General features: G+C 65.4%; 181 protein-coding genes and 1 pseudogene (2 of these 182 running past the window's edge). 87 read left to right on the top strand and 95 right to left on the bottom strand.

Translation table 11 applies throughout. The features are described 5' to 3' along the window. Positions 1-548 carry the end of a diaminopimelate decarboxylase gene (lysA, locus tag O6P39_RS12565; RefSeq protein ID WP_275611650.1) on the top strand. The gene continues 697 nt to the left of window position 1, outside the view, so the window shows 548 of its 1245 coding nt (coding positions 698-1245); its start codon lies off the left edge, out of view; the stop codon is at positions 546-548. A gap of 152 nt (positions 549-700) precedes the next feature. Here lysA and O6P39_RS12560 read toward each other — a convergent pair whose 3' ends face one another. After that, positions 701-1498 carry a helix-turn-helix transcriptional regulator gene (locus O6P39_RS12560; protein ID WP_275611649.1) on the bottom strand — a complete coding sequence of 266 codons (798 nt, stop codon included), beginning with the start codon at positions 1496-1498 and terminating at the stop codon, positions 701-703. A gap of 94 nt (positions 1499-1592) precedes the next feature. Here O6P39_RS12560 and O6P39_RS12555 point away from each other — a divergent pair, with 94 nt between their 5' ends. Further along, a complete protein-coding gene (locus tag O6P39_RS12555) occupies positions 1593-2486 on the top strand; it encodes a DMT family transporter (RefSeq protein ID WP_275611648.1) in 894 nt (297 codons plus the stop codon). Positions 2487-2585: 99 nt separating this feature from the next. Here O6P39_RS12555 and O6P39_RS12550 read toward each other — a convergent pair whose 3' ends face one another. Beyond that, entirely contained in the window at positions 2586-3656 is a 1071-nt protein-coding gene (locus O6P39_RS12550; protein WP_275611647.1) for a nitronate monooxygenase, read from the bottom strand. Between the two features lie 98 nt (positions 3657-3754). Between O6P39_RS12550 and O6P39_RS12545 the strand changes: the two genes are divergently transcribed. Together O6P39_RS12545 and O6P39_RS12540 are read left to right on the top strand one after the other, a co-directional pair. After that, positions 3755-4627: a LysR substrate-binding domain-containing protein gene (locus O6P39_RS12545; RefSeq protein ID WP_275611646.1), complete on the top strand. Its 873-nt coding sequence runs from the start codon at positions 3755-3757 to the stop codon at positions 4625-4627. Beyond that, positions 4624-5781: a YbfB/YjiJ family MFS transporter gene (locus O6P39_RS12540; RefSeq protein WP_275611645.1), complete on the top strand. Its 1158-nt coding sequence runs from the start codon at positions 4624-4626 to the stop codon at positions 5779-5781. The genes O6P39_RS12545 and O6P39_RS12540 overlap by 4 nt, the downstream gene beginning before the upstream one ends. A 201-nt stretch (positions 5782-5982) precedes the next feature. On the opposite strand, the gene O6P39_RS12535 is transcribed toward O6P39_RS12540, so the two are convergent. Next, complete coding sequence (locus tag O6P39_RS12535) at positions 5983-6423, bottom strand: carboxymuconolactone decarboxylase family protein (RefSeq protein ID WP_275611644.1); 441 nt, start codon at positions 6421-6423, stop codon at positions 5983-5985. A 150-nt stretch (positions 6424-6573) separates the two neighbouring features. Here O6P39_RS12535 and O6P39_RS12530 point away from each other — a divergent pair, with 150 nt between their 5' ends. Both O6P39_RS12530 and O6P39_RS12525 read left to right on the top strand, forming a co-directional pair. Continuing rightward, positions 6574-8007, top strand: coding sequence for a PLP-dependent aminotransferase family protein (locus O6P39_RS12530; protein ID WP_275611643.1), 1434 nt, complete (start codon positions 6574-6576; stop codon positions 8005-8007). Positions 8008-8249: 242 nt separating this feature from the next. Further along, positions 8250-8540 (top strand): antibiotic biosynthesis monooxygenase family protein, encoded by a 291-nt coding sequence (locus O6P39_RS12525; RefSeq protein ID WP_275611642.1) that lies wholly within the window; start codon positions 8250-8252, stop codon positions 8538-8540. 15 nt (positions 8541-8555) lie between these two features. Here the strand turns inward: O6P39_RS12525 and O6P39_RS12520 are convergent, their stop codons facing one another. After that, on the bottom strand, positions 8556-10187 hold the full coding sequence (locus tag O6P39_RS12520) for a mechanosensitive ion channel family protein (protein ID WP_275611641.1): 1632 nt from the start codon (positions 10185-10187) through the stop codon (positions 8556-8558). A gap of 291 nt (positions 10188-10478) precedes the next feature. Here O6P39_RS12520 and O6P39_RS12515 point away from each other — a divergent pair, with 291 nt between their 5' ends. Genes O6P39_RS12515 through O6P39_RS12495 form a run of 5 tightly spaced genes read left to right on the top strand, consistent with a single transcriptional unit; the run spans position 10479 to position 26933 of the window. After that, positions 10479-21149 carry a VCBS domain-containing protein gene (locus O6P39_RS12515; protein WP_275611941.1) on the top strand — a complete coding sequence of 3557 codons (10671 nt, stop codon included), beginning with the start codon at positions 10479-10481 and terminating at the stop codon, positions 21147-21149. A gap of 38 nt (positions 21150-21187) precedes the next feature. After that, positions 21188-22738 (top strand): TolC family protein, encoded by a 1551-nt coding sequence (locus tag O6P39_RS12510; RefSeq protein WP_275611640.1) that lies wholly within the window; start codon positions 21188-21190, stop codon positions 22736-22738. Further along, positions 22719-23501: an efflux RND transporter periplasmic adaptor subunit gene (locus O6P39_RS12505; RefSeq protein ID WP_275611639.1), complete on the top strand. Its 783-nt coding sequence runs from the start codon at positions 22719-22721 to the stop codon at positions 23499-23501. The genes O6P39_RS12510 and O6P39_RS12505 overlap by 20 nt, the downstream gene beginning before the upstream one ends. Further along, positions 23494-24834 carry an HlyD family efflux transporter periplasmic adaptor subunit gene (locus tag O6P39_RS12500; protein WP_275611638.1) on the top strand — a complete coding sequence of 447 codons (1341 nt, stop codon included), beginning with the start codon at positions 23494-23496 and terminating at the stop codon, positions 24832-24834. The genes O6P39_RS12505 and O6P39_RS12500 overlap by 8 nt, the downstream gene beginning before the upstream one ends. Next, positions 24834-26933 carry an HlyD family efflux transporter periplasmic adaptor subunit gene (locus O6P39_RS12495; RefSeq protein WP_275611637.1) on the top strand — a complete coding sequence of 700 codons (2100 nt, stop codon included), beginning with the start codon at positions 24834-24836 and terminating at the stop codon, positions 26931-26933. Before O6P39_RS12500 ends, O6P39_RS12495 begins: the two co-directional genes overlap by 1 nt. Before the next feature lie 1254 nt (positions 26934-28187). Here O6P39_RS12495 and O6P39_RS12490 read toward each other — a convergent pair. The 4 genes from O6P39_RS12490 to O6P39_RS12475 form a co-directional block, all read right to left on the bottom strand. Continuing rightward, positions 28188-29627 (bottom strand): TIGR00366 family protein, encoded by a 1440-nt coding sequence (locus O6P39_RS12490; RefSeq protein ID WP_275611636.1) that lies wholly within the window; start codon positions 29625-29627, stop codon positions 28188-28190. Between the two features lie 253 nt (positions 29628-29880). Then, positions 29881-31062 (bottom strand): acetyl-CoA C-acetyltransferase, encoded by a 1182-nt coding sequence (locus tag O6P39_RS12485; protein ID WP_275611635.1) that lies wholly within the window; start codon positions 31060-31062, stop codon positions 29881-29883. Between the two features lie 113 nt (positions 31063-31175). Then, positions 31176-31832 (bottom strand): CoA transferase subunit B, encoded by a 657-nt coding sequence (locus O6P39_RS12480; RefSeq protein ID WP_275611634.1) that lies wholly within the window; start codon positions 31830-31832, stop codon positions 31176-31178. Positions 31833-31858: 26 nt separating this feature from the next. Continuing rightward, a complete protein-coding gene (locus tag O6P39_RS12475) occupies positions 31859-32557 on the bottom strand; it encodes a CoA transferase subunit A (protein ID WP_275611633.1) in 699 nt (232 codons plus the stop codon). Between the two features lie 125 nt (positions 32558-32682). On the opposite strand from O6P39_RS12475, the gene O6P39_RS12470 reads away from it, so the two are divergent. Continuing rightward, a complete protein-coding gene (locus O6P39_RS12470; protein WP_275611632.1) occupies positions 32683-33582 on the top strand; it encodes a LysR family transcriptional regulator in 900 nt (299 codons plus the stop codon). A gap of 114 nt (positions 33583-33696) precedes the next feature. On the opposite strand, the gene O6P39_RS12465 is transcribed toward O6P39_RS12470, so the two are convergent. Then, positions 33697-34437: an IclR family transcriptional regulator gene (locus O6P39_RS12465; protein ID WP_275611631.1), complete on the bottom strand. Its 741-nt coding sequence runs from the start codon at positions 34435-34437 to the stop codon at positions 33697-33699. A gap of 90 nt (positions 34438-34527) precedes the next feature. Between O6P39_RS12465 and hmgA the strand changes: the two genes are divergently transcribed. Both hmgA and fahA read left to right on the top strand, forming a co-directional pair. Then, entirely contained in the window at positions 34528-35826 is a 1299-nt protein-coding gene (hmgA, locus tag O6P39_RS12460) for a homogentisate 1,2-dioxygenase (RefSeq protein WP_275611630.1), read from the top strand. 1 nt (position 35827) lies between these two features. Continuing rightward, entirely contained in the window at positions 35828-37132 is a 1305-nt protein-coding gene (fahA, locus tag O6P39_RS12455) for a fumarylacetoacetase (RefSeq protein ID WP_275611629.1), read from the top strand. 107 nt (positions 37133-37239) lie between these two features. Here fahA and O6P39_RS12450 read toward each other — a convergent pair whose 3' ends face one another. Together O6P39_RS12450 and O6P39_RS12445 are read right to left on the bottom strand one after the other, a co-directional pair. After that, positions 37240-37617, bottom strand: a complete 378-nt coding sequence (locus tag O6P39_RS12450; RefSeq protein ID WP_275611628.1) for a hypothetical protein — start codon at positions 37615-37617, stop codon at positions 37240-37242. A 72-nt stretch (positions 37618-37689) separates the two neighbouring features. Next, positions 37690-38733 carry a LacI family DNA-binding transcriptional regulator gene (locus O6P39_RS12445; protein WP_275611627.1) on the bottom strand — a complete coding sequence of 348 codons (1044 nt, stop codon included), beginning with the start codon at positions 38731-38733 and terminating at the stop codon, positions 37690-37692. Positions 38734-38961: 228 nt separating this feature from the next. On the opposite strand from O6P39_RS12445, the gene O6P39_RS12440 reads away from it, so the two are divergent. The 4 genes from O6P39_RS12440 (at position 38962) to O6P39_RS12425 (ending at position 43033) form a co-directional block, all read left to right on the top strand. Next, the gene (locus tag O6P39_RS12440) at positions 38962-39483 is read left to right on the top strand and encodes a gluconokinase (RefSeq protein ID WP_275611626.1); all 522 of its coding nucleotides are present in this window, start codon (positions 38962-38964) and stop codon (positions 39481-39483) included. 92 nt (positions 39484-39575) lie between these two features. Continuing rightward, positions 39576-40928 carry a GntP family permease gene (locus tag O6P39_RS12435; RefSeq protein ID WP_275611625.1) on the top strand — a complete coding sequence of 451 codons (1353 nt, stop codon included), beginning with the start codon at positions 39576-39578 and terminating at the stop codon, positions 40926-40928. 108 nt (positions 40929-41036) lie between these two features. Next, positions 41037-41177 (top strand): hypothetical protein, encoded by a 141-nt coding sequence (locus O6P39_RS12430; protein ID WP_275611624.1) that lies wholly within the window; start codon positions 41037-41039, stop codon positions 41175-41177. Positions 41178-41407: 230 nt separating this feature from the next. Next, on the top strand, positions 41408-43033 hold the full coding sequence (locus tag O6P39_RS12425; protein WP_275611623.1) for an NADP-dependent glyceraldehyde-3-phosphate dehydrogenase: 1626 nt from the start codon (positions 41408-41410) through the stop codon (positions 43031-43033). 169 nt (positions 43034-43202) lie between these two features. Here O6P39_RS12425 and O6P39_RS12420 read toward each other — a convergent pair whose 3' ends face one another. Next, entirely contained in the window at positions 43203-43676 is a 474-nt protein-coding gene (locus O6P39_RS12420; RefSeq protein ID WP_275611622.1) for a phage antirepressor, read from the bottom strand. Between the two features lie 432 nt (positions 43677-44108). Here O6P39_RS12420 and O6P39_RS12415 point away from each other — a divergent pair, with 432 nt between their 5' ends. The 4 genes from O6P39_RS12415 (at position 44109) to O6P39_RS12400 (ending at position 49137) form a co-directional block, all read left to right on the top strand. Then, positions 44109-46214 carry a GNAT family N-acetyltransferase gene (locus tag O6P39_RS12415; RefSeq protein ID WP_275611621.1) on the top strand — a complete coding sequence of 702 codons (2106 nt, stop codon included), beginning with the start codon at positions 44109-44111 and terminating at the stop codon, positions 46212-46214. Then, a complete protein-coding gene (locus O6P39_RS12410; protein WP_275611620.1) occupies positions 46207-46632 on the top strand; it encodes an ASCH domain-containing protein in 426 nt (141 codons plus the stop codon). Before O6P39_RS12415 ends, O6P39_RS12410 begins: the two co-directional genes overlap by 8 nt. A 28-nt stretch (positions 46633-46660) precedes the next feature. After that, complete coding sequence (locus O6P39_RS12405) at positions 46661-47446, top strand: HNH endonuclease (RefSeq protein WP_275611619.1); 786 nt, start codon at positions 46661-46663, stop codon at positions 47444-47446. Between the two features lie 650 nt (positions 47447-48096). After that, positions 48097-49137 carry a sterol desaturase family protein gene (locus O6P39_RS12400; RefSeq protein WP_275611618.1) on the top strand — a complete coding sequence of 347 codons (1041 nt, stop codon included), beginning with the start codon at positions 48097-48099 and terminating at the stop codon, positions 49135-49137. A gap of 13 nt (positions 49138-49150) precedes the next feature. On the opposite strand, the gene O6P39_RS12395 is transcribed toward O6P39_RS12400, so the two are convergent. After that, positions 49151-50740, bottom strand: a complete 1590-nt coding sequence (locus O6P39_RS12395; RefSeq protein ID WP_275611617.1) for a lytic transglycosylase F — start codon at positions 50738-50740, stop codon at positions 49151-49153. Between the two features lie 297 nt (positions 50741-51037). Here O6P39_RS12395 and O6P39_RS12390 point away from each other — a divergent pair, with 297 nt between their 5' ends. The 7 genes from O6P39_RS12390 to O6P39_RS12360 all read left to right on the top strand — a co-directional run bounded on the left by O6P39_RS12390 (position 51038) and on the right by O6P39_RS12360 (position 58424). After that, positions 51038-51736, top strand: a complete 699-nt coding sequence (locus O6P39_RS12390) for an AzlC family ABC transporter permease (protein ID WP_275611616.1) — start codon at positions 51038-51040, stop codon at positions 51734-51736. Continuing rightward, entirely contained in the window at positions 51733-52047 is a 315-nt protein-coding gene (locus O6P39_RS12385; RefSeq protein ID WP_275611615.1) for an AzlD domain-containing protein, read from the top strand. Before O6P39_RS12390 ends, O6P39_RS12385 begins: the two co-directional genes overlap by 4 nt. A 435-nt stretch (positions 52048-52482) precedes the next feature. Further along, entirely contained in the window at positions 52483-53166 is a 684-nt protein-coding gene (locus O6P39_RS12380; protein WP_275611614.1) for a hypothetical protein, read from the top strand. Between the two features lie 166 nt (positions 53167-53332). Then, positions 53333-54826, top strand: coding sequence for a PLP-dependent aminotransferase family protein (locus O6P39_RS12375; RefSeq protein WP_275611613.1), 1494 nt, complete (start codon positions 53333-53335; stop codon positions 54824-54826). A 123-nt stretch (positions 54827-54949) separates the two neighbouring features. Next, positions 54950-56017, top strand: a complete 1068-nt coding sequence (locus O6P39_RS12370; protein WP_275611940.1) for a TIM barrel protein — start codon at positions 54950-54952, stop codon at positions 56015-56017. A 54-nt stretch (positions 56018-56071) separates the two neighbouring features. After that, on the top strand, positions 56072-57340 hold the full coding sequence (locus O6P39_RS12365; RefSeq protein ID WP_275611612.1) for an MFS transporter: 1269 nt from the start codon (positions 56072-56074) through the stop codon (positions 57338-57340). 238 nt (positions 57341-57578) lie between these two features. After that, positions 57579-58424, top strand: coding sequence for a DMT family transporter (locus O6P39_RS12360; RefSeq protein WP_275611611.1), 846 nt, complete (start codon positions 57579-57581; stop codon positions 58422-58424). Positions 58425-58435: 11 nt separating this feature from the next. On the opposite strand, the gene O6P39_RS12355 is transcribed toward O6P39_RS12360, so the two are convergent. From O6P39_RS12355 to O6P39_RS12345, 3 genes are read right to left on the bottom strand one after another with little or no spacing between them, the layout of a single operon-like run. Continuing rightward, positions 58436-58678: a DUF2790 domain-containing protein gene (locus O6P39_RS12355; RefSeq protein ID WP_275611610.1), complete on the bottom strand. Its 243-nt coding sequence runs from the start codon at positions 58676-58678 to the stop codon at positions 58436-58438. Then, on the bottom strand, positions 58675-59235 hold the full coding sequence (locus O6P39_RS12350) for a cytochrome b/b6 domain-containing protein (RefSeq protein WP_275611609.1): 561 nt from the start codon (positions 59233-59235) through the stop codon (positions 58675-58677). The genes O6P39_RS12355 and O6P39_RS12350 overlap by 4 nt, the downstream gene beginning before the upstream one ends. Then, positions 59235-60272, bottom strand: coding sequence for a catalase family peroxidase (locus O6P39_RS12345; RefSeq protein ID WP_275611608.1), 1038 nt, complete (start codon positions 60270-60272; stop codon positions 59235-59237). Before O6P39_RS12345 ends, O6P39_RS12350 begins: the two co-directional genes overlap by 1 nt. 162 nt (positions 60273-60434) lie before the next feature. On the opposite strand from O6P39_RS12345, the gene O6P39_RS12340 reads away from it, so the two are divergent. Together O6P39_RS12340 and O6P39_RS12335 are read left to right on the top strand one after the other, a co-directional pair. Beyond that, positions 60435-60944, top strand: a complete 510-nt coding sequence (locus O6P39_RS12340) for a sigma-70 family RNA polymerase sigma factor (protein WP_275611607.1) — start codon at positions 60435-60437, stop codon at positions 60942-60944. Then, entirely contained in the window at positions 60941-61687 is a 747-nt protein-coding gene (locus O6P39_RS12335; RefSeq protein WP_275611606.1) for an anti-sigma factor, read from the top strand. The genes O6P39_RS12340 and O6P39_RS12335 overlap by 4 nt, the downstream gene beginning before the upstream one ends. Positions 61688-61986: 299 nt before the next feature. Here the strand turns inward: O6P39_RS12335 and O6P39_RS12330 are convergent, their stop codons facing one another. Together O6P39_RS12330 and O6P39_RS12325 are read right to left on the bottom strand one after the other, a co-directional pair. Then, on the bottom strand, positions 61987-62979 hold the full coding sequence (locus tag O6P39_RS12330; protein ID WP_275611605.1) for an asparaginase: 993 nt from the start codon (positions 62977-62979) through the stop codon (positions 61987-61989). A gap of 103 nt (positions 62980-63082) precedes the next feature. Beyond that, positions 63083-64525 carry an alanine/glycine:cation symporter family protein gene (locus O6P39_RS12325; protein ID WP_275611604.1) on the bottom strand — a complete coding sequence of 481 codons (1443 nt, stop codon included), beginning with the start codon at positions 64523-64525 and terminating at the stop codon, positions 63083-63085. Between the two features lie 168 nt (positions 64526-64693). On the opposite strand from O6P39_RS12325, the gene O6P39_RS12320 reads away from it, so the two are divergent. Then, on the top strand, positions 64694-65512 hold the full coding sequence (locus O6P39_RS12320) for a helix-turn-helix transcriptional regulator (protein WP_275611603.1): 819 nt from the start codon (positions 64694-64696) through the stop codon (positions 65510-65512). A gap of 120 nt (positions 65513-65632) precedes the next feature. Here the strand turns inward: O6P39_RS12320 and O6P39_RS12315 are convergent, their stop codons facing one another. After that, complete coding sequence (locus O6P39_RS12315; RefSeq protein WP_275611602.1) at positions 65633-66517, bottom strand: DMT family transporter; 885 nt, start codon at positions 66515-66517, stop codon at positions 65633-65635. Between the two features lie 482 nt (positions 66518-66999). Here O6P39_RS12315 and O6P39_RS12310 point away from each other — a divergent pair, with 482 nt between their 5' ends. Continuing rightward, positions 67000-68250, top strand: a complete 1251-nt coding sequence (locus tag O6P39_RS12310) for an OprD family porin (protein WP_275611601.1) — start codon at positions 67000-67002, stop codon at positions 68248-68250. 572 nt (positions 68251-68822) lie between these two features. On the opposite strand, the gene O6P39_RS12305 is transcribed toward O6P39_RS12310, so the two are convergent. Further along, positions 68823-70046: a PilT/PilU family type 4a pilus ATPase gene (locus O6P39_RS12305; protein WP_275611600.1), complete on the bottom strand. Its 1224-nt coding sequence runs from the start codon at positions 70044-70046 to the stop codon at positions 68823-68825. Between the two features lie 186 nt (positions 70047-70232). Here O6P39_RS12305 and O6P39_RS12300 point away from each other — a divergent pair, with 186 nt between their 5' ends. The 5 genes from O6P39_RS12300 to O6P39_RS12280 all read left to right on the top strand — a co-directional run bounded on the left by O6P39_RS12300 (position 70233) and on the right by O6P39_RS12280 (position 74516). Then, positions 70233-70511: a peptidylprolyl isomerase gene (locus O6P39_RS12300; RefSeq protein ID WP_152223913.1), complete on the top strand. Its 279-nt coding sequence runs from the start codon at positions 70233-70235 to the stop codon at positions 70509-70511. 7 nt (positions 70512-70518) lie between these two features. Then, complete coding sequence (locus O6P39_RS12295) at positions 70519-70884, top strand: MmcQ/YjbR family DNA-binding protein (RefSeq protein ID WP_275611599.1); 366 nt, start codon at positions 70519-70521, stop codon at positions 70882-70884. After that, positions 70881-71435 (top strand): putative glycolipid-binding domain-containing protein, encoded by a 555-nt coding sequence (locus tag O6P39_RS12290; protein WP_275611598.1) that lies wholly within the window; start codon positions 70881-70883, stop codon positions 71433-71435. Before O6P39_RS12295 ends, O6P39_RS12290 begins: the two co-directional genes overlap by 4 nt. 341 nt (positions 71436-71776) lie before the next feature. After that, positions 71777-72958: an MFS transporter gene (locus O6P39_RS12285; protein ID WP_275611597.1), complete on the top strand. Its 1182-nt coding sequence runs from the start codon at positions 71777-71779 to the stop codon at positions 72956-72958. Positions 72959-73223: 265 nt separating this feature from the next. Continuing rightward, the gene (locus O6P39_RS12280; protein ID WP_275611596.1) at positions 73224-74516 is read left to right on the top strand and encodes an OprD family porin; all 1293 of its coding nucleotides are present in this window, start codon (positions 73224-73226) and stop codon (positions 74514-74516) included. 58 nt (positions 74517-74574) lie between these two features. Here the strand turns inward: O6P39_RS12280 and O6P39_RS12275 are convergent, their stop codons facing one another. Both O6P39_RS12275 and O6P39_RS12270 read right to left on the bottom strand, forming a co-directional pair. Beyond that, on the bottom strand, positions 74575-74862 hold the full coding sequence (locus O6P39_RS12275; RefSeq protein WP_275611595.1) for a hypothetical protein: 288 nt from the start codon (positions 74860-74862) through the stop codon (positions 74575-74577). Positions 74863-75017: 155 nt separating this feature from the next. Continuing rightward, positions 75018-75968, bottom strand: a complete 951-nt coding sequence (locus O6P39_RS12270) for a phospholipase D family protein (RefSeq protein WP_275611594.1) — start codon at positions 75966-75968, stop codon at positions 75018-75020. 239 nt (positions 75969-76207) lie between these two features. On the opposite strand from O6P39_RS12270, the gene O6P39_RS12265 reads away from it, so the two are divergent. Next, the gene (locus O6P39_RS12265) at positions 76208-77797 is read left to right on the top strand and encodes an ABC-F family ATPase (RefSeq protein WP_275611593.1); all 1590 of its coding nucleotides are present in this window, start codon (positions 76208-76210) and stop codon (positions 77795-77797) included. Positions 77798-78024: 227 nt separating this feature from the next. On the opposite strand, the gene O6P39_RS12260 is transcribed toward O6P39_RS12265, so the two are convergent. Beyond that, positions 78025-79038, bottom strand: a complete 1014-nt coding sequence (locus O6P39_RS12260) for a dienelactone hydrolase family protein (protein ID WP_275611592.1) — start codon at positions 79036-79038, stop codon at positions 78025-78027. Between the two features lie 207 nt (positions 79039-79245). After that, positions 79246-79854: an FMN-dependent NADH-azoreductase gene (locus tag O6P39_RS12255; protein WP_275611591.1), complete on the bottom strand. Its 609-nt coding sequence runs from the start codon at positions 79852-79854 to the stop codon at positions 79246-79248. A 134-nt stretch (positions 79855-79988) separates the two neighbouring features. Here O6P39_RS12255 and O6P39_RS12250 point away from each other — a divergent pair, with 134 nt between their 5' ends. Continuing rightward, positions 79989-80894, top strand: coding sequence for a LysR substrate-binding domain-containing protein (locus tag O6P39_RS12250; RefSeq protein WP_275611590.1), 906 nt, complete (start codon positions 79989-79991; stop codon positions 80892-80894). Here O6P39_RS12250 and O6P39_RS12245 read toward each other — a convergent pair. Beyond that, positions 80889-81599: a DUF1294 domain-containing protein gene (locus O6P39_RS12245; protein WP_275611589.1), complete on the bottom strand. Its 711-nt coding sequence runs from the start codon at positions 81597-81599 to the stop codon at positions 80889-80891. The two genes, O6P39_RS12250 and O6P39_RS12245, sit on opposite strands and share 6 nt — an antisense overlap. An 11-nt stretch (positions 81600-81610) precedes the next feature. Next, positions 81611-82441: an undecaprenyl-diphosphate phosphatase gene (locus O6P39_RS12240; protein WP_275611588.1), complete on the bottom strand. Its 831-nt coding sequence runs from the start codon at positions 82439-82441 to the stop codon at positions 81611-81613. A gap of 605 nt (positions 82442-83046) precedes the next feature. Between O6P39_RS12240 and O6P39_RS12235 the strand changes: the two genes are divergently transcribed. Continuing rightward, positions 83047-83619, top strand: a complete 573-nt coding sequence (locus O6P39_RS12235; RefSeq protein ID WP_275611587.1) for a hypothetical protein — start codon at positions 83047-83049, stop codon at positions 83617-83619. Between the two features lie 341 nt (positions 83620-83960). Here the strand turns inward: O6P39_RS12235 and O6P39_RS12230 are convergent, their stop codons facing one another. Next, the gene (locus tag O6P39_RS12230) at positions 83961-85295 is read right to left on the bottom strand and encodes a sigma-54 dependent transcriptional regulator (protein WP_275611586.1); all 1335 of its coding nucleotides are present in this window, start codon (positions 85293-85295) and stop codon (positions 83961-83963) included. Positions 85296-85426: 131 nt separating this feature from the next. After that, entirely contained in the window at positions 85427-86917 is a 1491-nt protein-coding gene (locus O6P39_RS12225) for a RimK family protein (RefSeq protein WP_275611585.1), read from the bottom strand. A 152-nt stretch (positions 86918-87069) separates the two neighbouring features. Between O6P39_RS12225 and O6P39_RS12220 the strand changes: the two genes are divergently transcribed. Beyond that, complete coding sequence (locus tag O6P39_RS12220; protein WP_275611584.1) at positions 87070-88164, top strand: GNAT family N-acetyltransferase/peptidase C39 family protein; 1095 nt, start codon at positions 87070-87072, stop codon at positions 88162-88164. A gap of 107 nt (positions 88165-88271) precedes the next feature. Here O6P39_RS12220 and O6P39_RS12215 read toward each other — a convergent pair whose 3' ends face one another. After that, positions 88272-88706 carry a carboxymuconolactone decarboxylase family protein gene (locus tag O6P39_RS12215; protein WP_275611583.1) on the bottom strand — a complete coding sequence of 145 codons (435 nt, stop codon included), beginning with the start codon at positions 88704-88706 and terminating at the stop codon, positions 88272-88274. A 231-nt stretch (positions 88707-88937) separates the two neighbouring features. Further along, a complete protein-coding gene (locus O6P39_RS12210) occupies positions 88938-89375 on the bottom strand; it encodes an Lrp/AsnC family transcriptional regulator (protein WP_275611582.1) in 438 nt (145 codons plus the stop codon). A 215-nt stretch (positions 89376-89590) separates the two neighbouring features. On the opposite strand from O6P39_RS12210, the gene O6P39_RS12205 reads away from it, so the two are divergent. Then, a complete protein-coding gene (locus O6P39_RS12205; protein WP_275611581.1) occupies positions 89591-91273 on the top strand; it encodes an NAD(P)/FAD-dependent oxidoreductase in 1683 nt (560 codons plus the stop codon). A 92-nt stretch (positions 91274-91365) separates the two neighbouring features. Beyond that, positions 91366-92154: a carbon-nitrogen hydrolase family protein gene (locus tag O6P39_RS12200; protein ID WP_275611580.1), complete on the top strand. Its 789-nt coding sequence runs from the start codon at positions 91366-91368 to the stop codon at positions 92152-92154. A gap of 475 nt (positions 92155-92629) precedes the next feature. Here O6P39_RS12200 and fusA read toward each other — a convergent pair whose 3' ends face one another. Next, entirely contained in the window at positions 92630-94738 is a 2109-nt protein-coding gene (gene fusA, locus O6P39_RS12195; protein WP_275611579.1) for an elongation factor G, read from the bottom strand. 597 nt (positions 94739-95335) lie between these two features. Here fusA and O6P39_RS12190 point away from each other — a divergent pair. The 3 genes from O6P39_RS12190 (at position 95336) to O6P39_RS12180 (ending at position 97673) form a co-directional block, all read left to right on the top strand. Next, positions 95336-95995, top strand: a complete 660-nt coding sequence (locus O6P39_RS12190) for a DsbA family oxidoreductase (RefSeq protein ID WP_275611578.1) — start codon at positions 95336-95338, stop codon at positions 95993-95995. A gap of 239 nt (positions 95996-96234) precedes the next feature. Beyond that, on the top strand, positions 96235-96870 hold the full coding sequence (locus tag O6P39_RS12185) for a DUF1326 domain-containing protein (protein ID WP_275611577.1): 636 nt from the start codon (positions 96235-96237) through the stop codon (positions 96868-96870). Between the two features lie 74 nt (positions 96871-96944). Then, positions 96945-97673, top strand: coding sequence for a DUF2182 domain-containing protein (locus O6P39_RS12180; RefSeq protein ID WP_275611576.1), 729 nt, complete (start codon positions 96945-96947; stop codon positions 97671-97673). A gap of 123 nt (positions 97674-97796) precedes the next feature. On the opposite strand, the gene O6P39_RS12175 is transcribed toward O6P39_RS12180, so the two are convergent. After that, complete coding sequence (locus O6P39_RS12175) at positions 97797-98132, bottom strand: ribonuclease E inhibitor RraB (protein WP_152223940.1); 336 nt, start codon at positions 98130-98132, stop codon at positions 97797-97799. A gap of 205 nt (positions 98133-98337) precedes the next feature. Between O6P39_RS12175 and ptrC the strand changes: the two genes are divergently transcribed. Next, positions 98338-98529 (top strand): type III secretion system co-regulatory protein PtrC, encoded by a 192-nt coding sequence (ptrC, locus tag O6P39_RS12170; RefSeq protein ID WP_275611575.1) that lies wholly within the window; start codon positions 98338-98340, stop codon positions 98527-98529. Positions 98530-98911: 382 nt separating this feature from the next. Here the strand turns inward: ptrC and putA are convergent, their stop codons facing one another. The 9 genes from putA to O6P39_RS12125 all read right to left on the bottom strand — a co-directional run bounded on the left by putA (position 98912) and on the right by O6P39_RS12125 (position 111234). Continuing rightward, positions 98912-102850, bottom strand: a complete 3939-nt coding sequence (gene putA / locus O6P39_RS12165) for a trifunctional transcriptional regulator/proline dehydrogenase/L-glutamate gamma-semialdehyde dehydrogenase (RefSeq protein WP_275611574.1) — start codon at positions 102848-102850, stop codon at positions 98912-98914. Positions 102851-103230: 380 nt separating this feature from the next. Further along, positions 103231-103551, bottom strand: coding sequence for a DUF2025 family protein (locus O6P39_RS12160; protein WP_275611573.1), 321 nt, complete (start codon positions 103549-103551; stop codon positions 103231-103233). A 506-nt stretch (positions 103552-104057) separates the two neighbouring features. Beyond that, entirely contained in the window at positions 104058-105230 is a 1173-nt protein-coding gene (gene ubiM, locus O6P39_RS12155) for a 5-demethoxyubiquinol-8 5-hydroxylase UbiM (protein WP_275611572.1), read from the bottom strand. 137 nt (positions 105231-105367) lie between these two features. Then, on the bottom strand, positions 105368-106210 hold the full coding sequence (locus tag O6P39_RS12150; RefSeq protein ID WP_275611571.1) for an IclR family transcriptional regulator: 843 nt from the start codon (positions 106208-106210) through the stop codon (positions 105368-105370). A gap of 490 nt (positions 106211-106700) precedes the next feature. Then, positions 106701-107771: a cell division protein ZapE gene (gene zapE, locus O6P39_RS12145; RefSeq protein WP_275611570.1), complete on the bottom strand. Its 1071-nt coding sequence runs from the start codon at positions 107769-107771 to the stop codon at positions 106701-106703. Then, positions 107761-108366 carry a protocatechuate 3,4-dioxygenase subunit alpha gene (pcaG, locus tag O6P39_RS12140; RefSeq protein WP_275611569.1) on the bottom strand — a complete coding sequence of 202 codons (606 nt, stop codon included), beginning with the start codon at positions 108364-108366 and terminating at the stop codon, positions 107761-107763. The genes zapE and pcaG overlap by 11 nt, the downstream gene beginning before the upstream one ends. A 213-nt stretch (positions 108367-108579) precedes the next feature. After that, positions 108580-109299: a protocatechuate 3,4-dioxygenase subunit beta gene (gene pcaH / locus O6P39_RS12135; RefSeq protein ID WP_275611568.1), complete on the bottom strand. Its 720-nt coding sequence runs from the start codon at positions 109297-109299 to the stop codon at positions 108580-108582. A 117-nt stretch (positions 109300-109416) separates the two neighbouring features. Further along, the gene (gene pcaQ, locus O6P39_RS12130) at positions 109417-110346 is read right to left on the bottom strand and encodes a pca operon transcription factor PcaQ (protein WP_275611567.1); all 930 of its coding nucleotides are present in this window, start codon (positions 110344-110346) and stop codon (positions 109417-109419) included. Between the two features lie 6 nt (positions 110347-110352). Beyond that, entirely contained in the window at positions 110353-111234 is an 882-nt protein-coding gene (locus O6P39_RS12125; protein WP_275611566.1) for a helix-turn-helix domain-containing protein, read from the bottom strand. Between the two features lie 106 nt (positions 111235-111340). On the opposite strand from O6P39_RS12125, the gene pobA reads away from it, so the two are divergent. The 8 genes from pobA (at position 111341) to O6P39_RS12085 (ending at position 120216) form a co-directional block, all read left to right on the top strand. Continuing rightward, on the top strand, positions 111341-112525 hold the full coding sequence (gene pobA / locus O6P39_RS12120; protein ID WP_275611565.1) for a 4-hydroxybenzoate 3-monooxygenase: 1185 nt from the start codon (positions 111341-111343) through the stop codon (positions 112523-112525). Positions 112526-112888: 363 nt separating this feature from the next. Next, entirely contained in the window at positions 112889-113239 is a 351-nt protein-coding gene (locus O6P39_RS12115; protein ID WP_275611564.1) for a hypothetical protein, read from the top strand. Between the two features lie 138 nt (positions 113240-113377). Beyond that, positions 113378-115285: a cytochrome c gene (locus O6P39_RS12110; RefSeq protein ID WP_275611563.1), complete on the top strand. Its 1908-nt coding sequence runs from the start codon at positions 113378-113380 to the stop codon at positions 115283-115285. Positions 115286-115559: 274 nt separating this feature from the next. Next, positions 115560-116753: a catalase family protein gene (locus O6P39_RS12105; protein WP_275611562.1), complete on the top strand. Its 1194-nt coding sequence runs from the start codon at positions 115560-115562 to the stop codon at positions 116751-116753. Positions 116754-116792: 39 nt separating this feature from the next. After that, a complete protein-coding gene (locus tag O6P39_RS12100; protein ID WP_275611561.1) occupies positions 116793-118397 on the top strand; it encodes an AAA family ATPase in 1605 nt (534 codons plus the stop codon). Positions 118398-118399: 2 nt separating this feature from the next. Beyond that, on the top strand, positions 118400-119431 hold the full coding sequence (locus O6P39_RS12095) for a hypothetical protein (RefSeq protein ID WP_275611560.1): 1032 nt from the start codon (positions 118400-118402) through the stop codon (positions 119429-119431). A 279-nt stretch (positions 119432-119710) separates the two neighbouring features. Further along, the gene (locus tag O6P39_RS12090) at positions 119711-119896 is read left to right on the top strand and encodes a hypothetical protein (RefSeq protein WP_275611559.1); all 186 of its coding nucleotides are present in this window, start codon (positions 119711-119713) and stop codon (positions 119894-119896) included. Positions 119897-119922: 26 nt separating this feature from the next. Next, positions 119923-120216 carry a hypothetical protein gene (locus O6P39_RS12085; protein WP_275611558.1) on the top strand — a complete coding sequence of 98 codons (294 nt, stop codon included), beginning with the start codon at positions 119923-119925 and terminating at the stop codon, positions 120214-120216. A gap of 452 nt (positions 120217-120668) precedes the next feature. On the opposite strand, the gene ppk2 is transcribed toward O6P39_RS12085, so the two are convergent. The 7 genes from ppk2 to O6P39_RS12050 form a co-directional block, all read right to left on the bottom strand. Further along, positions 120669-121586, bottom strand: coding sequence for a polyphosphate kinase 2 (gene ppk2 / locus O6P39_RS12080; RefSeq protein WP_275611557.1), 918 nt, complete (start codon positions 121584-121586; stop codon positions 120669-120671). A gap of 333 nt (positions 121587-121919) precedes the next feature. Next, positions 121920-122372 (bottom strand): PaaI family thioesterase, encoded by a 453-nt coding sequence (locus O6P39_RS12075; protein WP_275611556.1) that lies wholly within the window; start codon positions 122370-122372, stop codon positions 121920-121922. 123 nt (positions 122373-122495) lie between these two features. After that, positions 122496-122885, bottom strand: a complete 390-nt coding sequence (locus tag O6P39_RS12070; RefSeq protein ID WP_275611555.1) for a hypothetical protein — start codon at positions 122883-122885, stop codon at positions 122496-122498. A gap of 306 nt (positions 122886-123191) precedes the next feature. Next, positions 123192-123797 (bottom strand): TetR family transcriptional regulator, encoded by a 606-nt coding sequence (locus tag O6P39_RS12065; RefSeq protein ID WP_275611554.1) that lies wholly within the window; start codon positions 123795-123797, stop codon positions 123192-123194. 3 nt (positions 123798-123800) lie between these two features. Further along, complete coding sequence (locus O6P39_RS12060; protein WP_275611553.1) at positions 123801-124223, bottom strand: nuclear transport factor 2 family protein; 423 nt, start codon at positions 124221-124223, stop codon at positions 123801-123803. A gap of 273 nt (positions 124224-124496) precedes the next feature. Continuing rightward, positions 124497-124655 carry a hypothetical protein gene (locus O6P39_RS12055; RefSeq protein WP_275611552.1) on the bottom strand — a complete coding sequence of 53 codons (159 nt, stop codon included), beginning with the start codon at positions 124653-124655 and terminating at the stop codon, positions 124497-124499. 257 nt (positions 124656-124912) lie between these two features. Further along, positions 124913-126034 (bottom strand): M14-type cytosolic carboxypeptidase, encoded by a 1122-nt coding sequence (locus O6P39_RS12050; protein ID WP_275611551.1) that lies wholly within the window; start codon positions 126032-126034, stop codon positions 124913-124915. Between the two features lie 210 nt (positions 126035-126244). Between O6P39_RS12050 and lpdA the strand changes: the two genes are divergently transcribed. Continuing rightward, entirely contained in the window at positions 126245-127645 is a 1401-nt protein-coding gene (gene lpdA, locus O6P39_RS12045) for a dihydrolipoyl dehydrogenase (protein WP_275611550.1), read from the top strand. A 245-nt stretch (positions 127646-127890) separates the two neighbouring features. Then, positions 127891-128160 (top strand): hypothetical protein, encoded by a 270-nt coding sequence (locus O6P39_RS12040; protein WP_275611549.1) that lies wholly within the window; start codon positions 127891-127893, stop codon positions 128158-128160. Between the two features lie 549 nt (positions 128161-128709). On the opposite strand, the gene O6P39_RS12035 is transcribed toward O6P39_RS12040, so the two are convergent. Both O6P39_RS12035 and O6P39_RS12030 read right to left on the bottom strand, forming a co-directional pair. Beyond that, on the bottom strand, positions 128710-129627 hold the full coding sequence (locus O6P39_RS12035; RefSeq protein ID WP_275611548.1) for a GTP-binding protein: 918 nt from the start codon (positions 129625-129627) through the stop codon (positions 128710-128712). Next, complete coding sequence (locus O6P39_RS12030) at positions 129624-131387, bottom strand: amidohydrolase (RefSeq protein WP_275611547.1); 1764 nt, start codon at positions 131385-131387, stop codon at positions 129624-129626. The genes O6P39_RS12035 and O6P39_RS12030 overlap by 4 nt, the downstream gene beginning before the upstream one ends. Positions 131388-131510: 123 nt before the next feature. On the opposite strand from O6P39_RS12030, the gene O6P39_RS12025 reads away from it, so the two are divergent. Next, entirely contained in the window at positions 131511-132557 is a 1047-nt protein-coding gene (locus O6P39_RS12025) for an AraC family transcriptional regulator (protein ID WP_275611546.1), read from the top strand. Between the two features lie 50 nt (positions 132558-132607). Here O6P39_RS12025 and O6P39_RS12020 read toward each other — a convergent pair whose 3' ends face one another. The 6 genes and pseudogenes from O6P39_RS12020 to O6P39_RS11995 form a co-directional block, all read right to left on the bottom strand. After that, a complete protein-coding gene (locus tag O6P39_RS12020) occupies positions 132608-134854 on the bottom strand; it encodes a xanthine dehydrogenase family protein molybdopterin-binding subunit (protein WP_275611545.1) in 2247 nt (748 codons plus the stop codon). Between the two features lie 11 nt (positions 134855-134865). Then, the gene (locus O6P39_RS12015) at positions 134866-135324 is read right to left on the bottom strand and encodes a (2Fe-2S)-binding protein (protein WP_275611544.1); all 459 of its coding nucleotides are present in this window, start codon (positions 135322-135324) and stop codon (positions 134866-134868) included. Between the two features lie 235 nt (positions 135325-135559). Further along, positions 135560-138271 (bottom strand): annotated as a pseudogene (gene mgtA, locus O6P39_RS12010) (magnesium-translocating P-type ATPase); the annotation flags it as partial. A gap of 113 nt (positions 138272-138384) precedes the next feature. Then, positions 138385-142050 (bottom strand): translocation/assembly module TamB domain-containing protein, encoded by a 3666-nt coding sequence (locus tag O6P39_RS12005; protein WP_275611543.1) that lies wholly within the window; start codon positions 142048-142050, stop codon positions 138385-138387. Between the two features lie 14 nt (positions 142051-142064). After that, positions 142065-143792 (bottom strand): autotransporter assembly complex family protein, encoded by a 1728-nt coding sequence (locus O6P39_RS12000; protein WP_275611542.1) that lies wholly within the window; start codon positions 143790-143792, stop codon positions 142065-142067. A 68-nt stretch (positions 143793-143860) separates the two neighbouring features. Then, entirely contained in the window at positions 143861-144511 is a 651-nt protein-coding gene (locus O6P39_RS11995; RefSeq protein WP_275611541.1) for a GNAT family N-acetyltransferase, read from the bottom strand. 129 nt (positions 144512-144640) lie between these two features. On the opposite strand from O6P39_RS11995, the gene xthA reads away from it, so the two are divergent. Beyond that, the gene (gene xthA, locus O6P39_RS11990; protein WP_275611540.1) at positions 144641-145453 is read left to right on the top strand and encodes an exodeoxyribonuclease III; all 813 of its coding nucleotides are present in this window, start codon (positions 144641-144643) and stop codon (positions 145451-145453) included. A gap of 133 nt (positions 145454-145586) precedes the next feature. Here the strand turns inward: xthA and O6P39_RS11985 are convergent, their stop codons facing one another. The 3 genes from O6P39_RS11985 to O6P39_RS11975 form a co-directional block, all read right to left on the bottom strand. Then, positions 145587-146210 carry a response regulator transcription factor gene (locus tag O6P39_RS11985; RefSeq protein WP_275611539.1) on the bottom strand — a complete coding sequence of 208 codons (624 nt, stop codon included), beginning with the start codon at positions 146208-146210 and terminating at the stop codon, positions 145587-145589. A gap of 198 nt (positions 146211-146408) precedes the next feature. After that, a complete protein-coding gene (locus O6P39_RS11980; RefSeq protein ID WP_275611538.1) occupies positions 146409-147686 on the bottom strand; it encodes a hypothetical protein in 1278 nt (425 codons plus the stop codon). Positions 147687-148162: 476 nt separating this feature from the next. After that, the gene (locus O6P39_RS11975; protein WP_275611537.1) at positions 148163-148396 is read right to left on the bottom strand and encodes a hypothetical protein; all 234 of its coding nucleotides are present in this window, start codon (positions 148394-148396) and stop codon (positions 148163-148165) included. A gap of 195 nt (positions 148397-148591) precedes the next feature. Here O6P39_RS11975 and O6P39_RS11970 point away from each other — a divergent pair, with 195 nt between their 5' ends. The 3 genes from O6P39_RS11970 to O6P39_RS11960 all read left to right on the top strand — a co-directional run bounded on the left by O6P39_RS11970 (position 148592) and on the right by O6P39_RS11960 (position 151381). Continuing rightward, positions 148592-149974 carry a phosphate ABC transporter substrate-binding/OmpA family protein gene (locus O6P39_RS11970; protein ID WP_275611536.1) on the top strand — a complete coding sequence of 461 codons (1383 nt, stop codon included), beginning with the start codon at positions 148592-148594 and terminating at the stop codon, positions 149972-149974. Between the two features lie 200 nt (positions 149975-150174). Continuing rightward, positions 150175-151218 carry a TerC family protein gene (locus O6P39_RS11965; protein ID WP_275611535.1) on the top strand — a complete coding sequence of 348 codons (1044 nt, stop codon included), beginning with the start codon at positions 150175-150177 and terminating at the stop codon, positions 151216-151218. Further along, entirely contained in the window at positions 151184-151381 is a 198-nt protein-coding gene (locus tag O6P39_RS11960) for a hypothetical protein (protein WP_275611534.1), read from the top strand. The genes O6P39_RS11965 and O6P39_RS11960 overlap by 35 nt, the downstream gene beginning before the upstream one ends. A 114-nt stretch (positions 151382-151495) precedes the next feature. On the opposite strand, the gene O6P39_RS11955 is transcribed toward O6P39_RS11960, so the two are convergent. Continuing rightward, positions 151496-152725, bottom strand: a complete 1230-nt coding sequence (locus O6P39_RS11955) for an acyl-CoA dehydrogenase (RefSeq protein WP_275611533.1) — start codon at positions 152723-152725, stop codon at positions 151496-151498. A 169-nt stretch (positions 152726-152894) separates the two neighbouring features. On the opposite strand from O6P39_RS11955, the gene O6P39_RS11950 reads away from it, so the two are divergent. Further along, entirely contained in the window at positions 152895-153827 is a 933-nt protein-coding gene (locus O6P39_RS11950) for a LysR family transcriptional regulator (protein ID WP_275611532.1), read from the top strand. A 262-nt stretch (positions 153828-154089) separates the two neighbouring features. On the opposite strand, the gene O6P39_RS11945 is transcribed toward O6P39_RS11950, so the two are convergent. The 7 genes from O6P39_RS11945 to O6P39_RS11915 all read right to left on the bottom strand — a co-directional run bounded on the left by O6P39_RS11945 (position 154090) and on the right by O6P39_RS11915 (position 164160). After that, a complete protein-coding gene (locus O6P39_RS11945; RefSeq protein WP_275611531.1) occupies positions 154090-155217 on the bottom strand; it encodes an acyl-CoA dehydrogenase family protein in 1128 nt (375 codons plus the stop codon). A gap of 21 nt (positions 155218-155238) precedes the next feature. Further along, on the bottom strand, positions 155239-156423 hold the full coding sequence (locus O6P39_RS11940) for an acetyl-CoA C-acyltransferase (RefSeq protein ID WP_275611530.1): 1185 nt from the start codon (positions 156421-156423) through the stop codon (positions 155239-155241). Between the two features lie 13 nt (positions 156424-156436). Continuing rightward, positions 156437-157207 (bottom strand): 3-hydroxyacyl-CoA dehydrogenase, encoded by a 771-nt coding sequence (locus O6P39_RS11935; protein ID WP_275611529.1) that lies wholly within the window; start codon positions 157205-157207, stop codon positions 156437-156439. 18 nt (positions 157208-157225) lie between these two features. Next, a complete protein-coding gene (locus tag O6P39_RS11930) occupies positions 157226-158890 on the bottom strand; it encodes an acyl-CoA synthetase (RefSeq protein ID WP_275611528.1) in 1665 nt (554 codons plus the stop codon). A gap of 305 nt (positions 158891-159195) precedes the next feature. Beyond that, entirely contained in the window at positions 159196-161343 is a 2148-nt protein-coding gene (locus tag O6P39_RS11925) for a methyl-accepting chemotaxis protein (protein WP_275611527.1), read from the bottom strand. 81 nt (positions 161344-161424) lie between these two features. Then, positions 161425-162441, bottom strand: coding sequence for an AraC family transcriptional regulator (locus O6P39_RS11920; RefSeq protein ID WP_275611526.1), 1017 nt, complete (start codon positions 162439-162441; stop codon positions 161425-161427). 39 nt (positions 162442-162480) lie between these two features. Continuing rightward, positions 162481-164160 (bottom strand): AMP-binding protein, encoded by a 1680-nt coding sequence (locus O6P39_RS11915; protein ID WP_275611525.1) that lies wholly within the window; start codon positions 164158-164160, stop codon positions 162481-162483. A gap of 512 nt (positions 164161-164672) precedes the next feature. Between O6P39_RS11915 and pbpG the strand changes: the two genes are divergently transcribed. The 4 genes from pbpG (at position 164673) to O6P39_RS11895 (ending at position 168277) form a co-directional block, all read left to right on the top strand. Continuing rightward, positions 164673-165605 (top strand): D-alanyl-D-alanine endopeptidase, encoded by a 933-nt coding sequence (gene pbpG / locus O6P39_RS11910; RefSeq protein WP_275611524.1) that lies wholly within the window; start codon positions 164673-164675, stop codon positions 165603-165605. A gap of 159 nt (positions 165606-165764) precedes the next feature. Further along, positions 165765-166298 (top strand): PaaI family thioesterase, encoded by a 534-nt coding sequence (locus tag O6P39_RS11905; protein WP_275611523.1) that lies wholly within the window; start codon positions 165765-165767, stop codon positions 166296-166298. Positions 166299-166325: 27 nt separating this feature from the next. Then, positions 166326-167459 carry a thiolase family protein gene (locus O6P39_RS11900; RefSeq protein WP_275611522.1) on the top strand — a complete coding sequence of 378 codons (1134 nt, stop codon included), beginning with the start codon at positions 166326-166328 and terminating at the stop codon, positions 167457-167459. Positions 167460-167710: 251 nt separating this feature from the next. Then, the gene (locus O6P39_RS11895; protein ID WP_275611521.1) at positions 167711-168277 is read left to right on the top strand and encodes a TetR/AcrR family transcriptional regulator; all 567 of its coding nucleotides are present in this window, start codon (positions 167711-167713) and stop codon (positions 168275-168277) included. Positions 168278-168443: 166 nt separating this feature from the next. On the opposite strand, the gene O6P39_RS11890 is transcribed toward O6P39_RS11895, so the two are convergent. The 5 genes from O6P39_RS11890 to O6P39_RS11870 all read right to left on the bottom strand — a co-directional run bounded on the left by O6P39_RS11890 (position 168444) and on the right by O6P39_RS11870 (position 175480). Continuing rightward, positions 168444-169250: an SDR family oxidoreductase gene (locus O6P39_RS11890; RefSeq protein ID WP_275611520.1), complete on the bottom strand. Its 807-nt coding sequence runs from the start codon at positions 169248-169250 to the stop codon at positions 168444-168446. Between the two features lie 357 nt (positions 169251-169607). Continuing rightward, on the bottom strand, positions 169608-170648 hold the full coding sequence (locus tag O6P39_RS11885) for an HlyD family efflux transporter periplasmic adaptor subunit (protein WP_275611519.1): 1041 nt from the start codon (positions 170646-170648) through the stop codon (positions 169608-169610). A 7-nt stretch (positions 170649-170655) separates the two neighbouring features. Further along, positions 170656-172749: a TolC family protein gene (locus tag O6P39_RS11880; protein ID WP_275611518.1), complete on the bottom strand. Its 2094-nt coding sequence runs from the start codon at positions 172747-172749 to the stop codon at positions 170656-170658. A 4-nt stretch (positions 172750-172753) separates the two neighbouring features. Then, positions 172754-174082, bottom strand: a complete 1329-nt coding sequence (locus O6P39_RS11875; protein ID WP_275611517.1) for a glycosyltransferase — start codon at positions 174080-174082, stop codon at positions 172754-172756. A 3-nt stretch (positions 174083-174085) separates the two neighbouring features. Next, complete coding sequence (locus O6P39_RS11870) at positions 174086-175480, bottom strand: diguanylate cyclase (protein ID WP_275611516.1); 1395 nt, start codon at positions 175478-175480, stop codon at positions 174086-174088. 368 nt (positions 175481-175848) lie between these two features. Here O6P39_RS11870 and O6P39_RS27355 point away from each other — a divergent pair, with 368 nt between their 5' ends. Beyond that, positions 175849-176016, top strand: coding sequence for a PSPA7_2676 family Cys-rich small protein (locus tag O6P39_RS27355; protein ID WP_331319751.1), 168 nt, complete (start codon positions 175849-175851; stop codon positions 176014-176016). A 75-nt stretch (positions 176017-176091) separates the two neighbouring features. On the opposite strand, the gene peaD is transcribed toward O6P39_RS27355, so the two are convergent. The 5 genes from peaD to ccsA all read right to left on the bottom strand — a co-directional run bounded on the left by peaD (position 176092) and on the right by ccsA (position 183030). Continuing rightward, on the bottom strand, positions 176092-177225 hold the full coding sequence (gene peaD / locus O6P39_RS11865; protein ID WP_275611515.1) for a quinohemoprotein amine dehydrogenase subunit beta: 1134 nt from the start codon (positions 177223-177225) through the stop codon (positions 176092-176094). Between the two features lie 29 nt (positions 177226-177254). Beyond that, complete coding sequence (gene qhpC / locus O6P39_RS11860; RefSeq protein WP_152223974.1) at positions 177255-177578, bottom strand: quinohemoprotein amine dehydrogenase subunit gamma; 324 nt, start codon at positions 177576-177578, stop codon at positions 177255-177257. A 1-nt stretch (position 177579) separates the two neighbouring features. Beyond that, positions 177580-179010, bottom strand: coding sequence for a quinohemoprotein amine dehydrogenase maturation protein (gene peaB / locus O6P39_RS11855; protein WP_275611514.1), 1431 nt, complete (start codon positions 179008-179010; stop codon positions 177580-177582). A gap of 76 nt (positions 179011-179086) precedes the next feature. Further along, entirely contained in the window at positions 179087-180655 is a 1569-nt protein-coding gene (gene peaA / locus O6P39_RS11850) for a quinohemoprotein amine dehydrogenase subunit alpha (RefSeq protein ID WP_275611513.1), read from the bottom strand. 206 nt (positions 180656-180861) lie between these two features. Beyond that, a complete protein-coding gene (gene ccsA / locus O6P39_RS11845) occupies positions 180862-183030 on the bottom strand; it encodes a cytochrome c biogenesis protein CcsA (RefSeq protein WP_275611939.1) in 2169 nt (722 codons plus the stop codon). A gap of 491 nt (positions 183031-183521) precedes the next feature. On the opposite strand from ccsA, the gene O6P39_RS11840 reads away from it, so the two are divergent. From O6P39_RS11840 to O6P39_RS11825, 4 genes are all read left to right on the top strand, one after another. After that, the gene (locus O6P39_RS11840; RefSeq protein ID WP_275611512.1) at positions 183522-185198 is read left to right on the top strand and encodes an MFS transporter; all 1677 of its coding nucleotides are present in this window, start codon (positions 183522-183524) and stop codon (positions 185196-185198) included. Positions 185199-185626: 428 nt separating this feature from the next. Further along, entirely contained in the window at positions 185627-187120 is a 1494-nt protein-coding gene (locus O6P39_RS11835) for an aldehyde dehydrogenase family protein (protein ID WP_275611511.1), read from the top strand. Between the two features lie 405 nt (positions 187121-187525). Next, positions 187526-188947 (top strand): GABA permease, encoded by a 1422-nt coding sequence (gabP, locus tag O6P39_RS11830; protein ID WP_275611510.1) that lies wholly within the window; start codon positions 187526-187528, stop codon positions 188945-188947. A 79-nt stretch (positions 188948-189026) separates the two neighbouring features. After that, entirely contained in the window at positions 189027-190025 is a 999-nt protein-coding gene (locus O6P39_RS11825; RefSeq protein ID WP_275611509.1) for a GlxA family transcriptional regulator, read from the top strand. Positions 190026-190466: 441 nt separating this feature from the next. On the opposite strand, the gene O6P39_RS11820 is transcribed toward O6P39_RS11825, so the two are convergent. The 3 genes from O6P39_RS11820 to O6P39_RS11810 form a co-directional block, all read right to left on the bottom strand. After that, a complete protein-coding gene (locus O6P39_RS11820; RefSeq protein WP_275611508.1) occupies positions 190467-192161 on the bottom strand; it encodes an amidase in 1695 nt (564 codons plus the stop codon). Positions 192162-192535: 374 nt separating this feature from the next. Next, positions 192536-193039, bottom strand: coding sequence for a porin family protein (locus O6P39_RS11815; protein WP_275611507.1), 504 nt, complete (start codon positions 193037-193039; stop codon positions 192536-192538). 550 nt (positions 193040-193589) lie between these two features. Further along, positions 193590-194282: a B3/4 domain-containing protein gene (locus O6P39_RS11810; protein ID WP_275611506.1), complete on the bottom strand. Its 693-nt coding sequence runs from the start codon at positions 194280-194282 to the stop codon at positions 193590-193592. 1099 nt (positions 194283-195381) lie between these two features. On the opposite strand from O6P39_RS11810, the gene O6P39_RS11805 reads away from it, so the two are divergent. Beyond that, the gene (locus O6P39_RS11805) at positions 195382-196923 is read left to right on the top strand and encodes a nucleobase:cation symporter-2 family protein (RefSeq protein WP_275611505.1); all 1542 of its coding nucleotides are present in this window, start codon (positions 195382-195384) and stop codon (positions 196921-196923) included. Between the two features lie 82 nt (positions 196924-197005). Here O6P39_RS11805 and O6P39_RS11800 read toward each other — a convergent pair whose 3' ends face one another. Next, positions 197006-197917, bottom strand: a complete 912-nt coding sequence (locus O6P39_RS11800; protein WP_275611504.1) for a hypothetical protein — start codon at positions 197915-197917, stop codon at positions 197006-197008. Positions 197918-198111: 194 nt separating this feature from the next. Further along, a complete protein-coding gene (locus tag O6P39_RS11795) occupies positions 198112-198990 on the bottom strand; it encodes a LysR family transcriptional regulator (protein ID WP_275611503.1) in 879 nt (292 codons plus the stop codon). 142 nt (positions 198991-199132) lie between these two features. On the opposite strand from O6P39_RS11795, the gene O6P39_RS11790 reads away from it, so the two are divergent. After that, positions 199133-200518 carry an NAD-dependent succinate-semialdehyde dehydrogenase gene (locus tag O6P39_RS11790; RefSeq protein WP_275611502.1) on the top strand — a complete coding sequence of 462 codons (1386 nt, stop codon included), beginning with the start codon at positions 199133-199135 and terminating at the stop codon, positions 200516-200518. A 180-nt stretch (positions 200519-200698) separates the two neighbouring features. Beyond that, positions 200699-201406, top strand: coding sequence for a glutathione binding-like protein (locus tag O6P39_RS11785; protein ID WP_275611501.1), 708 nt, complete (start codon positions 200699-200701; stop codon positions 201404-201406). A 156-nt stretch (positions 201407-201562) separates the two neighbouring features. On the opposite strand, the gene O6P39_RS11780 is transcribed toward O6P39_RS11785, so the two are convergent. Genes O6P39_RS11780 through O6P39_RS11765 form a run of 4 tightly spaced genes read right to left on the bottom strand, consistent with a single transcriptional unit; the run spans position 201563 to position 207194 of the window. Continuing rightward, positions 201563-202879 (bottom strand): lycopene cyclase family protein, encoded by a 1317-nt coding sequence (locus tag O6P39_RS11780; RefSeq protein ID WP_275611500.1) that lies wholly within the window; start codon positions 202877-202879, stop codon positions 201563-201565. 25 nt (positions 202880-202904) lie between these two features. After that, entirely contained in the window at positions 202905-203579 is a 675-nt protein-coding gene (locus O6P39_RS11775; RefSeq protein WP_275611499.1) for a S8 family serine peptidase, read from the bottom strand. After that, a complete protein-coding gene (locus O6P39_RS11770) occupies positions 203569-205296 on the bottom strand; it encodes an ABC transporter ATP-binding protein (RefSeq protein WP_275611498.1) in 1728 nt (575 codons plus the stop codon). Before O6P39_RS11770 ends, O6P39_RS11775 begins: the two co-directional genes overlap by 11 nt. Further along, positions 205296-207194 carry a sigma-54-dependent Fis family transcriptional regulator gene (locus O6P39_RS11765; protein ID WP_275611497.1) on the bottom strand — a complete coding sequence of 633 codons (1899 nt, stop codon included), beginning with the start codon at positions 207192-207194 and terminating at the stop codon, positions 205296-205298. Before O6P39_RS11765 ends, O6P39_RS11770 begins: the two co-directional genes overlap by 1 nt. A gap of 239 nt (positions 207195-207433) precedes the next feature. Between O6P39_RS11765 and O6P39_RS11760 the strand changes: the two genes are divergently transcribed. From O6P39_RS11760 to O6P39_RS11710, 11 genes are all read left to right on the top strand, one after another. After that, positions 207434-207832, top strand: a complete 399-nt coding sequence (locus tag O6P39_RS11760) for a MerR family DNA-binding transcriptional regulator (RefSeq protein ID WP_275611496.1) — start codon at positions 207434-207436, stop codon at positions 207830-207832. A gap of 41 nt (positions 207833-207873) precedes the next feature. Then, positions 207874-209037 (top strand): isovaleryl-CoA dehydrogenase, encoded by a 1164-nt coding sequence (locus O6P39_RS11755; RefSeq protein ID WP_275611495.1) that lies wholly within the window; start codon positions 207874-207876, stop codon positions 209035-209037. Positions 209038-209164: 127 nt separating this feature from the next. Beyond that, complete coding sequence (locus tag O6P39_RS11750; RefSeq protein ID WP_275611494.1) at positions 209165-210772, top strand: carboxyl transferase domain-containing protein; 1608 nt, start codon at positions 209165-209167, stop codon at positions 210770-210772. Positions 210773-210782: 10 nt separating this feature from the next. After that, positions 210783-211580 (top strand): gamma-carboxygeranoyl-CoA hydratase, encoded by a 798-nt coding sequence (locus O6P39_RS11745; RefSeq protein ID WP_275611493.1) that lies wholly within the window; start codon positions 210783-210785, stop codon positions 211578-211580. Then, on the top strand, positions 211580-213541 hold the full coding sequence (locus tag O6P39_RS11740) for an acetyl/propionyl/methylcrotonyl-CoA carboxylase subunit alpha (RefSeq protein ID WP_275611492.1): 1962 nt from the start codon (positions 211580-211582) through the stop codon (positions 213539-213541). Before O6P39_RS11745 ends, O6P39_RS11740 begins: the two co-directional genes overlap by 1 nt. A gap of 188 nt (positions 213542-213729) precedes the next feature. Next, positions 213730-214632, top strand: coding sequence for a hydroxymethylglutaryl-CoA lyase (locus O6P39_RS11735; protein WP_275611491.1), 903 nt, complete (start codon positions 213730-213732; stop codon positions 214630-214632). A 448-nt stretch (positions 214633-215080) separates the two neighbouring features. Next, entirely contained in the window at positions 215081-216505 is a 1425-nt protein-coding gene (locus O6P39_RS11730) for a sigma 54-interacting transcriptional regulator (protein WP_275611490.1), read from the top strand. Between the two features lie 309 nt (positions 216506-216814). Continuing rightward, positions 216815-218080 carry an OprD family porin gene (locus tag O6P39_RS11725; protein WP_275611489.1) on the top strand — a complete coding sequence of 422 codons (1266 nt, stop codon included), beginning with the start codon at positions 216815-216817 and terminating at the stop codon, positions 218078-218080. Positions 218081-218166: 86 nt separating this feature from the next. Continuing rightward, positions 218167-219558, top strand: coding sequence for a GntP family permease (locus O6P39_RS11720; protein WP_275611488.1), 1392 nt, complete (start codon positions 218167-218169; stop codon positions 219556-219558). A 58-nt stretch (positions 219559-219616) separates the two neighbouring features. Beyond that, the gene (locus O6P39_RS11715; RefSeq protein ID WP_275611487.1) at positions 219617-220387 is read left to right on the top strand and encodes a 3-hydroxybutyrate dehydrogenase; all 771 of its coding nucleotides are present in this window, start codon (positions 219617-219619) and stop codon (positions 220385-220387) included. 94 nt (positions 220388-220481) lie between these two features. Continuing rightward, a complete protein-coding gene (locus O6P39_RS11710; protein WP_275611486.1) occupies positions 220482-222437 on the top strand; it encodes an acetoacetate--CoA ligase in 1956 nt (651 codons plus the stop codon). Between the two features lie 186 nt (positions 222438-222623). Here O6P39_RS11710 and pcaC read toward each other — a convergent pair whose 3' ends face one another. From pcaC to O6P39_RS11665, 9 genes are all read right to left on the bottom strand, one after another. Further along, complete coding sequence (gene pcaC, locus O6P39_RS11705) at positions 222624-223019, bottom strand: 4-carboxymuconolactone decarboxylase (RefSeq protein WP_275611485.1); 396 nt, start codon at positions 223017-223019, stop codon at positions 222624-222626. A gap of 101 nt (positions 223020-223120) precedes the next feature. After that, a complete protein-coding gene (gene pcaD, locus O6P39_RS11700; RefSeq protein ID WP_275611484.1) occupies positions 223121-223909 on the bottom strand; it encodes a 3-oxoadipate enol-lactonase in 789 nt (262 codons plus the stop codon). Positions 223910-223919: 10 nt separating this feature from the next. After that, positions 223920-225230: a 3-carboxy-cis,cis-muconate cycloisomerase gene (locus tag O6P39_RS11695; RefSeq protein ID WP_275611938.1), complete on the bottom strand. Its 1311-nt coding sequence runs from the start codon at positions 225228-225230 to the stop codon at positions 223920-223922. 192 nt (positions 225231-225422) lie between these two features. Continuing rightward, positions 225423-226628, bottom strand: coding sequence for a 3-oxoadipyl-CoA thiolase (gene pcaF, locus O6P39_RS11690; RefSeq protein ID WP_275611483.1), 1206 nt, complete (start codon positions 226626-226628; stop codon positions 225423-225425). After that, positions 226625-227407 (bottom strand): CoA-transferase subunit beta, encoded by a 783-nt coding sequence (locus tag O6P39_RS11685; RefSeq protein ID WP_275611482.1) that lies wholly within the window; start codon positions 227405-227407, stop codon positions 226625-226627. The genes pcaF and O6P39_RS11685 overlap by 4 nt, the downstream gene beginning before the upstream one ends. Then, positions 227407-228255 (bottom strand): CoA transferase subunit A, encoded by an 849-nt coding sequence (locus O6P39_RS11680; RefSeq protein ID WP_275611481.1) that lies wholly within the window; start codon positions 228253-228255, stop codon positions 227407-227409. Before O6P39_RS11680 ends, O6P39_RS11685 begins: the two co-directional genes overlap by 1 nt. Positions 228256-228614: 359 nt before the next feature. Next, positions 228615-229547, bottom strand: coding sequence for a catechol 1,2-dioxygenase (gene catA / locus O6P39_RS11675; protein WP_275611480.1), 933 nt, complete (start codon positions 229545-229547; stop codon positions 228615-228617). Positions 229548-229594: 47 nt separating this feature from the next. Further along, positions 229595-229885: a muconolactone Delta-isomerase gene (gene catC, locus O6P39_RS11670; RefSeq protein ID WP_015477003.1), complete on the bottom strand. Its 291-nt coding sequence runs from the start codon at positions 229883-229885 to the stop codon at positions 229595-229597. Positions 229886-229900: 15 nt separating this feature from the next. Then, a protein-coding gene (locus tag O6P39_RS11665; protein WP_275611479.1) for a muconate cycloisomerase family protein crosses the window boundary here: on the bottom strand, positions 229901-230686 show its 3' portion. 336 nt of this gene lie beyond the right edge of the window; only the last 786 of its 1122 coding nucleotides appear in the window; its start codon lies beyond the right edge, outside the window — the gene reads right to left on this strand; the stop codon is at positions 229901-229903.

Raw genomic sequence — 230686 nt, 5'->3', positions numbered from 1 at the left:
AAGTGGACACCGCGCATTACTTCCAGCTCTGGGACAACGCCCGCAAGGCCGCAGAAGGCGTGGTCGGCCACAGGCTGCACCTGGAAATCGAGCCGGGCCGCTACCTGGTCGCCCAGGCCGGTTGCCTGCTCAGCGAAGTGCGTGCCACCAAGGACGCCGGCCGCAACCACTTCGTGCTGGTGGACGCCGGCTTCAACGAGCTGATGCGCCCGTCCATGTACGGCAGCTACCACGGCATCAGCGTGCTGGCCGGCGACGCCGCCAGCCGCGAGGTGATCGACACCGTAGTGGCCGGCCCGCTTTGCGAGTCCGGCGACGTGTTCACCCAGGGCGATGGCGGCGTGGTCATCCCCCGCGCGCTGCCGCGCGCCCAGGTTGGCGACCTGCTGCTGATCCACGACACCGGCGCGTACGGCGCCTCCATGTCGTCGAACTACAACAGTCGTCCGCTGATCGCCGAGGTGCTGCTGGAAGGTGCCGATGCCAGGCTGATCCGCCGTCGCCAGCGCGTGGAAGAACTGCTGGCCCTGGAAGAAAACCTGGGCTGATCCCGTAGGGCGTACAACCGTTCGCGGTTGTACGCCGGTACGCCTGCATTACAGGCGCCTTCGGGACCGGGGTCCGGAGCGCCCTGAAACCACGGTCAAACGGCGTATAACGTCGAACGTTATACGCCCTACGTGTAGGCGCGCTCAGCCCCTCACGCCTGCTCCAGCGCGCGGAAGGTCGCGCGGTATTGTTCCGGCGTGGTGCCGGAGAGCCGGCGGAACATCGCGATGAACGCCGACGGGCTGCTGTAGCCCAGGTTGAAGGCGATCTGCTGCACCCCTTCCCCCGATGCCAGTGCCTCGATCGCGGCGAGAAACCGCAGGCGCTGGCGCCACTCCCCGAAAGACATCCCCAGCTCCCGCTGGCAGGCCCGCGCCAGGGTCCGCTCGGTGCTGTGCACGTGTTCGGCCCACTGGGCCAGCGTGCGGTTGTCGCCGGGCTCGGCCTGCAGGGCGGCCAGCACCTCGCCCAGCGCACCGCCACTGGCGTAGGGCAAGTAGTCGTCGTGGGGCTGCGCCGCCTGCAACTGGTCAATCACCACTTCCGCCAGACGGCGGTCCGCGTCACTTTGCGGGATATTCACCTGGCGCGCGGCAAAGTCGGAAAGGATGGCCTTGAGGATGTCGCTGATCGCCAGGGTGCAGGGCGACGCCGGCAATTTGCGCGACAGCTCGGTGGACACGTAGAGCGAGCGGTAGACGATGGCCTGGCGGTTGTAGCAGCTGTGCTCCCGCCCCGGCGGCACCCATACGGCGTACTGCGGCGGCGAGAGGAAGCGCTGGCCGTCCACCTCCAGTTCCATCACGCCGTGGGAGGCGTAGTTGAGCTGGCCCCAGGCATGGCGATGGCTGGGCGAGTGGGTGCCGGCGTCGAACTCGTCGTAGCGGAAGTAGAGATCGGCGGGCAGCCGGTCGATGCCGGGAAGCGGGAGCAAGAGTGCGCGGGTCATGTCCGAATGCCGGGGTGGATTGTCCGAATTTCATTATACGTCTCGATTCGGACGGGCGGACAATACGCACCGTTATCCCCGGAAGCGTTCCACCATGAATTACCTGTTCCCCCTGCTGGCCGTGGTCATCTGGTCCGGCAATACCGTCGTCAACAAGCTCGCCGTGGGGCAGATCGCCCCAGCGGAGATTGGTTTCTTTCGCTGGTTGCTGGCCGGCCTGCTGCTGACGCCCTTCCTGCTGCGCGCCACCCTTGCACACTGGCCGACGATCCGCGCCAACCTCTGGAAGATCGTCACCCTCGGCCTGCTCGGCATGGCGGTCTACCAATGCCTGGCCTACTACGCCGCCGCACTGACCTCGGCGACCAACATGGGCATCATCCTGTCGCTGATGCCGTTGATGTCCCTGGCTCTCGCCGCCCTGCTGCTGGGCCACCGGATGAGTGTCGCGGCGCTGCTCGGCGCCCTGGTCTCGCTGGCCGGCGTGCTACTGGTGATCACCCAGGGCAACCCGCACCAGTTGCTCAGCCACGGTGTGAACCTGGGCGACGGCATGATGATCGTCGCCACCCTCGCCTACGGCGTTTATGGCGTGCTGCTGAAGAAGTGGGCCCTGCCGCTGCCACCGCTGGTGATGCTCTACCTGCAGGTACTGGTGGCGATCCTCGCGCTGCTGCCGCTCTACCTGGCTTCGCCGCACCAGGGGCTGAACGCCGCCAACCTGCCGCTGGTGCTCTATGCCGCCCTGTTCGCCTCGATCGTCGGCGCGCTGTCCTGGATGCAGGGCGTGGCGCGCATGGGGCCGAGCCGCATGTCGCTGTTCTTCAACCTGCTGCCGGTGCTGACCGCCGCCATCGCCGCCGTGGTACTGGGCGAGCGGCTGACCAGCTACCACCTGGTCGGCGGCGCCCTGACCCTGGCCGGGGTGCTGCTGGCCGAGCTCTGGCGGCCACGGGAGAAGCCCGCAGGCGCCGTCAGTGCCCGCTGATTCAGCCGCTCATAGCCAACGCTTTTGTAGGAGCGAGCTTGCTCGCGAACCGCTTGACGCTGGCGTGATCGGGAAATCCGTTCGCGAGCAAGCTCGCTCCTACAGGCCGGCACCAGTGCCAGGACCGACACGGAACTCGGCCATGAGAGTTCTCACCAGTTCCGCCGCCGGCATTTCCCGCGCCAGAGGCGCGCCCTGCCCGGCCCATTGCACGGCGAAGTCGGTGTTGCCCTTGGCGGTGGCCGCGGCCGTCAGCGCCTTGGCTGCATCGTAGGTGATCGGATAATCCGGCAGTGTCGGCGCATCCGCGCTACCGACGTCGGTGAACAGCCGGTTCACCATCCCGCGCGCCGCCCGACCGGAAATGGCTGCCGTCACCTCGGTACGCTCCGCCCGCTCACTGCGCAGCGCCGCGCGGTAGGCGGCATTGGCCGAGGACTCCGGCGCCAGGATGAAGGCGGTGCCCAGTTGCACCGCTTCGGCACCCAGTTCGAACACCGCGCGCATACCCTGCCCATCCATGATCCCGCCCGCTGCGATCACCGGCAGATCGACCTTCTCCGACAAGGTACGCACCAGTGCGAAGGTGCCAATGCGCGCGTCCCTCTCCGGCTCGAACACGCCGCGATGGCCGCCCGCTTCATAGCCCTGGGCGACGATGGCATCGAGGCCAGCCGCCGCGATGGCGCGGCCTTCCTCCAGGCAGGTGGCGCTGGCCAGCAGGCGGACGCCGGCGGCCTTCAGACGGTCGATCCAGCCCTGCGGCGGCAGACCGAAGTGGAAGCTGACCACAGCCGGGCGCGCGTCGATGAGGAACTCCAGCATTTCCGGGTCCTCCAGAAAGCTGCGGTAGATCTCGGTGATTCGCTGCGGCGGCTGCGCATCGAACTCGGCGAACAGCGGACGCAGGTGCTCCAGCCAGGCGGATTCCCGCGCCGGATCGGCCTGGGCCGGGCGGTGGCAGAACAGGTTGAGGTTCAGCGGCTTGTCGGTGAGCGCGCGGGTCTGCTCCAGCAATGCGCGGGCCTGGGTGGCGTTGCTCGCCCCCAGGCCGATGGAGCCCAGGCCGCCGGCATTGGACACCGCCGCCGCCAGTGCCGGCGTGGATACGCCGACCATGGGCGCCTGGATGATGGGGTGCTGGATGCCGAGCAGTTCGGTAATGCGCATGACGGGGTCCTCGTCGTCGATCCGGCAGTATCGCCGCTTGACTTACCATCTCACGGAGAGAATATTTGTCGCAACACATTCTCTACTAAAGATTGATCATGGATCTCTCCAGCCTGGAAATCTTCCGTTGCGTGGCCGAGGAACAGAGCGTCACCCGCGCCGCCGCCCGCCTGCAACGGGTGCAGTCGAACGTCACCACGCGTATCCGCCAGCTCGAGGACGACCTCGGCGCGGCGCTGTTCCTGCGCGACGGCAAGCGCATGACGCTGACCGACCAGGGCCGCGAGTTCCTGGTCTACGCCGAACAACTGCTGGCCCTGGCCGCCGAGGCGCGCCAGTCGCTGCACCCGGACAACGCCAGCGGCAGCCTGCGCCTGGGCAGCATGGAGGCCACTGCCGCCAGCCGCCTGCCCGAGCCCCTGGCGCGCTTCCATCGCGACTATCCCGAGGTGGAACTGCGGGTCGGCACCGGCCACAGCCAGAAGCTGCTGGACGAGGTACTGAACCGCCAGCTCGACTGCGCGCTGATCGCCCACCCCGACATCCTGCGCGCCGAACCCGGTTTCGAGGCGGCGCTGGAGCGAGGCCTGCGCGCCGCACCGGTATTCCGCGAGGAACTGCTGCTGGTGCTGCCCGGCAACCACCCGCCGGTAAGCAAGCCTGAAGATGTGCAAATCCGCACCCTCGCTGGCTTCACCCGAGGTTGCACCTATCGCCTGCTGGCCGAGCGCTGGTTGAAAGGCGCGCCGCTGGCGGTGCAGGAAGTAGGCTCCTATCACGGCATCCTCGCCTGCGTGAACGCCGGCTCCTGCATCGGCGTGCTGCCGCGCTCGGTACTGGAACTGCAACGGGAAACGCCGAACCTGCAGGTTGTGTCGATGTTGGAAGTGGACACCCTGCTGATCTGGCGCGACGGCTACGCCACCGGCGCCTTCCGGCGCTTGCGGGAAACCCTGGAGGCCCGTCCGTGAACGCCTCGCGCCGCCTGCCCGCCGCATTCTCGGCGGCGCTGATCCTCGCCGTAGGGATGGGCTTCGGCCGCTTCGCCTTCACCGGCCTTTATCCGCTGATGGTGCGCGACGGCCTGCTCAGTGTCACCGGCGGGTCGCTGGCCGCCTCGGCGAACTACGCCGGTTACCTGCTCGGCGCCCTGCTCCTGGCGCGCAGCCATGAGCGCCATGCCGCGCGCATCAGCGTACTGGCCCTGGCCGGTACATTGGTCGCCCTGGCCGCGATGGCCATTCCGGCGCCGACCGGGTTCGCCATTGGCGTACGCCTGCTGGCCGGCGTGCTCAGCGCCATGGCGCTGGTCGGCGCGGCGCAATGGCTGCTGCAATGCATGGGCGAAACCCACGGCGCGCCGATGATGTTTGCGGGCGTGGGTATCGGCATCCTCGTCTCGGCGGAGCTGATCGTCGCCGGCAACGCCTTCGGCCTGGGCAGCGCGGCGATCTGGTGCGTGCTGGCAGTGGCCGGACTGCTGCTGGCACTGCTGGCCGTGCCGGCGCTGCAGCACTCGGCCCCTACCACCGCGCGGCATGCCGCGTCCCCCGAAGGCCTGTCGCCGCAGATCGGCGCGCCGATCATCCTGCTGGTCTACGGGCTGGCGGGCTTCGGCTACATCATCACCGCCACCTACCTGCCGCTGCTGATGAAGAGCAGCCTCGGCGCCATCGACCCGCTGCAGGTCTGGGCAGCGTTCGGACTGGGTGCGGCGCCGTCGTGCTTCCTCTGGCACCGCTTGCACCTGAAGCTCGGCAGCCGCCGCGCGCTGGCGCTCAACCTGCTGGTGCAGGCGCTGGGCGTGATGCTGCCGGCGCTGGGTGAGTCGGCCGTTCTTTACCTGGGCAGCGCGGTGCTGGTGGGCGGCAGCTTCATGGGCACCGTGACCATCGCCATGCCGGCGGCCCGCGCGGCGGCCAGCCAGGTGCGCTTCAACATGCTGGCGGCGATGACCGCGTTGTATGGCGTCGGGCAGATCGTCGGGCCTCTCGTTGCCAGCGGCCTGCACGGCCTGACCGGCAGTTTCATCCCGGCCTTGGGCACCGCTGCCGGGGCCTTGCTGGTAGGTGCGCTGTGCTGCCTGCCGTTGCGGCGGGCGACGACCCTCTGCCGGACGGTGTAAGAGCAACGGTTTCCACGGGCAAGATCGTGCCTGCGTATCCCCCTCACCCCAGCCCTCTCCCTCAGGGAGAGGGAGCCGACCGTACCGGCTGACGCTGAAGTTTCATCCTCCACCGAACGGTCCCCTCTCTCGCTTGCGGGAGAGGGTTAGGGTGAGGGGCCCTTATGTGCTTTCGCGCCATGGCTGTCCCGCCTGATTGCTTCAGACTGGCGGCAGCTGGCGGAAGGACACCCCCAGCCGATTCCACACGTTGATCGCCCCGATCGCCACCGTGAGGTCCACCAACTCGCGTTCGCTGAACTGTTCCCGCGCGTGCTGGAACACCGCGTCCGGCACCTTCGATTCGGACAGCAGCGTCACCGCCTCGCACCAGTCCAGCGCCGCCCGTTCGCGCTCGGTGAAGAACGGCGATTCGCGCCAGACGCTGACGGCGAACAGCCGTCGCTCCGTCTCCCCGGCGCGCCGGGCTTCCATCGCGTGCATGTCGGCGCAGAAGGCACAGTTGTTCACCTGCGACACGCGCAGGCGCACCAGCTCCAGCAAGGGCCGCTCGACGGACAGCTCGAAGATCGCGGCCTCCAGGGCCAGTACCGCCTTCAGGGCCTCGGGCGATGCGGTGTAGTAATCCAGGCGCGGCTGCATGGCGCTTTCCTCGGGGATGGGACAGCCCCATTGTGCGCGGCAGCGGGCGCCCGGCCGGTGGCCAATTCGCGGAAAATTCCTCACGCAACTTCACCGGCCAATCCGCCCGGCGCTACTCTTCCTGCTCTGCCAAGCCTGCCGGAGCCCGCTTTGGAGCTTCATCTGATCATCCACGGCCAGAAAGACCTGGCCGGGCAACTCTATCGCCAACTGCGCGAGGCCATCGACTCCGGCCGCCTCGCCGCCGGCACCCGGCTGCCGCCCAGCCGCCTGCTGGCGGAGCAACTGGGCATCTCGCGCAAGACCATTTCCGACACCTACGCGCAGCTCACCTACGAGGGCCTGCTGGTGGGCAAGGTCGGCAGCGGCACCTTCGTCAACACACGGATACCCCGCAACGACCGGCGCCAGGAAAACTTCCGCTTCGCCAGCCAGGCCAACATCGACCACTGGGCCAACCTCGATACGCGCCTGAGCCACCCCGGCGCCGAGGGCACGGCGCGGGCCGACTTCATCGGCGGCGCAACTACCCAGCTGCAGTTTCCCCAGGAGGAATGGCGGCGCTGCGTGAACTACGCGATGCGCCAGATGAACACGCCGCGCGGCCACTACAGCCGCCCCGAGGGCATTGCTCCGCTGCGCGACGGCATCGCCCGGCACATCGCCTATGCGCGCGGGGTGAACTGCCAGCTCGACGACGTGATGGTCTGCAACGGCGCGCAGCAGGCGCTGGACCTGCTGGCGCGGGTGATGCTGCGTCCCGGCGACAAGGTCGCCATGGAAGACCCCGGCTACCCACCGGCGCGACTGCTGTTCCGCATGCTCGGCGCCGAGGTGGTGAGCGTGCCGGTGGACGCCGAGGGCCTGCGGGTGGAGCGGATTCCCGACGGCACGCGGATGATCTACACCACGCCCTCGCACCAGTTCCCACTGGGCATGCCGATGAGCCCGGCGCGCCGCGAGGCGCTGCTGGCGCGGGCCGTCGAGCTGGGCGCACTGGTGATCGAGGATGACTACGACAGCGAATTCCGCTACGAAGGGCGCCCCACCGATGCCCTGCAGAGCCTCGACCAGCACGGCGTGGTGGCCTATATCGGCACCTTCTCCAAGGTGCTGCTGCCGGAGCTGCGCCTGGGCTACCTGATCCTCCCGCCCACGCTGTTGCCGGCGGTGGTGCGCGCCCGGCAGATTTCCGACTGGCACAGCTCGACCCTGCCGCAATGGGCGCTGGCCAAGTTCATGGCCGAGGGCTACCTGCTCAAGCACATCCGCCGCTGCCACGGCATCTACGCCGGCCGCCGCGAGCGCATCCTGGCCCGGCTGGATGGTGACCTGTCGCCCTGGCTGGAAGCGGTGCCCACGGTGGCCGGCTTCCACCTCACCGCGCTGCTGCGCCAACCGACCAACGTGCCGCTGTTGATGGAGCTGGCGCGCAAGGTCGAGGTCGGCCTCTATGGCCTGGCGCCCTTCTACGACCAGGCGCCGATGCGCGACGGGCTGCTGCTGGGCTTCGGCGCCATCGACACCCTGGACATCGACCCGGCGCTGGACAAGGTGCGAGACCTGTTGCAGCAGTTGGGCTGACACGCGATCTACATCTGCTACGTAGGATGGCGTGGAGCGCAGCGATACCCATCCTATAAAGGCTCTCAGCGGACGAATCGACGTAACGGATTGGCCCGGCGGTTTTCCCCGGAATTGGCGGTTCAGCCGACGATGCAGGGCGCTTAACCTTTCAGCGTCGACTTTGAAAGCCGGTTCCGGCCTTTACCGCCGCCCGGCACCAGCGCCCAATGGCCGCCCACCCTGCAGAAAGGAGCCTCGCCATGTCCCCGTCCGCCATTGCCATCGTTCGTGTCCAGGCACTCCCCGGCCAGGCCTCTGCACTGGGCGCCTACCTGGGCGAGCTGCTGGATCAGGTTCGCCAGCAGCCCGGCTGCCAGTCCGGCGAACTGAAACCCCTGGGGAGCGACCGCTGGCAGGTGCAGACCCGCTGGGCCAGCCAGGCCGAGCTGGAGGCGCACTTGTCCGGTCCGAAAGCCCAGCAGTGGCTGGGCCGTCTGGGCTGTGGCGACCTGGCGCTGGGCCTGGCATTCGAGAGCCGCAGCGCCGATTGAGTCGCCTCCGCCGCACTATTCATTTCGCGACACGTCGTCGGCCGGCGGGCGTGCCGGCGCGCTGTACCACTGCTCCCTGGGCACCCACTTGGACTGCTGCGGATCGCCCAGATAGTGCGGCGACATGATCTGCACGCCGTATTCGTTGAACACGTCCTGGATGTTGGCGTGCAGCACGCTCAGCAGCTCCGCGCGGGGCCGTGGCTCGCTGGGGATGGCCTGGGCCACCAGGCGGTACTCGGGGTAGAAGTCCGACAGCGCGGTCTGGAAGACGTGGGGCGCCGGCTTTTCGAGGATACCCTCGGTACGCCGCGCCGCTTCGATCAGCATGGCCTCCACCTGGCGCCACGGCGTGTCGTAGCCGATGGTCACCACGGTATCCACCACATAGCCCTGGCCCTGGACGATGCGCGAGTAGTTCTTGGTCACGGAGCCGGTGATCATCGAGTTGGGCAGGGTCAGCACCTCGCCCAGGCCGGTGCGGATGGTGGTGTTGAACATGCCGACCTCGGTCACCGTGCCCTCATGTTCGCCGACGCGCACGAACTCCCCGGCGCGCAGGGTCCGCGAGTAGGTGAGGATCAACCCGGCGGCGGCCTGGCCGACCACGCTGGAGGCGCCAAGGGAGATCATCAGGCCGATCAGCACCGAGACGCCCTTGAAGGCTTCGGTGCCCGAGCCCGGCAGGTAGGGGTAGGCCATCACCAGGGCGAACAGCCAGATCGCCAGGGAGGTCAGCCGGGTGGTCGGCTGCAGCGTTTCCTCGGTCAGCCAGCCCAGGGTGCCGGGGCGCGCCAGGCGTTGCAGCAGGCGCCGGGCAAAGCTGCTGATGGCCCGCGCGATCAGCACGATGCACAGCGCCACCGCCAGCCCCGGCATGGCGTCGAGAATGCCGTTGAGCAGGTAGCGCGCCAGGTCGATCAAGTGCACGTTGAGGCTCTCGCCCCACGGCCGGGTGTAGGGAAATTGCGACAGCACGAAGCTCAGCCACTGGTAGCTGAGCAGGAACACCACCACCCAGTAGACCAGCCAGACCAGGCGGCCGAACAGGTAGTAGAGGTACTGCATGTCGAACAGCGGCGTATGTCCGAGCTTGAGCCACTGCTTGTGCCGGCTCATCAGGCCCGGCAGGCGGCCGAACAGCCAGCGCCGCCCGACGCTGACGCCGCGCAGCAGCAGGAGGTAGATCACCGTGGCCAGCGCCGAATAGCCCGCCGCCATGAGCAGGAAGCGCAGGTTGCGCGCCTGGCCGCTCTCGGTCACCACGCGGCGCAGGTTGTCCGCCGCCTGCTCCGCCGCGACGCGCACCGAGCCGCCCGGCGGATCGACATCCTGCGGCGTGACGATGAAGGCGCGGCTGTAACCCAGCAGCACGATGTAGCTGTTCTGGATCGGATCGATGTTGACCTTCAGCTCGCCGCCGCCCTGCAAGGCGTCCTCGATGGCCAACTTTGCCCGGCGCGCCCGTACCTCCGGGGTTTCGCCAAGCAAGGTGCCGCGAAAGGTCATGACCACGCGGTTCTCGATCTTCAGTTCGACCGGCGCCAGTTCACTGCTCGCACTTCCGGCATCGCCCACCGGTGCATCGGCCAATCCCGCCAGCGGCCAGATCACCAGTGCACACAACAGCAACATCGCGTAACGCATTCCCCGCTCTCCCCTTGCCCTGAATTCGGCCTGCCTCTTGTTCACTGGGACGTTGGCCGCTCCCTGAAGCGCAAGCGTAGCCATTCGGGAATTGGCTGGAAAGCGGGAACCCGGCGCAGCGCTTCATCCCATCCGTTTGTCTGATCAGTCAGAAACTGACTATCCGAATGTCGCGAAATGCACACGCATATTCCTATTCGCTATCGAGAATCTGTGGCTAAGCTTTCCGCTCGTATGTGCTTGAGATTGCGTTCCAAGCCGTGATCAATGACCGATCCGATGGGTACTGAAATGGATAATCAGGGCAAGGCGCGCGCCGCATTCCTTCTTCGCCCCCACACCCACGCTCTGGCACTGGAGCAGCGAATTCTCTTCGACGGCGCCGCCGCGGCGGCGGTCGACCAGCAGCACCACGACTCCCAGGCCACCGAAGCCAAAGACAGCACCCCGCCCGCCACCGCCGTGGAGGCTCGCGCCCAGGCCGCAGCGCCCGCGCCGGCCCCGCGCAACCTGGTGGTGATCGATGCCCGCCTGGAAAACCGCGATCAACTGGCGGCCAACCTACCGGTTGGCAGCACGGCGCTGGTGGTCGACGCCGGACAGGACGCCATCGCCGCCATCAGCAATGCCCTGGCGCAACTGGGCCAGGTGGACTCCATCCAGGTCTTCTCCCATGGCGCCACCGGCCAGTTCACCCTGGGCAACCAGACCTTCACCGCGCAGACCGTCGACCAGCTCGGCGAACGCCTGAGCGCCTGGCGCAGCGAACTCAGCCCCGGCGCGGACATCCAGCTCTACGGCTGCGACGTGGGCGCCGGCAGCGCCGGCCAGGCCCTGGTCAACGAGCTGGCCCGCTGGACCGGAGCCGACGTCGGCGCCTCCAGCAATGCCACCGGGGCCAGCAGCGCGGGGGGTGACTGGAACCTGGAAGTGCGCAACGGCGACCTGGACAAGGCCATCGCCCTGGGCGCGGACACCCTGACGGACTTCCAGGGCCTGCTGGCCAATGCCAGCCCCACTGTAGCCATGGGCAGCGGCGGCTCGACGGTGCGCCTGGGCGATACCTTCACCTTCGACGTGATCTTCAGCAACCCGTCCACCCAGGTCGGCTATGCCCCCTACATCGACCTGTTCATGCCGGCCACCGGCCGTGACGGCAATGATGGCGCCACCTTCGTTTCCGCCACCTACCTGGGCCAGGTGGTGAGGTTCACCCCTGTCATCTTCGACGCCAACGGCAATGCCACCCATCCATTCGCCAAGGACGCCAATGGCAATGCGCTGGTGATCAACGCCGCCAGCGTAGGCATGAAGCCCGGCGACCAGATGATCGTGCTGCAACTGCCCTATGGCAGCGTCACCAGTGGCCAGCCGGCCATCGACATCCAGGTCACCGCGCAACTGAGCAACCTGGCCGACACCATCTACTCCGACGGTGCGCCGAACCTCACCATCAACGCCCGCGGCGGTTTCGAGTACGGCAACGACTCGCTGAACAACCCCACGCAGGACCCGAGCCTGGTGGAAGCCGCACTGCACAGCTTCGTGGTCACCCCGACCCTGCTATCGGTCACCCAGACGGTGGACATGCCCGAGGGCGAGACCGTCACCGGTCCGAACTTCACGCGCACCGAGACGGTCACCGTGACCCCGGCGCCCGGCCAGACCCTGACCAACGTGACGGTCACCCAGACGGTGCCCGACCAGGTCCATGTCAGCTCCATCACGCCTGGAGCCGGCGGCACCCTGACCTCCATCACCCTGCACGACGGCACCGTGCTGACCAACCCGACGCTGATCGCCGCGGCACTGAACAACCCCAACGTCTTCGTCGCCAGCTACAGCATCCACTACGACACCCTGAGCGCAGCCAGCACCACCACGGTCGGTTTCTACGTGCCGGAGATCGACGCCGCCGGGCGACCGGTGCTCGACCCTGCCACGGGCAATCCACGCACCATCACCTTCGGTACCGCCACCGTGAGCGGCGACTGGAACCCGCTGGACGTGCGTGATCGCCCGAGCGACCCGGACGGCTACCCCTTCACCGTCACCGGCAACGGCGCGGGTGTCACCTTCGTCGCCAAATCCATCACCCTGCTCAAGACGGTGAACCTGCAGAACGACGTCGGCACCACCGGCATCACACCCGGCGACACCCTGCGCTACACCATGGACGTGGCCATCTCCGACTTCTACGCCTTCGGCAAGAACATCCTCGGCCAGGGCAGCTTCACCGTCACCGACCAGCTCAGCGACGGCCAGACCTTCTCCGCCACCAACCCGCCGAGCATCGTCATCCAGCAGCACGGCGCGTCGCAGGTCATCCCAGTGATCTACACCGCCACGGTGAACGCCGACGGCAGCACCACGCTGGTCTTCGACATCGCCCAGTCCATTGCCGCCGCCATCCAGGGGCCGGGGCTCTATGCGCTGTTCGGTGACCAGTGGGACGGCGACGCCCAGGAAGGCGCCACGCGGATGTCCATCATCTATGACGCGACCATCGACACCACCTACACCTCCGACCACCCGCCCCACGACCAGCTCAACGAAGGCGACAGCGTCAGCAACAATGCGCTGGTGGACGCCACCGTGCTGCGCGACTCGCTGAACATCGGCGGCGAGCAGACCGACGGCTCCAGCACCACCAGCACCATCAAGACGTCCAACATCGACATCCAGCTCACCCAGGTGAACGGCGGCGCCCCGCCGGGCAACGGCGAGCTGCGCCCCGGCGACGTGGTGACCTTCACGATCACCTATGACCTGCTGGTGGCCGACTACGAGAACTTCACCCTCACCGCCTACCTGCCCCTGCCGCTCCTCGCCTCGCAGGTCACCGACTGGACCCAGGGTACCGGCGTGGGCCAATGGACCTTCGGCGCCGGCAACAACATCGGCGATGTGCCCGACAGCGTACGCACCGGCCCGGGCAACTCGATCATTTTCAACTTCGGCAACTATGTTTCCGGCGGCCTGAACGGCGGCCGGGTGCAGGTGCAGTTCACCATGCGCGTAGGCGACCAGCCCTTCGCCGACCAGCGCGAGCTGGATGTGCTGGCACAGTCCAGCCAGACCACCACCATCGACAAGACAGTACTGATCTCATCGGACGTGGCGGTCATCGAGTCGGTCGCCGAACCAGTGCTGGATATCAAGCACGGTGTGGTCTCCAGCAGCAACGGAACCGTCACCGGAACCACTGGTAACTGGCTCCCGACCGACCAGACCGGCACCAGGCCGTTCAACGGCAGCATCACCGATCTCGCCGCGGTCGACGGCAACGTCAGCGGCATCGATGGCGGCGATACCCTGCGCCTGGCCACCGCGATCAAGAACACTGGCGGTGGCGGCGCCTACGATGTCACCACGAGCATTAACCTGCCCGCCGGCGTAACCTTCGTCGGCGGCAGCCTGAGCCTGGCCAACCTGCAGATCTACCGGGGCGACGGTACAAAGCTGACTGCCGGGGTGGATTACAGCGTCAGCGGCAACACCATCACCTTCCTCGATGCCAACGGCCAGGCGACCTTCCTCGCCGGCCGCGCCAACGCCGCCGACGGCAACGATGCTGCCGGCCGCAACCTGGTGGTGATCACCTACGATGCCACGGTAAACAACGCCATCCTCGCGTCGAGCAGCCTGCAGAGCAGCGCCGCACTGACCAACTATGCGAGCGTCAACGGCGGCCAGGACTTCACCCCCACCGACCTGGTCGACCTGGCCAACCAGCAGGTCGCCGCGCCGACCATCACCAAGGTCTACAAGGACGGCAGCCTGACCGCCGACGACTCCAGCGCCAGCCACACCACCGACAGTAACCTGGTGATCGGCGAGAAGATGACCTATGACATTGTCGTCACCCTGCCTGAAGGCTCCACCGCCAACCTGCGTCTTTCCGACCTGATCCCACCGGGCCTGCGCCTGGATACCACGGCTTTCAACGGAGCGGGCTACCAGGTCATCGTCAATAGGGCCTCCATTAACGGGGAGCCGTTCAGCCTCGCGCTCACAGACAATTTCAACGGTACCGTCACCGTTGTTCCGTCTTCTCCCGACGGCAGCGATGGTGTCGATCTGCAACTGGTGTTCAGTGCCGCCGGCGCCAACGCCGACAACAACGTCGGCAACAATGCCTTCGTCATCCGCCTGGTGCTGGTGGCGAGCAACGTGCAGGGCAACCAGCAGGGCGTCACCCTGAACAACGGCGCGCAGCTGACCTACAGCGACCCCGATGGCGATACGCCCAACGGCGCCACGGCCGTGGACCGCACGGTCGCCAGCCCGCAGCAGCCCTCGGTGACCATCGTCGAGCCCACCCTGACAGTGAGCCAGCAAGTCACTTCCACGCCCACCTACGGCGGCTTCGACGAAGGCGACACGGTCACCTTCACCATCACCATCAGCAACACGTCCGGCACCAATGCCTTCGATCTCAGCCTGCTGAACATACTGCCCACGCAGATGGACAACATCGTGATCACCGGCACGGTCTACAACGGCGGCGCCACCAATAACGGCGGCGTGGACTTCATCATCCAGAATGGCCAGCTGGTCACCGCCAACGGCGCCAACATCGATATCGCCAATGGCGGCAATATCGTCATTACCCTGTCGGGCGTGGTGAACGCCACGGCGGCTGGCCAGGCGGTTATCCCGAACAACGTCGTGGTGCGCTGGACCAGCCTCGATGGCACCAGCAATGTCACCGATACCCAGGCCGGCGAGCGCGGCGGCGATGACGGCGTGCTCAACTCCGGGGTGCTCAACGACTACCGCGTGGCCAACTCGCTGCTGATCCCGGTCACCAATGGCATCCAGGTGTCCCGCGTCGGTGGGGTCGATGCCACGCCGCCGGCGACCAACTCATCGGGCACCACCGATACTTCGGGCCTGCAGGAAACTGTGGTGGTCGGCGAGATCATCCGCTACCGCGTGGCGGTCGTCGTCCCCACCGGCGACAACCCGAACTACCAGATCCGCATCGAACTGGCCCCCGGGCTCGAGTTCATTCCCGCCGACCTCAACAACATCCTCATTGCGCTGGGCTCCACCGGCGGCGGCCTCACCACGGACGCCACCAACCTGATCAGCAGCGGCTCGCTAACCATGTTCGGCAACCAGAACAGCGATGTATCGCTACCGATCCGCCCCGACCTCTCCGGCGACAAGCCCACCGGCGTATTCAACGTCAACAGCGGCCGGCTGCAGATCGTAACCAACGCCAACGGTAGCCAGACCATCACCTTCAGCCTGGGCAACCTGACCAACACCGAGGTGAACGACGGCGACATCGAAGGCGTGATCCTGGAATTCAACGTGCGCGTCGCCAACGTCACCAGCAATCAGAGCACCGCCCCGGCGCTCGGGATGACCGCGTTCGAGCATGTCGGCCTGAATGGCGGCGTCGACCGCGGCAAGAGCGACACGATCTTCGAGAAGGTGGTGGAACCCGGTTTCAGTGATCCCACCAAGTCGGTGGTCGGCCTGACCCTGAACGCTGACAACACCACCAATGCCACGCTGGAAGTCGGCTTCCAGCAGAACGGCAACGTGACCGCCTACGATGTCCACCTGCAGGACAAGCTGCCCAACGGTAGCGGCTACCAGTTCATCAGCCTCACTATCACCACGGCCGCCGGTACCACCGTGACCTATGGCCTGGGCGATTTCCTTCCCGGTGGCGCAGCGACCCTTGCCGGCCTGACGCTGAACATCGACTCCAACCCGGCCAACGGCATCGGCGTGGACTTCGCGTCACTCAACGTCGGCGACAAGGTCAGCTTCCGCTACAGCGTCACCGTGCCGGACACTCCCATCGCCAACAATGCCGCCAGTTCCGCGGTGCTGACCTGGACCAGCCTGCCGCAGAGTTTCACCGGCTGGGGCGATTCGGCGGTCGGCACGGCCAGCACCGCCACCGGCGAGCGGACCGGGCAGGATGGACCGGGGCCGGATGACAGCGTGCTGAACAACTACGTGAAGAGTGTCGGCATCGCCTTCGGCGTGGTGCGCGGTACCCTCTGGGACGACACCGGCTCGGCCACCAGCAGCACGACGCCGGACGGCCCCGGCCTGGCCGGTCAGACCGTCACCCTTACCTGGGCCGGCGCGGACGGCCTGTTCGGCACGAGCGACGACGCGCAACTGGCGACCACCACCACCGATGCCAACGGCCAGTATGTATTCAGCATCCTGCCCAGCGGCCTGTACCGAGTGGACGTCGCGGCGCAGGTCAGCAACCCGGTGGCCGGTGATCCGGGCAACACACTCAAGGTTCGCATCGATACCGACGGAGCCGGCAACACCTTCAACCGGGTCCAACTGACCCTCGATGGCGGCACTGCCAGCGACGGCCCGACCGGCCAGGCGAACTTCGGCTACGTGCACCTCAACGAAGCTCCGGTGAACACCTTCGCCCCGCAACATGGCCAGGAAGACACCGTGCTGCACATCGGCGGCCTGGCCATCAGCGACGTGGACGCGGGCAACGGCGAACTCACCGTCACCCTCTCGGTGCTCCACGGCGTACTCTGGACCAGCGCCACCACGCCTGCGCCCGACGCGTCCCCTCCGACCGGCGCCAGCAACACCCTGGTGCTGCGTGGCACTCTCGCCCAGATCAACGTGCTGCTCGGCCAGCTCTATTACAAGGGCAACCAGGACTTCAACACTTTCCGTAACACCGAAACGCTGAAAATGGTGACCAATGACCAGGGCAACTTCGGCGACCATCCCACGAGCGGGGATGGCATCCCCGGACAGAACCCTGCTGATGCATTGAGCGATACCGATGAAATGAACATCATCATCGACCCGGTGAATGATGCGCCCATCGCCCATCCCGACCTCGCCGTCGCGGTGGAGGCCGGCGGCCTGAACAATGCCGACCCCGGCGTCGACCCCACCGGCAACGTGCTGGATAACGATACCGACGTGGACATCGCCACCAACGGCGACGTACTGAGGGTCACCCGCGTGGAGAACTCCATCGGTGGATCCACGACGGTGGCGGCTACAGGCGTAACCCCCCTCGCTGGCCGCTACGGCACGCTGTACATCACGGCCACGGGCGGCTTCCAGTACGTGGTCGACAACACCAACGCCGCGGTCCAGGCGCTACGCAGCGCGGGCGACGTACTGCGCGAATCCTTCGGCTACTTCGTCACCGACACCGGCGGGCTGAGCAGTTCCACGTCCCTCACCATCGACATCCACGGCGCCAACGACACTCCGGTTGCGCGCAACGACGCGGGTACCGCCGTCGAAGCCGGTGGCACCAACAACGGCAGCCCCGGCTCGGACGCCATCGGCAACGTGCTGCTCAACGACAGCGACGTGGACTCCACGACCTACGGCGAGACCAAGGCCGTCAGCCTGGTGCGCTACGACGGCATCGGCGGCGGAAGCATCTTCCCGGTGGCGCCAGGCGCGCCGGCAACCCTGCAGGTCCTCTACGGCACCCTGACCATCAATGCTGACGGCTCCTACCGCTACGTTGTGGACAACAGCAACCCCGTGGTGCAGGCGCTTTCACCCGGCCAGACCCTGCCCGAACGATTCACCTACCAGGTCACCGACAAGGGCGGCCTGAGCGCCATTGCCACCCTGACCATTACCATCCAAGGCGCCAACGACGCGCCGGTGGCGGTGGACGATCACAACACCGCCACCGCCGGCGCCAGCGACAACAGCCCGGCTCCAGTCAACGCCAGTGGCAACGTGATCACCGGGGGGCTCGGCGGGGTCGGTGCCGATACCGATGTCGACAACCTCGACCAGCCCACGGCCTCCAAGTTGAAAGTGGATGGCGTGCGCAGCGGCCTGGAAAGCGCCGGCACCTTCATCCCCAACAACGTCAACGACGGCGTGCCAGGATCCATCAGCGGCACCGTGGCCCGGCTGGCCAACGGTACGATCATCAGCGGCAACTTCGGCCAGCTCACCCTCAGCGCCGACGGCACCTATCTCTTCGTGGTCAACAGCGCCGATCCGGCCATCCGTGCGCTGACCGCCAACCAGACCCTGGATGTGGTCTTCACCTACCGCATCCACGACTCCGGCGGCCTGACCGACCAGGCGCAACTGGTGATCACCGTGACCGGCGTGAATGATCCACCCATCGTGCAGCCGGTGGTGGTCCATGCGACCGAAGCCGGCGGCCTGCTCAACAACGTCCCGGGGCTGGACCCGACGGGCAGCGTCCGCGGCTCCTACACCGATCCGGACGGCGATGTCCTCACCATCACCGCCGTGGTCAGCCCCACCGGTGCCAACGGCACCGTGGGCGCAGACCTGGCCGGCAACCATGGCGTGCTGCTGCTCAACGCCGATGGCAGCTACCGCTTCGTGGTCAATAACCTCGACCCGGCCGTGCAGTCCCTGCGTACCTATAACGACACTCTCACAGAGGTCTTCACCTATACCGTCAGCGACGGCAACGGCAAGTCCATCACCCGCACCTTCACCGTCATCGTCCATGGGCAGAACGATATCCCCATCGCCCAGGACGATACGGGCCGCGCCATCGAAGCCGGCGGCACACTCAACACCACCCCCGGCGCCCCCGCTGCCGGCAATGTACTGCCCAACGATCTCGACGTGGACGGCGCAGCTTATGGCGAAACCAAGGTGGTCGACGCTGCGCGCCTCGGCGACCGCAATGCCGGCGGCGCACTGGTCGACCTGAGCACCAGCGGTGGCGTGGTGGCCGGCGCCTACGGCACTTTGGTGCTCAATGCCAACGGCACCTACACCTACACAGTGAATGACAGCCTCGCCGCGGTGCAGGCGCTGAAGCTCGGCGACAGCCTGGTGGAAGTCTTCACCTACCGCATGCACGACACCGATGGAGCCACCTCCATCGCCCAACTGACCATCACCATCGAGGGCCGCTACGACGCCCCGGTGGCCAACGACGACATCAACTACGCCGTGGCCAACCTCGACGGTAGTGGCGGGCGCAACCCCACCGGCAACGTCATCGCCGGTCTGACCGGGATTTTCGCCGGCATCGGCGCCGATACCGACGTCGATGCCGGCGATCACCTGGTCGTCACCGCCATCGCCAAGGGGCCGGAAGGCTCGCAGGTGAACACGGTTCCGGTGGTGCCGGGCATCCCGCAGACCATCCAGGGCGCCTTCGGCACCCTGGTGATCAACGCCGACGGCCGCTACCAGTACTTCGTCGACAGCACCAACCCCACTATCGTCTCCCTCGGGCCGCTGGCCTTCGCCATTGAGGAGTTCACCTACCAGGTCACCGATGACGGCAACCTCAACGATCAGGCCACCCTCATCATTCTCATTCGCGGACGCAACGACCCGCCCGTGACGGAGCCGGACTTCGGCACCGCCGTGGAGGACGGTGGCCTGCATAACAACGCGCCGGGCAGCAATCCCTCCGGCAACGTGCTGGCCAACGATACCGACCCGGACACCATCACCACGATTCCCCAGGATGTGATGTACGTGGTGTCGTTCTGGACCGGAGACCGCCCGCTGCCTGCCGATGCCAGCGCGCCCGGCCAGAGCCTGCGCGGCCAGTACGGAACCCTGACGCTGAACGATGACGGCAGCTGGAGCTATCAGCTGGACAACTCCCTGCCCGAAGTCGAAGCCCTGCGCGCCAGCGGCCAGATTATCCAGGACAGATTCACCTACCTGGGTGCCGACATCTGGGGCGGCGCCACTCCCGGTCTGCTGACCATCACCATCGACGGGCGCAACGACACCCCAATCGCCAACGACGACACCGCGATCGCCGTCGAGGCTGGCGGCGTGAACAACGGCACTCCGGGGATCGATCCGCGCGGCAACGTGCTGGACAACGACACCGACGTCGACGGCGTGCAGTACGGCGAGACAAAGAGCGTCGTGCACTACACCAGCCAGAATGGCGCCACGGTCGCCGCCGGCAGCATGCTGCAGGGCCTGTACGGCAAGCTGGTGATCAACGCCGACGGCAGCTTCGAGTACCGGGTGGACAACGACAACCCTACCGTGCAGGCTCTGCGCACGGCAGGCGAAACCCTCACGGAAGTCTTCACCTACCGCATGCACGACACTGCCGGAGCCACCTCGGAAGCGCGCCTGACCGTGACCGTGCGGGGCGCAGACGACAACCCGACCGCGCGCGACGACAACAACTTCGCCAGCGACGAAACTCCCGCGCCGCAGGCGACCGGCAACGTGCTGCCCAACGACAGCGACGTCGATGGCGGCGACCAGCTCACCGTCACCGGCATCCGTACCGGCGAGGAAAACGGCAGCGGCACCGCCGGTGTCGTCGGCCAGCCCATCGCCGGCCGCTATGGCACCCTCGTGCTCAATGCCGATGGCAGCTACACCTACACCATCGACCTGAGCAACCGCGAAGTGCTGGCCGCCGCCGGCCTCGGGCAAGTCCTCAAGGACTACTTCACCTACACCATCAGCGACCTGACCGGGCTCACCGATCAGGCGCAGCTGACCATTACCCTCGACATCTCGACGCCCTACATCCCGCCGGGCCCCTATGTCGGCCTCTTCGCCGAGGACGGTCGCCCGCACGAGCCGCCATTGGGCTTCGACCCGGCGATCTTCGTGCAACCGGTGGTGGAGCGCATCGACCACAACCTGTCGCTGTCCGCCTGGGGCGCTGACGGCAGCAACATCGATATCTTCGCCACGCCGGAAATCGAGAGCCAATCCATCGGCGCCCAGCTCGGCCAGGTCAAGGGCCAGTTCGTCGCCCGCGCCGTGGGAGAAAGCCGGCGCGCCAGCGACCTGGACAAGCGCTGGGTGGAGGGCCGCCATGGCGTCACAAGCCTGAGCGCCGACGGCCTGCTCCCCGATCCGTCGCTGTGGGCGCCCCTGCCCGGCGACATGGTGGCCAAATCCGACAAGACCGCGCAGACCGCACGGGGCTTCCGAGCCCAGCTGCGCGACGCCGCCCAGCGCCGGAGCGGCAACCCATGATGCGTACGCAAAAATCACGGAAGGACCAAGGACTGAACATGCCCGCATACGCCCTGAAATGCCTGAGCGCCACGATCGCCAGTACCGTACTGCTGGCCGCCTGCTCGCAGTTCGAGCCCAAGCCCTACACCCAGGACGAGATGCGCCAGCGGGTCATCGAAGACCAGGCGCGGATGTACAAGGAACAGGAGCCGGTGAACGGGCCGATCACCTTCTACGAAGCCTCGGCGCGCGCGTTGAAATACAACCTCGACTATCGCCTCAAGCTGCTGGAAAGCGCGCTGGCCTCCGACCTGCGCGACGTCACCAGTCACGAGATGCTGCCGCGCGTGGTGGCCTCCGCCGGCTACGCCGGGCGCAACAATGACTCAGGCGGCACCTCCATCGGCATCGAGGACCGCCAGGTCAGCTTGCGGCCCTCCACCTCCGAGGAACGCTACCGCACGCTGTACAGCCTCGGCCTGTCGTGGAGCCTGCTGGACTTCGGCGTCGCCTACTACCGCACCCAGCAGAAGAACGACCAGATGCTGATGGCCGAAGAGCGCCGCGAGAAGGTCGCGCAGAACGTCCTGCAGGACGTGCGCAACGCCTACTGGCGCGCCCTGGGCGCCCAGCGCCTGCTGCCGGAAGTGGACGGCCTGCTGATGCGCACCCACCGCGCCCTGACCTCCGCCCGCGAGGCCGAGGGCAAGGGCCTGCTGCCGCGCCAGGATATCCTCGCCTACCAGCGCGCCCTGCTCGACTCGGTGTACATGCTCACCGTGCGCCGCCAGGACCTGGAGTTCGCCCGCGCCGAACTGGCCGCCCTGATGTCGCTGCCGCCCAACACCAAGATGGTGCTCGCCGACGTCAGCGAGCAGCCGCTGCCGCTGGTGACCAACAACACCGACCAGCTGGAGCGCCTGTCCCTGGAGCACCGCCCGGAGATCATGGAAGAGTGGTACCGCAAGCGCGTCGACATGAACGATCTGAAGATCGCCAAGGCGCAGCTGTGGCCCAACATCAGCTTCAACTACGGCTACGAGTACGACTCCAACAAGTACCTCTACAACAACGACTGGAACCAGACCGGCGTCCAGGTTTCGATGAACCTGCTGCGCCTGCTGCAGTACCCGGACATCAAGGCCGCCGAGGAGAGCCAGGAGAAGACCGACGACATGCGCCGCACCGCGCTGTCCATGGCCATCCTCACCCAGGTCCGCGTCGGCCTGCTGCGCTACCAACTGGCGCGCCAGGAGGTGGAATTCGCCGACGAAAGCCTGCGGGTTGACAAGAGCCTGCTCGACTACGCCCAGTCCGCCCGTGGCGCCGCCCTGGGCAGCGAGCTGGAGCTGATCCGCGCCGAAGGCCGCTACCTGCTCTCGCGCTACCAACGGGAGGCCGCCTACTCCGACGCCCAGGCCGCCTGGGGCCGGCTGTACAACTCGGTGGGCTTCGAAGTGATGCCCAAGGAAATCGAGAACCACGACGTGAAGACCCTCGCACGGGAAATCCAGCGCACCCTCGAACAGCAATCCAGCACCAACCTTCTGGCCAGCAGTGGCCTTGGTAGTCAGGAAGGAAGCGCCAATGCCGCACCTGCGCAGTAAATCGTCGTACCTGTTCCTCCCGCTCTGCCTGATGTTCCTGCAGCCGGCTCTGGCTGCCGACGCCAGCGCCACCCTGCCGACGACCCCGGACAACGATCCGGGGGCGATCCGCGTGCTGCTGGTCTCCGACCTGGAAACCACCCTCTCCGCGCAGATGAACGGCACCCTCGGCGCGCTCAAGGCCAGCCTCGGCGAGAAGGTTGCCAAGGACGCGCAGCTCGCCCAGCTGGGCTGCACCGAAGTGAACGCCCGCGCCAAGGTCGCCGCCGCCGAGCTGAACATGGCCCGCGCCAACCTCGCGGCCAAGCGCAACCTGCGCAAGCTCGACGCCGTGGGCGATCTGGAAGTGGCCATGGCCAACACCGAGGTGGAAAAGGCCGATGGCGCCCTCACCCTGGCCCGCGCCCAGGCCGGCTACTGCCTGGTCGACGCGCCCTTCTCCGGGCGCATCGCCAAGGTCTACGTCAAGCCGTACCAGACCGTCTCCGCCGGCACGCCGCTGTTCGACCTGGTCAGCGACGGCGCCCTGAAGGTCCGCCTCAACGTGCCCTCCTCCCTGCTGCCGCGCCTGCAACCGGGCATGCCGCTGCAGGTGGACATCCACGAAACCGGCAAGCTCTACCCGGCCAAGGTCAGCGCGATCAACGCGCGGGTCGACGCCGTAGCGCAGACCGTGGAACTGGAGGCCAAGCTGGATGCCAGCTACCCCGAACTGATCGCCGGCATGAGTGGGGTCGCGCGCTTCCCCGAAAGCCATGAGTGAGCTGCTGCCTCCACCCCAGCTGCTGCTGAGCCTGGCCAACGTACGCGACCGGGCGCTGGCGGCCGACTCGCTGAACGCCCTGGCGTTCAGCATCGCCAACGATCTGTTCCCGCTGCTGCGCTTCCACCAGGCACTGGTGTTCGCCTGCCACGACACGCGCAACGAGTTGCTGGCCGTCTCCGGCCTGGCCAAGCCCACGGAAGACTCGCCCTACCTGGTCTGGCTGGAACGCGCCAGCCAGTGGATCGCCGCGCAACTGCCCGACGCCGCGCCGGCCTGGCTCGCCCGCGAGGCCCTCGACCCGCCGCCGGACATCGCCGAAGGCTGGGCCGAGTGGTGGCCCGCCGGGCTCTGGTGCGTGCCACTGCACGACCGCGCCGGGCAACGCCAGGGGCTGGTGCTGTTCCTCCTCGACGAAGCCCCCGCGCGCAACCTGCAACCGCTGCTGCAAGGCATCTGGCAGACCTGGGCGCACGCCTGGGCCGCCTTCGGTCCACGCCCGCGTCTGCGCTTCTGGCGGCCGAGCAAGCGCCAGCTGCTCATCGGCGCGCTCGCCCTCGGCGCGCTGCTGCTGGTCCCGGTACGGCAGACCGCCCTGGCGCCGGCCGAGGTGGTCTCGCGCAACGCCCAGGCAATCAGCTCGCCCATCGACGGGGTGATCGCCCGGATGCTGGTGCGGCCCAACCAGCCGGTGGACGTCGGCACGCCCTTGTTCGAACTCGACGAAACCACCCTGCGCAGCCGCGCCGACGTGCTGGCCAAGGAAGTCGCGGTAGCCGACGCCGAACTCCTGGCCGCCAGCCAGCGCGCCTTCGACAACCCGCAGAGCAAGAGCGAACTGACCGTGCTCGATGGCCGCGCCCGCCAGCGCCGCGCCGAACTGGCCGCCGTGCAGGCACAACTGGCGCGCACCCGGGTGCTCTCGCCGCGCGCCGGCGTCGCCGTGTACAGCGACCCCAACGACTGGCTGGGCAAGCCGGTGGTCACCGGCGAACGCATCCTCCAGGTGGCCGACCCGAGCGAACCGGGCATGCGCATCCAGCTGCCGGTGGCCGACGCCATCGCCCTGGAGCCGGGGGCGAAAGTCGCGCTGTTCCTCACCGCCTACCCCCTCGACCCGCTGCACGGGGCCATCCTCGAAACCAGCTACCAGGCCAAGCCCAGCGACGAAGGCGTGGCCTCCTACCGTCTGCTGGCCAGCGTCGAGAACGCCCCGCCCCACGCCCGCCTCGGCCTGCACGGCACGGCCAAGCTCTATGGCGAGCGCGTGGTGCTCGGCTACTACCTGCTGCGCCGGCCGCTGGCCTCGCTGCGCGCCTGGACGGGCTGGTGATGGACGTCGCCGTCGAAGACCTGCCCACCCCGCCGCTGCGCGACGACCTGCGCCTGTCCGAAGCCGCCCCCGGCCCGGACGGCGAGCCGGTATGGGTGATCCAGGACAGCGTGCTCAACCGCTTCTACCGCATCGGCTGGCTGGAGTTCGAATGCCTGCTGCGCTGGGAGCAGACACCCCGGCAGATCAGCGAGCAGATCGCCGAGCAGACCGCGCTCAACCCCGACGCCGAACAGGTGCTGGACTTTCGCCAGTTCCTCGAACACCACCAACTGCTGCGCTCGGGCCCCGAAGCCCTGGCACGCCTGCAGGCCCGCAGCGAAGGCAACCAGTGGACCACCTGGAAGTGGTGGCTGCACCACTACCTGTTCTTCCGCATTCCGCTGATCCGCCCGCAGCGCTTCCTGCGCGCCATCGCCGGCAGCCTGGACTGGCTGTTCAACCGCTACGTGGCGCTGCTGGTGCTGCTCCTGAGCCTGGCCGGCATCGTGCTGGTGGCGCACCAGTGGGACACCTTCACCCATGACGTGGTGGAGTCCTTCTCCTTCGAAGGCCTGCTCAGCTTCGCCGCCGCCCTGGTGGTGGCCAAGACGCTGCACGAGATGGGCCATGCCCTGGTGGCGACGCGGCTGGGATTGAAGGTGGCGCACATGGGCGTCGCCTTCGTGGTGATGTGGCCGATGCTCTACACCGACACCGGGGAAAGCTGGAAGCTGCGCAGCAACCGCCAGCGCCTGGCGATCGCCAGCGCGGGGATCGTCACCGAGCTGGGCCTGGCCGGACTGTCGACGCTGGGCTGGGCGCTGGCCGATCCGGGTCCGCTGCGCAATGCCCTGCTGTACCTCGCCACCACCAGCTGGGCGCTGTCCCTGGCGCTGAACGCCAGCCCGTTCATGCGCTTCGACGGCTACTTCATCTTCTCCGACCTGCTGGACTTCCCCAACCTGCACGAACGCGCCGGCGCCCTGGCCCGCACCGCGCTGCGACGCAACCTGCTGGGGCTGGACGAGCCCTGGCCGGAGCACTTCCCCACCGGCAAGCGCCGCCTGCTGGTGGCCTTCGCCTTCGGTACCTGGGTCTATCGCCTGCTGCTGTTCCTCGGCATCGCCGTGGCGGTCTACTACTTCTTCTTCAAACTGCTGGGGATCTTCCTGTTCGCCGTGGAAATCAGCTGGTTCATCGTTCAGCCCGTGTGGCGCGAACTCAAGGTCTGGTGGGAGCGCCGCGCGGAAGTGAAGTCGCGGCGCAAGGTGGTGTTCCTGGGGATTCTCGCCGCGGTGCTGCTCCTGCTCGCGGTGCCCTGGCGTACCCAGGTGCACGCCATGGGCGTGGCCCGCGCGGCGCAGCAGTTGCACGTCTACGCGCCCTTCCCTGCGCTGCTGCGCCACGTGCGCCCCGGCGGCGCAGTAACCAGGGGCGAGACCCTGGCGGTGATGGAGGAGCCCGACATTGCCGCCAAGGTACGCGGCAGCGAGGCCAGCATCCGAGGCTACGAAGGCCGTCTGGCCGGCATGCTCGCCGACCCGTCGGGGCTCTCCGAGGAAGCCGTCACCCGCCAGCGCCTGGGCGTCGAATACCAGCAAGCCCGCGCCGCCCGCAACGAGATGGCCCGCCTCACGCTGCAGGCACCCTTCGACGGCCGCTGGATGGACGTGAACCCGGAATGGAAGGCCGGCCAGTGGATCAACACCCGCGAGCCCATCGGCGTGCTGGTCGACCCGAGTTCCTGGCTGGTGGACGCCTACGTCAAGCAGGACGAGGTGCAGCGCCTCACCGACGGCGGCCATGTGCGCTTCTACCCCGAAGGCGTACCGAGCGCCATCGACGGCCAGGTAGTGCTGATCGGCACCACCCGCGTCAGCCAGCTGGAGCAACCGATGCTCGCCTCGCGTTACGGCGGCCCGCTGAACGTCAACGCCCAGGGCGAGGCGCTGGTGCCCAACCCGGCGCTGTTCCATGTGCTGGTGAAGCTCGATGCGGCTCCGCCGAACCTGCACGAGACGCGGGGGCACCTGCAGATCGATGGAGCGCGGCGCAGTTGGCTGGGGGAAGGTGTTACCCGGCTGCTGGCGGTGGCGTTGCGGGAGAGTGGGTTCTAGGTCGGCTCCTACGCAGGGCATGAGCGGGAACGTAGGGCGTATAAAGCCTCTGGCGTTATCTGCCGTTTTAGGGTTGGGTGTTCCTGCGCCGCTTCGGCGTGCTCGGATATTTCTTGTTTCGCCCCCCTCGGGCGAGTTACTGCTTTCAAACGTCGGAAGGCCGCCCCCCAAAGAAGTAACCAAGAAGGCTCGTCCCGGCATCCGGGTCCGGCTTCGCCGGACTGATTCGCTTCGCTCACCCTTCGGGCCAGCCTTCGGCTGTTACTTCGCTTCGCTCCGTTTCCCTCGCTCCGGCATTGCTCCGAGGGGCGGCGTAGAAGGGACATCCCTGGCCCTCTTAGCGGGGACGCCTAGTCGTCTCGCGGCATCCATCCCACTCGCCCCTCTGCGCAATACCTCCACTCGGCCTCCTGACGGGACTCTGCGCGCGCCGGGGACTGTGGGTGTGCTTCGTAGGATGGCGTAGAGCGAAGCGAAACCCATCACGGCGGATAACGCTGCGCGTTATTCGCCCTACAAGAGCATCGCGGACGGAGTCCGCTCCTACGGATACATGTGGCTCTTGTAGGAGCGGACTCCGTCCGCGATTAGCCGTGGTTCGCGAGCAAGCTCGCTCCTACAGGTTGGCGACAAACCCGGGTGCTGCCCTGTCAGCGCGGATTTCGCCGCGATGGCTTTCGCGGACAAGGTCCGCTCCTACGGGCGCCGTGCCCCCGCATTGGCTCTGGCTATTGAGGACTTCCAGAGAAACATCCGCGCACTCCGGAGCGCCCCTTCAGGAGGCCGAGTGGAATCGGAGTTTCAGGGGTTGAGCGGCATGGATGCCGCGAGAGCGTCGTTGGGCCAGGGATGGCCCGTCGACGCGTGCCCCTGAAACTTCGATGGAGCGAGGGAATTTTTCGCCTAAGCGAAAAACCGGATGCAGGGGCAGAGACTTTTGCCTACTTTGCGTCGTTTGGCAAAGTAGGTCGCCCGAGGGGGCGAAACCAAATACATCAACACACGCCGAAGCGGCGCGGAAACACCGAACAAGACGGCGGATAACGCCTTAGGCATTATTCGCCCTACGAAAAGCAAAAGCATCGCGGACAAAGTCCGCTCCTACCGATCGCTCAAGCTCTCCATTACATAACACCCCGCCTCGCCCGCCGCATCGCCCTGATCGAGCTTGGCCATATACCAAAGCATCCCCCATAAAAAAGCCCGAATGCCAAAAGACATCCGGGCTCGCCGTCCCCAGCGCCGAGCGCGTGGCTACGGCTGTACCGGTGGCAGGTATTGCAGGGTGGTGCCCAGCGCCCAGAGCAGGAACAGCACCAGCGGCACGTGAACCAGCAACTGCACGAAGCTGAACCCGATCAGGTCGCGCGCCTTCAGGCCCAGTACGCCCAGCAGCGGCAGCATGTAGAACGGGTTGATCAGGTTCGGCAGCGCCTCGGCGGCGTTGTAGATCTGCACCGCCCAGCCCAGGTGGAACTGCAGGTCATTGGCCACCTGCATCACATAGGGCGCCTCGATGATCCACTTGCCACCGCCGGAAGGGATGAAGAAACCCAGCACGGCGGAGTACACGCCCATCAGCAGCGCATAGGTGTCGTGGGAGGCGATCTGCACGAAGAAGGTGGAGATGTGGTGCGCCAGGGTCGAGCCGTCGCCGCCTTTCACGGTGGTGAGGATCGCCGCGATGGAGCCGTACAGCGGGAACTGGATCAGCACCCCGGTGGTGGTCGGCACGGCGCGGGCCACGGCGTCGAGGAAGCTGCGCGGGCGCCAGTGCAGCAGCGCGCCAACCATGATGAACAGCAGGTTGTAGGTGTTCAGGCCGGAAATCGCCAGGATCGCCGGCTTGGTGCTGAACTCGTTGACCAGCCAACCGGCAGCCAGCGCCACCAGCAGCAGGATCAACAGCGGGCTGTGCTCCAGCCACTCGCCCGGGCGGCTCGGCTTGGGCGTGCTCGGCGCCGCGAAGCTGACGTCCACGCCGCAGGCCTTGGCGTCACGGGCGCTGCTGGCGCCGGGAGCGGTCATGTAGGCGATGACCAGCGATACCAGCACCAGGGCCAGCAACATCACGCCCGACTGCCAGAGGAAGATGGTCTCGGTGAATGGGATGACGCCGGTGATCGCCAGGATCGACGGCGGCAGGCTGGCCGGGTTGGCCTGCAGCTGCGCGGCGGAGGACGACAGCCCCAACGCCCATACGGCGCCCAGACCCAGGTAGGCAGCGGCGCCGGCGGCGCGGTAGTCCATCTTCAGGTCTTCGCGGCGCGCCAGGGCGCGTACCAGCAGGCCGCCGAATACCAGGGACAGGCCCCAGTTGAGCAGCGATGCAGTCATGGAGATCAGCGCGACCCAGGCCACCGCCGAGCGGCCGTTCTTCGGCACGCGGGCGAACAGGTCGATGAGTCGGGAGGCGGGGCCGGAGCTGGCCACCACATAGCCACCGATGACCACGAAGGCCATCTGCATGGTAAAGGGAATCAGGCTCCAGAAGCCATCGCCGAAGGCCTTGGCCGTGGCAGTGGCCGGCGCCCCCATGGCCAGGGCGGCGACGCTGACGATCAGCACCGCGAGGGCCGCGAACACCCAGGAGTCGGGGAACCAGCGCTCGGCCCAGTTGGAACAGGCCATGGCGAAGCGCGCGGAGCGGCTGTCCTGCAAGGCCGTGCCGGAGGTGTGCACGTGGGAATTCATAAGGGTCTACCTCGTTGTTCTTGTAATGGTCCATCGTCGAAGGGCGCTTGTGACATGCCCGTTCTGGAATGAAAAACCGCCCGGCCTGCGTGGGGCCGGGCGGTGACGCAAGGACCTTGGCGGATGCCGGGGAACATCGCCTGGCCCGTTCAACCGTGATGCCGTCTGTCGGTGTCGCCACCTCCCATCACGCTGACCGGGCCGGTCGGGGAACCAGGCCCGGAACTCGCCAATAACGCGTTGCGCGCGGCCGTCAGTCGCGCGCCAGTGCCAGGGCGACACCCTGGCCGCCACCGATGCACAGGGTCGCCAGACCTTTCCTGGCATCGCGGCGCAGCATTTCGTGGAGCAGCGTCACCAGCACGCGGCAGCCCGAGGCACCGATGGGGTGGCCCAGGGCGACGGCGCCGCCGTTGACGTTGACCTTCTCGGCGTTCCAGCCCAGCTCCTTGCCGACCGACAGCGCCTGGGCGGCGAAGGCCTCGTTGGCTTCGATCAGCTCGACCTCGTCCAGCGACCAGCCGGCCTTTTCCAGGCAACGACGGGTGGCGGTGACCGGGGCGATGCCCATGATCGACGGATCGACACCGCTGCTCGCATAGGCTTGGATGCGTGCCAGGACCGGGAGGTTCAGACTGCGTGCGCGCTCGGCGCTCATCAGCAGCACGGCGGCGGCGCCGTCGTTAAGGGTGGAGGCGTTGCCGGCGGTGACGGTGCCGTCCTTCTTGAACGCCGGCTTGAGCTTGGCCAGGGACTCGGCGGTGGTGCCGGCGCGCGGCTGCTCGTCGGTGTCGAAGGACAGCGGGTCGCCCTTGCGCTGCGGAATCAGCACCGGGGTGATCTCGTCCTTGAAGCGACCGGCTTCGATGGCGGCGGCGGCTTTCAGCTGGGATTGCGCGGCGAAGGCGTCCTGCGCCTCACGGCTGATACCGAACTTTTCCGCCAGGTTCTCGGCGGTGATGCCCATGTGGTAGTCGTTGAAGGCGTCGACCAGGCCGTCGCGCAGCAGGGTGTCCTGCAGCTCGGCGTGCCCCATGCGCAGGCCGGTACGGGCCTTGGGCAGCACGTAGGGTGCAAGGCTCATGCTTTCCTGGCCGCCGGCGATCACCACGTCGGCGTCGCCGCAGCGGATGGCCTGGACGCCGAGGAACAGCGATTTCAGGCCCGAGCCGCAGAGCTTGTTGATGGTCATGGCCGGCACTTCCACCGGCAGTCCGGCGCCGATGGAAGCCTGGCGAGCGGGGTTCTGCCCGGCGCCAGCGGTGAGCACCTGGCCGAGGATCACTTCGTCGATCTGCTCGGGCTTCACGCCGCTGCGCTCAAGCAGCGAGCGGATGACCAGGCTGCCCAGCTCATGGGCGGGAATGTTCGCCAGGCTGCCCTGGAAGGCGCCAATGGCGGTACGGGTGGCGGCAACAATTACGACGTCTTGCATCTGAATTCTCCGGGGCGGTCGGACTTTGTAGGAGCGAGCTTGCTCGCGAACCGACTGAGGCACCCAAGCCAGAGCGTTCGCGAGCAAGCTCGCTCCTACAGGGTATCAGTGAGTCAGAAAGTCATTTCCTTCACATCGTCCGGCACGATCAGGCGGCCGGCGGTCTTTTCGGCGATCTCGGCGATGCTCACGCCCGGCGCGGTCTCGCGCAGGATGAAGGCGCCGTCCTCGATTTCCAGGTAGGCCAGATCGGTGAGCACCTTGCGGATGCAGCCGGCGCCGGTCAGCGGCAGCGAGCAGCGCTCCAGCAGCTTGGACTCGCCGTCCTTGGAGGCGTGGGTCATGGTGACGATGATGTTGTCCGCGCCGGCCACCAGGTCCATGGCGCCGCCCATGCCCTTCACCAGCTTGCCGGGGATCATCCAGGAGGCGATGTTGCCCTGCACGTCCACTTCGAAGGCGCCCAGCACGGTGAGGTCGACGTGGCCGCCGCGGATCATCGCGAAGGATTCGGCGGAGGAGAAGATCGACGCGCCTTTCACGGCGGTGACGGTCTGCTTGCCGGCGTTGATCATATCCGCGTCCACTTCGTCTTCAGTGGGGAACGCGCCCATGCCGAGCAGGCCGTTCTCCGATTGCAGCATCACTTCCATGCCCTCGGGCACGTAGTTGGCGACCAGGGTCGGAATGCCGATGCCCAGGTTCACGTAGAAGCCGTCCTGCAGCTCGCGCGCCACGCGCTGAGCCATTTGTTCGCGGGTCAATGCCATCTTCTTGTCTCTCTTGTCCGGTGGGCTCAGGAACGAACGGTGCGCTTTTCGATGCGCTTCTCGAAGGTGCCTTGGATGATGCGGTCGACGTAGATGCCGGGGGTGTGGATCTGGGTCGGGTCCAGTTCGCCCGGCTCGACGATCTCCTCCACCTCGACCACTGTGATGCGGCCCGCGGTGGCGACTACCGGATTGAAGTTCTGCGCGGTGTGGCGGTAGATGACGTTGCCGTAATGGTCGGCCTTCCAGCCCTTGACGATGGCGAAGTCGCCGGTAATGGCGCGCTCCATCACGTAGTGGCGGCCTTCGAACTCGCGCACTTCCTTGCCTTCGGCAACCGGGGTGCCGTAGCCGGTGGCAGTGAAGAAGGCCGGGATGCCGGCGCCGCCAGCGCGGAGTTTTTCCGCCAGGGTGCCCTGCGGGGTCAGTTCGACCTCCAGTTCACCGGACAGCAGCTGCTGTTCGAACAGCGCGTTCTCGCCAACGTAGGACGCGATCATCTTGCGGATCTGGCGGTCCTCCAGCAGCACACCGAGGCCGAAGCCGTCGATGCCGCAATTGTTGGAGACCACCGTCAGGCCCTTCACGCCCATCTTGCGAATCTGCGCGATGAGGTTTTCCGGGATGCCGCAGATGCCGAAACCACCAGCCACCACCGTCATATCGTCGGTGAGCCCGGCCAGGGCTTCCTCGTAACTGCCTACACGCTTGTCGAGTCCTGCCATGTTGCTGCTGCCTCTTTCTTATTTGGGGTATCCGACCAGCCGGTCAGAGAGCGGTTGCAGCTTCACCGGCGCAGACTGATTTGTTAAGTTTGTTTTTCCAATTGATTAATCCGGTTTACTTATCAATGACAGTCAAGCAACTGCGCGCCTTCCTCGCCGTCGCCCAGAGCCTCAGCTTCGCCCAGGCCTGCGAGCGCCTGCACCTGTCACAGCCGGCGCTGAGCCTGGCGATCAAGAGCCTGGAGGAATCCCTCGGCGGCCAGCTGCTGGTGCGCACCACCCGCAGCGTGGCGCTGACGCCCGAAGGCGAGACGCTGCTGCCGCTGGCCCGTCGCCTGCTGGCGGACTGGGACAACGCCGAAGAACTGATGCGCCAGCACTTCACCCTGCAACTGGGCAAGGTCTCCATCGCCGCCATGCCCTCCTTCGCCGGCAACCTGCTGCCCGCCGTGCTGCGCACCTTCCGCGACCGCCACCCGAAAGTGAACGTGGCCGTGCACGACGTGATCAACGAGCAGGTGCTGGAGATGGTGCGCAATCGCCGCGTCGAACTGGGTATTGCCCTGGAACCGGACAGCCTCGACGGCCTGGTGTTCACGCCCTTCTACACCGACCGTTTCGTCGCCGTGCTGCCGGCGGATTCGCCCTTGGCGCAATGCAGCCAGGTCACCTGGGATCAATTGCTGGAAGCCCCCTTCATCACCCTGCAACGCCCGTCGGCCGTGCGTTTGCTCCTGGAAGACAAACTGGCCTCGCGCCACGGGCGCTTGCCGGTTGCGTTCGAAAGCCATCAGTTGGTAACGGTTGGCCGGATGGTCGCGGAAGGCTTGGGGGTGAGCGCCGTACCGCGCCTGTGCCGGCAGCAGATGGAGGAACTGGGTGCGCGTTGCGTGGCCCTCGACGAACCCTGCATCGAGCGGCGTGTCGGGCTGTTCTGCCTGGCGGAGCACAAGCTCTCCAGCGCGGCGCAGGCGCTGAGCGATGTGCTGGTGCAGGGCACGGATTGGGCGGGGATGGAGCGGTAACTGTAGGAGCGAGCTTGCTCGCGAACGGCTTCGCAGCGGGGTTGGTTCGCGAGCAAGCTCGCTCCTACAAAAAACCGTTCGCATCGCAAATCCGAGCAGCGGGATTCCAAACCGCTAAACCGTCCCACCCATACGCAAACTGATCTCCCGCGCCGCCGCCAGCAACACCCGCGCCGCCTCGCCATGGGCGTCGGCCGAAAAACTCGCCTCCGACCCTACCACCGTAATCACCCCCGCCAGCTCTCGTCCGGTGGCGAACAGCGGCACCGACAGCGCATTCACCCCCGGCATCAGCAGCCCGTGAATCGAATGCAGCCCCTCGGCACGAATACTTTCCAGCACGCCCCGGTCCGCGCCCTCCTCCAGCCCCGGCCGGAACGCCGCGAACACCAGCCCGGTGGACGACCCGTGCACCGGCAGCACCGACCCCACTTGCGTCACCAGGGTGACCATCCCCTGCGCCGGCTCCACCTGCACCACGGTGGGCCCGTGGCTGCCCCAGATGGCCAGGAAGCAGGTCTGCCCCAGGTTGTCGCGCAGCTCGGCCAGCGCGGGACTGGCGACCTTCACCACGTCCAGCCGGCGGATCGCCGCCAGGCCCACGTAGAGCGCCTCGCGCCCCAGCCCGTAATGGTTGGTGACCGGGTCCTGCTCGGCGAAACCGCTGGCGATCAGCGCCTGCAGATAACGATGAACCTTGGCCGCCGGCATCTCCAGGTACTCGCCCAGGCGCTTGAGCGAGGTGCTCGGCGCCAGGTCCGCCAGGGCCTTGAGGATCTCGGTGCCGACCTCGGCGGACTGCACCTTCTTGCCCTTCGTCGGGGCGGACTCTTGCGGTTCGTTCTGGGTCTTCAACTTAAAGGGACTCCCTGGTGGGCTTGACGGCCTGCCAACATGAAATTACGTTAATCGTAATTCAATTACGATAAAAAGAGTGAAACCACCATGACTGCCTCCCGCGCCCCGGCCTACCTGTCCGGATTCGGCAACGAATTCGCCAGCGAGGCCCTGCCCAACGCATTGCCCGTCGGGCAGAACTCACCGCAGCACGTCCCCTACGGCCTCTACGCCGAACTGCTCTCGGGCACCGCCTTCACCGTCCAGCGCAGCGAGGCCCGGCGCACCTGGCTGTACCGCATCCGTCCGTCCGCCGCGCACCCGCGCTACGAGCGCCTGGAACGGCAGATCACCGGCACAGCCCTGGGCCCGGTCACGCCCAATCGCCTGCGCTGGAACAGTTTCGAGATGCCGCAGGAGCCTACCGACTTCGTCGACGGCCTGCTATGCATGGCCGCCAACGCCGAGGCCGACGCCACCAGCGGCGTCAGCGTCTATGCCTACCGCGCGAACCGCTCCATGAGCCGGGCCTTCTTCAACGCCGATGGCGAGCTGCTGATCGTGCCGCAAGCCGGCCGCCTGCGACTGGTCACCGAACTGGGCGTATTGGAAGTCGAACCGCTGGAGATCTCCGTGATCCCGCGCGGCATGCGCTTCCGCGTCGAGCTGCTGGAAGCGTCCGCCGCCGGCTACGTGGCGGAGAACCACGGCGCCGCCCTGCGCCTGCCCGACCTCGGTCCCATCGGCAGCAACGGCCTGGCCAACCCGCGCGACTTCCTCACCCCGGTGGCGCATTACGAGGACGTCGAAGGCCCGGTGCAACTGGTGCAGAAATTCCTCGGCGAACTCTGGGCCACCACCCTCGACCATTCGCCGCTGGACGTGGTCGCCTGGCACGGCAACAACGTGCCCTACAAGTACGACCTGCGCCGCTTCAACACCATCGGCACGGTGAGCTTCGACCACCCCGACCCGTCCATCTTCACCGTGCTCACCTCGCCCAGCGACACCCACGGCATGGCCAACATGGACTTCGTGATCTTCCCGCCGCGCTGGATGGTGGCCGAGAGCACCTTCCGTCCGCCGTGGTTCCACCGCAACCTGATGAACGAATTCATGGGTCTGATCCAGGGCGTGTACGACGCCAAGGCCGACGGCTTCGTCCCCGGCGGCGCCTCGCTGCACAACTGCATGAGCGCCCACGGTCCGGACAACGCCACCACCCGGCAGGCCATCGCCGCCGACCTGAAACCGCACAAGATCGATCACACCATGGCCTTCATGTTCGAGACCGGCCGCGTGCTGCGCCCCAGCCGCTTCGCCCTCGATTGTCCGCAACTGCAGCGCGACTATGATGCCTGCTGGAGCGGCATGCAGAAGACCTTCGCCCCCTCTTCGGAGCAATGAAATGAGCGTCTCCCACAACGCAAAAAGCTGGATCGAATCGGCCAACGGCCACCCGGACTTCCCCCTGCAGAACCTGCCCCTGGGCGTGTTCAGCCCACCGGGTGACTCGGCGCGAGGCGGCGTCGCCATCGGCGACTACATCTTCGACCTGAAGACCGCCTGCGAAGCCGGCCTCTTCCACGGCGCCGCCCACCAGGCCGCGCTGGTCGCCAGCGGCGACAGCCTCAACGCCTTCTTCGCCGCAGGCCCCACCGCCCGCCGCACCCTGCGCGATGCGCTGATCCACCTGCTCAGCGAAGGCAGCAGCGAGCAGAAGCGCATGGAGCACCTCGGCGCCGCGCTGCTCAAGCCCCAGGCCGCGTGCCGCCTGCACCTGCCGGCCCAGGTGGGCGACTACACCGACTTCTACGTCGGCATCCACCACGCCAAGAACGTCGGCAAGCTGTTCCGCCCGGACAATCCGCTGCTGCCCAACTACAAGTACGTGCCCATCGGCTACCACGGCCGCGCCTCCACCATCGTGCCCTCCGGCACCGAAGTGCGCCGCCCCAACGGCCAGACCCTGCCCGCCGGGCTCGACGTGCCGGTATTCGGCCCCTGCGCGCGCATGGACCTGGAGCTGGAACTGGGCATCTGGATCGGCCAGGGCAACGAACAGGGCAAGGCCATCCCGATTTCCGGCGCCGCCGGGCATATCGCCGGCTTCTGCCTGCTCAACGACTGGTCCGCGCGCGACGTGCAGGCCTGGGAATACCAGCCGCTGGGCCCCTTCCTGTCCAAGAGCTTCGCCACCAGCATCTCGCCCTGGGTGGTCACCGCCGAAGCGCTGGAACCCTTCCGCACCGCCCAGCCGGCCCGCCCGGAAGGCGACCCGCAGCCGCTGCCGTACCTCTATGACGAGGCCGACCAGCAGCACGGCGCGCTGGACATCGAACTGGAAGTGCTGCTGCTCACCTCGCGCATGCGCCACGAGCACCAGGCGCCGGAACGCATCGCCCTGAGCAACACGCTGAACATGTACTGGACCGTGGCGCAGATGGTCGCCCACCACAGCGTCAACGGCTGCCGCCTGCAACCGGGCGACCTGTTCGGCTCCGGCACCCTCTCCGGCGAAACCCCGGACAGCTTCGGCAGCCTGCTGGAACTGACTACCGGCGGCAAACAGCCCGTGGTGCTGAGCAATGGCGAGGAGCGCCGCTTCCTCGAAGACGGCGACGAAATCATCCTGCGCGCCCGCTGCCGCCGCGACGGCTACCCGTCGATCGGCTTCGGCGAATGCCGTGGGCGGATTCTGCCGGCGCATTGATCGCTTTGCTTTTCGTAGGAGCGAGCTTGCTCGCGAACAGTGCTAGCCGACGACTCTGTAGCTGGGCGGTTCGCGAGCAAGCTCGCTCCTACAATGCACAGCCAACGCTACGCACTGCGGCGGCCGACTGCGAACTTGAAGATCCCGTACGCCACAAGGAACAGGGCGCAGAGCGGGTAGTACAGCACCCAGGCCAGGCCCGTCTCCCGCGAGGGGACGTGCCAATGGACATAGATCGTGAATGAAACGAGGACGAGGTTCAGGCCAACCAAAGTCTGCAGCAGCGTGCCTCTGCGCAATATCGATACCGCGGCCAGGCACACCATCAGAAGATGCGGAGCCGCCATGAACAGGTAATTGCGGACGAACGACTCGTCCCCATATCCCTGATTCACATTGTTCTGCAGACCAATACCCAGTGCATGAACCACTGCCGGTGCCAGGACCAGAAGCACCACCTTCGCCAGAAAATTATCAGCCGCCATTATCCTTCCTTGATATCCGGGCGTGACGTTGAAGCACTGATTCTAGCCAAACGCCAGAATGAATCTCTGGTCTCAACTACTCTCCCGCACCATCAACTCGAACCCCAGGTCCATCACCGGCGCGCTCACCGGCTTGTCGTTGATCAGGTCCAGCAGTCGCTCCGCCGCATGTGTCCCGATGGCCTTGCGCGGCGTGCGGATGCTCGACAACCGAGGCACCATGAATTCCGAACTGGGCAGGTCGTTGAAGCCCAGCACCGCCACCTGTTCGGGGATGCGAATGCCATGGCGCATGGCTTCCAGCAACGCGCCCTGGGCCAGGTCGTCGTTGCCGAAGAAGATGCCTTCCACCTGCGGCTGGCTGGCCAGCAACTGGCGGAACAGCTCGCCGCCCAGACCAACCGACGACGGACGCGGCGTCAGCACCTCCAGCGCCGGGTCATAGACGCCCGCCTGCTGCAACGCGCGACGGTACCCCTCGCCCCGCAGCAACGTGCGCTGGTCCAGCTGCGCGCCGATATAGGCCAGCCGCTTGCGCCCACTCTTGAGCAGGTGCTTCGCCGCCGCCTCCCCCGCGCGAATCTGCGAGAAGCCCACGCAATGCAGGCCGGCGCCGGGGTCCAGGTCCATCATGTAGACCGCCGGCACACCGCTGGCCTCGATCATCCGCCGCGCGCTCTCGGTGCGGTCGAAGCCGGTCAGCAGCAGGCCGCGCGGCTGGTAGGCGAGGTAGTTGCGCAGCAGGTTCTCTTCTTCATCGCGGGAGTAGTGATAGTTGCCGATCAGCACTTCCAGGCCGCGCGGATGCATCACGGCATGGATGGCTTCCAGGGTCTCGATGAACAACTGGTTGGCCAGCGACGGTACCAGCACCACGACATTGGGGCTCTGTTTGGAAGCCAGCGCACGGGCGGCGGGATTGGCCACGTAGCCCAGTTCGCTGGCCGCCTGTCGGACCTTCTGCGCCAGTTCCTCGGCCACCGTGCTCACCCCGCGCAGGGCGCGCGAGGCGGTGATGGGGCTGACGCCCGCGCGGCGCGCAACCTCGTCGAGGGTGGGTCTGCCGGTGGTGCGGGAGCTTCTGTCGTTCTTCTTGTCTTTGTTCTGAGCGGTCATCGGGCAGCTTGCCAAACAAAAATCGAGGCACTAAGGTAGCGCTGTCTCGCGACCAGGGCAATTGCCTGAGACCGGCCCCACCGGTCCCTCGCCCGCCGGCCCCTTGCTTGCCATCAAGCAGGCCGAAGCCGCCAGAACAGACCGACTAGAATGACAAGAATACGGAGGCAGCCAATGCTTTTCGTTACACCCAACAAAGATAGCGCTGTCTCAACGCCGAGGCCCTGCATGCTCCCCGCCATCGATGCCGTACTCATCATGGGTGTCGCCGGATGCGGCAAGTCCAGCGTCAGCGAGGCCCTGTGCCTGCGCAGCGGCGCGTTCGCCATCGAAGGCGACTCCTTCCACCCCGAAGCCAATATCCAGAAGATGAGCGCCGGCATCCCGCTGACCGACGAGGACCGCGCCGGCTGGCTCGACACCCTCGCCGCCGAGCTGCAGAAAGCCATCGCTGCCGGGCAGCGCCCCGTGCTCACCTGCTCCGCGCTCAAGCTCATCTACCGTGAACGCCTGCGTCGCGCCGTGCCCGGCCTGGGCGTGGTGTTCCTGGAACTCACCCCGGAAACCGCCGCGAAGCGCGTCGCTACCCGCCCCGGCCACTTCATGCCGGCCAGCCTGATCGACAGCCAGTTCGCCGCCCTCGAACCACCGGTGAGCGAACCGCTGACCCTGCGTCTGGACGCCACCCGCCCGCTGGAAGAACTGGCCGAAGCTGCACACCTCTGGTGGCGTCAGCACTCCCACGACTGAGCCGATAGCGCCTGCCCGTCAAAGATAGCGCTATCTCGATTAACTGAAGAAGAAAAGCCGCTCCGGCAAAACGACAACAACAGGAGAGCCCCATGCTCGGCATGTCCCACGACACCTATCTGCTGCTGGATGCGGTAGTCACCATCATCGGCCTGATCCTGCTGATCACGCGCCTGAAGATTCACCCCTTCATTGCCCTGATCATCGCCGCCGGCTTCCTCGGCCTGACCTCCGGCATGCCCGTGGCGACCATCGTCAAATCCTTCCAGGACGGCTTCGGCAGCGTGCTCGGCTTCGTCGGCATCATCCTCGCCCTAGGCACCATGCTCGGGAAGATGATGGCCGAGTCCGGCGGCGCCGATCAGATCGCCCGCACCCTGATCCAGGCCTTCGGCAAGCAGCGCGTGCACTGGGCGATGATGCTCGCCGCCTTCCTCGTCGGCATCCCGCTGTTCTTCGAGATCGGCTTCATCCTGCTGGTTCCGCTGGTGTTCATCGTGGCCCGCCGCAGCGGCGTGTCGCTGATCAAGATCGGCATCCCGCTGCTCGCCGGCCTCTCCGCCGTGCACGGCCTGGTGCCGCCGCACCCGGGCCCGCTGCTGGCCATCGGCGTGTTCGGCGCGGACATCGGCAAGACCATCTTCTACGGCCTGCTGGTCGCCCTGCCCACCGCCGCCATCGCCGGCCCGATCTTCGGCGCGTGGATTTCCAAGGTGATCCCCGGCCAACCCAACGAGGAGCTGGTGGCGCAGATCGCCCATGAGCCGGACACCAGCGACCTGCCGAGCTTCGGCGTCACCCTGTTCACCGTGCTGCTGCCGGTGTTCCTGATGCTGCTGAAGACCTTCGCCGACGTCATGCTCGCCGACGGCCACGTCGTCCGCGCCTGGCTGGACATGATCGGCCACCCGATCACCGCCCTGCTCCTGGCCCTGCTGCTGTCGCTCTACACCTTCGGCTACGCCCGCGGCTTCGACTCGAAGAAGATCCTCAAGCTGCTCGACCACAGCCTCGCGCCCACCGCCGCCATCGTGATGATCATCGGCGCCGGCGGCGGCTTCAAACAGATGCTGGTGGCCAGTGGCGTGGGCGACGTGATCGGCCACATGGCCGTGCAGGCGCAGATCTCGCCGATCCTCCTGGCCTGGCTGGTGGCCGCGGTGATCCGCATCGCCACCGGTTCCGCCACCGTCGCCACCATCACCGGCGCGGGCATCGTGGTACCGGTGATCAACCTGATCCCCGGCGTCAACCGCGAACTGCTGGTGCTGGCCACCGGCGCGGGTTCGCTGATCCTCTCCCACGTCAACGACGCCGGCTTCTGGCTGGTGAAGCAGTACTTCAACATGAGCGTGATGGAAACCTTCAAGACCTGGACCGCCATGGAAACCATCCTCTCGGTGGTCGGCCTGGGCTTCATCCTGCTGCTGTCGCTGTTCGTCTGAACCCAACCGGGTTGCGCGCGCCACCGCCGCAGCCCGGTCATGAAACAACCGGCGGATGACTCCGAAGGCTCATCCGCCCTACCGGCTTCCTGCAACGAGGTATCGCCCATGACTTCCTCCGCAACTCCGCAAGCCCAACCCGCGCAACCCACCTGGCCCCGCGACTTCGACATCCGCGCCCGCTACGCCGAGCAGCAGGAACTGCTGCAACCGGTCCCCGCGCCAAACCCCGCCCCGTCGCACCCGTAGGGCGTACAACCGTTCGCGGTTGTACGCCGATTCACCTTGCCTGCCCGTCGCTTCGACGGTGGGTTCGCAGTGCCCTGAAACCACAGTCAATCGGCGCATAACGCGGAGCGTTATGCGCCCTACCAAAGCAACCACCCGGCCACTCGTCGCATCGCTTGCTGAATCGATTTACCTAAGCACAATCACGGACTAAAACAGACCAGTCGCCCACCGTTTCCGAAGGATGAGTCATGCCTGACAACAACAAACTCGACCGCCTCTTCCCCTGCCTCGCCGACATCCCTGAAACCTGGCGCCCCGACGCCCCCGTCGAGCAGCGCGAATACCTGGTCAACGGCCAGTTGCTCCGCTGGGACGGCCCGCTCGCCCCGGTGCGCAGCCCGATCTTCCTCGCCACCGAACAAGGTGACGAACAGGTCATCCTCGGCAGCACCCCGCTGCTGGATGCCGACGCCGCCCTCGCCGCGCTGGACGCCGCCGTCGCCGCCTACGACAACGGCCAGGGCCTGTGGCCCAACCTGCGCGTGGCCGAGCGCATCGCCCACGTCGAACGCTTCCTCGCCCGCATGCGCGAACAGCGCACCGCCGTGGTCAAGCTGCTCATGTGGGAGATCGGCAAGAACCTCAAGGACTCGGAGAAAGAGTTCGACCGCACCTGCGACTACATCGTCGACACCATCGAGGCGCTCAAGGAGCTGGACCGCCGCTCCAGCCGCTTCGAGCTGGAACAGGGCACCCTCGGGCAGATCCGCCGCGTGCCGCTGGGCGTGGCGCTGTGCATGGGCCCGTACAACTACCCGCTGAACGAAACCTTCACCACCCTGATCCCGGCGCTGATCATGGGCAACACCGTGGTCTTCAAGCCCGCCAAATTCGGCGTGCTGCTCATCCGCCCACTGCTCGAAGCCTTCCGCGACAGCTTCCCGCCGGGCGTCATCAACGTCATCTACGGGCGCGGCCGCGAGACCGTCAGCGCGCTCATGGCCAGCGGCAAGGTCGACGTCTTCGCCTTCATCGGCACCCACTCCGGCGCCGCCGACCTGAAGAAGCTCCACCCGCGCCCGCACCGCCTGCGCGCCGCCCTCGGCCTGGACGCCAAGAACCCCGGCATCGTCCTGCCCAGCGTCGACCTGGACAACGCCGTCAGCGAAGCCATCACCGGCGCCCTCTCCTTCAACGGCCAGCGCTGCACCGCGCTGAAAATTCTCTTCGTCCACGAAGACGTGCTGCCCCGCTTCCTCGACAAATTCAGCGCCAAGCTCGCCGAACTCAAACCCGGCATGCCCTGGGAACCGGGCGTAGCGCTGACGCCACTGCCCGAGCCGGGCAAGGTCGACTTCCTCAGTGGCCTGCTGCAGGACGCGCTGGCCAAGGGCGCCCAGGTCATCAACCCCGGCGGTGGCGAAAGCCGCGAAAGCTTCTTCTACCCGGCGCTGCTCAGCCCGGTCAGCCCGGACATGCGCCTTTACCACGAAGAACAGTTCGGCCCGCTGGTGCCCGTGGTGCCCTACCGCGAGCTGGATGAAGTGATCGACTACGTGCTGCAGTCCGACTACGGCCAGCAGCTCAGCCTGTTCGGCGACAACCCGGAGCAGATCGGCCCGCTGGTGGACGCCTTCGTCAACCAGGTCGGCCGCATCAACATCAACGCCCAGTGCCAGCGCGGCCCGGACAGCTACCCCTTCAACGGCCGCAAGAACTCCGCCGAAGGCACCCTCTCCGTGCACGACGCCCTGCGCACCTTCTCCATCCGCACCCTGGTCGCCACCCGTTTCACCGACGCAAACAAGGAACTGATCAGCCAGATCATCCGCGACCGCGACTCCAACTTCCTGACCACGGACTACATCTTCTGATCAGCCCACCCACCGGCTGACGCCAACCCCGAACCCCACGCCAATCGGCCCCCTCTCCCTCCGGGAGAGGGCTGGGGTGAGGGCAACCCCAACTCCGAACTCCCCACGGCAGCACCGCTCTTCGTAGGAGCGAGCTTGCTCGCGAACCCGCCCCACTCCGCACCCGCCATTACTCCCGCCGCCACCACCGCCCGCGCCGCTCTTCCCGCATCAACCTCGGCACCTCCCCCATCGGCACCCACAACTCCCCCTGCCAATCCAGCACCGCAATCGGCCGCCCTTCCCCCTTCGCCTGCATCCGCTTCGGACTGCAAGCCGCCATCAACCCCTGATCCCGCAGCACCGGCAACACATACCCGGTAATCCACTTGCGCAACTCCCGATGCTCCGGATCGCGAAAGCGGTTCAGCACATGGAAGGCGCCATAGTCGCTCACCAGCAGCACGACCTCCTCGCCGCTGCCCGTCACCAGGCGCGCCTCGCGAAACAGATCATCATCCAGACGAAGAACATAAGACTCGACCCGCTCGCGGATCAGATACCCCAGCTCGCGGGCGACCAACCAGGGCTGGTTGTCGATCAACACGCCGCGCAGGGAACGGTTGTAGCGCTGGAAAACGGTGGGGATGTAGATGTCGTCCATGAGTGCAGACCTTGATGATTGTTTATGGACACCACCTCACCGTCGCCAAACGGATGGGGTGGCGGAACCGCGCAGGGTTGGCGAACCGGCAATCATCACCCGGCAGACCCGAAGGTCTCCCCACGCGGCCCGCCATAGCAAATCACTGCGTCCGTAGAGCTACGGCGCAGGGCTATTCAGCGCAGGTCACGCGAATGATTGTTCCGGGTCGCCAAACCCGCCCCCTGTCGTTTTCACAGGGGCGTCGGGAGGTTAGGGGGTAGAGATATGATGGTCAAGATGTCCACAACATCAATTCATGTTAGATCGGGGTTTGGGAAATGGCCTACCAAAGACGGCAGCACCCTGATGCAGAAAACATGGTAGAAGTCACACACCTATGAGAGTATCGCCCCAATACCGCACCCCAACCGAATACTAGTCGAGACCGCAATGGACTATGCAATCTTAACGACTTTTGATGAAGTTTCGAATTATATAAAGCAAGTCTCCAAAATCGCCGACAACAACAAAAACTCGTTTGGCTTCCTATCGGCAACAGCTTATGAACAAATGGCATCTAAAGGACAACTCTGGGTAGCCGTAAACAAGGATCTAGAACTGAAAGGATACTTAATGTTTGGCGGAACAATGCCAACCATAAAAGTCTTCCAAGTATATGCCTGCAAATCTACAAAAGGCCATGGACTTGGCAAGCAACTAATCGACAAACTAAAAAGTTTCGCAAAAGAGAGAAACTACCACTCAATTGCAGCCAAGGTAGCATCTGACCTCCCCGCCAATGACTTCTGGGAAAGGAATGGCTTCGCAGTATACAAGCAAGTCAAAGGAGGAAAAACAAAAAACCGAACGATAAACATAAGGGGATACTCCCTAGAAGAAAACGATTTATTTGGAAGGCTAAATAACGAGAAAACAGAAATACAACCAACCGGACCGGTACTTAGGCGCGCCATATACGCACTAGATTTAAATCTTATACTTGACATTTGCAAAGCAAGGATTGGCCATTCGCAAGTTCTAAAGATAATGCAAGTTGGCTTTCAAGGCGGATTCTCAGTTTGCATAACCCCCGAATTCAAAAACGAACTAGAGCGCCAATCGAAAAACTTCCCTGACGATCTTGGGCTAAGACTAGCTCAAGCCTTCCCCGAAATAAAATCCGAAAACGACACTTCCGCAATAGCTGACTCGCTACGCACTATTATATTTCCATCCAGGTCATCAAATAGGAGATCAGCAAGAAATGACGAATCAGATCTAATACATCTCGCTCATTGCATCTCAGCAAAAATTGACGGATTCATCACGCGAGAAAAAGCGCTATTGAGAGCGTGCAATGAAATCAAACACAAATACGGCGTCTCAATACTTTCACCCGATGAAATATCATTTAGCGACAATGAACTCCCAGAGAGCTTCAATCCTCTAAACTCAGACTTCTCAATATCCACATCACCAGCGAACGATAAAATAAAAAACTTCCTCGATAGCTATGAAATACCAGAAGCTATTAAAAGCCTTATCATTGAAACCTCCCCTATCAAACCAGCCATCAGCGTCAACACTGCGAGCATCGATGAAAGGTTATTCGGAATTTATTTCGCCCAGAAACCAATAAAATCAACAGCCAGCTCAATTGCTGCACTCTATGTAGATGAGACTTCCCCTCAGTCTACCGCCGCGATAGACCACTTCCTTGAAATAGCATTAAGACGCAAGATGAAGTTCTCTTATCGACTTGATCTGTACATAGGAAAAGATCAAGCACTTACCGAAGAGACCCTCATAAAAAAAGGATTCATAAAGTCAAACGACCACTTTTTCAAGATCATTAGCAATGCATTTCCCAACAACAAAAACTGGGCAGCCTTCTCAAGAGAAATAAAGTCCTTCTCCGGACTATCAATACCTGAAAAATTCCCATCTAAAAAGGAAATACAAAACACTGGAATTTGCCTAGGCGACTCTAACGGGAAATTCCAGATATTTTCCTGGTTTGATTTTGAGACTATTATTGGGCCGCGATTCATACTAACAGCAGATCGCGAATGCATATTAGTACCAATCCAAGAGAAATATGCTAACGGCCTACTTGGCAACGTAAAAAACCAACTCTCTTTACTGTCCAGCCACGAACAAACCTTATTACTTGAGAAGGCCTATTTCAGATCCCCCAAAAGGTCAAACATTTTCAAAAAGGGAGGCATTATTGCCTTCTATATTTCAGGAACCAAAAGCATCCAAGAAATCGTCGGTTTCGCAAGAATAACCTATTCGGACGTCATAAAAATTGACGAAGCCACTATCAAGCTTGATCGACAAGGAGTACTATCGCGCGAAGAACTTTTAGATGTATCTGACAAGGACGGGAAAATACATGTTTTCACATTCGATAATTTCTTAGAATTTGATAAAAGAGTTTCCTTCACGAAGGCAAAGAGGCTAGAACTAATAAGTAATGCCAATCTAGTTTCTCCCGAGAAGATAGAAATTGACAAACTGAGAACATTAATCGGAGAAGCCTTTAATGAATGATGCGATTATCTCTATCAAGCCACAACATGTAGAAAACATTCTTAGCGGAAGAAAAACCGTCGAACTACGCGTTAGAGGAATGAATCTACCAGAAGGTTCAACTCTTTGGATCTATTCAACTCTACCGGTAGGGAAAATAAAAATCTCCACCGAGATAGACTTCATTGAAGTGCTTCCACCAAAAGAAATCTGGAAGAAATACGGGAAAAATATCTGTATATCAAAGGAAGAATTCGACGACTACACCAAAACACGAGAGGCTGTAGCGGCAATTGGACTAAGAAATATAAAACCATTAGAAAAAGACATTTGCCTTGAAACCATGAGAGCGTATGAAAAGAACTTTCAACCTCCGCAATTTTTCTCAAGAGTCAATCCCGACAGAGCACTTTACTCAGCTCTTTACAAAGAATCATAATCAAAAATAGTTCAAACAGGACTCAAGGATGAGATGTATTTTTTGCAAGAACGAATCAAAAATCTCAAAAAGCATCGAACACATTATCCCTGAAAGCCTTTACAACACTTCACACGTGTTGCCGAAGGGCATTGTCTGCGACCTCTGCAACAATTATTTTTCGCGAGAGGTTGAAAAGCCATTCTTAGACTCCCCGGCACTGACAAATCTGCGCTTCATGCAGTCAATCCCCAACAAACGTGGCCGAGTACCTCCAGCAAAAGGCTTTATATTAACCAACACCTTAATACCAGTACACCTACATCGCGAAGCTTCTGACTCCCCCTTCTCCATCGAGCTGTCAAGCTCAGTTGCTGGACTAACCAACATAAGACACGGGAAGCTAATCTTCCCATTATCCGCTGCCTCGCCAAGCAAGCGCGTTACTGCAAGATTCTTAGCAAAAACGGCGATAGAAGCATTTGCGCTACGCTTACTCGCAGCCTCTGAAAGCATCGATTACTTAGTCGACGAGCAGCAACTCGACTCATTACGAAATTTCGCTCGCAAAGGGCAACCCAATGAGTGGCCATTTTATTCGCGCACAATCTACGAAGCCGACAGGTGCATAATCGAAAATGGAAAGAAACTGCAGACCGTACATGAATTCGACTTCTTAGCAACCAGAAACAATCAAACCTATTTTAGCTTAGTTATTTTTGGCCTCGAACTAACAATAAACGTTGAAGAGCGCGAAATCGACGGATACATTACCTGGCTAAAAGAGAACAACAATCAGAGTCATCTTTATACGGGAAAAAATTCACCAACTTAGATTAATGACCAGCCGTCACATAAAGAAGTTGCGCACCGAAGCATTTACTCGATGTCACTTTTAGGCAATAAAAATGCACGCACGCCGCAAAATCAAAAGATATATTTCCACTCTAATACACTATGCGGATCTAGATTAGATCTGCCGAAAATGAGCCCCCTCTCCGCACACTAGGAAGCCACGATTTATTGCGCCGTCGACGCCACGGCCCCATCCAACAGCACCCGCCCCTGCCTCTAGAAATCCCCCATTAGTAAAAAAGAGCAAAAAAGGACCGATTTATTTTCCCGCTCAAAAGCCTGTCGACGTGTCGTGATCCGTCGAGTCATCTCGAGTCGGCCGCACTCACTTTTGACATTAAGAATTATTCCCAATTACCATTGGGCACACTGACTACGATGTTTGGCGTGCGCGTTCAGTCCCACCACACACCATACATCGCCGAGCCCCGGCACCACCGGCGAGCCATTCCAAGAATAAGAGACAACCCATGCATTTCTTCCAGCCGGTCACTGCGCCGTGGCAGCCCGAAGCTACGCTGAAGCTCATGAGCCTGAGCGCTGCTGACGCGCACTGGATTGCCGATTGCGCCGCGCTCCTGGCCTGCTCCGATCTCCAGCCCCCTGCCCTTCGCCGAAGACTCGCCTGCCGTGGATGATCTCCTGCCGTTCCATAGCCACCTGACCACCCTGGTGATCGATCCGGTCGTCCACCGCTTCGCCGGTCTTTTCGACCTGAACGGTCGCGTCGGCGTGTTGTTTCTCTTCCTCTCCTACGCCGTCGCCTATGGTCTGTTCCACTTCAGGAAGTACCGTGGGCTGACGGATGCGCGTTCGTTCTGGCAGTTCATTGGCGGCAACCGGGTGCATTTCCATCGTTCGGCGTTGCTGGATTACCAGTACTACTTCGTGCGGGGCATCCTGCATGCGGCGTTGATGGTGCCCATCATCGGGCTGGTCGATCCGTACATCCTGCGCTCGGGCGATTACATGGTCTTCTTCACCAGGCTGTGGGGCGCGCGCCCGCAGGTGGGTGAAAACCTCGGCCTGTCCCTGCTCTATGGGCTGGGGGTGTTTCTGGTGGGCGACTTCAAGAACTACTGGGTGCATCGGGCCTTCCACTCGCGCTGGTTGTGGGCGTTCCACAAGGTGCATCACTCGGCGTCGGTGCTGGTGCCGGCGACGGCCAGCCGCGTTCATTTCGTGGAGAAGCTCGCGGCGAAGCTGGCCGGGGTCGTGGCCCTCGGCGCCTATGCCGGCGCCTTCTGGTACGCCTGCGGCGGGGAGATCAGCCGTTACACGCTGTTCGGCGTGACCTATCTGATCTTCATCTTCAATGCGCTGGCGGTGAACCTGCGGCACAGCCATGTGTGGCTGTCGTTCGGGCCGGTGGTCGAGCACGTACTGAACAGCCCGGCCCAGCACCAGATCCATCACAGCGATGCGCCCCGGCACTTCAACAAGAATTTCGCGATCAACCTGTCGCTGTGGGACTGGATGTTCGGCACGCTCTACGTCACCACCCCGACGCCGGAACGCATCCAGTTCGGCGCCGGGGAGCGCGATGATCATCGCTACCTGACGCTGTACAGCCTGATCGTCACGCCCTTCGTGGAGACGGCCCGCAAGCTACGCAAGGCAGGACGCCCACAGGCAGTCGCGGGCGATACGTCCCAATCGCCCAACGCCTAGTCCACGGGGCCGCCTACCTGACGCCCGAGTCCGTCCCCGGAGGCGTACCGCCCTGATCGGGCTGGGCCGTGACCTGCTCGGTGGCGCGTTGCTTCGACGCCCGCGCGTCGAGGATCAGCCGGTAGGCGATGTAGTACTTGTAGATGTTGCTGACGTAGGTGACGGTCTCCGCGCCGATCTGGTCGGCGGCGACGTATTCGACGTTGTGGAACCAGACGTTGGGGTCGAGCCCGCGCCGCGCGGCCTCCTCGCGCAGCCGCGCCACCCTGGCCGGGCCGGCGTTGTAGGAGGCGAAGGTGAACAGGGCCTTGTCCAGGTCGGTCATGGGTTCGTCGCCGTAGTAGCGGTCGATCATCAGGCGCATGTACTTGGTCCCGGCTTCGATGTTCGACCGGGTCTTGCGGATGTCGCCGACCTTCAGTTCCTTGCCGGTCGCGGGCATGACCTGCATGACGCCGATGGCGCCCACGGGGCTCCGGACGGACTGGTCGAGCCGCGATTCCTGATAGCCCTGGGCGGCCATCAGCAACCAGTCCACGCTGTACTTGTCGCCGTATTGCCTGAAGAACTGCACCAGCTTGAGGAACTTCCGCCGCTCGGATTCGGAGGCGGCATCCTCGATGTATTTCGCGTTCTTCAGGTAGCGCATCAGGATCAGGTTGCCCGCAAGGCTGCCTTCGCGGTGACGCATGACGAAGTCGTCGACGGCGGCCTTGAGTTGCGGGCTGTTCTTGCGCAGGGCCCAGGCGATTTCGCCGCCCGTGCGGAGGGCGATGGCGTCATGCACGGTCACGTCGGGGAAGACCTGCTTCCACAGGTCCGCCTTGTGCTTGTCCATGACGATGAGCGGGATCAGCCCGGAGTTGAGCATCTCGACCAGGTCTTCGTCCTCCAGCGCTTCCGGCGCCGGTTTGATGTTCACCGGGGCGCGCCCCTCTGTGGCGAAGCGCTGGTTGAGGGCAAGCAGGCTCTCGTAGTAGCTGGATGACTGGCGGACGAAGACGTCCTTGCCCGACAGGTCGTCCAGGGTGGCGACCTGTGGCGAGGCGGGACCGGAGAGGATGACTTCGCTGACGTTGGTGTAGCCGGGCACGGAGAAATCCACCTGCTCCCGCCGTGCCGCCGTGGTGGTGAGGTTGGACGCGGCGATATCGCCCTGGCCGGCGATCAGCGCCGGGATCAGCTGGTCGCGCCGGACCGGAACGAACACGACGTGAACCTTCAGGTGCCGGGCGGCGCCCGACGCGGTGGAGGCCAGCTGCTTGTTCAACTCGTTCTCGAACAGCGTGAACCATTCATAGGTCACGCCGCGCTGCACACCCATGTCGGTGAAGTAGAAGGTCTTGCTGTAGATGGTGAGGACGCGGATGGTCTTGCGCTGGATCATCCCGTCCAGGTCGCCGGTCCAGGGCTTCTGGATCTCGTTCGGGTCGAGGGTGAAGGTTTCCGCTTGCGGCGGCGCGAAGGGCTCCGGCGCATCGGCGGCGGGAAGCGCTCCGCCGGACAAGGCCCAGAGCAGCGCCGCCAGCCCGGCCAGCGGCGGCCGGAGACAGGTTGCGCGATGAGCCGAGGGGTGAGGTTGAAGCGGCAGCTTCCTCAACATGATCGCGCTCCGGGACGGTGGCGGATGCACCGCTACCGTGATGTGCAGACGTGCGCGCTGAGCCTTGCGGCTGTTCGGACGTGCAGGCCAGTACGATGCCCGGCGAAACCGCGAGCCCGGCACAGCCACCCACACGCGGGACCGCGCCTCGTCCCTACCAACAAGTTTAGGAGCCGCGCAGGAGGGAGCGGATCAATATTTCCGGCGGGGAAATTGTCCCACCGCAGCAAGATTGTTCAAGCCAGCGAGCGCCCCGTTCTGCCACCCTGTCGGCACGAAAGACTGCAAAGAATCACCATGTCCCAATCCACGCTCTCCTCCCGCGCCTTCCTCAAGGGCGCCATCGACATCATGCCGCTGTCCCTCGCGGTGCTGCCCTGGGGCCTGCTCGCCGGTTCGCTGGCCATCGACGCCGGGCTCTCGCCGCTGCACGGCCAGGGGCTGTCCGCCATCGTCTTCGCCGGGGCCGCGCAGCTGGTCGCCATCGGCATGCTCAAGGGCGGCGCCGGGTTCTTCTCGATCATGATCACCACCCTGCTGCTGACCTCCCAGCACCTGCTCTACGGGATGACCATGCGCCCGGTGATCTCCGGCCTGCCGGGCCGCTGGCGCGCGGGCCTGGGCTTCCTGCTCACCGACGAGTTCTTCGCCCTCACCAGCAACCACGACCGCGAAACCTTCAACCGCTGGTACGCCCTGGGCGTGGGCCTGACCTTCTATATCGCCTGGAACCTCTTCACCCTCGCCGGCGTGCTGCTGGGCAGCAGCATTCCTGGGCTGGAGCACCTGGGCCTGGACTTCTCCATCGCCGCCACCTTCGTCGCGCTGATCGCGCCGGTGGTGAAGAACGTGCCGACCGTGGTCTGCGTCGCCGTCTCGCTGTTCTGTTCGGTGCTGTTCAGTTACTGGCAGCTGGGTTCGGCGCTGGTGCTGTCGGGCCTGGCGGGAATGTTCGCCGGCTTCATCTGCCAGAAGTTCTCGGGGGTGCGCGCATGATGGTCTGGGCAGTGATCTTCGGCATGGGCCTGATCGTGTTCTTCAACCGCTACGTGTTCCTGGAGCCACGCCTGCCGATCCGCCTGAGCAGCAACGTGCGGCAGTTCCTCGGCTTCGCCGTGCCGGGGATGCTCACCGCGATCTGCGGGCCGATCGTGTTCCTCCCCGACCATCAGTTGAACCTGCGGCCGGACAACCCCTACCTGCTCGGCGCCGTCGCCGCCGTGGCGCTGGTGCTGTGGACGCGCAACGTGCTGCTCAGCGTGATCCTGAGCATGGGAGCGTTCTACCTGTTGCGCTGGTGGTTGTAAGTTTCGCGCTGAATTCAGGCTCCTCCCGCCCAGGCGAGGAGCCGAGGCAATGCCCCCGCATCCCCCCGCCCCATTCCAGCGCCGGCCGGCGCAACCTGAATGCCGCCACGGCGATCCCCGCTGCGCCTATTGCCAGTGACTGCGGCCATTCTGCTCGCATCGTCCCGTTTTCGCCGCGCGGGATCGACCGGTGCCCTACCCCTGCCTGAAAGCCCCGGATTCCCGCAAACCCAGGCGACACGCTGCCACCCATCGACGCCCCTGGAATCGGTACGCGGGTACCGCTTTTTGTTTTTGACAGTAAGAATTATTTACAAATAATATTGCGCCTCACATGGATTAATGTGCACGGCAGCTCGCAAGACCCTCCCCCACCCGACGCTTCGTCAAGGCCCCGTACAGCCGGCGGCCCATTCCAAGAACAAGAGACAATCCATGGAATTCGTTCACGTAGTCACTTCGCTGCTGGCGCAGGAAGCAGCGATGGAGTTCGTTCGCCTGGGTGTGGTTTACACCCATCTGATCGCCTGTTGCGTTGCAATCGGCCTGGTCCTGACCAGCGACTTCGCGATGGTCAAGCAGCTCCTGAAAGGTTCGGATTCGGTTCATCTCGAGCAAGGAAACATGGAGACGCTGAAGCGCACCATCACCCTGGCGCTGCAGGTACTCTGGTTTTCCGGCGCGCTCATCGTCCTGCTGGATATGTCTGCCAAGGGGCTGACGTACCTCCTCAATCCCAAGCTCCAGGCCAAGGTCCTCATCGTCGCCCTGCTCACGGTCAACGGCAGCCTGTTGCATTCGGTGGTCATGCCCGCCCTGATCCGGGCGGGATCCCTGCTCCAGCTCGAACCGGGCATGCGCGCCCTGTCCATTTTCGCGGGCACGGTCTCGGCCGTTTCCTGGTTCTACGCGGCCTTGCTCGGCGTAGGCCGCCCCCTGGCCTGGAAGTACAGCCTGGGCGAACTGCTGTACGCCTACCCCATGCTGATCCTCGCGGGCTTCATCGCCATGAGCCGACTGGTCAAATGGGCGCGAAAACGCCAGGCGCGCTCGGTGCCCCAGCATGCTCCGAGTGTGCGGGAGAGCGGGCCTCTGCCGGATGAATCGCGCGGCTACTGACTGGCTCTACGCGTCGAACCCAGTCCCCTGCCACGTCATGGCACCTGCACGGCGCCGATGAACGATCATCGGCGCCACCGCCAACGGGCAATACCACTCCCGCAATCCCCCTCGCCAAGGCACAATCCGCCCCTCTCGTCTCGCTATCGCGCAAGGCACCCCCCGAATGAAGACGCCCGGCGGCATGCTGCTCACCGGCATCGAGCTGGATCGCTCCAGCCCGATTCCCCTCTATCGCCAGTTGTACCTGCAGGTGCGCAAGCAGATCCTCTCCGGCCGGCTGCCCGGCGGTACGCGGCTGCCGTCGACGCGGACGCTGTGCAAGGAGCTGGGGCTGTCGCGCATCACGCTGCTCAATGCCTTCGACCAACTGACCGCCGAGGGCTTCCTGGCGTCGCGCACGGGCGCCGGCACCTATGTCGGCAGCGAATGGGAGGGGCGCAGCGCCGCCGATGCGCCGCGCAAGCCGCCGCGCCTGTCGAACCTGAGCCAGGCGGTGCACTCGCTGCGCAGCGAGCATTTCAGCGGGGTGTCGTACAGCACCTGGGCGCCGGATTGCCCCACCTCTTTCCTGCCCAGCCACCCGGCCTACGACGCCTTCCCGATGCTGGTGTGGAAGCGCCTGATGAACCGCCACCTGCGCAAGGGGACCAAGGATTCGCTCGGCTACGGCGAGCTCAAGGGCCTGCAACGCTTGCGCGAGGCCATCGTCGAGTATGTGTTCGATGCGCGCGGCATCGAGTGCAGCACCGATCAGGTGGTCATCACCTCCGGCGCGCAGCAGGCGTTCAACCTGCTCGGCATGTTGCTGCTCAACCCCGGCGACAGCGTGTGGATGGAAGACCCCGGCCATATCGCCGCGCGCATCGCCTTCCAGGCGCAAGGCTGCGAGCTGGTGCCGCTGCGCATCGACGACGAGGGGCTGGATGTGCAGCAGGGCCTGCGCGAACGCCCCGACGCGCGCCTGGCGTTCACCACGCCGTCGCGACAGCACCCGCTAGGTACCACCATGAGTTATGCGCGCCGACAGGAGTTGATCGACTGGGCCGGGCGCAACCAAGGCTGGATCGTCGAGGACGATTGCGACAGCGAGTTCCGCTATGTGGGCCGCACGCTGCCGGCGCTGTTCGCGCTGGATGCCTGGGAGCGTGTGATCTATGTCGGCACCTTCAGCAAGGTGCTCTACCCCTCGCTGCGCCTGGGCTATGTGATTCTGCCGGAGGCGCTGGTGGAGCCGTTCTGCGCCATCCGCGCGGTGATGGATCGCAGCCCGTCGACGCTGCACCAGGCGACCACCGCGGACTTCATGGAGGACGGCCACTTCCTCGGCCATATCCGCCGCATGCGCAATCTCTACCAGGCGCGCCAGGCCAGCGTGCTGGAGGCGCTGCAGCGCGAGCTGGGCGGCTTCCTCAGGCCGACGCCCGCCGAAGCCGGGCTGCACCTGATCGGCTGGCTGCCCGAGGGCAGTGACGATACTGCCGTCGCGAGGGGCCTGGCCGAGCACGAGGTGTACACCTACGCCCTGCGCGACTACTGCGTGCGCAACCAATTGCCGCCGGGGCTGCTGCTGGGCTTCGCCGCGGTGCCCGAGGAGCAGGCCGGGCGGCGCGTGCAGGAGTTTGCCCAGGCCCTGAAAGCCCTGGGCTGGAAGCTCTGAAGCCGACCTAGAGCGGCCGGCAAAGTGGCTATACGAACAAAACAATAATGGCTATAGGGATAGCACCATTCCGGAGCGATAAAAGCACCGCCGGCCACCCCGGCGTCGCTATCAGGAATGACAATAATGAATGCTATCCAAGCCCGATTCGCCGACTTGCTGGCGCGTAACGCCGCGCCCGCAGATACGCCCCCGCCTCTGCTGACCCCCGAACTCGCCCGCCGTCTGCTCGACCGTCTCGACAGCCTGCGCCTGTTCGCCCACGGCTACCCGCTGCTGACCAACCTCACCCACGGCCAGGTCACGCCCCAGGACATGCTCGACTTCGCCTACCGCCATGAGCTGGACGGCCTCTCCCTGCACCTGCTGGACGGCGAGCACAACAGCCTGTCGCAGATGACTGCGGAACAACTGGCCGCCTTCGGCGAGAAGGCCCGCAGCCTGGGTCTGGCCCTGCACGTGGAAATCAGCAGCACCCGTCCCGAGGACGTCGACCAGGCCGTTGCTGTGGCGCTGGCCATCGGCAGCCGCAATATCCGCGTCTACTCGCGCTACGAGGGGCACCTGTCGCGGGTGATGGACCTGATCGAGCTGGACCTGCGGCGCCTGGCGCAACTGGCCGATGAGCACGACCTGAACTTCGACTTCGAGCAGCACGAGGAGCTGAAAAGCGACGAGATCGCCGCCCTGCTGCGCAAGGTCGGGCATCCGCGCCTGAATGCGCTGTTCGACTTCGGCAACATGATCAACGCCTGCGAGCGGCCGCTGCCGGCGCTGACCCACCTCGCCCCCTTCATCCGCCAGGTGCACCTCAAAGGCGTGCGCGTGGTGCCCGAGGCCAACGGCTTCGGCCATTACGGCGTGCTGCAGGGCAGCGCCGAGGACCAGTTGCCCGGCGCGCGGATGCTGCTGGAACTGCTGCTGCTCGGCGACAGCGCGCCCCAGGTAGTGGCGTTCATCCTGGAGCAGGAGAACCACTACATCGCCCCGGCCTTCCGCCAGAGCGACGAGGCCGCCGACCCCTTCATTCCCTACCGCGAGATGAGCGAAACGCCGCTGCCGCCGGGCTACAGCCTGGAACGCATGCTGGCCGACGAGCACCGCTGGGCGAACAACCAGGTGCGCCACGTGCGCGGCCTGCTGAACGAATTGCGCCTGCTGGCCGAACTGACCCTGGCCGACGCCGCCTGATTCCGACGGCCGCCCCGGCGGCCACCCCTCATCCGTAAACGGTGGAGAACAACAATGACAGCACAGGCTAAAGCCAAGTGGCTCCGTTTCATCGTCCTGGTCCTGGGCGGCGGTACCATCTACAAGCTCGCCAACCTCAAGGACGCCTTCTACATCCCCATGCAGGAGCACATGGGGCTGACGCACACGCAGATCGGCACCCTGCTCAGCGTCAACGCCATCGTCGCCACCGCGCTGTTCGTGGTCGGCGGCTTCCTTGCCGACCGCTTCGAAACGCGCCGGCTGATCCCGGTAGGCCTGATCGGCATGGGCGCGCTGGGCGTGTACCTGGCCACCTTTCCCGGCTACAGCCAGTTGCTGATCGTCTTCAGCCTGCTGGCGATCTGCGCCGACTGCATCTTCTGGCCCTCGCTGCTCAAGGCGATCCGCAATCTGGGCAATGACGACGAGCAGAGCCGGATGTTCGGCTTCCTCGAAGGCGGACGCGGCGTGGTCGATACCCTGGTGGCCTTCTCCGCACTGGGCGTATTCGTCGCCCTAGGCTCCGGCGCCGCCGGCCTGAAAGCCGCGATCCTGTTCTACTCGGGCATCGACATCCTGGTGGGCGTGCTCACCCTGTTCCTGCTGCGCGAAGCGCCGAAAGCCGGCGCCGCCGCTGCCAAGGCCGAACCCCAGGGCCTTTCCGGCCTGCTGGAAGCGGTCCGCACGCCGGGGATCTGGCTGGTCAGCCTGAACGTGTTCATGGTCTACATCGTCTACTGCGGCCTGACCTACTTCATCCCCTACCTGAAGGACATGTACCAACTGCCGGTAGCGCTGGTGGGGGCCTACGGCATCATCAACCAGTACTTCCTCAAGGTGCTCGGCGGCCCGCTGGGCGGCTACATCGCCGACAAGCGCCTGAAGAGCCCGAGCCGCTACCTGAAGTGGGCGTTCGTCGCGCTGCTGCCGCTGATGCTGGTGATCCTCAGCATTCCCCGTGGCGAGAGCTACATCTACGCCGGCATGGCCGCCACCCTGTCCTTCGCCCTGGTGGTGTTCACCATGCGCGGGGTGTTCTGGGCGCCGATGAGCGAAGTGGGCATCCCCTCGCGCATCACCGGCTCGGCCTTCGGCATCGGCTGCCTGATCGGCTACGCACCGGGCATGTTCGCCTACATCATCTACGGCTCGCTGCTCGACCAGTATCCGGGTGAGCAAGGCTACACCTACGTGTTCAGCCTGATGAGCGTGCTGGCGGTGGTCGGCGTGGTGGTCTCCGCCCTGCTGCAGCACCTGGTGAGCAAGCGTGCCAATGCTCCGGTGGCGCAAGCGCTGGCCTGATCCGTTGAAGTGAACTGCCCGCCACCTTCGGGTGGCGGGTTGGTTTCCGCCGGTTTCGAACGCTAGCCTCCAGCGCCGGAAATCCTTCCAACGGCCGTGGCGCATACGACCTTCTTCCACGTCCCCTCACCTGCTGTTTCATGGCACTCTGCACGGCACCGAAGAACAACAATCGGGGCCGCTGCACCTTGCAGACGTCCCCGGCGCACGCGACGCGACCCCGCGAGCCAGGACGCCCATGCCTCAACCCCGCTATCTGCTTCTGACGCTGCTCGCCATGCTGGCCTTCGCCGGCAATTCCCTGCTCTGCCGCCTCGCCCTGCGCGAGACGAGCATCGATGCCGCCAGTTTCACCGGCCTGCGCCTGGTGTCCGGGGCAATCACCCTCGCTATCCTGCTGCGCTTGCGCGACGGCGGATGGCGCGCGGGTGGCGACTGGCGCAGTGCGTGCGCGCTGTTCCTCTACGCCGCCGCCTTTTCCCTGGCCTATGTGCAGATGAGCGCGGCCAGCGGTGCCCTGCTGCTGTTCGGCGCGGTGCAGGTGGGGATGCTGGTGGCGGGCTATCTGAACGGCGAGCGACTGCGCGGCTGGCAGTTGCCGGGGCTGGTTCTGGCGCTGGGTGGGATCGTCGTGCTGCTGTTGCCGGGAGCCAGCGCGCCGCCGGTGGGCAGCGCGGCGCTGATGATCCTCGCCGGTCTGGCCTGGGCGCTGTACAGCCTGCGCGGACGGCGTGGCGGCGATCCGCTGGCGGCCACCACCGGCAACTTCCTGCGCAGCGTGCCGATGGCCGCCGCGATGTGCCTGGTGCTGTCGATGAAGCTCAATGTCGACCTGCACGGGGCGATCTACGCGGTGCTCTCCGGCGCGCTGGCCTCGGGCGTCGGCTACGCCATCTGGTACAGCGCGCTGACCGGCCTGGGCGCGCTCCAGGCCGCGTCAGTACAGCTCAGCGTGCCGGTGTTCACCGCGCTCGGCGGCGCGCTGCTGCTGGGTGAGCACCTGACCCTGCGCCTAGGCCTGTCGACCCTGGCGGTGCTGGGCGGCATCGCGCTGATCCTGGCCGGCAAGCGCAAGGCCGCCTGAGCGGCGCCGGCTCATTTCTCGTTGCCGCAGAACAGCCCCCACGCCGGGTAGCGCAGGCGGTGCAATTGCCCGGCGCTGTCCTCGTAGACCATCTCCACTTCACGGATGCCGCAGAAGTCCAGGTCCGCCGGCTGCACCACGCGCTTGATGTCGAGCGCCTGGCCGTAGCGGTAGTCCTGCGCGGGCGGCGCGTCCTGTGCGGCGAAGGCCGCGCCGGTGAAGGCGAGGCAACCCAGTGCGATCAGCGCCTTCATGGCCGCTCTCCGCTCGTGTCGGGAGGCATGGGTGCGCCGGTCATGCTGGGCAGGACTTCATCGCGACGGATCAGCCCATGGAACAGCGCGGCGGCGAGGTGCAGGAGGATGGTGGCGAGCAAGGCGTAGGCGATGACGCTATGGGCACCGCGCAGGACGGTGTGGAGCTCTACCGATGGCGAAACCAGCGCAGGCAGTTCGAACCCGCCCCAGAGCACCACCGGGTAGCCGCCGGCGGATTGCATGGTCCAACCCACCAGCGGCTGGGCGAGCAGCAGGCCGTAGAGCAGCAGGTGCGAGAGGTGCGCGGCGCCGCGCTGCCAGCCGGGCATGTCGTTGGGCAGCGGCGGGACGCGTTGAGTCAGGCGCACGGCGATGCGCAGCAGGACGAGGACCAACAGCGCGGCGCCTAGCGGTTTGTGAATGGCCACCAGCGCGGCGTGGCGCGGGGAGACGCTGGCGACCATGCCCAGGCCGATGAGCAGCATGGCCAGCACCAGGGGCGCCATGAGCCAGTGAAGGACGCGCAGGGAGAGCGGGAAGTAGGTCGGTTTCATCAGTGGGTCTCCTGGGCCTGCTCACGGGTGCGGCGGTTGAAGGATTCCGAGTAGGCGGCCGAGCGTGCGCTGAGCAGCGGGTCGTCGGAGGCGCGGATACCGTCGGGGAGGATCAGCGGGTCGTAGTTGACGTCGCGGCAGTCACCGCCGATTTCCGCTTGCAGACGTTCGATCACCAGTTCCCCGGCATCCACCTGGCGACGCTCCCTGGGCCAGGCCTGGGTGGCGTCGGCAGTGCTGTCACCGGGTTCGCCCAGGGTGAATTGCAGGCGCCAGCGCAGCGGGCCACTGGCGAGGCGCTGGGCGACTTCATCGGCGAGGAAGTTGGCGTCGCCGCGCTTGTCCGCCGCCAGCGGCTCGTAGGGTGCGACGGGCTGCACGGACCAGCGCACCGGCTGTTCGCGCCCTTCCCGGTCCACCAGGTAGAAGGCATTGAGACCGAAGTAGGCGCTGTTGGCGTAGCTGGAGGACGGCGTGGAGGACTTCGCCCAGTCGCGGAAGGCCTGGGTCTCCGGGTGTGCCTTGAAGAAGGCGCCGGCCTTTTCCGGGTCGGGTTTGCCGGTGCCGGGCTGCGGGGCGGTCGCCTTCTGCAGGTCGTAGAAGCTGGCGACATCGCGGACGACGAAGACCGGCATGGCGTTCATCCCGGTGCGCCACTCCTGGCCGTCCTTGGGCAGAAAGCGCAGGGCCAGGCTGCGGATCGGCGCGGCGCCGTCGCTGGCCGCCGGGTTGCCGCCGGGAATCGCCAGGCGGCCCACGACAGGTACACTGCCCGGCGCAAAGATACTGGCCCGCGACAGCGCAGCGGCACCGCCGTTGCTCTCGAAGTGGCCGATCACGCACAGGCCCTTGGCGTGATTGCGCCGGTAGCCGGGATGGACACCGCCGTTGGCTTCCAGGGTATCGATGACTTTGGCCGGGGTGAGGCGCTGCGGGTCGAGCCAGCCGGCCGTGTAGGCGAAGACGGCGGCCACGCCGAGCACCACGGCGCCGATGACGGCCAGGCGCAGGGGTGCGTTGGGGGGAGTCTCTGTCATTTCCAGCTCCTCAGGCTTAGGCTGAATGCATTGAGCGGGTACGACGCACCGTGTGCCGGGTTATTCCCGAGGGCTGCGAAAGATTTATTTTTTCGTACCGCGGGAATAGATCGCCGGGGCATTCGTCCTTACCGCTCGAACCCACCACTGCCTGACGTTGCGATGCACTCACTGGACGACCATTCACTGCGCGAACTGCTGCCCCGGCTGCGGCGCTTCGCCCTGTCGCTGACGCGCAGCGCGAGCAGCGCCGACGACCTGGTCCAGGCGACCCTGGAGAAGGCGCTGTCGGCCTGGACCGGCCGGCGCGAGGACGGCGACCTGCGCGCCTGGCTGTTCTCGATCCTCTACCGCCACTTCATCGACGGGCAGCGCCGCGCCCGGCGCTACGCACGCATCCTCAGCCTGTTCGGCGCGGACAGCGCGGTAAGCGCCTCGCCCGAGGAGATCGTCAGCGCCCGTTCGACCCTGGAAGCCTTCGAGCGCCTGCCTGCCGAGCAGCGAGCGCTGCTGGCGCTGGTCAGCGTCGAGGGGCTGAGCTACCGCGAGGCGGCCGAGGCACTGGATATTCCCCTGGGCACCGTCATGTCCCGCCTGTCGCGCGCCCGCCAGGCGCTGCGCGCACTGAGCGAAGGACAGGCGGCGACTCCCTCTTTGCGGGTACTGAAATGAACGAACGCATTCCCGACGAGCACGACCTGCACGCCTATATCGACGACCAGCTCGACCCGGCCCGCCGCCAGTGGGTGGAAGCCTGGCTCGCGGCCCACCCGGAGGACGCGCGGCGCGTGGAAGGCTGGCGGCAGGATGCGCAGCAATTGCGCGCCGCCTTCGCCGGCCAGGGGCGAGGACCAATGCCCGAGCAGCTCGAACCGACGCGGATTCGCCGTGAGCTCCGGCAGCGGCGGCGCTCACGGCTGGCCACTGCGGCGGCGCTGCTGGTGGCGCTGGGCGTGGGTGGAATGGGCGGCTGGCAGATGCGCGGCGATAGCCTGGCGCGCAGCACGGTGCCGATGCAGGACGCGGTGCAGGCTTACCGGCTGTTCGCCGATGCCAGCCAGAATGGTCTGGACCTGCGCGATGGCGGCGACCTGCGCACCTGGCTGGCCCGCTACCTGAAGGACGCCCCGCCGCCACCGGCGCTGGACCGCGTCGGCCTGAAGACCGTCGGCGCGCGCCTGCTCGCCACCGAACAGGGCGCGGCGGCGCTGGTCATCTACGAGGACGGCCAGGGCCGCCGCCTGACCTTCTTCATCCGCCCACCGGGCCCGCGCCACGAGATGCTGCCCCAGGGGCAACGCACCGATGGCGACCTGCTGACGCGCTACTGGAGCCAGGGCGGGTACAACTACGCGGTGGTGAGCCGCAGCGACGATCCGCAGGCAGGGGTCGTGGGGGAAATGGTGGGGTTCTAGCGGGTGGTAGCGTAGGAGCAACTGTCTTGTCCCGGCTGAATCTGTGCCGGGGCTTTCCCCCTCACCCCAGCCCTCTCCCTCAGGGAGAGGGAGCCAGATCGTGCCGGCTGACAGAGTGGTTTCATCCTGCTCCGGACGGTCCCCTCTCCCCTTGGGAGAGGGTTAGGGTGAGGGCCAACCCGACGCAGATGCATCTCGTAAGCGAACTCACCGGAGGAAAGATGCAGCCGTGCTATGCGGTTCGCGAGCAAGCTCGCTCCTACAGGTACGCACGCCCCTGAGCGACGCGCGTTAACGGATCAGCCGTCGACCCGCTCACCACACAGGTCGAGGGCGAACAGGCGTTCCACCTCGGACGATGCAAGACCGCTGCCGATCAGGCTGAACAGCTTGCCCAGCGCAGCTTCGCGGGTCAGGCCGCCGCCGGAGACCAATCCCGCATCACGCAGGCGGCTACCGGCAGCGTAGATGTCGAACGCCACATGCCCTTGCGGGCACTGACTGATCGCCGCCAGCACCACGCCGCGCGCATGGGCTTCGCGCAGGACTGCCAGCAGCTCCTCGTTGTCGGACGGGCCAGTGCCACTGCCATAGCACTCCAGCAGCAGCGCCTGCACACCACTGCCCAGCAGCGCGCGCAGGTGTTCGGCACGCAGGCCGGGGAACAGCGGCAACACCGCGAGGTTCACGCTTTGGCGCGCCTGGCGGTAATCCAGTGCGGCAGGAATCGATTCGGCGCGCTCGCCATGACGTTCACGCGGCAGGACCGCAAAAGCGTCGAAGGCCTCGCTGCGCAGCTTGGTGACGCGGGCGCCATGCATCAGTTGGCCGTTGAAATACAGCCAGACGCCGGGCTGAACGCCGGCTTCCAGGGCCGTCAAACTGCCCAGCAGGTTGGCCGGCGCATCGCTGCCCGGCACGCCCATGGGCTGCATGGAGCCGGTCAGCACCACCGGGACGTCCAGGCCCAGCAGCAGGAAGGACAGCGCGGCGGCGCTGTAGGCCAGGGTGTCGGTGCCGTGCAGCACCAGCACGCCGTCGTGGCCGCCCTGCTCCACCGCCGCGACGATGGCGTCGCGCATGGCCAGCCAGTTGGCCTGGGTCATGTTGGCACTGTCGAGCAGCGGCTGGAGCTCGGCGAAGGACCAGTCGAGGCGAATCTCGCCGTGGCCTTGCAGTTGTTCGCGCATGCGCGCTTCGAAGCCGCCAGCCGGGGCCAGGCCTTCGGCAGTCTGCAGCATGCCGATGGTGCCGCCGGTATAGAGGACGAAGAGGTTCTTCACGCGACGCATGCCAGTGCTCTTGTAGGAAAGTTCAGAGGATAAACCGCGAGGCCGGGAGAAGTCCCGGCCTCGCGTGTCAGACCTTGGTCCGAGGAGCAGGGTCGGACGGCTATCAGCCCTGAGCCGGCAGGCTGCCGTGGGCCGGAGCAGTGCTGTTGATCTTGTGGGCGTCGCGCCAGGCATCGTGGTCGATGTCCAGGTCGGCGAACTTGGCCGCGTCGAACACCGGGCGCTCGATGCCGGCGGCGCGCTGTTCGTCGTAGTCGCGCATCACGCGCAGACCGACCTTGATCAGCATCGCCAGGGCCACCAGGTTGACGAAGGCCAGGCAGGTCATGGTGATGTCGGCGAAGGCGAACACGGTGCCCAGGTTCTGCATCGAGCCCCAGAGGATCAGACCCAGTACCAGGACGCGGAAGGCGATCAGCGCGGTGCGGCTGCGGCCGACGATGAACTGCAGGGCGTTCTCGCCGAGGTAGTAGTTGTAGGTGATGCAGGTGAACACGAACAGCGACAGCGCGACGCTGACGAAGATGCGGCCCCAGTCACCAACCACGGCAGCCAGCGAGTTCTGGGTCAGGGTGATGCCGTCGCCTTCGAAGCCGGGGGTGTAGAAGCCCGAGAGCAGGATCAGCAGCGCGGTGCAGGTGCAGATGACGAAGGTGTCGAGGAATACGCTGAACGCCTGGACCACACCCTGGGACGCCGGGTGACGCACGGCGGCGACGGCGGCCACGTTCGGCGCACTGCCCAGGCCCGCTTCGTTGGCGAACACGCCACGCTTCACGCCCATGACGATGGCGCTGCCCAGCAGGCCCGCGAAGGCCGGCTCAAGGCCGAAGGCGCTCTTGACGATGGTGGTCAGCATGCCCGGCACCAGTTCGATCTGGGTGACGATCACGTACAGGGTCACGGCGATGTAGGCCAGGGTCTTGACCGGCACCAGCAGGTCGGAGACCGCTGCGATGCGCTGGATGCCGCCGAAGAACACGATGGCCAGCAGCACCGCCAGGCCGATGCCCGAGTACAGGACCGGGATGTCGAAGGCGTTCTGCAGCGAGTGGGTCACGGTGAAGGCTTGCAGGCCGTTGAAGGCGAAGCCGTAGGTGACCAGCAGCAGGACCGCGAAGGTCATGGCCATCCAGCGCAGCTTCAGGCCGTGCTGGATGTAGTAGGCCGGGCCGCCACGGTACAGGCCATCGCCGTCGCTGCGTTTGTAGACCTGGGCCAGGGTGCACTCGAAGAAGCTGCTGGACATGCCTACCAGCGCGGTGACCCACATCCAGAACACGGCGCCCGGACCACCGAGGGTCACGGCGATGCCGACACCGGCGATGTTACCGGCGCCCACGCGACCGGCGAGGGACAGCATCAGGGCCTGGAAGGAGCTCAGTTGGCCAGCCTGGCCGCGGATCGATTCCTTGAACACACCGAACATGTGGCCGAAATGGCGGAACTGGACGAAACGGGAGCGAATGGTGAAATACGCGCCGAGTCCGACGATGAGGACGATGAGGACTTTCCCGGAGAGGAAATCGTTGATCGCGTCGAGCATGTGCTGGGGCCTCGATTGTTATTGTGGGAGCACGGGCCTGGGGCTGGCCCGCTCACTGGGGGCGCATGGTTGCGCTCGAAGCTTGCTGAAACAATTTCGCGGCTTGTTCCGAGTTGATGCGACCTGACGCTATAATTGCGCCAGTCGCATCATCTGGACCTGGCACAAATGTCCGAAAACCTCGGCCCAAACCTCAAGCTGCTGTGCGCTCACTACCGCTCTATCTCGGAGGTTTGCCGCAAACTCGCGATAAACCGCGCGCAGTTCAACAAGTACCTCGGCGGGCAGAGCCAACCCACGGCATACAACCTGAAGCGCATCGGGGATTTCTTCGGCGTCGAGGACTACGAACTGCAATTGCCGCCGGAACAGTTCGCCCGCCTGATCGGCGCGCGCGGCACGTCCCAAGCCAGTGTCCAGCGCGACGATCCGCTGATGGAGATGCTGCGCCCGCTGCGCGAGCACGCAGGCAACCTGTCACGCTACTGCGGCTACTACTTCGAATATTCGAACTGCATGTCGGTGCCCGGCTCGATCCTGCTGTCGCTGGTGCACCTGTACGAGGAGGACGGCAACTTCCTCTTCGAGCGCCAGGAGCGCCAGGAACGCTCCAGCAGCACCGACGTACAGGCCGAGGACTGGGTGCGCTGTCGCTACCTGGGCGCGGCGTTCCAGCTGCAGGACCGGGTGTTCCTGCTGGACTACGAGTCGCTGACGGTCAACGAGATGAGCCAGACCATCCTCATCCCCAGCTTCAAGAGCCGCATTACCCGCCTGAACGGCCTGAAGACCGGCGTCTCCAGCGGCGACCGCCGCACCCCGGCGTGCACCCGCGTGGTGTGGGAATACCTGGGGCCGGAGATCAACCGGATCGCCGCCTACCGCCAGGTGAAGCTGTACCAGCCGGATGATCCGCGCATCGACGACGACGTGCGCCAGCGGTTGTCGGTGGGGCCCATCCGGCATGGCCTTTTCGAGATCGAGTAGCTCTGGCTCTTCGTAGGAGCGAGCTTGCTCGCGAATGGATTAACCGGCGATTCGAAACTGGGCGGAGTTCGCGAGCAAGGACTGGGCGTCCCCCTCGCTCCTACAGGGACTGTGCCCGCCCTACCCCTTGCGGCTCTGCAACCAGGCCGCCGCCAGCCCGCTGCCGCAGATCACCGCGATGCCCAGCAGCGCCGAAGGCTCCGGCGTGTGGCCGAAGATCACGAAGCCCAGCAGCCCGGCGAAGACGATCTGGCAGTAACTGAACGGCGCCAGCAGCGCCGGCGCGGCGTGCTTGAAGGCCTGGGTCAGGAACAGGTGCGCCGTCATCCCGCAGGTGCCCAGGGCCAGCATCATCAGGCCATGGACCAGCCCCGGCCATTGCCAGAAGAACGGCACCAGCGCGCTGACGATCAGGGTGTTGCACAGCCCGGCGAAGAAGTTGCTGGTGGTCGGGCTGTCCACCTGGCTGAGCTTGCGCGTCAGCAACTGGTAGAAGCTGAAGCACAGCGCCGAGCCGAATGGCAGCAGCACCGCCGGCGTGAACAGGTCGCCACCGGGGTGGACGATGATCAGCACGCCGACGAAGCCGACGATCACCGCCGCCCACTGCCCCACGCTGACCCGCTCGCCCAGCAGCGGCACCGACAGTGCCGTCACCAGCAGTGGCGCGAGGAAGTTCACCGAGGTCGCCTCGGCCAATGGGATGTACTGCAGGCCGGTGGTGAACAGGAAACTGGTGCCCAGCAGGCACAGTGCGCGAGCCGCCTGGAGGAACGGATGGCGGGTGCGCAGCACGGCGAAGCCGGCGCGCGGCAGGAAGATGCCCGCCATCAGCAGCGTGTGCACCACATAGCGCGCCCAGACCACCATGACGATGGGGTAGATGCTCGCCAGGTACTTCGACAGCGCGTCGTGGCTGGAGAACAGGAAGGTTGCCAGGACGATGAGCAGGATGCCCTTGAATGGCTGGTGGACACCGGACAACGGCGATTGGCTGGTACTCATCGGGTCATGGAATTCAATGGGCGGAAACGGCTGCGCGAGCGGCAGTACAGCCTACCAAGTTGCGTCGGGGAAAGAACCCGCTCCACGGCCGTACACGGACCTCGCGGGTCCGCTGCTACACCGGTGCACGGCATCCTACGCGGAATCCTGCCGGCAGAATGTTCTATTTGGTTAATTAGCGTTCGAACAGCGAACGGTTACGCCCGGGACGAATTGCGGCGAGTCGTCGGGCGGAACCACTATGGCTCCAGCCGCCACCTCGATGCGGCGCCAACAACTATAAGAAAGGTCCGTTCACATGCTCACGCTCTCCCTGGCACGCCGTCGCGCGTGCAACGCCCTCAGCGCCCCACCCTCCGCTTCCGTCGCGCCTGGCTGATCGCCTGATCCACGCCCGTTGATCGTTTCACCGCCCATCCGCCGAACTGTGCGGAGGCCCCCGTTCGCCCGCGAACAACGACAAGAATGCCGAGGGAACACCCATGATCCGCCGCTTGCCCCATCTCACCGTCGCCGCCTGCCTGCTGCCCGCCCTGCCGGGCCTGGCCAGCGCCGATGACGCAGGCTTCCTCGAAGACGCCAAGGCCAGCCTGCTGCTGCGCAACTTCTACATGAACCGCAATTTCGTCGGCGACACCCGTCAGGGCAAGGCCGAGGAATGGACGCAGAACTTCATTCTCGACGCCCGCTCCGGCTACACCCAGGGCACTGTCGGCCTGGGGCTGGATGTGCTCGGCCTGTACAGCGTCAAGCTTGACGGCGGCAAGGGCACCGCCGGTACCCAGCTGCTGCCGGTGCACGACGACGGCCGCCCCGCCGACGACTTCGGGCGCCTGGCAGTGGCCGGCAAGGCCAAGGTGTCGAAGACCGAACTCAAGGCCGGCGAGTGGATGGTGGTGCTGCCGATCCTGCGCTCCGACGATGGTCGCTCGCTGCCGCAGACCTTCCAGGGCGCCCAGGTGACGTCGAAGGAAATCGACGGCCTGAGCCTCTACGGCGGCCAGTTCCGCCAGAACAGCCCGCGCAATGATGCGAGCATGGAAGACATGTCGCTGTTCAGCCGCCCCGCCTTCACCTCCGACCGCTTCAACTTTGTCGGCGGCGAGTACCGCTTCAACGGCGAGCGCACCCTGGTCGGGCTGTGGAATGCCGAACTGAAGGACATCTACCAGCAGCAGTACCTGCAACTGCAGCACAGCCAGCCGCTGGGTGACTGGGTGCTCGGTGCGAATATCGGCTACTTCTGGGGCGAGGAGGACGGCAGTGCCCGCGCTGGCGACCTGGACAACCGTACCTTCTCCGGGCTGTTCTCGGCGAAATACGGCGCCAGCACCTTCTATGTCGGATTGCAGAAGGTCATGGGCGAGGACGAGTGGTTCCGCGTCAACGGCACCAGCGGCGGCACCCTGGCCAACGACAGCTTCAACTCCAGCTACGACAACGCCAGGGAGCGCTCCTGGCAGCTGCGCCACGACTACGACTTCGCCGCCTTCGGCATCCCCGGCCTGACGCTGATGAACCGCTACATCAAGGGCAACGACGTGCACAACAGCAGCACTGACGACGGCCATGAATGGGGCCGCGAGAGCGAGCTGGCGTACACGGTGCAGAGTGGCACCTTCAAGACCCTGAACGTGAAGTGGCGCAACTCGACCATGCGTCGCGACTGGGGCAGGACCAACAGCTTCGACGAGAACCGGCTGATCATCAGTTATCCGTTGTCGTTGCTGTGATCGCCCTGATCGCGGACGGAGTCCGCTCCTACGAAGAGCAACACCACGCCGCCCGGCGACTGTAGGAGCAACTGTCTTCCACCGGGTTAATCCCTGCCTGCGCTTCCCCCTCACCCCAGCCCTCTCCCTCAGGGAGAGGGAGCCGTCCGTGCCGGCTGACACTACGGTTTCATCCTGCACCGAACAGTCCCTCTCCCGCTTGCGGGAGAGGGTTAGGGTGAGGGCCCTTGATCTTGTAGGAGCGGACCTTCTCCGCGAAGGATCAGCTTCGCTCAAGAGCATCGCGGAGAAGCTCCGCTCCTACGAGGTCCTGAGCGGGAGCGTAGGGCGTATAACGTTCGACGTTATACGCCGTTTGACCTTGGTTTCCGGTTGCACGGACTGCGACCGGCTGGCGCTTCGAATTCGGCCAACACGCCAGCCGATGATCCAGGTGTACCGGCGTACAACCGCGAACGATTGTACGCCCTACGAATGCGCAGACAGTTGTTCCTACGAAAGCACTCCGTGCAAACCCATTACCCATGAAAAAGCCCCGGCATGCCGGGGCTTCTTTTCAAGCGGAACTCGGTTTATTGCCCAGCCGGCTTGCCTTCCGCGTCTTCGGCCTCGATCTCTTCCAGCGCCAGTTCCAGCCCCCAACTGGAGGAGTCCGCTGCCGGTGCAGGCGCTGCGGCGGGTGCCGGCGCGGGGCTGGCGGCAGTGGCTGCGGCGGAGTTGGTCACCATGGCCGGGTTGTCCTTGTACAGCTTGAGCTTCAGGCGCAGGTTGTTCGCCGAATCGGCGTTCTTCACCGCTTCTTCTTCGCTGATCGCCCCCTCCACCGCCAGGTCGAACAGCGCCTGGTCGAAGGTCTGCATGCCCAGGGCGCGGGACTTGTCCATGATTTCCTTGATCGAGCTGAAGTCGCCGCGCTTGATCAGGTCGCTGATGGTGGCGGTGCCCAGCAGCACTTCCACCGCTGCGCGACGCTTGCCGTCCTGGGTGCGCACCAGGCGCTGGGAAACGAAGGCCTTGAGGTTGTTGCCCAGGTCGTTGAGCAACTGCGGCCGGCGCTCCTCGGGGAAGAAGTTGATGATGCGGTCCAGCGCCTGGTTGGCGTTGTTCGCGTGCAGGGTGGAGATCGCCAGGTGCCCGGTGTCGGCGAAGGCCAGGGCGTGTTCCATGGTCTCGCGGTCGCGGATCTCGCCGATCAGGATCACGTCCGGCGCCTGGCGCAGGGTGTTCTTCAGCGCGGCATGGAAGCTGCGGGTGTCCACGCCCACCTCACGCTGGTTGATGATCGACTTGCGGTGCCGGTGCACGTACTCGATGGGGTCTTCGATGGTGATGATGTGGCCGCCGCTGTTGCGGTTGCGGTGGTCGATCAGCGCCGCCAGGGAGGTGGACTTGCCCGAGCCGGTGCCGCCGACGAAGAGCACCAGGCCGCGCTTCTCCATCACCACCTTGAGCAGCACTTCCGGCAGCTTCAGGTCCTCGAACAGCGGGATGTCCAGCTTGATGTTGCGCGCCACGATGGACACTTCGTTGCGCTGCTTGAACAGGTTGATGCGGAAGCGGCCGACACCCTGCACCGAAATGGCCAGGTTCATCTCCAGTTCCCGTTCGAACTCGGCGCGCTGTTCCTCGTCCATCAGGCCGTAGCCGATGCGCGCCACGTCGCCCGCCTTGAGCGGCTCGTTGGACAGCGGCTTGAGCACGCCGTTGAACTTGGCGCAGGGTGGCGCGCCGGTGGACAGGTAGAGGTCGGAACCATCCTGGGTGGCCAGGATCTTCAGCATCGACTGGATATCCATAAGAACTGCATCCGTTCGCAAGGAGGGGGGCGGACACCGCCGATTCAGCGGCGTCCTACATGTCGGAATTTTCCGTCGACTCTAGGCAGCGGCCAAGTAAGGCACAATGCCACCCACCAGAAAATGCGACGTACGTCACCGCTCCCGTACAATGCCCATTCCGCCTGACTTTCCGAGGTAATACCGATGCCCGTCGCCATGGCCCGCCATATCCTGGTCAAGACCGCTGCCGAAGCCGAGCAGATCAAGCAGCGCCTGGCCCGCGGCGAGGATTTCGCCGCCCTGGCGCGCAAGCATTCCACCTGTGCCTCCGGCAAGCGCGGCGGCGACCTGGGGGAAGTCCGACCGGGGCAGATGGTGCGCAGCATCGACCAGGTGATCTTCAAGAAGCCCGTCGGCGTGGTACACGGCCCGGTAAAGAGCCAGTTCGGCTACCATCTGGTCGAAGTCTATTTCCGCGACTGAGCCCGGTATGACCCCACAACAGATCGCCCGTTTCTGCCTGCAACTGCCCGGCGCCCGCGAGGACATCAAGTGGGGCAGCAACCGCGTGTTCTCGGTGGCCGGCAACAAGATGTTCGCCATCCTCGACTTTCTCGACGAAGGCGCCGGCGGCCTGGCCTTCAAGGTCGGCCCGGAGCTGTTCCTGGGCTATGTGGATCGCCCCGGCATCCGTCCGGCGCCCTATCTGGCGCGGGCCTTCTGGGTCGCCATGCAACGCCCCTACCCCATGGGTGAAGCGGAACTGCGCGAGGCGCTGACCCGCTCGCACCAGTTGGTGGTAGCCCGCCTGCCCAAGCGCCAGAGACTGGGCCTGCTGCTGGACGAAACCCCATGAAGAGCCTGAGCTGGGAAGGCATCTGGCAGGCCCCGACAGCCAGCTGGGAGTCGCTGCAACTGGGCGATGGCTGCGCGCAAGGCCAGCTGCGCGCCATCGACGAAAACGGCGGCCCGTCCTATCAGCTGGACTACGAACTGAACTGGGACGAGCACTGGCGCCTGCGCGAAGCGCGCTTCAGCGTCGAGGGCGGCCGGGGCGCGCGCCACCTGCACCTGCTGACCGATGGCGAAGGTCATTGGCGCACCGGCGGGGGCGAGACGCTGGGCGAGCTGGACGGCTGCCTGGATATCGACATCTGGCCGACGCCCTTCACCAACACCTTCCCGATCCGCCGCCTGAAGCTTGCCGACGGCCAGCGCGTGGAGTTGGCCGTGGTCTACCTGGAAGCCCCAGCGCTGAAGCCAGTGCGCATGCGCCAGGGCTACACACGGGTAGATGCGCGGCACTACCGCTACGAAAACCTCGAAGGCACGAATTTCCAGGCGCTGCTGACGGTCGACGATGACGGGCTGGTGCTCGACTATCCCACGCTGTTCCGGCGGATCTGAATTCAATCGGCGTACGCCCAAGGTCGAGCCCGACGTAGGGCGTACAACCGTTCGCGGTTGTACGCCGACTCACCCAAGCCATCGCCCACGCCTTCGTCCAACCCTGGCAACACTCCTACAAGAGCATCTACGACGGGTTCGCACGAGACATCCGGCGCATTCCCTGTAGGACCGAGGGGGACGCCCAGTCCTTGCTCGCGAACAATGCCCCACCACGGAGCCAGATTCGCGAGCAAGCTCGCTCCTACAAAAGCCCCAAGGTAGTTCGTTAGCTTGCTTTCCTACACGCTGGGGCGGGTCCATCATGTCCTACCCACCCGCCGCTCCGATCAAGCCTGCGCATGCCCACCCAATCCCCCTCCAGCGCCGCAACCACCCTGCAGGTGGTTTCCGTCGTCCTCTTCACCTTCCTCGCCTACCTGACCATCGGCATTCCGCTAGCGGTGCTGCCGGGCTACGTGCACACGGACCTGGGCTTCGGCTCGGTGCTGGCGGGCCTGGTGATCAGCATCCAGTACCTGGCCACCCTCCTCACCCGGCCCTACGCCGGGCGGGTGATCGACACCCTCGGCCCCAAGCGCGCGGTGCTCTATGGCATGGCCGGATGCGCCGGCAGCGGCGCGCTGATGCTTGCCTCCTGGGCGACCCAGGGCGTACCGTGGCTCAGCCTGGCGACACTGATGGTGGCGCGGCTGGTGCTGGGCACCTCGGAAAGCCTGGTGGGCAGTGCCTCCATCAGCTGGGGCATCGACCGGGTCGGCGCGCCGAACACCGCCAAGGTGATCTCCTGGAACGGCATCGCCAGCTATGGCGCGCTTGCCATCGGCGCGCCGCTCGGGGTGCTGATGGTCCAGCACCTGGGCCTGGCCAGCATGGGCGTGAGCATCATCCTGCTGGCGGCGCTGGGTTTTGTGCTGGCCTGGCCGAAGCGGCCAGCAGCGCTGGTGCACGGTGAGCGGATGCCCTTCCACCATGTGCTGGGCCGGGTTTTTCCCCACGGCATGGGGCTGGCACTGGGCGGCATCGGCTTTGGCACCATCGCCACCTTCATCACCCTGTACTACGGCAGCCGTGGCTGGAGCGACGCGGTGTACTGCCTGACGGCCTTTGGCGTCTGCTTCATCGGCGCGCGCCTGCTGTTCGCCCAGGCGATCAACCGCCACGGCGGCTTCCGCGTCGCCATCGCCTGTCTGTCGGTGGAAAGCCTCGGGCTGATGCTGCTGTGGCTGGCGCCCTCGCCCTGGCTGGCGTTGGCGGGCGCGGCGCTGAGCGGCTTCGGCTTCTCCCTGGTGTTCCCGGCCCTGGGCGTGGAAGCCGTCGGCCTGGTGCCCGCCTCCAACCGTGGCGCCGCGCTGGGCGCCTACTCGCTGTTCATCGATGTGTCGCTGGGCATTACCGGCCCGCTGGTGGGCGCCATCGCGGGCGCCTTCGGCTTCGGCTCGATCTTCCTCTTCGCCGCACTGGCGGCGATCAGCGGGCTGGCGCTCAGCCTGGTGCTGTACCAGCGCTCCTTCGGCGACTGATCGAACGCCAGGGTACGTAAGCCGGTACTCAGGCACAGCGGGAAGAGCGCCCCACTCCACTGATCAGCCACATTGTCAACTGTGTGAGCATCGAGTCCGAAAAGTTTCGATCCTCTGCTATCATCGCGCCGCTGCGGCCCACCAGAGGCCGACTACAACCAAAAGAACTAGCCAGCACAGGACGCCACTTCCCTGATGACACACATCGGGGCGGGACGCCTTTTTCGTCTTGTCGGCGCTGCACCATTAGCACAAGGAAAACAACATGCTGCAACACCGCATCAGCCTGCTCGCGCTGGGCATTCTCGCGTCCAGCGCGGCCCTGGCCGAAGACCAGTCCACCGCCAAGGGCTTCATCGAAGACAGCCACATGGACCTGTTCTTCCGCAATGCCTACATGAACCGCGACAAGTGGCACGAAACCCCCGGTGGCAAGGCCCACGACAAGGCCGAGTGGGGCCAGGCCGCCACCGCCACCTTTACCTCCGGCTTCACCCAGGGCACTGTCGGTTTCGGCGTTGACGCGTTCGGCATGTACGCCGTACGCCTGGACGGCGGCCAGGGCAAGAGCGGTGCCGCGGGCATCGACTTCTTCAAGCAAGGTGACAGCGGCGAAGCTGCCAGCGACCTGGCTCGCGCCGGTGGCGCAGTGAAGGCGCGCTTCTCCAATACCGTGATCAAGTACGGTGACCAGATGCCGTCCCTGCCGGTCCTGAGCTACGACAACTCCCGCCTGCTGCCGGAAAGCTTCACCGGTACCCTGATCACCTCCAAGGAGATCGAAGGTCTGGAGCTGAACGTCGGCCGCTTCACCTCGGAAACCCGCAAGAGCGCCGAAGGTCGCGACAGCGGCGGCCTGAAGCGCATCGACGTGTTCGGCGGCAGCTACAAGTTCACCGACAACTTCAGCGGCTCGCTGTACGGCTACGAGAGCGAAGACGTCGCTCGCAAGCAGTACATGAACCTGAACTACGTCATCCCGCTGGCCGACAAGCAGTCCCTGACCCTGGACTTCAACGGCTACCGTACCCACGTGAACGAAGACTTCGCCGCTGACAACGGCATCGACGGCACCAAGAACACCATCTGGAGTCTGTCGGCCGCGTACAACATCGGCGTACACACCTTCATGGTCGCGCACCAGCGCAACAACGGCGACTCCGGCTACCAGTACGGCTGGTACCAGAACGAAGGCGGCCTGGGCGACGGCGGCACCACCATCTGGCTGGCCAACTCCTACTGGTCGGACTTCAACGGCGAGGACGAGCGTTCCTGGCAAGGCAGCTACAGCCTGGACTTCTCCGAGTACGGCGTTCCGGGCCTGAGCTACACCGTGGCCTACGTCTACGGCGACAACATCAAGACCGACTACACCAGCAACGGCAAAGAGCGCGAAATCTTCAACCAGCTCAAGTACGTCGTACCGAGCGGCCCGGCCAAGGACCTGTCGGTCAAACTGCGCGGCTCCTGGGTTCGCGTTTCCAACGACGCCTGGCAGTACAACACCGACGGCAACGAAGTCCGCGTATTCGTCGAGTACCCGGTCAACATCTTCTGATGTACTGATCGACGCCTGACGTAAAACGCCCCGTGGCAGCGATGCCACGGGGCGTTTTTCATTCCAGGCCGCGGCGAACGCGCGAGCGCGAAGGGCTCAGCGGCGGCAGCGACATGCGCAGGATATGCAGGCACAGCAGCAGGATCAGCGCGCCGGCCACGCAGGAGCCCAGGCGCAGGCCCATCTCCAGCGTTTCGTTGAGGGAATTGAGCAGCAGCATCGCGCTGCCGCCCAGCATGCAGGCCAGCAGGAGGATCGACAGGATGTGGACCTTCAGGGTCACCAGACGCCAATGCCAGCGCATGCGCCGACGCGGGGGAACTTCATCGAAGCGAGGGGTGGGCATGCTCCATTGCCTCCTGTCAGTTTTCCGTCGAAGTCGACCGACACCATCAGTCGGCGCCGACATACTGGCATAAGGCTAGCTAGCCCGGGCGAAAAAGCCAGGCGCACACCGCAAACCCGAGGCCTGCGGCGGCGCCGGCCGATGAACGGAAGGACTCAGCGCACCACGCTGTTGATGTCGTGGCGGTTGAGCGAGGTGCGCATTTCCTCGTACCACTCCGGAATCGCTTCCTTCAGGCGCTCCTTGGCGTCTTCCAGCTTGAACGGCTGGGTGTAGCGCTTCTTGCGGTACGAATAGATGTAGTAAGTGCCGTTGCGATACAGGATACGGTCGAAGGTGTAGAAGCCGATGTTGGTGCCGTTGCAGCGCGCGGTCAGCACCATGTCGCCCTCTTCGTAGGGCAGCACACCCTCGGCGCATTCATAGGTGAAGAACTCGCGCACATCGTCCCAGTCCACGCCATCACTGCTGGCCCGCAGGAACGCCTCGGCCTTTTCCTCGGAATCATCGGAATGATCGCTGTACCAGATGAACAGCGGGATGCTCTGGTTGGTCTCGTCACCCAGCCAGCTCTCGCCGTCCAGGTACTGCGCGCCACGCGCCAGGCTCGCCTGCATGCGGCGATGGGTCTGGCGGTACTCTTCCAGCGCTTCGTCGAAGGCCGGGCTGTCTTCGCCCAGCATTACGCCTTCGCTACCCTTGATCGCCGCCGCACGGGCCAGGTAGTCGGCGTACAGCGCGGCGTCCTGGATGACAGTGCAGGTGTCGCGGGTCAGGCCCAGGCCGATCTCGGTGAAGTTGGCGCTGCCCAGGATCACCACGTCCGGCTCCACCAGGATCAGCTTCCAGTGCACGCTGTTCTGCGCGCGGAAGTCCACGTGCAGGGTCACGTTGGCGCCGCTGTCGCGCACGCAGAAGTCGATGAAGTCCGGCGAGGTGAAGGCATTGATGGTGCCGACCAGCAGATCGACCTTGTTGCCGTTCTCCACCAGGGTCTCGACCAGCGCCTCGGTCTCACTGGCAGAGGCCGAGACAATGGTGATCAGTTTGTCGCTGACCTGCTCCAGGTACTGCTTGAGCGAGTTTTGCGCGTTAAGGATTTTCATACAGCCCCCACCGGAATTCTGAACACCCGAATTCTGAGGCAGGACAATGGCGGGTTTCAACTGCCTCGTTTCTCCCCTGCCCCCGCAGAATGGGCGCTTCAGGCGTACGGCATGCAAGGAGCCGCCCCTCTGTGGCATAATAGGCGGCTTTGCCAGGCGCGCCTCGACCTGCTCGACCGCAGCGCCCTTCCCGCACGCCCGCGCCCGGCGCGCACCATGTCCAGCCAAGGGTTACCCAGTTGATTTCCACTGCGAACATCACCATGCAGTTCGGCGCCAAGCCGCTGTTCGAAAACGTTTCCGTCAAATTCGGCAACGGCAACCGCTACGGCCTGATCGGCGCCAACGGTTGCGGCAAGTCGACCTTCATGAAGATCCTCGGCGGCGAGCTGGAGCCCTCCAGCGGCCAGGTGATGCTGGAAAACGGCGTGCGCCTGGGCAAGCTGCGCCAGGACCAGTTCGCCTATGAAGAATTCAGCGTGATCGACACCGTGATCATGGGTCACGAGGAGCTGTGGCAGGTCAAGGCCGAGCGCGATCGCATCTACTCCCTGCCGGAGATGAGCGAGGAAGACGGCATGGCCGTGGCCGAACTGGAAGTCCAGTTCGCCGAGTTCGACGGCTACACCGCCGAATCCCGTGCCGGCGAGCTGCTGCTGGGCCTGGGCATTCCGCTGGAACAGCACTTCGGCCCGATGAGCGCCGTGGCTCCGGGCTGGAAGCTGCGCGTGCTGCTGGCTCAGGCTCTGTTCTCCGATCCGGACCTGCTGCTCCTCGACGAACCGACCAACCACCTGGACATCAACACCATCCGCTGGCTGGAAAACATCATCACGGCGCGTAACAGCACCATGATCATCATTTCCCACGACCGTCACTTCCTGAACAGCGTCTGCACCCACATGGCGGACCTGGACTATGGCGAACTGCGCCTGTTCCCGGGAAACTACGACGAGTACATGACCGCTGCCGAACAGGCCCGCGAGCGTCTGCTGTCGGACAACGCCAAGAAGAAGGCCCAGATCGCCGAGCTGCAGACCTTCGTCAGCCGCTTCTCGGCCAACGCCTCCAAGGCCAAGCAGGCCACCAGCCGCGCGCGCCAGATCGACAAGATCCAGCTGGAAGAGGTCAAGCCATCCAGTCGCGTCAGCCCGTTCATCCGCTTCGAGCAGTACAAGAAGCTGCACCGCCAGGCGGTGACCCTGGAGAAAGTCAGCCAGGGCTTCGACGGCGTGGCGCTGTTCAAGAACCTGAGCATGCAGGTGGAAGCCGGCGAGCGCATCGCGATCATCGGCCCGAACGGCATCGGCAAGACCACCCTGCTGCGCACCCTGGTCGGCGAAATGGCGCCCACCGCCGGTGAGGTGAAGTGGACCGACAGTGCCGACGTGGGCTACTTCGCCCAGGACCACGCCGAGGACTTCGAGGACGACTACAACCTGTTCGACTGGATGGCCCAGTGGACCCAGGGCGGCGAGCAGCTGGTGCGCGGCACCCTCGGCCGCATGCTGTTCTCCAACGACGACATCAAGAAGTCGGTGAAGGTCATCTCCGGTGGCGAACAGGGCCGCATGCTGTTCGGCAAGCTGATCCTGAAGAAGCCCAACGTGCTGGTGATGGACGAACCGACCAACCACCTGGACATGGAATCCATCGAGGCGCTCAACCTGGCGCTGGAAAACTACCCGGGCACCCTGATCTTCGTCAGCCATGACCGCGAGTTCGTGTCCTCCCTGGCCACCCGCATCATCGAGCTGTCGGAAAACGGCGTGACCGACTTCAGCGGCACCTACGACGACTACCTGCGCAGCCAGGGCGTGATCGTCTGACGTTTCGCCATCGATGAAAAAGCCCCGCCGATGCGGGGCTTTTTTCTGCGCGCCGTTCGTAGGGCGTACAACCGTTCGCGGTTGTACGCCGACACACTCATGTCCTCGCCGGCGCGGTGGTCAGGATTGGCCGATTAGCCAGACCGGCCCCGAACGGGCTACGGCCAAGGTCAATCGGCGTATAACGCGGAGCGTTATACGCCCTACGCTGCCGGACAGAATCGTTCTCACCGCCCCGAAGTCTGCATCGTCGCGCTGCCCAGACTGACGTCGAAGAACTCCGCCGCCGACGCCGCGAGGTCGCGGTGGATGGCCTTGCGGTCCAGCCCCTGGTTGTCGGTGCACAGGTCCGGCGTTGCCTCCAGTTCCTCCTCGGAACAGGGCGACATGAACACGAAGTGCCCCGCCCCATCGAGCACCCGCAGGTCCGGCTGCTGCGGCAGCTTGCGCGCCAGGGCGCCGGCGTTCTTCTTCCAGTCGAGGATATGATCCTGGTTGCCGGTGTAGAGCAGCACCGGCACCTGTACGTCCTCCAGCTCGCGGGCGCCGTACATCAGGCTCAGCGGCGCCAGCAGCAGCAAGGCGCCGACGCGGGGGTCGGCCATCGGCGCCAGGTCGCTGCGGTCGGCGCGCAGCTTGCCCTTGTCGCTGCAGGCGTCGGCGTCATTCGGGTATTTCTCGCAGTACTTGATCAAGCGGTCCAGGCGCGGTTGCGCGCCCGCGAGGATCAGCGCCGTCTCGCCGCCAGCGGAGTAGCCGATCACGCCGATCTTGCGCGGATCGACGACGCCCGCCACCTCGGGATCGAGCAGCGCGGCGCTGATGGTTTCCGAGACCTGCAAGGGTCGGCCATAGAGATTGCTCAAGGCGCCCAGACGGCTGTGGTCATGCAGGTTGTCGCCAGGGTGCAACAGCGCCACCACGACGAAGCCTTTGCGCACCAGCGCCTCGATCAGGTCACGGTGCGCCAGCGGCGTGCCGTAGTTGCCGTGGGACATCACCAGCAGCGGGAAGTGGCCGTTGGCGGTCTTGCCCTCGTAGGCGACATCGAGGATGAAGTTTCCCAGGTGCAGCGGCCGCTCCGGGGCGCGCGTCGGGTAGAAGGCAATGGCCTTCATCGGCGCCAGGTCCAGCGGGTCGCTCACCTGCAGACGGTGAAAGCCCACGTTCCAGCCCGAGACCGCCCAGGCCCCGCTACTGAAGGTAACGAGCAACAGAATCCACAACAGACGCCTCGCCATGGTGCAGTCCACCCCGATGCGCATCCAGCTCAGGCGCCACGGAGCTCCACCGCACAGGTTGCGGGGCTTCGGACGCCGCCTGGGAGATTCCTTGCATACTACGCGCCAGCCCGGAACTGCCTGGATCGCCAGATGAGTGGTCTCTCTCTCAAACGCCGGAAATGAAAAAGCCCCGCTATGCGGGGCTTTTCCTGGTGCGTCAACCGATCAGGCGGCGGCGAACTGGCTGGCGATGCTTGCCTGGGCGCCGGCGATGGCGTTGCGGCGAGGCTCGTCACCGTAGGCCAGGCCTTCGGCGCGCACCACTTCGATGTCGGTGATGCCGAGGAAATTCAGCACCAGCTGCAGGTAGTTCTCGTGGGCGACACCGGTCGGCTGGCCGGCGTGGATGCCACCGGCGGTGGAAACGATGATCACCTTCTTGCCACCGGCCAGGCCGACAGGGCCGCTTTCGGTGTAGCGGAAGGTCTTGCCGGCGACGGCGATGCGGTCGATCCACGCCTTCAGCTGGCTGGGCACGGAGAAGTTGTACATCGGCGCGCCGATGACGATGGCGTCGGCTGCCAGGAACTCTTCGATGCTGGTTTCGCCCAGGGCGGCTTCATGCTTCTGCGCGGCGTCGCGCATTTCAGCCGGGGTGCCGGCGGCGACCAGGCTGGCGGCAGACAGGTGGCTGATGGCGTCGGCGGCCAGGTCGCGGTAGGTGACTTCAACGCCCGGCTCGGCGGCAACCCAGGCGGCTACGAGTTCGGCACTGAGCTGACGGGAAGCGGAGTTGTCGCCAAGGATGCTGGAATCGATGTGCAGAAGTTTCATGTGTGAGCTCTCCAAACGGGTTAGCCAGGTGGCTGGCGGGAGTAATTCGTCGTTGGAAGCAAGACTACGCATGTAGCCAATCATCGATAAGTCGGCAAAAATGCGATGATTCGTCTCACCAGTAGGACAATCCCATGCAGGACCTCAACGACCTCTTCTATTTCGCCAAGGTGGTGGAGTGCGGGGGGTTCGCCGCCGCCGGCCGCCTGCTGGGGCTGCCCAAGTCGCGCCTGTCGCGGCGCGTGGCGGAACTGGAGGCGCGCCTGAACGTGCGCCTGCTGCAACGCACCACGCGCAAGCTGGCGCTCACCGACCTCGGCGAGCGCTACTACCGGCACTGCCAGGCCATGCTGGTGGAGGCGGAAATGGCCGATGAAGTGGCCGCCCAGCTCAGCGCCGAGCCGCGCGGTCGGGTCAAGCTGTCCTGCCCGGTCGCGATGGCGGAAACCTCGCTCAACGAGATGCTGCCCGGATTCCTGGCGGCCTATCCGCAGGTGAACCTGGAGTTGCTGCTGACCAACCGCCGCGTCGACCTGCTCAATGAAGGCGTGGACGTGGCCCTGCGCGTCCGCGCGCCGGGCGATGAAGACCTGTCCCTGGTGTCCCGCCGCCTGCGCCGGGCGAAGGCGGTGCTGGTGGCGGCGCCCGCGCTCCTGCAGGGACGGCAACTGACCCACCCGCAGGACCTGGCCAGCCTGCCCGTCCTCGGCGCGATCGAGAGCGACCGCAAGGTGCACATGAAACTGATCGGGCCGCAGGGGGAAGTCTGCGAGCTGGCGATGGAAGCTCGCCTGGCGGCGGAAGACTTCAACCTGCGCAAGAATGTCGCCCTGGCCGGGCTGGGTGTGACCGTGCTGCCGAACTACTACTGCATCGAAGAACTGGCGGATGGCCGCCTGGTACGCGTGCTGCCGGAATGGCACGAGCCGGAAGCCAACCTGCAGGCGGTCTATCCGCACCGACGCGGCGTTCTACCGGCGGTGCGGGCGTTGCTGGACTATCTGGCGGAAGAGTTCTCGAAGGACGACTCGCCGTTATGAAGCGCCCTGCCCCAGCCCCATCAGCACACCGACCCAACCCAGCAGGCGCCCGCCACTGAGCCAGTCGATCCAGAACAGCTGGTGCACCACGACGATCGCCCAGAACACCGCCTGGAACGACAGCTTGCGGGTCTTGTGGCGGAACAGCTGCTGGGCGAGCAAAGCGCCCGGCCAGCCGCCCAGCAGCTCCAGCAGGTGCAGGCTCTGCTCGGGGGTGCGCCACGCGTCCCGCTCGGCGCTGCGCTTGTCCCGCCAGTAGGCGAAGAACGCCAGCACGCTGAACAGCGGGTAGAGCAGCAGGAACCAGGCGAAATAGCCGTCCTTCAGCCATACCACGGCGCCCGTGACCGGCAGCGCCAGCAGCACCGCCAACAGCAGCAGGACGCGGCCGATGGAGCGCCGCGGCGGCGTCGGGAAAGCCACTTTCCGCCCGTTGCGGGCCCGCTCGCGGGTCGCCGGCGCTCCCGGCTTGCGGCGGATATCGGGCATGTCGATGGCCAGGCCGGCCAGGCGCGCGTGCTCCGCCCGCGGCCGGCCCTGCTTGTCGCTGCCCGCGACGTAGCACACCTGATCGCCACTCTGCGGACGGCGATCGCCGCGAAATGCCGAAATGTGCAGGAAGAGTTCTTCGCCACCGGATTGCGGACGGATGAAGCCGAAGCCCTTGTCGTCGTCCCAGCGGCTGATGGTTCCGTTTCTTTCCATTGCCCTCAGACTCACGGTTTGACGCTGCTCCAGTCGATCAGGCCGAATTGCCAGGTCGCCAGGATCAGCAGGCCGAAGGCGATACGGTACCAGGCGAACGCCGCGTAGCTATGGTTTGCGATGAATTTCAGCAGGCCGCGCACGGCGATCATGGCGAAGATGAAGGAAGTCACGAAGCCGATGGCAAATACCGGCAGGTCATCGTGTTGGAACAGATGGCGGTACTTGTACCCCGAGTAGACCGCCGCACCGACCATGGTCGGCATCGCCAGGAAGAAGGAAAACTCGGTAGCCGCCTTGCGCGACAGCCCGAACAGCAGGCCGCCAATGATGGTCGCTCCCGACCGCGAGGTACCGGGCACCAGCGCCAGGCACTGGGCGCAGCCGACCTTGAGGGCGTCCTTCCAGGTCATGTCGTCCACGCTTTCGGCACGGATCACATGCTGCCGATTCTCGGCCCAGAGCATGATCACGCCGCCCACCACCAGGGCCACGGCCACGGTGATCGGGTTGAACAGGTAATGATGGATGTAGTCGGCGAAGGCCACGCCCAGCACCACGGCCGGGAAGAAGGCGATCAGCAGGTTGACGGTGAAACGCTGGGCCCGCGCCTGGGTTGGCAGGCCAACAACGATGTCGAGGATCTTGCGGCGGAACTCCCAGACCACCGCCAGGATGGCCGCCAGCTGAATGATGATGTTGAAGGCCTCGGCACGCTCGCCGCCAAAGCCGATGATGTCCGCCACGATGATCTGGTGGCCGGTACTGGAGATTGGCAGGAACTCCGTCAGCCCCTCGACCACCCCGAGAACGAATGCCTGGAAGGCACTCCACAAATCCATACTGCTTCCCCCGCGCGGCTCGATGGCTCGCTTTTTAATGATGTGCTCCGACTGGGTCGGCCCACGAAGTCAGGACACGGACCTCGACAAGGCGTCGGCATGCTAATGCATTGCCTGCCGCTTGCTGCGGATTTAACGAAAAATTCTCATCCAGCCAGCAGCCCCAGCCCGGCCGACTATCGCCCGCGTGAAGCAGACCACCCGAGGCGGCGTGCGTTCGCCGGTCTGCGAAAAATGTCTGATCCAGGGCGATGCCATTCCGCAGCCGCTCTGGCAAGCCGATGGCCAGGTCTGACTGTAAAGCCAGTGCAACAGGTCACACCCGCGCAACACCCGGCGAACCGGGAAAGGCCAGCCTCGGCACGACATTGTGTTTCAGCCACGATACACAGGCTGATTCATCCATGATCCAGGCCCGATTCCAGAGCCCTCGCCGGGATTTCCCTCCGATGCCGGTGTAATGACGGCGCAACAGTTGCTTCACCGCCGTCCCGACTGAAATCTCCAAGTCACTGATTCTGCGAGGGAACTCAATTTCGGCACAGCAACTGCTTCACCGCTGTATCGCTGAGCGAGGATCAGCGCGTCACGCAGGAGTCACTGGCATGTCGGGGAGTATTGCAAGGACAGTCACCGCCGGCTTGTCATGGTTCGCAGTCTTTTGCGCCGCGCTTGCTCTGCTGCCATCGGACGCGACTCAGGACGGCAGCCCCAGCCACGCTCATGGCGATCTGATCAGCCATCCCGGCGTCATGCGGGTTGCTGATGACGATGACCGACAGGCCCGCAACGCGCAGGACAGCGTGCCTCCGGCCACTTCTATCCGGACACTGGAAAACGCCCACAGCCGCACCACCGACACCTTCCGCACCATCCTGATCGCGAACTGCGATCACCCACAGAAAAACAACAGAGCGGCAGCCGTTCCCTACGGTCAGCACGCCAACACCGCTGGCAGCGCAACGCAGCCCAGCACTGGCAACATCGCCGTCGACAACGCCATCATCCAGACCGGACTTGCATCAGCCGGCATGACCTTCGCTGCTGACGGCGGCTACTGGGGTATCACCCAGCACATGGCGATACCTATCCCATTACCTGGGGCGGCCCGCGCCGCCCCGGGGGCAACGACGCCGGCCATGCGGAGCGCCAGGCCCAGTACACTCCGGGCCATCTGACCGGCTCCGACACCGACAACGCAAGCGTCTACCTGGCAGCCCGTGGCGGCTCCCCGCACAACCACCCGCTGCCATCGACGCCGGCTGCCCAGCCAGCGTATACGCCGGCACGTCATCCTGTGCAAAACACGAAGGCCCCGATTGCGGGGCCTTCGTCTATTCCTGCAGGGGATATTCCGATCCACGTCCAGAGCGCCATCCCTGCACACTCCTGCAGGACCGAGGTGGCGCCCAGTCCTCGCTCGCGAACGGGCTGGCAGGGTGCGAGATTGTTCGCGAGCAAGCTCGCTCCTACGAAGAGCCGTACGGCCTGGCGAACCTGGGCGTGGGCTTGTGGCGCCCTAGCGCAGCTGATGCTTGTGCAGCAGCCGATAGAAAGTCGGCCGGGAGATGCCCAGCATCCGCGCCGCCACGCTGAGGTTATCGCCATGCCGCGCCAGGGCATCGCACATCGCCTGGCGCTCGGCGCCGAGCTTGTACTCTTCCAGGGTCACCAGCGGCTGGTACGTGGGCTTGCCCTTCTGGCGTTCCAGGCCCAGGTCGCGCGCCTCGATCTGCCGGCCCTCGGCCAGCACCAGGCCTCGGCGCACCCGGTTGGCCAGTTCGCGCACGTTGCCGGGCCAGTTGTGCTCCGCCATCGCCGCCAGGGCATCGTCGGAGAAGCGCCGTGGCCGGCGGCCGGTCTCGACGCTGTACAGGTGGGCGAAATGATTGGCCAGCAGCGCCATGTCGCCATTGCGGTCGCGCAGCGGCGAGGTCGAGACCTGCAGGACGTTGAGGCGGTAGTACAGGTCCTCGCGGAAGGTTCCGGCACGGATCGCCGCCTCCAGGTCGATGTGGGTCGCCGCCAGGACCCGCACGTCGACATCGATCGGCTGACTGCCGCCGACCCGCTCGAACTGCTTCTCCTGCAGCACCCGCAACAGATTGGCCTGCAACTCCAGTGGCAGGTCGCCCACCTCATCGAGGAACAGCGTGCCGCCGTTGGCCTGTTCGAAGCGGCCGATCTTGCGCTGGTGCGCGCCGGTGAAGGCGCCCTTCTCGTGGCCGAACAGTTCCGACTGGATCAGGTTCTCCGGAATCGAGCCGCAATTGATCGCCACGAACGGCCGTGCCGCGCGCCGCGACAAGCGGTGCAGGGTGCGCGCCACCAGCTCCTTGCCGGTGCCGCTCTCGCCACGGATCAGCACGGGGGATTCGGTCGGCGCGAACTTCGCCAGCAGCTTGCGCAACTCGCGCACCTCGCGGCTTTCGCCGAGCAACTCGTGCTGCCCTTCGTCGCTGTGCAGGCCGCCGCGCCCGCGCAGGCGCGCCATGCCGAAGGCGCGGCCCAGGGTAACCTGCACCCGCGCCACGTCGAATGGCAGGGTATGGAAGTCGAAGAACCACTCGCTGACGAAATCGCCGACCTCATGGATCGGCAAGATGTCCGGACTGAGCACCGCAATCCACTCGGTGCCGCTGCGACTGATCAGCTCCTTGATCGATTCGGGGCGATCCAGGTGCTCGGGCTGCAGACGCAGCAAGCCGACGTCGCAGCTATGCTCGCCGGCCGAATCCAGCTCGCAGCTGTCCACCTCCCATCCCGCTGCCCGGAGCCCGGGCAACAGCCGCCGACAGTCATCGCAAGGATCGACTACCAGCAGGCGTCGAAGACTCGATGCCGCCTCAAGCATGCTCCCTTCCTTGGCGCCATTTTTTTGAAAAACTTTAAAAAACAGTCGTTTGGCGCTCTAAATTGTAAAGCTAGCAATATCTTGACGGCGTCTATCGACCGTTTTCCTATAAGGTCAATGCCGAATCGGTCTCACCAGCCGCGTCCGCGGCGCTTGACCTCCAACCGGCGGATGAACTCCTCGAGCACCAGCTTGTAGAGGTCGTCGCCCAGGTACACATCCTCCACCCCGCAGTCGATATTCGGGTTGTCGTTCACTTCGATCACCACCACGCGATCACCGGACTGCTTGAGGTCCACCCCGTACAGCCCATCGCCGATCAGGTTGGCGGTCTTCACCGCCAGCTCCACGACCTTGCGCGGTGCCTCATGGACCGCCATGGTGCGGAAATCGCCGCTGAGCTCCTCGGCATCGGGGCTATGGTCGTAGATCTGCCAGTGGCCCTTGGACATGAAGTACTGGCAGGCGAAGATCGGCTTCTGGTTGAGCACGCCGATGCGCCAGTCATATTCGGTATAGAAGAACTCCTGGGCCAGCAGCAGCACCGAGCGCTCGAACAGCTCGGCGCTGGCCTTGAGCAGCTCCTGCTGGTCGCTTACCTTGATCACCCCGCGGGAGAAGCTGCCGTCGGGAATCTTCAGCACCAGCGGGAAGCCCAGGCGTTCGCCGACCTTTTCCGGCTCCTGTGGGTTGTCCTTGTAGAGAATCTCGGTGGCCGGCATGCCCAGCTTGTGGCTCCGCAGCAGGTCCGCCAGGTAGACCTTGTTGGTGCAACGCAGGATCGACACCGGGTCGTCCATCACCACCATGCCCTCGCTCTCGGCCTTCTTCGCGAAGCGATAGGTGTGGTCGCTGACGCTGGTGGTCTCGCGGATCAGCAGCGCGTCGTACTCGGCCAGCCGCGAGTAGTCCTTCCTCTCGATCAGCTCGACGTCTATGCCCAGGCTGCGGCCGACGCGGATGAAGTTCTTCAGCGCCTTGGCATCCGACGGCGGGAAGGCCTCCTCCGGGTCGTGGAGAATCGCCAGGTCATAACGGTACTGCTTGCGCGAGCGCGGCTTGCGCCAGATCTGCCGGCTGAAGCTGTCCAGCGCATTGGCGAACAGGTCTTCCTGGTCCTCGCGCAGCTTGTGGATGTTGCCCGGCTTCACCCCTTCGATGTGCCAGCCGCGGCTCTTGCGGAACTCCACCAGCAGCAGCGGACAGGGAAAGGCCTCGAACAGCTGGCGCGCCAGGTCCTGCAACGGCTCCATGTCGGTGCGGCCGAAGTACAGGGTCAGGGTGAAGCCGTCGGTGTTGCCGTAGGGATGGTCCGCCAGCGCCTTGTCGAGGGTCTTCTCCAGATCCTCCAGGGCCAGGCTGTAGAGGGATTTCTTCGCCAGCTCGCTGATGCTGCGCACCGACGGAATCACCTTGTGTCCGCGCGCCTCGGCCAGCAGCGAGCAGTAATAGCCGTGGCCCAGGTACTTATAGTTGCGGCACAGGTTGATCACCTGCACACGCTTGCCGCTGTCGTCATCGATGGGCATCTCCAGGTACTCCTGGGCGCTGACCACATCTTCACTGGGGTAGTAGGACGACCAGTCTTCCTTGCGTTCGACGATGATGAACAGCTTGCTCACGACACCTCCAGGGCACTCGGGATAGCGCTTGCCGCGCATTGAGCCAGGGACAATACTCCGCTGAACGCTGCTTCGACCGCGGGGCTGGGCGGTACGTTCGCGCCCGTCACCCAACCAACGTGCTCCTTACAGGTTAACGAATCCTTACCGGTATGAACCTGCAACTTCGCGCCGCCACCGCCAACGACCTGACCGCCCTGGTCGAGCTGGAAAACCGCTGCTTCGAGTACGACCGCCTGTCCCGGCGCAACTTCCAGTGGATGATCAGCCGCGCCCACGCCTCACTGGTCGTCGCCGAGGCCGACCGCAACCTGCTGGGCTATGTGCTGGTGCTGTTCCACCAGGGCACCTCGCTGGCCCGCCTCTACTCCATAGCCCTCGACGAGCGCGCCCGCGGCATCGGCCTGGGACAGAAGCTGCTGGACCGCGCCGAGGCGGAGGCGCTCGAACACGACTGCGCCTACATGCGCCTGGAAGTCCGCCCGGACAATCGCGGCGCCATCATCCTCTACCAGCGCAACGGCTATCGTCCCTTCGCCACGGTGCGCGACTACTACGAAGACCATAGCGAAGCGCTGCGCTTCGAGAAACGCATCCGCCAGATCAGCGGCCAGGCGCCACGGCACGTGCCCTTCTACCACCAGACCACCGAGTTCACCTGCGGCCCCTCCTGCCTGCTGATGGCCATGGGCGCGCTGGAGCCCGAGCGGGTGCTGGAGCGCCGCGAAGAACTGCGCCTATGGCGCGAAGCCACCACCATCTACATGACCGCCGGCCACGGCGGCTGCAGCCCGCAGGGTCTGGCCCTGGCCGCCTGGCGCCGGGGCTTCCGCGTGCAGCTGCAACTGTCGGAGGACGGACCGCTGTTCCTCGACGGCGTACGCAGCGAGGAGAAACGCGCGGTGATGCGCCTGGTGCATGAGGACTTCGCCCACGAACTGGCGCAGAGCGACGTGGAGCAACTGCTGGTCAATCAGCTCGACATCGGCAGCGCGCTGGAAGCCGGCGGCCAGCCACTGGTGCTGATCAGCAGCTACCGCCTGACTCGCTCCAAGGCGCCGCATTGGGTGGTGGTCACCGACTGCGACGAGGACTTCGTCTACCTGCACGACCCCGACGTCGACCACAGCAAGCACCGCCAGCCGCTGGACTGCCAGCACATCCCGGTGAGCCACGGGGAGTTCGAGCAGATGAGTCGGTTTGGCCGCAGCAAGTTGCGGGCGGCGGTGATTCTCTACAAGCGCTGATCGGTACAACGGCTGCTGGATCGGGCACCCGACTGCACCCTTCCGTGCGAGCCGGTGCCGCCGAACGAAAAAGGCGCCCGCAGGCGCCCTCCTCCATTGGCCCTGGCTCAGGGCACCAACGCCATCCCCACGCCAAAGCGGTTCCACGCGTTGATGGTGGCGATGGCCAGCGTCAGATTGACGATCTCCGCCTCGCCGAAATGCTCGCGCAGGGCTTCGAACTGATCCTGGGGCGCATGCTTCTCGGCCAGCAGGGTCAGGCTTTCCGTCCAGGCCAGCGCGGCGCGCTCGCGTTCGGTGAAGAAGCGGGTTTCCCGCCAGGCGCTCAGGGTCTGCAGACGCGCGTCGGTCTCGCCGGCCTTGCGCGCATCGTTGGCGTGCATGTTCATGCAGTAGGCGCAGCCGTTGAGCTGCGAGGCACGCAGGCGCACCAGTTCCAGCAGCGGGAGCTCCAGGCCGGATTTCTCCAGGGCCTGCTCCAGGCCGAGCATGGCCTTGTAGGCATCGGGGGACTTCTTGGGCCAATCGATACGTGCACTCATGATCTTCTCCAGTGGGTCCGCGAGTTGCGGGAATGGCGATACGTTACCGCCACAGGTCGGCGCTTCGAATAGCCAATTTCCGCCAATACCGGCAGACCAATGGGGCCAATCGACTCTCCTGCCACTGCGGCCGGGAGTCGCTGGCTTTCGTAGTGGCGGACTTCGTCCGCGATGAGCCCCCGTGCCGGAGGGATCGCAGACAGAGTCCGCTCCCACGGAGGCAACGGTCCCTCAGCGATCAATACGCGTCGACAGAATGATCGACGACATGGTCCGCTCAACCCCATCCAGCGCGCCAATGCGGTCCAGCACCGCATCCAGGTCGCGGATCGACTGCGCCTCGACGATCACGATCATGTCGAAGTTGCCGCTCACCGAATGCAGAGTCTTCACCTCGGCGATCTTATCCAGCGCCTGCACGACCTGGTGCGACAGCTTGGGCAGCGCCGTCACCAGCACATGAGCGCGCACCAGCGACTGCGCATAGCTGTCCGACACCTTGATCGAATAGCCACTGATGATGCCCTGCTGCTCCAGCCGCTCGATCCGGCTCTGCACCGTGGAGCGCGATACGCCCAGCTTGCGCGCCAGCTCGGAAATCGACTCGCGGGCATTGGCGCGCAGCAGGCTGAGCAGCATGGCGTCAGCGTTTTTCGTTATTTTGTTCATTTAGTCAATCAATCTGCCTGAAAGGTCTTGAGCATTCTGCAGATTTACGGATTCATTTCAACGGCCGCCTTTGTAATAGTGAGCGCCAAGGCGAGCCCTCACGGCTCGCCATTTCTTTGCCCGCGCGCCATCCATCGATTGGCCTCTGCGGGCCGCGAAAAGCCTTGCCAAGCTGGTTGATGAAAACCGGCATGCCGAACAAACGGGAGCCTCCAATGCACAAGAACCGCCATCCCCACACCCCCGGCAAGAAACCGGTGACCATCTTCGGTCCGGACTTCCCCTTCGCCTTCGACGACTGGATCGAACACCCCGCGGGCCTGGGCAGCATCCCCGCCGACAAGCACGGCCAGGAAGTGGCCATCGTCGGCGCCGGCATCTCCGGCCTGGTGGCGGCCTATGAGCTGATGAAGATGGGCCTCAAGCCCGTGGTCTACGAGGCCTCGAAGATGGGCGGCCGCCTTCGTTCGGAGAGCTTCGAAGGCGCCGACGGCATCATCGCCGAGTTGGGCGGCATGCGCTTCCCGGTGTCCAGCACCGCCTTCTACCACTACGTCGACAAGCTCGGCCTGGAAACCAAGCCCTTCCCCAACCCGCTGACTCCGGCCTCGGGCAGCACCGTGGTCGACCTGGAAGGCACCAGTCACTACGCCGAGAAGATCGACGACCTGCCGGAAATCTTCCGCGAAGTCGCCCAGGCCTGGGCCGACGCCCTGGAAGACGGCGCACGCTTCTCCGAGATCCAGGACGCCATCCGCGAACGCGACACCGTCAAGCTCAAGGCCCTGTGGGACGAGCTGGTACCGAAGTGGGACGACCGCACCTTCTACGACTTTGTCGCCACCTCCAAGGCCTTCTCCCGCCTCTCCTACCGCCACCGCGAGATCTTCGGCCAGGTCGGCTTCGGCACCGGCGGCTGGGACTCGGACTTCCCCAACTCCATGCTGGAAATCTTCCGCGTGGTGATGACCAACTGCGACGACCACCAGCACCTGGTCGTCGGCGGCGTCGAGCAGGTGCCGCGCGGCATCTGGAACCATGTGCCGGAGAAATGCGCGCACTGGCCGGCCGGCACCTCCCTCGCCTCGCTGCACAACGGCGCACCGCGCCCGGGCGTGAAGAAGATCGCCCGCGCCGCCGATGGCACCTTCGCCGTCACCGACTACTGGGGCGATACCCGCCACTACGCCGCCGTCCTGGCGACCTGCCAGACCTGGCTGCTGACCACCCAGATCGAATGCGAGGAAGCACTGTTCTCGCAAAAGATGTGGATGGCCCTGGACCGTACCCGCTACATGCAGTCCTCGAAGACCTTCGTGATGGTCGACCGCCCGTTCTGGAAGGACAAGGACCCGGAAACCGGCCGCGACGTGATGAGCATGACCCTCACCGACCGCCTCACCCGTGGCACCTACCTGTTCGACAACGGCGACGACAAGCCGGGTGTGATCTGCCTGTCCTATTCCTGGATGAGCGACGCCATGAAGATGCTGCCGCACCCGGTCGAGAAGCGCGTGCAACTGGCCCTGGATGCACTGAAGAAGGTCTACCCGAAGGTCGACATCGCCAGCCACGTCATCGGCAACCCCATCACCGTCTCCTGGGAAGCCGACCCGCACTTCCTCGGCGCCTTCAAGGGCGCGCTGCCGGGCCACTACCGCTACAACCAGCGCATGTACGCGCACTTCATGCAGGACGACATGCCCGCCGAGCAGCGCGGCATCTTCATCGCCGGTGACGACGTGTCCTGGACCCCGGCCTGGGTGGAAGGCGCGGTGCAAACCTCGCTCAACGCCGTTTGGGGCATCATGAAGCACTTCGGCGGCGCCACTCATCCGGAGAACCCCGGCCCGGGTGATCGCTTCGCCGAGCTCGGCCCGATGGAACTGCCGGACTGATTCCCGCCACTCATTGAACAGCGGCTCGCGCGGGGCCGGGATCGGGTGCACACTGCCTGATCCCGGCCTTGCGCGTTTCGAAGGAGAACTCCATGTATCTCGCCCTCTACCAGTGCCCACCCGGCCCGGACGACGTCGCCGGCAACCTGCGCCGCCTGGAGCAGGCCGCGCAGCAGGCGGTGCAGAATGGCGCGGACCTGCTGGTCCTGCCGGAAATGTTCCTCAGCGGCTACAACATCGGCGCGAAACGCGTCGCCGAACTGGCCGAAGCCAGCGACGGCCCCTCGGCGGCCCGCATCGCCGAAGTCGCCCGCCAGCACAGGATCGGCATTCTCTACGGCTACCCCGAGCGTGACGCAGGCGGTGCCATCTTCAACAGCGTGCAACTGATCGATCGCCAGGGCGAGCGCCGCGCCAACTACCGCAAGACGCACCTCTACGGCGATCTAGACCGCACGCAGTTCAGCGCCTCCGACACGCCGCCGGCGATCTTCGAGCTGGACGGCTGGAAGATCGGCCTGCTGATCTGCTTCGACGTGGAATTCCCCGAGGCCGTGCGCACCCTGGCCCTGGCCGGCGCCGACCTGGTGCTGGTGCCCACCGCCAACATGCGCCCCTATGAATTCGTCGCCCAGGTGCTGGTACCCACCCGCGCCTACGAGAACCAGGTCTTCCTCGCCTACGCCAACTACGTCGGCAACGAAGGCGAGCTGGAATACTGCGGCCTGAGCTGCGTCGTCGCGCCGGACGGCCAGGTCATGGCCCAGGCCAAGCACGGCGAGGAGCTTCTAGTGGCGGAGCTGGACCCGCAACGCATTGCCCTGGCACGCGAGGGGTACAGCTATGTGCACCTGCGGCGGCCGGTGCTGTATCGCAGCTGAAGAAAAGCTCGGCGCAATGCCGGGCTTTTTTTGTGCGTGATCCGCGCGGACTATGCGTGCTCGCGCAGGAGCGCAGCTCCGATCTGGCTCTGGCTCTAGATTTAACGACTTCCAGAGAAATATCCGCGCGCACCGGAACGCCCCTTCAGGAGGTCGAGTGGAATCGGAGTTTCAGGGGTTGAGCGGCATGGATGCCGCGAGAGCCGCGATGGGCCAGGGATGGCCCTTCGCGGCGGGCCCCTGAAACTTCGATGGAGCGAGGGAACCCCGGCGAAGCCGGGGCCGGATGATGGGGCAAGACCTTTGCCCACTTTGAGTCGTTTGCCAAAGTGGGTCGCCCGAGGGGGCGAAACAAAATGTCCCCGAGCACACCTAAGCGGCGCAGAAACACCCAAGGACAAAGTCCGCTCCTACGAGAGCCGCCCCCCACAATGAACAACGGCGCCCTCGGGCGCCGTCGTTCATCCAGCCACGATCACCCATTGGCCTTCTTGATGATCGCCTCGGCGATATTCGCCGGCGCCTCGGCATACTTGGTGAACTCCATCGAGTAACTCGCCCGCCCCTGGGACATGGAGCGCACGTCCGTGGCATACCCGAACATCTCGCCCAGCGGCACCTCGGCGCGGATCACCTTGCCCGCCGGCGTATCCTCCATGCCCTGGATCAGGCCGCGCCGGCGGTTGAGGTCGCCCATCACGTCGCCCATGTAGTCCTCCGGCGTCACCACCTCGACCTTCATCACCGGCTCCAGCAGCACCGCGCCGCCCTTCTGCGAGAGCTGCTTGGTGGCCATGGAGGCGGCGATCTTGAAGGCCATCTCGCTGGAGTCGACGTCGTGGTAGGAACCGTCGAACACCGAGGCCTTCAGGCCGATCAGCGGGTAGCCGGCGAGCACGCCGTTCTGCATCTGTTCCTCGATGCCCTTCTGGATCGCCGGGATGAACTCGCGGGGGATCACGCCGCCCACCACTTCGTTGACGAACTCCAGACCGTCCTTGCCTTCCTCGCCCGGCTCGAAACGAATCCAGCAATGGCCGAACTGGCCGCGACCGCCGGACTGGCGGACGAACTTGCCCTCGATCTCGCACTTCTTGCGGATCGCCTCGCGGTAGGCCACCTGCGGCTTGCCGATGTTGGCCTCGACGTTGAACTCGCGACGCATGCGGTCGACGATGATGTCCAGGTGCAGCTCGCCCATGCCGGAAATGATCGTCTGCCCGGTCTCCTCGTCGGTCTTGACGCGGAACGAGGGGTCCTCCTGGGCCAGCTTGGACAGGGCGATGCCCATCTTCTCCTGGTCGGCCTTGGTCTTGGGCTCCACGGCCACCGAGATCACCGGATCGGGGAAGTCCATGCGTTCAAGGATGATCGGCTTGTCGATGGAGCACAGGGTGTCGCCGGTGGTGACGTCCTTCATGCCGATCAGCGCGGCAATGTCGCCGGCGCGCACTTCCTTGATTTCCTCGCGCTGGTTGGCGTGCATCTGCACCATCCGGCCAACGCGTTCCTTCCTGGTCTTCACCGAGTTGAGCACGGCGTCGCCGCTGCTCAGTACACCGGAATAGACGCGGGCGAAGGTCAGGGTACCGACGAAGGGGTCGGTGGCGATCTTGAAGGCCAGCGCGGAGAACGGCTCGCTGTCGTCGGCATGGCGCTCCAGGTGCTTCTCTTCGTCGTCCGGGTCGGTGCCGTTGATCGCGGGAATTTCCGTGGGCGCCGGGAGGTAGTCGATCACCGCGTCGAGCACCAGCGGCACGCCCTTGTTCTTGAACGAGGAGCCCAGCACCGCCGGGACGATCTCGTTGGCCAGGGTGCGCTGGCGCAGGCCGGCCTTGATTTCCTCGATGGAGAGCTCCTCGCCTTCGAGGTACTTGTTCATCAACTCTTCGTTGGCTTCGGCGGCGGCCTCGACCATGTGCGCGCGCCACTCTTCGGCCAGCGCCTGGAGCTCGGCAGGAATCGGCTCCTCGGTGTAACTGGTGCCCTGGTCAGCCTCGTTCCAGACGATGGCCTTCATCTTCACCAGGTCGATCTGCCCGGCGAAATTCTCTTCCGCGCCGACGGCCAGCTGGATCGGTACCGGGGTGTGGCCCAGGCGCTGCTTGATCTGCGCGACAACGCGCAGGAAGTCGGCACCCTGGCGGTCCATCTTGTTGACGTAGGCCAGACGCGGCACGTGGTATTTGTTGGCCTGGCGCCAGACGGTTTCGGACTGCGGCTCGACGCCATCGGCGCCGCTGAATACCACCACGGCGCCGTCGAGCACGCGCAGGGAGCGCTCCACCTCGATGGTGAAGTCAACGTGGCCGGGAGTATCGATGATGTTGAAACGGTACTTGTGGTCGTACTGCTTGGTGGAGCCCTGCCAGAAGGCCGTGGTCGCCGCCGAGGTGATGGTGATGCCGCGCTCCTGCTCCTGCACCATCCAGTCCATGGTCGCCGCGCCGTCGTGTACCTCACCCATCTTGTGGTTCACCCCGGTGTAAAACAGGATGCGCTCGGTGGTGGTGGTCTTGCCGGCGTCGACGTGGGCGACGATGCCGATATTGCGGTAAAGCTCGATGGGCGTGGTGCGAGCCATGGCGTGCTCCGTATCTGCTGGTTGACTGCCGGGCCTGCAGCTGCGGGTCCGTTGCCTGTGCGGGGACGGCGGGAAGCGATGCGCGACGAAAAAACTCTGCGCACAACAGGCTCAAGGTAGCGCGTCTTCGTGGCAATTCCAGTATCGCGACGCGGCAGTCGTGATCGTCCGACCGACTGCGTCGGCGCCCGTCCGTTGGCATTCGACAGCGGCAGCTATCGCCTTCCGGGAGCCACCCGGAGCGCCTGTGAACGCCCGCCGCGGCAATCTCGTCATCCAAAGAAAATAATCAATCTAAATCATATGCTTACAAAATTAACTTAATTCTCTACATGATCTATAGGTTGCACACTCCAGCCGTCCTATACGCGTCAGAAGGCCGGAATTCCAGGGCTTTGCCTCCCGCAGACGAACCTCAGGCAGCCGCCCTTGTTAAAGTCATATCTCAAGAGATTTAATTCATTTAAATTCATATAGTTACGATACATTCAGAGAAACAACATTAAACATACCCTCAACCTGCCAACCCCACCACTGGATTGAACCGCCCTTCCGGGTCCATCCTTGAACCATGCCCATTTGCCGGAGATCGCCACCATGAGCGATAGCATCACCATAGATTTCGTCTCCGACGTGGTCTGTCCCTGGTGCGCCATTGGCCTGAACGGCCTGCTGGAAGCCATCCGCCGCGTGGACGACGAATTGACCGTGGAACTGCACATCAAGCCCTTCGAGCTCAATGCCGACATGCCCGCCGAGGGCGAGGACCTGGTGGAACACCTGCAGCGCAAATATGGCAGCAGCGCCGAAGAGATCGCCCGCAACCAGGAACACCTGCGCGCCATGGGTGAAGAAGTCGGCGTGCACTTCGACCTGAAGAAGCGCAACCGCATCTACAACACCTTCGATGCCCACCGTCTGCTGCACTGGGCGGCGGAATCGCACCGCGACGTCGCCCTCAAGCAGGCCCTGCTGCACGCCTACTTCGGCGAGGGACGCGACCCGAGCGATGCCCAAGAGTTGCTGGACGTAGCCGTCAGCGTCGGCCTGGACGCGGTCCGGGCGCGAGAAATCCTCGACAGCGACGCCTTTGCCGACGAGGTGGTGGCCGAAGAGGACTTCTACACCAGCCACGGCATCCGCGCCGTACCGGCGGTGATCCTCAACGGCCGCCAGTTGATCTCCGGTGCGCAGAGCGTGGACTACTACGAGCAGGCTCTGCGCCAGGTGGCGCGCAACGCCCCGCTGCCGGAGTGACAGGCAGCCCCATGCCGGAGCGGCACAGCGTCGCTCCGCCGGGCGCTTCAATATCCCAAATCCCGGAACCTTGCCGCAGCCAACAGGCGCCCGCATGACGCGGCAAGGCTGCCCTCCCTTCGACGGCAACTTCCCCCAGTGAACCCCCGGTCGGCTGCCGCTTCGCCGCACAATGCCTCTGCTAGCGTTATTAATCAGGGCAGATGCTGCTTCAAATCCATGCGGCGAGGAGGTGAGCCATGGCAATGGCTGACTGGCGCCTTGAAGGCGTCGAGTTTGCGTCCTGTAACTGCAACTGGGGTTGTCCGTGTCAATTCAGCTCACTCCCGACCCACGGCAAGTGCGAAGCGGTGGTGAGCATGCGAATCGACAAGGGCCACTTCGAAAACCAGGTGCTCGATGGACTCTGCTGGGTCGGCACCTTTGCCTGGCCTGGCGCCATCCATCAAGGCAATGGCCGCTGCCAGGTCTTCATCGAGGAGCGCGCGACGCCAGAGCAACGCGCAGCCCTGCTGACCATCCTGTCGGGTGCGGAAAGCATGCCGGGTGCGACGGTGTTCCAGGTATTCAGCACTACCCTGAGCGAAGTCCTCGAGCCTTGTTTCGTCCCTATCGAAATGCAGATCGACGTCGATGAACGCAGTGCGCACACCCGCATCGCTGGCGTACTCGAAGCCACAGGCGAACCGATTCGCAATCCAGTGACCGGTGAGCCGCAGCGGGCCCGACTGACGCTGCCGGACGGCTTCGAGTTCACCGAGGCGGAAATGGGCAGTGGCAGCTTCGACGCACAGGGCGGCATCAGGATCAGCTCACAAGGCGGCCACGCACATCTGGCACACCTGCACTTGACGGGACAGGGCGTGGTGCGCTGACGGTGTCGTCGGAGTCCAGCTCCAGCCCCCGTGCGGCCCCAAGGTGGTTGAGCCGGCAATCGGCATTGCTGGTGATGCTGCTGTCTGCCCTTACCGGGGTCGCCTGGCTATTCCTGCTGGACCTCGCACGGCGCATGGCCGCTCCCGGGGGCATGCTGGAGATGGCCATGGAAGGCATGCCGATGCCGTGGACACTTCGCGACGCCCTGCTGATGTTCGCCATGTGGAGCATCATGATGGTCGGCATGATGCTCCCCAGCGCTACGCCGATGTTTCTCCTTTATCAGCACAGCATTCGCCGGCGACTCCCCGCCGACCAGCAGAACCTGGCGCTGCTGCTCTTCTGCGCCGCCTACCTGCTGGTGTGGGGCGGGTTCAGCCTGGTCGCCACGCTGCTGCAATGGCTGCTGGACCAACGAGCCCTGCTCAGCACGGAGATGCGCAGCCAGAACCACTGGCTGGGAACGGCATTCCTGCTGGGCGCTGGCGTCTATCAGTTCCTGCCCGCCAAACGCGCTTGCCTGCGTCGCTGCCAGTCTCCCCTGCAGTTCCTGCTGGCTTACTGGCGGCCCGGCCCGTCCGGTGCGTGGCGCATGGGGCTGGCTCACGGGCTGTATTGCCTGGGCTGCTGCTGGGCGTTGATGGGCGTGCTGTTCGTCGTGGGACTGATGAACCTGCTCTGGGTCGCCCTGATCGGCGCTTATGTGCTGCTGGAAAAGTATCTGCCCGGCGGCACCTGGCTCAGCCGCGCCTCGGGGATATTGCTGGTGCTGTGGGGACTCCTGCTGCTGTACGGCAGCTAGTCACGGCTTTCCATTCCCCAGAAACACCAGCGCCCCGAACCTGTCGGGGCGCTGGCCTGGCCTTGCAGTCAGTGCGTTTTCACACGGTCTGCAAAGCGCCGTTTCTCATGGCGCGTCAGCCGCTCAGAGCGCCGACCAGCCGTCCAGCTGGCCGCCCAGGTCGGCGGAGTGCTCGGACAGCAGCGCGGCATAGCCGCTGATGTGCTCGTGGCTGAGCTCCATCACCGGGTAGGCCAGGACCTGCCAAGGCAGCTGGTCGTTGCCGTCATATTCCGAGTAGGCCACTTTCTGCCCGTTCTGCAGCAGCATGATGGCGAAGTCCAGGGCGGATTGTTCGTCCGGGAAGATCACCGCGAACTCTACCTCGTGCTCGACGGAAAGGTCCTCACCGTCCTCCTGCAGGGCCCACAGGGCGTCACCGATTTCGTCGTCCGGGAAAAGCTGCTTGTCGCGGCTCATGTCACTGCTCCAGTTGTAAGTCAGCGTGGCCGTCTGGACACGCCCGTGCAGGATACCCGTCCTGCGTGACAAGTGCCGGAAAATCTCGCCGGCACCATCGCCAGCCGTGATGTTCACCATCACGGCTATTCACTTCAACCCTAGCCCACCCGGCGAGATTATTCCGCCATCGGGCCCGCGGCCCTCCCACATCGAGTAGCCGACCATGAACCGCACCGACGAGGCCTACCGCATCACCTACATCACCCTGGACGACCTGCAACTGCAGTTCGAAACCCAGATCGCGATCACCGAAGCGGACGGCAGCCTGGCCCTGCATCGCGCGGCAACCCCGCCGGCCGAACGCCGGGCGCTGCGTGAACTGATTCGCCAGGAGCCACTGGGCTCCGCGGCCTGAAGGGTACTTGTGCCGCCAATACATCCCGTCCTCATCTGATCACCCCGGTTCGCGAGCAAGCTCGCTCCTACAGGCATGCACTGACCCGCTCTTCGTAGGAGCGAGCTTGCTCGCGAACCATGGTCTGCACCTCGCGCACAGGGCGCGCTCCTACAAGCAGCACCTGCGGACCAGGAAAGCATTCGAAAGAAAAACGGCGAAGCGGATAGCTTCGCCGTTGTGCCGGGCGCCAGACCCGATACGGAGTGCGCAATTGCGCGAGGGAAACGGACTGCCTGGAGCGGATAACCCCACCCGAAGGCTGGCAGGCCGGATGGCCATCGAGCGATGACCGGAAAGCTCGCCGGGAGCGCACCCGTGGGGCACGCTCCCGGCGCGGACGTCAGCCGATGGTCATCAGGCTGGCGTTGCCGCCGGCGGCAGCGGTGTTGACGCTCAGGGCGCGCTCGATCAGCAGGCGCTCCAGCGGAATGTCGGTTTCCCCACGATTCAGCCCGGTAACGCCAACGATGGCACCCTTGCGCTTGGACGCCTGCTCGCAGACCGCACGCAGCTGATCGGAGTCGCCGTGGTGCAGGATGGCGTCGAAGGCGCTGTCGGTGGCGGCCCAATCGGCGATCAGATCGATGCGCTTCTGCACCTCCTTCGGCAGACTGGTGACCAGCTCGCTCTGCGCCTGCAGGACCAGCGCGCGGCTGCCCACGGACAGCACCGCAGCCAGCTGGGCCAGCAGGTCAGCACGATCCTCGGCCAGGCACAGCACGTGTTCGCGCGGCAGCAGACTGTAGGTGTTGCGCTCGCCGGTCGGGCCGGTCAGCACTTGCACGGTGTAGCTCTGCGACAGCTCGGCATAGCCTGCGATCAGCGCGGCCAGCGCCGGCTCGTTCTGCCCGGCCCACTGGGTCAGCGCATCCACCGCCTTGCTCGCCTCGGCCGGGCGAGCGATCGCCTGCGCGCCGTCACCCTGCAGCTGCTTGGCCACCGCATCCTGCGGACGGGTGGAGAGCAGGCGGTACAGGTACAGCGGGCCACCGGCTTTCGGACCGGTGCCAGACAGGCCCTCACCACCGAACGGCTGCACGCCGACCACGGCGCCGACCACGTTGCGGTTGACGTAGAGGTTGCCGACATGGGCGCTTTCCACCACCTGGGCGATGGTCTCGTCGATGCGGGTGTGCACGCCGAGGGTCAGGCCGTAGCCGCTGGCGTTGATCTGCGCAAGCAACTGGTCCAGCTCGGAACGCTCGTAGCGCACCACGTGCAGCACGGGACCGAAGATTTCGCGCTTGAGCTCGCTGAAGCTGTCCAGTTCGATCAGGGTCGGCACGACGAAGGTGCCGCGCTTGATTTCCTCGGCATCCACGCGGGCGCTCTGGAACACCTTGCGGCCTTTGTCGCGCATGGTCTGGATGTGCTTGTCGATGTTGCCCTTGGCTTCCTCGTCGATCACCGGACCGATGTCGGTGTGCAGGCGCTCCGGCGCACCGACGCGGTACTCGGCCATCGCGCCCTTGAGCATGGCGATCACGCGGTCGGCGACGTCGGCCTGCACGCACAGCACGCGCAGGGCCGAGCAACGCTGACCGGCGCTGTCGAAGGCGGAGTTGACCACGTCCACCACCACCTGCTCGGCCAGGGCCGAGGAGTCGACGATCATGGCGTTGAGGCCGCCGGTCTCGGCGATCAGCGGGATGGTGCGACCCTGGGCGTCCAGGCGGCCGGCGATGTTGCGCTGGAGGATGCTGGCCACTTCGGTGGAACCGGTGAACATCACGCCACGCACACGCTCGTCTCCGACGAGACGGGCACCGACGGTTTCACCACGGCCCGGCAGCAGCTGCACGGCGCCGGCCGGCACGCCGGCTTCCAGCAGGATGCGCACGGCTTGCGCGGCGATCAGCGGAGTCTGCTCGGCGGGCTTGGCCAGCACGGTGTTGCCGGCGGCCAGGGCGGCGGCCACCTGGCCACTGAAGATCGCCAGCGGGAAGTTCCACGGGCTGATGCACACCACCGGGCCCAGTGGGCGGTGGCTGTCGTTGGCAAAGTGAGTACTGGCCTGGGCGCCGTAGTAACGCAGGAAGTCCACCGCCTCGCGCACTTCGGCGATGGCGTTGGCGAAGGTCTTGCCCGACTCCCGCACCAGCACGCCCATCAGCGACTGGATTTCGGCTTCCATCAGGTCGGCGGCGCGCTGCAGGATGGCGCCGCGCTCGGCCGGCTGGGTGGATTGCCAGATCTGCGCGCTGGACAGCGCGCCGAGGATGGCGTTGTTGACGTCGGCTTCGCTGGCTTCACGCACATGGCCCACCACGTCGCGCAGGTCGGCCGGGTTGCGCACCGGCTGCGGCTCGCCAGGGGCGGCGTCGGCCAGACCGAGGATCGGCGCGGCCAGGTAAGCCTGGTTGGTGCTCGACAGCAGCGCCGAGGACAGCGAGCCCAGGCGGTGCTCGTTGGCCAGGTCGATGCCGGCGGAGTTCAGACGCGATTCGCCGTACAGCCCGCGCGGCAGCGGAATGCGCGGGTGCGGCAGGCCCAGGGTGCCCTCCTGCGCGGCCATCTGCTCGACCTGCAGCACCGGGTCCAGCACCAGGTCCTTGAGGGAGATGCTGTGGTCGGCGATGCGGTTGACGAAGGAGGTGTTGGCGCCGTTTTCCAGCAGGCGACGAACGAGGTATGCCAGCAGGGTTTCATGGCTGCCCACCGGAGCGTAGATACGGCACGGGCGGTTGAACTTGCCGTCGGCGACCTTGCCCACCACCTGCTCGTACAGCGGTTCGCCCATGCCGTGCAGGCACTGGAACTCGTACTGGCCCGGGTAGTAGTTCTGCCCGGCGAGGTTGTAGATGGCCGACAGCGAGTGGGCGTTGTGGGTGGCGAACTGCGGGTAGATGGCTTCCGGCACGGCCAGCAGCTTGCGCGCGCAGGCCAGGTAGGAAACGTCGGTGTACGGCTTGCGGGTGTAGACCGGGTAGCCTTCCAGGCCGTTGACCTGAGCCAGCTTGATCTCGCTGTCCCAGTAGGCGCCCTTCACCAGACGGATCATCAGGCGATGGCGGCTGCGCTTGGCCAGGTCGATCACGTAGTCGATCACATACGGACAGCGCTTCTGGTAGGCCTGGATGACGAAGCCGATGCCGTTCCAGCCGGCGAGGCTCGGCTCGAAGCACAGGCGCTCCAGCAGGTCGAGGGAGATTTCCAGGCGGTCGGCTTCCTCGGCGTCGATGTTGATGCCGATGTCGTAGTCGCGAGCCATCTTCACCAGGCCGAGGACGGTCGGGTACAGCTCGTCCATCACGCGGTCGTACTGGGCGCGGCTGTAGCGCGGGTGCAGCGCGGAGAGCTTGATGGAGATGCCCGGGCCTTCGTAGATACCGCGACCGTGGGAGGCCTTGCCGATGGCATGAATGGCCTGCTCGTAGGAGGCCAGGTAACGCTTGGCATCCTCATCGGTCAGCGCGGCTTCGCCGAGCATGTCATAGGAATAGCGGAAGCCCTTGGACTCCATGGTGGCCGCATTGGCCAGGGCCTCGGCGATGGTCTCGCCGGTGACGAACTGCTCCCCCATCAGGCGCATGGCCATGTCCACGCCCTTACGGATCAGCGGCTCGCCGGACTTGCCGATGATGCGGTTGAGGGCCGAGGACATGCCCGCCTCGGTGTGGGTGGACACCAGCTTGCCGGTGATCAGCAGGCCCCAGGAGGCCGCGTTGACGAACATCGATGGGCTCTGGCCCAGGTGCTGGCTCCAGTTGCCATTGCTGATCTTGTCGCGGATCAGCGCGTCACGGGTGGCCTTGTCCGGAATGCGCAGCAGCGCTTCGGCCAGGCACATCAGCGCCACACCTTCCTGGGACGACAGGGAGAACTCCTGCAGCAGACCCTGCACCAGGCCCTGACGGCCGCCAGCGTTCTTCTGGTTGCGCAGCTTCTCGGCGATACCCAGGGCCATCTTGTTGGCAGCGTCGGCCTGCTCCTTGGGCAGACGGGCCAGGTCCAGCAGCATCGGCAGCGCCTCGGTTTCCGGACGGCGGTAGGCGGAGGTGATGGCGGCGCGCAGCACCGACTGCGGCAGGATGCTTTCGGCGAAATCGAGGAAGACCTGCAGGCCCTGCTCGCTCAGCGAGTCCACGGATTCTTCGCCTGCAGCGGCGGCCAGCCCGGAGTGCTCGGCGGGAGTCAGCCCACCCTCGACCTGCTCCAGGTACGTGAAGATCGCCTGCTTGATCAGCCAGTGCGGGGTACGGTCGAGCTGCTGGGCGGCGAGCTTCAGACGTTCACGGGTGGCGTCGTCGAGCTTCACGCCGAGGGTAGTGGTGGCCATGGGTCGTCCTATTGTTAAAAGTTTGGAGCGTGCAAAGCGGCGCAAGGTTAAACCGCCGCCCACAAAGGTGCAACCAGGTGCAACCACTCTTTCGCGACCGGAATTCAGCGCACCCGCACGGTGCACCGAACCCTGCCGCGAGCCACACCCTGGATCAGGCCGACCGGCGGATACGACCAAGGTATAACCCGCAGGGCGAACAGGTTGCACCTCAACGCAAGGCGAACCCGGACAGCATAGGCCAGGGCACGACAGGTTGCGCTCGCGGAGGCGACCGAGGAGATGAAGAACGACAGGACTCGGCGCCCTGCCCTGGCCGCCGGGCAGCACCGGCAGCACGCGAGGTCGACCGGTGCAACCGGCCACCTCGCCGAATTGGTTTACTTCAGGCGTCGTTCCGCGGCTATTTCCGGGAGATCAGTGCGGCGCAGGTAGGTGAGCAGCGCTTCGCCGAAGTTGAGGCGGTCGTTGATGTTCTGCTCGGCGAGAATCTGCAGGCATTCGCGGCTCAGGATCATGACATCCCCCGCCCTGGACGCCCAGACGAACTCGCAGGCCGGCTGGATGCTGTCCTCGACCACGTCCATGCCGAAGGAGTCTTCGCTGAAACGCACGATGTACTTGCCCGTCTTGCGATTGAAACCGACAAAGCCGCAAAGGCCGTCGGCAGCCTTGCAGATGTCGCTGGAAGTGATGGCCATGGTTCCCCCTGGATCGGATTGTTATGGATTGCGCACGCAGGAGGGGCCGCTCTGACGGCGGCTGGATCGTTCATTCCGCTCCAAAACACGGAGCGGACCGGCGCGGCGGACAGCTCTTGTAGGAGCAACGGTCTTGTCCCGGCTGAATCTGTGCCAGGGCTTTCCCCCTCACCCCAGCCCTCTCCCCCAGGGAGAGGGAGCCAGATCGTGCCGGCTGACAGAGTAGTTTCATCCTGCACCGGACGGTCCCCTCTCCCCCTGGGAGAGGGTTAGGGTAAGGGCCAACCCGAGCACAGATGCATCTCGTAGGAGCGGACTCTGTCCGCAAGGGCCACCGCGAACGCACCCGCCCCAACACGGAAATATCGGGGACGTAGGGCGTACAACCGTTCGCGGTTGTACGCCGATTCACCTCGCCTCGCCATGTGCGCCAAGGCCAAGTTCGGAGCTCCGCAGATCAAGGTCAAACGTCGTATAACGTCGAACGTCATACGCCCTACGCGTCGTCACGCCCCCTGCGCCAGATGCCGCGCGATCACCTGCCGCAGCGGCGGCAGGCCCTGCGCCAGGCGCAAACCGGCATTACGCAGCAGGCGCGCCGGCGGGCGTGGATCGGTGTACATGCCGACGATCAGGCGCGTGGCCTGGTACAACGGCCAGGTCGCCAGGCGATGGGCCGTGGCGTAACGGCGCAACGGCCAGGCGCCGCCGATGTCGCCGCCGCGTCTATGGGTGGCCAGCACCTCCGCGGCAAGGCGGCGCTGGCTCTGCAGGCCGAAGTTGAAACCATGAGCAGTGACCGGATGCATGCCCACGGCGGCGTCGCCGATCAGTGCGCTGCGCGGGCCGGCGAAGCGATCGGCGAATACGCCCACCAACGGGTAGCTATGGCGCGGCCCGAGCAATTGCATGGCGCCCAGGCGGCGGTCGAAGCGCCGCTCCATCTCATGGGCGAAGGCTACCTCGTCCAGCTCCAGCAGCGGCGCCATCTCCCGCTGCGGCAGGGTCAGCACCACCGAGGAACGATCGCCATTGATCGGCAGCAGCGCCAGGGTCTGGCCGTAGCCGAACCACTCCCAGGCCACGTTGTGGTGTGGCCGCTCGTGAGCCATGCGGCAGACCATCATGGTCTTGCCGAAATCCTCCAGGCTCGCGCCGATGCCGAGCATCCGTCGCGTCTCGGAAAAACGGCTGTCGGCGGCGACCAGCAGGCGCGCATGCACCTGGCTGTCATCGTCCAGCGTCAGCTGCACACCGTCGCGCTCCACTCGCAGCGAGCGCAGCGCTCGGCCGCAGACCAGCGATACGTCCGGGCACTCGTGCACCGCATCGAAGGCCGCGCGGCGGATCGCCTGGTTGGCCACGAAGTAGCCCAACTGTTCGGCGCCCGCCTGCCCCGCCTCGATGCGCAGCGCGAACAGCGACGGGCCGTTGAGTACCTGGGCATCGCGCAATGGCGAGACTTCCTGCGAGTCGATGCGCGACCACATCCCCAGCCGCTGCAGCTCGGCGCGTGAGGCGTGGGTCAGGGCGATCTCGCGGCCGTCCTCAGCCGGCTCGGCCAGGCTCGCCAGCGGCTGGCGTTCGATCAGCTGGACCGACAGGCCGCTGCCGGACAACGAGCGGGCCAGGCACAGCCCGGCAGGGCCGGCGCCGACGATGGCGATGTCCACGTGCATGGGTGACTCCTTTCGCGGGGATGGGCGGTCCCGGAGTCTAGGTTGGCCGCCCGGCGCTTTCGTTGCCGTGGATCAGTACGACGCAGCGCCGCCCCTGCGGCGGCACGGCGCATACCTCCGAGGAGGCATGCCGCCGCTCAATGAAACAGCCGGGTGCCCAGCTCGCGACTGGCCTCCAGCAGCACCGGCAGGAAGCGCGTCTCCAGTTCCTGGCGCGACACCCGTCCGGCATGGGTGCCGACGTTCAGCGCCGCCAGCACCTGGCCGGCGGAATCCTTCAGCGGCACGGCGATGGAACGCAGGCCGACCTCCAGCTCCTGATCGATGATCACCCAGCCCTGCTGGCGAATCTCGGCGATACTCGCCCGCAGCATGTCCGGCGTGTGCACGGTGCGGCTGGTCTTCACCTGCAGGTCGGCGTGGGCCAGGTAGTCCTCCAGCGCCTCGTCGTCCAGGCCGGCAAGCAGAATGCGGCCCATGGAGGTGCAGTAGGCCGGCAGCCGGCTGCCGACGCTGAGGTCTACGGAAATCAGGCGCTGCGGCGTCGCGGAGCGGGCGATATAGAGGATTTCGTCGCCTTCCAGCGTCGCCATCGAGCACGCCTCGTGCAGTTGCTCGCTCAGGCGGTCGAGGATTGGCTGGGCGGTGACCGCCAGCGGCGTGGACGACAGGTAGGCATGGCCAAGGGTCAGCACCTTGGGCAGCAGCGAATAGGTACGTCCGTCGGAGGTGACGTAGCCGAGCTTCATCAGCGTATGCAGACAGCGGCGCACGGCGGCGCGGGGAATCTCGGTGCGGTGGCTGATCTGCGCGATGGTCAGGTGGCGCTTGCGCTCCTGGAAGGCGTGGATCACCGCCAGGCCACGAGCCAGCGAGGTCATGAAGTTCGGATCGCCGGTGAAGGCTTCGATGCGCTTGGCCGGCGAGGCAACGATGGGCGGCGCGAGGGGCGGCAGGCTGGCACGAGGGGCGTCGGTCATTTCTTGTTGGTCCTGGCAGGCGGGCTCCGGGCGATTATCGATACGGGCGAGCGATTATCGCAACATGGATGGTCGATTATCGAACGGAGGTTGAGTGGCGCGCCGGCCGCCCGGTTTTCGCGGGACCGAGAGGGCCTTCTGATCACTGCTCGGGAACTGTGTTTTTCCTGAACACATCGGCGCCAGACGAAACCTTTCGCGGATAAGATCCGCTCCTACAAGATCAAGGGCCCCTCACCCTAACCCTCTCCCGCAAGCGGGAGAGGGGACTGTTCGGTGCAGGATGAAACCGTAGTGTCAGCCGGCACGGACGGCTCCCTCTCCCTGAGGGAGAGGGCTGGGGTGAGGGGGAAGCGCAGGCAGGGATTAACCCGGTAGAAGACAGTTGCTCCTACGAAAAGCAACGCCGCGCGCCGATCTGCTCCCGTAGGAGCGGACCTTGTCCGCGAAATCCCACAGCAGCACCCGGCCCCGTAGGTGAAACTCGCGCTTAAAGCGGCTCCAGCTTCAACTGCCGCAACCGGCTCAACGTCCGCGCAAAATCCACCGCCGCCCCGCCGGCTGCCAATTCTTCCAGCGACACCGAGGCGAACAGCTGCAACCGTAGCTGCCGGTCATAGGCGATATCGATGAAGTTGAGGAAACGCATGCTCACATCTGGCGGGTAATCCGCCAGGGGGCCGAGACCGCTGACGGCCATGCGCGGGAAGTGCTCGATCAGCCACAGGTAGTCGCTGGCCGAACGCGGCCGCTCGAACATCTCGCTGAAATCCATCCAGGCGCTGTAGCCATCATGGGCGTGGATTCTCAGCGGATGATGGTTGACGTTGAGCACTTCGTTGAAGTTCGCGTCGTCCGCCAACCTCAAGCGGTCATGGATCAAATCGAAATCGTCCGTCGTTGCCGGCCAGACGAAACTGCCCCACTCCTCCAGTGCGCTACTCTGCTCGCGGTAGTCATGGCCGCCATCCAGCGACACCACGTCGAAGCGCTTTTCGATCAGCTCGATGGCCGGGCGGAAGCGTTCGCGGTACAGCGGGTTCGGGCAGAGGTTTTCCGGCTGGTAGTTGGAGGTGCAGACCAGCCCCACGCCCTCGTCCACCAGCACCTTGAGCATGCGCCCCAGCAACATGGCGTCGCCGATGTCATGCACATGGAACTCGTCGAAGCACAGCAGCCGGGTCTCCTCGGCGATGGCACGGGCTACCCGTACCAGTGGGTCGGACTGCCCGGTGATCGCCAGCATGCGGCCCTGCAACTCCTGCAGGAAGGCGTGAAAGTGCACACGGCGTTTGGCCTGGATGGGCGCCGCCGCGAAGAAGTGATCCATGACGAAGCTCTTGCCCCGCCCCACACCGCCCCACAGGTAGACGCCGGCCACCGGCTTGCGCAGGAAGCCATGGCGGCCGGCGAGGAAATCGTCGAGCCAGCTGGCGAGGTGATCCACCGCCGCCAGCTGGGCCTCGTCCGCACGGTAGCCGCGCTCATCGAGCGCGGCGGCGAAGTGCCGCCGGACGCGGTCTGCGACCGCTTCGGCGGATATTTCAATATCAAAAGTCAAAGAACACCGTTTCCGCATCACCCTGGACGCGGATATCAAAGCGGTAAGCGAGCTTCCCGTCTACCTCGCAACGTTTGGCGATCAGCGTCTGCCGACGTTCGGGCTGCTCGATCCGGTTCAGCACCGGGTCCGCCGCGTTGGCCTGCGCCTCGTCCTCGAAGTAGATGCGCGTCTGCAGGTGGATGTTGATCCCGCGAGCGAACAGCGAAACGTTGATGTGCGGCGCCATGGGCACGCCAGCGGCGTTCTTCACCACGCCGGGCTTGATGGTGCGCACCTGCCATTCGCCAGCGTCGAAGGTGGTCGCCGTGCGCCCGAAACCGTTGAAGGGCTTTTCCAGGTCGTAGGCGCTGTCGTACACGCCTTCGTGATTGGCCTGCCACAGCTCCAGGAAGGAATCGCGGATCAGGTGGCCGTTGCCGTCGTAGACGTTGCCGAGCAGCACGATGTGTTCGCCGGGCGCGCCAGGCTTGGCCATCTCGCTCCAGATTTCCTGGTCACGGGCGGGGTTGCCGGCAGCGGCCAGGGCGAGGCCGATGTGCACGTAGGGGCCGGCGGTCTGCGAGGGGGTTTCCGGCAGCAGTTCGATAGGCATCTTTTGTTCTCCTCCGAAACCGTTTCGGGCTGAGCGAGCTAGCGCGGTGCAAGGCGAAAGCGACTGAAGAAGCGGAGTTCAGTTGCCCTGAATGAGCATGACTCGCTCCGCTCGCCCCTGGCGGGGCCGCACTGAAGTGCGTTAGCCGCAAGCGGCTTCTGAAGTCGCTTTCAACGCCGCACCGCCGACGCGCAGCCGGCCCGACACGGTTTCTCAGCGGTTCTCGAAGTGAGTCTTGCGTTGGCCACGCAACACGATGTCGAAGCGGTAGGCCAGGCAGTCCATGGGGTTGGCGTTGCTCATGTCGAGCTTGGCGATCAGCGTCTGCACCGCGTCCGGGTTGGCAATGGACTTGACGATGGGGCACATGGGGATCAGCGGGTCACCCTCGAAGTACAGCTGGGTGATCAACCGGGTGGAGATCGACGGACCGCTGATGGAGAAGTGGACATGCGCCGGGCGCCAGTCGTTCGGGCCGTTGCCCCAGGGGTACGGGCCGGGCTTGATGGTGCGGAAGATGTAGCGCCCTTCGCTGTCGGTCAGCGCGCGGCCGACACCGCCGAAGTTCGGGTCCAGCGGCGCCAGGTAACGGTCGTTCTTGTGGCGGTAGCGGCCACCGGCATTGGCCTGCCACATCTCCACAAGGGTGTGCGTCACGGGCTTGCCGTACTGGTCCATGACCCGACCGGAAATCAGGATGCGCTCGCCGATCGGCAAACCGCCGTGGTTGAAGTTCAGCAGCAGGTCGTTGTCGTGCTCGCCCATTTTCAGGTGCGAGAAGTCCGGGCCGCTGGTTTCGGAGATCGACTGCGGAATGCTCACCAGCGCCTGGCGCGGGGAGCGGGTGATAGACGTCTTGTAGTCGGGCGTGAGGGCTTTGGGGTGCCAGTTTCGGTCACGAATGACGAAGCGGCTGTTTTCCGCGTCGGACATGTCGGTCTCCTGTTGTTGGATTTATAGGAGCCTGTTGCATCAGGCAGTGCGACGCAGTGTCCCCTGCCCGGTCGACGCGGAAAATTGAAAAGATGCCCGGAATCCATAACCAAACGGTTATGGATAAGTCCCCTCGCGGTACGCCTCGCCCACCTCGCGCAGCACCTCCAGGCACCAGTGCGCACCGAGGGACAACGGCAGCGTCGAGTTGCTGCACACCCCCACCGAGCCGCCCGGCTCCTGCACATCCAGCGGCAGCTCGACCATCTCGCCGGTGCGCAGGTCCAGGCGCACCGAATCCAGCGGAGCGATCCACAGCGCATCGCTGCTCAGCACATAACGGCGGCCGAGTACCGTGGACAGGGTTTCCAGCCGCCGGCGCGGCTGGCCCAGGCCGCTCTGCACCAGCAGGCTGTCGGCGGACTTGCGGATGGTGGTGCCGGCCAGCGGCAGCACCAGCGGCCAGTCGTCCAGCGCCGCAGGCGTCAGCGGACGACCCAGCAGCGGGTGCCCGGCGCGGGCCACCAGGGTCATGGATTCGCTGTACAGGTGCTCGAAGGCCAGCCCCTGGATCTGCGGACTTTCTGTCATGCGGCCGACCACCAGGTCCAGTTCGCCGACCCGCAGTTGCGACAACAGGTGCGCGCTGGGCCCGCCGACCACGCTGACCACCATCGCCGGATGGCGCTCGTGCAGGCGCCGCACGACCTCCGGCATCAGCAGGCTTTCCACGGTGGAGAGCACACCCAGGCGCACCGTACTGGAGGCGTACTCGCCGCCGCGCAGGCTGTTCACCCCGTCACGCAGCGCCTGTACGCAAGGGCCGGCGTAACGCAGGAAGGCGACGCCCGCCTCGGTCAGGCTGGCGCCGCTCTTGCCGCGCTCGAACAGGCTGGCCTCCAGCAGATCCTCCAGCTCCTTGAGCGTCTTGGAGATCGCCGGCTGACTCACCGCCAGGACGTCCGCCGCGCGGGCCAGGCTGCCCTGCCGGGCCACTTCGAGAAAACACACCAGGTGGCGGAACTTGATACGCGAATCGATATTCATGGCGGCTCAACGGGGCTGGCGGAACGCGCGGGGCGAAACCCCGGCGTAGCGCTTGAAGAATCGGGAGAAGTAGGCGGGCTCGGAAAAGCCCAGGCTGTCCGACACCTGCTGCACGGTCAGCGTCGTGTACACCAGGTGCCGCTTGGCCTCCAGCAGCAGGCGCTGGTGGATCATCTGCAACGCCGACTGCCCGGCCAGGCGCCGGCACAGGGCGTTCAGGTGCGCGGCGCTGATGCCCAGCTTCGCCGCGTAATGCTCGATTGGCCGGTGCTCGCGGAAGTTCCGCTCCAGCAGGCGGGCGAAGGCCTGCACATGCTCGATGCCGCGATCCTGCTGGCTGGCCTCGGCGCGGGACTGCTCCTGGGAACGGCGGCTGAGCCAGACCAGCAGCATATTCAGCAGCGATTGCAGCATCAGGTCGCGGCCCGGCGCCTGCTCCGCGTATTCGCGGTCGATGGACTCGAACAGCGCATCCAGGTGGCGCTTGCCCTCGCCCACGGCGAAGCACGCCGGTTGCTCCAGCACCGTGCTTTCCAGCAGGCGACCGAGCTGCTCGGCCAGCGGCAGGCCCATGCTCAGCACCCAACCCTGCACGTCCTCGGCGAAGCGAAAGCCATGCACCGCCAACGCTGGCGTGACCTGCAACGACGCCTCGCGAACAGGCATCACCTGCCCCTCCACCTCCAGCTCGGCCTCGCCGGACTGCACATAGAGCAGTTGCACCAGATCACCGTGACGGTGCGGGCGAATTTCCCAGTCATGCAGGCGGCTGCGCGAGGCGATGGATTCGCAATGAATCAGGTCCGGCGTCGGCCAGGCGGCGGTCTCGCCATACAGGCGGAACACCGGGACCGGATTGTCGCGCGCTTGTTCGATCACCGAACACATCCACGAAAAGTCCAAGAAGACTGTTGGAAATTACCTTCAAAGCCCAATCCGATCCACAAAAAATGCAGGTAACAAAAACAACAGGCCACTCGAAAGGACCTTCCCCATGAAAACCCAGGTCGCCATCATCGGCGCCGGCCCGTCCGGCCTCCTGCTCGGCCAGCTGCTGCACAGGGCTGGCATCGACACCGTCATCCTCGAACGCCAGACCCCCGACTACGTACTCGGCCGCATCCGTGCCGGGGTGCTCGAACAGACCACCGCCGACCTGCTACGCGAAGCCGGCGCGGGCGAACGCATGGACGCCGAGGGGCTGCTGCACGACGGCTTCGAACTGGTACTGAACGGCCGTCGCGAACGCATCGACCTCAAGACCCTCACCGGCGGCAAACAGGTCATGGTCTACGGCCAGACCGAAGTCACCCGCGATCTGATGCAGGCCCGCGCCGCCAGCGGCGCGCTGAGCGTGTACGAGGCCGTCGACGTGGAACTGCACGAGGTCACCGGCAATGCGCCCTACGTCACCTTCACCCACCAGGGCGAGCGCGTGCGCCTGGACTGCGACTACATCGCCGGCTGCGACGGTTTCCACGGCGTGGCGCGGCGGACCATCCCGGCGGAGCGCCTGAGCATCTTCGAACGCGTCTACCCCTTCGGCTGGCTCGGCCTGCTCAGCGACACCCCGCCGGTCAACCACGAACTCATCTATGCCAGCAGCGAGCGCGGCTTCAGCCTGTGCAGCCAGCGCTCCGCTACCCGCAGTCGCTACTACCTGCAGGTGGGGCTGGAGGAGAAGGTGGAAGACTGGTCTGACGAGCGCTTCTGGGAAGAACTCAAGCGCCGCATTCCGGAGGACGCCGCGCACCAGCTGATCACCGGCCCCTCGCTGGAGAAGAGCATCGCCCCGCTGCGCAGCTTCGTGGTGGAGCCGCTGCAGTACGGCCGCCTGTTCCTGGTCGGCGACGCCGGCCACATCGTCCCGCCCACCGGCGCCAAGGGCCTGAACCTGGCGGCCAGCGACGTGAACACGCTGTACCGCATCCTGGTGAAGGTCTACGGCGAAGGCCGCACCGAGTTGCTGGAGCAGTATTCGCCCATCGCCCTGCGGCGCATCTGGAAGGCCGAGCGTTTCTCCTGGTGGATGACGTCGATGCTACACAACTTCCCCGAGAACGACGCCTTCACCCGGCGCATGCTGGAGACCGAACTGGACTACTTCGTCGGCTCCGAGGCCGGACGCACGACCATCGCGGAGAACTACGTGGGGTTGCCGTTCGAGGACGTGATCTAACGGCGAAGCGCCGCCCTTATTGTAGGAGCGAGCTTGCTCGCGAACAGAGCTTGCCCGGCACTCCGCTGCCATGCGGTTCGCAAGCAAGCTCGCTCCTACGAAGAGCAACCCGGAGCCGTGTCTGAGTAGTGCGCACAACCATTGCCGGGATGAAGGAAAGCCGAGGCAGGAAGCACCGCGCGCCCCACCATCTATCCTTACCCTCCACACGCAGCCCCGCTCGCCGCGTCACCGCCGGAGGGCAGCATCGAACAGGACGAAGAAAACTTCCTCAGCCACCTGCTCGCCGAGAGCGGCGACGGCGACCTGCGCGCCTTCTCCACCCTCTACCGCTGCGTCGCACCGCGACTCTACCCGCTGGCGTTGCGCCTGCGGCCTCGGCAGGAGGAGGCGGATGCCCTGTTCGTCGACACCTTCCTGCACATCTGGACCGACGCCGACGGCTACCATCCCACCCGCAGCGCCGCGCTGGACTGGATGATCGCCCTGCTCTACCAGCGTGCCGCACTGCCGCCGCCCACGCCCAGCGACGAACCCTGGCCAGAGCTACCGCCGCCGGACGAACTCTGGCCTGCCATCCGCGCCCGCCTGCCCGACGAGGAAGACGACAGCAGTAGCCTGCGCTGGCCGCTGATCATCGCCTGCGTGATGGGCGTGCTGATCGGCGTATTGCTCAGCCTCAGCCTGCTGCTCGACCTGCGCCCCGCTCCCTGAACCGCGCCGGCCCAACCGCCCTACGAGTCCACTCCCGACAGATAAAACCCTGACTCCTGCATGCCATCACCTTGCCAATCCGCCACACACTTGGCATAAACGTCCGAATCTTTTCGCGTAAATAACAAGGAAGTTTCGATGCGCATTCTTGGCCGCGTCCTGCTTGCAGTCCTGTTTCTGCTTCTTCTGATCGGCGCCGTCATCGCCTGGTACACCGCGCATCCCAACCTGCCGCAGTACACCCCGCCGGAAAAGATGATCCACCTCGACCAGTGGACCAAGGCCGATCGCGAAACCTACTACTACACGCCCCAGGGCACCCAGGTGAAAGGCCTGCGCTACGACTGGTTCACCCATCTGGAGCAGCCCTTCTCCAGGGAAAAGTTCGCCAGCCCCGAGAACCTCGCGCGCTTCGGCTTCCTCATCGAGCCCGAGCAGATCGGCCGCGACGCCGAAGACACCCAGGCCGCCAACCCGACCAACCCCGGCAACCTGCCCGTCGGCTTCGCCCGTCACCAGGACGGCGAGACCGGCGCCTGGTACCTGGACATCACCTGCTCCGCCTGCCACACCGGCGAGCTGCGCTATAAAGGCACCGCCGTGCGCATCGACGGCGGCGCCGCCATGCACTCCATCGCCTCCACCGTGCCTACCCTGCGCGGCGGCGCCTTCGGCCAGGCGCTGGGCGCGAGCCTCGCGGCCACCTACTACGTGCCGTGGAAGTTCGACCGCTTCGCCAAGGGCGTGCTCGGCGACCGCTATCCCAAGGGCAAGGCCACGCTCAAGCGCGACGTGCGCAACGTACTCGGAACCCTGCTCTCCACCGCCTGGAACGACACCCACCGCGGCCTCTACCCGACCCTCGAAGGCCCTGGCCGTGCCGATGCCTTCGGGCGCATCGCCAACAGCGTGTTCGGCGACGCCATCGACGCCTCCAACTACCGCGTCGCCAACGCCCCGGTGAACTACCCGCAGGTCTGGGACATCTGGAAATTCGACTGGGTGCAGTGGAACGGCTCCGCCATGCAGCCCATGGCCCGCAACATCGGCGAAGCCCTCGGCGTGGGCGCCACCCTGCGTATGTTCGAAGCCGACGGCAAACCAGTGCAGGGCGACGAACGCTACGCCTCCAGCGTGCGCCTGCGCGACCTCTACACCCTCGAAGAAACCCTCAAGCACCTCAAGCCGCCGACCTGGCCGAAGGAAGTCTTCGGCGAGATCGACCTGGCCAAAGCCTCCCAGGGCCGCGCCCTGTTCCAGGCCAACTGCGTCTACTGCCACGGCCCGCACGTGAAGGAGCCCGGCGCCAAGGACTACATCGCCCCGGCCCGCGTGCCCGAGTGGCGCATGAAGATGGTCCCGACCAAAGAGATCGGCACCGACCCGACCACCGCCGACAACATCGCCGACCACACCTTCGACATCCGCCCGCTGAAGCTCAAGGCCGAAGAACTGCAGGGCATGAACGTCCACCTCTACCCGAAGAACGACGTGCCGCTGGACCTGTCGAAGATCTCCGCCGCCAAGGGCCTGGCCTACGTCACCGCCTTCGTCGAACAGCGCGCCTACCGCGACGCCCACATCGGCGCCGAGCAGCAACAGGACATGAACGGCTACGGCCTGCCCATCGGCGTGCAGGAACTGCGTGCCTACAAGGCCCGCCCGCTGGATGGCATCTGGGCCACCCCGCCCTTCCTGCACAACGGCTCGGTGCCCAACCTGTTCCAGCTGCTCTCCCCGGTGGCCGAGCGCGACAGCCAGTTCTGGGTCGGCAGCTTCGAGTACGACCCCAAGTACGCCGGCTACCGCACCGAACGCTTCCCCGGCGGATTCCTCTACAAGACCAGCGTGACGGGCAACGGCAATGGCGGCCACGAATTCCGCGACGGCTGCCGCAAGGACGGCGCCATCGGCCGCGCCCTCAGCCCGGAAGAGCGCTGGGCGCTGGTGGAGTACCTGAAGGTGCTGGGCAACCCCGAGTACGAAACCAAGCTCGACCCGAACGTAACCACCCAACCGTGGACGCCCGGGCCGAAGTGCGAGTAAGCCGCGCGAGCTAGCGGGCTCTTTGTAGGAGCGAGCTTGCTCGCGAACCTGCTTCACTCCGGAGTCGCCGGGGGAGTCTGTTCGCGAGCAAGCTCGCTCCTACAGCTAGCCCCAAACGCCTCAGCATCACGAAACATCGGACCAGTCCCCTCTCCGTTCAGGGAGAGGGCTAGGGAGAGGGAGAACGCCCAGCACCAGGCCCACCCCGCTGCACCCACAAGGGCCAGGGAACGGAATCCCCTCCATAAAAAAGAACACGAAAGGACCCCGTGCCATGCAATCCCTGCTCACCCGCCTCTGGCTCCTCCTCGGCAAACTGCTCGGCCGCGCGCTGCTCGCCCTCGCCGCCATCGGCCTGCTTGGCTGGGGCATCGGCAGCCTCTACTACGCCTGGAAATTCTCCGGCCCCGTCTCCACCCAGGAAGAAATCCCGCCGGGCGAAGCCCAGCTCACCCAGGCCATCATCGAAGACGCCCTGCGCATCGTCGAACAGCACCGCGACAACACCCGTGTCCTGCGCGACGCCCACGCCAAGGCCCACGGCTGCGTGAAGGCCCAGGTCACAGTCGCCAGCGACATCGCCCCCGGCCTGCGCCAGGGCGTGTTCGCCGAGCCGGGCCACAAGTGGGAGGCCATGGTCCGCTTCTCCAACGGTAACGCCTACCCGCAGTTCGACAGCGCCCGCGACGCCCGCGGCATGGCCATCAAGCTGCTCGACGTCCCCGGCGCCAAGCTGATGCCCGGCAAGGGCCACGACACCGAGCAGGACTTCGTCATGTTCAACCACCCGGTGTTCTTCGTCCGCGACGTCGCCGAATACCGACAGAACTTCGCCGCCCAGGCCAGCGGCCAGAAAGTCGGCGCCTTCTTCCCCAGCTGGAAGCCCAATACCTGGGAACTCCGCCACCTGATCATCGCCCTGCAAACCCTCGCCCCCGCGCCGGACAGCCCGTTGCAAGCCGGCTACAACGGCATCGCCCCCTACAAACTGGGCGAAGCGAACAACATCAAATACCGCGTCATCCCCATGACCGAAGGTTGCCCGGCCTACCAGCTACCCAAGCTCAACGAAAAGCAGCCCAACTTCCTGCGCACCGCCATGTACCAGCAACTCTCGGTCGACCGCGTGCCCGCCTGCTTCGCCCTGCAAGTGCAAAAGCAGGACCCGAGCAAATACATGCCCATCGAAGACACCAGCGTCGAATGGAGCGAAAAGGACGCCCCCTTCCAGACCGTCGCCACCGTCAGCATCCCCGCCCAGGATTTCGACAGCCGCGAGCAGAACCTTGCCTGCGACAACATTTCCTACAACCCCTGGCACGCGCTGCCCGAGCACAGGCCGATTGGTGGCATCAACCGTTTGCGGAAGGCGGTTTATGAGGCGGTGAGTGTTTATCGGCATCAGAGGAATGGGGTGGGTGAAGGCCAAATTGAAAGGCGGGCCACGCTCAATCCTCCCAATAATTAAAACCACCTAACTTTAATAAACATTTAACTGGAAAATAATATGGCATCAATCAAAAAGATCGGAGTCAGAGGACTGAGAAGCTTCGGCTATGACTCACAACTAATCCCATTCAGCAAGCTTAATATTTATGTCGGCAAGAACAGCTGCGGAAAAAGCTCTTTTCTCAGAACATTTCCACTTCTCAGGCAATCAGTTGAATCAGATACCCGCTTCCCAATTCTATGGTACGCAGGTCACGGCGGCTATGTAGATTTCGGAGACTTTGAAACTACTCTTCACGACGGAGGAGAGTCGATTCACTTCGATTTTGAATTGAGCACCCCTCCCAATCCAGCAATAAACATCCCCACATACAACCCTTGGGACGAATCAGACAGGCACACAATAAAGAGCCCAACAGGAAGAGACTTAAACATATTGGCAACTATAAGCCTCCACAAAAAAGACGGCGTACTAATAACAACCATCGACTTCTCGACCGAAAACACCAAGACAACCCTAAAATACTCTGGCGAAGAAGTTATCAACCTCACGTACGAAAACACCAAATTCAATGTACTTGAAAAATTCTCCAACCCATTACACATAATCAAAGGTTCACTTATACCCAAAAGCGCAGTGCGTCGAAGAGAGCTAAACCTGAAATCACTAAAATCTCAACGCATAGTATTTAGCGATACATTGGAAAATGAATCACTCAACGCTCTAAGCAAATATCTTTCAACCTTTCATCACCGATCTAAACAGCTAAAAAACATACGTCAAGCTCTCGAATACATACCACTCAGCCAAGGCAATGAACTATATATTCTTCTAAGAGCCATATTCTCCTCCGACAAACACTTCCTAAAAAAGCTTGACGAGAACCGCAAAGAAATTGTCGACGTTACTTTCACCTATTTATTTGCCAAGAATATAGGATCATTCTGGAGTTCTGCAGACGATCTATTCAAGAAATTCTATCGTGGCGTCCGTTACCTTGGCCCAATTCGCGCATCAGCAGAAAGATTCTACAGATTTCAGGACCTTCAAATCGGCGAAATCGACCATACCGGTGCAAATTTGCCGATGGTTATTAACTCTCTGCGCGAGGAGCAAAGAATCAATCTTGGCAGCTGGATAAGAGATAACTTTGGATTTGAGCTTCACCTGGAAACAACCGGCCTTCATTACGCTCTTTTAATTCGAGAAAACGGAGATTCAAAATTCCATAACGTGAGCGACATGGGATTTGGCTATTCCCAAATACTTCCCGTAATTGTTTCCATATGGATGGAGCTAACCGGAGAGTCTGTTGATCTACCTCGAGCTCCGTCATGGCTACGCGAGAGAGCTTCAAGATCGATCGTTATTGAGCAGCCGGAACTACACCTTCATCCAGCACTACAGTACAGTTTCGGGCTTGCAATCGCAAAAGTCATAAAGCTCTCAAACCATCGCGATTATAACTTCATTATCGAGACACACAGCAAACATCTTATTGATGCAATTGGGCAAAGCATTGCCGAAGACACAATCAAAAACTCCGACGTAAATATAAGCCTCTTTGAAAAGGACCCGTCAGGCTCTACAAAAGTCAGCCTTTCTGGCTATGACAATGATGGCTACCTAATTAATTGGCCAGCAGGATTTCTATCAGCATAACCATGATTATAACCATTAAGCAGTCTCCCAACCTCGACGTTGATGACGCAAAAAAAATCAGGGCTATAGAAAACATCCTGATCTCCCATGGAGAGTGTCGCCATGCCGTCTGGATGCCTGTAGATATTGTCCAAGAACTGCTGAGCGCCAATCGATTCAGCGAATACGCCCAAAGAATCCTCTACGACCTTAGAAGCTCCGTAGTAGAAACACGGGGAATAGAAAAAAACTTCTCCTTCCATGTCGAAGTTGATTTCTCAAATGCAAAAACATTACAGCCATCAAATAACAAAACACTAATCGGCTACTCACACTTAGTCAACGCAACAACACTAAACAAATCAGTATTCCTAGCAGAAAACCTAAGAGACGCCGAGATATTTTCGCTTGGAGCAGAGAGCTATCTATTCCACAACCAACTATATCGATCCTATGGTATATCTCTTGAAAGAGCCCCAGGTGGCGGAAACACCACTTTCGACTATTTCAGCAAGCTGGAAGAGGAGAGTAAATTCTTTTTCTGCATAATAGATAGTGACCTAAAACACCCCAAAGGCCCTATAGGCAGTACCGCAAAAAGATTTTCAGAAACTCCGAGCGGATACCATGAAAAGCGATTCCTTCGAATTCTAGATTGCCATGAAATTGAAAACATAATCCCATTACAGGTAGTTAGAGCGGTGACAAATGGCGAAATAGAGAAAGGACTTACCTACCGCCTTAATCGCTGCAAAGAAGATCGAAAGCATCCGGACCACAAGTCGGGATTATCCATAGACCAAGCCATTGACCAAGACGACAAATATAATAGCGACCACTGGAAACTCTACTACCCGCACAAAGCAAAGAAAGGTCAGACATGGATAATCCCACCTCTAGGCGAAAACCTTCTTTCGCACTGTCTAAAGCTAATGAGCGAGATAAGCATTGAGAAATTAACGGAATATATATCCACAGAATTTGACGAAACATGGATCGATATATCGAAAGATGTTGCATCTTGGGGGGTCGCTGCTAAACGACCGATTCATTAACTTCCCGAGAGCTTGACTCGGTCCATGTCAATACATAATCTCTCCCGGCCCTGTGAAACCATGGGCCGGGTTTAGCAGCCCGAACGATCAGAGTGCGGAAACGCCTAGCGACTTCCGGCGATGAAACTCGCCTGGAATTTGCCTTTACGGTGGGCCGCATTGGGAGACCTTCGGGTCTGCCGGTCCTCTGGTCCCGGTCTGCTAACCCGATGCGGTTCCGCCTCCATTCTGTTTAGCAGCGGAAGGGGTGGTCCTACTGACCAGTAAAGGACTTTCTCCATGGACGATTCACCCTTCCCAACTCCACTCCCCTTCATCCGCAACCGCCGTCAACTTTGTGCCCTCCTGATAGACGATCAGGTCTGGTTCATCCTCTCCGACTTCTGCCGCGTGACGGGCTACCCGCACGAAGAACGCATGGCCAATCGCATGGCGATGACCAGATTCGCCAGGAACGGCTGCTGACCGAAGACTGCCTCGAACTCAACTACGTGCTGGTGAGAGAATCCGGCGTGTATCAGGCGCTGGTGCTGTTCAACGTCCCGGACTACGGCTCGCTGTGGCGCTGGATCAGCGGCACGGTGGTGTCGCAGGTGCGCAGCCAGTTCGCCGCCAATGGTCCGCGCCATGTGCAGTTGCAGTTCGAGAAGCAGTGCCTGGGCGCGCTGGAGTGGCAGGACAAGTACTGGCTGAGCATCAGCGACCTGCCCCGCGTGCTCGGCGGTCGCTCGCCCATCGCCGGGCGCAGCGGCTGGCGCAACTGGGCGAAGCGGTTGCGGACGTAGGCCGTATAACGTTCGACGTTATACGCCGTTTAGCCGGGGCCCCAAGGCACTCCGGACGGGCCCCGGAGCCGTAATAGATCGAGGTGTATCGGCGTACAACCGCGAACGGTTGTACGCCTTACGGTGCTTTGGTCTCGGGTTCGCGAGCAAGCTCGCTCCTACAGAGGAACATCCGCGCGCACAGGAGCGCCCCTTCAGGAGGCCGAGTGGAATCGGAGTTTCAGGGGTTGAGCGGCATGGATGCCGCGAGAGCGTCGTCGGGCCAGGGATGGCCCGTCGACGCGTGCCCCTGAAACTTCGATGGAGCGAGGACATTTTTCGCCTAAGCGAAAAACCGGATGCAGGGGCAAAGCCTTTTGGTTCCTTTTGGGCCTCAAAAGGGACTCGCCCGAGGGGGCGAAACAAAAAGTCCCCGCGCACGCCGAAGCGGCGCAGAAACGCCAAATCGGACCTCAGTAGAACTCCGGCACCAGCAGCTCTTCCGGCGTGGGATTGCGGCGGTAGTCGGTGTGGCGCTGGCGTTCGGGGAGTTGGACGCCAGGCTGGGGGACTTCTTCGTAGGGGATCTGGCTCAGGAGGTGGTGGATGCAGTTGAGCCGGGCCTTCTTCTTGTCGTCGGCGTGCACCACCCACCAGGGCGCTTCGGCGATGTGGGTGCGCTCGATCATGATTTCCTTGGCCTTGGTGTAGGCCTCCCAGCGCCGTCTCGACTCCAGGTCCATGGGGCTGAGCTTCCACTGCTTGAGCGGGTCGTGGATGCGGCTGAGGAAGCGGTCGTGCTGTTCTTCGTCGGAGATGGAGAACCAGTATTTGATGACCTGGATGCCGGAGCGCGCCAGCATGCGCTCGAACTCCGGCACGCTGCGGAAGAATTCCTCGTACTGGTCATCGGAGCAGAAACCCATCACCCGCTCGACGCCGGCGCGGTTGTACCAACTGCGGTCGAACAGGACGATTTCCCCCGCCGCCGGCAGGTGCGAGACGTAGCGCTGGAAATACCACTGGGTGCGCTCGCGGTCGTTCGGCGCGGGCAGCGCGGCGACCCGGCACACGCGCGGATTCAGGCGCTGGGTGATGCGCTTGATCACCCCGCCCTTGCCCGCCGCGTCGCGGCCTTCGAAGAGGATCACCACCTTGTGGCCGGTCTTCACCACCCAGCTCTGCAGCTTCACCAGTTCGGCCTGGAGGCGGAACAGGGTGTGGAAGTAGCGCTGGCGCGCCAGGCGTTCTTCGTGGGTTTGCAGGCTTTCCGGGTGCAGGCCTTCGAGGTCGTAGAGTTCGTCGAACAGTTCGAGTTCGAGCTCTTCGTCGCGGTCGTCGAGGAGGTCGCGCTGCATGCGCCGGGGGAAGTTCTTGTCATCGAGCAGCATGAGAGTTGCCTTGTGCCGTCACTGGCTCATTCATCCGTGGGTGACATTTTCATGACAGAAAAATGTAGTTACGTTGTATGACGAATTCATTACAACAAGGCAAGGAAAACTCTTTCAGAGCCCGATTTAGAGGCCTCTCAGGCCTGACAGGTGGGAATCAGGAAGCCCTATGAAGCGTCACACGCTACTGAATCGCAGATGGCCAGGTTGGCGCGGGCGCATGTGGGGTCGATAAGGCCCCACGTGGAGGGCCGCCGGCTTTGGCGGCGGTTTGTCGAAGGACACGGAACCGGGCGGCACAGGAATCAGGACTATCCCGCCCGCCAGGACTGATCAGGCGTCGGCCACCGGACGCGGCGCGTTGACGTACTTGAAGGTGCCGGACGCGGAAGCCACTGCCACGCCCGCGCTGTTGCGCAGTTCGGCCTCGCAGAAGGCGATGGAGCGCGTGTGGTGCCGCACGCTGCCGTGGGCTTCAAGCACCTCGCCCACTTCGCCGCCGGGGCGCAGGAAGTTGGTCTTCATCTCGATGGTCACCACGCCGCGATAGGCTTCATCCGCCGCGCTGGCGTTGACCGCCATGGCCACATCGAGCAGGGTCATGATCAACCCGCCGTGGGCGTTGGCCCAGCCGTTGAGGTGGTGTGGCTCGACCCGCAGGACGATGCAGCCCGGCCCCTTGCCGTCCGCCGCCGGGGCGTGGCGGAACTGCAGGAGGTCGAGCAGGGGGATGGAGAGGCCACGGTGGGCGGTGTAGAGCTTGAGCTGGTCGACGTCGAGGGGCATGGGAGTTCCTGGCGCTACGGGCGGACCCGGCGATGTTCCCCCCTCCGGCCGGCCGACCGCAAGCCTGGCGGCGCTCAATTGGCGCCGGGAATGCCGGGCGATTGCAATGCGCCGTGCAGGAGCTCAGCGGGATTTGCGGGTGCCGCGCTTCTCGGTCTGGCGATCCACGGCCTGGACGAAGAGTTCCTCGACCAGCAGGGACTGGAGAGGCGACTGGGTTTCCAGCGACAGGCTCATGGATTCGAGCTTCTGATTGACGCCCAGGCGGGCGATGCCGCACAGCAGGATGCGCTGGCCGCCGAAGATCTTGCTCTTGTCGAGCCGCACTTCGCGGGTCCGTTCACCGTCCTGGTAAGTGACCTTGAGGGTTATCGGCGTTTCGTCGCGAACGCTGAGGTTGAGCCAGGTGGCGACATTGAATTCGACCACCCAGCCCAGGCCGGTTTTCTTGGCTACAGCTTCGCGAATCAGGTGCGCCGGTACCGGCCCGATGGGGGTGTTGTGGGTATCCATGAGCGCGTCAGACTACCGGGGTAAAACGGGATTAAGCGGAAGACTCGATTCTATGTGATGCGGTTCCGGTTTTCAGGTGCTTTTTTGCATAAGACCGGTTACAGGGCAAGCGTCGGGCACAAATCGAAACAGCTCTATCTCAATGCTTTCAGAAGGTCGCGAGGGGAATATGGGCGAGCTGGCGCCCCGTTGCCGGACGCGCAATCCGATAAAGGGTCTTTTGCGCTACGGATGCGTGCCGGGACTGAAGTCGATACCTTGCTGCCGCCGGCACCGGCCTGGATGCCAACGCGGCAAGCGGGAAGATCAGCTCCGCCGCGCCGCCTCGACCAACGCGCCCAGCGCCCAGCGGGTCACTTCGAGGGCGTCGGCGTCATCGAGTTGCAGCACGTCCTTGAACACCACCCTCGCCTCGATGCCGAAGAACAGCGCCAGCACCTTGCCCAGGCGCTCCAGGGCCTGCGGCTCGAACTGGTCGCGGACCGGTTCCAGTGCGGCGTCGATCAACGGGCTGCGGCGGTTCTGGCGCACCGGTGCGGCGCCCTCCTCCTCACCGCTGTCCGGCAGCCGCAAGCTGTTGGCGAGCAGTGCGCGCATCGCGCCTTCGTTGTGCTCGATCAGTTCGCTGAAGCTGTGCTCAAGGCACTGGACGCGGGCCAACGCGTCATCCTTTGGCGCGCCGGCGAAGACTTCGGCGGCTTCGGGGACACTGAGGTCCAGCGCGGCTTCCAGCAACAGCGCTTCGACGCCGGGGAAGTAACGATAGGCCGTGGCGCGGGAGACCATGGCTTCCTCGGCGATCTCTTCCAGGCTCGGGTTGCGCCCTTGCCGCAGCAGGCGGTTGGCCGCCTGCAGCAGGTCCTTGCGGGTGCGGCGCTTCTGGTTCGGACGTTCGGCCTTGCGGCTTTCCATGCATCACTCCTGGGGTAATTGGCGCTGGATGGCGCCCAGGTCGACCCATACGTTTTCGCGCTGGATCGCCCCTGAATCGGCGAATTCGACGACATGCAGCAGGCGGAAGTGCAACGCCCTCCCCAGCCCCTCGAGTCCGAAGGGACGACCCGCTGCGCGACCGCTCCAGAACGATTCGTCGACCACGAAGTTCTCGCCGTAGAGCCGACGCAGGGTTTCCACATGGCCTTCGGCGAGGTCGGCGAACAGGCCTTCGTAGAACGGCCGGGCCGCCTCGCGCCCATACGTGGGGCCGCCGGGATGGCCGACGATGTCGTGTTCGACGTCACCGGCCAGGGTGGCCAGCACGCCGTCGACATTGTCGTCAGCTTCGAAGCGGAAGTGTTCGTCGATCCTGCGATCCATTTCTTCTCGCGGCAGCGCCATGGTCGGACCCTCCGGAGGTTGGGCGATGAAATGACGCTAATGAGATTTTTATCTCATTGCAAAACAAATATCTCAATTCGATATTTTCATCTCATAGATTTTCGCCAATGCATGGGCGCAGCGAAGGACCGCGAGCGGCGTTCCGAATGAGTTGGGGGGGGATGGCCGGGAAATCAGATCACGGAGGCCGGTCCGGCGAGTGGCGCCGGATCGGCCCTGCCGTGTTTCCCGAATGGCTTGCGCCAGTGAGGATGGGCCCTGGGGCCCTGTTGATCAGGCCACCGCGCCTGCGTAGGTGCGAGGCCTGTGTTCGCCCGAGCGGTTCTTGCGCACTTCACGGCGCTCTCTGAAGTCCAGTTCTTCCATGGCGTCCATGCGCTCCTGCAGGTCTTCGATCTCCTGCGGGGTTAACAGCTTCCGTTGTCGATTCATACGCACCTCCTTCGTGCGAATGCCTCAACCTTTGGACTAGCAGCTGCGTCGGAAGATTCAACGAATTTCGAGGGCGGATTGATCGAACGGTCAGTTCGGGGGGCCTGTAGGATGGGTGGAGCTTGCGATACCCATCAGCGAATTCACATGGAAACTGATGGGTATCGCTTCGCTCCACACCATCCTACCGGCGGCCACAGGCAGTCGCGCAGGAGCGGGCCATGCCCGTGACAGGCGCCCAATGGGCGCCCTCTATCTCAGCGCAACTCGTCGAGCAGGCTGGCGACGGTGGTCAGCACCGCGCCGGCAAGCGCCTTGGAGCGAGCGCCGTTCCAGCCGGTGCGTGCGTTGGGCGACAGGTTGTGGTCCTTGAACGGCATTTCCAGGGTCAGCGACAGGCAGTCATAGGTGCGGCCGACGTGGTTGCAGGCCAGGGTCAGGTTGGCCTTTCCCGGCGCGTCCTTGGGATAGCCGTGCACGCTCTGGAATTCGCCGTTGGCTTCCAGGCGTTCGCGGAACAGGCTTTCCAGGCGGTCCAGGCGCGGGGTGAACTCCGGGTTGCCTTCGCAGCCGGCGGCGAACACGAAGGGGATTTCCTCGTCGCCGTGGATGTCGAGGAACAGATCGACGCCGTACTTCGCCATCTGCTCCTGCACGAACAGCACTTCCGGGCTTTCCTCGGCGCTGGGCGCGGCCCAGGCGCGGTTGAGGTCCTTGCCGGCGGCGTTGGTGCGCAGGTGGCCGTGGAAGGCGCCGTCGGGGTTCATGTTCGGCACCAGGTAGAAATCGGCGTGCTCCAGCAGGTGCTGGATATCGGCATCGCCGGATTGCAGACGCTCGATCAGGCCTTCCATGAACCACTCGGCCATGTGCTCGCCGGGATGTTGCTGGGCGATCAGCCAGATCTTGCGGGCGCCCGCCACGCCCTTGCCGATACGCAGCAGCGGCAGTTCGCGGCCTTCCAGGCTGTGGCCGGTGGCGAGCAGCTCGGCGCCGTTGGCCTGGGCGCGCTTCACCAGTTCGGCGTGGCGCTCTCGGCTGTAGGGCTCGAAGTAGGCGAACCAGGCCTGGGGCTGCTCGGCGTCGAGGCTGAAGTGCAGGCCGTTGGAGTCGTAGGTGCTGGGTACGCGGAACCAGTCGCGCTGGTCGTAGGACGCCACGGCGTTATAGCCCGGCCAGCCGCCGGTGTAGCTGGAGCCGGGGGCGTTGCTCAGGCTGAACTGGTACTGCTGGCCGGGCTCAAGGCCCTCGGCCTTGAAGTGGAACCACTGGAAGTGCGGGCTCCGGGTATCCGGGCGCAGCGCCAGGCGCACGTGGCGCGGGTCGCTGTCGTCGATGACCTGGATGTTGCCGCTGTCGAAATCACAGTCGATTTTCATGAATTCTCCGTAGGCGCACGAAACGGAAGCGCCAAAGCCCTGCATTCTCGCCCTCCCCGTCGCGCCTGTCATGTGCGGGTGACTTGCACGAACCAATATATTATGGTCGAAATATAAATTGAGTAACGCTATTCCAGAGCCCTGCGCTGGTGATCCCACGAGCACGGGCTAACCTCGATTGACCTCTTTTTCCATCCCGGAGAGCACTGCATGAGCACTTACGATGTGATCGTCATCGGCGGCGGCCCCGGCGGCTACAACGCCGCTATCCGCGCCGGCCAGCTGGGTATGAAGGTCGCCTGCGTAGAGGGCCGCGAGACCCTCGGCGGCACCTGCCTGAACGTCGGCTGCATGCCGTCCAAGGCGCTGTTGCACGCCTCTGAGCTGTTCGAGGCAGCGGCCGGCGGTGAATTCGCCAACCTCGGCATCCAGGTCAAGCCCAAGCTGGACCTCGCGCAAATGATGAAACAGAAGGCCGAGAGCGTTGCCGCGCTGACCAAGGGCGTGGAGTTCCTGTTCCGCAAGAACAAGGTGGACTGGGTCAAGGGCTGGGGTCGCATCGACGGGCCGGGCAAGGTGGAAGTAACCGCCGCCGACGGCAGCAAGAGCACCCTGACCGCCAAGGACATCATCATCGCCACCGGCTCGGAGCCCTCCCCGTTGCCGGGCGTGGAAGTCGACAACCAGCGCATCCTCGATTCCACTGGCGCGCTGTCGATCCCCGAAGTGCCCAAGCACCTGGTGGTGATCGGCGCCGGGGTGATCGGCCTGGAACTGGGTTCGGTGTGGCGCCGCCTGGGTGCGGAAGTCACGGTGATCGAGTACCTGGACCGCATCTGCCCCGGCATGGACCTGGAAACCGCCAAAACCTTCCAGCGCACGCTGACCAAGCAAGGCATGAGCTTCAAGCTGGGTTCGAAAGTCACCCAGGCCAAGGTCAGCGGCAAGCAGGTGACCCTGAGCGTGGAGCCGGCCGCTGGAGGCACGGCTGAGTCGATCCAGGCGGATTACGTTCTGCTCGCCATCGGCCGCCGTCCCTATACCCAGGGGCTTGGGCTGGAAAGCGTGGGACTCGCCACCGACAAGCGCGGCATGCTGGAGAATCACGAGCACCGCAGCAGCGTGCCGGGCATCTGGGTGATCGGCGACGTGACCTCCGGCCCGATGCTGGCGCACAAGGCCGAGGACGAGGCCATCGCCTGCGTCGAGCTGATCGCCGGCAAGGCCGGGGAAGTGAACTACGACGTGATCCCCAGCGTGATCTACACCCACCCGGAAGTGGCCACCGTGGGCAAGACCGAGGAGCAGCTCAAGGCCGAGGGGCGCGCCTACAAGGTGGGCAAGTTCCCCTTCACCGCCAACAGCCGGGCGAAGATCAACCACGAGACCGAAGGCTTCGTGAAGGTGCTGGCGGACGAGCGCAGCGACGAGATCCTCGGCGTGCACATGATCGGCCCGAACGTCGGCGACATGATCGCGGAATACTGCGTGGCCATGGAGTTCCGCGGCGCCGCCGAGGACATCGCGCGTACCTGCCACCCGCACCCGACCCGTTCCGAAGCGCTGCGCCAGGCGGCGATGAACGTGGACGGCTGGGCCATGCAGGCCTGACCTCCCGTCGCCTCTGACGAACGGTGCGTGCGGCGCGGTGGCGCACCCCGCATGTCGCTGCAGGCCCCGGCTGACGGGGCCTGCAGCGAACCATTCGGATTAATTTGCGACTACTTTGTGTACGAACGCGACATGGGCTGTGACTTTCTTCGCTTCTGAAAACATCAATTGCGTGAACGAACACGATGGTGGATGGACCGCCATCGCCATCTTCGCAATGGATTACCGCGCAGAGAGATCACACCATGAATGCGACCCTTCGTTTCAACGAGGCTCTGCTGATCACCGGACGAGCCTTCCAACCCTTCCAGTGCGTGACCTGGGTTTATCAGGGGGGCGACGGCAGCCTCGACCTGTCCGTCATCGACCGGACCGGCACCCGTCTGCTGGGGCTCACCCGCATCCCCAGCTCCGCCTATTCCGACCCGGAACAGCTCGAGGACCTGCTGGTCCAGGCCCGCGATGAGCTGAACCGCGAAGGCTACCGCCTGCAAGAGTGGCACATGCCTGCTTGATTCCAGGTGCAGCCCGTAAAAAAGCCCGGCCATAAGCCGGGCTTTTTCATTTCCGCGCAGACTTTGCAGGAACGAAAAGACACCGGGTTCTTGCTCGCGAACGTTCTCCTGATGGTTCTGGAGCTGGGCGCTTCGCGGACAAGGTCCGCTCCTACTTGGATAATTCTGTGCTGGCGCGCGCCCTCTCCCCCGCCCTCTCCCTGAAGGGAGAGGGAGCTATCCGTACCGGCTGACACGGTGGTTTCAACCTGCAACATACGGTCCCCTCTCCCTTCGGAGCGGGGCGCGCAGCCAGGGTTAGGGAGAGGGAAATCCCAGGCACGAACTTTCAGAGAAAGACAGTCGCTCCTACGAAGGGCCCGTGCGCATAGGGCGTATAACGTTCGACGTTATACGCCGTTTGACCTTGGCTCCCGAACGCTCCGGGGCTGGTCACGGAGCTGCCGCGTTACGGTACTCCGAATTCAGCCATATGCCGACAATGAGTACGGGACAGAGGCGTACAACCGCGAACGGTTGTACGCCCTACGGGAGTGAAGACAGTTGCTCCTACAAAAAGCAATTTCGCAGTCCGGTCTCAAGCTCAGCGCGCAGTTGCCCGCCTTTCTCCGCGATGAATACCAATCGCGAGCCTTGCGCTGCCTCTACGTCGGTCGCCGGCCGGAACTGGTAGCGGCCGCCCACGTACTGCAGCCACAGCGCCCCATCCTGCCCGGCCAGGCGCACCAACCCCTTGAGCCGCAACAGCCCGCGCGGCAGCGTCTCCAGCCAGTGCTTCAGCCGCGCACCATCGAAGGTCGCGTCGCCCTGCCAGTTCCAGCTTTCGAACAGGTCGCCGTGATCGACACCCTCCTGCCCGTGCGGACGCAGCTTGCGCGACGGTTCGCCCAGCAGCAATTCATCGGGAATCTGCGCCTGGATGGTCTCCAGCACCCGAGCGCCACGGCCGAAGCGCTCGCGTTGCGCCGCCAGCGTTTCGGCATCCAGCAGGTCGCACTTGTTCAGCAGCAGCAGATCGGCGGCGGCAGCCTGCATGCGTTCCAGCCGGGCGTACTCGCCTTCCAGCGGTTCGCGGCGGGCGGCGTCGACCACCGTGAGCACCGCGTCCAGATGCAGGCGCTTGCGCAGTTTGGGATAACCCAGGGTCTGCACGATGCGCTGCGGATCGGACACGCCGCTGCATTCGATCACCACCTGCTCCAGCGGCGGGTTCATGTTCGCCAGGCGCTCCAGCTGCGCCAGCAGGTCATCCTGCACGCTGCAGCAGATGCAGCCGTTCTCCAGGCTGTACACCGCCTCGGTCTGCTCGGCGATCATCCCGGCGTCGATGTTCAGCTCGCCGAAATCGTTGACGATCACCGCCAGCCGCCGGCCCTCGCAGCGCTCCAGCAGGTTGCGCAGCAGCGTGGTCTTGCCGGCTCCGAGAAAGCCGGCGACCACCGTCACCGGAATGCTCGCCGCACTCATGCGTTGACGCCTTCGATGCGTGGCGGCTCGCCCTTCCATACGGCTTCCAGCGGGGTGTCGCTGAACTGGCCGAGACGGTCGTACACCGGGCGCCCTTCGACGAAGGTCAGTTGCACCTCGGTGCGGTGGATGTAGTTGCGCGCAGGCGCCGCGAACAGGTCGCGGTCGAGCACGATGAAGTCCGCCGACTTGCCCGCCTCCAGGCTGCCGGTCAGGTGCTCCAGGCCCATGGCGTAGGCGCCATTGAGGGTCGCCACGCGGATCGCCTGCTCCAGGCTGATCGGCTCGCCGAAGCAGGCCGGGTCGTCGTTCCAGGGGTTCTGCCGGGTGACCAGGGTTTCCAGCGCCAGCCAGGGGTCGATGGACGCCACCGGCCAGTCGGTGCCGAACACCGCGATGCCGCCGGCGGCCAGTACGCCCTTGAAGTCGTAGATGCGCTTGAGGCGGTCCGGGCCATAACCGGAGCGCGCGCCGCTGGCGAAGGGCGTCGGGTACCAGGCCGCCGGGGAGAACTCGGCGATCACGTCCAGTTCGCGGAAGCGCCTGAGGTTGCCCGGATGCAGGATGGTGCTGTGCGCGCACTGGTGGCGCACGCCGCTGAAGCCGTTGCGCCGACGCGCCTCGGCCACCGCATCGAGGAACACGTCGGACGCTGCATCGCCGGTGCAGTGGGCGATGACGCGGATGCCGCGACGGTCCATGTCCACCACCATGTCGGTGATGTGCTCGGGGGTCAGGTTGAGCTTGCCGCGCCAGGCGTTCCCGCCCGGCCCGTCTTCACCTGGCCAAGGCGTAATCAGGAAGGAAGAGCGCGGCTCCACGGTGCCGTCGAAGTGGAACTTCACCGCGTTCGCCGACAGCCGCGCGCTGCGGTAGTAGTGACGCTCGCCGCTGAGCAGTTCCCAGCGCCGGCGCACCGGGAAGATGTCGTCCTGCCAGCTGATCGCCGCTTCCACGCGCAGGGTCAGTTGCCCGGCGTCGTCCAGGTGCTTGAGGGCGTCCAGGCGGTTCTCGCAGACGTGCACATACTTGGCTGCGGTGACGCCACGGGAGCTCTGGAAGTGCACGCCGTCGCGGTAAGACTGGCGCAACACCTTGGCCGGGGTCGGCGGCATGGCGGCGTGGATCAGCGCGTAGGCGCCGTCGATCATCAGGCCCTTGGGCTCGCCGGTGAGCTCGTCGCGCTCCAGGTAGCCATTGCGCGGATCGGGCGTGTCGGCGTCGATGCCGGCCAGCTCCAGCGCGCGGGAGTTGACCATCATGGTGCCCCACATGCGGTCGAGCAGCGCCACCGGGCGGTCCGGCATGATGCTGTCGAGCCACTCGCGGCCTGGCTTCAGCCCCGCCTCGCGGAAGGTGTAGCGGACCCAGTACTGGCCGTAGATCCAGCCGTCGCCGGGGTGGCTGGCGGCGTAGTCGCGGATGGCCTTGGCCAGCTGCTCCGGGGTCGGGTCCTCGATGCCGACGTCGAGGTCGTCGGCGTAGCGCGGCGCCAGGGCGAGGTCCGGGTGGGTGTGCATGTCGTGCAGGCCGGGCATGCAGAAGGCGCCGTCCAGATCGCGCACCAGGGTATCCGGGCCGACCAGGTGTTCCATCTCCTCGCGACGCCCCACCGCCAGCAGGCGGCCATCGCGGATGGCCACCGCCTCGGCCCAGGGCTGGGCGGGGTCGAGGGTGTAGAAGCGGCCGTTGTGCAGCAGCAGTTCGGCGAAGCGGTCGGTGGGGGAATTGGAGGAGCGGAAGCGGTCCGGAGCGGTCATGGGAAGCCCTTGTAGTTCTTGTCCGTAGGCGCAGTATAGGGCTCGGCTTTTACCGCTCGACTAGCATAAGATGACAACTCGCTAGCACAAGATGACAATCTCTTAGCCGACCAGAACGCCGCCATGCCCACCGCGTCCTTCGACATCGATTACGCCGCCCGCCAGCTGTTCCGTCACTTCCTTGAAGAATGGCAGGCGCGCCCCGCCCTGCCGGCGCTGGCACCGCTGCTCGGCGGCCTGGGGCTGCCGCCAGGCGGTGAAGCGGCCGCCGCCGAGATGAACTTCGCCCGCTATTACCGCCTGCTGCAACAGGCCGCCGGGCTGCTGGGTTCCAGCGACTTCTTCCTGCGCCTCGGCCAGCGCTACAACCTCTACGACCTGGGCGTGATCGGCTATGCGCTGATCAGCGCGGCCAACCTAAGGCGTTCCTGGGACATATCCCTCGGCCAGCCGTCCAGCCTGATGCCGCACCCGATCCACACCCAGCGCGACGAAGACGCCAGCCACATCCGCCTGACCCTGCAACTGCCGCCGTTCAGCGAGGTGGAGCGCAACGCGCTGTGCGAGGAATGGCTGAGCAGCACCTGGCGCTGGCTGTGTCAGCGCTTGCCGGAGCTGGAAGACTGCACCGGCATGCAGGTCCACCTACCCTACCCGCCGCCGGCCCATGCGAAGGTCTACCAGGAGCTGTTCCCCGGGCAGTGCCGGTTCAACGCCGCCCAGGCGGAACTGTGGATTCCCCGGGAATTCCACGACCGCCCCTTTTCCACCGCCAACCCGACGGTGACGCGCCTGTGCCAGGCCCAGGGCGCGGCGACCCTGGCCAGCTTCGAGCGCGGCCAGACACTGCCGGACGACGTGCGTTTCTATCTGCTGCAGAACGCCCGCATCCCCCTGCCCGACCTGGAACAGACCGCCGCCTGGCTGCGCATGCCGCCCTACACGCTGCAACGGCGGTTGCGCGCGGATGGGCTGACCTTCAAGGGCATCGTGCTGGAGGTGCGCATGGCGCTGGCCCAGCGCTACCTGCTGGCCAGCCGCATGGCCTTGCAGGAGATCGCCTTCCTGCTCGGCTACGAGCATGTGACCAGCTTCCACCGGGCATTCCAGCGCTACACCGGAACGACGCCGGAGCGGTTTCGCGCCGAGGGTGGGAAGCGCGAGGCGTAGGCTGTGGAGCCGCCCCTCTCCGTCTCACGGGAGAGAGGCGATCCGGTGCATCACGCCTGTAACTGATTGCCGATCGGCAAGGTGCGGATGCGCTTGCCGGTGGCGGCGAACAGCGCGTTGGCCAGCGCCGGCGCCAGCGGCGGCACGCCGGGCTCGCCAACCCCGGTCGGCGGTACCGCGGACGGCACGATGTGCACCTCCACCACCGGCATCTCGTTGATGCGCAGGACCTGGAAGTCGTGGAAGTTGGACTGGTCGACCTTCCCGTCCGTCAGGGTGATGGCGCTGTGCAGCGCCGCCGACAGGGCGAAGCCGATGCCGCCTTCCATCTGCGCCGTGATCACGTCCGGGTTGATCGCCAGGCCGCAGTCCACCGCGCAGACCACGCGGTCCACCTTGAAGCTGTGGTCTGCCTTGACCGTCACCTCCACCACCTGGGCCACGAAGCTGCCGAACGACTCGTGCACGGCGATGCCCCGGCCGCGCTGCTCGCCCTCGGCGCCCTTCGCCAGCGGCGCCTTCCAGTTGGCCCGCTGCGCCGCCAGCTCCAGTACGCCGCGATGGCGGGGATAGTCCTTGAGCAGGGCGTGGCGGAACTCGTAGGGGTCCTTGCCAGCAGCGATGGCGGCCTCGTCCACCAGCGTCTCGGTGGAGAACGCCGTATGGGTATGCCCCACGGAGCGCCACCACTGGGTCGGCACCGTGACGTTCTCGGCCAGCGCCTGCTCGACGCGCAGGTTGGGCACCGCATAGGGTAGGTCGTCCGCGCCCTCCACGGCGATCTTGTCGATGCCATCCTTGACCATGATCTTCTCGAACGGCGTGCCGAGGATGAAGGACTGGCCGACCAGGCGCTGCTCCCAGCCCACGAGGTTGCCCGAAGCATCCACCGCCAGCCGTGCGCGGTGCAGGAACGCCGGGCGGTAATAGCCGCCACGGGTATCGTCCTCGCGGGTCCAGACCATCTTCACCGGCGCCTTGATGCCCTGCTCATGGGCGGCCTTGGCGATCGCCGCAGCCTCCAGCACGTAGTCCGAATGCGGATTGGCGCGCCGGCCGAAGCTGCCGCCAGCGTACAGCTGGGTGATCGACACCTGCTCCGGCTTGACGCCCAGCAACTGCGCCACCGCCGCCTGGTCGGCGGTCTGCCACTGCTCGCCATTCCAGATCTGGCAGCCACCGTCATCCTTGAGCTGAACCACGCAGTTCAACGGTTCCATCGCCGCGTGGGCCAGGAACGGGAACTCGTACTCCGCCTCGATGAGCTTGGCCGGCTGCTTCAGGGCCTTGTCGACATCGCCCACGTTGCGCGCCACCAAACCGGGCTTGCCGGCCATCTCGCGGTACTGGGCGAAGATTTCCTTGCTGCCCATCTTGAACGCCTTGCTCTCGTCCCACTCGACCTGCAAGGCATCACGACCCTGGCGGGCGGCCCAGGTGTTCTTGGCCAGCACGGCCACACCGGCGAAGCGCCTGTCGCTGCCGGGGAACTGCACCACCGCGACCACGCCGGGCACCGCCTTGGCCTTGGTCGAGTCAACCTTGGCCGGTACCCCGCCGAAGCGTGGCGGGTGGGCGACCACGGCCACCAGCATGTCCGGCAGGTGGATGTCCTGGGTGAACACCGCCGAGCCATCGGTCTTGCCGCTGCTGTCGATGCGCGCCAGCTTCGCCTGGCCGATCAGCTTGAAGTCCTTCGGGTCCTTCAGCTTCACTTCGGCGGGCACCGGCTGCTTGGCCGCCGCCTCGGCCAGTTCGCCGAAGCCGGCCTTGTGTCCGGAAGCGGCGTGGGTCACCACGCCGTCATGCACTTCGATCTGAGCGGCGGGCACCTTCCATTGCTCGGCGGCGGCGGCCACCAGCATGGCGCGCGCGCTGGCGCCGGCCTTGCGCATCTGCTCGAAGGAGTTGGCGGTGGCGGTACTGCCGCCGGTGCCCTGCAGATTGCCGAAGGCCAGGTTGGCGTAGCGCTTGGCATCGGCCGGCGCGCCTTCCACGCGCACATGGGCCCAGTCGGCATCCAGTTCCTCGGCCACCAGCGTGGCGAGGCCCGTATAGCTGCCCTGCCCCATTTCCACGTGCTTGGCGATCACCGTCACCGTGCCGTCGGGGGCGATGCGCACGAAGGCGTTGGGTTCGAAATCACCGGCCGCCTGCGCCTCGCCCATGCGCGCGAGCAGCGGCGCGAAGTAGATGCCCAGAGCCAGGCCACCGGCGCCCCGGAGGAAATGCCGGCGGCTGAGATTGAAGATGCCGCGCTGCTGCGCCTCTTCCTGATCGATGCGGGTATCGCGCATGTCGAAGCTCCTCAGGCCAGGGTCTTGGCGGCGTCGTGGATGGCCGCGCGAATCCGCGCGTAGGTGGCGCAGCGGCAGATGTTGCCGCTCATGGCCGTGTCGATGTCGGCATCGCTGGGCGCCTTGTTGGAGGCAAGGAGCGCGGTGGCGGACATGATCTGCCCGGACTGGCAGTAACCGCACTGCACCACGTCCAGCCGCCGCCAGGCGTCCTGGACGGCCTTGCCGGCGGGCTGCTCGTTCACCGCCTCGATGGTGGTGACCTTCTTGCCCGCCACCGCCGCCAGCGGCGTGACGCAGGAGCGGGTCGGCTGGCCGTCGATGTGCACCGTGCAGGCGCCGCACAGCGCCATGCCGCAGCCGTACTTGGTGCCGGTCAGCCCGGCGATGTCGCGCAGGGCCCAGAGCAGCGGCATCTCGCCGGGCGCGTCGAATTCATGGTCCTTGCCGTTCAGGTTCACGGTAATCATCTGCGAGTTCACCTCTTCCTCGGGTGATGGGGCGGCCAGAACCCGCAGGTTCCGGCACGGATCGATTCAGCCTAGGCGCTATGCCCGGCACGCGCCGCGACGATACGCGAAGAAAGCGCCGAGCGGTTTGCCTGGTCCTGCGCAGACTTGCCTGAAACTGCCGGCGTTCGACTCAGGCCTCCGCGCCCTCGCCCAGCGCCATCGATGCCCGTGGACGCGGTCGCTCGCTGCGATCCCAGCCATAGCGGCGCGCAAACCGGCCCTTCACCGCCTGGGTCAGCACCATGTATCCCGCCAGGATGCCCGCCAGCCACGGCCAGTACGCCAGCGGCAGCGCCTGCATGTGGAACGAATGGGCCAGCGGCCCCATGGGCAGGAAGATCGCCACGGCAACCAGCGCCAGGGTCATGCCCAGCAGCGGCCAGGCCGCGCGGCTCTGCAGGAACGGAATGCGCCGGGTGCGGATCATGTGCACCACCAGCAGCTGCGAGATCAGCCCCTCGACGAACCAGCCGGATTGGAACAGCGCCTGGTGCTGCGGCGCATTGGCGCCCAGGGCGAACCACAGGACCAGGAAGGTGGCAATGTCGAACAGCGAACTGATCGGCCCGAAGAACACCATGAAGCGCCCCAGCCCGCCGGGATTCCATTGCTGCGGGCTGCGCAGCTGCTCGTCATCGACGTGGTCGAAGGGAATGGCGATCTGCGACAGGTCGTACAGCAGGTTCTGCACCAACAGCTGCAACGGCAGCATCGGAAGGAAGGGAATGAAGGCGCTGGCCACCAGCACGCTGAACACATTGCCGAAATTGGAACTGGCGGTCATGCGGATGTACTTGAGCATGTTGGCGAAGGTACGGCGGCCTTCGATCACCCCTTCTTCCAGCACCAGCAGGCTCTTTTCCAGCAGGATCAGGTCGGCGGCTTCCTTGGCGATGTCCACCGCAGAGTCCACCGAAATGCCGATGTCCGCGGTGCGCAGCGCCGGGGCGTCGTTGATGCCATCGCCGAGGAAGCCCACCACGTGCCCGCGCTCGCGCAGCACGCGCACCAGCCGCTCCTTGTGGCCTGGGGTGAGCTTGGCGAACAGCGTGGTGCGCTCGGCCCGCTCGCCCAGCGTCGGGTCATCGAGGCTGTCCAGCTGCGGGCCGAGGAGCACGCCCTGCACCGGCAGACCGACGTCGCGGCAGACCTTCAGGGTGACCCGCTCGTTGTCGCCAGTCAGCACCTTCACCGCCACGCCGTTTTCCGCTAGCGCGCGCAACGCCGGGGCGGTGGTTTCCTTCGGCGGATCGAGGAAGGCGATGTAGCCGGCCAGACACAGCCGCGCCTCGTCGGCCACGCCATAGCCTTCGCGCTCCGGCGGCAGTTCGCGGGTCGCCACCGCGACCACTCGCAGACCTTCCTGGTTGAGCCCCTCGGCCACCGCGCGAATGCTCGCCAGGTGCTCGCCGTCCAGCGGCACCACGGTGTCGCCGGCCTCCACCGAAACGCAGACGTCCAGCACCTCTTCCAGTGCGCCCTTGCAGATCAGCAGGTGGCGGTCGTCCGGCTCGCGGACCACCACCGACATGCGCCGGCGGGCGAAGTCGAAGGGAATCTCGTCGATCTTGCGGTAGCGGCTGTCCACCCGCAACGCATGGCGCAACTCGACGTGCTCCAGCACGGCCACGTCCAGCAGGTTCTTCAGCCCGGTCTGGTGGTGGCTGTTGAGGAAGGCCAGTTGCAGGACGCGGTCCTGGGCCTGGCCAAAGGCGTCGGTATGGCGCTCCAGCACGATGCGGTCCTGGGTCAGGGTGCCGGTCTTGTCGGTGCAGAGGATGTCCATCGCCCCGAAGTTCTGGATGGCGTCCAGGCGCTTGACGATCACCTTGCGCCGGCTCAGCGCCACCGCGCCCTTGGCCAGGGTCGACGTGACGATCATCGGGAGCATTTCCGGGGTCAGGCCAACCGCGATGGACAACGCGAACAGCGCTGCCTCCAGCCAGTCACCCTTGGTGAAACCATTGATCAGCAGCACCAGCGGCGCCATCACCAGCATGAAGCGGATCAGCAGCCAGCTGACCTTGTTCACCCCAGCCTGGAAGGCGGTGGGCGCCGGGTCCGTCGCGATCACCCGCTCGGCCAGCGAGCCGAAATAGGTCCGTGCGCCGGTGCCAACCACCACGGCCTGCGCCGAACCACTGATGACGTTGGTGCCCATGAAGCAGAGGTTGTCGCGCTCCAGCGGGTTGCCCTGACGGGCGTCGCGCAGCTGGGCGAACTTCTCCACCGGCAGCGATTCACCGGTCAGCGCCGCCTGGCCGACGAACAGGTCCTTGGCGCTGAGCAGGCGCACGTCCGCCGGCACCATGTCGCCAGCCGAGAGCCACAGCACATCGCCAGGCACCAGTTGGCGAATCGGCACCTCAACCCGGCTCGACGGCCCTTCGCCATCGGGGCTGCGGAACACCGTGGCGGTGTTGCTGACCATCGCCTTGAGGCGCTCGGCGGCGCGGTTCGAGCGCTTCTCCTGGACGAAGCGCAGCAACGTGGAAATCCCCACCATGCTGCCGATCACCACGGCGGCCTCGGCGTCCTCGGTCACCCAGGAGATCGCTGCCAGCAGGCTCAGCAGCAGGTTGAAGGGATTGCAGTAGCAGTACCAGAGGTGCAGCCAGGCACCGATCGGGCGGTCCTGTTCCACCTCGTTCGGCCCCAAGCGTACGAGTCGCTCTTGCGCCTCCGACTCGCTGAGTCCTTCGCGGCGGCTGTCCAGGCGATCGAGCGCGTCCTGGGGTTCCAGCACCGACCACTCCAGCAAGGCTCCGGCCAGCGGCGCGGGCGCCCGCCGTCCCGCCGCAGCCCCGCGCAACAGGTCGCGTGCAGCCAGACGGCGCAACTGACGGGCCGGAAAGCCCTTGTTGATGAATTCGAGCAGGTGGGTCCTGAGGTGGTCCAGGCGCATGTTGACTCCCCGTAACCGTCGGAAAATCGACGGCACAGGAAGTCTGTAGAGCCTTTCTTAAGGCGCAATGAAGGCTGGCGGCAGTGCCTGCCGGGCCCCCCAGACCCAGGGCATCAGAAGTCGCGCTTGTAGAAGATATCCAGCGAGCTGGCCAGGCCGCTGGCCGCCTCCAGATACACCTTCTTGCTCAGCAGGTAGCGCAAGGCGATGGTATTGGCCGGCTCGAACACCCCCACGCCATAGCGCAGGCTGAGCTTGTCGGAGAGCTGGCCGCTGGCGACCACGCTGGTGCTGTTGCCGGTGCCCTCGGTGTCCAGCTGGAAGTCCTGGATGCCCAGCTTCTGCGCGACCTCGCCGGTGAGCGGCGCGCTTCCGGCCAGGCCCAGCGCCAGCGCCGCCTCGCCCATCATGTTGCTGTCCTCGCCGGTGCTCATCGGCCGGCCCAGCACCAGGTAGGACAGCGCCTGCTGCTGGCTCATCGCCGGTTCCGAGAACACCTCGCTGCGCGGCTGCTCGGCGTTGCCGGTCAGGCGCAGGCCGGCGATCACGTCGTCGACCTTGCGGATCGCCTCGATATCCAGGTACGGCTGGTCGATGGGTCCGGCGAACAGCAGGCGCGCACGGCGGATGGTCAGCTTCTGTCCGTAGGCACGGTAGCGGCCCTTGTTCAGGCGCAGCTCGCCACGGGTGTCGAGGTTGTCGCCCACGTGCACCTGGCCGGCCAGCTCCGCGTTCAGGCCAAAGCCGGAGAAGGTCAGCTTGTCCTCACCGACGATCACGTCGACGTCCATGTGCAGTGCGGCGGCGGCCTTCTGCTCCTGCTTCTGGCCGACGATCACGGTGTCGTCCGACACCTTGACCGTCGATGGCGGGAGCTGGCGAATGGTGATGGCGCCGCTGGGCACCTGCACCTTGCCGGAAACCGCCAGGCCCTCGCCGGCCATGCGGATCGCCAGGTCCGGCGCGACCTCCAGTTCCGCGTACGGGTCGATCGTCACCGGCAGACGGTTGCCGCGCACGTTCAGGTCGACATCCAGCGCCTCGTTCCAGGCGATCCGCCCGGACAGGTTGCCGTTGCCATGCTCCCCGGCCGTCCAGTGGCCGCTCAGGTCCACCTGTTCGCCGGCGATACGCGCCTGCACCTGCAGCTGTTCCAGGCGCGTCGGCAGGTCGCCGCCGGAGACCTCGCCATCGACCAGACGCAGCTCGCCGTCCACCCGTGGCGCCAGCAGGCCGCCGGAAATCCGCCCGTTACCGTGGAGCCGTCCCTTGAGGGTTTCCACCGCGGGCACGAAGGGCCGTGCGATGGACAGGTCCAAGCCGTTGAGGCTGAAGCTGCCGCTCAGCGGCTTGGACTTCGGCCGGGGGTCGAGCTGCACCTGGGCATCCAGCGTGCCCAGCTTCTCGCCATGGAACTGCAGGCTGGTATCGATGCGCCGGGGTGTCAGGCGGCTTTCCAGTTGCAGGCTCTGGTAGGGGAAGTCGACCCAGTCGTCCTGTTCCTTCAGGCGCAGCGTGCCGCTGCCGGCATTGAGCAGGATCGAACCGTTCGGGCCGCTGGCCGGTAGGTCCAGTTGCACGTCGCCGTCCAGCTGGCCGCGCCAGGCGAAGTCTTCTGGCAGCCAGCGCGCCAGGCTGTCCAGCGGGAACTGGCGCAAGTGCAGGCGCAGGCGCGGGTCGGGCATCAGGCGCTGGTCTTCGGCGCACAGGCTGGCCGGGCCCGAGGCCCAGCAATGCGCGCCCAGGGTCAGCCGGCCATCGGCCAGTCGCTCCAGCTTCGCCGGCTGCTGCAGGCGCCAGTCCTGCCCGCCGCTCTGGATGTCGCCCTGCGCCAGGCGGCCACGCCAGTCGCGGCCGTTCCAGGTGCCGTCGAGGTTCAGCGCAAGGACCACCGGCTTGCCTTGCAGGTTCAGCGAGAGCTGCTGGCGCTGCTTGTCGCCGCTGCCTTCCAGCTTGAGCGTGCCCAGGCGCGTGTCGCCGCTGCGCAGGCCCTGTATCTGCAGGTCCAGGCGGCCGCGCTGGGCGGCATCCAGTTTGGCGTCCAGCGCCAGGCTGCGCAGGCTCTGGCCGGCGTAGGCGACGCGCTGGCCGTTGAGCGCCAGTTGCCCCTGCGGTGCCTGCAGGGTGCCGGCCAGGTCGAGTCGCCCGCCCAGTTGGCCGGCGAGCTGCGGCCACAGTTGGCCCAATTGATTCAGGGCGAGGTCCAGCTTGCCGGAGAGACGCTGGTCCAGCGCCGCCTGGCCGGTGATGCGGTTGTCGCCCAGTTGCAGGGTCAACTCGTCGGCCTTCCACGACTGCCCGGCACCCTCGGCACGTGCCCTGAGCAAGGCTGGCTGGCCACGCAGGCGCCCTTGCAGGTCGAGGTTCGCGGTCAGGTTCAGGTTGCCGCCCTTGAGCGAGCCCTGGCTGCGCAGCGGCCCGCCCAGGCGGCCCGGCATCTGCTCCAGCCAGTAGGCGGGGTCGAGGTCGCGTAGATCGAGGGCGGCGTCCCAGCTGAGAGTGTCGGCGAAGCCGACCCTCACATGGCCCGCGGCCTTGCCCTGCCCCGCCACCAGCTGCAGCGACGGCAGGAAGACTTCCGAGAGGTTGCCGGAGACCGGACTGGCCAGGGTGAAGGCGCCCGCCGGACCGTTCAGCGCGGCATCGAAATTGCCCAGGTAGGCGCCGTCGCGATACTGCACCTCGGCCTTAAGGCTGTGCACGCTCACCGGCGGTTCCTCGATGGCCGGGTACAGGCGCCGCCAGGGGAAGTCCAGCCAGTCAAGGGTGGCGTCGGCGGCGAAGCCATCCTTCCAGTCGAGCCGTCCCTGCACGCCCAGGCGCTGTGCCTGGGCGGCCGTCAGATCGAGTGCGGCGATATCCGCCCCCTGGGCATCGACGCGGCCACGCAGGGTCAGCACCACCGGACTGTCTTCGGCCGGCAACAGGGCCGCGCCGGCGATCTGGTAGCCGTTCTTCAGGTCGCCATTGGCGTTCAGGCGAACCTGATTCAGCGTCAGCGTATCGGGCAGCGCGGCATCCGCCTTGAATCCGTCGGCCAGCACCAGGGCCTGGGCCGGCAGGTTCTCCGCCAGCGGCTGCACATCACCCTGCAACTGGCCATTGAGGTAGCCGCTGCTCTGTGCCTGCAACTTCAGGTGACCTTGCAGTTCGCCATCGACCTGCAGCTTCAGCGACCAGGGCTTGCCGCCCACGGCCGGCAGATCGAGGCTGCCCTGCGCCTGCAATGGCCACCCTTGGGTGGGCTTGAGCAGGCCGGAGAGCGACAGGCGCAGATCACCCCGCGCCAGCGTCGCCGACTGGATGTGCAGACCTTCAGGGTCCCAGTTCGCCACCAGGTTGGTGTCGCGCAGCTGCTCCTGGTCATCGAGCAGGAAGCGGCCAATACGCACGTCGCCCAGCTCCAGGGCCAGCGGCAGGTTCAGGCTCGGCAACTGGATCGGCCCGGAAGACTCGCTCGACTCGCTTGGCGGCAGGGTCAGCCGTATCTCCTTCGCCGCCACGCGGCTCAGGCACAGCGCCATGCGCAGCAGGCAGCCCGGCGACCAGTCGATATCCGGCTCGTCGAGCACCAGGCGGGTGGCGCCGTCGCTCCACTCCAGGCGCCTCGCGGTGAAGGCGCCGGCCAGGCGGCCGCTGAAGCCATCCAAGGTCAAACCCGGCACCCGCTGCAACGCCATTCGGCTACCCGCTTCGGTGCCCAGCAATGCCGACAGGCCCGCTATCGATAGCAGGATCAGGCCGAGCAGCCCGCCCAGCAGCCAGCGCATGGTGCGCATCCAGCCCGCACGGTTCACAGTTCAGGCCCCATGGAGAAGTGGATACGGATGCCGCCGTCCTCGTCCAGGCCGTCGGCGAGATCCAGGCGCAGCGGCCCGACCGGGGAAACCCAGCGGATACCGATACCCACGCCGGTCTTGATCGACGGGAAGTCCAGTGAGTTGAAGGCGTTGCCCTGATCGACGAAGGCCGCCAGCCGCCAGCGCTCGGCAATCGGGTACTGGTACTCCACGCTGCCGGCGACCATGTAGCGCCCACCGATGCGATCACCCTCGGAGTTCTTCGGCGACAGTGTCTGGTAGTCGTAACCGCGAACGCTCTGGTCACCACCGGCGAAGAAGCGCAGCGACGGCGGGATCGAGGAATAGTCGTTGGTGGCGATACCGCCGACCTGGATGCGCCCGAGCAGACGCTGGCCGCCCCAGAAGCTGGTCAGCCCCTTGGCCAGCGCATTGACGTGGGCGACGTCGGCATCGGCCAGAAAACCTTCCTTGGCGCCCTTCACGTCGAATTGCAGGCGATAGCCGTGGCTGGGGTCGACCTTGTTGTCGGCTTCGAGGATCGAATAACCGATCCCCGGCATGAGGAAGCTACTCAGGCCCGAGTCGTCGCCCAGCTTGTATTCTTCGCGCTGCCAGTTCAGCGACACCACCCGCTGCCAGCCGCTGTCGAGCTTGTGGTGCCATTCGCTGCCGAGGGTGAGCAGCTTGCTCTGGGTGTCCACCAGGTCTTCGTTCTGGTAGCCGCTGGTGAAGCGCAGCTTGTCGGTCAACGGCGGGTCCAGGGGAATCTCGTACCAGGCGCCGATGTTCTGCCGGGGGGAGGAGACTTCCGCCTCCCAGCCCAGGCTGTGCCCCTGCGGGTTGACCCAGTGGCGCGTCCAGTTGGCCTTGGCGCGCGGCCCGACGTCGGTGGAGAAGCCCAAGCCGAGGCCCATGGTCCGCGGCTTGCGCACCTGCAGGTGGACATTCACCGGAATCACGTCGGAACTGGCCTTGGCCTGCGGCGCCGCGTCCACGCGCACACCGTCGAAGTAGCCGGAGGATTGCAGCGCCTGGTTGAGGTCGGCGATCAGCTCGGAGTCGTAGGGAGTACCGTCCTCGAACGGCACCATGCGCTGCAGGAGTTCGTCGTCGAAGGGGTAGTCGCCGCTGAATTCGACCTTGCCAAGGGTCGAGCGCGGGCCGCTGACGTAGACCAGCTCGATGTCCGCAACGCCGGCCACCGGATCGACCTGCAACTGCTGTTGGCTGAACTGCCCACGGAAGAAGCCGAAGCGCGACGCCTGGTTCTGGATCAGCCGCTTGGCATCCTCGTAGGCGCCGTGATTGAGTTGCGCGCCAGGCTTGAGGGCGTCGCCGCCGGGCACCCGGAAGCTCTTGAGCTTGGCCGCCGGGCCCTCCACCCGGATAGTGACGTTGCGCAGGTGCACCGGCTCCCCCGGCGTCACGTTCAGGCGCAGGGTCGGCGGTTGCCCGTCGCGCACACGGCTGCGGATACGCGCCTGGTAATAGCCCAGCGCCTGGGCGGCTTTCAGCGCCTGCTCTTCGGTGGTGCGCCGCATGCGCCGCAATGCCGCCTGATCACGCTCGCCAAGGCTGCCCACATAGGCCTCGATATTGGCCTTGAGCGCAGGGGTGGCGGGAGTGATGCGAACGTCGAGATGGGCTTCAGCCGCCAGCGCTCTCTGCAAGCAGAACGCCATCAACAGCAGCCCAAGCAATCCTTGGACAACTCTCATGGCGCGGAATGCTAGCACGGGAAATGACGATCAAGCCGTTTCCCAGAGCGCTTGAACCCTCAAAAGCGTTATCCGCCCTGGCTAGCCAGTTGGCTTTCCGGTCTCGGGTTCGGATGGAACAGCACATGCTCCCGGATCGGACCCAGGGCCACCTCGCCCAGCTCCTCGTAGCCGTGGCGGCGGTAGAAATCCAGGTAGCGCGAATTCCCAGTGTCGAGCACCAGCCCCTGGGAACTACCCTCCTCCGCGCACCAGGCATGCAGCGCATCGAGCAGTTGCTCGCCCAGGTGCTTGCCCTGGAACTCCGGATGAATGCCGATCAGCGGCAGGATGTGGTAAGGCCCCGGCGGCAGGCAGCCGAGCACGGCGGCGTGATAGTCCAGGTAACGGCGGGTACAGCGAAAACCGGTAGTGAGCAGCATGCGCATGCGCCAGGCCCAGCTCTCGGTGATATCCAGGCGTTGCTGGGGCGGCGCGATCAGGGCCACGCCCACCAGGCGGTCGTCGCGTAACAGTCCTATGGCCGGCAGTTCCTCGAGGAAATGCTGGTTGGTCAGCTCGCGCACCGTGGCGCGCACGCGCTGGTCGAAACCGGGACGGTCGGCTTCGAACAGATAGGCGAAAGTCGGTTCATGGCGATAAGCGTGATACAGCAACGAGCGGACTTCGCGGCTGTAGCCGCTGTCGAGCAGACGCACTTCGGCGATCGAATCAGGCATGCGGACGCCTCTTCTTGTGGTGTCTTCTTATGGTTCGCGCTCCAGCCACGAAACACTAGCAGCGGCGTGCCAGGGTCGCCAGAATCGGCCACCATGGGCTAGCATCGTTCTTTTGCCAGGACGTCCAGGATGAAAATCGTCTCCTTCAATATCAACGGCTTGCGCGCACGTCCCCATCAACTGCAGGCCATCATCGAGCGCCATCAGCCGGACGTGATCGGCCTGCAGGAAACCAAAGTCGCGGACGACCAGTTCCCGCGCGAGGAAGTCGAAGCCCTCGGCTATCACGTGCATTACCACGGGCAGAAAGGCCACTACGGCGTTGCCCTGCTCTCCCGCCAGGAGCCGCTGGAGCTACAGCGCGGCTTCCCCAACGATGGCGAAGATTCGCAGCGCCGTTTCATCTGGGGCACCTTCAAGGATGCCCAGGGCGAACTGATCACCGTAATGAACGGCTACTTCCCGCAAGGCGAGAACCGCGAGCACCCGGTGAAATTCCCTGCCAAGCAGCGCTTCTACGCCGACCTGCAGAACCTGCTGGAAACCCGCTTCCAACCCAGCCAGCCGCTGGTGGTGATGGGCGATATCAATATCTCCCCGGAAGACTGCGACATCGGCATCGGCGAAGAGAACCGCAAGCGCTGGCTGAAGACCGGCAAGTGCAGCTTCCTGCCCGAGGAGCGCGAGTGGTTGGCGCGCCTGAAGAGCTGGGGCCTGGTGGACAGTTTCCGCCTGCAGAACCCGGCGGTGACCGATCGCTTCAGCTGGTTCGACTACCGCAGCCGCGGGTTCGAGGACGAGCCCAAGCGCGGCCTGCGCATTGACGTCATCCTCGCCTCCGAGGCCCTGCGCGGTCGCATCGCCGACACGGGCGTGGACTACGAAATCCGTGGCATGGAGAAGCCCTCCGACCACGCACCGATCTGGCTGCAACTGAAGTAATCCGCGCAAACGACAAGGCCCGGCGATGCCGGGCTTTGTCGTTTCTTCAGCCAAATCTCTTCACAGCGCCGGCTGCAACAGTGCCAACACCCTGGCAGGAAAGAGCGGCCGTTGCGGCGCCAGATGAACGCCGCTACAGCAGCCCGATCTCTTTGCAGATGCTGAAGAGTTCATCCAGGGAGCTGGCGGAAAGCTTTCGCATCAGTTGCCTTTTATGCTGCCCGACGCTCGCTCCCGACGACTCGAGAAGCTCCGCCAGCGCCGACACCGAATCGCCTCGATGCAGGCCATGCAGCACAGCCACCAGATGGGTGGAAAACGCCAGCGAAGCTTTCAGCCTGGGATCATCGCCCAACGGTAATCGCGCGTGCTCGGGAAAGATCGTGCCTCCCGCCAGGACGGTCTCGATGGCGCGCCCGATCAAGGCCGGGCGATCGGCCATCCGCAGGAAGCCGGATACACCGCCGCGGATGGCACGCTGAATATTCAGCGAAGTGTCGAGACTGGAGCACACCAGCACCGGCGTTGCGGCTTCGAGCTGACCGTTACGGCGAAGCGTCGCGAGCAGCTCCATTCCGTGGATATCCGGTAGTTCCAGCGTCACCACCAGCAGATCGCAATCCCCAGCCTTCAATTGATTCAGCGCCTGCCGCCCCAGTTTGAAATGCAGATCGCACTGGTGACCGCTGGCCTGCAACAGCCGGCGGATAGCCGTGAAGTCCCGCCTTGACGGTTCGATGATTACGATTCGGGCCATGTTGGTCCTTGTTGCGAAGACCTCGTTTCGCCAATCGCGGACGTACAGGCCAAGCGCGCAGGGTTCCGTTGAACATTCCGCGAGCGTCGGTGGACGCAACCGGAGGACATCGAACAATCCCTTGTCCTGGGCAACATCTGTGCATCTGTGCGATGCCCATCAGCGCAAGAACGGTCAATGCCCGCTCTTGCGCCGGAACTACTCGATTACGTTCTTGGAAATGGCGGACAAGGTGCTGTTGAACTGCACCGTCTCGTTGAAACTCTTGACGATGGCGCTGAACTTGTCCTTCGCACTCTGCAGTTGCTTGAGCCGCATCCCCAGCTCCTCACTCTTGCGCTTGAGGGAGCTTTCGCGCTCATCCAGTTCGCTGGCACGAGCGCGCAGGGTGGCCAATTGCTCGTCGATACGCTGTTGTTCGAGCTGGATCGACTCGGCGCGCTTGAGCGTCGCCTTGTCGCGCAGGTCGACCGTCTGGGCCAGCTCCTTGAGCGCTTCGCTACGCTCGGCCAGCAAACGATTGTTCTCGGCGGCCATGCGGTCCAAGTTGGTCTTGGCTTCCTTGAGATGATTCTCCAGTTGCAGCAGCCGCGCCTCCTTGTCGTTGGCCAGGCGCTCGCGCTCCTGCAACTGGTTGGTCCGCTCGTCCAGCTCCTCCTGCAGACGCCCCGCCGCCTGTTTCTGCTGACTCAGCCCCTGAGCCATGCCGGCGAGCGAGTTGAGCGTGCTCTGTACATCGGAAAGAACGTCATCGGGATCAGCGTCGAGTTGGGGAACGCTCAGGGCGGCCGCTACCTCCTGCAACTCCGCCGAGGTGATCGGAACAGAGGCCCCCGGCATATCGGTTTCAGGCATCACATCGTGCATTTCGGTCATTACGGATTCCTTCTGGATCAAGGTCCCCTGAAGCGCTGCTTCAAGGTTGCTGTTTTTCGCCTCGGGGGTTTCCACTACGTGCGCTGCCGGCTCGCCCGAGGCAGCCGTTGGCGCTGCGCCAATCGCGGCTGAGTGGCCCACCGTCTCCAAACTCGACACCATCGCCTCGAGGTACTCGAACACGCTCAATTCGTCAGGGTTGGAGACTGGGTCCGGAGACTGATCGGCCCCGGTGGGTTCGATCTTCGGTGACTCGATCTGCTGGTCCTGCTCCAACGCCGCGCCTTGCACGACGACGTCCGGCGTTTCCGTTTGCGCGCCAGCAGCCACCGGCGCCGTGGGCTCCTGCGGTTCGAGCGGCGCAGTTTCCACGGCGGACGAATCGGCCTGTCCGACAGGAAGACTTCCAACCGGCTCCGCCTTGGCAGCACGCGACTCCATAAGCAAATCGTCCAGGTCCACCGGGGCCGGCAGAACGACCTCTGCCTGCGGCTCCTCCGTTCCCACATCCGCAGAGGGAAGTGCCTGGCCCTGCCCGGAAACATCCGGCTCCTCGCTGGAATGGGCCGACTGCGCTGCTTCGTTTCTCAGCCTGGACAAACGAGCCACCTGGGCGAAATCGAGAGTGACGTCCGTGCACAGTTCGAACCCCAGGCTGGAAAGTGCCGGGGGCCCGTCTGGCTCAGACGGCCATATCGAGGGCATGGCGGGCGCCGGGCGCCTGCTCAACAGACCTGCCTTTGCCAGTAGAGATAGCCACGACTGCAGAGACTGCGCAGGCAGCCGGAGTCCCTTGAACGTCGTGTCACGCGGGGCCGGCAGACTCAGCGCGTGCCGACGCCAGGGACGGCCCCAACACGTAACGGCGGGGTTGTGTACAGCCAGCGGAATCAGCCTGACGCCATGGCCGGGGCCGGCCGGGCGTGGCCTGGGAGCCGAACGGTTTTGAGTCATGGTTTCCTTCCAGCGGGGAGGTTGAAACGGCGCAAGTGTCACCTGGTCGGTGAACCGGCGTAATCAGGCTCCCCCGATGCGTCCAAGGAATTTTCCCAACCCCGATGAGCACTGCTGCAGGATCAGCCGCGACGAGATTGCTTCGACAAAAAGCCGCCCACTGAACGGCTCCGAATGAGGCTCGCCAGATCCAGCAGCGTCGCCAACACGAACAACGGCGCGATGAGCATGAGCATCGACGGGACGAACCCACCTGCCCTGTCCGGCAGCACGACAAACGAACCGGCCATCATCAGCAGCGTCAGGATGATGACCAGCTTCATCAGTACCGACGCAAAGTCGACGATCTCGCGCATCTCGATCTCCAGAACCTCAACACGAACGCCTGTATAGCGGCGCTCCAAAGGAACGGGAATCGGAAACTTCCTGCATTTCATCAGTCATGTCCGAGGATCGCGGCAACAGCTCTGCAATGCAGCCAAGCGTCATATCGATGCAATGATTCCGACTTATTCTGCCGCGCCATCGATGCCTGAAATGGAAGTTGCTCAATGTCGTACAAGCCGAGCGCCAGCGATGCCCAAGCCTGGCCCGTGACCATCGCCTGGCTCATCATCGGATTCATCTGCTACGCGTTCCCCTGGCAGGCCTTCGCCGCGCTGCCCTCGTCCCATGCCGGGGAGCCAGTACTGCGCGTACAGGGCTCCAACACCATCGGCGCGCATCTGCTCCCGGAACTGGTGAAAGGCCTGCTGCAAAGCGAGGGCTACGCCAACGTCAGCGTCCAGCCGGGCAAGGCGGAAAACGAGCAGCGCATCATCGGCCGCAGCGCCGACGGCAAGGAAGCCATCGTCGACCTGGCGGCCCATGGCTCCAGCACCGGCTTCGTCGCCCTCAAGGACAACAGCGCAGAACTGGCGGCTGCATCGCGACCGATCAAGGACGCGGAAGCGGCAGGCCTTTCGGCCTCGGGAAACCTGCGTAGTGCCAAGGCCGAGCAAGTGATCGGCATCGACGGCCTGGCGATCATCGTCAACCCGGCGAACGCCCTGGACGAGCTGACCACCGACAACCTGGCGCGCATCTTCTCCGGCGAAGTGAAGACCTGGGAGGAGCTCGGCGGCCGCGGCGGTGCGATCCATCTTTACGCCCGCGATGACAACTCCGGGACCTTCGACACCTTCAAGGAACTGGTGCTGACCAGCCACGGCAAGGCCCTGGCCAACGGTACGCAGCGCTTCGAGTCGAGCGACCAGTTGTCCCAGCAGGTCAGCGCCGATCCTCAGGGCATCGGTTTCGTCGGTCTGTCATCGATCCGCAAGGCCAAGGCGCTGCGCATCGCCGACGGCGCCTCCCAGGCGATGCCGCCGTCGACCACGCTGATCGCCACCGAGGACTATCCGCTGTCGCGCCGCCTGTTCCTCTATATGAAGCCCGAGGAGAGCAATCGCTGGGCCCATGCGCTGCTGCAGTTCGCCCAGGGCGACCAGGGCCAGGCCCTGGTCAGCAGCAGCGGCTTCGTCGGCCAGCGGGTACAAGCGGTGAAGATGACGCCGCGGGCCGGTATGCCCCAGGCGTACCAGAGCCTGGCGCGCGATGCCCAGCGACTGTCGGTGAACTTCCGCTTCCGCGAGGGCAGCGCCACCCTCGACAACAAGGCCCAGCGCGACGTGGAACGCCTGCTGGCCTACCTGCAGCAGAACGGCAAGATGAACAAGCAGGCGGTGCTGGTCGGCTTCGGCGATCCGAAGCAGGACCCCGCGCGCGCCGAACTGCTCTCCAAGCTTCGCGCCATGGCGGTGCGCCGCGAGTTGGCCAAGGATGGCGTGATGTTCCGCGAGATCAGCGGCATGGGCGATGCCTTGCCGGTTGCGGCCAACAACGACGATGACGGGCGGGTCAAGAATCGTCGCGTCGAGGTCTGGGTCTACTGATCCCTTCCGGCGATCGGCGTACAGACTTCTTGCTGGCGCCGATCGCCGCAGCCTGAGCGGATGTAGGAACTTGTTACGTTCCTCCGCTTGTCTGCACCAATCGCTCTGCTATGTTCCCGGAGTGACGCCGGGCCCCTCTGACGGTTGCCAACCGCCATGTCGGAGTCACTTTTCGACAACGACACTAAGGGAGGGGCCAAATGACAGCTCTGCACGCCTTTTTAACCGAACCATTCCTCGGAACCGCTACCTGGTTCTGGCTGGCCTTCCTGGCCATCGTGATTCTCCTGCTCGTACTCGACCTGGGCGTTCTGCAACGCGATCACCATGAGATCGGCGTGCGCGAAAGCCTGCTGCTTTCCGCCGGCTACTTCGCCTGCGGCCTGGCCTTCGGTGGCTGGGTCTGGTACGAGTTCGGCGCCACCAGCGCGGTGGAGTACTACACCGGTTTCCTCGTCGAACAATCGCTATCGATGGACAACGTGTTCGTCATGGCGATGATCTTCGGCTTCTTCGGCATCCCCCGCCGTTACCAGCACCAGGTGCTGTTCTGGGGCATCCTCGGCGCCATCGTCATGCGCGCGCTGATGATCGGCCTGGGCGCCGCGCTGGTGAAGGAATTCGAGTGGATCATGTACGTGTTCGGCGCCTTCCTGCTGTTCAGTGGTGTGAAGATGCTGTTCAGCAAGCATGAGGATGAGCCGGACCTGGCGAACAACCCGGTATTGAAGTTCCTGCGCAAGCGCATCCGCATGACCGACAAGATCCATGAGCATCACTTCTTCGTGAAGATGCCGGACGCCTCGGGCAAGCTGGTGCGCTACGCCACTCCGCTGTTCCTCGCGCTGATCCTGATCGAGCTGGCCGACCTGGTGTTCGCGGTGGACAGCGTGCCGGCGATCTTCGCCATCACCCAGGACCCGTTCATCGTCTATACCTCGAACATCTTCGCCATCCTCGGCCTGCGCGCCCTGTACTTCTCGCTGGCGGCGATGATCCACCGCTTCGTCTACCTGAAGTACGCCCTGGCCCTGGTGCTGGTGTTCATCGGTACGAAGATCTTCCTGCACGGATTCATTGGCAAGGTTCCCGCCGCCCTGTCGCTTGGCGTAACCTTCGGCCTGCTCGCCGGTGGCATCCTGCTATCGTTGATCAAGACCCGCCGGACCAGCGAGCAGCCGCTGGAAATCGTAAGCCAGGAGAGGGTGCATGCAAGCACTGGAGGTGAGGATCGAGGCCATTGAGTTTCGCGGCCAGGCCTACTGGCAGGTCCGTCTCGGCCGTCGTGCGCTGCGTTTTCCCCACGAGGCCGCCGCACGCGCCTTCGCCGCCCAATTGCATACCCGGCGGGAATGGTGGCTGGCACAGATGAAGGAAGACGGACCGGAGCCTTCTCCCGAGCAGTGAAACGACAAGGCCAGCGAAAGCTGGCCTTTTTGTTGGAGCGGCACCTTGTAGGAGCATGCGGCGCGAAAATGAAAAAGGCCCGCATCTGCGGGCCTGTTTCGTTGCGGAGTGCGATCAGCGACCGCTGCGCAGCATCTCCTTGGGCACGTACTTGCCGACTTCATATTTGCCAATGGCCGCACGGTGCACTTCGTCCGGGCCGTCGGCCAGGCGCAGGGTGCGCTGCATGGCGTAGAAGTACGCCAGCGGCGTGTCGTTGGAGACGCCGGCGCCACCATGGATCTGGATGGCACGGTCGATCACCTGCAGGGCAACGTTGGGCGCCACGACCTTGATCTGGGCGATTTCGCTCTGGGCGATCTTGTTGCCGGCGGTGTCCATCATGTACGCGGCATTGAGAGTCAGCAGGCGAGCCTGGTTGATCTCGATGCGCGAGTTGGCGATGTGGTCGATGTTGCCGCCCAGGCGCGCCAGCGGCTTGCCGAAGGCGGTGCGGCTGACGGCGCGCTTGCACATCAGTTCCAGCGCGCGCTCGGCCATGCCGATGGAGCGCATGCAGTGGTGGATGCGGCCCGGGCCGAGGCGGCCCTGGGCGATCTCGAAGCCGCGGCCTTCGCCGAGCAGCACGTTTTCATAAGGGACGCGGACGTTCTCGAACACCACTTCGGCGTGGCCGTGCGGGGCGTCGTCGTAGCCGAATACCGGCAGCGGGCGGAGGATTTTCACGCCGGGGGCGTCGGTGGGCACCAGGATCATCGAGTGCTGCTGGTGGCGCGGCGCGTCCGGGTTGGTCAGGCCCATGAAGATCATGATCTTGCAGCGCGGATCGCAGGCACCGGAGGTCCACCACTTGCGACCGTTGATGACCCACTCGTCACCGTCGCGTACCGCGTTGGCCTGCATGTTGGTGGCATCGGACGAGGCCACGCCCGGCTCGGTCATGGCGAAGGCGGAGCGGATCTCGCCGCGCAGCAGCGGCTCCAGCCAGGTGCGCTTGTGCTCTTCACTGCCGTAACGCACCAGCACTTCCATGTTGCCGGTGTCCGGCGCGGAGCAGTTGAACGGCTCGGAGCCGATCAACGAGCGGCCCATGATCTCAGCCAGCGGCGCGTATTCCATGTTGGTCAGGCCGGCGCCCAGTTCGGACTCGGGCAGGAACAGGTTCCACAGGCCCTCGGCCTTCGCCTTGGCCTTGAGCTCTTCCATGATCGCCGTGGGCTGCCAGCGGTCACCCTGGGCCACCTGCTCATCGAACACCTTCTCGGCGGGATAGACGTAGGCTTCCATGAACGCAGTGACGCGCTCACGCAGATCCTGAACCTTGGCGGAATAAGCGAAATCCATGGGTGGCTACCTTCTGGCGGCGAGTTGTTTGTCGTGGTGATGATGCTAGAACAGCGACGAGGATTTACCCAGCCTATTATCCGAATCAATGAACATTCATAACCCGTATGGACCTGAGCGTCGGTTCGGGTATGATCGGCCCCAGAACAACTACAAGCGGAGCCCTGGAATGAACCTCAGCAAGGTCGATCTGAACCTGTTCATTGTCTTCGACGCGATCTACACCGAAGCCAACCTGACGCGCGCCGGACAGATCGTCGGCATCACCCAGCCCGCCGTCTCCAACGCCCTCGCCCGCCTTCGCGAAACCTTCAACGATCCGCTGTTCGTGCGTACCGCACAGGGCATGGTGCCCACGCCCATGGCGCAGAACATCATCGGGCCGGTGCGCAACGCGTTGCAGCTGCTACGGGTCTCGGTGCAGGAAAGCCGCACCTTCACCCCCACCCAGGCGAACAAGACCTACCGCATCAGCATGACCGACCTCACCGAGGCCATCGTCCTGCCGCCGCTGTTCCAGCGCCTGCGTCGCCAGGCGCCGAACGTGCATATCGAGAGCTTCCTCTCCAAGCGCCGCGAGACCACCAAGGAACTGGCCGCCGGCCGCCTGGACTTCGCCGTGGACGCCCCGCTGAACACCGACCCGCAGGTGCGCCACGTCAAGCTGATGGAGGACCGCTACGTCTGCGCCATGCGCCAGGGCCACCCGCTGGCCAAGGACAAGCTGACGCTGGAGGAATACCTGTCGGTGGCCCACATCCAGATTTCCAGCCGCCGCAGCGGCCTGGGCTACGTCGACCTGTCGCTGGGCAAGATGGGCCTGCAACGCAAGATTGCCCTGCGCTCGCAGCACTACCTGATGGCTTCCACCGTGGTGCAGCAGACCGACATGGTGGTGACCGTGCCCGAACGCTTCGCCCGTCACCACGGTCTGCACTTCGTCAACCTGCCGGTGAACGACGTGCCCAAGCTGGAAACCCACCTGTACTGGCACGAAAGCACCGACCAGGACCCGGCCAACCGCTGGATGCGCGAGCAGATCATCGAGTTGTGCCAGCAGGTGACGGCGCGGGAAGCGCGCGAGGCGGCGGAGCGGGCGTGATAGTCCCGGCGATATCGATCGATGGGTATCGCTTCGCTCCACGCCACCCTAGGTTTCCCACGACTGGATCGCGTGATGCGGCTGACCTTGTAGGAGCGAGCTTGCTCGCGAACCGCCCAGCCGCAGAATTACCGGCGAGCACCGTTCGCGGGCAAGCTCGCTCCTACGAAAAGCAATCCGTCCCGCCTGATAAGCCACCCGCAAACCCCGCCCTGCCGAAGTGCCTGTCCAACGAACAGGCCAGGGTTTGCGGGCGAACCTTTTACAGACTCCGTGCGATCACCAGCCGCTGCACGTCGCTGGTGCCTTCGTAGATCTGGCACACGCGCACGTCGCGGTAGATGCGCTCCACCGGATAATCCTGCAGATAGCCATAACCGCCGAGGGTCTGGATCGCGGCGGAGCACACGCGCTCGGCCATTTCCGAGGCGAACAGCTTGGCCATGGAGGCTTCGGTCAGGCATGGCAGGCCGGCTTCGCGCAGGCTGGCGGCGTGGTGGACCATCTGCCGCGCCACGGCGATTTCGGTGGCCATGTCGCTGAGGCGGAAGGCCACGGCCTGGTGCTGGATGATCGGCTTGCCGAAGGTCTCACGCTCGTGGGCGTAGTCGCGGGCGTATTCGAACGCGGCGCGGGCCATGCCGACGGCTTGGGAAGCGATGCCGATACGCCCGCCTTCCAGGTTGGCCAGCGCAATGGCGTAGCCCTGGCCCTCCTCGCCCAGCCGGTAGCTGGCCGGGATACGCACGTCATCGAAGGCGATCTGGCAGGTATCCGAAGCGTGCTGGCCAAGCTTGTCCTCGACGCGCACCACGCGGTAGCCGGGCGTGTCGGTGGGCACGATGAAGGCGCTGATGCCCTTCTTGCCCGCCGCCGCATCGGTCACCGCGAAGACGATCACCACGCCGGCATGGCTGCCGGAGGTGATGAACTGCTTGCTGCCGTTCAGCACGTAGTGATCGCCGTCGCGACGCGCGCGGGTCTTGAGGAAGCTCGCGTCGGAGCCCGCTTGCGGCTCGGTCAGGGCGAAGGCGCCGATCATCTCGCCACGGGCCAGGGGCACCAGGAACTGGCGCTTCTGCTCGTCGTTGCCGAACTTGGCGATGGGCATGCAGCCCACCGAGTTGTGCACGCTCATGATGGTCGAGCAGGCGCCGTCGCCGGCGGCGATTTCCTCCAGCGCCATGGCGTAGGCCAGGTGCCCGGTCTGCGCGCCGCCCCACTCCTCCGCCACCAGCATGCCGAGGAAACCGAGGTCGGCCATTTCCTTCAGGGCTTCGGCGGGGAAGCGATGCTCGCGGTCCCACTCAGCGGCAAAAGGCTTCAACCGCTCCTGGGCGAACTGGCGGGCAACGTCGCGAATCTGGATGTCTTCTTCACTGGGAATCATGGAACTCTCCTAAGATCAGCCTCAGCTCAACCGCTCGACCGCGATGGCCGTCGCTTCGCCACCGCCGATGCACACGGCGGCGACGCCGCGCTTGAGGTCGTACTGCTTGAGCGCCGACAGCAGGGTCACGATGATCCGCGCGCCGGACGCGCCGATCGGATGGCCCAATGCGCAGGCGCCGCCGTGGACGTTGATCTTGTCGTGGGGGATGTCCAGCTCGCGCATGGCGGCCATGGCAACCACGGCGAAGGCTTCGTTGACCTCGAACAGGTCGACATCGTGCAGCGCCCAGCCGGTGCGTTGCAGCAGGCGGTTCACCGCGCCCACCGGAGCGGTCGGGAACAGGTTCGGCGCATCGGCGAAGGACGCATGGCCACGGATCGCCGCCAGCGGTGTGAGACCGCGCTTTTCCGCTTCGGACAGGCGCATCAGCACCAGCGCGGCAGCGCCGTCGGAGATGGAGCTGGAGTTCGCCGCGGTCACGCTGCCGCCATCGCGGAACGCTGGTTTAAGGGTCGGGATCTTGTCCAGCCTGGCCTTCGGCGGCTGCTCGTCCTGGCTGACTTCACGGGTTTCCTTGCCGGCCTTGACGGTAACCGGAACGATCTCGTCGGCGAAGCGGCCTTCGCTCATGGCCTTCTGCGCGCGGGTCAGCGAGGCGATGGCATAGTCGTCCTGCTGCTGACGGGTGAAGCCGTACTTCTCGGCGCAGTCCTCGGCGAAGGTGCCCATCAGGCGGCCCTTGTCGTAGGCGTCTTCGAGGCCGTCGAGGAACATGTGGTCGAGCACCTTGCCGTGGCCCATGCGGTAGCCGCTGCGGGCACGTTCCAGCAGGTACGGCGCGTTGGACATGCTCTCCATGCCGCCGGCCAGGGCGATGCGGGCGCTGCCGGCGAGCAGCGCGTCATGGGCCATCATCGCGGCCTTCATGCCCGAGCCGCACATCTTGTTCACCGTGGAGCACGGCGTGCCGCGCGCCAGGCCCGCGCCCAGCACCGCCTGGCGTGCCGGGGCCTGGCCCTGGCCAGCGGAGAGCACGCAGCCGAGCACGGCGTCGTCCACTTCTTCCGCGCCCAGCCGGGCGCGTTCGACGGCGGCACGGATGGCGGCCGCGCCGAGGGTGGCGGCATTCACGTCCTTGAAGTCGCCGAGGAAGCCGCCCATGGGCGTGCGGACGGCGCTGACGATGACGATGGGATCGTTCATGAGCTTTCTCCTCTTACTTCGCGGCCATGCGGATGGCGCCGTCGAGGCGGATCACCTCGCCGTTGAGCATGGTGTTTTCGATGATGTGGCGGGCCAGCGCGGCGTATTCGTCCGGGCGGCCGAGGCGCGGCGGGAACGGTACGCTGGCGCCGAGGGAGTCACGCACTTCCTGGGGCATGGCGGCCATCATCGGGGTCTCGAAGATGCCGGGGGCGATGGTCATCACGCGGATGCCCGAGCGCGCCAGTTCGCGGGCAATCGGCAGGGTCATGCCGACCACGGCGCTCTTGGAGGCGGAGTACGCGGCCTGGCCGATCTGCCCGTCGAAAGCGGCTACCGAGGCGGTGTTGATGATGATGCCGCGCTCGCCGCCGGCGTCCGGCTCGTTCTGCACCATGGCTTCGGCGGCCAGGCGCAGCATGTTGAAGGTACCGATCAGGTTGATGTTGACGGTGCGGGTGAAGCTCTCCAGCCCGTGCACGCCGTTGCGGCCGATGACCTTCTCCGCCGGCGCCACGCCCGCGCAGTTGGCCAGGCCGTGCAGCGCACCGAAGGTGTCCAGGGCGAGCTGCACGGCAGCTTTGCCGTCAGCCTCGCTGCACACGTCGGTGCGGATGAAGCGCGCATTCGCCTCACCCAGTTCGGCAGCCTGGGCCGCGCCCGCTTCGGCATTGACGTCCGCCAGCACCACCTTGGCGCCGGCGCCCACCAGCATCTTCGCGGTGGCCGCGCCCAGACCGGAGCCGCCGCCGGTGACCAGGAATACCTTGTTCTGAATCTGCATGAAGTCTCTCCGCTGGACTTAGTGAGCCGCCGCTTTCTCGGCCGCTTCGCGTTGTTTGGCGATCTCCTGGTTGCGCAGGAGGAAGCGCTGAATCTTGCCGCTGGGGGTCTTGGGCAGTTCCTCGACGAACTCCACTTCCCGCGGGTAGCTGTGCGCCGACAGTCGCTTGCGCACGTACTGTTGTAGTTCCTCGGCCAGCTCCGTGCTCGGCCGGTAGGACGAACAGAGCACCACGAAGGCTTTGACCAGTTCGGTGCGCTCCGGGTCCGGCTTGCCGATCACCGCCGCCTCGACCACCGCCGGGTGCTCGATCAGCGCGCTCTCGACATCGAACGGACCGACGCGATAGCCGGAGGTGGTGATCAGGTCATCGGCGCGGCCGACGAAGCTGATGCTGCCGTCCTCGTTCAGCTCCACGGTATCGCCACTCAGGTAGTAGTCGCCGACGAAGGCCTTGGTCTCCATGCCCTGGTACCCGGCGAACCACATCAGCGGCGACTGGCGGCGGTCCATGGCGAGGATGCCGGGCTGACCGACCGGCAGCTCGTTGCCCTGCTCGTCCAGCACCACCACACGGTGGCCGGGGATGGAATAGCCGGCGGCGCCCAGGTGCACGGGGTGCTCCAGTTCGTGGTGGTTGGCCAGCACCATGCCCAGCTCGGTCTGGCCGTAGTGGTCATGGATAGTCACGCCCAGCTCGCTGGCGAACCAGCGGATGACTTCCGGCGTCAGCGCCTCACCGGCACTGCTCACGGCGCGCAGGCGACCCTTGAGCGGTTTGGACACCGCCTCGCCCGCCGCGATCAGCAGGCGGTACGCGGTAGGCGAGCCGGCCAGGTTGGTGATGCCGTACTTGCGCACGATGCGGCAGGTACTTTCCACCGTGAACGTGCCTTCGTAGAAGGTGATCGGGTGCCCCATGGCCAGCGGACCGGTGACCCCGTAGTAGAGGCCGTAGGCCCAACCCGGATCGGCGAGGTTCCAGAAGGAATCCTCCTCGCGCAGCCCCACTGCATCACGCATGTAACCGACGAAGGCAACGATGGCCTTGAGCGGCACGGCCAGCGGCTTGGCCAGCCCGGTGGTGCCGGAGGTGAACATCAGCAGGAAGGTGTCTTCGCCGCTGCGCAGTACCGGCTCGAAGTCCGGCGAGTGGCGTTCCAGTTCGGCCCAGAAGCTGTAGTCGCCGTGGCGGATGCCCTGCCCCTTCGACCCGCCGACGGTGACCTGCGTGGGCGCGTCCGGCACTTCGTCGAGCTTGCCGCGGTTGGCGCCGTCGGTGACCACCACCTTGCTGCCGGCCAGCTTCACGCGGTGCTCGATGGCCTTGGGGCCGAAGGCGGTGAACAGCGGCTGGTAGACCGCGCCCAGGCGCCAGGTGCCAAGCACGGTGATGAGCAGTTCCGGGGTGCGCGGCAGCATGCCGGAGACCACGTCGCCGGGGCGCACGCCGAGGCTGTGCAGGAAGCTGGCGAAGCGGCCGGAAAGTTCTTTCAGTTGGGTGAAGGTGTAGGAGGCGCTGTCGCCGTCCTTGCCCTCCCAGAACAGCGCGACGCGGCCGGGAATGGCGTGGCGGTCGCAGCATTCGACGCAGGCGTTGAGGGCATCGAGGTTGCCGGCCAGGGTGGCGTCGGCGGTGGCGCGGTAGTCGAACTCGGCCGTGGCAGCGGTATGGGAACGCATCGCGGAACTCCTGGGTTGTTCTTGTGTGGAGTCCCTTGATGTTCCCGCCGCAGAGTTGCGCGGGCAATGTCGAAAGCCGCCAATCTGGATGAGCGGATTGGACAGCGGTTGTGCTACTGGGGCGTTCCGTACGCGGGCTACCCTCTCCCTAACCCTCTCCCTGAAGGGAGAGGGAACTGCTCGGAGCGCTCTGATAGCACTGCGCTTGCCGGCGGACTATGCACGTCGCATCACGCCGAATGGCTCCCTCTCCCTTCAGGGAGAGGGCTGGGGAGAGGGAAAAGCCCGAGCACCAACAGCAAGCATCAAACCCTGAACTGATCCATCAGCCCCTGCTGATGGTTCGCCAGCTTGTTCAGCGACTGGCTCACCTGCGCCGATTCCTGCGCCTGGCTGGACAGCGACTCGGTGACGTCACGAATGCCCGCCACGTTGCGGTTGATCTCCTCGGCCACCGCGCTCTGTTCCTCGGCGGCGCTGGCGATCTGCAGGTTCATGTCGGTGATCACGCTCACCGCCTCGCCGATGCGCTTGAGCGCAGCCACGGCCTGCTCGACCTGACTCACGCTGTCCTGCGCCTGGCGATGGCTGTTGCTCATCGCACCGACCACGTCGCGGGTGCCGTTCTGCAGGCCTTCGATGACCTGGCGGATTTCCTCCACCGAGTCCTGGGTGCGCCGGGCCAGGTTGCGCACCTCGTCGGCGACCACCGCGAAACCGCGTCCTGCCTCACCGGCACGAGCCGCTTCGATGGCTGCGTTGAGGGCCAGCAGGTTGGTCTGCTCGGCAATGCCACGGATCACCTCCAGCACCGAGCCGATCTGCTCGCTGCTGGCGGCGAGGCCTTCCACCTGGTTCATGGCGCTGCTCATGTCGCTGGCCAGCTCGTCGATCAGGCGGGTGGTGTTGTCGATGACGCTCAAGCCATCGCGGGTCGCACCGTCGGCGCCACGGGCTGCGTCGGCGGCCATGGCGGCACTGTTGGCGACGTCGTGGGCGGTGGCGCTCATCTCCTGGGAAGCGGTGGCGACCTGATCGACTTCGCGGAATTGCTGCTGCATGCCGGCGCTGGTCTGGCTGGCGATTTCCGAGGACTGGTCGGCGGTGGCGCGGGCGTCGTGTACCGAGGATTTCACGTCACGGATGATCGGCTGCAGCTTGTCGAGGAAGCGGTTGAACCAGCCGGCCAGCTCGCCCAGTTCGTCCTTGCCGGTGTAGTCCAGGCGCTTGGTCAGGTCGCCTTCGCCGCTGGCGATGTTGCGCAGCATGGCGGCGACCTTGAGGATCGGCCGGGTCACCCCACGGGCGGTGAGCCACACCAGCAGCAGGCCGACCACGGCGGCGATCAGGCCGAACAGGGTCTGCCACAGCGCGCCGCTGGCGTTGCGTTCATCCAGCTGTTTCTGCAGTTCCAGCGCCGGCGCCAGCAGCACGTCCTGCGGTACATCGAGCACCACGGCCCAGGGCTTGGCGGCATCCGGGATCGGCAACAGGGGCTGGACCACGCGCAGTTGGCCATCCTTCTCCAGCACTTGCGGGCGGCCGCTGGCCTGCAGGGAAAGCAGCTCGGCCGCCTGGCTGGGAATGGCTTTTTCCAGCGGCTGGCCGAGCAGCGCTTCGTCGCTGCTGTAGCCGGAGAGCAGGCCGGCCGGGCTGACGATGCTGACGCTGCCGGCACCGTCGTACAGCTGCCGGTCGCCGTCGACGGCCAGTTGTTGCAGGCGGCTGAGGCTGATGTCGATACCGATCACGGCGATGACCTTGCCCTGGTCGAGCAGCGGGAAGGTGACGGTGGTCATCAGCACCTTGGTGCCCGAGGCGCTGTCGAAATACGGGTTGAGCACGCAGGCCTTGCGGGTCTGCAGCGGGCATTGCTGCCAGGTGTTGAACGGGCTGCCATCGAGCATCGGCGTGATGTCGGCGATCATCTCCTCGGTCACGGCGAGACCGGTCATTTCACCGGAGGCCTTCTGCGCCCAGTAGGCGCCGAAGCGGCCCTTCTCGTTGCTGCCGGCGTCGGCCTGGTCGTGGAACGCGGCGTCCTGGCCGTCCAGCGCGTCGGGCTCGAAGACGACGTAGAGGCTGAGCAGGTCCGGGTTGCTCTTCAGGCCATCGCGCACCAGCAGGTTGAGGTCCTTGCGCACGCTCAGCGCGTCCGCGCCCAGCTTGGCGGACTGCTCGCGCAACTGGCTGACCTGGCGGGAGAACTGGTTGCCGAAGTGGTACACATCGGAGAAGAAGCGCTGGATGATCTCCGCCTGCTGCTCACTGCGAGCCTGCATCCGCGACTTGGCCGCGTCCTTGAGCATGTCGGCGTTGGCCGCCTTGATCAGTTGGGCGTCATGATTCATCCGCAGCAACGAGAAGCCGACCAGCAGGCTGACGATGCAGAGCAGGCACAGGCCGGTCAGCAGCGTGATTTTCCACTGGATCGAAAGGCGGGACAGGGGCATGGAGTGGCGTCCTTGGGCAAGAGCGGTTCTGTGACGTTCTATCGGCTTGAAAGGCGGCTACTTGAGCCGGCCCTTTGAATTTCAAGGCTCCTGGCGCATCAGCGCGCGGTACTGCCCCGGCGTCGAGCCGGTCCATTTGCGGAAGGCCTTGTAGAAGGCGCTGGTATCGGCGAAGCCCAATTCCTCGGCAAGATCGGCGAAGTTGCCGTCGCCGCTGTCCAGCCGGGCGATGGCGAGATCGCGACGCAGCTGGTCCTTGAGCGCCTGGTAGGACTGCCCTTCTGCTGCCAGCTTGCGACGCAGGGTCGAGGGCGCCATGTAGAAATGCCCGGCGAGGGCGTCGAGGTCCGGCCAGCGTTCGAACTTCAGGCTGCGCAGGTAGGCCTTGGTGCGCGCGGCAAGGCTCTGCGGGTCGCGGTAGCGCACCAGGATGTTGGCCGGCGCGCCGCTCAGGAAACGGCGCAGCTCGCGCTCGTCGCGGCGCACCGGCAGGTCCAGCGCCTCGGCGTTGAACAGCAGGCGCGACTGGCGACGGGCGAAGCGCAGGTTCTCGGTGAACATCACGCGGTAGTCCGAGAGATAGTCCGGCTGCGGGCAGCGCAGTTCGATGGCGAGGATCGGGATGCGCCGCCCCACCAACCAGCAAGCCAGCCCGTGCAGCATCAGCCACAGGGTGAAGTAGCAGAAGGCGCGCGGCGCGGGGCCGTCCGGTTCGTCGAGGATGATCGCGGCGAAGCCGTCCTGGCGGCTCAGTTGCGGGGTGAAATCGTCGAAGATCAGGCCCATGAAGCGCAGCGCGGCGTTCAGCGCCGCTTCCAGGGTGGGCTCGCGGATCGCCGCGGCCGCCATGAAATTGAAGCTGCCCGACTTCATCCGCCGGGCATTCATGCCGAAGAACTCGTCGTCCATCGCCCGCGCCAGTCGCCGCCAGAGCCGCGCGTAGGCCTGGCTGGAAACCCGCGCGTAGGGTTTGTCGAACAGCTCGGCGGGAATGCCGGCGGCGACCAGCAGCGGTCGCTCGTCCCCGCCATGGCGACGAAACTCCGCCAGCGCCTCGCTCACCAGGCGGATGGAGATGGTGCCCTTTTCTACGCCCATGCCGCCTCGCGGACATGGGCGTGAGGGTGCATCGATCGATCAGCCACGCTTGCTGCGTACCTCTTCGATGCTGATCTCGCGCATGCGGAACTTCTGGATCTTGCCGGTCACCGTCATCGGGAAGTCGTCGCAGAAGCGGAAGTAGCGCGGCACCTTGAAGTGGGCGATGGCGGCCTTGCAGAAGGCGCGCAGCTCGTCCTCCTCGACGCTGTGGCCGGGGTGGAACTTGACCCAGGCCACCAGCTCCTCGCCGTATTTCTCGTCGGGGATGCCGATCACCTGGGCGTCGGCCACGGCGTGGTGGGTGTAGAGGAACTCCTCGATCTCACGCGGATAGATGTTCTCCCCGCCACGGATGATCATGTCCTTGCTGCGACCGACGATGCGCACGTTGCCGGCGTCGTCCATCTCCGCCAGGTCGCCGGTGAGCATCCAGCGCGCCGGGCTGATGGCTTCGGCCGTCGCCTGCGGGTTGTTCCAGTAGCCGAGCATCACACTGTAGCCACGGGTGCACAGCTCGCCGATGGTGCCGCGCGGGACGATGCGGCCATCGGCGTCGATGATCTTGCTTTCCAGGTGCGGCTGGGTGCGGCCAACGGTGGTGACGCGAGTTTCCAGGTCGTCCTCCGGGCCGGTCTGCAGCGACACCGGGCTGGTCTCGGTCATGCCGTAGGCAATCTGCACCTCGGCCATGTTCATCTCGTCGATCACCCGGCGCATCACTTCGATCGGGCAGGTGGCGCCGGCCATGATGCCGGTGCGCAGGCTGGAGAGGTCGAAGTCGCGGCGATTGGGGTGGTCCAGCTCGGCGATGAACATGGTCGGCACGCCGTACAGTGCGGTGGCCTTCTCTTCTGCCACCGCTGCCAGGGTCGCCTCGGGCTCGAAGCTGGGCGCGGGGTAGATCATGGTGGAGCCGTGGGTCAGGCAACCGAGGTTACCCATCACCATGCCAAAGCAGTGGTACAGCGGCACCGGGATCACCAGGCGGTCGTGCTCGGTGAGACCGAGGCTGTCGCCGACCATCAGGCCGTTGTTGAGGATGTTGTAGTGGCTGAGCGTGGCGCCCTTGGGGAAGCCGGTGGTGCCGGAGGTGTACTGGATGTTGATCGGCTCGTCGAACTGCAGCAGCGCCTGGCGCTCGGCGAGTTCGGCGGCGGAAATCGCGGCACCCAGCGGCGCCAGCTGGCTCCAGCGCAGGAAGCCGGCGGGCGCGCTGTCGGACAGGCTGATCACCCCGCGCAGCTCCGGCAGGCGCTCGCTGGACAGCTCGCCCGGACGGCCTTGCCCCAGTTCTGGCAGCAGGCCGGTGAGCATGCCGTGGTAATCGGAGGTCTTGAACGCATCGGCGCATACCAGCCAGCGGCAGCCGGACTGCTTGAGCGCGTACTCCAGCTCGTTGCTACGGTAGGCCGGGTTGATGTTGACCAGCACGGCGCCGACCTTGGCGCTGGCGAACTGGGTCACGCACCACTGCGCGCAGTTGGGCGCCCAGATCCCCAGGCGATCGCCGGGGCGCAGGCCCAGGGCGAGGAAGGCACGGGCAATGCCATCGACCACCTCGGCCAGCTCGGCCCAGGTGTAGCGCAGGTCCTGGTGGCGCACGACCAGGGCCTCGCGCTGCGGGAATCGCTCGACCGTGGCATCAAAGGCAGCGCCGACGGTCATGGCCAGCAGGGGCTTGTCCTGGCGGCCGCGGGTGTAACTCAGGTGGTTCATGGCTTTCCCTTGTTGTGCTTGTTCTGGGATCAACGCTGAACGTTCGACCACGGCGGCGACTGCAGCCGGGCTTGCTTGCAGGTGGCCGACCGGTCTGACCGACTGGTCGCGGGCTGCGAAGCATGTTTACGTTAACGTAAAGGTAAACGCAACCCCGGAGCACCGTCATCGATGCCGTACAGGCAATCCGTACATCGGAGGATAGCCAGTCACAAAGCGTGCCATCAGATGGAAAACCCATAGCTGACGAGGGTTTGACACGTTTTTCAACTACCGGGGCCTATCCTGTGCCGGTTGCATTTCGCAACAGCTGGAAAGCCGCCCGCCCCGCGCTGCCACCGACTATCCGCGCACCTGGCCGACCGTCGAACACGCTGTCTCAAGCCGTCGCAAAGTGATACAGCAGGTTCCTCACGCCGCCAGGTGCGCAGGATCGGGGCATGAATTAAAATCCGGCGAAATTACCTACATGGATGTAGAGAGTTTCCCACTCACGCCTGCGAATCACATTCATGACTAGTCGTCGTTCGATACTGAGCCTGCTGTTTGCCTGCGCCGCTGTTGTCTGCACATCGAACTCCCTCGCCGCCACGCCTCCCAAGGCGACACAACCCAATCAACTGGTCCTGGCCTCCGGCAGCGCGCTGGTGGTGGACCTGCAGACCGACAAGGTCATCTACTCCAGCAACCCCAACCTGGTCGTGCCCATCGCCTCGGTGACCAAGCTGATGACCGCGATGGTGACGCTGGACGCCAAGCTGCCGATGAACGAGATGGTCACCGTCGACATCTCCGAGACCGCCGAGATGAAGGGCGTGTTCTCCCGCGTGCACCTGGGCAGCCAGATCAGCCGCGAGAAGATGCTGCTGCTGGCGCTGATGTCCTCCGAGAACCGTGCCGCCGCCAGCCTCGCGCACAGCTATCCGGGCGGCTCCAAGGCCTTCGTCGCGGCGATGAACGCCAAGGCCAAGTCCCTGGGGATGAACCACACCCACTACGTGGAGCCCACCGGCCTCTCGATCCATAACACCTCCAACGCCCAGGACCTGATCCGCCTGGCCAAGGCCGCCTACACCTACCCGCAGATCCGCCAGATGAGCACCACGGCGACCAGCGACGCGCGCTTCAGCAAGCCCGGTTACTCGCTGAGCTTCTTCAACACCAACCCGCTGGTGCGCAACGGCAAGTGGGACATCCGCCTGACCAAGACCGGCTTCACCAACGACGCCGGCCACTGCCTGGTCATGGTCACCATGATGAACGGCCGCCCGGTCGCCCTGGCCTTGCTGGATGCCTTCGGCAAGCGCACCCACGTGGCCGATGCCGGCCGCATCCGCCGCTGGGTGGAAACCGGCAAGGCCTCGCCGGTGCCCGCCGTCGCCCTGCAGTACAAGGCCCAGCGCAACCAGGCCCGCGCAACCAGCGTCACCGCCACCACCGAGTAATCCCCTGGCTGGCGGAGTCCGCTCCGCCAGCCGCCTTGCCCCCCCCTCGTCCCTGTCGCTTTCGCCCTATGGGATGGCGCTTCCATCACTTACATGTCGCTTATCATTCAATGTTAGTATGACGATCGTAATATTTAAATAAGCTGCTGGAGTCCCGCAATGAATGACATGAGCCGAGAACAGAAGATCGCCGTCTGGGAGGCGGCCGCCGCCGAGATGCGCCAGCGCCTCGCCGCCCCCGGCGTGATCGGGCTGCAGGCATTGCGCAGCATGAGCCCGCTGGCCTTCTTCGAAGGCATCGGCAACGGTGAATTACCCTCGCCGCCGATCAACGAGCTGATTGGTTTCGTCCCCATGGAATGGTCGCCCGGCCGCTTCATCTTCCAGGGCACCCCGGACCTGCGCCATTACAACCCGCTGGGCACCGTGCACGGTGGTTATGCCGCCACCCTGCTCGACTCGGCCATGGGCTGCGCGGTGCACACCCAGCTGGAACCCGGACTGGGCTACACCACCACCGACCTGCGCATCAGCTACATCCGCGCGCTGACCCGCGACACCGGGCCGATCCGCGCCGAAGGCACGCTGATCCATCTCGGCCGCTCCACCGCCCTGGCCGAAGGCCGCCTCTACGACGTGGATGGCCGCCTCTACGCCACCGGTTCCACCACCTGCCTGATCCTCGGGCGCTGACAGGCCATTCGTTGCAGGAGACCGACCATGACTTCCGTCGTCATCGCGGGTTATGCCCGCTCCCCCTTCCACTTCGCCAGGAAGGGCGCGCTGATCGACGTGCGCCCGGATGATCTCGCTGCGCAGACGGTGAAGGGACTGGTTGCGCGCAGCGGTCTGGACGCCCGGCTGATCGAGGACCTGATCATGGGCTGCGCCTACCCCGAGGCCGAACAGGGCATGAACCTGGCGCGCATCACCGGCTTCCTCGCCGGCCTGCCGGAGACGGTGGCCGGTGCCACGGTGAACCGCTTCTGCGGCTCGTCCATGACCGCGATCCACTTCGCCGCCGGGCAGATCCAATTGGGCGCCGGTGACGCGTTCATCTGCGCGGGCGTGGAGTCCATGACCCGCGTGCCCATGGGCGGTTTCAACATCTCGCCCAACCCGCGCCTGCTGGAGGAATTCCCCCAGGCCTACATGCCCATGGGGCAGACCGCCGAGATCGTCGCCGAACGCTTTGGCATCTCCCGCGACGATCAGGAAGCCATGGCCGTGGACTCCCATGCCAAGGCCGCGCGCGCCCGTGAGCAAGGGTTGCTGGCCGCGGAGATCGTACGGATCGACACGCCCAACGGCGTGGCCGGCGAAGACGGCTGCATCCGCCCCGGCACCAGCCGCGAAGCCCTGGCCCAACTCAAGCCGGCATTCGGCGGCAGCGTCACTGCGGGCACCGCCTCGCCGCTCACCGACGGTGCGGCGGCCGTGCTGGTGTGCAGCGAGGCATTCGCCCGTGAACATGGGCTGGACATCCTGGCGCGGATCAAGGCGGTTTCCGTGGTCGGTTGCCCGCCGGAAATCATGGGCATGGGCCCGCTCTACGCCACCCGCAAACTGCTCGATCGCGCCGGCCTGCGCATGGCCGATATCGACCTGGTGGAAATCAACGAAGCCTTCGCCAGCCAGGCCCTGGCCTGCCTGCGCGGGTTGGAACTGGATATCGATCGGGTCAACCTGCACGGCGGCGCCATGGCCATCGGGCATCCACTGGGCGCCACCGGCGCGCGGATCACCGGCAAGGCGGCGGCGCTGCTGAAGCAAAGCGGTGGGCGGTATGCCGTTGCGACCCAGTGCATTGGGGGTGGGCAAGGCGTGGCGACACTGCTGGAAGCCGTGCGCTGAACCTGAAGGAGCGCACCCTGTACGCGATCGCAGGCATGGCCCGCTCCTACGGGTGATTCCGATGTCCGCCTGACTTGTAGGAGCGAGCTTGCTCGCGAACCAGACTCCGCTGCGAGGGTTCGTTCGCGAGCAAGGACTAGGCGTCCCCCTCGCTCCTACAGTCGTCCCTCGTTCCTGCCCTGAATCACCTCCCCTCGCCCACCCTGCGTTAGAATGTCACCCAGCATTCCATGATCCGCAGGAGACCGGTCATGCGTTACTCCGAAGACCACAAGGCCCAGACCCGCGAGCGCATCATCAACGAGGCGGCGCAGCGTTTCCGCAGCGAAGGCGTCGACGCCACCGGCCTGCAGACGCTGATGAAGGCGCTGGGCCTGACCCACGGCGGTTTCTACGCACACTTCAAGTCCAAGGACGAGCTGGTGGAGATCGCGCTGCAGCAGGCCGCCGCGCAGTTGCGCCCGATCGTCGACCAGCAGTTCGAGAAGAAAGACCCGCTGCCAGGGTTCATCGACCAGTACCTGTCTCCCGGGCACCGCAATACGCCGGGCAAGGGCTGCCCACTGCCGACCATGTCCGCCGAGCTGGGCGCCCGTGGCCACGCCAGCGCCACCACCGATGCCATCGTCCAGGCACGCATCGATGCCATCGAGCAGGCGCTGCCCAGCGAACATGCCGAGGATGAGAGTGTCGCCCTCCTCGCCACCCTGATCGGCGCACTGGTGCTGTCGCGTAGCGTGGCCGACCCGGAACTGTCCGACCGCATCCTGGAAAGCACCCGCCGGCACCTCAAGCGCGAGATTGGCGCAGCGGAGTGAGCCGGTGACTGTAGGAGCGAGCTTGCTCGCGAACAAACCCGCAGCGGGCTGACAGGTTCGCGAGCAAGAACTGGGCGTCCCCCTCGCTCCCACGAAGAGCACCCCGCGCGCATAAAAAAGCCCCGGCGCGAGGCCGGGGCAAGCTTTTCGCCACTCAACGAATCATTCAGTCGACCGCTACGCCATAGCGCTGCGCCGGGACGCTGCGGGACAGGTTCGGTGCCATCTTCAGCCGTGCGGCGGTGAAGGCGTCGAACTCGCCGGCATCCGGCAGCGCCGGCAGGGTCACCACCTCGCCCTGAGCCAGGCCTGCCAGGGCGGCGTCCACCATGTGGTTCACGTCCATCAGCATTTCCGCCGGCAGCGCGGAGATGTCGGTACCGGCGCGGTCCCAGATCTCGGTGCGGGTAGCTCCGGGCAGCACGGCCTGGATGCGCAGACCCAACGGCGCGAGCTCCTGCTGCATGGACAGGGTCAGGTTGAGCACGAAGGCCTTGGTGGCGCTGTAGCTGCCGTTGAACAGCTCCGGCGCCAGGGCCAGTACCGAGGCGACGTTGATGATGGTGCCGCGCCCACGCCCGGCGAAGGCCTTGGCGGCGGCGCCGGCCAGGCGCGCGGTGGCGGTGACGTTCAGTTCGATCATGCTTTCCAGGCGGTCCAGGTCGGTCTCCAGCAGGGTGCCGTTGATCGCGACGCCGGCGTTGTTCAGCAGCAGGCTGATGCTCTCGTCCTCACGCAAGCGGGCCTCCACGCTGGCGCGATCTTCCTTGCGGGTCAGGTCGGCCTTCAGCACCTGCACCGAGACGCCATGCTGCTCGCCCAGGCGTGCGGCCAGGGCGTCGAGGCGTTGCTGGTCGCGGGCCACCAGCAGCAGGTCGTAACCCTGGGCGGCGAGGCGCTGGGCGTAGGTGGCGCCGATGCCGGAGGAAGCACCGGTGATCAGTGCGCGGCCCAGTTCGGATTTGGCATTCATGGTTCTTCTCCAGTGGGGGCGACGCGCCCCCGCATGCAAGGCTGATCAGGGCCCGAGGGCCGTCTGGAATGTCCGGCATAGGATTACAGCCGTCATCTGACGATTAATATTATGCATATAATATTATCTGTCAACACCCATGCGCCAAGGGTAAGGAGAACAAGGGAAAGCGCACCCCGAAGCCGATCTTCGGGGCGTGGAGAAGCGAGGGTTTGAAGCAGGCCGTGCGGTTCGAGCAGCGTAATGGCTTGCGCTGTTCAGCCCGGCCCCTGCGCCCGCTCAACAAGGAGCCGGTGTTGCCGGCCCCGCGCGGCGAGAGGATCGGAGGGCGTCATCGAGGCAGACGCCCGGCAGGTGTTATTCCTGGACAGCCCAGCGGTTGAGCCAATTCCAGCTGTGCGGGAAGCGCGCCTTCAGGCCCAGGCGGTCTACGCGCCAGAACGCCGGCCACTCGCCCTTGACCCGAGCCAGCAGGCGCAGGTTGCGGTTCGGCGCGCTGAAGGCCTCGCGCAGTTCCACCGGCACCGGGGCCGCATCTTCCACCATGCGCACCACTTCCGCCGGCAGCCATTTTCCGTCCGGCAGGCGAATCCGGAACGGCTGGCCGGGCGAGGCGTAGGCGGCATAGCGCGGATCGAGGTAGATCCAGATTTCGGCATCGCCCAGGCGCTGCAGACGCATCAGCAGGGTGCCAGGGCCGACGTTCTCGCCCTCGCCTACCAGGACTTCGCTGATCACGCCGGAGTCGTTGGCTTTCAGTTCGAGCCCTTGCAGGCGCGACTGCAGCCAGTCGCTTTCCAGCCGACGCTGGCGATCCAGGGTGTCGTCCCCCGGCTGCGCCTCGCGCCGGTCGAACTCCACCAGATCGCGCTGGCGACGGTCGCGTTCATCCTGGGCCAGTTGCACCTCGCCCCGGGTCGCCGCGCCGGCGGCGAGCAGGCCACGCAGTTGCTGCAGGCGGCTTTCCGCGCTGTTCAGCAGGCGCACCAGAGGCTCGCGCTCGCGTTCGCTGAGGGTCTTCCGGCCGGTCGTCGTGGGCGCCGCCTTCGACGGATCGGCCAGCAGCGCCAGGCGCGCGCGCCACTCGGGATTGTCCATCCGCATAAGCAACTGGCCGACCTCGACCTTGTCGCCGGGCCGCACCAGCACCTGCGCCACCTGCCCCGCCTCACGGGCGCGCAGTTCACTGGACGGCAGGTGCAGTTGCGCGGGCGCCTCGATCAGCCAGAGGCCGAGCATTTCGCGCCCCACCAGGAACAGCAGGGGACTGGTCACCACCAGCAGGATCAGATACCAGCGCAGCTTGAACGCCATGCGCTTGCCCGGCGCGTAGAGCACCTTGAGGCCCTGCTCCTGAGTGGGCTGTTGTTCCTTGGGGCTGGAGAATCGAATCTTCATGGGATGCTCAATGCGGGTAATGGGACCAGTCCTGCCAGTCAATGCCGGAGACTCCGGCCGACTGCAGACGCGTACGCCAGCGCTCCACCTGCTGCCGCAGCTGGGTGCTCGACGCTCCGGCCCAGGATTCCTCGGCCGGCAATTGCGGCTCAACACTCTGCGCCAGACGGAAACGCAGCTCCGGCCAACGGCGGGCGATGGACTGCGCAAGTTCCGCGCTGCGTTCGGGGTTGCGGGTATAAATCATCAGGCTCACCTGGCGCACGCCGCGCTGCGGCAAGGCGCAGGGCACGCAGGTGCCACTGGCGGGCTCGGCGAACCAGCGCGGATGACTGGACAGTTCCAGCGGCCAGTAGTCGAGCCGGGCGACCGCGCCGAGTGTATCCAGCCAGTCCCGCAGGCGGCTGTCGGGTACCGGCCAGCCGAGCTGCTCGACCTCAAGATCCAGATGCACGGCGTCGAAGCGCACCTCGCGCAGTTGACCCAATAGGGCCAGCAGGTCCTTGCGTCCGCTGGCCGACAGCCAGGCCGGATCGCCCAACAGCAGCACGACCTGCATGCCCTGGGCGCGGGCGTCGGCCAGGGTGCCCTGGAGCTGCTTGCGCAGGGTCGGCATGTCCGCCACCTGGCGGGCATCGAGCCCCACATACAGGCGCTGCATGCCGGCGCTGCGCAAGGCATTCAGTTCGGCGCGCCGGGTCTCGGGCTGCAACAGGACCTGGCTCTTCCACAGGTAGACGCCCTGGTTCCAGGCCGACTCACGGGCCGGGCTGGCCTTGGCCGGGGCGTTGGCCTGGGCGCCTGCCGGCGGCTGCCAGCTCAGGTTCTGTACGCCGAGCAACGGGCTCAGCGCCTGGTCATCGTCGACGAACATGCGCAAGGCGGCTTCGCGCAACCAGGCGGCATGCCACGCGGCAATCAGGCGCAGGCCGTTGTCGTAGCGCTCCAGCTCCACCGCCTGCACCTCGGCCAGCGAGCCTTCGGCCGAACGATCCGCACGCAGGCGCTGCTCGCGCAGGGCCACCGACGACACGGCGAGCTGCTCGCGTTCGCGCTCCAGGTTTTCCACGGCCTGCCGCTGGCCCTGCAGGGTCTTGCCCAGGTCCTGCAGCAACTGCTGGCGCTCGGCATTCAGCCTGGCCAGGGCCGCCTGGTGGCGCGCCTCCCCTTCCCGCCCACGGGCCTGGCCGTAGGACATCAGGTCGAACGGTGCGGAGAAGTTGAGACTGGCGACCAGGCCATTACCGGAGCTGGTGGCCCCGCTGCGGTTCTCGTAGCTCTGCGCGACGCTGAAGCTGGAATCGATGCTGTCGTACCAGGGTGACTTGCGGTTCTGCTCGGCCAGGCGCAGCTCATCCCGGCGCTCCTGCAGGCGCGGATGGCCTTCCAGCGCCTGGCGCCAACGGGTCAGGGGTTGCACCTGCGCCGCCAGCGCTTCCGCACGGGCCTGCTGGCTGGCGGTGATGTCCAGGCCGGAGAGTTCGGCCAGGCTTTCACGAGTATCGTCCATCAGCCGGGCGCTCGACTCACAACGCCGCTGCAAGGCTTGCCAGCGGCCGTCCAGCAGTCTCGCCTGGGACGGCAACAGCCAGCCCTGACGCTCGCGCAGGGCCAGACGCTCGCGGGCGCTGGCCGCGTCGGGCAGCAATGCCTGACACCAGCGGCTCTCCTCTTCCGCGCGCCACCAGTCGGCGTAGGCGCTGCGCAGCGCCAGCCGCTGTTCGGCCTTGTGCAGCAGGCGGCGGGACTGCTGCCGCTGCTGTTCCAGTTCGACGGCGGAGACCGCCTGCACCTGGCGCCGCAAGCTGCCCAGCAGGGGGTGGCGCAAGCCGAGCGCCATGTTCCGTCCGTAGTAGGTATCGATCTCGTCCTCGGTCACCAGCTCGCGATAGTGACCCGCGCTGCCCGAACCGAACCACTGCCAGCCGGCTTCGGCCTCACGCTGCTCCTTGAGCGCGTCCAGGGCCCGCAGGTCGGCGGCGTTGGCTTGCAGCACGGCACTGTCATCGACGCTGTCGAGCACCCGAGACAGCGGCAGCACATCGGCCTGGGACAGGCCGCTAGCCAGCAGCAGGGAGCCAAGGAGCAGGGAACGCATCATCGAATCAGAACCTCTTTGCCTTACGCAGCACCCACCAGGGCGCCATGCTGGTTTCTTCATGGCCGCGGCGCAGTGCCTCGTTGAGCATGGCCACCGCGCTCCACAGACGCATGACCAGCATGAACAGGGGGAAAACGAAAACCACCGGGAACAGTTTCAGGTCCTGGCGCGGACGCTCGGACACCAGCACCAGCATCGCCAGGTACAGCAGCAGGGTCATGCCCAGGTAGACCAGGTAGATCAGCGACGCCAGGGCGAGGAAACGCGGCAGCGGCACGACCAGGGGGCCGATCACGCAGTAGCCGAAGATGATGAACGGCAGCACCAGCTGGAAGAAAAAGCCGGTGATCAGCGTCATCAGGAAATTGGGCCAGCCCAGCAGGCGCGGGTTGAAGCTGTGGCGATGCTTGCGGATGTAGAGGAAGTACAGGTCGCCATCCCAGCGCAGGCGCTGCTGGAGGAACTGCAGGAACTTCACGGGCGCATCGGTATGCCCGATGGCGCCGGGCTCGAAGGGGATGCGCAGGGGCCTGCGGCCGAAGTAGTTCTTGATCCGCAGGGTGATGTCCAGGTCTTCGGCGGTGTGGGTGTCCCAGCCGCCGATCTTGTCGAGGAAGCTGCGGCGGAACGCGCCGAAGGCCCCGGACACGTTGTTCACCAGGTTCCATTCACTCAGGCCGATCTTCGCCATGTGGATCGACAGCTGGTACTCCAGCGCCTGCATCGCCGTGGTGAGCGATGCCCAGGCGTTGCGCACCCGCAGGCTGCCCGCCACCGCCGGCACGTCCGGGTCGGCGAAATGGCGGACCATGCGGCTGACCATGTCGTTGTCGAACGAAGTGTCGCCGTCCAGCGCCATGATGATTTCGCCCGTGCAATGGGCGAGGCCGGCGTTGAGCGAGGAGACCCGGCCACCACGCTGCCATTTGGCAATGGGCCGCAGCAGGCGCCGCGGATGCAGCGTCGGGTCGACGCGGAAGTCCCGCACCGCCTGCATGGTCGGTTTGTTGACCGCCGCGCCATCGACCACCGGGATCATTTCGATGTAGCCCGGATAGGTCTGCTCGCACAGGCTCAGCAGGGTCTTCTGCACATCCAGACCTTCGCTGTAGCAGGTGATGATGCAGGACACCCGCGGGCGATAGCCGTTGTCCTTGGGCAGCTCGAACGGCTTGCGCATGAACCAGCGCAGCACGCCGATCAGCACCATCAGGTTGAGCGGCACTTCCAGCAGCAGGAAGGCCGGCAGCAGCATGAACGCAGCCTGGAAGAACCCGTCAGTGCGGGCGAACTCCCCGAGCAGCAGCAGCCATTGTTCGACGAAGGCTTCCATGCTTCAGCCCAGATCTCCCCCCAGCCGGGCCAGCAGCAAGGCGGCGTCTTCCTGCTCCAGCTGATCGTCCGGCGCGGTGAAGGCCACGAGGCGGACCTCGATGCGCGTCGCCTTCTCCTGCGTCAGGCGCTCGGCGCCCTTGGCCAGGCGCTGACGCACCACTTCCACCCCGGCGGCGTCGGTGTGGGGCATGAGCACCCAGAGCACTTCTTCGCTCATGCGCGAGCAGCGATCCGTCTCGCGCACGGCTTCCTGCAGGCGCTCCACCAGTCCGTCCACCAGGGCGTGGCCACGCATCTCGCCGAGTTCGGCGAGGGTTTCCAGCAGGTTGACGAAGCGCAGGCCGAGCAGGGAGAACGGCGGAGTGCGATGGCGGGTGGTCAGTTGCAGCTGCCAGGTAAGCAGGTCCAGGAACACCTGGCGCGGCAACAGGCTGAGGCTGCCGAAGCGCTCCATGTTCGCCGAGGTGGCGGCGAAGCCCTCGCGGCAGCGCAGGCGCCCGGCCTCGGCAATGCGGAAGTGGCGCACCTCGCGCACCCGCAACTTGTCCGGATCATGGGTCTGCCCGCAATCCAGGCAGCGCGCCTGCACGGCGGCGTCGACGAAGAACGCCTGGCAACTGCGGCAGCGGTAGTTCTCCAGCGGGCGGTCGTAATCACTGCCGATATGGCGCAGGCGCGTCAGGCAGTTCGGGCACATCAGCAGGCCGTCCTTGAGGAAGTGCTCCTGAGGCCCGACGTGTCCGCAGGTGAAGCAGTGCAGCGACGGCTGGCGACCGATGTCCAGGGCCTGGCACTCCGGACAGACGTCCACGTAGTTCAGGCGCCCCGAGCCACAGGCGGTGCACAGGCGCAGGCGGTCCAACAGCTCGCCCTCTTCCAGCCAGCCCTGCTGCCCCATCAGTTGCAGCCAGGAAAACGGATGGACTTCCTCGCTGTCGCCCAGGGCCTCGAGAATCGGATAACGGTAATGCTGGGGCACGGCGGTATCGCGCACGGCATGCACGTCGCCGCGCGAACGCAGCCAGAGCCAGGCCAGCACGCGCTCCTCGAAGCGCGCCGGCGCCTGTCCCTGGTTGAACAGGCTGAAACGCTCGCGCCACAGGCGCCAGAGCGGCGTGATGGCGCCAATCTCGGCCGGCGGTGCGCCATCGCCCAGCGCTTCGCACCAGGGGTCAAGATCCTGGCAGCAATAGATCAGGGCGAAACGATAACGCGGGTCCTGGCGCAGGCTACGCAGCATCTGCCCCGCCTGGGCGCCGGGAAGGTCGAGGAGCAGCACATCGTAGGTCGATGCCGACTGCAGGCTGGCCAGATCAGCGAAATGATCCAGTTCACTGTCGCGATAGCGGGAAGACGTGCTGCCAACAATGGCGGCCAGGGGTGACGCGGTATTCATGGAAAGTCTCTGCAAGCTGTCCTTAACCTGGGAGTCAATCATAGCAAAAAAGCATCAGGATCGCGGCGTTAATTTGTCGCAACAATTGTCACATATCAATACTTCGCCAAAACATTGACGATCACGAACACAATTCCTGCGAACCCGGAACGGTGCCGCTCGACACCGCGAGGTCCGGGCACTGCACCGTCCCCCTCACTGCGCGCAATGGCGCAGGAACAGCCGGCGCCCAACGCCGTCCGGCACTTTAGATTGTCCATTCTAGACGGCTGGCGGGAGGCTGCTAGCCGCCTGCACACAAGAACAAGCCAGCAGCATCACCGCCCTTTCTATCTGTCTACAAACCGGGAATACCCGGAGGAGGACATATGCGATTGCGCTGCTTTTTCCTGGGATGCCATTGGGACGAAGGGAGTCCGACCGACGTAGGCCACGTGCCGATGCTGTGCCAACGCTGTGCGCGCTGCGGAGCCCAGAGGTACCTGGCGCTGGAAAGACTGGAGACAAAAAGCCTGAGCCCAGAGCCAGAAATCTGACGCTTCAGCCGGAGGGCTGATATTCCAGAGGAAACTGCCCGGGGCCTTGCGCCCCGGGCAGCCCGATCCTGCCGATCAGTTGGCCACGAAGGCCTGGCTGGTGGTGATCGCCATGTCGCCGCCGGGCAGCTTCAGATCACCGAGGCGCTCCAGGCTGTTGGCGTCGAAGATGGCCACGTCATTGAAGGTACCGGAGAGATACAGCTTGGTGCCGGCCTTGTTGACGGTCAGGCAGTAGTAGGAGTGGTCCAGGTTCGCGGCCTTGACCAGCTTCTGCTCCTTGATGTCGTACTTGGTCAGGCGGTTGAGCACGCCGTAGATGACATTGCGGTCGGTCGGCGAGCGCATGCCGCTGAAGTACACCTCGGTGACCGGGCCGAAGTCGAGGGTCTCGGTCTTGCCGGTGGCCAGGTCCACGTTGAAGAAACCATAGCGGAAGTCGGCGGTGGCCGGGTCCTGCTTGTCATCCTTGAACTTCGCGGCAGTGTAGAACAGCGAGAAATCACGGGAGTAGGTCTGCTGGTTCCATACGTAGAGCACGTCCGGCGGCGAGTAGTTCGGGCGCTTCCAGTTGCGGCTGGGGATCGCCACGTCGAACTTGCCGGTCTTCACGTCCACCTTGTAGATGTCCGGGCCCGCCACGTAGAGGGTGCCGTCGTCGCCGGTCTGCATGATGGTCAGCTGGCGTGGCGCCGGGAAGGTGCGCACGGGCTTGGCATTCATGCCGTCAGCCACCGAGTAGATCTGCAGGCGCGGCTGCTGCACCTCGTAGTGCTCGGCGAGGATCTTCGTCGGGTTGGCGATGGCGTAGATCTCCTTGCCGTCATGGCTGACGGTCATGGAGAACATCGCCCGCGCGTTCTCGCCCGGCTTCTGCGCGATGGTGGCGTGGAACACCGGCTGGCAGTCATCGAGCTTGATGCCGTAGATGTCCGCGTAGTGGTTGCTCAGGATGTAGACCACCTTGCGGTCCGGCGACAGCTGGGTCATGCCCGGGCCGTAGGCGCCGGGGATGGTGCAGGTCTTGAACAGCTTGTCAGTCTGCATGTCGACGACGTGCAGGTTGTTGGGGTAGTTGGTGCTGATCAGGTACTCGTGGCCACTTTCCAGCGCCTTGCTCTTATCGAAGTCGGCGTCTGCGGCGATGGCTTGCAGCGCGCCGGCCAGCGAGAGGCTGCCGAGCGCGGCGGCGAATGCTTTTCTGGACATGCAGGTTTTCCTCTTGTTCTTCTGTCCGCTCATTTGTCGTCCGGGAATACAGTGCCGAGGTTGCGCCAGTTCTCGGCCGAGGCCTGCGCGTCCTTGTTCCAGTCGGGGTAGGTACTCATCATGTCCGGCACCTGGGCCGGCCACCAGCAAGGGTCGGAGCAGCCGTAGAGGTCCGCTTCCATCGGCTGGCAGAGCGAGGACACGCCGCCGAACACGTCGATTTCCCAGCCCGGGTCGGTGGTCGAGGCGCAACCGGCCACGGAGTTCATCGCCACCACGTCTTCGATGCGGTCCTCGGCGGCGGCCTGTTCGAGCTTCTGTGCTTTGTTGTTGATGGCTTTCAGATGTTTCATGTCAGTGCGCCTTCCGCGGAGTGATGTGGCGGTCGATGAAGCCGGGGTTGGAAGCCATGATCCGGCTGTAGACCTCGATACCGAAGTCGACCCAGTCCCTCATCAGTTCGCAGTAGTGGTAAGTGGGATGCGCCGGGTCGCCGTAGCGGGCGTAGCTCTCGTGGTAGCAGCCGCCGGAGCAGAGGTTGCGGATGCGGCAGCTGGCGCAGCCTGTGTCAGTGCGGTCCAGGCGCTGCGACAGGAACTCGTTCAGCTCGGCCTGCTTCACCCCTTCATGCACGTTGCCGAAGGTCGGCAGGGATGAACCGGTGAAGCGGTGGCACAGGTTCAGCTCGCCCTTGTGGTCCACCGCCAGCATCTTCAGGCCGGCGCCGCACGGCAGGGCCTTCTTCTGCCCTTCGTGGATGTCGGTGATCAACTGGTGCAGGTTGGAGAAGCCGATGTTGCGCCCCTGAAGCGCCTCGTCCAGATACCGACGGCCGAGGGCCTTCATGTTGGCGAAGACGTCCTTCAGTTCTTCCCCGGTGAGGTTGTAGCTGCTGATGTCGCCCGAGGTGACCGGGGCGAAACCGACTTCGGCGAAGCCCATCTCGTTGAACAGGTGGTTCCAGATGGTCTCGACGTCGGTGACGCCGGTGGTCAGGGTCACCCGCGCGCCGACCGGCCGCGCGGTGTAGCGCGACAGCAGCATGTCGGCCTTGCGCCGCACCACGTCATAGGTGCCCTGCCCGCCCACGGTGATGCGGTTGCGGTCGTGCACCGTCTTCGGTCCGTCGATGCTGATTGACAGTCCGAAGCGATGGGCGTTGAGCCAGTCGACGATTTCCTCGGTGAGCAGTGTGGCGTTGGTGGTCATGACGAAGTCCACCGTCTTGCCCAGCTCGCCGAAGCGACGCTCGCAGTACGCGACCATGTGCTCGATCAGCGGGCGGTTGGACAGCGGTTCGCCGCCGAAGAACACCACGGTGTAGCGCGGCTCGTCGGGGGACTCCTGGATCAGCATTTCCACCGAAGCCTCGGCGGTTTCCACGCCCATCTTCTTGCCGGCGGAGGGCTTGTCCAGGTCCTCCTTGTAGCAGTAGGTGCAGCTGAGGTTGCAGCCGGTGTTGACGTTCAGCACCACGGTGTTGAGGGCGGTGCGATCGACTTTCTTGACACCGATTTCAGGGGTGAGCGGCGAGCCGTCGCTGACCAGCTCCAGCGCGATCAGCTCGCGCAGGGTCTCGTCGATCTCTTCGGCGGCGAAGCGCCCGCCCAGGCGCTGAGTCAGTTCGTCCGGCGAGCAGGCATGCCCGCGCAGCGCGTCGATGATCCCACCGGTCAACTCGTCGCTGGCGAACAGCGAGGAGCTGGGGATGTGGAACAACAGGCGGTCGGCGTCCACCCGCACTTCGTGCAGGTTGCGTTCGACCAGATTCAAGATGGCGCCCATGGCGACCTCCCGGAACTTTGTTGTTTTTCCCGCCCGAAGGCGGGATTCACGTATTCAGTTCATCCGATCCCGACGCTTACGGGATCGGCGGGTTGTTCCAACGCTGCACGGTCACGATCATGTGCCCTTCGCCCTTGTGCGACTGGCCCGCGTCGTCCACCGCGGCGATCACCTTCAGATTGCCGGCGTTGTTGGTCATCATCTTGCGCGCCGGGTTCGGGCCGGCGTCGCCCGGGGTGAAGATACCGGTGTCGGCATCCATCTCTCCGGCGAACTTCACGTCCTGGTCTTCCTTGGCGCGATCGTCGAACGGCTCCACCGACCACTGCGCGGGGAACACGCCGATACGGAACGGCTTGCCGTCGGCGCCCTTGCCCCAGGCCTCGGCATCGAAGCTGCCCTGGACCTTGGGCGTCGAACCGCCATTGCCGCCGATGCGGGCGACGGAGAACTCCGGCACCACCTTCACTTCGGCAATGTCCTTGTACACGGCCAGGTTGCCGCCCTTGGCGGTGCCGACGGTGACGTCATGGTCGCCGACCGCCGCCGCATCGCTGGCCTTGACCTTGACGGTCAGGCGCTCGGGCGTCTGCGAAACCAGCGAGACCACTTCCACGCCCTTGCCGAACGATGGCTTGCCCTTCAGGCCGGTACCGACGACCGTGACTTCAGCCTCGCTGCCCGCCTTGATATACGCCGGCTGCACGCCCAGTACGCGACTGGTGCCGCTCTTGGCCGCGACGAAGTCCAGGCCACGCTCGTCGTGGGCCTTGTCGAACATGCGGCCCTGCATCTGGCCGTCGAGGGCGGCGAACACCTGGCGCATGCTCAGGTCGCCCACGGTGACGTTGCCGCGCCACTCGTAGCCGTTGTACAGCACCGCACTGCCTTCGCCGTTGAAGGCCTCGCCGTCGGCGTACTGGCCCTTCACACTGACCTTGAACGCATCGTCGCCGCTCTTGGCCACGCTCATGGTGCCGGCGAGGTCGCCCTTGCCCGGCATGTGCCCGGCGAAGCTCCACTCGCCCGCCAGCGACTCGGCCTTGGGACGGTGCTGCTTCCAGTCGCTCCAGGCCTTGCTGTCCAACGGGTAGCGCTTGGCCAGTTCCGGGACCATTTCTTTCTTGGCCAGGTCGAACCAGTCACGATCGCGGGACAGCGCCTGGTATTCCAGCGACGGCCAGCGGCCCAGGTGGAAGTTCACCAGCTTCTCCCACTCCGCCGCCGGGCGGCGCTGCAGGGCGATGCGCGCACCGGAGTGACAGCGGGCGCACATCTGCTCGAAGTTGGTATCGAATTTCTCCACGGTGTTCAGCCGGCGCTCCAGGGCGTAACGCACACCCTCGGTCTCGCTTGGCGCCAGGCCCTGCTTGTCGGCGAGGAACTTGACCACCGAGCGGCGTTCGTCGTCGCTGATCTTCAGGCCGTACATCACCTGCATGCGCGCAATGCTCATCAGCCAACCCTCGGGGGTCTTGCGCTGATGGCTGATGCGGCTCAGGGAGTTGTTGCCTTCGGGCGTGTGGCACGCCTGGCACTTGGCGTTGATGATCGCCTGGCCATCGGCGGCGTTGGCCGGCTGGTGCAGCGCTAGGGCCAGTGCGGCCAGGGTTCCGGCACCCAGACAGTGCCGAAGTCGTGTCATCTTCAAGGTCAGGCCTCCTCGGTATTCTTGTTGGTTATTCGTGCCCACCGATGGGCTAAGCGCGATTGCGTCGAACGCTTGGTAGCGATTTAGCAGGTTGTGTGCCAGTCCTTCGCGGGGCCCGTCGTATCAGGCGTACGACGGGATTTCCAGGGGCCTTCGGCGCTCCGACCGAGGTTCGATGCGTCTAATTTCGCGATTGCTGTCTAACTCTGAGACACGGCCCGTGCGACGCCGTCCGAAGCAGTATGGCCGCGCTTTGGCAAAGCGCCGCCCGCCGGCAGCAACAAGGCGCCGAACAGCATCGCCAGCAGGCCGACCCAGACCAGCGAGAGGAACGGATAACGACGGATCACCACCACGCTTTCGATCTCGTCATCGGGCTGCTTCAGCAAGCGCGCCGAGGCCGGCACCCAGACCTGCAGGTCGCCGCTCCAGCCACGCACGATGAACGGGTGCAGCACATAGCCGCGGTCCGAGGCGAAACGTGCGTAGTGGTAGTCGAGAATCTCGCAGAGCTGGCGCACCGGGCCCTGGTAGGCCGGCGGATTGCCGCGGCTGTCCTGGAACAGCGCGTGGCCGGCGAGCGTACGGTCGCCATCGCGCAGCTCCACCTTCGCCACCGCGTGGTAGCCGGAGAAGTCCGGACGGCTGGCATCCGGCAGCACGCGCATCTGCATCCCGCCGATCACCGCGTGCCACTGCTCGAAGGAGGTGCCGGGCGCAATGCTGATCTGCTGGTAGGTATTCAGCGCCGTGGCCGCCAATCCGCCCACCAGGGCGATCACCGCGCCGCCATGTACCAGGGCCAGCCCGCCGCTGTAGCGCAGGTTACCCAGGCGCCGGCTGCGCCACAGGCTCAGCGCGCCCCAGAGCAGGCAACAGCCCATCAGGAAGGCCCCGCCGAGCAGCGCCGCGTCCAGCCAGGGCAACACCGCCACCACGCTCTGGGAGAGCATGCCCTCGCCGTTGTAGCCGCCGCTCAACCAGCCACCGCGCCAGCCGACCCAGAGCATCACGCCGGCCATCGCCAACGTTGCCAGCAGCGCGAGCCGGGGCCGGGCACAACGGCGCAGGAAGCTGTAGCCGCCGATCAGCCCGAGCAGCGCCAGCACCGGCAGCAACCCCTTTGCCAGTCCGTAGCCATTGACGTCCCACTGGTCGAAGGCGCGGCGCAGGCTGTCCATCTCCTGGGTGGTGGCCCAGGCGGTCAGGGTCTCGAAGAAGGGTTTCAGCTCGTTGGGCCGCTCCAGCCCAAGCCACTCATAGAGATGTGCCTGGATCAGTGCGCCAAGAGCCAGCAGCCCGGCCCCGGCGAACAGGTAGATGGCCACGTCCAGCGTCCAGTCCGATGCCCCGCGCCGGCGCATTTTCTCGCCGCGCCGGCCGGCAACGAGGTAGAAGGCTGCGAGGATCAGCAGGATCAAGGCCAGCGCCAGATGACTGAGCCACGACGTCGTGCCGATGTAACGGTGCGAGCTGGCCAGCACCGTGCTGCGGGTCACCGCCATCGCCACGCAGGCCATGGCCGCCGCCAGCAGGCTGAGCAGCGGCAACAGGCGGCGGTTGGCGCCGTCGGCGCGCCAGCGGCGAGCACCGTGCAGCACCGCGCCGAGCAGCGCCCAGATGACGAAGGCCGAGGTCTGCACCGGGTCCCAGTGCCAGAGCTGGCCGAAGGTGAAGTCCTCCATGGCCCAGGCCATGCCCGCGCCGATACCGGCCGTGAGCACCAGCCAGGCGCGCCGGCTGTAGCGCGGCATCACCCAGGCATAGGCGCCGCCGCCCTGCCCCAGCGCGCCGAGCGCGGCGCCGGCGGGCGCCAGGGCCCAGGCGTAGGCACAGAGAATCAACGGCGCGTGGAAGGACATCCAGAAGGTCTGCAGGTGGGCGTTCATGCCCTGGCTGGGCTGGTGCGCCAGCCACTCCATGGGCGTTGCGCTGAACGGCCCGAGCCAGGCGGCGGTGGCCGTGTACCAGGCGGCGATCAGCGCCATCCCGCGTCCGGCCCAGCCGTCCAGCTGGCGACCACTCAGGGCGGCGGCCATGCAGAAGGTGGCCAGCAACAGCACCGTCCCCTCGTCGCCACCCCAGAGGTTGGAGAACTTCAGGTACGCCGGCAGCGCCGCGCTGCTGTAGAGCCACGCGTAGCGCAGCTGGAAGTGGTCGGCCAACAGATGCAGCGCCACAGCCAGGCAGGCTCCGCACAACACCCCCAGCGCCAGCGGCCAGCCCGGCAGGCGCAGGCCCGGTCGCAGCGCCCCCAGGGCGATCAGCGCGGCGACCGCCCAGAGCAGCGCATTCCCCAGCGACGGCAATAGCCAGAGCAGCGCGCAAGCCGCAAGCGCGGCGCACAGCCCGGCAAACAATGACGACATCCTCTTCAAGCGAGCCTCCCTTCCGATGGCGCCTGGCGTGGCAGGCGTGCTGAGCCTTGCCCTCACACATTGCGTGCCAGTAGCAAAAACCCTTGGGAAACAATCCATTGGCCCACGCCCTGGGGCGCGCGAGCGTGGCAATTCGCGACGGCTGTTTCAGCCTGAGACATCCGGGACAGTTTTAGACGATGGTCGAATGACCGGGTCGCGAGCACCGCAATGCGGGCGTGGAAAAGCCTGCCGCAGCGGCATTATCCGACCCCGTGCGTCGGAAATAACGTTCTCATTCGCGCCAGCCGTGGGTTTGCGGGTCATAGAAGTGGATATCCGAGTCATGCCGGTTATGCTTTTTCATGACCTTGCCCCGTGGCAGGGCCGCCTGTTTTCACGCTTCGCGCAATCCGTATGACCATGACATCAGCCCCTGGGCCTGAGTGCGGCAACGGTAGGGAAGGACTCCGGCCTTTCACAAGAACAAGACGGAGAAGAACATGGCGCAGACATACAGCCCGGCCGCGGGCAACGCACCCCACAGCGGCATCACAAAGGAGGAGCGCAAGGTCATCTTCGCCTCCTCCCTCGGCACCGTATTCGAGTGGTACGACTTCTACCTGTACGGTTCACTGGCGGCGATCATCGCCAAACACTTCTTCGCCGGGGTCAACGAGACCACCGCCTTCATCTTCGCCCTGCTGGCCTTCGCCGCCGGCTTCGCGGTGCGCCCGTTCGGCGCCATCGTGTTCGGCCGCCTGGGCGACATGATCGGCCGCAAGCACACCTTCCTCATCACTATCGTGATCATGGGCACCTCCACCGCCGTGGTCGGCCTGCTGCCGGCCTACTCCACCATCGGCGTGGCGGCACCGATCATCCTGATCACCCTGCGCCTGCTCCAGGGCCTTGCCCTGGGTGGCGAGTACGGCGGCGCAGCGACCTACGTGGCGGAACACGCGCCGCAGGGCAAACGCGGCTTCTTCACCTCGTGGATCCAGACCACCGCCACCCTCGGCCTGTTCCTCTCGCTGCTGGTGATCATGGCCTGCCGCACCGCGCTGGGCACCGAAGCCTTCGAGTCCTGGGGCTGGCGCGTACCTTTCCTGCTGTCGATCCTGCTGCTGATCGTCTCGGTGTACATCCGCCTGCAACTCTCCGAGTCGCCGGTATTCCAACGCATCAAGGCAGAAGGCAAGGCGTCCAAGGCCCCGCTGACCGAATCCTTCGGCCGCTGGGACAACCTCAAGGTGGTGATCATGTCGCTGCTTGGCGGTACCGCCGGGCAGGCCGTGGTCTGGTACACCGGACAGTTCTACGCGCTGTTCTTCCTCCTGCAGATCCTCAAGATCGACGCGCAGACCGCCAACTTCCTGATCGCCGGCTCGCTGCTGCTGGGCACGCCGTTCTTCGTGTTCTTCGGCAGCCTCTCCGACAAGATCGGCCGCAAGCCGATCATCATGGCCGGCTGCATCCTCGCCGCGCTGACTTACATCCCGATCTTCCACGGGCTGACCCAGTACGGTAACCCGGACGTGTTCGCCGCCCAGGAGAAGAACCCGGTGACCGTGGTCGCCGATCCGGCCCAGTGCTCGTTCCAGTTCGACCCGGTGGGCAAGGCCAAATTCGTCAGCTCCTGCGACCTGGCCAAGAGCCTGCTGGCGAAGAAGGCCATCCCCTATGAGAACGTCAAGGCTGACGCCGGCGCCGTGGCCCAGGTGCACATCGGCGACAAGACCATCGCCAGCTTCGAAGGCGCTGGCCTGCCGGCCGGGGACTTCAAGGCGCAGTCCGATGCCCTCACCGCGCAGTTGGGCACCGCCCTCAAGGACGCCGGCTACCCCGAGAAGGCCGACCCGGCGAAGATCAACCACCTGGCCATGCTGCTGCTCCTGACCGTGCTGGTGATCTACGTGACCATGGTCTACGGGCCGATCGCCGCCTGGCTGGTGGAACTGTTCCCGGCGCGCATCCGCTACACCTCCATGTCGCTGCCTTACCACATCGGCAACGGCTGGTTCGGCGGCTTCCTGCCCACCGTGGCCTTCGCCATGGTGGCGGCCACCGGGGACATCTACTACGGCCTCTGGTACCCCATCGTCATCGCGGTGATGACGGCGATCCTCGGCACCTTCTTCCTTCCGGAAACCAAGGACCGGGAGATTCACCACGGCTGAGTGGCGCCCCTGCGGCGTACGACCGATCGCGGTTGTACGCCGCAGGGAGGATCGGCTCTCTCGTAGGAGCGAAGCTTCTCCGCGCCCCACCGGCAAGACCGGTGCCGGGTCGGTTCGCGAGCAAGCTCGCTCCTACGAAGAGCTAACCCGTCGCCCCTGTAGGACCGAGGGGGACGCCCAGTCCTTGCTCGCGAACAGCACAGCACGAGGTCAATCGCGGACAGAGTCCGCTCCTGCGACCAATCCGGGCCCCCGCCGTCTCAGCCGCTGTCGCAATGTGCGACAACGGCTTTCCTCCCGATCGCCCCTTAAATCAATAAATTCTTTTAATTTCAAACAGTTGAATAACCCTTCAAGCCTTGGCACAGCCGTTGCGATGCTCCGCCTCAACCTGCTCCTAACGAACAGACCAACAAGAGGCAATCGCAATGCTCGCTTCCCTGCCCATCAAGCCCGAATCCCGCGCCTTCCTGCAGCGCGCGCCGAAGATGCTGATCGGTGCCGACTGGACCTCCGCCAGCGACGGCGCCCGGATGGACCTGCGCAACCCGGCCACCGGCGAAGTGCTGTGCCAGGTGCCCGCCGGCACCGCCGCCGATGTCGACCGCGCCATACGTGCCGCACGCCAGGCCTTCGATGATTCGGCCTGGAGCCGCACCCGCCCGCGCGAGCGGCAGAACCTGCTGTGGAAGCTCGCCGACCTGATGGAGCGCGACGCCGACCTGCTGGCCGAACTGGAATGCCTGAACAACGGCAAGAGCGCCGCCGTCGCCCGCGTGATGGACGTGCAACTGGCCATCGACTTCCTGCGCTACATGGCCGGCTACGCGACCAAGATCGAAGGCACCACCGTGGACGTGTCCATGCCGCTGATGCCCGACGGCGACTTCCACGGCTACATCCGCCGCGAAGCCGTCGGCGTGGTCGGCGCCATCGTCGCCTGGAACTTCCCGCTGCTGCTGGCCTGCTGGAAGCTCGGCCCGGCGCTGGCCACCGGTTGCAGCGTGGTGCTCAAGCCCGCCGACGAAACCCCGCTGTCTGCGCTGAAACTCGCCGAACTGGTGCTCGAAGCCGGCTACCCGGCCGGGGTGTTCAACGTCGTCACCGGCACCGGTATCACCGCCGGCGCCGCCCTCTCCCACCACCCGCTGGTGGACAAGCTGACCTTCACCGGCTCCACCCCGGTCGGCAAGGAAATCGGCAAGGCGGCCATGGACAACATGACCCGCGTGACCCTGGAACTGGGCGGCAAGTCGCCGACCATCGTGATGGCCGACGCCGATCTGGCCACCGCCGCTGCCGGCGCCGCCCAGGCGATCTTCTTCAACCAGGGCCAGGTCTGCTGCGCCGGCTCGCGCCTGTACGTGCAGCGCAAGCACTTCGACAACGTGGTGGCCGATATCGCCGGCATCGCCAACGGCATGAAGCTGGGCAACGGCCTGGACCCGAGCATCGACATGGGCCCGCTGATCTCCGCCAAGCAGCAGAAGCGCGTGTTCGACTACATCGAACTGGGCCGTGACAAGGGCGCCACCATCGCCTGCGGCGGCGAGCAGTTCGGCCCCGGCTACTTCGTCAAACCCACGGTGATCGTCGACGTCGACCAGAAGAACCCGCTGGTGCAGGAAGAAATCTTCGGCCCGGTGCTGGTCGCCATGCCCTTCGACGATATCGACGATGCCCTGCGCCTGGCCAACGACAGCCCCTATGGCCTGGGCGCCAGCATCTGGTCCAACGACCTGGCCGCGGTGCACCGCATGGTGCCGCGCATCAAGTCCGGCTCGGTGTGGGTCAACTGCCACAGCGCGCTGGACCCGGCGCTGCCCTTCGGCGGCTACAAGATGTCGGGCCTGGGCCGCGAAATGGGCGCCGCCGCCATCGAGCACTACACCGAACTGAAATCGGTGCTGATCCGCCTGTAAGCCCCTGCTGTCTACCTCGACCGGAGATCCCTTGCTCCGGTCCCTTGCATCCCCCGGTTGCCACAGTGGCCGGGGGATTTTTTTTGTTGTTCGCAGTGTCACCGCCCCTGCATTAACGACATCTCCGGTGACCGCCCGCCAAAGCAAAAGCCGCGTTGCAGAGCGGCCCATCGCCACTACCCAGCCATGCACCATGTCGTTTTTGGCCATGCCCGTGGCGATCCTGAACAACTGGGAAGACACCCATCTGGCATAGCTTGAGCCCCGCGTAATACTGGCTGCGCTGCGCGGCATTCCCGAGCCCCCATCGACCCGCGAGGAAGGGATCGCGGCTTGGTGGAAGCCCGCCCCCGGCCCGTGGCTACGCGCCCTCCATAACAACAATTTCAATAAGAAGGCCGACAGATGAGTGCTCCCAGTGCAAAAGGCGCCAATGGCGATCTGGTGCAGGGCTTCAAGCCCCGCCACGTAACCATGCTTTCCATCGCGGGAATCATCGGCGCAGGGTTGTTCGTCGGCTCCGGCCATGCGATTGCCGCCGCCGGACCCGCCGCCATAGTGGCCTACGCCCTCTCCGGGCTGCTGGTGGTACTGGTGATGCGCATGCTGGGGGAAATGGCCGTGGCCAGCCCCGACACCGGTTCCTTCTCCGCTTACGCCGACCAGGCCATCGGCCGCTGGGCCGGCTTCACCATCGGCTGGCTGTACTGGTGGTTCTGGGTGCTGGTCATCCCCATCGAAGCCATCGCCGCCGGGGTGATCCTCAACACCTGGTTCCCGCAGGTCGAGACCTGGGTCTTCGCCCTGTCGATGACGCTCCTGCTGACCATCACCAACCTGTTCAGCGTCGCCAAGTACGGCGAGTTCGAATTCTGGTTCGCCATGCTCAAGGTCGCCGCCATCGTGCTATTCATCGGCCTGGGCGCGGCGGCCCTGTTCGGCATCCTGCCCGGCCACGAGGTCAGCGGCCTGCAGAAGATCATGGGAGAGCACGGCGGCTTCATGCCCAACGGCTGGACGGCGATCTTCAGCGCACTGATCACCACCCTGTTCAGCTTCATCGGCACCGAGGCGGTGACCATCGCCGCCGCCGAATCCAGCGACCCCAGCCGCAATATCGCCAAGGCCACCCGCTCGGTGATCTGGCGCATCAGCGTGTTCTACCTGCTGTCAATCGCGGTGATCATCTCGGTGGTACCCTGGAATGATCCGCGGCTGGTCGAACTGGGCTCCTACCAGCGCGCCCTGGAACTGATGAACATCCCCCACGCCAAGCTGATGATGGACCTGGTGGTGCTGGTCGCCGTGGCCAGCTGCCTGAACTCCTCGGTCTACATCGCCTCGCGGATGATCTACTCGCTGAGCCGGCGCAACGATGCGCCAGCCTTCATCCAGCGCACCTCGGCGGCCGGCGTGCCGCGCGCGGCGGTGATCGCCAGCACCCTGATCGGCATGGCCACCACCCTGCTCAACTTCTTCGCCCCGGGCCGCCTGTTCGACTTCCTGCTTGCCAGCTCCGGCTCCATCGCCCTGCTCGTCTACCTGGCCATCGCCGTCTCGCAGCTGCGCATGCGCGGCATCCTGCGCCGGCGCAACCACGAGCTGGTGTTCCGCATGTGGCTGTTCCCCTGGCTGACCTGGCTGGTAATCGGCATCATCAGCTTCATTCTCACGGTGATGTTCATCATGCCTTCGCACCGCGTGGAAGTCGGCTCGACCCTGGCGCTGACCGTGGTGATCATCCTGCTGAGCCAGACCAGCCGGCGGACCGCGGGCCACGGCGCAACGTCGCTCGGCCAGCGCGCCGCGACCGGCGCGGGCAACTGATCCGGGCCTGGCGCGTCACAGCGACGGCATCTGACAAACGAGGTGGCGATTGGTCGAACGGCGGCAATTCAGTGGTGCCATGCAGGGACGCAACCTGCGCTTCATCGGCGAACAACAGAAGGAGCCCACCCGCCAGGCGCGGGTGGGCTTTCTGTTGCTCGAACACTTTTCCCTGCCGGCCTTCACCCAGGCGCTGGATACCCTGGTCACCGCCAACCTGATCCGCGCCGAGACCTTCGCCACCCAGACCTACAGCCTCGACGGCGAGTCGGTCACCAGCGACCTCGGCCTGGTGATCTGCCCTGGTGCTGCGCTGAGCTCGGCGCAGCTCGCCGAACTGGACCTGCTGGTGGTCTGCGGTGGCCTGCGCACGCCGCTGCGCGCAACGCCGGAAATGACCCGTCTGCTGCAGATCGCCGCCGACCGGGGCATCACCCTGGCCGGTTTGTGGAACGGTGCCTGGTTCCTCGGCCAGGCAGGGCTGCTGGACGGCTACCGCTGCGCCATCCACCCCGAGCACCGCGCCGCCCTGGCCGAGATCGCCCGGCACAGCGAGGTCACCAGCGAGAGCTACCAGCTCGACCGCGACCGCCTGACCGCCGCCAGCCCCACCGGCGCCTTCAACCTGGTATTGGAGTGGATCAACGCACGCCACGGCCGCGAGCTGGTGGACGCCATCGTCGACATCCTCGCCTTCGAGGAATCGCGCTTCCGCCGCACCCGCCCCGCCCTGCACGAGAAGCTCAGCGAGCCGCTGCGCGAAGCGATCAACCTGATGAGCGCGAACATCGAGGAACCGCTGAGCCAGGACCAGCTGTCGCAATACGTCGGCCGCTCCAAGCGGCAGATCGAGCGGCTGTTCCAGGAGCAACTGGGGACCACCCCGGTGCGCTACTACCTCGAACTGCGCATCACCGAGAGCCGGCGCCTGCTGCAGCACTCCACCCTGCCGATGTACGAAGTGGCGCTGGCCTGCGGCTTCGTCTCGCCCAGCCATTTCAGCAAGTGCTACACGTCCTTCTACGGCTACTCGCCGTCCAAGGAAGTGCGCTACGGCAATGTGAAGTCGGCGAAATGAGCGCGGGACGGCCCCAGGGTGATGCGCGCTCGTAGGAGCAACTGTCTTGTCCCGGCTGAATCTGTGCCAGGGCTTTCCCCCTCACCCCAGCCCTCTCCCTCAGGGAGAGGGAGCCAGATCGTGCCGGCTGACAGAGTGGTTTCATCCTGCACCGGACGATCCCCTCTCCCCCTGAGCGGGGCGCGCAGCCAGGGTTAGGGTGAGGGCCAACCCGAGCGCAGATGCATTTCGTAGTCCGTAGGATGGGTGGAGCGAAGCGATACCCGTACTGTCGGGGGTCAGGATCGATGGGTTTCGCTTCGCTCTACGCCATCCTGCAAAGCCAATGCGCCAGGTCCCCGGAGAGGGCTGGGGTGACGGCAACCTCCCGCGCCGGAACTTCCCCGAATCACCATGAAAAATGCCCGCACAAGGCGGGCATTTTCTTCAGCGACGAACCGATCAGGCCAGCGGCGGCGTCAGCGGCGGCACCAGGCGCTTGGAGCCGGTGGCCTCGAAGGCCGCGGCGAAACGCAGCAGCGCCGAGTCGTCATAGGCGCGACCGGCGAAGGTCAGGCCTACCGGCATGCCGATGTCGGCCATCACGCCCATCGGCACGGTGACGGTCGGCACGCCCAGGTGACGGATCGCCAGGTTGCCGTTGGCCACCCAGACGCCGTTGCTCCAGGCGATATCGGCAGACTCCGGATTCACGTCGGCATCGGCCGGGCCAACGTCGGCCACGGTGGGGAACAGCACGGCGTCGAGCTTCAGGCCGTCCATCCAGTCTTCCAGGTCCAGCTTGCGGGTCTTCTCCAGGCCGCGCAGGCCGTCCGGCAGGGTCTCGATCTGGTCCCAGGTCTTCAGGCCGCGCTTGGCCATGTTCACGTACTCGTCCATGCCGGCGCAGAGGTCACCCTCGCGGTTCGGCAGAGTGCCCGGGTCGTGGGGGAAGATCTGCGGACCGTCGACATCGGCCAGCTTGTTCAGCTTGGGATCGCCGTTGGCGCGCAGGAAGTCGTCGAAGCCCCAGCCCGACAGCTCCCACAGTTCATCGTGGAGGAACTGCTCGGAAACGATGCCGCGGTTGAACACGGTCGGCGCGCCAGGACGGTCGCCCTCGCAGTTGGAGACCAGCGGGAAGTCCACTTCGATGACTTCGGCGCCGGCCGCTTCCAGGGCCTTACGGGCCTGTTCCCAGAGGTCGATGACCGAGGCGCGGGTGTTGATGCGCTGGCCGGTCGGGCCGCCGATACCGGGCTTCTCGCTGGTGCCGGCTTCTTCGTCCTTGTTGATGTACATGCGCGGAACGCCCAGACGCTTGCCTTTCAGGGCGTCGGGGCCGACGGCCAGGTCCAGGTAGGACGCCGGGCGGACTTCGCTCACCGCCGGGATCGGCACCCACGGCTGCAGGCGCCACAGATCGCCGCGCTTGTCGGCGTCTTCGGCAACCACCACGTCGAGCACTTCCAGCAGGTCGGCCATGGTGCGCGCGTACGGCACCACCACGTCCATGGTCGGGGTCAGCGGCCAGTTGCCGCGTACCGAGATCACGCCACGGGACGGGGTGTAGGCGCACAGGCCATTGTTCGAAGCCGGGCCACGGCCGCTCGACCAGGTTTCTTCGGCCAGGCCGAAGGCGGAGAAGCTCGCGGCAGTCGCGGTGCCGGCGCCGTTGGAGGAACCGGAGGCGAACGGCGCGGTGAGGTATTTCGGGTTGTACGGGCTTTCCGCACGGCCGTAGACGCCGCGCTGCATGCCGCCATTGGCCATGGGCGGCATGTTGGTCTTGCCCAGGCAGATGGCGCCAGCGGCGCGCAGGCGCTCGATGGTGAAGGCATCGCGGTAGGCGATCAGGTCCTTGAAGGCCGGGCTGCCTGAGGCGGCGGTCAGGCCTTTCACCAGGTAGCTGTCCTTGGCGGTGTAGGGAATGCCATCCAGCGGGCCGAGGGTCTCGCCACGGGCACGACGGGCGTCGGAGGCTTCGGCCTCCTTCAGCGCCTCGGGGTTGCGCACGACCACGGCGTTGAGCTTGGTCGGGCCATCGTAGGCATCGATGCGCGCGAGGTAGGCCTTGACCAGTTCGACCGCGGTGGTGCGGCCCGACTCCAGGGCTTCACGCAGCTGCGCAATGGAAACTTCGGTTACCTCGATCATGCTTTCACCGTCGGCTGAAGGTTGGTGGGAAGGGACAGGTCTGCGTCGCGAAGGACCCAGACGGCGCAAGTCAGAAAATGCGTGTTCATCTCTATTCTCTTGTACTTCTGTTGCGCGACGGGTGTGAGTTTACCGTCGGCCGGCGGCCTTCATCAGCGCCCGGAGGACAGACCGGGACCTGAAGTATGGCAACTGTGGCGAATAAGGCCGCCAGGGCGCACACACTGGCACGTCCGATCAGAATACACAACACGCGTAAATTAAAAAAAACGCCCGCCGACAGGGGAATCGACGGGCTGAACGGGCGCTTGGGGGTCGCCCGCAGGAAGGAGGTCAGCGCACCGTTGGGGTCGGGCGCTGACCGGTGGTGCAGATCAGAAGCGGAAGTAGGCCGACAGCGTGGTCTGGTCGAGGTCGACGTCACCGACCTTCAGGGTCTCCTGCTCCAGGCGCACGCCCAGGCCGCCCAGCACGTCCATCTCGGCACCGTAGCCGTACAGGGCGTCCAGGTCCTCGGAATTGCCGGTTACATCATCGTCGTCGGAACGCCAGCCATGCACACCGGCGGTGCCGAACAGACGGATACGCTCCCCGACCGGGACGCCCAGGCGCACGTTGGCCTGCACCGACTGACCCTCGAACTTCTTGTCGCCGTCGCTCATCTCGCCGAAATCGACGACCGCGCCTTCGAAGGCCAGGTAATTGTTCAGGCGGTACCCCGCGTAAACCTTGTAGCTGTTGTCCTTGTCGTCGAAGCGCGACTCATCGATCTCACCCTGCGTGACACCGCCACCGACATACAGTCCCCTGTCATCGGCAAACGCCAGCGCCGGGGCCGACAACAGGAACAGGGTGGAAAGCACTTTTGCGACACGCATGAAAACTCCTTACCAGTGACATCCACCGTCACCGGCACAAACTTGAAATGAATTGAATTCGGACAGGCGCCAACTTCCCCGAGTGGAAAGCGCGCACTTATCGCCGGATGGCGGAACGAATGAATAAGCGGAACTACATCGAACCCGTTTGAATCACCCTCTTTATCCAGAACACAAGGCGAGGCAATTAAATCCAACGGGATATTCGGCTGACCATCGTAGGTTCTCGATAGTCGGGATAAGGTGCTGGGAACTGGGCGAAAGGGCCGTCTTACAGCGCTTCGACACAGTCAGACGGCAAACCGGACAGTTGTCGCCGCATCGGCATCTTCGAAGAGCATTGCACTCTTGCGTGACTGCCCGAATGCACTTCGACCATTACGGAGTTGATTCGCAGCACCCGTGCTGACGGAAGAACAGTTCGATATTCAAGTATTTCGAAATTGTTCGCGGGCAATACGGCCTGTATTACCCGTCATTGCGCAAGGACGCCACCGGGCGCGATCACCTCCCACACATTTCAAATCCTTTCGGCCATCGAAGCAGCGAATCAGTCCCCTGCTCCAACCAGCCGCTGCTCCACGTTCACGCCGGGCATCATCCGTTGCAGCCCGTCGACCAGGCTGTCTCCCGCTGCCTGCAGGGCCTCCAACGGCATTTCCGGCAGGCTTTCGAGGATGAACCACATCCGCTGCGCCTCGGCATCCAGGCGGGTGCGTACGCCCTGGCGCCAGTTCCAGCGGCGGCAGGTGACGCCCGCGTCGTCGCGCCAGATCACCTCGCCAGCCTCGGGGTATTCGTGGGCCGGCACGCCCTCCTTCATCGTGTCGAAGACTTCGCTGCCGTCGGCGACCACCAGCCTTGGCGCGCCGGCATAGGCGGCCAGGTTCTCGCCGCCGACCGGGATGGCGAAGCGCAGGCTCACGGCGTTGTACAGGTCCACCACCGGGTCGATGCTCGGCAGGCTGCCGTCGCGTAGTACGCGCTTGCGCAGGGCCAGTGCCGAGCAAGGCGTGCGCTGGGGCTTGGCGCCGAATCGGCGGAACACCTCGCCCCATGCCTCCAGGTGCGCTTGCGCCCAGGCCGGCTCGTCCGCCGCCAACTCCTGACAAGCGCGCTGCAGCGCCTCGTCGGCCACTTCCGGGCGGGTGATGGGCGCTGCCTCCACCGTGATGCTCAGGGCGCGGAAGCCCGGCGCGATGTCAGTAATGGCGGGATCGATGATAGGGGTGACCGGTTGCATGGCGGGGTCCTTGGCGTGTTGCGGGGTAGCTCGTCCGGGTTACGGACAGGTGGGGAAAACAGCTAGTCGCGGCAGCGTTCAGCGGCGAACGAGATTGCGCATCCGGTAGTCACCCCAAGCGATGGAAAGTGTATTCAGCACGCGACGAAAAGCAGTCCATCCGAACGTCATCGGATTTCTCCTGAGCAGCGGGAAAGGGCTTGCGGGCACAGGCGCCTCGCCCGGAAATTTCTAACACCGAGCCGCCCACCGCTGCCATGAAATCCCCGAATGATTGATTAGTCCTGCTTATGCGGAGCCGAGTAGATCAGGGGCGCTAATGACTCCGAAGCGTTGTTCTGTCGTCATTTTCGTGCGCCAGCACAGAAAGGGTTCCGGGTGATACATACGAAATCGCCTGTTCCAGCAGCTGCAGGAAGCCAGCGCGGAGCGGCCGACAGGAAAGTAGTGCCGTCTGAGCGTTGCCCTGAGCGCGGGCGTGAGGAAGATCGCGGCTGCCGCCCCTTGCAGCGGGTCGCTTTCCTAGGAGCGGATCTTTTCCTCGAAAGCCCGTGCGCCGATGCTTCGCCTGGTCCTTGCTCGCGGACGAGTCTCCCGGCGGCTTCGGCTCCGGGCGGGTTCGCGAGCAAGCTCCCACAGGTGACCTTCTTCCCTCAGCGCGGGGTGGGCAGATGACCTTCGACGTTTTCGGTCGATTGGCCGTGATCGGAGGACTCCGAGGCATGCCCTGGAGTCGCGGGTGCGGTGGGGCGTATCGGCGTACAACCGCGAACGGTTGTACGCCCTACCGATAGGCAAACCGCAGCTTCCCGATGGCTGGAAGCCTCCCCGAAATCAGTCGCCTACCTGCCGGCGAACGGCCGAATGTACTCATGAGTCTAGAATTTTGTATTCGATACTAACGATTATCGTACACATAAATATCAACACAACCCACTACACGAAATTCCCATCCCAGAGCCCCGTCGCGACTCGTCATTCGATAACCGACCGGTCAGATTTCGGACCACCGGACAAAAACATGTATACAAACTAGTAGATATTTCCTACTGATTTTGTCTACAGTGCTCGCACAACAAAAACAAGCGAGTCCTCAGCCATGAATGATCGTTCAGCTGTAGCGTCCGCCGGAGCACGTCCGGAAGACGAGAACCTCGGTGTCGGCGCCAACCTGGCGTACGGCCTGCAACACGTTCTGACCATGTACGGCGGTATCGTCGCCGTGCCCCTGATCCTCGGCCAGGCGGCCGGGCTCTCACCCAGTGAGGTCGGCATGCTGATTGCCGCCTCACTCTTCGCCGGTGGCCTGGCCACCCTCCTGCAAACCCTTGGCCTGCCCTTCTTCGGTTGCCAGTTGCCGCTGGTGCAAGGCGTGTCCTTCTCCGGTGTGGCCACCATGATCGCCATCCTCTCCGGTGGCTATGAGGGCGGCGGCCTGCCCGCCGTGCTCGGGGCGGTAATGGCGGCGTCGTTCATCGGCTTCCTGATCACCCCGGTGTTCTCACGCATCACCCGGTTCTTCCCGCCGCTGGTCACCGGCATCGTGATCACCACCATCGGCCTGACGCTGATGCCGGTTGCGGCGCGCTGGGCCATGGGCGGCAACCCCAAGGCTCCGGAATTCGGCAGCATGGCCAACATCGGCCTGGCGGCCATGACCCTGGTGATCGTCCTGCTGCTGAGCAAGCTGGGCAGCGCCTCGATCTCGCGCCTGTCGATCCTGCTGGCCATGGTGATCGGCACCGTGATCGCCGCCGCCCTGGGCATGACCGACTTCTCCCGCGTGACCGAAGGCTCGATGGTGGCGATTCCGTCGATCTTCCACTTCGGCATGCCGACCTTCCACATCGCCGCCATCATCTCGATGCTGATCGTGATCATGGTGACCCTGGTGGAAACCTCGGCGGACATCCTCGCCGTCGGTGAGATCATCGGCACCAAGGTCGACTCCAAGCGCCTGGGCAATGGCCTGCGCGCGGACATGGCCTCCAGCGTCATCGCACCGATCTTCGGTTCCTTCACCCAGAGCGCCTTCGCCCAGAACGTCGGCCTGGTGGCCGTGACCGGCGTGAAGAGCCGTTACGTGGTGGCCACCGGCGGCCTGATCCTGGTCGCCCTCGGCCTGCTGCCGGTGATGGGCCGCGTGATCGCCGCCGTGCCCACTCCGGTCCTCGGCGGCGCCGGCATCGTGCTGTTCGGCACCGTGGCGGCCAGCGGTATCCGTACCCTGTCGAGCGTGGACTACCGCAACAACATGAACCTGATCATCGTCGCCACCTCCATCGGCTTCGGCATGATCCCGATCGCAGCGCCGAGCTTCTACGAGCACTTCCCGAGCTGGTTCGCCACCATCTTCCACTCGGGCATCAGCTCTGCCGCCATCATGGCCATCGTCCTGAACCTGCTGTTCAACCACCTCAAGACCGGCAACTCGGACCAGCAGTCGGTGTTCGTCGCCGCCGAGGAGCGCACCCTGCGCTACCGCGACATCGCTGCGCTGAACGAGGGTGACTACTTCCAGAACGGCAAGCTGTTCGACTGCGACGGCAAGGAGGTCCCGCTGATCAACGACGATCACGATGACCACCACGTTCCGGGTCATAAACGACAGGTACGCGAGGCGGAAAACAGCCACGTCTGACCTGGCGACTCCCACGAAAAAGCCCCGCACCTGCGGGGCTTTTTCTTTTCCGCTAGCTCGCTACTACAGGCTGGCATTCGCACTACCGGTGATCGTACGCCGCCATTTCCTCCTCGATGGGCGCCCTCAGGGCTACCACGGTAGGAGCATCGATCGCGGTTACCGGCTCGCCGACCGGCAGCAACAACGGCGTCGAAGGCCCGCCGCCGGGAGGCGGGTTGACCACCACCACGGCCAGTGTCCCCGCCTCGACCACATCGTCAGGCAATAGCTGGAAGGCCAGGCGGGTGCTGTCGGAGATCATCGTCTCGCGGTCCTCGCCGTTTACCTGCACCCGCGCGCCACGGGCGAACCCCATGCCGCGCAGGCAGATGTAGGTGGCGCGAGTGCCGGCGACCGGCGGTTGGGCATCGCCGATGCAGGCGACGGGGTTTTCCAGCTCGTCCTTGCGCCTGATGTCGCCCGCCACTGAGCGAGTGCGGAACAGGGCGTCGAAAACCTCCGCAAGCTTGTCGGTGGCCTGCTTGGAGACCATGCCGGCCAGGCAGGCGATACCGATCACCACATGCAGGTTGACGCTACTCGCCTCGCCGGTAGTGCTGACGGTGAAAAAGGCGCCACGAATGAACAGGTAGAGGATCACCGCGAGGATCATGCCGATGAAGGGCTTGAGCACGTACCACCAGATCCAGCTGACCATGAAGCGCTCGTTGCCGACGAAGTCGCCGAAGGACTTGGCGAGGTGCACGAAGCTGCCCAGCCCGCCGGCCACCATGACCATCGCCAGCAGCCGCGCGTCCGGCCCCGGACACCAGCCGGCCAGGCACTGCACACCGGGGTCGCCCACCGAGCCCGGTGGCGGGAAATTCGGATAGAGCTGCGGCCACAGCCTGACCAGCAGGCAGGCCAGCAACAGCGCGAGGCAGACCAGCCCCGCGCCCATGGCACCGATCTGGAATGAGTTGGCACGGCGGCTCTTGCTGCGAGTGTCCATCATGCGCTCCGGGCGATGGCCCAACGGGAGGAAAGCGCCCTGCCGCGAAGAGCGTTTGCCGCCTTCGCACGACGGACAGAGAAACACACGTTAGCGCAGCGCGATGGCTCTGCAAGAGGCAATTGCGAGTATTTCGCGACTGTCTCCGCGCTGATACGTAGCGCCGCTGAAACAGCGCCCGGAAAAGCCCGTCCTCAGGCCACTTCAGCCTCGGGCCGGGTTTCGTCCAGTAGTCCGATAAAAGCACGCAGCGCCGGCGTATCGGTACCGCGCCGCCAGAACAGCCAGGTGGTGGCGTTGGCGTGGTGCGGCGCCAGGCGATGAATGGTCACGTTGCGCCCCCCGGCAAGGCTGTCGAACATCGCCCGCGGGATGATCGCCACCCCACCGCCCGCCGCGATGCAGGCGAGCATGCCGTGGTAGGACTCCATCTCGACGATCTTGCCCGGCACCACCCGATGCTCGGCGAACCAGCCTTCCAGGCGCTTGCGGTAGGAGCAGGTATCGCGGAAGGCGAACACCGTCTCCCCCGCCACGTCCCGCGCGTCGTGCACCGGCGGGTGGGACTTGGCGCTCATCAGCACCAGCTCCTCGCGGTACACCGGCTGGCCATCCAGTTGCGGGTGGTTGGCCGGACCGTCGGCGAAGGCGGCGATGAAGCGGCCGGAGAGGACACCGTCGATCATCTCGCCGGACGGGCCGGTGGACAGGTCCAGCTGCACCTTCGGGCAATGCTGGTGATAGCGCGCCAGCATCTCGGGGATGCGCACGGCGGCTGTGCTCTCCATCGAGCCCAGGGAAAAGCTGCCGTGGGGCTCGGCGCCCACCGCCACCTGCCTGGCCTCTTCCACCAGCGCGAGGATGCGTTCGGCATAGTCCAGGAAGCTGCGACCGGTCGGCGACAGGCGCAGGCGCAGCTTCTCGCGGATGAACAGCTCGGTGCCCAGCTCGGCTTCCAGTTGCTTGATCCGCGTGGTCAGGTTCGAGGGCACGCGATGCAGACGGGCGGCGGCGGCGGTGATGCTGCCCTCCTGGGCAACGGCGCGGACGATTTCCAGCTGGGTGAGGTCCATGATTCTCTCCGAGAGAAAGAGTCTTTCTTGATTATTCATTTTACATGAATGAATCCGCATCTTAATTTCTGCTCCATCCCGGCGCCAGAGTGCCCGGACGAACGACCGGCCTTGCGGCCTCACAGAACAAGCAGGACTCACCATGAACCAGATCGCCGCCATCCCCGCTGCCATCTCCCGCAGCCCCGCCACCGGGCAGGAACTGGCCCGCTACACCTTCGAAGACGCCGCCCAGCTGGAAGCCTCGCTGGCCCGCACCGATGCCGCCTTCCGCCAGTGGCGTGAAACCAGCATCGCCGAGCGTGTCGCCGTGCTGCGCAAGATGGCCGAGGTGCTGCGCGCCAACGTCGAGCCGATGGCCCGCATGGAAGCCCAGGAAATGGGCATGCCGGTCACCCAGGCCCGTGGCGAGATCAACAAGTGCGCCAACCTGTGCGACTGGTACGCCGAACATGGCCCGGCCATGCTCGAAGACGAGAAGACCCCGATCGAAGGCGCGTACATCTCCTACCTGCCGCTGGGCCCGGTGCTGGCCGTGATGCCGTGGAACTTCCCCACCTGGCAGGTCATGCGTGGCGCGGTGAGCATCATCCTGGGCGGCAACACCTACGTGCTCAAGCACGCGCCGAACGTCATGGGCTGCGCCTACCAGCTGCGCGACGCCTGGCTGCAGGCCGGCCTGCCCGAGGGCGTGTTCGAAGTGCTGAACGTCGAGCCGCCGCTGGTTTCCAAGGCCATCGCCGATGACCGCATCGCCTCCATCGCCGTGACCGGCAGCGTGGGCGCGGGCGCCGCCATCGCCTCCCAGGCCGGTGCCGCGCTGAAGAAGTGCGTGCTGGAGCTGGGCGGTTCCGACGCCTTCATCGTGCTGGCCGACGCCGACCTGGACGCCGCCGTGAAAGCCGCCGTCGCCAGCCGTTTCGGCAACTGCGGCCAGGTGTGCATCGCCGCCAAGCGCATGATCCTGGAAGAATCCATCGCCCCGGCCTTCACCGAGAAGCTGCTGGCTGCGGTCAAGGCACTGAAGATCGGCGACCCGCTGGCGGACGACACCTTCGTCGGCCCCATGGCCCGCTTCGACCTGCGCGACGAGCTGGACGGCCAGGTGCAACAGGCCATCGCCGACGGCGCCACCCTCCTGTTGGGCGGCCACAAGCTCGAAGGCGAAGGCAACTACTACGCGCCGACCGTGCTGGCCGACGTGAAACCGGGCAACACCGCGTTCAAGAAGGAAATCTTCGGCCCCGTCGCTTCGCTGATCGTCGCCCGCGACGCCGAGCATGCCCTGGAGCTGGCCAACGACAGCGAGTTCGGCCTCTCCGGCGCCATCTGGACCGCCGACAAGACCAAGGCTCAGCAGATGGCTCGCCGCCTGGTCAGCGGTGGCGTGTTCATCAACGGCTTCTCCGCCTCCGACCCCCGCGTACCGATCGGCGGCGTGAAGAAGAGCGGCTTCGGTCGCGAGCTGTCGCACTTCGGCCTGCGCGAGTTCCTCAACCCGCAGACCGTCTGGATCGACCGCAAGTAAGGCCACCTTCGCCCGTCAGCTCCACCCATCCTGCGGTCGTGCGGACTCTTCCATCCGCCGGCCGTTTGGATCGATTGGGCGTAAAGGCTTATCCTCAGCCTTTCGTCCTACGCCGCTCTCCTCGGCGCGGGCGTCGTCCGCCCCGGCACTTCGCCGGGGCGTTCCACTCAAGGAGGCTCCATGATCGAGTTGTATTACTGGCCCACTCCCAACGGCCACAAGATCACCCTGTTCCTCGAAGAAACCGGCCTCGACTACCGCATCCACCCGGTCGATATCAGCGCCGGCGACCAGTTCAAGCCCGAATTCCTCGCCTTCTCGCCGAACAACCGCATGCCGGCGATCATCGACACCGCCCCCGCCGACGGCGGTGAGCCGATTACGGTGTTCGAGTCCGGCGCCATCCTCGTCTACCTCGCGGAAAAGACCGGGCAATTCCTACCCGGCGACGTGCGCGGGCGCAAGACGGTATTGGAATGGCTGTTCTGGCAGGTCGGCGGCCTCGGCCCGATGGCCGGGCAGAACCACCACTTCGTGCAGTACGCGCCGGAGAAGCTGCCCTACGCCATGCAGCGCTACATCAACGAGACCAACCGCCTGTACGGCGTGCTGGACCGACGGCTGAAGAAGGTGTCTTTCCTCGGCGGCGAGCAGTACAGCATCGCCGACATGGCCAGCTATCCGTGGGTGGTGCCATGGCAGCGCCAGCAGCAGAACCTTGATGACTTCCCGCACTTGAAGCGCTGGTTCGAAACCATCGCCGCCCGCCCCGCCACCGTGCGGGCCTACGAGAAGGGCCAGCCGTTCCAGTCGCGGCCCTCGGTCACCGAGGAAGGCAAGAAGATCCTGTTCGGGCAGACGGCGGCCAGTCTGGGCAAGGACGACTGATCCGCGCCGGAGTGGCTCCCGTAGGGCGTATAACGCTCCGCGTTATACGCCGATTGGCCTTGGCCAGCCCCATCGAGATCGGCCTGGAAACCACCGTAAAGCTCGACCACGACGCTGACGAAAGCATCGGCGTACAACCGCGAACGGTTGTACGCCCTACGCTCCCGACCGATACCCTTGCGTCAGCAACCAGCCCTGGAACGCCCGGCGCCGCTCCGGCGGCAAGTCCGCCAGCACCCGGGCTTCGGGCTCCTCGCGAAGACGCCGCAGCCACGGCGCCAACTCCAGCCCATCGAGGTGCCAGATACCCAACGGCTGATCGGCGCTGACCACCACCTCCGCCTCATCGACGAAGTCCCCGCGCAGCACCGGCGCACGCTCGATGCGCAGGCTGGCGAAATCCGCCGGCGCGTGGCTGGGCTGCTCGTCCGGCCAGGCGCGACGAGCCTGCCAGAAGGGCTGGTCGGCCCAGCGCTCTTCGCTGGCGTAGAAATCACGCCCGACACGGGCGAAGCGCAGGAACAGTTGCTCAACCCGCTGCTGATGGAAGCGTTTGGCCAACTCCGCGCGCTCGGGTGCGCGCAGCAGGGTGTTGATCACCACCGGCGCCTGCAGGGCAGACGACAGCGACTGGAAGATGCCGTTGCCCGACAGCGGGTCCACCGCCATCGCCGCATCGCCCACGCGAATCCAGTTGTCGCCACAGGCTTCCAGGCAGAGGATCGCCGTACTGCTGCGGGCGTGCAGGTCCAGTTCGCGCTCCTCGCCAGCACCGAAAAATTCCCGCACCCGTTGCGAGGCGCCACGGCGTTCGCGGCAGTAATCGAGCAATTGATCGCGCGGCGGCAATTGACTGCTGGCCACATCCAGGGTCATTTGCCAGTAACAGCGGCCATCCTCCAGCCGCGCCATCCAGGCCCAGCCATCGGGCAGGCTTTCCACCGCGCTGGCCAACGGACCGGGTTCGCCCTGCCAGCGGTTGAGCAGGCTCAGGGTTTCCGGGCCGCGCCGGGCCTTTTGGCCCTTCTGGTTCAGCGGCGCCTGGCGGCCACGGGCTTCGACGAGGAAGGTGCCCTGCACTTCCCGGCCCCCTTCGAGTTTCACGCGCCAGCCGGAATCCTCCGGTTCGACGGCCAGCGCCTGGGCTTCGATCAACTCGACGCCCGCTGCTTTCAGGTCCTCGCGCAGGCCGGCGTCGAAACGCGGACGGTCGAGGATGCATTCGATGTTCTGCGCGCTTTCGTTGCCGTTCCAGTGCACGCGACGCTGCGATGGGGGCGCGGCGCAGCTCAGGGCGTGGTGCAGTCCGGCGCTACGCAGCCCCTCCAGCACGCGCTGGGACACGCCTTCGACGGCGGCGAAGCGGCGCCATTCGCTGATGACGATGACGGAATGGCCGAGGCGGCGCAGGCCCAGGGCAACCGCCGCTCCGGCGGGACCGGCGCCGAGGATCAGGAGGGGGGCTTCGGTCATGCCTGGACGGGAAGGCGTTCGACCTTTACTCATAACCCACCTTCCGCTCGATGCCATGATAAGGAGCCCGCTCGCGCATCTGCTCGATCAGCTCCAGATTCGACAGCTCCGGTCGCTCCGTCAGCATCGACGCCAGGTGCCCACTGAACGCCGCGCATCCCAGGCTGGCCCCCGAACGTCCGGCCACGCTCACCGCTGCGCCGAAATCCGCCTGCGAACTGTCCAGCCAGGACCACTCCCGCTCGCGGCAACGCGCATCCCCGGTCACGCGGATCACCCCCGGATAGCTCGCCGGAAACACCGGCTCGCCCCGCGCCGGGCTCGACGCGCAGACCAGCACGCCCGCCGCCACCAGGTCGGCCACGGCATCGTGCAGGATCGGCCGGTCCTGCCGCACGCCAAGGCTCAGGTTGATCACCCGCACGCCCTGCTCGCCCAGCCAGCGCAACGCGGCGGCGAGCTGCAACGGGCTGGTCACGCCACGTTCATCGAATACCTGGGCGACGCACAGGCGCGCCTCGGGCGCCCGCGCAAGAATCGCCTCGCAGACGGCGCTGCCATGGCCGAGGCGATCATGCGTCAGTGGCAGTTCGTCCAGCCCATCATTGGACAGGCAGAAGCGTCGCCCGCCGACCACGAAATTCGCCTGCCCGTCAGCATGCCCACTGTCGACCACGCCGATGCGCACCTCAGGCCTCATGTCGCTGCACCGGCTGGGCCTCACGCACGCGCATCTGTCCATCCTGCAATTCCAGATGCAGGTCGGCGGCGGCCAGCGTCGAAGTACGGTGGCTGATCAGCAGCCGCGTACGGCTGGCGAACAGTTGGTCGATGGCGGCGATCACCTCGCGCTCGGTGCTTTCGTCCACCTGCGAGGTGGCTTCGTCGAGCACCAGGATCAGCGGGTCCTGCAACAGCGCGCGGGCGATGGCGATGCGCTGCCTCTGCCCGCCGGACAGCTGCTGGCCGCGTTCGCCCAGCGGGCTGTCGAACCCCTCGGGCAGGCTGGCGACCAGGCTGTCGAGCTGCGCCGCGCGGGCGGCTTTCTCGATGGCCTCACGAGTGGATTCCGGGGCGCTGTAGGCCAGGTTGTCGGCGAGACTGCCACGGAACAGCACGATGTCCTGGCTGACCACCGCCACGCGCCGGCGCAGGGCGTGCAGGTCGAGCTCGCGCAGGTCGATGCCGTCGAGCAGGATGCGGCCCTGGTCGGGATCGTAGAAGCGTTGCAGCAGGTCGATCAGCGTGCTCTTGCCGACCCCGGACGGCCCGCTCAGCGCGACCTTGAGACCGGCGGGAATCACCGCCTGCACATTCTGCAGAACCGGCTGCGCGCGGCCCGGCCAGGCATAGTGCAGGTTCTCCAGGCGCAGCTCGCCCACCGACGGCATCGGCCGTGGCGCTACCGGCGAAGCGATACTGGCTTCCTCACCGCGCAGCTCCATCACCCGGCCGAGGCTGACGGTCATGCGCTGCAAGGCCACGTACAGGCCTAGCAGGCTCTGCACAGGCCCGATGGCCATGCCCAGGTAGGTGGAAAAGGCGATCAGCGAACCCAGTTGCCAGGTCCCCTGTACCACCCAGTAGCCGCCGACCAGGAAGGCACAGGCGCGGGACAGCGACATCAGCGTGCCGGGCACCGCCTGGGTGAAGAACTCGGTGAGTTGCAGGCGCAGCAGTTGACCAAGGTAGCCCTGCCCCAACCCTTCCAGGCGCCCGGCTTCACGGTTCTGCTGGCCGGCGGACTGGATGAACTTCATCGCCGGCAGCGTCTCGACGAAGAACGACGAGAGGTCCGCCGAGCGCTCGCGCAGGCCGCGCGCCTCGCGCTCCACCTTGCGCCGCATCCAGCGCAGCCAGAGCACGTCCAGCGGGATCAGCAGCGCCACCAGCAGCGAGAGCTTCCACGACAGGGTGAGCAGCAATACCAACGCACCGACCAGGCCGATGACGCTGGAGACGGCGGAGAACAGCGAGTCCACGGCGAAGCGCTGGATTTCGGCGACATCGCCATCGAGCCGGGACATCAGGTCGCCGATGCGGCGGCGGCCGAAGAAGCTCGGCGAAAGGGTTTGCAGGTGGCGGTACAGCGCGTCGCGCAGGGCGAACAGGATGCGCCCGGACAGCCGCGTGTGCAGGTAACGGTTGAGGCCGGACAAGGCCGTACCGACGAGGCCGACGACGATCATCGCGCCGGCCACCATCACCAGCACCGGGAAGTCCTTCGCCAGCAGGCCGTCGTCGATCAGCAGCTTGGTCAGCCAGGGCTGTGCCAGTACCAGCAGGGATGCGCAGAACGACAACCCGAGCAGGCCGGCAATCGCTGCCCGGTGCGGTCGCACAAAGCCGTACAGCCAGCGCAGCGACGCCTTGAGCGCCTGGGGGTCGTCGCTCTCGATCAGGCGGGTGAAGAACATCAGCCCACCTTGAGTTGCTTGAGCTTGCGGTACAGCGTGGCGCGGCTGATGCCCAGCGCGTCGGCGGCGGCGGAGACGTTGCCCTGGTGGCGTTCCAGCGCCTGGCGGATCAGCTCCAGTTCGTTCTCGCGGATGCTGCCGCTCTGCGGGCGCTCGCCGGCGCTGAGTTCGTCCAGGGTGCTGTCGGGCAGATGATCCAGGCCGAGCACGTCCTCGCCCTCCTCGCGCATGGCCAGCGCGGTGCGCAGGACCATCTCCAGCTGGCGGATGTTGCCCGGCCAGTGGTACTCGCGCAGCAGCGCCAGCAGGTCGGAAGACAACTTCATCTTGGGCGCGCCGAGGCGGCTCAGCAGGCCGGCGGCCAGTTCGGCGAGGTCGTCGCGCTCGCGCAGCGCCGGCAGCTTCACGCTGATGCCATTGACGCGGTAGTAGAGGTCCTCGCGGAACTGTTTCTCTTCCACCAGGCGCTTGAGGTCGCGGTGGGTGGCGCAGATCAGCGCGACGTCGATGTCCTGTTCCTCGCCGGCGCCCAGCGGCGCCACCTTGCGCTCCTGCAGCACGCGCAACAGGCGCGCTTGCAGGGCGAGCGGCATGTCGCCGATCTCGTCGAGGAACAGCGTGCCGCCATGGGCCTGTTGCAGCCGCCCGACCATGCCGCCGCGCCGCGAACCGGTGAAGGCGCCGTCGCGGTAGCCGAACAGTTCGGACTCGATCAGGCCTTCGGGAATCGCCGCGCAGTTCACCGCGACGAAGGGTTTGTCGCTGCGCGCGCTGGCCTGGTGCAGGGCGCGGGCGACCACTTCCTTGCCGCTGCCGGTTTCGCCAAGCAGCAGCACGGGCAGCTCGTTCACCAGCCCCTGGCGCGCCATGCGCAGGGCGCGGGCGTAGCGCGGGTGGTTACCGGCGAGCGCTTCGAGTTCCGGGCCCGCAGCCGGGCGCGGCGCGCGGTTGCTGACGGGTACACCATGGCTGCGCAGCGGCGCCTGGAGGGTCTTGTAGAACAGCTCGCCCTTGGGCGTCTGCAGGCTGCCGACGCCGCCCTGGTAGAGCCGGCCCAGCAGCTGGTCGCCACGCAGGCCGAGGAGATCTTCGCTGCGCCGGCCGACCAGACTTTCGCGGGTGGCGCCGAGCAGTTGGCAGGCCTGGCCACTGACAGCGAGCACCTTGCCGTCCAGACTCAGCGCCAGCAGGCCCTGCCAGGCCGAATCCAGGTACTGACGACGGTAATGGAAGGCGATCACCACCTGCCCCGGATGGCTGACGGCGAACAGCCGCGCCTCGATCTGGAACACCGCAAGGCTGAGCAGCGAGAGGCTTTCCCGCGGGCCGGAGAGCGGGCCTTCGCGGGTCATGTCGAGCACGCCGAGCAGCGTGCCCTGCGGCCCTTCGATGGGCACCGAGGTACAGGAGAAGCGGCTCAGGCGGTCGAGGAAGTGCTCGCCGCAGTCGATCTGCGTGGCGCGCTTTTCCACCAGAGCGGTGCCCAGGGCGTTGGTGCCGCGCGAAGCTTCACTCCAGCAGGCGCCCTGGACGATGTCGGCCAGGCCTTTGCTCTGCATGTGATCGCGAGCGCCTTCGACGGAGAGGATGGTGGCGTCGGCGTTGGCCAGGATGATCACGCCATCGTGGCCCTGGCGCTGTTGCAGGTAGTCGAGTTCGGGAGTGGCTGCATCGAGCAGCAGGCGATTACCGGCCAGCAGCACGTCGGGTTTGACCCGCGTATCGAGGCCATGCTCGGTGCCGCTGGCGCAGTCCAGGCCATGGCCAAGGCTGCGCCGCCAGGAGGCGTCGATCTCCTCGCGGAGCACACCGCTGGGCACTTCGCCCTCCTGTTGCAGGCGTTCACGGGCCAGATGGGCTTCGCGCAGCAGGTCGCTGCTTATTGTTCTTGTGGTCATGCATCGCTCCGGTAGGTTCCATGACTAGCTTCAGCATGGAACTCGCAGGCTGGTCAGGGCTGTGTACACCCGCAGGCGGCGTCCGTAAAGGGGAAGCCCCTGGTCGGAAAGGTCAGATACGAGCGCGAGGCAATTCCTGCGCCATCTACCCGTCCTACGCCGCCTTCGAGGTGTGTTGACAGTGACTCGAGGCAGGTTTACGTTAACGTAAAGGTAAACGACCGAGCAAGAAGATTCCCATGCCCACGACCTACACCATCTCCGAGCTGGCCCGCGAACTGGACGTCACCACCCGCGCCATCCGCTTCTACGAGGAGCAAGGCATGCTCAGCCCCGAGCGCCGCGGCCAGGAGCGCATCTACAGCCCGAAGGACCTGGTGGCCCTGAAGCTGATCCTGCGCGGCAAGCGCATCGGCTTCTCGCTGGCCGAGTGCAAGGAGCTGATCGACCTCTACGACCCCAGCAGCGGTAACCGCAAGCAGCTGGAAACCTTCATGGGCAAGATCGCCGCCCGGCGCGCCCAGCTGGAGCAGCAGATGCTCGACATCGAGCAGATGAAACTGGAACTGGACACCGCCGAGGAACGCTGCCTGGCTGCCCTCGACGAGACCGAGAAGAAGCAACGCGCCTCCGTGTGAGCGCCCTCCCCCTGATTCCAAGTACAAAAAAGGTGCAGACCATGAGCTATCCGTCCCTCAACTTCGGTCTCGGCGAGACCATCGACATGCTGCGTGATTCCGTCCATCAGTTCGCCCAGGCCGAACTGGCCCCGCGCGCAGCGCAGATCGACCGCGACAACGAGTTCCCCATGGACATGTGGCGCAAGTTCGGTGACATGGGCCTGCTGGGCATGACCGTGGAAGAGGAGTACGGCGGCACCAACATGGGCTACCTGGCCCACGTGGTGGCGATGGAGGAGATCAGCCGCGCTTCCGCCTCGGTCGGCCTGTCCTACGGCGCCCATTCCAACTTGTGCCTCAACCAGATCCGCAAGAACGGCACCCACGAGCAGAAGCAGAAGTACCTGCCCAAGCTGTGCTCTGGCGAGCACATCGGCGCCCTGGCCATGAGTGAGCCCAACGCCGGTTCCGACGTGGTGTCGATGAAGCTGCGAGCCGAAAAGAAGGGCGACCGCTACGTGCTCAACGGCAACAAGATGTGGATCACCAACGGCCCGGATGCCAATACCTACGTGATCTACGCCAAGACTGACGTCAACGCCGGCTCGCGCGGCATGACCGCGTTCATCGTCGAGCGCGACTTCAAGGGTTTCTCCCGCCACCAGAAGCTGGACAAGCTCGGCATGCGCGGCTCCAACACCTGCGAACTGGTGTTCGAAGACGTCGAAGTGCCGGAGGAGAACATCCTCGGCGCCGAAGGCCGTGGCGTGGCCGTGCTGATGAGCGGCCTGGACTACGAACGCACCGTGCTCTCCGGCGGCCCGACCGGGATCATGACCGCCTGCATGGACGTGGTGCTGCCCTACGTGCACGAACGCCAGCAGTTCAAGCAATCGATCGGCGAATTCCAGCTGGTGCAGGGCAAGCTGGCCGACATGTACGCCGGCATGAACGCCTCCAAGTCCTACCTGTACAACGTGGCCAAGGCCTGCGACCGCGGCGAGGAATCGCGCAAGGACGCCGCCGCGGTGATTCTCTACACCGCCGAAATGGCCACCAAGATGGCCCTGGACACCATTCAACTGCTCGGCGGCAACGGCTACACCAACGAGTACCCGGCCGGCCGCCTGCTGCGCGACGCCAAGCTCTACGAGATCGGCGCCGGCACCAGCGAAATCCGCCGCATGCTGATCGGCCGCGAGCTGTTCAACGAGACCCGCTGAACCTATCCGCATCCGTCCCTGTAGGAGCGAGCTTGCTCGCGAACCAGCCCCCGCAGCGGAGGTTGTTCGCGAGCAAGGGCTAGGCGCCCCCCTCGCTCCTACAAAGAATCCCGCTCGTGGAGACGCCATGACCATCCTCGGCACCCAACTCAACACCCGTTCCCCGGAATACGCCGCCAACGCCGCGACCATGCTGGAGAACGTCCAGGACCTGCGCGCCCTGCTCGGCCGCGTCCACGAAGGCGGCGGTGCCGCCGCCCAGGCCAAGCACACCGCACGCGGCAAGCTGCTGGTGCGTGAGCGCATCAACCGTCTGCTCGACGCAGGCTCGCCCTTCCTCGAAGTCTCCGCCCTGGCCGCCCATGGCGTGTACGGCGAAGATGTCGCCGCCGCTGGCGTGGTCGCCGGCATCGGCCGCGTGGAAGGCGTGGAATGCATGATCGTCGGCAACGACGCCACGGTGAAGGGCGGCAGCTACTACCCGCTGACCGTGAAGAAGCACCTGCGCGCCCAGACCATCGCCCAGCAGAACCGTCTGCCGTGCATCTACCTGGTGGACTCGGGCGGCGCCAACCTGCCGCGCCAGGACGAGGTCTTCCCCGACCGCGAGCACTTCGGCCGCATCTTCTTCAACCAGGCCAACATGAGCGCCCAGGGCATCCCGCAGATCGCCGTGGTGATGGGCTCCTGCACCGCCGGCGGCGCCTACGTGCCGGCAATGAGCGACGAGACCATCATGGTGCGCAACCAGGCCACCATCTTCCTCGCCGGCCCGCCGCTGGTGAAGGCCGCCACCGGTGAAGTGGTGAGCGCCGAGGACCTGGGTGGCGCCGACGTGCACTGCAAGACCTCGGGCGTCGCCGACCACTACGCCGAGGACGACGAGCACGCGCTGGCCATCGCCCGCCGCTGCATCGCCAACCTCAACTGGACCAAGCAGGGCAAGCTCAACACCCTCGCCCCGCGCGCGCCGCTGTATGCCAGCGAAGAGCTGTACGGCGTGATCCCGGTGGACAGCAAGCAGCCCTTCGACGTGCGCGAGATCATCGCGCGCCTGGTCGACGGCAGCGAATTCGACGAGTTCAAGGCGCTGTTCGGCACCACCCTGGTGTGCGGCTTCGCCCACCTGCACGGCTACCCGGTGGCGATCCTCGCCAACAACGGCATCCTCTTCGCCGAAGCCGCGCAGAAAGGCGCGCACTTCATCGAACTGGCCTGCCAGCGCGGCATCCCGCTGGTGTTCCTGCAGAACATCACCGGCTTCATGGTCGGCCAGAAGTACGAGGCCGGCGGCATCGCCAAGCACGGCGCCAAGCTGGTCACCGCGGTGGCCTGCGCCCAGGTGCCGAAGTTCACCGTGATCATCGGCGGCAGCTTCGGCGCCGGTAACTACGGCATGTGCGGCCGCGCCTACGACCCGCGCTTCCTGTGGATGTGGCCCAACGCGCGGATCGGCGTGATGGGCGGCGAACAGGCCGCCGGCGTGCTGGCCCAGGTCAAGCGCGAACAGGCCGAACGCGCAGGCTCTGCGCTGTCCGCCGAGGACGAGGCGAAGATCAAGGCGCCTATCCTCGAACAGTACGAGCGCCAGGGTCACCCCTACTACTCCAGCGCCCGCCTGTGGGACGACGGCGTGATCGACCCGGCGCAGACCCGCGACGTGCTCGGCCTCGCCCTCTCCGCCTCGCTCAACGCGCCCATCGAAGCGACCCGCTTCGGCGTCTTCCGCATGTAAGGCCGCCGCCATGACCGACTTCCAGAACATCCAACTCGACATCGACCCGCGCGGCGTCGCCAATCTCTGGCTGAACCGCCCGGACAAGAACAACGCCTTCAACGCCCAGACCATCGCTGAGCTGATCCTGGCGCTGGACGCCGTGGCTGCCGACGACCGCGTGCGCCTGCTGGTGCTGCGCGGACGCGGCAAGCACTTCTGCGGCGGCGCGGACCTTTCCTGGATGCAGGAATCCGTGCAGCTGGACTACCAGGGCAACCTGAACGACGCCCAGCAACTGGCCGAACTGCTCTACAACCTGCACCAGCTGAAGAAGCCCACCCTTGCCATCGTACAGGGCGCGGCCTTCGGCGGCGGCGTCGGACTGGTCTCCTGCTGCGACATGGCGCTGGCCGCCGAGGATGCGCAGTTCTGCCTGTCCGAAGTGCGCATCGGCCTGATCCCGGCCACCATCGGCCCGTTCGTCACCAAGGCCATCGGCCAGCGCGCCGCCACCCGCTACGCCATGACTGCCGAGCGTTTCAGCGGCATTCGCGCCCGCGAGCTGGGCCTGGTGGACGAGCACTACCCGGCCGCCGAGCTGGACGAGAAAGCCGACACCTGGATCGCCAACCTGCTGAACAACAGTCCGGCGGCGCTGGTGGCCTGCAAGGCGCTGTTCCATGAAATCGGCGCCGGCGAGCTCAAGCCCGAACTGCGTCGCTACACCGAAACGGCCATCGCCCGCATCCGCATCAGCCCCGAGGGGCAGGAAGGCCTGCGCGCCTTCCTGGAAAAACGCAAACCGGCCTGGCAGGAGCAAGTCTGATGAGCAAGATCGATACCCTGCTGGTGGCCAACCGCGGCGAAATCGCCTGCCGCGTGATGCGCACCGCCAAGGCCCTGGGCCTGACCACCGTGGCCGTGCACAGCGCCACCGACCGCAATGCCCGCCATGTCGAAGAGGCCGACATCGCCATTGACCTGGGCGGCGCCAAACCGGCTGAAAGCTACCTGCGCGCCGACGCCGTGCTGGCCGCTGCCAAGGCCGCCGGCGCCCAGGCCATCCACCCCGGCTACGGCTTCCTCTCGGAGAACGCCGGCTTCGCCCGCGCCTGCGAAGAGGCAGGGCTGGTCTTCCTCGGCCCGCCGGCCAGCGCCATCGACGCCATGGGCAGCAAGTCCGCGGCCAAGGCGCTGATGGAAACCGCCGGCGTGCCGCTGGTGCCCGGCTACCACGGCGAGGCCCAGGACTACGCGACCTTCCAGCGCGAAGCGCAGCGCATCGGCTACCCGGTGCTGCTGAAAGCCGCCGCGGGCGGCGGCGGCAAGGGCATGAAGGTGGTCGAGCGCGAGGCCGAACTGGCCGAGGCGCTGGAGTCCGCCCAGCGTGAAGCGCAGTCCGGTTTCGGCGACTCGCGCATGCTGGTGGAGAAGTACCTGACCAAGCCCCGCCACGTGGAAATCCAGGTCTTCGCCGATAAACACGGCAACTGCCTTTACCTCAACGAACGCGACTGCTCGATCCAGCGCCGTCACCAGAAAGTGGTGGAAGAAGCGCCGGCGCCGGGCCTCTCCGTCGAACTGCGCCAGGGTATGGGCGAGGCCGCCGTGCGCGCCGCCCAGGCCATCGGCTACGTCGGCGCCGGCACCGTGGAGTTCCTCTACGACGAAGGCAGCGGCCAGTTCTTCTTCATGGAGATGAACACCCGCCTGCAGGTGGAGCACCCGGTCACCGAAGCCATCACCGGCCTCGACCTGGTGGCCTGGCAGATCCGCGTCGCCCGTGGCGAGCCGCTGCCGATCAGCCAGGAACAAGTGCCGCTGATGGGCCACGCCATCGAAGTGCGCCTCTACGCCGAAGACCCCGAAGGCGGTTTCCTGCCCGCCAGCGGCCACCTCACGCTGTACCGCGAACCCGCCGCCGGCCCCGGCCGCCGGGTGGACAGCGGCATCCGCGAGGGCGACGACATCTCGCCGTTCTACGACCCGATGCTGGCCAAGCTGATCGCCTGGGGCGAGAACCGCGAGGAAGCCCGCCAGCGCCTGCTGTCGATGCTCGGCGAAACCGCCGTTGGCGGCTTCAAGACCAACCTGGCCTTCCTGCGCCGCGTGCTGGCCCACCCGGCGTTCGCCGAGGGCGAGCTGGATACCGGCTTCATCGCCCGCTACCAGGACACCCTGCTGCCCGCCCCCAGCGCCCTGCCCGAGCGCTTCTGGCAGCTCGCCGCAGAAGCCTGGGTGCAGAGCGAAACCGCCCGCGTGCGCGGCGACGACGCCCATTCGCCCTGGTCCGCCCAGAGCGGCTGGCGCAGTGGCCTGCCGGGAGAAACTGACCTGCACCTGCTGGCCAAGGGCGAATCCCACGTGGTGCGTCTGCGCCATGCCGACGGCCAGCGCATCGCCAAGCTGGATGGCCAGTGGCTGGATGTGAAGGATGGTGAGATTCGCCGCCGTCACCAGGTGATCCGCCGGGGCGACAGCCTCTATCTGGAATGGAACGGTGAGCTGGTGGCCGTGCAGCGTTTCGACCCCATCGCCGAGGCCGAAGCGGCCCACGCCCACCACGGCGGCCTGGGTGCGCCGATGAACGGCAGCATCGTGCGCATCCTGGTCGAACCCGGCCAGAGCGTCGAAGCTGGGGCAGCCTTGGTGGTGCTCGAAGCCATGAAGATGGAACACAGCATTCGCGCGCCGCACGCTGGCGTGGTGAAATCGCTGTATTGCAGCGAAGGCGAGCTGGTGTCGGAGGGTACGGCGCTGGTGGAGCTGGAGGAGGCGTCGGCGTAACGACCAAAAGCCCCTCTCCCCCGCCCTCTCCCTGAAGGGAGAGGGAGTATCCGTGCCACGCGGACCTTCCGTGTGAGCCGGAAACCTCCCGCCGCTCAGGACAGTCCCCTCTCCCTTCAGGGAGAGGGTTAGGGAGAGGGTGCCGAGCATTGCGCACCCTCCTCCATGGAACACTACGAGGACCGCAAATGACCCTGCCCCAATCCGTCCGCCTGGTCGAAGTCGGCCCGCGCGACGGCCTGCAGAACGAGAAGCAACCCATCGCCGTCGCCGACAAGGTACGCCTGGTGGACGACCTCACCGCCGCTGGCCTCACCTACATCGAAGTCGGCAGCTTCGTCTCGCCCAAGTGGGTGCCGCAGATGGCCGGCTCGGCGGAAGTCTTCGCCGGCATCCAGCAGAAAGCTGGCGTCACCTACGCCGCCCTGGCGCCGAACCTGAAGGGCTTCGAGGCCGCGCTGGAATCCCAGGTCAAGGAAGTCGCGGTGTTCGCCGCCGCCTCCGAGGCCTTCTCGCAGAAGAACATCAACTGCTCGATCAAGGAGAGCCTGGAACGCTTCATCCCGGTGATGGAAGCGGCGCGCCAGCACGGCGTGCGCGTGCGCGGCTACGTCTCCTGCGTGCTCGGCTGCCCGTACCAGGGCGAGGTGGACGTGGCGCAGGTCGCCGCCGTCGCCGAGGAACTGCACGCCATGGGCTGCTATGAAGTCTCCCTGGGCGACACCATCGGCGTCGGCACCGCCGGCGCCACCCGCCGCATGTTCGAAGTCGTCGGCCAACGCGTGCCCCGCGCGCAACTGGCCGGGCACTTCCACGACACCTACGGCCAGGCCACCGCGAACATCTACGCCAGCCTGCTGGAAGGCATCGCGGTGTTCGACAGCTCGGTCGCAGGCCTGGGCGGTTGCCCCTATGCCAAGGGCGCCACCGGCAACGTCGCCACCGAAGACGTGCTCTACCTCCTCAACGGCCTGGGCATCCACACCGGCATCGACCTCGACAAGCTGATCGACGCCGGCGCGCGCATCTGCGCCGTGCTCGACAAGCCCAACGGCTCGCGTGTGGCCAAGGCGCAGTTGTCCAAGCGCTAAAGCATGCCTGTACCTGCCCGATACAAGTGCGCTCGGAGCGGCCCTCACCCCAACCCTCTCCCAGAGGGAGAGGGGGCTGATTGTGTCGGCTGACACAGTAGCTTCATCCTGAACCGAACGGTCCCCTCTCCCCTTGGGAGAGGGTTAGGGTGAGGGAAAGCACAGGCACGGATTTCAGAAGCCACACACAGACCGTAGGGCGCATAAGGCGGAACGCTTTCCGCCGCCAGGCCATCGGCGCACAACGCCTGTGGCGTTATGCGCCCTACCGGCTGACGGTGAACCCGACCTGTAGGAGCGAGCTTGCTCGCGAACCCGAGCCCGCAGCGGGGTTTGTTCGCGAGCAAGCTCGCTCCTACGAAAAGCAATCCCCCCATGACCCGATGCTGACCCGTCCGCCACATCCCGGTACAGTGCGCCCTCTGCCCTCCCCGCGCACGGCCCGCCCATGACCGATACCGACAGCCTCAAGGACTACCCCAGCGTTCGCCAACTGGCGATCCGTTCGCTGTTCGAGATCTTCGAGCAGTTCAGCGAAGGCACGGTAATCGTCGACCGCGAGGCGCGCATCGTCTGGATCAACCAGCGCTACGCCCAGCGCTTCGGCCTGGACAGCGCCGAGCAGGCCATCGGCCGCCCGGTGGAACAGGTGATCCCCGGCAGCCTGATGCGCGAAGTGGTCAGCAGCGGCCGGCCGATGCTGCTGGACATTCTCGACATGGCCAAGGACCCGCTGGTGGTCATGCGCGTGCCGATCCGCGATGACTCCGGCGTTGTCATCGGCGGCATCGGCTTCGCCCTGTTCGACGAACTGCGCGCGCTGTCGCCGCTACTCACCCGCTACCAACGCATGCAGGCCGAACTGGCCTCGACCCGTTCGCTGCTGCAGGCGCGCCAGGCCAAATACAGCTTCGGCCATTTCATCGGCACCAGCCCGGCCAGCCTGGAAGTAAAACGCCGCGCCCGCCGTGGCGCGGCCAGCGAGGCGCCGATCCTGTTGCTGGGCGAGACCGGTACCGGCAAGGAACTGCTCGCCCACGCCATCCACGCGACCTCGCCGCGCGCCGACAAACCCTTCGTCAGCCTCAACGCCGCCGCCATTCCCGAGACCTTGCTGGAGGCCGAATTCTTCGGCACCGCGCCGGGCGCCTTCACCGGCGCCGACCGCAAGGGCCGCGCCGGCAAGTTGCAGATAGCCCAGGGCGGCACGCTGTTCCTGGACGAAATCGGCGATATGCCGCTGACCCTGCAGAGCAAGCTGCTGCGCGTGCTGCAGGAAAAGGAATTCGAGCCCGTCGGCTCCAACGAAGTGCTGCGCAGCGACATCCGCCTGATCGCCGCCACCTCCATCGACCTCGACGCCGCCCTGCGCGAGGGGCGATTCCGCGCCGACCTGTTCTACCGGATCAACGTCCTGCCGATCGAGATCCCGCCGCTGCGCGAGCGCCTGGAGGATTTGCCGGCACTGTGCGAAGCCATCCTCGATGGCCTGCGCGACGACCGCCAGACGCTTTACGAACTGGACGCCGGCGGCCTCGCCCTGCTCGCCCGGCACGCCTGGCCGGGCAACGTGCGTGAACTGCGCAACCTGCTGGAGCGCACCGTGCTGCTGGGCGACCGCCCGCAGATCGACGCCGCCGCCCTGCGCTCGGCGCTGGGCGAACTGCAACCGCTGCCGGCCACCTCGACGGCGCCAGCAGCCAAGCTGGCCGAAGGACAGGACTTCTACGCCGCGCGGGACGCCTTCGAGCGTGAACTCATCGCCAATACCCTGGCCGAACATGCCGGCAACGTCGATGCAGCCGCGCAACGCCTGGGACTGGGGCGCTCGACACTCTACAAGAAGATGGCGGCGCTGGGTCTTCAATCCTGAAAAAGAGACGAGTCTCCAAAAAGAGACAAAGCCTTCCAGCAGCTGATCCAGGACGCAAGAACGAATATATCCGCCGCCTTGTCTCAAAATAGAGACAAGCAAGTTCTCCCCATTCGCGCAAATCTCAAAATAAGACTTAAAAATCAAATAGTTACAATCCTGGCACGGTCCTGGCTATGTCGCCTCTCGCGGCCCTCGCGCCGCACAGCCGACATAACAACAATCAACGCTGCCCGAACGCGAACTGACCCCAGCGGACACCACGGCTAGTCCCGCTTCGCACACGGCGCCGCGTCAGGAGATCACCCGATGAGCCGTTCCACGCTCAATCATGCCGCCATTCTGACCGCCCTCGGTTCCACCCTCGCCCTCTCGCCCCAGGCCTTCGCCGAATTCATCGCCGACAGCAAGGCCAGCGTCGAGCTGCGCAACTTCTACTTCAACCGCGATTTCCGCCAGGACAACGCCGCGCAATCCAAGCAGGAAGAGTGGGCGCAGGGCTTCCTGCTGCGCTACGAATCCGGCTACACCGAAGGCACCATCGGCGTGGGCGTAGACGCCCTCGGCCTGCTGGGCGTGAAGCTCGACTCCAGCCCCGACCGCGCCGGCTCCGGCCTGCTGCCGCGGGACAAGGAGAAGGTCAACGGCGCGCCCGACGACTACAGCGAACTGGGCCTGACCGCCAAGCTGCGCGCCTCCAAAAGCGTGCTGAAGATCGGCACCCTGCTGCCCAAGCTGCCCACCGTGCTGGCCAACGATTCGCGCCTGCTGCCGCAGACGTTCGAAGGCGCCCACCTGAACTCCACCGAGTTCGCCGGCCTGACCTTCGACGGCGGCCGCCTGCGCCAGGTGAGCCAGCGCGACTCGTCCAACCGCGAGGACATGACCGTTACCAGCGGCAGCGCGCGCGGTATCGTCGCCACCGACACCAGCGACCAGTTCGACTTCGCCGGCCTGAGCTACAAGTGGACGCCGCAGCTGACCACCGGCTACAGCTACGCCAAGCTCGACGGGCTCTACGACCAGCACATCGTCAACCTGGTGCACGTCCTGCCCATCGCCGCCGGCCAGGCGCTGAAGACCGACCTGCGCTACGCCCGCTCGGACGAAGACGGCCACAGCAACGTCGACAACCGCGCCTTCGGCGCCATGCTCACCTACACCCTCGGCGGCCACGGTTTCGGCGCTGGCTATCAGAAGATGAGCGGTGACACCGGCTTCGCCTACATCGGCGGCACCGACGCCTTCCTGGTCAACTTCGTGCAGATCGGCGACTTCGCCAACCGCGACGAGAAGTCCTGGCAGGCCCGCTACGACTACGACTTCGCCGCACTGGGCGTGCCCGGTCTGACCTTCATGACGCGCTACCTGTCCGGCGACAACATCGACCTGGGCGCGAACAGGCCCGAAGGCGAGGAATGGGAGCGCGACACCGACATCGGCTACGTGGTGCAAAACGGCCCGCTGAAGAACGTCGGGGTGAAGTGGCGCAACGCGACGGTGCGTTCCAGCCATTTCGGCAACGACCTGGACGAGAACCGCCTGATCCTCAGCTACGTGCTGCCGCTCTGGTAATCGCCTGAGCGCCTGATCGTCAAGCAAGCCCACTACAACAAGAATGACGCGCGGCTCGGAGCCGCGCGACAACTGGAGATACTTCGATGAGCGTGGTCATCGCCCTCGCGGCCCTTGCCCTGCTGATGCTCGCCGCCTACCGCGGCTACAGCGTGATCCTCTTCGCCCCCATCGCCGCGCTGCTGGCGGTGCTGCTGACCGACCCTTCCGCCGTGGCGCCGGCCTTCACTGGCGTGTTCATGGAGAAGATGGTCGGCTTCGTCAAACTCTACTTCCCGGTGTTCCTGCTCGGCGCGGTGTTCGGCAAGCTCATCGAGCTGTCGGGCTTCTCGCGCTCCATCGTCGCCGCCGCCATCCGCCTGCTCGGCACGAGCCAGGCGATGCTGGTGATCGTGCTGGTCTGCGCCCTGCTCACCTACGGCGGCGTGTCGCTGTTCGTGGTGGTGTTCGCGGTCTACCCGTTCGCCGCCGAGATGTTCCGCCAGAGCAACATTCCCAAGCGGCTGATCCCGGCGACCATCGCCCTGGGTGCGTTCAGCTTCACCATGGACGCCCTGCCCGGCACCCCGCAGATCCAGAACATCATCCCCACCGCCTTCTTCAACACCACCGGCTGGGCCGCGCCCTGGCTGGGGCTGATCGGCAGCCTGTTCGTCTTCACCGTGGGCATGCTGTTCCTGCGCCGCCAGGCAGGCAAGGCGCGCGCCGCCGGCGAAGGTTACGGCACCGAGCTGCGCAACGAGCCGGAAACCGCCGACGACATCAAGCTGCCCAACCCACTGCTGGCGCTCTCGCCACTGGTGCTGGTGGGCGTCGCCAACCTGCTGTTCACCCACTGGATTCCCCAGGTCTACGGCAAGACCCACAGCCTGCAACTGGCCGGCATGGCCGCGCCGGTGGCCAGCGACGTGGCCAAGCTGACCGGCATCTGGGCGGTCCAGGCGGCGCTGCTGCTGGGCATCCTGCTGGTGCTGGTGAGCAGCTTCGCGGTGATTCGCAGCAAGATTGCCGAGGGCAGCAAGACCGCCGTGTCCGGCGCACTGCTGGCGGCCATGAACACGGCGTCGGAATACGGCTTCGGCGCGGTCATCGCCTCGCTGCCGGGCTTCCTGGTGCTGGCCGATGCGCTGAAGAAAATCCCCGATCCGCTGGTCAACGAAGCGATTACCGTCACCAGCCTGGCCGGCATCACCGGCTCGGCGTCCGGCGGCATGAGCATCGCCCTGGCGGCCATGTCCGAGCAGTTCATCGCCGCCGCCCACGCCGCCAACATCCCGTTGGAAGTGCTGCATCGGGTCGCCGCCATGGCCTCCGGCGGCATGGACACCTTGCCGCACAACGGCGCGGTGATCACCCTGCTGGCGGTCACCGGCCTGACCCACCGCGAAGCCTACAAGGACATCTTCGCCATCACCCTGATCAAGACCCTCGCGGTGTTCGTGGTGATCGGGACCTTCTACGCCACCGGGATTGTATAAGCCGGTTGTTTCAAAGCGGGCGCCGCGCGGCGGCCGCCCCGTTCCAGAGGAGATTTGCATGACACTCAAGGGCAAGACCGCACTGGTCACCGGCTCCACCAGCGGCATCGGACTGGGCATCGCCGCGCGGCTCGCGCAGGCGGGCGCCAACGTGGTGGTCAACGGCTTTGGCGACATCGACGCGGCCGTGCGCGAACTGTCGGTACACGGCACGCGCATCGGCCACCACGGCGCGGACATGGCGCTGCCGGAACAGATCGCCGAGATGATCGCCTACGTCGAGCGCGACTTCGGCGGCCTCGACATCCTGGTCAACAACGCCGGCATCCAGCACGTCGCGGCGCTGGAAGACTTCCCCGTGGAACGCTGGAACGCGATCATCGCCATCAACCTCTCCTCAGTGTTCCACACCACGCGCCTGGCGCTGCCGGGCATGCGCCAGCGCGGCTGGGGACGCATCCTCAACATCGCCTCGACCCACGGCCTGGTCGCCTCCGCCGGCAAGAGCGCCTACGTGGCCGCCAAGCACGGGGTGATCGGGCTGACCAAGACCACCGCCCTGGAAACCGCCACTACGGCCATCACCTGCAACGCCATCTGCCCCGGCTGGGTGCTGACGCCGCTCGTCCAACAGCAGATCGATGCGCGCATCGCCGCCGGCGCCAGCCCGGAGCAGGCGCGCCACGACCTGCTGGCGGAAAAGCAGCCGTCGCTGGAGTTCGTCACCGCCGACCAGCTCGGCGAACTGGCACTATTCTTGTGTAGTGAGGCCGCCGCGCAGGTCCGGGGCGCAGCCTGGAACATGGATGGTGGCTGGATCGCGCAATGACCTGAGGGTTCCTACGGCGCTTCGTGACATGATGCGTAGGCACCGTCCGTCGGCGGTGCCCTTCGCCCACAAGAACCAGCTGGAGTCGTAGTCGATGAACCAGGCGCTCTGGAGCCCCTCCCCCGAACGCATCGCCGCCACCCGCATGGACGCCTTCCGACGCAAGGTGGCGCAGGAGCACGGGCTGGACCTTCCCGACTACGGCGCCCTGCATGCCTGGAGCATCACCGAGCGCGAGGCGTTCTGGCTGGCCATCGTCGATACTTTCGGCGTGCAGTTCCACGAAGCGCCCAGCGCAGTGCTCGAAGAAGGTCCGGAGATGCCCGATGCGCACTGGTTCCCCGGCGCCACGCTGAACTTCGCCGAACACCTGCTGCGCCGCCGCGATCATCACCCCGCGCTGATCGCCATCAGCGAGGACGAACAGCGCGAGGTGCTCAGCCATGCCGACCTGGCCGCCCAGGTCGCCGGCCTGCAGCTGGCCCTGCGCGAGGCCGGCGTGGGCGTCGGCGACCGTGTCGCGGCCTTCATGCCCAACACCTGGCAGACGGTGGTCGGCATGCTCGCCACCACCAGCCTGGGCGCCACCTGGTCGAGCTGCTCGCCGGACTTCGGCACCCAGGGGGTCATCGACCGCTTCGGCCAGATCGAACCCAAGGTGCTGATCGCCTGTGCCGGTTACCGCTACGCCGGCAAGACCCTGGACCTGACCGCCAAGCTCAACGAAATCCTCGCCCAGCTGCACAGCCTGGAACAGCTGGTGATCGTCCCCTACGCCCGCCCCGACGCGCGGCCGGGCGACTATCTGACCCTGGCCCGGGTCGACCTCTGGCAGGACTTCTACCAACCCGGCGGCGAACCCGTGTTCACCCCGGTGCCCTTCGACCACCCGCTGTACATCCTGTACTCCTCCGGTACCACCGGCGTGCCCAAGTGCATTGTCCACGGCACCGGCGGCGTGCTGCTGCAGCACCTGAAGGAACACGGCCTGCACGCCGACCTGGGAGCGAACGACACGCTGTTCTACTACACCACCTGCGGCTGGATGATGTGGAACTGGCTGGTCTCGGGCCTGGCCCAGGGCGCAAGCCTGGTGCTCTACGACGGCTCGCCCTTCCACCCCGGCCCGGAGCGGCTGATCGACCTGATCGACGCCGAGGGCATCAGCGTGTTCGGCACCAGTGCCAAGTACATTGCCGCGCTGGAAAAAGCCAACGTGCGGCCGCGCCAGACCCATTCGCTGGAGCGCCTGAAAGCCATTCTCTCCACCGGTTCGCCCCTGGCCCACGAGAGCTTCGATTACGTCTACCGCGACATCAAACCCGACCTCTGCCTGTCGTCGATTTCCGGTGGCACCGACATCGTCTCCTGCTTCGCCCTCGGCAACCCCACCGCGCCGGTGTGGCGTGGCGAGTTGCAGTGCAAGGGCCTGGGCATGGCAGTCGAAGTGTGGGACGACGCCGGCAAGCCGGTGCGAGGCGAGAAAGGCGAGCTGGTCTGCGTGCGGCACTTCCCGTCGATCCCGGTGGGCTTCTGGAACGACGAGAACAACGAGAAATTCCTCGATGCCTACTTCGCCACTTTCCCCGGCGTCTGGGCCCACGGCGACTATGCCGAGGAAACCGAGCACGGCGGCCTGGTGATCCACGGCCGCTCGGATGCCGTGCTCAACCCCGGCGGCGTGCGCATCGGCACCGCGGAAATCTACCGGCAGGTGGAGAAGATCGAGCAGGTGCTCGAATCCATCGCCATCGGCCAGGACTGGCAGGGCGACGTGCGCGTGGTGCTGTTCGTGCGCCTGCGCGAAGGCGCCGTGCTGGACGAGGCGCTGCAGGAGCGCATCCGCCAGACCATCCGCGCCAACACCACGCCGCGCCACGTGCCGGCGAAGATTCTCGAAGTGGCGGACATTCCGCGCACATTGAGCGGCAAGATCGTCGAGCTGGCGGTGCGCAACGTGGTGCACGGCCTACCGGTGAAGAACACCGATGCGCTGGCCAATCCGCAGGCGCTGGAGTTGTTCAGGGACAGGAAGGAGTTGGAGAGCTGAGTTTCTTCTGCATGGGTATCGCTTCGCTCCACCCATCCTACGAGAGCCCGACGTGCGAATTGGCCATGCCCGTCAGCGCGCCCATGGTCCGCTCATGCACGACCAGACAGCCCTCCGGAGGCGTGGTCCGGAGGCAGTCACGTAGGATGGGTGGAGCGAAGCGATACCCATCGAACCCGTAACGGGTTACTCGTCCAGCGACTCGGTGCCCAGCTCGTCCCATACCGCCTCGGCGAGGTGGAAAGTGGCATTGGCGGCCGGGATGCCGCAGTAGATTGCACTCTGCAGCAGCACTTCCTTGATCTCCTCGCGGGTCACGCCGTTGTTGCGCGCGGCGCGCAGATGCAGCTTGAGCTCGCCCTCGCGATTCATGCCGATCAGCATGGCGATGGTGATCAGGCTACGGGTGTGGCGCGGCAGGCCGGGGCGGGTCCAGATGTCACCCCAGGCGTGGCGGGTGATCATTTCCTGGAATTCCTCGTTGAATGCAGTGCGGTTCTGCAGGCTGCGGTCGACGTGGGCATCGCCCAACACCGCGCGACGAACCTGCATACCGGCTTCGTAGCGTTCTTTTTCGTCCATCTCAAAACTCCCATCGGAACCTATAGGAGCGAGCTTGCTCGCGAACAAACCCGGCTGCCGGGCCAGGTTCGCGAGCAAGCTCGCTCCTACACAAAAAGCGTTCAGGCGCGCAGGAAAGTCAGCACGCGCTGGCTGAAGGCGTCGCCGGCCTGCACGTTGGACAGGTGCGCGGCGCGCAGCTCCACCAGTTCCGCACCGGGAATGCGTGCCTGCAGGAAGCGGCCGTCTTCGGTGGTCGTCACCGGGTCGGCCACGCCGCAGACCACCAGGGTCGGCGCCGAGATCGCGCCGATCTCGGCGCGGAAATCGGCATCGCGTACAGCCGCGCAGTTGGCCGCATAACCTTCCGGCGAGGTCTGCGCCAGCATGCCGACAATGGGCGCGACCTTGCCCGGCTGGCCTTCCGCAAAGTCAGCGGTGAACCAGCGCGAGATCGACGCATCGCGCAGGTTGCGCATGGCCTCGGCACCGCCGCTGAGCACGGTTTCGATGCGCGGGTTCCAGACTTCCGGGGTGCCGATCTTGGCGGCGGTGTTGCACAGCACCAGGCGCGAGAGGCGCTCCGGCGCATGGATGCCCAGCCACTGGCCGATCAGGCCGCCCATGGACAGGCCGCAGAAATGCACGCGCGGAATATCCAGCGCATCCAGCAGGGCCAGCACGTCGCGGCCGTTCTGCTCGATGCTGTAGGGGCCGGGGGTGACCAGCGAGGCGCCGTGGCCGCGGGTGTCATAGCGCAACACGCGGAAGTGTTCGGTGAAAGCCGGAATCTGCGCGTCCCACATGTGCAGGTCGGTGCCCAGGGAGTTGGACAGCACCAGCACCGGAGCGCCGGCGGGCCCTTCCAGCAGGTAATTCAGGTCGCCATCGGCGAGACATACGGCAGGCATGCAAAGGCTCCTATCGCAAAACTTGGTTATGTTCGGCCAGCGCGCGCTCGACCCAGCGGCGCGCCTGGCCCAGGTAATGGGCGGGATCGAGCAGGCGATCCAGTTCCTCGACATCGAACTGAGCGGCAACCTCTGCGTTGGCGCCGAGCACCTCGCGCAGGTGCGCGACCTCCTTCACCGCCTGCTTGCAGCATTGCTCCACCAGATGGTGCGCGGCGTCGCGGCCGATGCGCTGGGCCAGGGCGATGCTCACAGCTTCGGCGAGCACCAGCCCGCGAGTGAGGTCGAGGTTCTCCAGCATGCGCTGGGCATCCACTTCCAGCCCCGGCACCAGCACCAGCGCCTGTTGCAGCGCGCCGGATACCAGGCAGCACAGCTCCGGCAGGCTTTCCCATTCGGCGTGCCACAGGCCGAGGCTGCGCTCATGTTCCTGGGGCATCGCGGAGAACAGGGTCGCGACCAGTCCCGGCGCGCGGGTGGCTGCGCCGATCAGCACGGCGGCACCCACCGGATTGCGCTTGTGCGGCATGGTGGACGAACCACCCTTGCCCGGTGCGGAAGGCTCGAAGACTTCGCCGGCCTCGGTCTGCATCAGCAGGCTGAGGTCGCGGCCCAGCTTGCCGAGGCTGCCGGCGATCAGGCCGAGCAGGCTGGCGAACTCCACCAGGCGGTCGCGCTGGGTGTGCCAGGGTTGCTCGGGCAGTTGCAGGTTCAGCTCCTGCGCCAGCGCTTCGGCCACGGCTAAACCCTGGTCGCCGAGCGCGGCAAGGCTGCCGGAGGCGCCGCCGAATTGCAGGCACAGCAGGCGCGGCTTGAGTTCGTTCAGGCGCTGGCGATGACGGGTGATCGCCCCCAGCCAGCCGGCGATCTTCATGCCCAGGGTGACGGGCGTGGCGTGCTGCAGCCAGGTGCGGCCGACCATGGGCGTGCCGGCGTGGGCCTGCGCTTGGATGGCAAGTGCGTCCGCCAACTGGATGAGATCGCCTTCCAGCAGCTCGATGGCGGCGCGCAGTTGCAGGACCAGCCCGGAGTCCATGGCGTCCTGGCTGGTGGCGCCCAGGTGCACATAGCGCTCGGCTTCTGCATCTTCGCTGGCAATACGTCTACCCAGCGCCTTCACCAGCGGAATCGCGGAATTGCCGGCGCTGCAGATGGCCTCGGCCAGGGCGTCGAAATCGTAGAGTTCGGCGCGGCAGGCGGCGGCGATGGGCGCCACGGCGCTGGCCGGTATCACACCGACACGGGCCTCGGCACGGGCCAGCGCGGCCTCGAAGTCGAGCATGCCCTGCACCCGGCCGTGGTCGCTGAAGATCGCGCGCATGGCGGGCTGGGTGAAGTAGGCGTCGAACAGGTGGTTGGTGCTCACTGGGCGGCTCCGGAGATCGGCGGCTTGGTCGGGACAGTATGGCGTGTTGGACGGCCCTCACCCCAGCCCTCTCCCAGAGGGAGAGGGAGCCGTCTGCTGCAGCAAGATAATTCAGCGCAGGGACGGCCGGAGGTGAACCTGTAGGAGCTATACGCGCTCGACGACCAGCGCCACACCCTGCCCCACGCCCACGCACATGGTGCACAGGCCGAACTTGCCGCCAGTCTTCTGCAACTGGTGCACGGCCGTCAGCACCAGGCGCGCGCCGCTGGCACCCAGCGGATGGCCGAGGGCGATGGCGCCGCCGTTGGGGTTCACCCGCGCGTCGTCATCGGCGATGCCGAGTTCGCGGGTCACCGCCAGGCCCTGCGCGGCGAAGGCTTCGTTCAGCTCGATGACGTCGAACTGGTCGACCGACAGGTTCAGGCGCTCCAGCAGCTTGCGTACCGCCGGGACCGGGCCGATGCCCATCACGCGCGGAGCGACGCCGGCGCTGGCCATGCCGAGCACTTTCGCGCGCGGCGTCAGACCGTGCTTCTTCACGGCTTCGGCGCTGGCGAGGATCAGCGCGACAGCGCCGTCATTCACGCCCGAAGCGTTGCCGGCGGTGACGGTCTTGCCTTCGCCGTTGACCGGCTTCAGCTTGGCCAGCGCTTCCAGCGTGGTGTCCGGGCGCGGGTGTTCGTCGGTATCGACAACGGTCTCGCCCTTGCGCCCCTTGATCACCACCGGGACGATTTCCTCGGCGAAGTAACCGGAAGCCTGGGCGACGCCAGCGCGCTGCTGACTGCGCAGGGAGAAGGCGTCCTGGTCGGCACGATTGACCTGGTAGTCGTCGGCCACGTTGTCGGCGGTCTGCGGCATGGCATCCACACCGTACTGGGCTTTCATCAGCGGATTGATGAAGCGCCAGCCGATGGTGGTGTCCTCGATCTTCTGGCCGCGGCCAAAGGCGCTGTCGGCCTTGCCCATCACGTAGGGCGCGCGGGACATGGACTCGACGCCGCCGGCGATGACCAGCTCGGCCTCGCCGCTGGCGATGGCGCGGAAGGCGGTGCCTACCGCGTCCAGGCCCGAGGCGCAGAGGCGGTTGAGGGTCACACCCGGCACGCTTTCCGGCAGGCCCGCCAGCAGCAGCGCCATGCGTGCCACGTTGCGGTTGTCCTCGCCAGCCTGGTTGGCGCAGCCGAGGTAGACCTCGTCCAGTGCAGCCCAGTCGACCTGCGGGTTGCGCTCCACCAGTGCCTTCACCGGCACGGCGGCGAGGTCATCGGCACGTACGCCGGAGAGCGAGCCGCCGAAGCGGCCGATGGGCGTACGTACGGCATCGCAGATGAAGACGTCGCGGCTCATTCCTCACCTCCCAGTTGGCCGTGGGCGGCCGCGGTGCGGGCTTCCAGGGCGCGCAGGGCTTCGAGCTCGACGTCGGTCGGTGCGACGGTCTCGGCCACCTGCTCGGCAAAGCGGATCGCCCAGCCGGTGTTCTCGATCACCTGCTCGCGGGTCACGCCCGGGTGCAGCGAGGTGACGATGAATTCGTTGCTGCCGGCTTCCGGCTCCATGATGCAGAGGTCGGTGATGATCGCCACCGGGCCCTTGCCCGGCAGGCCAAGCTGCTGGCGGTGGTCGCCGCCCTCGCCGAAGCCAACCGAGGTGATGAAGGCCAGCTTGTCGACGAAGGTGCGGTGGGACTGCTTGAGGATGATCAGCACTTCCTTGGCGGAACCGGCGATCTCCGGCGCGCCGCCGGCGCCGGGCAGGCGAACTTTCGGCCTGTTGTAGTCGCCGATGACGGTGGTGTTGATGTTGCCGAAGCGGTCGACCTGGGCGGCGCCGAGGAAGCCGACGTCGATGCGTCCGCCCTGCAGCCAGTAGCGGAAGATCTCACCGGTGGGCACCACGGTGTCGGCGGTTTCGGCCAGCTCGCCGTCACCGATGGACAGCGGCAGCACGCTGGGCTTGGCGCCGATGGGGCCGGATTCGTAGATCAGGACCACGTCAGGCGATGCGGTCAGGCGCGCGAGGTTGGCGGCCTTGGACGGCAGGCCGATGCCGACGAAGCAGACCGCGCCGTTCTTCAGGCGGCGGGCGGCGGCCACGGTCATCATTTCATTGGTGCTGTAGGCGCTCATTATTTGCCCTCCGCGAGTTTGGCTCGGAACTCGCTGAAATCTTTCGTGCCGCGGATGTAGGTATCGATCCAGGCGTTGAAGGTGTCGCGGTCGCGGGCGATCGGGTCCCAGGCTTGGTAGAAGCGGTTGTCGCGCTCGGAGTAGCCATGGGCGTAGGACGGATGCGAACCACCGGGCACCAGGCAGACGGCGGACAGCGCCCAGGTCGGCAACACGCAGGCGTTCATCGGCGCGTTGAGGTCGTCGACGATTTCTTCCACGGTGACGATGCAGCGCTTGGCGGCCAGGGCGGCTTCCTTCTGCACGCCGAGGATGCCCCACAGCAGCACGTTGCCCTTGCGGTCGGCCTTCTGCGCGTGGATCACAGTGACGTCCGGACGCACCGACGGCACGGCGGCCAGCTGCTCGCCGGTGAACGGGCAGTTGATGAACTTGATGTTCGGGTTGACCTTCGGTAGGTCGGAGCCGGCGTAGGCGCGCAGCACGGCGAACGGCAGGCCCGAGGCGCCGGCGACGTAGGAGTTGGCGAGGTCGGCGTGGCTGTGCTCGTCGATCTCAAGCTCGCGCGGCCAGCCCTTCTCCACCGCGTCACGCAGGCGGTGCAGCGAACCGACGCCGGGGTTGCCGCCCCAGGAGAAGGTCAGCTTGCGCACGCAGCCGGCGCCGATCAGCAGGTCGTAGACCAGGTCGGGCGTCATGCGCACCAGGTGCAGGTCTTTCTTGCCCTGGCGGATCAGCTCGTGGGAGGCGGCGGTGGGGATCAGGTGGGTGAAGCCTTCGAGGGCAACGGTGTCGCCATCGTGGACGAAGCGCTCGACCGCTTCGCGGAGAGTCAGGAGTTCAGCCATTTTCGGTCTCGTTCTGGTGGTCTGTGCCGATGGGAAAACACTACCGTCGGGGGGATGGGCGAACAATGCGATAATCGACTATTGGTGCGAATATCGAACACTTCTCTTAGGGGGCTAACGGACCTCCACTCGCTCGGTGGCAACCCCAAAACGTAGGAGCGGACTCCGTCCGCGATAGCCCCGAGCACAAGAGCATCGCGGACGGAGTCCGCTCCTACGGGTGTTCCGGGTGGGCGTGGCGCTATCGGCGGGCGGATCTGTTGTAGGAGCGAGCTTGCTCGCGAACCCGCCCAGCACCGGAGCGGCCGTATAGCTTGGTTCGCGAGCAAGCTCGTTACAGGGTCAGCACCGCGCGGGACTCACGCTTCCTGCAGCGCGCGGGGACGGTTGCTGCGGTCTTCGGCGTCGGCGGAAACGGCCTGCTGCAGCTGGAAGTCGAACTCGATCTCGGCAAAGCGCCCTTCCACACCGCGTTCCTTGGCGGCGGCCGCGTCCTCGACGAAACGCACCTCGCCGATCAGCCCGTCACGGGTGGCGTAGGCGAAGTCGTCCCACAGGTACTGGTCGCCGGCAAGGTTGATCTGCGTGGTCAGGTGGCGATGCCCCGGCGCGGAGATGAAGAAGTGGATGTGCGCCGGACGCTGGCCGTGACGACCGAGCTGGTTCAGCAGTTCCTGGGTCGGACCGTCCGGCGGGCAGCCGTAGCCGCTGGGCACGATGCTGCGCGCCTTGTAGCGGCCTTCGGCGTCGGTGACGATGCGCCGGCGCAGGTTGTACTCGGATTGGGTGCTGTCGAAGTACGAGTAGGTACCCTGGGTGTTGGCGTGCCAGAGGTCGACCACCGCACCCGCCAGCGGCTTGCCCTGCCGATCGAACACGCGCCCGGAAAGGAACATCACGGTGCCCGCGTCCTTGCCGTCGTCCATGCGCGCTTCGCCCTCGGACAACGGTGCGCCGGCCACGTACAGCGGGCCTTCGATGGTACGCGGGGTGCCGCCGCCGATGCCGGCGGCGGCATCCTGGGCGTCCAGCAGCAGGTCGAGGTAGTGCTCGATACCCAGGCCAGCAACGACAAGGCCGGCTTCCTGGCGGGCGCCGAGGCGGTTGAGGTAATCCACGGCTTTCCAGAACTCGTCGGGAGTGACACTCATATCTTCGATGAGCCTGGCGGTGTCCTGCAGGATGCGCAGGACGAGGCTCTTCACGCGCGGGTTGCCCTGATCGTTCAGGGCGCCGCTGGCTTCTTCGAAGAACTTCTGGATGTCGGCAGTGTGGGAAATCTTCACGGTCATGATGCGGTCCTCAAGTCTTGTTCTTGTCGAGTCGTACGGAACGAAAATCAGCGGTCGTCAGCGTGGATCGAGGACGGATGGCGGCAAAGCCCGTCGACCTCGATGTCCATGTAGGGGAACAGCGGCAGCTGCATCAGGGTGTCGTGCAGCTCCTCAACGCTGGCGAGGTCGAACACGCTGTAGTTGGCGTAGTGCCCGGCGATGCGCCACAGGTGGCGCCACTTGCCCTCGCGCTGCAGGCGCTGGGCCAGTTCCTTCTCGTCGGCCTTGAGCTGGGCGGCCTTGGCCGGGTCCATGTCGACGGGCAATTTCACGGTCATCTTCACGTGGAACAGCATTGGGATTTTCCTCCGTTAGTGGCGGGCGAAATGCTTCAGGCGCTCTTCGTCGAGCGTCAGCCCCAGGCCGGGCGTGCGCGGCACGTGCAGCTGGAAGTCGCGGTAGACCGGCGGCTCGGTGACGATTTCTTCGGTGAGCAGCAGCGGGCCGAACAGCTCCGTGGCCCAGGTGAGTTTTTCCAGGGTGAGGAAGGCGTGGGCCGAGGCCAGGGTGCCGATCGCGCCTTCGAGCATGGTCCCGCCGTACAGCGCGATGCCGGCGGCTTCGGCAATCTGCGCGGTGCGCAGCACGGCGCGCGGGCCGCCGTTCTTGGCGATCTTCAGGGCGAAGATGCTGGCAGCGCCGTCGGCGGCGAGGCTGAAGGCATCGGCTACGCTCTCGATGGATTCGTCGGCCATGACCGGCGCCGGACTGCGCTGGTTCAGGCGCACCTGGCCGCTGCGGTTGATGCGCGAGATGGGCTGTTCGATCAGGTCGATGCCGTTCTCGCCGAGCACCTGGCAGCCGCGGATGGCCTGGGATTCGTCCCAGCCCTGGTTGACGTCCACACGCACGCTGGCGCGCTCGCCCAGGGCCTGCTTGATCGCCACCACATGCTTGAGGTCCTGCTCCAGCGGGTTGGCGCCGATCTTCAGCTTGAAGATGCGGTGACGGCGAATGTCCAGCATCTGCTCGGCTTCGGCGATGTCGCGGGCGGTGTCGCCGGAGGCCAGGGTCCAGGCCACTTCCAGGCTGTCGCGCACGCGGCCGCCAAGCAGCTCGCTGACCGGCAGGCCCAGGCGCTTGCCCTGGGCGTCGAG

Origin of the sequence: Pseudomonas sp. PSE14 (assembly GCF_029203285.1) — a bacterium.
GTDB lineage: Bacteria > Pseudomonadota > Gammaproteobacteria > Pseudomonadales > Pseudomonadaceae > Pseudomonas.
The sequence above is the reverse complement of the archived record's forward strand: the minus strand, read 5'-3'. Positions and strand labels throughout refer to the sequence as shown.

Coding starts and splice junctions, on each gene's coding strand:
- O6P39_RS12560 (WP_275611649.1), bottom strand. CDS start 1,498: ATGACCCGCGCACTCTTGCTCCCGCTTCCCGGCATCGACCGGCTGCCC.
- O6P39_RS12555 (WP_275611648.1), top strand. CDS start 1,593: ATGAATTACCTGTTCCCCCTGCTGGCCGTGGTCATCTGGTCCGGCAAT.
- O6P39_RS12550 (WP_275611647.1), bottom strand. CDS start 3,656: ATGCGCATTACCGAACTGCTCGGCATCCAGCACCCCATCATCCAGGCG.
- O6P39_RS12545 (WP_275611646.1), top strand. CDS start 3,755: ATGGATCTCTCCAGCCTGGAAATCTTCCGTTGCGTGGCCGAGGAACAG.
- O6P39_RS12535 (WP_275611644.1), bottom strand. CDS start 6,423: ATGCAGCCGCGCCTGGATTACTACACCGCATCGCCCGAGGCCCTGAAG.
- O6P39_RS12525 (WP_275611642.1), top strand. CDS start 8,250: ATGTCCCCGTCCGCCATTGCCATCGTTCGTGTCCAGGCACTCCCCGGC.
- O6P39_RS12520 (WP_275611641.1), bottom strand. CDS start 10,187: ATGCGTTACGCGATGTTGCTGTTGTGTGCACTGGTGATCTGGCCGCTG.
- O6P39_RS12515 (WP_275611941.1), top strand. CDS start 10,479: ATGGATAATCAGGGCAAGGCGCGCGCCGCATTCCTTCTTCGCCCCCAC.
- O6P39_RS12510 (WP_275611640.1), top strand. CDS start 21,188: ATGCCCGCATACGCCCTGAAATGCCTGAGCGCCACGATCGCCAGTACC.
- O6P39_RS12505 (WP_275611639.1), top strand. CDS start 22,719: ATGCCGCACCTGCGCAGTAAATCGTCGTACCTGTTCCTCCCGCTCTGC.
- O6P39_RS12500 (WP_275611638.1), top strand. CDS start 23,494: ATGAGTGAGCTGCTGCCTCCACCCCAGCTGCTGCTGAGCCTGGCCAAC.
- O6P39_RS12495 (WP_275611637.1), top strand. CDS start 24,834: ATGGACGTCGCCGTCGAAGACCTGCCCACCCCGCCGCTGCGCGACGAC.
- O6P39_RS12490 (WP_275611636.1), bottom strand. CDS start 29,627: ATGAATTCCCACGTGCACACCTCCGGCACGGCCTTGCAGGACAGCCGC.
- O6P39_RS12485 (WP_275611635.1), bottom strand. CDS start 31,062: ATGCAAGACGTCGTAATTGTTGCCGCCACCCGTACCGCCATTGGCGCC.
- O6P39_RS12480 (WP_275611634.1), bottom strand. CDS start 31,832: ATGGCATTGACCCGCGAACAAATGGCTCAGCGCGTGGCGCGCGAGCTG.
- O6P39_RS12475 (WP_275611633.1), bottom strand. CDS start 32,557: ATGGCAGGACTCGACAAGCGTGTAGGCAGTTACGAGGAAGCCCTGGCC.
- O6P39_RS12470 (WP_275611632.1), top strand. CDS start 32,683: ATGACAGTCAAGCAACTGCGCGCCTTCCTCGCCGTCGCCCAGAGCCTC.
- hmgA (WP_275611630.1), top strand. CDS start 34,528: ATGACTGCCTCCCGCGCCCCGGCCTACCTGTCCGGATTCGGCAACGAA.
- fahA (WP_275611629.1), top strand. CDS start 35,828: ATGAGCGTCTCCCACAACGCAAAAAGCTGGATCGAATCGGCCAACGGC.
- O6P39_RS12450 (WP_275611628.1), bottom strand. CDS start 37,617: ATGGCGGCTGATAATTTTCTGGCGAAGGTGGTGCTTCTGGTCCTGGCA.
- O6P39_RS12445 (WP_275611627.1), bottom strand. CDS start 38,733: ATGACCGCTCAGAACAAAGACAAGAAGAACGACAGAAGCTCCCGCACC.
- O6P39_RS12440 (WP_275611626.1), top strand. CDS start 38,962: ATGCTCCCCGCCATCGATGCCGTACTCATCATGGGTGTCGCCGGATGC.
- O6P39_RS12435 (WP_275611625.1), top strand. CDS start 39,576: ATGCTCGGCATGTCCCACGACACCTATCTGCTGCTGGATGCGGTAGTC.
- O6P39_RS12430 (WP_275611624.1), top strand. CDS start 41,037: ATGACTTCCTCCGCAACTCCGCAAGCCCAACCCGCGCAACCCACCTGG.
- O6P39_RS12425 (WP_275611623.1), top strand. CDS start 41,408: ATGCCTGACAACAACAAACTCGACCGCCTCTTCCCCTGCCTCGCCGAC.
- O6P39_RS12420 (WP_275611622.1), bottom strand. CDS start 43,676: ATGGACGACATCTACATCCCCACCGTTTTCCAGCGCTACAACCGTTCC.
- O6P39_RS12415 (WP_275611621.1), top strand. CDS start 44,109: ATGGACTATGCAATCTTAACGACTTTTGATGAAGTTTCGAATTATATA.
- O6P39_RS12410 (WP_275611620.1), top strand. CDS start 46,207: ATGAATGATGCGATTATCTCTATCAAGCCACAACATGTAGAAAACATT.
- O6P39_RS12405 (WP_275611619.1), top strand. CDS start 46,661: ATGAGATGTATTTTTTGCAAGAACGAATCAAAAATCTCAAAAAGCATC.
- O6P39_RS12395 (WP_275611617.1), bottom strand. CDS start 50,740: ATGTTGAGGAAGCTGCCGCTTCAACCTCACCCCTCGGCTCATCGCGCA.
- O6P39_RS12390 (WP_275611616.1), top strand. CDS start 51,038: ATGTCCCAATCCACGCTCTCCTCCCGCGCCTTCCTCAAGGGCGCCATC.
- O6P39_RS12385 (WP_275611615.1), top strand. CDS start 51,733: ATGATGGTCTGGGCAGTGATCTTCGGCATGGGCCTGATCGTGTTCTTC.
- O6P39_RS12380 (WP_275611614.1), top strand. CDS start 52,483: ATGGAATTCGTTCACGTAGTCACTTCGCTGCTGGCGCAGGAAGCAGCG.
- O6P39_RS12375 (WP_275611613.1), top strand. CDS start 53,333: ATGAAGACGCCCGGCGGCATGCTGCTCACCGGCATCGAGCTGGATCGC.
- O6P39_RS12365 (WP_275611612.1), top strand. CDS start 56,072: ATGACAGCACAGGCTAAAGCCAAGTGGCTCCGTTTCATCGTCCTGGTC.
- O6P39_RS12360 (WP_275611611.1), top strand. CDS start 57,579: ATGCCTCAACCCCGCTATCTGCTTCTGACGCTGCTCGCCATGCTGGCC.
- O6P39_RS12355 (WP_275611610.1), bottom strand. CDS start 58,678: ATGAAGGCGCTGATCGCACTGGGTTGCCTCGCCTTCACCGGCGCGGCC.
- O6P39_RS12350 (WP_275611609.1), bottom strand. CDS start 59,235: ATGAAACCGACCTACTTCCCGCTCTCCCTGCGCGTCCTTCACTGGCTC.
- O6P39_RS12345 (WP_275611608.1), bottom strand. CDS start 60,272: ATGACAGAGACTCCCCCCAACGCACCCCTGCGCCTGGCCGTCATCGGC.
- O6P39_RS12340 (WP_275611607.1), top strand. CDS start 60,435: ATGCACTCACTGGACGACCATTCACTGCGCGAACTGCTGCCCCGGCTG.
- O6P39_RS12335 (WP_275611606.1), top strand. CDS start 60,941: ATGAACGAACGCATTCCCGACGAGCACGACCTGCACGCCTATATCGAC.
- O6P39_RS12330 (WP_275611605.1), bottom strand. CDS start 62,979: ATGCGTCGCGTGAAGAACCTCTTCGTCCTCTATACCGGCGGCACCATC.
- O6P39_RS12325 (WP_275611604.1), bottom strand. CDS start 64,525: ATGCTCGACGCGATCAACGATTTCCTCTCCGGGAAAGTCCTCATCGTC.
- O6P39_RS12320 (WP_275611603.1), top strand. CDS start 64,694: ATGTCCGAAAACCTCGGCCCAAACCTCAAGCTGCTGTGCGCTCACTAC.
- O6P39_RS12315 (WP_275611602.1), bottom strand. CDS start 66,517: ATGAGTACCAGCCAATCGCCGTTGTCCGGTGTCCACCAGCCATTCAAG.
- O6P39_RS12310 (WP_275611601.1), top strand. CDS start 67,000: ATGATCCGCCGCTTGCCCCATCTCACCGTCGCCGCCTGCCTGCTGCCC.
- O6P39_RS12305 (WP_275611600.1), bottom strand. CDS start 70,046: ATGGATATCCAGTCGATGCTGAAGATCCTGGCCACCCAGGATGGTTCC.
- O6P39_RS12300 (WP_152223913.1), top strand. CDS start 70,233: ATGCCCGTCGCCATGGCCCGCCATATCCTGGTCAAGACCGCTGCCGAA.
- O6P39_RS12295 (WP_275611599.1), top strand. CDS start 70,519: ATGACCCCACAACAGATCGCCCGTTTCTGCCTGCAACTGCCCGGCGCC.
- O6P39_RS12290 (WP_275611598.1), top strand. CDS start 70,881: ATGAAGAGCCTGAGCTGGGAAGGCATCTGGCAGGCCCCGACAGCCAGC.
- O6P39_RS12285 (WP_275611597.1), top strand. CDS start 71,777: ATGCCCACCCAATCCCCCTCCAGCGCCGCAACCACCCTGCAGGTGGTT.
- O6P39_RS12280 (WP_275611596.1), top strand. CDS start 73,224: ATGCTGCAACACCGCATCAGCCTGCTCGCGCTGGGCATTCTCGCGTCC.
- O6P39_RS12275 (WP_275611595.1), bottom strand. CDS start 74,862: ATGCCCACCCCTCGCTTCGATGAAGTTCCCCCGCGTCGGCGCATGCGC.
- O6P39_RS12270 (WP_275611594.1), bottom strand. CDS start 75,968: ATGAAAATCCTTAACGCGCAAAACTCGCTCAAGCAGTACCTGGAGCAG.
- O6P39_RS12260 (WP_275611592.1), bottom strand. CDS start 79,038: ATGGCGAGGCGTCTGTTGTGGATTCTGTTGCTCGTTACCTTCAGTAGC.
- O6P39_RS12255 (WP_275611591.1), bottom strand. CDS start 79,854: ATGAAACTTCTGCACATCGATTCCAGCATCCTTGGCGACAACTCCGCT.
- O6P39_RS12250 (WP_275611590.1), top strand. CDS start 79,989: ATGCAGGACCTCAACGACCTCTTCTATTTCGCCAAGGTGGTGGAGTGC.
- O6P39_RS12245 (WP_275611589.1), bottom strand. CDS start 81,599: ATGGAAAGAAACGGAACCATCAGCCGCTGGGACGACGACAAGGGCTTC.
- O6P39_RS12240 (WP_275611588.1), bottom strand. CDS start 82,441: ATGGATTTGTGGAGTGCCTTCCAGGCATTCGTTCTCGGGGTGGTCGAG.
- O6P39_RS12235 (WP_275611587.1), top strand. CDS start 83,047: ATGTCGGGGAGTATTGCAAGGACAGTCACCGCCGGCTTGTCATGGTTC.
- O6P39_RS12230 (WP_275611586.1), bottom strand. CDS start 85,295: ATGCTTGAGGCGGCATCGAGTCTTCGACGCCTGCTGGTAGTCGATCCT.
- O6P39_RS12220 (WP_275611584.1), top strand. CDS start 87,070: ATGAACCTGCAACTTCGCGCCGCCACCGCCAACGACCTGACCGCCCTG.
- O6P39_RS12215 (WP_275611583.1), bottom strand. CDS start 88,706: ATGAGTGCACGTATCGATTGGCCCAAGAAGTCCCCCGATGCCTACAAG.
- O6P39_RS12210 (WP_275611582.1), bottom strand. CDS start 89,375: ATGAACAAAATAACGAAAAACGCTGACGCCATGCTGCTCAGCCTGCTG.
- O6P39_RS12205 (WP_275611581.1), top strand. CDS start 89,591: ATGCACAAGAACCGCCATCCCCACACCCCCGGCAAGAAACCGGTGACC.
- O6P39_RS12200 (WP_275611580.1), top strand. CDS start 91,366: ATGTATCTCGCCCTCTACCAGTGCCCACCCGGCCCGGACGACGTCGCC.
- fusA (WP_275611579.1), bottom strand. CDS start 94,738: ATGGCTCGCACCACGCCCATCGAGCTTTACCGCAATATCGGCATCGTC.
- O6P39_RS12190 (WP_275611578.1), top strand. CDS start 95,336: ATGAGCGATAGCATCACCATAGATTTCGTCTCCGACGTGGTCTGTCCC.
- O6P39_RS12185 (WP_275611577.1), top strand. CDS start 96,235: ATGGCAATGGCTGACTGGCGCCTTGAAGGCGTCGAGTTTGCGTCCTGT.
- O6P39_RS12180 (WP_275611576.1), top strand. CDS start 96,945: ATGCTGCTGTCTGCCCTTACCGGGGTCGCCTGGCTATTCCTGCTGGAC.
- O6P39_RS12175 (WP_152223940.1), bottom strand. CDS start 98,132: ATGAGCCGCGACAAGCAGCTTTTCCCGGACGACGAAATCGGTGACGCC.
- ptrC (WP_275611575.1), top strand. CDS start 98,338: ATGAACCGCACCGACGAGGCCTACCGCATCACCTACATCACCCTGGAC.
- putA (WP_275611574.1), bottom strand. CDS start 102,850: ATGGCCACCACTACCCTCGGCGTGAAGCTCGACGACGCCACCCGTGAA.
- O6P39_RS12160 (WP_275611573.1), bottom strand. CDS start 103,551: ATGGCCATCACTTCCAGCGACATCTGCAAGGCTGCCGACGGCCTTTGC.
- ubiM (WP_275611572.1), bottom strand. CDS start 105,230: ATGCACGTGGACATCGCCATCGTCGGCGCCGGCCCTGCCGGGCTGTGC.
- O6P39_RS12150 (WP_275611571.1), bottom strand. CDS start 106,210: ATGACCGACGCCCCTCGTGCCAGCCTGCCGCCCCTCGCGCCGCCCATC.
- pcaG (WP_275611569.1), bottom strand. CDS start 108,366: ATGCCTATCGAACTGCTGCCGGAAACCCCCTCGCAGACCGCCGGCCCC.
- pcaH (WP_275611568.1), bottom strand. CDS start 109,299: ATGTCCGACGCGGAAAACAGCCGCTTCGTCATTCGTGACCGAAACTGG.
- pcaQ (WP_275611567.1), bottom strand. CDS start 110,346: ATGAATATCGATTCGCGTATCAAGTTCCGCCACCTGGTGTGTTTTCTC.
- O6P39_RS12125 (WP_275611566.1), bottom strand. CDS start 111,234: ATGTGTTCGGTGATCGAACAAGCGCGCGACAATCCGGTCCCGGTGTTC.
- pobA (WP_275611565.1), top strand. CDS start 111,341: ATGAAAACCCAGGTCGCCATCATCGGCGCCGGCCCGTCCGGCCTCCTG.
- O6P39_RS12110 (WP_275611563.1), top strand. CDS start 113,378: ATGCGCATTCTTGGCCGCGTCCTGCTTGCAGTCCTGTTTCTGCTTCTT.
- O6P39_RS12105 (WP_275611562.1), top strand. CDS start 115,560: ATGCAATCCCTGCTCACCCGCCTCTGGCTCCTCCTCGGCAAACTGCTC.
- O6P39_RS12100 (WP_275611561.1), top strand. CDS start 116,793: ATGGCATCAATCAAAAAGATCGGAGTCAGAGGACTGAGAAGCTTCGGC.
- O6P39_RS12095 (WP_275611560.1), top strand. CDS start 118,400: ATGATTATAACCATTAAGCAGTCTCCCAACCTCGACGTTGATGACGCA.
- O6P39_RS12090 (WP_275611559.1), top strand. CDS start 119,711: ATGGACGATTCACCCTTCCCAACTCCACTCCCCTTCATCCGCAACCGC.
- ppk2 (WP_275611557.1), bottom strand. CDS start 121,586: ATGCTGCTCGATGACAAGAACTTCCCCCGGCGCATGCAGCGCGACCTC.
- O6P39_RS12075 (WP_275611556.1), bottom strand. CDS start 122,372: ATGCCCCTCGACGTCGACCAGCTCAAGCTCTACACCGCCCACCGTGGC.
- O6P39_RS12070 (WP_275611555.1), bottom strand. CDS start 122,885: ATGGATACCCACAACACCCCCATCGGGCCGGTACCGGCGCACCTGATT.
- O6P39_RS12065 (WP_275611554.1), bottom strand. CDS start 123,797: ATGGAAAGCCGCAAGGCCGAACGTCCGAACCAGAAGCGCCGCACCCGC.
- O6P39_RS12060 (WP_275611553.1), bottom strand. CDS start 124,223: ATGGCGCTGCCGCGAGAAGAAATGGATCGCAGGATCGACGAACACTTC.
- O6P39_RS12055 (WP_275611552.1), bottom strand. CDS start 124,655: ATGAATCGACAACGGAAGCTGTTAACCCCGCAGGAGATCGAAGACCTG.
- O6P39_RS12050 (WP_275611551.1), bottom strand. CDS start 126,034: ATGAAAATCGACTGTGATTTCGACAGCGGCAACATCCAGGTCATCGAC.
- lpdA (WP_275611550.1), top strand. CDS start 126,245: ATGAGCACTTACGATGTGATCGTCATCGGCGGCGGCCCCGGCGGCTAC.
- O6P39_RS12040 (WP_275611549.1), top strand. CDS start 127,891: ATGAATGCGACCCTTCGTTTCAACGAGGCTCTGCTGATCACCGGACGA.
- O6P39_RS12035 (WP_275611548.1), bottom strand. CDS start 129,627: ATGAGTGCGGCGAGCATTCCGGTGACGGTGGTCGCCGGCTTTCTCGGA.
- O6P39_RS12030 (WP_275611547.1), bottom strand. CDS start 131,387: ATGACCGCTCCGGACCGCTTCCGCTCCTCCAATTCCCCCACCGACCGC.
- O6P39_RS12025 (WP_275611546.1), top strand. CDS start 131,511: ATGCCCACCGCGTCCTTCGACATCGATTACGCCGCCCGCCAGCTGTTC.
- O6P39_RS12020 (WP_275611545.1), bottom strand. CDS start 134,854: ATGCGCGATACCCGCATCGATCAGGAAGAGGCGCAGCAGCGCGGCATC.
- O6P39_RS12015 (WP_275611544.1), bottom strand. CDS start 135,324: ATGATTACCGTGAACCTGAACGGCAAGGACCATGAATTCGACGCGCCC.
- O6P39_RS12005 (WP_275611543.1), bottom strand. CDS start 142,050: ATGCGCACCATGCGCTGGCTGCTGGGCGGGCTGCTCGGCCTGATCCTG.
- O6P39_RS12000 (WP_275611542.1), bottom strand. CDS start 143,792: ATGAGAGTTGTCCAAGGATTGCTTGGGCTGCTGTTGATGGCGTTCTGC.
- O6P39_RS11995 (WP_275611541.1), bottom strand. CDS start 144,511: ATGCCTGATTCGATCGCCGAAGTGCGTCTGCTCGACAGCGGCTACAGC.
- xthA (WP_275611540.1), top strand. CDS start 144,641: ATGAAAATCGTCTCCTTCAATATCAACGGCTTGCGCGCACGTCCCCAT.
- O6P39_RS11985 (WP_275611539.1), bottom strand. CDS start 146,210: ATGGCCCGAATCGTAATCATCGAACCGTCAAGGCGGGACTTCACGGCT.
- O6P39_RS11975 (WP_275611537.1), bottom strand. CDS start 148,396: ATGCGCGAGATCGTCGACTTTGCGTCGGTACTGATGAAGCTGGTCATC.
- O6P39_RS11970 (WP_275611536.1), top strand. CDS start 148,592: ATGTCGTACAAGCCGAGCGCCAGCGATGCCCAAGCCTGGCCCGTGACC.
- O6P39_RS11965 (WP_275611535.1), top strand. CDS start 150,175: ATGACAGCTCTGCACGCCTTTTTAACCGAACCATTCCTCGGAACCGCT.
- O6P39_RS11960 (WP_275611534.1), top strand. CDS start 151,184: ATGCAAGCACTGGAGGTGAGGATCGAGGCCATTGAGTTTCGCGGCCAG.
- O6P39_RS11955 (WP_275611533.1), bottom strand. CDS start 152,725: ATGGATTTCGCTTATTCCGCCAAGGTTCAGGATCTGCGTGAGCGCGTC.
- O6P39_RS11950 (WP_275611532.1), top strand. CDS start 152,895: ATGAACCTCAGCAAGGTCGATCTGAACCTGTTCATTGTCTTCGACGCG.
- O6P39_RS11945 (WP_275611531.1), bottom strand. CDS start 155,217: ATGATTCCCAGTGAAGAAGACATCCAGATTCGCGACGTTGCCCGCCAG.
- O6P39_RS11940 (WP_275611530.1), bottom strand. CDS start 156,423: ATGAACGATCCCATCGTCATCGTCAGCGCCGTCCGCACGCCCATGGGC.
- O6P39_RS11935 (WP_275611529.1), bottom strand. CDS start 157,207: ATGCAGATTCAGAACAAGGTATTCCTGGTCACCGGCGGCGGCTCCGGT.
- O6P39_RS11930 (WP_275611528.1), bottom strand. CDS start 158,890: ATGCGTTCCCATACCGCTGCCACGGCCGAGTTCGACTACCGCGCCACC.
- O6P39_RS11925 (WP_275611527.1), bottom strand. CDS start 161,343: ATGCCCCTGTCCCGCCTTTCGATCCAGTGGAAAATCACGCTGCTGACC.
- O6P39_RS11920 (WP_275611526.1), bottom strand. CDS start 162,441: ATGGGCGTAGAAAAGGGCACCATCTCCATCCGCCTGGTGAGCGAGGCG.
- O6P39_RS11915 (WP_275611525.1), bottom strand. CDS start 164,160: ATGAACCACCTGAGTTACACCCGCGGCCGCCAGGACAAGCCCCTGCTG.
- pbpG (WP_275611524.1), top strand. CDS start 164,673: ATGACTAGTCGTCGTTCGATACTGAGCCTGCTGTTTGCCTGCGCCGCT.
- O6P39_RS11905 (WP_275611523.1), top strand. CDS start 165,765: ATGAATGACATGAGCCGAGAACAGAAGATCGCCGTCTGGGAGGCGGCC.
- O6P39_RS11900 (WP_275611522.1), top strand. CDS start 166,326: ATGACTTCCGTCGTCATCGCGGGTTATGCCCGCTCCCCCTTCCACTTC.
- O6P39_RS11895 (WP_275611521.1), top strand. CDS start 167,711: ATGCGTTACTCCGAAGACCACAAGGCCCAGACCCGCGAGCGCATCATC.
- O6P39_RS11890 (WP_275611520.1), bottom strand. CDS start 169,250: ATGAATGCCAAATCCGAACTGGGCCGCGCACTGATCACCGGTGCTTCC.
- O6P39_RS11885 (WP_275611519.1), bottom strand. CDS start 170,648: ATGAAGATTCGATTCTCCAGCCCCAAGGAACAACAGCCCACTCAGGAG.
- O6P39_RS11880 (WP_275611518.1), bottom strand. CDS start 172,749: ATGATGCGTTCCCTGCTCCTTGGCTCCCTGCTGCTGGCTAGCGGCCTG.
- O6P39_RS11875 (WP_275611517.1), bottom strand. CDS start 174,082: ATGGAAGCCTTCGTCGAACAATGGCTGCTGCTGCTCGGGGAGTTCGCC.
- O6P39_RS11870 (WP_275611516.1), bottom strand. CDS start 175,480: ATGAATACCGCGTCACCCCTGGCCGCCATTGTTGGCAGCACGTCTTCC.
- O6P39_RS27355 (WP_331319751.1), top strand. CDS start 175,849: ATGCGATTGCGCTGCTTTTTCCTGGGATGCCATTGGGACGAAGGGAGT.
- peaD (WP_275611515.1), bottom strand. CDS start 177,225: ATGTCCAGAAAAGCATTCGCCGCCGCGCTCGGCAGCCTCTCGCTGGCC.
- qhpC (WP_152223974.1), bottom strand. CDS start 177,578: ATGAAACATCTGAAAGCCATCAACAACAAAGCACAGAAGCTCGAACAG.
- peaB (WP_275611514.1), bottom strand. CDS start 179,010: ATGGGCGCCATCTTGAATCTGGTCGAACGCAACCTGCACGAAGTGCGG.
- peaA (WP_275611513.1), bottom strand. CDS start 180,655: ATGACACGACTTCGGCACTGTCTGGGTGCCGGAACCCTGGCCGCACTG.
- ccsA (WP_275611939.1), bottom strand. CDS start 183,030: ATGTCGTCATTGTTTGCCGGGCTGTGCGCCGCGCTTGCGGCTTGCGCG.
- O6P39_RS11840 (WP_275611512.1), top strand. CDS start 183,522: ATGGCGCAGACATACAGCCCGGCCGCGGGCAACGCACCCCACAGCGGC.
- O6P39_RS11835 (WP_275611511.1), top strand. CDS start 185,627: ATGCTCGCTTCCCTGCCCATCAAGCCCGAATCCCGCGCCTTCCTGCAG.
- gabP (WP_275611510.1), top strand. CDS start 187,526: ATGAGTGCTCCCAGTGCAAAAGGCGCCAATGGCGATCTGGTGCAGGGC.
- O6P39_RS11825 (WP_275611509.1), top strand. CDS start 189,027: ATGCAGGGACGCAACCTGCGCTTCATCGGCGAACAACAGAAGGAGCCC.
- O6P39_RS11820 (WP_275611508.1), bottom strand. CDS start 192,161: ATGATCGAGGTAACCGAAGTTTCCATTGCGCAGCTGCGTGAAGCCCTG.
- O6P39_RS11815 (WP_275611507.1), bottom strand. CDS start 193,039: ATGCGTGTCGCAAAAGTGCTTTCCACCCTGTTCCTGTTGTCGGCCCCG.
- O6P39_RS11810 (WP_275611506.1), bottom strand. CDS start 194,282: ATGCAACCGGTCACCCCTATCATCGATCCCGCCATTACTGACATCGCG.
- O6P39_RS11805 (WP_275611505.1), top strand. CDS start 195,382: ATGAATGATCGTTCAGCTGTAGCGTCCGCCGGAGCACGTCCGGAAGAC.
- O6P39_RS11800 (WP_275611504.1), bottom strand. CDS start 197,917: ATGGACACTCGCAGCAAGAGCCGCCGTGCCAACTCATTCCAGATCGGT.
- O6P39_RS11795 (WP_275611503.1), bottom strand. CDS start 198,990: ATGGACCTCACCCAGCTGGAAATCGTCCGCGCCGTTGCCCAGGAGGGC.
- O6P39_RS11790 (WP_275611502.1), top strand. CDS start 199,133: ATGAACCAGATCGCCGCCATCCCCGCTGCCATCTCCCGCAGCCCCGCC.
- O6P39_RS11785 (WP_275611501.1), top strand. CDS start 200,699: ATGATCGAGTTGTATTACTGGCCCACTCCCAACGGCCACAAGATCACC.
- O6P39_RS11780 (WP_275611500.1), bottom strand. CDS start 202,879: ATGACCGAAGCCCCCCTCCTGATCCTCGGCGCCGGTCCCGCCGGAGCG.
- O6P39_RS11775 (WP_275611499.1), bottom strand. CDS start 203,579: ATGAGGCCTGAGGTGCGCATCGGCGTGGTCGACAGTGGGCATGCTGAC.
- O6P39_RS11770 (WP_275611498.1), bottom strand. CDS start 205,296: ATGTTCTTCACCCGCCTGATCGAGAGCGACGACCCCCAGGCGCTCAAG.
- O6P39_RS11765 (WP_275611497.1), bottom strand. CDS start 207,194: ATGACCACAAGAACAATAAGCAGCGACCTGCTGCGCGAAGCCCATCTG.
- O6P39_RS11760 (WP_275611496.1), top strand. CDS start 207,434: ATGCCCACGACCTACACCATCTCCGAGCTGGCCCGCGAACTGGACGTC.
- O6P39_RS11755 (WP_275611495.1), top strand. CDS start 207,874: ATGAGCTATCCGTCCCTCAACTTCGGTCTCGGCGAGACCATCGACATG.
- O6P39_RS11750 (WP_275611494.1), top strand. CDS start 209,165: ATGACCATCCTCGGCACCCAACTCAACACCCGTTCCCCGGAATACGCC.
- O6P39_RS11745 (WP_275611493.1), top strand. CDS start 210,783: ATGACCGACTTCCAGAACATCCAACTCGACATCGACCCGCGCGGCGTC.
- O6P39_RS11740 (WP_275611492.1), top strand. CDS start 211,580: ATGAGCAAGATCGATACCCTGCTGGTGGCCAACCGCGGCGAAATCGCC.
- O6P39_RS11735 (WP_275611491.1), top strand. CDS start 213,730: ATGACCCTGCCCCAATCCGTCCGCCTGGTCGAAGTCGGCCCGCGCGAC.
- O6P39_RS11730 (WP_275611490.1), top strand. CDS start 215,081: ATGACCGATACCGACAGCCTCAAGGACTACCCCAGCGTTCGCCAACTG.
- O6P39_RS11725 (WP_275611489.1), top strand. CDS start 216,815: ATGAGCCGTTCCACGCTCAATCATGCCGCCATTCTGACCGCCCTCGGT.
- O6P39_RS11720 (WP_275611488.1), top strand. CDS start 218,167: ATGAGCGTGGTCATCGCCCTCGCGGCCCTTGCCCTGCTGATGCTCGCC.
- O6P39_RS11715 (WP_275611487.1), top strand. CDS start 219,617: ATGACACTCAAGGGCAAGACCGCACTGGTCACCGGCTCCACCAGCGGC.
- O6P39_RS11710 (WP_275611486.1), top strand. CDS start 220,482: ATGAACCAGGCGCTCTGGAGCCCCTCCCCCGAACGCATCGCCGCCACC.
- pcaC (WP_275611485.1), bottom strand. CDS start 223,019: ATGGACGAAAAAGAACGCTACGAAGCCGGTATGCAGGTTCGTCGCGCG.
- pcaD (WP_275611484.1), bottom strand. CDS start 223,909: ATGCCTGCCGTATGTCTCGCCGATGGCGACCTGAATTACCTGCTGGAA.
- O6P39_RS11695 (WP_275611938.1), bottom strand. CDS start 225,230: ATGCGCGCGATCTTCAGCGACCACGGCCGGGTGCAGGGCATGCTCGAC.
- pcaF (WP_275611483.1), bottom strand. CDS start 226,628: ATGAGCCGCGACGTCTTCATCTGCGATGCCGTACGTACGCCCATCGGC.
- O6P39_RS11685 (WP_275611482.1), bottom strand. CDS start 227,407: ATGAGCGCCTACAGCACCAATGAAATGATGACCGTGGCCGCCGCCCGC.
- O6P39_RS11680 (WP_275611481.1), bottom strand. CDS start 228,255: ATGGCTGAACTCCTGACTCTCCGCGAAGCGGTCGAGCGCTTCGTCCAC.
- catA (WP_275611480.1), bottom strand. CDS start 229,547: ATGACCGTGAAGATTTCCCACACTGCCGACATCCAGAAGTTCTTCGAA.
- catC (WP_015477003.1), bottom strand. CDS start 229,885: ATGCTGTTCCACGTGAAGATGACCGTGAAATTGCCCGTCGACATGGAC.